Source organism: Sphingomonas sp. Root241 (assembly GCF_001428865.1).
In the GTDB taxonomy this organism is placed as follows: Bacteria; Pseudomonadota; Alphaproteobacteria; order Sphingomonadales; family Sphingomonadaceae; genus Sphingomonas.
On record NZ_LMIV01000001.1, the window covers coordinates 1 to 223,057 of the forward strand.

Below are 223,057 nucleotides of genomic sequence, written 5' to 3' on the forward strand. Positions count from 1 at the left end.
GACTGGATGTGGAAGTGCGGTAACGCATGGAGCTAACCAGTACTAATTGTCCTATTCGCGCTTGAGAGTTCCACCATCAATGACAATCCTGGGTAACACCAGCGTTGCTTGTGGTCGGATGATCCAGTCGCAGCTTTATTCAATCCCCATGTGCACGGTATCGATTTGAACCCCAAGATTTGCGCCCAAAGGATAGCCCCTGGCTATCCGTCGCACGGGCTCCATTGCCTGGTGGCTATGGCGTCTGTGAACCACCCGATCCCATCCCGAACTCGGCCGTGAAACCAGACAGCGCCGATGGCAGCGCCGATGGTACTATCGCTCAAGCGATGGAAGAGTAGGTCGTCGCCAGGCATTGCAGCCCGTGCGAAACGCAAATCACAAAGGTCCCCACAGGAAAACCCATTCACAACGTCAGAAATGCCAAACGGGAGCGCAGCTCCCGCAAGGCCGTACGGCCGCCCGACCCCGGATCCAGTCCGGGGGAGGAAAGCCAAGGCAGCGCATGCTGCCGCCGGCGCTTGAGGCAAAACAAATTGCCGCGGGATGGAGCAGCCCGGTAGCTCGTCAGGCTCATAACCTGAAGGTCGTAGGTTCAAATCCTACTCCCGCAACCAACACACCAAAGCCCGCACGGCACCAGCCGCGCGGGCTTTTCGCGTCGCGCCGCGGCCCCTTACATCCAATAGTCCAGATGATGCTGCGACACGGCATCGTCCTGCGCAGAAATGTCTGCCCATTCAGGCTGTGCGGCGGCGCTCTCCACCTCCGCGCTGCCCGGTGCCCGCCGCTCGCCCTCGAGGAGAAAACCGAACATCAGGTCGCCGCCGGCGGCTGCCGAATAGTGATCCTCCAGACCGGCGACATGGCCGAGTTCGTGCATCACCACGGTGAGCAGGTCGATGCCCGCGGGGCCGTTGCCGCCCAGGAATTCTGAGTCGTCGAACGGCGTCGCGTCGAGATACCAGCCGAAGCCCGCGGCATCGCTGTCGATCAGCACGCCGCCGCTGCCGTGCAAGCCGAGATCGAGCCCGACGAGATCGGCGACCGCGAATGACGTGGCGTGCATCGCGGCGATCGCATCGGCGCCGGCACCCGCATCGGCCCAGCGCTGGATGGCGGCATCGACAAGGCCGTCCAGATCGGCCTGACCGAGCAGATGGCCCGTTCCGCTCGAGGCGCCGGCCACCGCGCCTGCCATCAATGGCGTCGGATTGTCGGGGACCAGCGCCGTGCCCGCGCTGGGCGCCGTCGCGCCGGCGGTCAGGCTGACGGCGACGGTCGCCGCAGTGACGACCGGCGTGTTGCCATTGGCGTTCCAGGTGGCGACCGCATCGTCGTCGACGCCGGCCCCGCCCTCCACGAAACCGCCGAGGAAAATCCGCGGATCCGAAGTGCCGTCGAGGTCCGCTACGCGCAGGCGCAGCGCGTTGGTCGGTCCGCCGGCAAGGACGTCATTGTCGATGATATTGGCATAGACCTGGCTGGTCTCGCCCGCCGCCGAGGAGCCCGAGGTGATGTTGATATCGGCAAGTGCCGTCGGGTTCGAATCCAGCGTGTTGTTGTCGAGCGTGAGGTCGAGCCGTGCGTCGCCGAACCGCGCCTGTGCGTCGATCGCGGCATTGCTGTTGCCCGTCCCCATCGTGATGCTGTTGTTGCGCACTTCGACGATCGCGGTGCTGCCGGTGTCTTGCGGCAGGATCCGCACGCCTGATCCGGCCGTATTGGCGGTGATGATATTGTCGTTGATCCGGCCCTCGATGTCGGCACCGCCGAATGCGGTGACATTGATCGCATTGCCGCCGCGGCTGGTCACGGTGTTGCCGATGACGTTGAACGCGAATTGCGACGCGCTGCTCGCATTGAGATCGATGCCGGTGCCGGCCGCGGCCTCGCTGTCGATGAGGTTGTTGACGATATCGACGCTGACGACCGAATCATGGTCGCCGATGACCTGGATCGCCTGGGTCCGGAGCCGCACGAAATCGCTGTCGACGATGTCGATATTGGTGACCGGTGCGCCCGGCGCGGTGCTGAAGCTGCGGAACTGCAGCCCGCCATCGCCATTGGCATTGGCCGGGCCGCCCGACGACGCTGTCTGGCTGTCGCGGATGGTGACGTTATTCAGCACCAGGTTCAGCCCCGCATCGGTGTTGACGATGTCGAGCCCGTTGGTCTCGAAGAAGGAAATGTCGGTGTTCGAGATCGACGAATTGCCCGAGAGGTTGGTGAACTCAAGCCCGCTCTCGTTCAGGGCATTGCCGGCCTGGGTGATCGTGCTGTTGTTCATGACGAAATCGGCGACGTTGATGCCGACCACGCCGCTGTCGGCCGCGCCGTTGATGTCGACATTGCTGAGCGACGCCCCGGTGACGCCGCTCAGATAGATCGCCCCGTTCGAATTGCTGACGTCGAGATCGGTCGAAGTGCCGTTGACGGTGTTGGCGTTGGTGAGCGCGACGTTGGCGATGCTCACCTCGGCGGTGTTGATCAGTTCGATGCCGCGCACGCCGATATTCTGGATCACGCCGCCTGAGCCGTCGGTCGTGCCGGTGCCGGTGATGTGCAGCCCGCCGGCCGCGCCGGTGCCGTTGAGGCGGATCGCATAGGCGCCGCCATCGGCCGAGACGCTCTCGAAAGTGAGGTCGGCAGCGCCGATCGCGGTGCCGCTGACCGCCACCGCGACGCCGGTCGTCGAGGTCACGCTGTTGCCCGCGCCGGTCGCGGTCACCGAGCCGCCGCCGCTGGCATTGAGGCCGGCGCCGCTGGTCGTGACGATGTCGAGCCCGCCGCCGAGCGCGAGCGCGCCGCTATTGCCGACGAAATTCACTGCGGTGGTCGTGGAGGTCGCCACGGTGCCGCCGCCGGCGAAGCTCGCGGTGATCGACGATCCGGTGATGTCGATGCCGCCGCCGCTATGCATGCCGGTGATCGAGGTCGCGCCGGTGACGGTGAAGCTGCCCGCCACGCCGGCAAGGTCGATCGCACCGCCGCTCGAGCCCGACGAGGCGGCGCTGTTGAGCGTGACGTTGAGCGTGCCGCCCTGATCCACATCGACGATCTGGCCGGTACCCGATTTGCCGACGTCGCTGATCGTCAAGCTGCCGACGCTGCCGCCGCCGTCGGCGATGCCCGCGCCGGTGGTGTCGCCGATGTCGAAGCCCGACACATGGTTGTTCTGGGCGAGATCGACGCCGTTATTGGCGCCGCCGGTGACGACGATCGTCGGGCGCCCGGTGCCTTGCTCGATCGTTTCCGCGCCGATCACGAGATCCTGGCCGCCGCCGACCAAGGTCTGTCCGTTCAGCAGGTTGATGCCATCGGCCTCGGAATAGGTGCCGGTGCCCTCGCGCAGATAGATCGTATCGCCGGTGCCGGGACCGCTCGGCGACCCTTGCGCCGCGTTGAACGCTGCGAGCGACGTGAACGGATCGGCCTGCGTGCCGAGATTGGCACTGCCGGTCGCGGCATTGTCGATGAACCAGACCTGGTTGGCGCCGACATTGACGGTCACCGTCGCGATGTCGGTTTCGCCCTCGGCGTCGGTGAGCGTGTAGGTGAAGCTGTCGGCGCCGCTGAAGCCGACCGGCGGCTCGTAGCTGAACGAGCCGTCCGGATTGACCGTGACCGCCCCCCCGTTCGCCGATGTCGCGTCGAAGGCGGTGACCGAGGCCTCGCCCGGTCCTGCGCCCACTCCGCCGTCGTCGGTGTCGTTGGCGAGCACGCCGTCATTCGCATCGACGGTGAGCGTGACATTGCCGGCCACCGAATAGGCGTCGTCGACCGCGTCGGGCGGCAGATTGTCGGATTCGCCGGTGATCGTGACGGTGACATCCTGCGTCGTGGTGCCGCCATGCCCGTCGGCGACGGTGACGGTGTAGACCTGCGTCAAGGTCTCGCCTTCGTCGAGGAAGTCGATCGCACTGTCGTCGACTGCGAAATGCCAGCCGACGCTGTCGGTGCCCTGGTTTACCGCATCGAGCGTGAAGGTGCCGACATAGCCGCCGGCCTGAGGCGCGAAGCCCGCGCTGTGGGTATCGCTGAGATCCGCATCGTCGAACGCGATCGTGCCGCTGTCCTGACGCGTGAAGGCATTCTCGTTCGGATCGCCGTTGGGCAGTTCGGTGACGCTGCCCGTCGCGTCGGTACCGCCGGCATCGATCACCGGCGCATCGTTCGTGCCGGTGACGGTGAGGGCGATCGTCGAGGCGGCGGTGGCGCCATGTTCGTCGGTGATCGAATAGCCGACCGTGACGACGGTGCTTTCGCCGACGGCGAGATAGTCGAAGTCGCCGCCGGGCGCGAACTGCACCTGATTGCCGACCACCGATGCGGTACCCTGACCTGCGGGTGCCGAGGCCGAACTGACCGTGAGCACCGCGCCGTCATCCACATCGGTATCGTTGGTGAGGACGTTGACGAGAATCGTCGCATTCTCGGTCGTCGCGGCGGCGTCCGGATTGGCGACGGGGCCGTCGTTGGTGCCGGTGACGATGACCGTCACGGTCGAGGCGGAGGCCGCGCCGAACTGGTCCTGGATTGTGTAGCTGACTGTGACGCTGGCGGTGGCGCCCACCGCGAGATGATCGAAATTGCTGCCCGGATTGAACTGGACCTGGTTGCCGATCACTGCGGCGCTGCCCTGGCCGGCCGGGGCGGAAGCGGTGGTGACGGTGAGCACCGCGCCATTGTCGACATCGGTATCGTTGGCGAGGACGTTGATCAGCACGCTCGCATTCTCGCTTGTCGCCGCATTGTCGGGATGGGCCACGGGGGCGTCGTTCACGCCGGTGATCGTGAAGACCAGATTGGCGGTGTCCGAGGCGCTGCCGTCCGACGCGGTGTAGGTGAAGCTGTCCTGGACCACCTGCCCCTGCGCCAACGTCTGTGCGGTCGCGTTGAGCACGTAATTATAGGTGCCATTGGCGTTGAGCGTCAGCGTGCCATAGGTGCCGTTGAACACGCCGGGCGTGGCGGTCAGCGTGTCGCCCTCGAAATCGAAGTCGTTGTCCAGCACGCTCGCGCTGCCGCTGCTGTAATTGCCGGCATCCTCGGTGAGCGCGGCCGCGTCATTGGCCGCGAACGGCGCGTTGTTCGCAGTGAGGTCGATGGCGACATCGGCGAATTGCAGCCGCTCGACCGAAACCAGCAGGTCGGCGCCGTCCGCGCCCGAACCCGGCCCGCCGGGCCCGTTATGGACCACCCCCGCGATCGGGCCGAGCCGGTAGATCGTGTAATCGGCCAGCGAGCCGGAATAGACCGCGGTATCGGTGCCCGCGCCGCCGTCGATAAAGTCGATTCCGCCACCGCCGGTGAGCGTGTCGTTGCCATTGCCGCCGGACAGGCTGTCATTGCCGTTGCCGCCCGACAGCGTGTCGTCATTGTCGTCGCCGGAAAGCTGATCGTTGCCGTCGCCGCCCATCAATATGTCGTTGCCGGTGCCGCCCCACAATTCGTCATCCTCGGTGCCGCCATCCAGCGTATCGGCGCCGGTGCCGCCGTACAGATGGTCGAGGCCTGCGCCACCATGGAGATAATCATTGCCGTCATCGCCATACAGCGTGTCGCTATCGGCTTCGCCATAGAGGATGTCGTTGCCCGTGCCGCCGTGCAGCACGTCGTTGCCGGTCCCGCCGGTCAGCGTGTCGTCATTGGCGTCGCCGGACATGTCGTCATTGCCCGTACCGCCGCTCATGACGTCGTTGCCATTGCCTCCCGACATGCTGTCATTGCCGTCTTCGCCGTAAAGCGTGTCGTTGCCGTCGTTTCCTTCGATATCGTCGTTGCCCGTACCGCCATAGATCGTGTCGTTGCCGCCACGCCCGTAGAGATGGTCGTTGCCGCCGAGACCGTAGATCGTGTCGTCGCCGTTGGAGCCGTTGATGGTGTTGTTACCATTATTGCCGGTGTAGATGGGCACATCCGTCTCCTATTGTTGCATTGCAGAAAACAGGCGATTCGCGATGAAAAGAATATGGAATAACAATTAGAAAGCTCGCCGCGATGGGCGCGCGCATCCCAGAAATTGTTGTGATAGTCCCAATCCCCCGTCCGATCGCAGCGCTCGAAATCTCGAACGAACCTTTGCCCCGTGCGACTCGACATTATTTCATATCGGAACACACACAGGTTACTCGCCGGCGACTTCGAGTCCATAGCAAATGATTTTGGCCGGAGCGCCCGCGGAAAGGTCCGATTCCAACGAGGGGTTATCGCGGCGGCGCCGCAATCGACACCAGGTTCGAACGCAGCCATAGTGGCCGGGCGGGAGTTGCTACGGCGTGACGACAAGCCTGGATGAAGCGCCGGACGAAGTGACTGCGGGAGCGCCGCCGCGCCGCACCCGCTGGCGGCGCCTTTTTTTCGCACTGTTCGTGCTGCTGCTGACCGTTTTGCTCGTCGCATGGCTGCAGCGGCGGACCATCGCGCGCGAATTCGTCGATCAGGAGCTGAGCCGCCGGGGCGTCCGCGCGCAATACCAGATCGACCAGCTCTCTCCGTGGCGCCAGCGGCTCACCAATGTCGTGATCGGCGATCCCCGCAATCCCGATCTGGTGGCCGACTGGATCGAGCTCGGCACCACGCTGTCGCCCTGGGGTGCCAGGGTGCTGGCGCTGCGTGCCGGTAAGGTCCGCATCAAGGCGCGGTTGGTGCAGGGGCATTTGTCGTTGGGGGAGATCGACCGGCTGATGCCGCCCCCTTCCGGAAAGCCTTTTACGCTGCCGCATGTCGAGCTCGACGTCGCCGATCTGGCGATGCGGCTCGATAGCGGCCACGGCCTCGTCGATCTCGGTTTTGCGGGCAAGGGAATGCTCGACAATGGCTTCGCGGGCACTGCGCGCGTTGCCGCGCCCCGGCTCGATCTCGCCGGCTGTGCGATGCTCAGCCTGTCGGGCACGGTGAAGCTGCACATCCGCCGGGCCCGGCCTGATCTTGCCGGCCCGCTGACCGCGACGCGCCTCGACTGCGGCACCTTCCGCGCCGATCGGCCGCAGGTCGCGCTCGAGGCGGTATTGGGCGAGGGACTGGACAGCTGGAACGGCACGGCGCGCGTGAACCTCGCCGCGCTCTCGATGCCACAGCGGCGGGTTTCCGATGTGGCGGGGGACGTCTCCTTTGTCGGCGGGCTTCCTGGAACGCGCGGCAAGATCGCCCTCGGCACGGGGCGCTTCGACATGCCCGAAGCCGTCGGGGGGCAGTTGCAGCTCCGCGGCGACTATGCCCAGCGTGGCAATGGCTTCGAATATCGCGGGAGGGTCTCGGCCGGCTCGGCGAGCCTGTCGCGGGCGTTGCTGGACAAGGTCCGGGGTACTGCCGCGGCGGCACAAGGCACGCCGCTCGGACCCGTCGTCGCGCAGATCGCCGGAGCCACCGCCACGGCGGCCGCCGCGTTCGATGCGAGCGCCGACCTCGTCCTCGCCGTCTCCTCGACCGGGATGCAATACCGCCTGCCGCGCCTCGAAGTCGCCGCTGCAAATGGCGCCCGATTCTCCTTCGACCGGGGGAGCGGCCTACGTGGCGACAGCAAGGAGGCGGCGCCGCGGATCGACGGCACGCTGGCGCTGCGCGGCGGCGGAATGCCCGAGGCGCTGATCCGGCTGTCGCAGAAACCAGGCGACGCGCGGCTCTACGGCGTCGGCTTCGTCCAGCCTTATGCCGCCGGGGGTTCGAGCCTCGCGCTGTCGAATGTGGCTTTCGTGCTCGGCGAAGGTGGCGGCACGATGCGGACATTCGCCACCCTCTCGGGCCCATTCGCGGGCGGCCGTATCGATCGCCTCGCGCTCCCGCTCGATGCACGCTGGCGCGGCGGGAGCATCACCCTGAATCCCGGCTGCATTCCGGTCCGCTTCGAGCGGATCGCCGCGGCGGGCGCAGTGCTGGCGCCGGGCGGCGTGACGGCCTGTCCGCTGGCAGGCGCGATGCTGCACACTGGGCCGGGCGGCGTCGGCGGCGGCATTCGCCTCGTGCGCCCCGATCTCTCCGGCCAGGTCGGATCCAGCCCGCTGGCCTTGCGTGCCGCGGAGGCCCGGTTCGATCTGGGCACGCGCCGGTTCGGTGTCACCGGGACGGCGGTACGCCTCGGCGCGGAGAGCGTCACGCGCCTCGATATCGGCACGCTCTCCGGCGGCTTCGGCGACACCATCGACGGGCATTTCGCCGATCTGGGCGGGCAGATCGGCAGCGTGCCGCTGGTGATCTCCGGCGGCGCAGGCACATGGAAAGCCGATGACGCCGGCCTGTCGCTCGCGGGCAAACTGCAAGTCGCCGACACCGCCTCGCCGGTACGCTTCCACCCGCTCGCCAGCGACGACGCGATGCTGCGGCTGGTCGGCAACCATATCGTCGCGACGGCGGGGCTGAAGACGCCGGCGGCGGACGTTCCCGTGGGACGCGTCGAAATCCGGCACGATCTCTCCACCGGCAAGGGCGTCGCAACGATCGCAGTGCCGGGCCTGCGCTTCGCCGAAGGCGGGCTGCAGCCGAGCGACCTCACCCCGCTCACCTTCGGCGTCATCGCCGATGTGAGCGGGACGGTGGAAGGCGAAGGCCGGATCCAATGGTCGCCCGAAGCCGTGACCAGCACCGGCCGCTTCGGCACCCGCGCCGCCGATCTCGCCGCGGCGTTCGGATCGGTGCGCGGCCTCGCCACCGAATTGCGGTTCAGCGACTTGCTCAACATGCGCACCGAACCCGGCCAGGTCGCCACCATCGCGGAGGTCAATCCGGGGGTCCCGGTCACCAGCGGCACGATCCGCTTCCGCCTGCTCGACAGCCAGCGCGTCGAAGTGGAAGGCGGGCGCTGGCCCTTTGCCGGCGGCGAGCTCGTGCTCGAGCCGACGATCCTCGATTTCAGCCAGAGCCGCGAGCGGCGCATGACCTACCGCGTGATCGGCGCAGACGCGGCGCTGTTCCTGAAGGAAATGGAGTTCGACAATCTCGACGCCACCGGCACGTTCGACGGAACGCTGCCGATGGTCTTCGACGAGAAAGGCGGCCGGATCGAAGGCGGATCGCTGCGCGCCCGCGCCGGCGGCTCGATCGCCTATGTCGGCGAGATTTCGCAGCGCGACGTCGGTTTCTGGGGCAACATGGCGTTCCAGGCGCTCAAGGCGCTCGACTATCGCAGCTTGACGATCGACATGAACGGCCCGCTCGCCGGCGACATGGTCACCGAGATCCGCTTCGCCGGCGTCAGCCAGGGCAAGGGAACGAAGTCCAACTTCCTGCTGCGGAGGCTGGCCAAGTTGCCCTTCGTGTTCAACGTCCGGGTCAGCGCCCCCTTCAAGCAACTGCTCGATTCGGTGCAATCCTGGTACGATCCGAACCGGCTGATCGAGCGCAATCTGCCCTCGTTGCTCGAAGAACAGGAACGATCTGGCGGCGAAAGCGGCGCGAAGCCGGTTCAGCCGCGCGAAAGCGACAAGCTGCGATGAAGGGAGCCGTGATGCGGTTGAATCGAACTAAAGGCCTTTTGGCCGCGGCACTGCCGGTGATGATGGCCGGCGGCTGCGTCAACGTGACGGCGCCCGACAAGCCGATCGTCATCAACCTCAACATATCGATCACCCAGGAAGTGGTGTATCGCCTCGACAACAAGGCGAAGACACTGATCCAGGAAAATCCGGGGATATTCTGATGCGCCCTATGCTCTTCACCGCCGCACTCGCGGCAGCCTCGCTCGTCGCCATGCCGGCGCTCGCGCAACGCGATCCGGCTTATGCGGCCGCGCGCGCCGCTGGCCAGGTCGGCGAGCAGCCCGACGGCTATCTCGGGATCGTCGGCACGGCGACCCCGGAGCTCCGCGCGCTGGTCAACAACCTCAATATCCAGCGCAAGAAGCAATATACCGATCAGGCGGCGGCCGGCTCGACGGTGCAGCAGATGGCATTCGTCACCGGCTGCAACCTGATCCTGCGCACTGCGCCGGGCGAGAAATACCAGGCTCCCGACGGCCGCTGGCTGACGCGTGGTGCCGAAGCACCCGTGCGGGATCCGCGCTGCCTCTGACTAATCGTCACCCCGGCCTTGAGCCGGGGTCCCGCTGTTCCAAGTCGACAGAAGAAGCGGGATCCCGGCTCAAGGCCGGGATGACAGGAATTGATCAATGGGGCGTGTTTGGGTTCTCGGTTAATGCGCTGCCCCCATCTCGACCGTCCGTGACGGCCGCGGCGTGAGCCAGATGATCATCGCCGCGAAGGCGAACACCACTGCCGAGATCAGGAAGATGTGCGTGGTCGCCACTGCCAGTGCCTCCTTGTCGACGAGCTGCGCGATCACCGCCCGGATCTGATCCACCGAGAAGCCCTGCGCGGCGAGCGCGTCGCTGGTGCCCTGCGTGTTCAGGCTGGAGACGATCTCGCTGCGGGCGACCCGGCTGCTGTCGTCCCACATCGTCGCAGATACCGAGGTGCCGATCGCGCCGGCCATGGTCCGCAGGAAGCTCATCACCCCAGCGGCCGCCGCGGTCTCGCGGGGCTCGACGGCGCCGAGCGCGAGGGTGGTCAGCGGGATGAAGAAGAACGGCATGCCGACGCCCTGAAGCAATTGCGGGAAAGCGAGCGTCCAGAAATCGGCGCCGCTGTTCCAGTGCACCCGCAGCAGCGAGGTCACGCCTAGCCACAATATGCCGAAACACACCAAGGCGCGCGGGTCGTATTTGCCCGATAGCTTGGCGACGATCGGCGACATGATCACCGCCGCCACGCCGGTGAAAGCGGTGGCGTACCCCGCATAGGTCGCGGTGTAGCCCATGCTGGTCTGCAGCCATTGCGGGATGATCACTGCCGAGGCGAAGAAGGTCGCGAAGGCGAAGGACAGGCTCGCCACCGCCACCGTGAATCCGCGATGCCGGAACACCCGCAAGTCGACGATCGGCTGGTCCTCCGTGAGCTCCCAGGCGAGGAACACGACCAGCCCCACCGCGGCGATCACGGCCAGCGCGACGATCGTCGGATCGCTGAACCAGTCATGCTCGCGGCCGAGATCGAGCATGATCTGCAGCGCGCCGATCCACAGCAGCATCAGCGCGAGGCCGACGCCGTCGATCCGCATCTTCTCAGTCTTGGTCTCCGACGAGCGCAGCAGTCGCATCGCGCCGAATGCGCAGAGAGCGGCGACGGGAATGTTGATGAAGAAGATCCAGTGCCACGACCAGGAATCGGAGATGGTGCCGCCAAGGATCGGGCCGAGGATCGGCGCGGTGACCGTGGTCATCGCCCACACGCCCATCGCCTGGGCGCGCTGCTCGGGCTTGAAGATACGAATCAGCAAGGTCTGGCTGAGCGGCATCAGCGGGCCGCCGCACAGCCCCTGCCCGATCCGGCAGGCGACGAGCATGCCGAGCGACGTCGACATGCCGCACAGCAAGGAGAAGATGCCAAATCCGATCATCCCGAAAGCGAAGGTGCGGACCGTGCCGAACCGGGTGGCAAGCCAGCCGGTCAGCGGCACGCACACGGCCTCCGCGACCGCATAGGAGGTGATGATCCACGTCCCCTGGCTGCTCGAGATGCCGAGGCTGCCGGCGATGTGCGGCACCGAGACGTTGGCGATCGTGGTGTCGAGCACCACCATGAAGTTGGTGAGCGCGAGCACCGCGCCCGCGAGGATGAGGCGGAACCCGGTGAGCGGCGCCGCTGCCTCTGCCTTGGCGTTCATTTCGAACCGTCCTTACTTGGCGGAGACGTCGATCTCGGCGTCCATGGAGAGGCCGACCCGCAGCGGGTGCGCCTGCAATTCCTTCGGATCGAGCGCCACGCGCACGGGCAGGCGCTGGACCACCTTGATCCAGTTGCCCGTCGCGTTCTGCGCCGGGATCAGCGCGAAGGAGCCGCCGGTGCCGCCCGAGAGCCCGACGACCTTGCCGTGATATTCGACATCGCGGCCATAGAGGTCCGACGTCAGCGTCACCGCCTGGCCGACCCTGACCCGATCGAGCTGGCCTTCCTTGAAATTGGCGTCGACATAGAGCTGGCCGACGGGAACGATCAGCATCAGTGCCGTGCCGGGAGCGACGCGCTGGCCGATCTGGACGTTGCGGCGAGTGATCACGCCGTCGATCGGCGCGCGGATCACGGTGCGCTCCAGATCAAGCTTCGCCTGTGCCACCTTGGCCTGTGCGGCGAGCACTTCGGGTGCGTTATTGGCCGTGGTGCCGCTGATCAGCGCGTTGTTGGCGGCAAGTTCACCGCTCGCCGCGCCCTTGGTCGAGCTCGCCTGCGCGATGCCTGCGCGGGCCAGTTCGAGCGCTGCCCTTGCCGAGGCGAAGGCGTTGGTCGCGGACGAGAGTTCCTCGCCCGACACCGCGCCATTGGGGGCGAGGCGCTGGCGCCGGGCGAGGTCGACGCGTGCCCTCTCGTAATCCGCCTGTGCGGAGACGAGTTGGGCGCGGGCACGCGCGATATCGGCATTGCGGGCGTCGACCTGCGCAGCGAGCGCCGTGCTGGTCGCCGAAGTCTGGCCATATTGGCGGCGGGTCCTGGCGAGTTCGGCCTCGGCCTGCGCGAGGGCGATCTGCGCATCGCTGTCGTCGAGCTGGACCAGCACGTCGCCCCTGCGCACCGCCTGGGTGTCCGAGACGCGGACATTCAGCACCTGCGCGGCGACCATCGGAGTCACGCTCGCGGTATCGGCGCCGACATAGGCATTGTCGGTGCTCACATGGTGGCTGCCGACCAGAACATACCAGCCGCCATAGCCGGCACCGGCGAGCAGAACTGTGCCGGCGATACCGCCGAGCAGCTTCTTGCGGAGCGTGTTGGGCTTCGGCGCTTCCTCGTCGGTGCGCAACTGGAGGCCTGCGGGATCTGCGTCAGCCATTGGTCGAATCCTTGCGTGCGGGGCTAGCCGCGATGTTGTTGGAAAAGCCTCCGCCGAGCGCGCGGACCAATTGGACGTCGAGCGTGAACGCCCGCGCCTCGAGGTCGACGACGATCTGGCGGTTCTGCAGCACCCTCTCTTCGGCAGTCAGAACATCGAGGAAGGTCGACAGGCCGCCTTCATAACGTTGCCTGGCGATCGAATAGGCGGCTTCCGAATCGGCCAGCGCCTGCCGGCTTTCGGACAGTCGTGTGCCCAGCGCGCGCTGGCTGGTCACGGCATCGGCGACTTCGTGGAACGCCGTGGCGACAATGCCGTCGTAATTGGCGACCGCTTCGTCATAGCTGGCGCGCGCGCCCTTATACTGGCCGGCCAATTGCCCGCCGCGGAAGATCGGCAGGCTGATCGCCGGGCCCGCCTGTCCGAAGGTCGATCCGCTGTCGAACAGGTTCGAAAGGCCGAGCGACTGGAACCCGATCAGCGCACTGAGATTGACCGACGGGTAGAAATCTGCGCGCGCCACCTTGATCCGGCTGGCCGCGGCCTCGACCCGGGCGCGCGCGGCGGCGACGTCCGGACGGCGGCCGATCAGGTCGGTGGTCACGCCGGCGGGCAGCGAACGTGCTTCGGCCGGCGCGGCGGGCAGGGCGATGGTCAGGCCGCGATCCGGACCCTTGCCGAGCAAAGCCGCGATGCGGTTGCGAGTGAGGCCGATCGCCTCGTCGGTCGCGGCAAGGTCGGCCCGCGCCGCGGGGACGGCCGAATCGGCCTGTTTGAGCTCGGCGCGGGTATCGAGGCCGGCGACGACGCGGTCCGAGACCAGCTTCTGCGTCTGGGTGCGCACGCTCAGCGCATTCTCCTGCACCCGGCGCTCGGCGGCGAGCCGCGCGAGATCGGCATAGGCGCCGGCGATATTTGTCGAGAGGACGAGCCGCGATTGCTCGAGCTCGATCCGTGCCGCTTCGGCGTCCGATGTCGCGGCGGCGAGCGCAGCGCGGTTCTTGCCCCACAAATCCAGGTCGAAGCTCAGGCTGGCGGCGATCCTGCCGCTGTCGTTCCAGCCCTGCTGCACGAACGCGGGGGGGATGCCGTTGTTGTAGCTTTGCTTGGCCTCGGTGGCGCTCGCATCGACTCCGATCGAGGGCAGGCGCGCGGCACCGGCCTGCTGGGCGAAGGCTTGGGCCGAACGCAGCCGCGCGGCGGCGGCGGCGAGGTCGGGCGCGTCCGTCAGGCCCTCTTCGATCAATGCGGTCAGCTGCGCGTCGCCGTAATCGGTCCACCAATTGGCGGCCGGCCAGGCCGAGGCGGTGGCGGCAGGGGCGAGGGTCTGGCTTGCGGCATAGCTGTCGCCGGCGCGGACTTCGGGCCGCGCGCCGAGCTGCGGCACCGGCGCGCAGGCGGAAAACAGGAAGGGGAGGGCCAGCGTCGAGAGAAGGGCAGGCCGGAAACGGGAAGCGATCATGATTTATATACCGTACTGGAGGGTACGGCTGCGCAAATGGTCCCGGCCTCGCGCCTTGTCAATAGAAAATCGTACCCTATAGTACGGTTATGGAAACTCTAACGGAAAAGACCTCGGGCAAGCGCGAGGCGCGCAAGGAGGAGCGGCGGCTGGCAATCCTGGAGGTCGCCAAGCGCTCGTTCCTCGAGAACGGCTATTCGGCGACGTCGATGTCGGCGATTTCCGCCGAACTGGGCGGCTCGAAGGGCACCTTGTGGAACTATTTCCCCTCCAAGGAAGAGCTGTTCTCTGCGGTGCTCGAACAAGCGACGACCGCCTATCGTCAGCAACTCAGTGATCTGCTCGAACCGTCGGCCGATCTATGGACAACGATCCTTACTTTCTGCCGCAGCTTCATCGATAAGATCACGTCACAGGACAGCGTGCGCCTTCATCGCCTGATCGCCTCGGAGGCGGCGCGCTTTCCGGAGGTCGGCGAGATCTTCTATCGGCGCGCGCCCGAGCCGACGCAGCGGATGCTCGCCGATTTCTTCGCGGGCCAGATGGCGGTCGGTCACATGCGCGAGGCAGACCCGCAGGTGGCAGCCCGCGCGCTCGGCTGCCTGTGCCTGGGCTGGCTGCACCAGCGCGTGATCTGGGGGATTGCTGAACCCACCCCGGAAACGATCGAAGCCGAGGCACAGGCCGCCGTGGACGTCTTCGGGCACGCCTACGACATCGCCCGCAGCGGTGCGGTCTAATTCCGCCGCCGCCGTTGCGGAGTGCCGAAATTGAGCCGCCGCGTCACATTATAGTCGAGCACCGTCATCACGAAATAAGCGGCGAATTGCTTGACCCGCGTCCACGCGCCGGTGCGCGCTTTATGGATTTCGGCGGTTATCAGCTCCGACTGGGCGATCTCGCCTTCCACGAAGCGCCGGACATGCGCAGCGAATTTCCTGTCCTCGATCCTGAGCATCAGTTCTAGGTTCAGGAACATGCTGCGAATGTCGAAATTGGCCGAGCCGATGTACACGACGTCGTCGATGACGAACAGCTTGGTGTGCAGTTTGCACGGCTGGTATTCATAGATCTGCACGCCCTTGCGCAGCAGGCCGGCATACGTGAAGTGCGCGGCCCAGAGCGAAGCGGTGTGATCGACCCTGGACGGCAGCACCAGCCGCACTCGCCCGCGCTTTCCCGCTTTGTCGAGCCGGCGGAGCATCGCCGGATTGGGCATGAAATAGGAAGTGATCAGGTCGATCGCGCGCGCCCGCTGCATGTCGCGCTTGACCACCCGCGCCCAGGGCGAGAGCCGCCGCATCGGGCCGCCCAGCAGCCAGCGGGCCGCGCCTTCGGGCTCGCTCCACGAATTGAGCATCCGCGCGAGCGAGCGCATCGATGCGCGCGGCTGCTTCGCCCAACGCGAGAGCGCATCGAAATAGCCGACCAGCCGGGCGGCCGCCGGTCCTTCCACGATCAGCCCCAGGTCGCGCCATGCGTTCTGCTCGGGAGTGCCGAAATAGCTGTCCTCGATGTTGAACCCGCCGATGATCACCCGCGATTCGTCGGCCAAGGCGAGCTTCTGGTGGTTGCGCAGCAGATAGCGCCGTCCCCAGCGCGGCACGAAGCGGCACAAGTCCACCCCGGCCGCCTGCAGCGGATCGAAGAAGTGGCGGGCTGCGGCGTGCTCGCTGCCTAGCCCGTCGACGATCAGATGGACCTTCACGCCGCGCTTCGCGGCCTCTATCAGCGCGTCGCGGATCGCGGCACCAGCGGCGTCATCGACATAGATATAATAGAGAACCCGCAGCGTGCGCGTCGCCGAACGGATCAGCGCCAGCAACGCTTCCATCCGTTCGGGGCCCCTGGGCAGCATCGTCAGCCGGTTACCGTCCACCGTGAAGGGCTGCGACCAGGGATCCATGGCGGTCTCATGGGCTGCGCCGGCCGTGGCGGCAAGTGTGGCACTCTCCAGCAATCGCATGCCCTGATCTTTCGTGACGTAACTGAAACCATTGAACCCGCAAGGCCCGCGCCGGTTTCCGTGCCGCCGCTAACTGGCGTTTTTCTTGACAATCCGCAGGGCCATGCCTAAGTGCCGCCCCTCTCCCGGACACCATTATCCAAGGAAAGCGTAGATGGCGCGCGTCACAGTCGAGGATTGCGTCGACAAGGTCTCGAACCGGTTCGATCTGGTTCTGTTTGCGGCGCAGCGCGCCCGGCAGATCTCGGGCGGCGCCGAGCTGACCATCGATCGCGATCGTGACAAGAACCCGGTCGTCGCGCTGCGCGAGATCGCCGAAGAGACGGTTCGCCCGAATCATCTCGAGGAAGCGGTGGTCAGTAGCCTCCAGCGCGTCCAGATCGACGACGAGGAAGCGCCGGACGAGGTCGGTTCGCTGGCGCAGTCGGCCGAGGCGCTTCGCCTCACTGCGGCCGCTCCGCCCCGCAACCAGAATCTGGGCAGCGACTACGAAGGCTGATCGTCGTAGCCTGAGAAATTCGCGGCCCCGGAGCGATCCGGGGCCGTTTTCTATTCGGGCGCCTCTTCCGCGCGGCCCTTGAAGCCCTGCGCGACGACGAACCATTCGACCGAGCCCTTGCGGCTGGCAGGCGGCTTGGCGTGCTTCACCGTCGCGAAATTGCGCTTCATCTCGGCGACTAGCGTCGAATCGGCGCCGCCGGCGAACACCTTGGCGACGAAATCGCCGCCCGGCGCCAGCGTGCGTATCGCGAAGTCGAGCGCGGCCTCCACCAGCCCCAAAGTCCGCAGTGCATCGGTCTGCGGATGGCCCACGGTATTGGCGGCCATATCCGATAGGATCAGGTCGGGCGCGCCGCCGAGCTCCTCGATCAGCCGGTCCGGCGCGGCATCGTCCATGAAGTCCATCTGCAGGATCGTCGCGCCGTCGATTGGATCGACGGGCAGCAGATCGATCCCCACCACCGCGGCCTTGGGCAGCCGCTTGCGCACCAGCTGGGTCCAGCCGCCGGGCGCGATGCCTAGATCGACGACGCGCTTCGATCCTTTGAGAAAGTCGAACTTCTCGTCGAGCTCGAGCAATTTGTAGACCGCGCGGCTGCGATAGCCCTCGGCCTTGGCGCGCTTCACATAGGGATCGTTGAGCTGGCGTTCGAGCCAGCGATTCGATTGCGGGGTGCGGCCCCGGGACGTCTTCACGCGCGTATGGCCGCGCCCGCCGCCGCGGCTCATAGCCGGTCTCCGTTCATCAGGCGCCTCAGGATTCCCTCGCGGATGCCGCGATCGGCGATGCCCAGGCGCTCGGCAGGCCACAGGTCCATGATCGTCTCGAGGATCGCGCAGCCTGCCACCACCAGATCGGCGCGCTCGCCGCCGATGCACGGCACCTGCGAACGCTCGGCCATGCTCATTCCCGCGATCCGCTGGCTGACCTCGCGCATCGCCGCCGAGGGCACGATGAGTCCGTCGACGACCGAGCGGTCATAGGCAGGCAGTCCCAGATGGACGCTCGCCAGCGTGGTCACCGTGCCCGACGTGCCCAGCAGCCGCGGTGTGCCCTTCGGAGTCCTGAGCCGTGCGACGAAGGGCGCGAAGCTCTCCCGCACCCGGTCGCGCATCTCGGCGTAGAGCGCGGCGCCACGCTCGGCTCCGTCGATCAGTCCCACGGCCTCGGTCAGCGAGACCACGCCCCAGGGCGCGCTGTGCCAGTCGAGGATGCGCGGCACCTCGGCACGCGAATCGACCAGCACCAGTTCGGTCGATCCGCCGCCGATGTCGAATACCAAAGCGGGGCCGTCGCCGGGCTCGAGCAGTGCATGGCAGCCCAATACGGCGAGCCGGGCCTCTTCCTCGGCAGTGATGATGTCGAGCGCGATCCCGGTCTCGTGATAGACGCGTTCGATGAACTCGGATCCGTTCGAGGCCTGTCGGCATGCCTCGGTCGCCACCGATCGCGCCAGTGCGACGTTGCGGCGCTTGAGCTTGTCCGCGCAGATCCGGAGCGCCGCCAGCGTGCGGTCGATCGCGGCGTCGGAGAGCTTGCCGCTGGTCGCGAGGCCCTCGCCCAGCCGGACGATTCGCGAAAAGGCGTCGATCACGGTGAAGCCCGCGCCCTGCGGCCGGGCGATCAGCAGCCGGCAATTGTTGGTGCCCAGGTCCAAAGCCGCGAAATGGCGCGATTCGGGCCAGCGTGCGCGTGTGGGCCGCTCGGGCGGTGCTTTGGGTATCGGTCGGGCGGAACTGCCGCTCCGGCCACGGGGCACTCTGGCTGGGCCATCCCCCATCGGGTTCACTCGCTTATGTTCTGTTCCGTCTCGGCCATGGTAGCCGTCCGGTGCTTGGTAGCGAGGCTAGCGCAGCGCGACCCATGGGGCAAGGCGCGCCGCCAGAGCGGCGTTGACAGCACTGAAACCCCGCCGTATCTGGCCGGCCCTGTTGCCCCGTCGTCTAAAGGTAAGACTACGGACTCTGACTCCGTCAATTGAGGTTCGAATCCTCACGGGGCATCCAGACTTTTCGAAAAACGGCCATATACCATGCGGTTCCCTTCGGGGGGGTCTCGGGGTAGGCTGTTTGATGTCACACAGCCGCGTCACACAGGGGCAGGGCGATGAGTTCCCTCCCCACCCAAATGGGTCGCAGGGGTTCGGCCTATTACGTTCGGTTCCGCCTGTCCGCCCCTTTGGTTCGTAGTTTGGGTGTTCCAGAACTTCGGCGGTCGTTGAACACCGATGATTTTCGGGTTGCCCGTGTGCGGTGTTTGGCTGCTACGCTATGGTTCGAAGCTCGGGTGGAGACCCTCTCGGACATGAAGTCGCCGACGCGCGAAGACCTAGAGGCGGCTGCGAACGCATACTTCGACGGACTGGTCGACTATCACACCTGGCGACTCCTGAAGGGCGTCGCGCTCACGACCCTGCTTGGCGTCGGGACCGAGCTGACCCTGGCGGCGAAAGCGACCTGGTGAAGGCCGTGCGCGAGTCCGCTCAGCAATCGGCCAATCAGGCTGGCCGGCAGATCGTCACCAAGAACCTCAACATCCAGCCGACCATCACCGTCCGCCCCGGCTGGCCGCTGCGCGTGATCGTCCACAAGGATCTCGTGCTCCGGCCTTGGGCGGGCTGAAGGAGACACGTCATGCTGAAGCTCGCCAAGCTGCCCGACCGAACTCCGATCAAGCTCACGATTACGGTGATGCCCGACCTCAACGGCGCGCTCGCCGACTATGCGGCGCTGTACCGCGAGACCTATGGCGAGAAGGCGGAGGTCATCGATCTGGTCCCGGCAATGCTCGAGAGCTTTCTCGCGGGTGACCGCGATTTCGCCAAGGCCCGCAAGGAGCGGGAGGCAAAACCATGATGGTCATCGGGACGTTCAGGCCAACCAATCAGGGAGGCTGGGAAGGCAGCATCGAGACGCTCTCGATCGATCGCAAGGTCCGCCTTGTTCCGAACGACAATCGCCGCAGCGATCGCGCGCCGCACTTCATCGTCCTGAGGGGCTGGTCGCGGGTCGGCGAGGCCTGGAGGGCCAGAACGCGAGAGGAAGCGCCCCGCGAGTTTCTTCGCGTCGAATTGGATGACCCGGCGTGGCCGGCGCCCCTGAAGGTGGCGCTTTTCCCGGACGCCGACGGCGCGAAGGCGGAGATGGTGTGGAGGCGTCCGCCACGGGAACCTAGGTCCTCGAAGCTCCAGACCGAAACCGCCGCGATAGGAGCCGAAGATGGCGAAGCATAACCCAACGGAGCCGCCTCTCGACAACGCTCCGATCACGGTGCGCATTCCAAGGGCCGTGGCGATCACAGGTATGTGTCGGTCGGTCATCTACCAGCTGATCCGGGCCGGGGAGATCGAGAAGGTGAAGATCGGCCGCTCGACGCTCATTCCCGTCGACAGCCTGCAGGATTTCATGCGCCGCCGGCGCGGCGGGTGATCGCCCGCTGATCGGCGGCAAGCTATTCGCCGGGCGGGCCGGGCCGGTCGAGCGCCTCTAGACGCTCGGGCATCTCGAGCAGCTTCAACGCTGCCGCGGTAATCGCTTCCGCCTTACTGGGATAGGTTTCGGCGGAGCTGATTTTGGCACCCCCTTCGAAAGCAATTGTCGCCTGATAGCCATTGCCTTTTGGCGTGGCGGAAAGCTTGACCTCGCCCATCGTGCCTCGGCTGCGAAGTGTCGTGATGCTTGCTGCCATAGCAGATCTAGCGATTAGTAGACACCTCGGCGGGCGCTGCGCTTTAGTCAGATGCGATCACCCCTGCTGTGCTCTGACCTCCGGCGTCGCCTGGCGGAAGCAGGTCGCGAAGCGAGCCCGGTCGGCCTCGCTGACGCCGGCGGCTTCGAATTGATGCTGCCAACGGGCGTGGACCTGGTCCGCCAACTCGTTGACCAAGGCCTCCGCCTCCTCTCGGCTGAGGTCGAATTGCGCAGGGGTGGAGAGCGCATTGGTGAGTGTCGCCGAACGGCCATCGGATCCGACTCCGAGGACTAGCCGCCTGTCGAGGCCGACCTGGGGCTTTGGCACAACGTCGTACAAGGGCGAAAGCCGCCAGCCCTTACCGTCCCAGAGGAAGCCGTGGTTGCGCAGGTGATCGTCGTCGTTGGTCACCAGGATGTTGAATACCATGCGCCGGAAGAGCTCCTTCAGGTCCGCCCGGACGCTTGTGCCATATTTCCGGAGCGCGGCGGCTAGATCGGCATACGCATAGCGGCTGACCTCGCTCTCGTGGGCGCCGAGCAAAGTGAGGCCTGACGCGAAGGGCAATCGATCAAGTCGATTGCCGACCACTTTTCTATCGAAGCGCTCAATGAGATAGATGTCGCGGTCGAGCACCCGCTGGAACGCCAGTGGCGGCACGTTCAGTCCGCATTCCGCGGCAAGCCGCATCGTCGCCAGCTCGATCCGGCACTCGGGGAAGGTATCGTTGCGGGCTGGAAACTTTGCGATCCAGGGCATGCCAGCGATCTCTGTGGCTGCCTTGGGTCGAGCCCCGCCAAGAGACGATCCCGCCGTGAGGAGTCGTCTCAGGTTCTCGTCGAGTTCGTCGACGTGCTGGGCCCGCTCGGCCGCTTGGGCAAGCTCGGCTAGTGTGAAACGCTCGCCAGGTGCATCGCCATCACCCCAGGGCGTGATGCGCTGAGGACGCTGCGTAGTCGGTCCGAACGCCAGCGCTCCGACGCGATGATCCCCCGACGCGAGCAACAGGTCCACGTCGTTGGGAAGGCGATCACCCATCGCCTTGTACATCAGATATTGGCCCCAGCCGTCGGGCGCGGCGTCGCGAACCCCGTTGAAGACCGAAAACCCCTCCTCGGTTCGAAAACGCACCTGAGTACCCGGCTCCGGCAGCGCCAACGCGACCGGATCGACGGGGATCCGGTCAGGCCGTTCGAGATAGCGATCGCCATAGGCAAAGGTTGCGAAGCTGGCCCTACCGTCTTGTGTCAGGTCCAACAGTCCAGCGGGAACGAAACCTTCGTTCCGGTAGACGAAGACATAGGTGCGTGTCGTCTCGACCATTGGCTAGAAATCCAGATCAGCGCCGTCCCGCGGCGCATGAGCGTTCCGTGGCAGGCGGGATATCTCCTCCGCAGTGCCGGCCGGATCGCTCTCTGGGGCGACGAGGTTCTCGAGACGTTGCGTCATGCCCAGAACAAACAGTGCCGCCGCGAGCACCGCGAGCCCGACTGTCGGGTCGCCGGCTTCAAGTCGTTGCAATGTCTGGAGTGACACCAGCATGCGCTCGGCCATCAGACGTTGGGGCATGCGACGGCGCTTGCGCGCGGTGGCAATGTCCTTGCCCAGCCTCGCGATCGCACGCGTGCTTTGCGGTGGCAGGGCAGTGGCGGCTCGGGAAGCGCGAGGCATGGCCTTGACATGACATATCATGTGCATCGCGTCAATTCGCATGATACGTCATGTCAAGGCGCTATTGTTAGCTGGGTGGCGGGCGACTCATCTGAGGTGAATTCGGCGATCAGCCAGGGACGTTCTGCCAGGATCAGCTCGAGGCGGCTCTCCGCCCATGACTCAATGCGCGGCACCTTTTTCGCGTCATTGTGCTTGTCGATCCACGAGACGGCGTCTGCCGAAAAGCGACCAGTGGTGGCGATAATCAGAGTATCGACCTTCGGAGAGTCCCAGTGCTCGGTCTGCGCGACGGCTGCCGCGACGTCAGCCGCTCCAACGCTTTTCGATAGCCAGTGCTTGCACTGGATAATGACGCGGGCGCGTTGAACGTCCGATAAGGAGTCTCGCATGACTCGAAACACGGAAAGGTCGCGCCCGCGATCGGGCGCATTGGTCTTCATCGACCACTCCGCGGTTTCGTAATTCGGTTCGGAAGAAATCAACGTGAAGATCAGTCGTTCGAACGCCTCCGCACCGAGCCGATCCCATTGCAGTTGGGTTGCGACCGAGCCTTTCGGCTTTGACGAAGCCAGCTCTCCGAGATCTGCGGTCATCTGGGGAAGCGGCTCATTGGCGCCGTAGAGCCCCTTGCGCAGCGCGTCGCGCGCAGGCGGCCAGTCGCGCGTGTCGATGTCCAGGAAGTCGCCCACCATGCCAAAATGGAGGTGCCGGCGAAGGTTGGACCATGTGGCCGGATGTTGGACGCTGCTGCCGAGCAGAACTTCGATCTGCTTCACCTTCGCCTTGAGCTGTTCCCAAGGCTCAGTCGGAAGTGCGTTGTGCTTCTCTAGAGGCTTGGTGGTAGCGCGCAGCGTCTGAAGGTCGCCATCGATCCCATCCATTGTGTCGATTAGCGTATCGCGGATGAGCTCGCGGCGTTTTTGGGTGAATCGTGCACGGTATTCGCGGAGTTCCTTTCCAGGCTGGTCGACAGCTTCATCGAGTGCGAGTTCAGCGCCGGGCTCTCCGATCTCCATGGCGTCGAAACGCCACTGCGCCACCTCGTTCGGCGTCATGAGGCGGATCGGCGGCTTCCATCCGTCGATCATCGGGAGGGCGCTCAAGACCGAAGTAAATGCGCGTTCGCGGTCTTCGAACTCTGGGTTGATCCCAAACGAGAGGCCGCGCGGGAGCATCTCGTCGATCTCGGACCACAGCCGCTCCAGCTTCACCAGATTGGCTTCGGCGACCTCGAATTCCGAAAGGGCGAGCATCAGCGAAGACGTCAAAGGGCTTCTCCCATCTGAGCCGCGACTACCGGCTACCTCGAGAGAAATATCGTTGGTCAGCGAAGAGGGCCAGCGAGCCTGCAAATCGCTATCGGCTCCGAGTCACTCGAATCTCTGACGAGCGGCAGCGCCAACCCAATCCGCCGGGCAGCCGAATCGTCGTCCACCAGCAGGCGTGGCCGTGCAGGGGCGCTTATTTGACGTATATTTGACAAGTTTGCCCCGGAGGGGGCTAAGTCATTGAAAAGGTGGCGCACCCGACAGGATTCGAACCTGTGGCCTCTGCCTTCGGAGGGCAGCGCTCTATCCAGCTGAGCTACGGGTGCCTTGGAAGCCGCGCCTAGCAAAGCAGAACGGAGCGCGCCAGCCGTTTCCTTGCCAAGGCGTTGCCGGTTTCACTGGCTGGAACCTCCAGTGTCGCCGGGATTGCGCACGGTCGGCGCGGGGGTCTTGGGCTTGAACGCGCAAAGGTCGGCGACGACGCAACGCCAGCATTCGGGCGTCCGTGCCTTGCAGGTGTAGCGGCCGTGCAGGATCAGCCAGTGATGCGCGTGGAGCCGGAAGGGCCGGGGCACGCGCTTTTCGAGCTTCAGCTCCACGTCGAGCGGCGTCTTCCCGCGCGCCAGCCCGGTACGGTTGCCGACGCGGAAGATATGCGTGTCGACCGCGAAGGTCTCCTGCCCGAAGGCGCTGTTGAGCACGACGTTTGCGGTCTTGCGGCCGACCCCGGGCAGCGCCTCCAGCGCCTCGCGGTCGGCGGGGACTTCGCCATCATGCTGCTCGATCAGCACGCGGCTGAGTGCGAGGACGTTCTTCGCCTTGGTGTTGTAGAAATTGATCGTGCACAGCCGCTCCCTGAGCGTCTCCTCGCCGAGCGCGAGCATCTTCTCGGGGCTGTCCGCCTCGGCGAACAAAGTGCGGGTCGCCTTGTTGACTCCAACGTCGGTCATCTGCGCCGAGAGCACGACCGCGACGAGCAAAGTGAACGGGTTCGAATATTCGAGCTCGGTCTCGGGGTGCGGATTGTCCGCCGCCAGCCGCGCAAAGAATTCGACGATCTCCGCCTTGTTCAAATGCCGAGCACCTGGTCCATCGTGTAACGGCCCGGCTGCTGGCCCTTGAGCCAGAGCGCCGCCTGGACCGCGCCGCGCGCGAAGATCGCACGATCATCGGCGCGGTGGGTGAGCTCAATGCGTTCGCCCGCGGTCGCGAAGATCACGCTGTGGTCGCCGACCACCGATCCGCCGCGCAGCGACGCCATGCCGATCGTACCTTCGGCGCGCGGGCCGGTGAGTCCGGCGCGATCGGTGACGCCGGCTTCGGCAAGCGTGGTGCCCATGCCTTGCGCGGCGGCATTGCCGAGCATCAGCGCAGTGCCGGACGGTGCGTCGGCCTTGTTGCGATGGTGCGTCTCGACGATCTCGATGTCCCAATCGGGCCCAAGGCGTGCCGCGGCCTCGCGCACCAGTCGCGCGAGCAGGCCGATGCCCATCGAAGTGTTGCCGGTCTGCAGCACCGGGATTTCGGCGGCGGCGGCGTCGATCAGCGCGTGATGGTGCGCGCCGAGACCGGTGGTGCCGATCACGATCGGCGTCCGGGCGGCGCGTGCAGCTTCGAGATGTGCTTCGAGCGCGGCGGGTGCGGAGAAATCGACCAGCACATCGGCCTTGCGCGCGAGATCGGCGGGATTGTCGCCGACGTCCGAACCGCCTGCCAGTTGTGCGCCGAGGCTGGGAGCGACCGCCGCGATCGCCTGCCCCATCCGGCCCATGCTCCCGAAGATACCGATGCTCGTCATGCTTCCTGCTGTGGCACAATCGGGGGGCAGCGCGACAGGGGCTATTTCTTGCCCTTGCCCAGTAGAATGCTGAATCGCACCATCGCGGCGGGCCGCCTTCGCACGAACACAGTCGAACATTGCGGCAGTGGCAAGGCTTCCCCTTGACCTCAGGGCTCCCGCGCGAACAGATTCAGGCGATGGCCGACATTCGCAACATTGTGATCCTCACCGGCGCCGGCGTCTCGGCGGAGAGCGGCGTCGCTACCTTTCGCGGTCCGGGCGGACTGTGGGAAGGGCATCGGGTCGAGAATGTCTGCACGCCGCAGGCGCTGTTCCGCGATCCCGAGCTGGTCCATCGTTTCTACGACGAACGGCGTGCGAAACTCGCCAGCGTCGAGCCCAATGCCGCGCATCGCGCGCTGGCGCGGCTCGACCAGAAATGGCCGGGCGAGCTGCTGCTGGTGACGCAGAATGTCGACGATCTGCATGAGCGCGCCGGATCGCAGCGGCTGGTGCACATGCACGGCGAGCTGAAGTCGGCGCTCTGTGCGGCGTGCGGCAACCGTACCGACTGGGAAGACGCGCTGCCGCCCGAGACCGAATGCCCCGATTGCGGGACGCCGGCGCTGCGGCCCGACATCGTCTTCTTCGGCGAGATGCCGTACCATATGGACGTGATCGAGCGCGCGCTCGCCCGCGCCGATCTATTCGTGTCGATCGGCACTTCGGGCGCGGTCTATCCGGCGGCGGGCTTCGTCCAGACCGCGCGCCATTACGGCGCCGCGACGCTTGAGCTCAACCTTGATCCGTCCGAAGCCAGCGCGTGGTTCGGCGAGAGCCGGATGGGGCCGGCGGGGACGCTGGTCCCCGCTTGGGTCGATTCGCTTAATCGGAACCTAGGGTGAGAACCTATACAAGCTGTTGATTCATAACGGCTGTATGTCATCCATCGCGAAAACCCTTATCGTCATCCCGGCCTTGAGCCGGGATCCCGCTTCTTCTGCTCAGCCCAAGGCAGCGGGACCCCGGCTCAAGGCCGGGGTGACGAAGAAATATGAGTCCTGACCCTGGCCGGGCCCGGTCACTTCAGCAGCACCAGCTCCTCGGCCATGCTCGGATGGAGCGCGACGGTATCGTCGAATGCTTCCTTGGTGAGCCCCGCCTTCACTGCCACTGCCGCGGCCTGGAGTATTTCGGGGGCGTCGGGGCCGATCATGTGGATGCCGACCACGCGTCCCGTCATCCCATCGCACACCATCTTGTACAGCGCGCGTTCGTTGCGGTTGGCGAGGACGTTCTTCATCGCCCGGAAATCGGAGGTATAGACCTTCACCGAGCCGAGCTTGTTGCGCGCCTCCCCCTCGGTCATTCCCACCGAGGCGATCGGCGGATGGCTGAACACTGCGCTGGGGACACTGTTATAATCGACCGTCCTCGGGTTGCCGCCGAACACGGTGTCGGCGAACGCGTGCCCCTCGCGGATCGCGATCGGCGTGAGCTGGAGACGATTGGTCACGTCGCCGACGGCGTAGATGCTGTCGACGTTCGTGCGGCTCTGCGCATCGACCTTCACCGCGCACCTGGCGTCCAGCTCGACACCTACTTTGTCCAGCCCCAGGCCCTTGGAATTGGGAACGCGGCCGGTGGCGAACAGGACGACATCGACCTCGACCGGCTCCTGCCCGGTGAGGAACACCTTGAGGCAGCCATTTTCCAGCTTCTCGATCCGCTCGAATTCGGCGTGGAAGCGGAAGTCGATGCCCTTGGTCAGCGAGATCTGGAGCAATCGGTCGCGAACCGAATGATCGTAGCCGCGCAGGATTACGTCGGTGCGGTTGACCACGGTGACGTGGCTGCCGAACTCGTTGAAGATGCCGGCGAACTCGTTGGCGATATAGCCGCCGCCCGCGATCATGATGCGCCTGGGCAGGGTTTCCAGGTGGAAGGCCTCGTTCGACGTGATGCCGTGCTCGCTGCCGGGGAATTCGGGAATGTGCGGGTGCGCGCCGGTGGCGATCAGGATGTACTTCGCGGTGATCTTCTTGCCGCTCGCCAGCGTCACTTCATGTGGACCCGTGACCGTGGCGCGTTCGAGTATGATCTCGGCGCCGGCATTCTCCAGCCCCTGGGTGTAGAGGCCATTCAACCGGTCGACGTCGGCGAGAACATTGTCGCGCAGTGTCGCCCAGTCGAAGCTGCAATCGGGCACGTTCCAGCCGAAGCGCCGCGCATCCTTCAGATCCTCGGCGAAATGCGCGCCGTAGACGAGCAGCTTCTTGGGCACGCAGCCCCGGATCACGCAGGTCCCGCCGACGCGATATTCCTCGGCCACCGCCACCCTGGCGCCATAGGCCGAGGAAACGCGGGAGGCGCGCACGCCGCCGGACCCCGCACCGATGACGAAGAGGTCGTAATCATAGTCGGTCATGCAATGCTCCCCGCTTCGTCGCGCTGGAGCCGCAGATAGGCGTGCGGAGGCCCGATGCCAACGGAGCGGTTTCGGGGCCGATGGGTTGATGTGCGAACAAGGAGAGGCGTGATGCACATCATTCTCGGCGGCACCGGCCATGTCGGCTCGGCGGTCGCGGACAGGCTGCTGGCTGCGGGCGAGCCCGTCACGGTCGTCAGCCACGATCCCGCCAAGGCGGAAATGTGGAAAGCCAGGGGCGCCAAGGTCGCTATCGCCGACGTGCACGACGTGGACATGTTGCGCTTCGTGTTCCGCAGCGGCCGGCGCGCCTTCCTGCTCAATCCACCTGCGGCTCCCCGCCTCGATACCGATGCCGAGGAAAAGGCGACGGTTGCCGCGATCCTGGCCGCGCTGGAGGGTTCGGGACTGGAGAAGGTCGTCGCCGAATCAACTTATGGCGCGCAGCCCGGCGAGCGGCGCGGCGACCTCAACACCTTATGGGCGCTGGAGCACGGCCTTGCGGAACAGTCGACTCCCTATGCGATAAACCGTGGCGCCTATTATTTCAGCAACTGGGCGGCGAATCTGGAGGAGGTGCGCGACGAAGGCGTGCTGCGGACGATGTTCGACCAGGATTTCGAATTGCCGATGGTCGCGCCCGAGGACCTCGGCGCCCATGCCGCCGCGCTGATGACCGATGATCGCACCGGCATTTTCTTCGTCGAGGGGCCGCGATCCTATACGCCGCAGGACGTCGCCAATGCGTTTGCGGCGGCGCTCGATCGCACGGTGCGGGTCGAGACCATTCCGCGCGACCAATGGACGCCCGCGTTCAAGGCGATCGGCTTCTCGAGCCCCGCCGCCGAAAGCTATGTGCGAATGACCGCGGCGACCGTCGACGATCTCGAGGTTCCGGAGGATCCGGTCCGCGGAGCCGTGCGCCTCGAAGACTATATCGCCACGCTGGTCGAGCAGGCGGCCGTGCCCGCCTGACGACCGCGCGTCAGGGAAAGGCGCGGGCGATCAGATCGGTGGTCGAAGCGTCGAAATCGCCGCCCTGCGCTGCTGCCCGCGCCATTTCCTTGCCGAGCTCGACTCCGAACTGGTCGAACGGATTGATCCCGAGCAGCACCGCGTTGACGAAGGTGCGCTGCTCGTAGAACGCCAGCAGCGCGCCCAAGGTGCGCGGATCGAGCGTGTCGAGCAGCAGGGTCGAGCTTGGTCGGTCGCCCGGATAGGCGCGCGCCAGGTCGTCATGCGCCTTGCCCGCCATCAGCGCAGCGCCCTGGGCGAACATGTTGAGCAGCAGCTGGTTGTGATGCGCGTCGGCCTGGCTGTCGCCCGGCTCGATCACGCCGACGAACTCGACCGGCACCAGCCGCGTGCCCTGGTGGAGCAATTGGAACACTGCGTGCTGCGCGTCGGTGCCGACGCCGCCCCAGGTGATCGGCGCGGTCGGCCATTCGACCGGCTGGCCGTCGGCGGTTACGCGCTTGCCGTTCGATTCCATCTCGAGCTGCTGGAGATAGCTCGGCAGCAGCCGCAGCCTTTCGTCATAGGCGAATACGCCACGCGTCTCGCAGCCGCGCGCCTGGGTGTAATAGAGGTCGGCGAAAGCGGCGAGGGCGGGGGCGTTTTTCTCCAGCGGAGTCAGGCGGAAGTGCCGGTCCATCTCGGCGGCGCCTTCGAGCATCTCCTCGAACGCGTCCCAGCCCAGCGCCAGCGCCGCGGGAAATCCGATCGACGACCAGAGCGAATAGCGCCCGCCGACGCTCTCGCCGAAAGGCAGCACGCGAGTCTCGTCGACGCCCCACTCGATCGCCTTTTCGGGCGCGGCGGTGAGTGCGATGACGCGGCCATAGGGGTCCTCGACGCCGTTCCCTTCGAGCCAGGCGAGTGCGCTGTCGGCGTTGAGCATCGTCTCGGTGGTGGTGAAGGTCTTCGACGCGACCGCGATGATCGTCGCCTGCGGATCGAAGCGGTCGAGAGCCTCGTCGAGCGCCAGCCCGTCGACGTTCGAGACCACTGCAACGTCATAGCGGTCGGCATCGCGGCCCAGTGCGTCGACCAGCAGGTCGGGACCCAGCGCCGATCCGCCGATGCCGATATGCAGGATGTGGCGCACCGGCCCCAGCGCTTCGGCCTCGATCGCGTCGATCAACGCCCGCATCCGGCTGTGGAAACCGCGCGCACGCGCCACGCTCTCGGGCGCGCCCTCGCCGCGTTCGGCGCTATGCTCTGCCGCCCGGCCTTCGGTGACGTTGATCGCGGCGCCTGCGAACAGCGAATCGCGCTTGGCGGCGAGGCCCATCGACTCGGCCAGCGCCGTGAACGCCTGCACAGCCTCGGCGGTCAGATGCGTCTTCGACCAGTCGAAATGAATGCCCGCGACATCGACCGACAGCGCCGCGACGCGGCCCGGATCGGCGTCGAAAAGCTGTTGGAGCGGGGCGGATTTCAGGGCGCGAATCGTCGACCAATCGGGCAATGCCATGTTCATCTCCTTGGATGCAGGCTGCCCCTAACGTCCCCTATCGGTCGCTTCCAGCCGGATTCAGCCGCTTGACCTCCCCGCTTAGCCCAAGCAGAGCACGCCATATGGATAAAGTGCCCTCGACCGAGCCCGAGAAGCCGGCAGCCGACGCCCCGAAGCCTTATTCGGTGGGGACGGCGACGGAGAAACCCAAGTCCGAATGGCGCGATCTGGGCAGTTTCCTGCTCAAGCTCGCGCTGATCGTGTTCGTGGTCAGGAGCTTCATCTTCTCGCCTTTTTCGATTCCGTCCGAATCGATGCTGCCGCGGCTGCTGATCGGCGACTATCTGTTCATCACCAAATGGAATTACGGTTATTCGAAACATTCCCTGCCGTGGAGCCTGCCGCTGATTCCGGGCCGCGTCTTCGGCGGCACGCCCGCGCGCGGCGACGTGGTGGTGTTCAAGGCGCCCCCGGGCAACGACACCGACTGGATCAAGCGCGTCATCGGCCTGCCCGGCGATAGCGTGCAGATGGTGGGCGGCCAGCTGATCCTCAACGGCAAGCCGATCCCCAAGGACGAGGTGGCCAAGTTCGTGCTGCCGATCACGCCCAATTTCCAGCGCTGCCAGCCGCAGTTCCAGAACATTGATGCCGCGGGCAATCAGGTGTGCAGCATCCCGCGCTTCCGCGAGACCCTGCCCAACGGCAAGACTTACGAGGTGCTCGATCAGGGCACTTATCCCAAGGACAATACCGGCATCTACACCGTGCCCGCGGGGCATGTCTTCCTGATGGGCGACAACCGCGACAATTCGACCGACAGCCGATTCAGCCACGCCGATGGGGGCATCGAGTTCGTGCCGCTGGAGAATCTCGAGGGCAAGGCAGTGGTGAATTTCTGGTCGACCGACGGCAGCGCCAACTGGTTCCTGCCCTGGACCTGGTTCACCGCGGCGCGCTGGAGCCGTATCGGAGAAGGCTTCTGACCGCCCCCGCGCTGGGGGGATGGATCGCCGAGACCTTCGGCCGCAAGCCTGCGGACCTGACCGCTTATACCCGCGCCTTGACCCATGGCAGCCAGGCCGCCGCCAATTACGAGCGGATGGAATTCCTCGGCGATCGCGTGCTCGGCCTCGTAATTGCCGAATGGCTGTTCGAGCGCTTTCCCGAGGAGCCCGAGGGCGCGCTGTCGCGCCGGCTCAACGCCCTGGTGACCGGCCCGGTCTGCGCCGATGTCGCGCGTGAAGTGGGCGTGGTCCCGCATCTGCGTCTCGGCAAACAGGCGCGCGAGGACGGCGCGGCGGACAGCGACAATGTCCTGGGCGACGTGATGGAGGCGCTGATCGGCGCGCTCTATCTCGAATTCGGCATCGAGCCCGCGCGCGACTTCATCCGGAAAACCTGGGCGAAGCGCATCGATTTGCAGGTGCAGGCCCCCAGGCATCCCAAATCGGCGCTCCAGGAATGGGCCGCCGCGAACAATCGCCGCCCGCCCGAATATGAGATCGTCGACCGCTCGGGGCCCAACCATTCGCCGCGTTTCAAGGTGAAGGTCGCGATCGGCAAGCTCGCGGAAGCGACGGGCGAAGGCACGAGCAAGCAGGAAGCCGAGACGGCGGCAGCGGCGGCTTTGCTGGAGAAGCTCGAGAAATGACCGATTCTCCCACCCAGCATTGCGGCGTGATCGCCGTGGTCGGCGCGCCCAATGCGGGCAAGTCGACGCTCGTCAACGCGCTCGTCGGCCAGAAGGTCGCGATCGTCAGCCCCAAGGCGCAGACGACGCGCGCGCGGCTGATGGGGATCGCGATCGAGAGGGACGCGCAGCTCATCCTCGTCGACACGCCGGGGATCTTCACGCCCGAACGCCGGCTCGATCGCGCAATGGTCGCCGCGGCGTGGGAGGGCGCGGAGGGCGCCGACCTGATCGCTTTGGTGGTCGACGGCAAGGGCGGGACGGGGCCCAAGGTCCAGCAGGTGGTCGAGAGTCTCAAGGGCCGCCCCGAGCGGAAAATCCTGATCCTCAACAAGGTCGACATCGCCGACAAGCCGCGCCTGCTCGGCCATGCCGCGCGGCTCAACGAGATGCTGCCGTTCGACGAGACCTATTTCGTCAGCGCGCAGACCGGAGATGGTGTTCCCGAGCTCAAGGCCGCGCTCGCCGGGGCAATGCCCGAAAGCGCGTGGCATTTCCCCGAGGACCAGGTCTCCGACGCGACCGAGCGGATGATCGCCGCCGAGGTCACCCGCGAGCAGCTTTATCTCCAGCTCCACGCCGAGCTCCCTTATGCCAGCGCGGTCGAGACCGAGAAATATTCCGAGCGGCCTGACGGTTCGGTCGAGATCCATCAGCAGATCCTCGTCGCGCGCGAGACCCAGCGCGCGATCGTGCTCGGCAAGGGCGGCACGCGGATCAAGGAGATCGGCGCCCGCGCCCGCGCCGAGCTCTCACGGATCATGGGCGTGCCGGTGCATCTGTACCTGCACGTCAAGGTCAACCCGAAATGGGAGGAAGACCGCTCGCTCTATCGCGAGATCGGGCTCGACTGGGTCGAATAGCCTATTCGCTCAGCAGCGCATCGGCCTCGCTGGCGGAGTCGTCGACATCGCCCGAGCGGATGCTGACCGCACGGGTGGTGGACACCTGCATCGCGACGTTGCCGAGCGTGCGGAAGATGTCGGGGATCGTCTCGACCGCGACGAGCAGCCCCAATGGCAGGATCGGCACGCCCATGGCAATGGCGATCGGCGCGATCGAGCTGACGAAGCTGACCGTCCCGGGCAGGCCGACCGCGCCCATCGTCGTGATCGCCCCAGCGGCGAGCCCCGCGGCGAGCTGGCCGGGCCCGAGCGGTATGCCGAACCAGTGCGCGACATAGATCGCCACTGCGAAGTTCATCGCAGGGCCAGTCCATCGGAAGATCGCGACGCCGATCGGCAAGGTCACGCCCGAATGCGCGACGGGCACGTCGAGCTTCTCGGTCGCCTTTAGCATCGCCGGCAGGCTCGCCAGCGACGATTGGGTGCTGAGCGCGACCGCCTGCGAGGGACCGACCGCGCGCAGATAGCGGAGCAGCGATACCCGGCCGGCAATCCACGCGAAGGGGGCCGCGAGCAGCCACAAGACGATGCCGACGCCCGAGATCACCGCGACATAATGGAGCAGCGCGCCGAACGCCGAGGTGCCGGCGCGCGCGCCGACCACATAGGCCAGCGCGCCGACGCCGATCGGCCCCAGCCACAGCACCCAATTAATCACCACCAGCATCGCATTGCCCAAAGCCTCGAAGAAGCCGGTCAGGCGCTGGCGCTCCTCGGCGGGCAGGCGGGTCACCGCGAAGGCGAAGACGGTAGTGAACAGGATCAGCGGCAGGAAGGCGTCGCTCGCCGCCGAGGTGACCGGGTTCGACGGCACCATCGCGATGAGGAAATCGGAGAATGGCGGCACCTCGCCGATCTTCGGCGCTTCCTGTGCCAACGCGCCCTTCAGCGCGGCGGCGGCGCCCGGATCGAGCGGCCAGAGATCGAGGAAGCCGAGCGTCAGCGCTCCCCCCAATGCCGAAGAGACCCAGAGCAGGACGATGAAAGTGATGAAAGCGCGTGTCGCGAGGCGGCTCGCTTTGGCCCGCTCGGCGGTTGCGGCTATTCCGGTGATCAGCAGCGAAGTGACCAGGGGCACGATCGTCATCTGGAGCGCATGGAGCCAGACCGTGCCGATCGGCTGGACCCAGTCTGCGACCTGCAGCGCGACCTGGGGGGACCAGTTGGCGGCGATCACGCCGATGACGAGCCCCGCGATCAGCGCGAGAAGGATACGGGTAGGTTGCGACATGCTCGCCCTTTGTAGTTTTCGCCGCTATCTCTGCGGGCACGAAACGCCACAAGGGCGCGAACAGGCAGGGCATGGCAAGAAAATATTTCGGTACCGACGGAATTCGGGGCACGACCAACGTCTCGACGATGACCGCGGCGATGGCGATGAAGGTGGGGATGGCGGCCGGGGCGCATTTCGCGCGCGGCGATCACCGGCACCGCGTGGTGATCGGCAAGGATACGCGGCTGTCGGGCTATATGCTCGAGAACGCGATGGTGGCGGGGTTCACCAGCGTCGGCATGGACGTAGTACTCGTCGGGCCGATGCCGACTCCGGCGGTGGCGCTCCTCACCCAATCGATGCGCGCCGATATGGGCGTGATGATCTCGGCCAGCCACAATCCCTATGCCGATAACGGCATCAAGCTGTTCGGGCCCGATGGCTACAAGCTCTCCGATGAAGACGAACTCGCGATCGAGGCACTGATCGACGGCGAGGTCCCGCTGGCGCCTGCCGCCAATATCGGCCGGGCGCGGCGTGTCGAGGATGCGCGCGGACGCTATATCCACGCCGCCAAGTCGACCTTTCCGGGCGACCTGACGCTCGACGGGCTCAAGATCGTGGTCGATTGCGCCAATGGCGCGGCCTATCAGGTCGCGCCCTCGGCGCTCTGGGAGCTCGGCGCCGAGGTGATCGCAATCGGCGTCACGCCGAACGGCAAGAATATCAACGACGGCGTCGGCTCGACTGCACCTGAGGCCCTCTGCGAGACCGTCGTCGCTTCGGGCGCGCAAATCGGCATCGCGCTCGATGGCGATGCCGACCGGCTGATCGTCGTCGACGAGACCGGCCGGGTGATCGACGGCGACCAGTTGATGGCCCTGATCGCCGGGGGTTGGGCGCGACAGGGCAGGCTCGCCGGCGGCGGGCTGGTGACGACGGTGATGTCCAATCTCGGGCTCGAGCGCCACCTCGCCGCGCAGGGCCTCGGCATGGTCCGCACCGCGGTGGGCGACCGCTACGTCCTCGAGAAGATGCGTTCGTCCGGCTATAATGTCGGGGGCGAGCAATCGGGGCACATCATCCTCTCCGATTATGCCACCACCGGCGACGGACTCGTCGCGGCGCTCCAGGCCCTCGCCGAACTGGTCCGCGCCGGTGCGCCGGCCAGCGAAGTGCTCCACCGCTTCGATCCGCTGCCGCAGATCCTCAAGAATGTCCGCTTCAAGGGCGGCAAGCCGCTCGACGACGCGCGGGTCAAGGATGCCATTGCCGGCGCCGAAGCCGAGCTCGACGGCAATGGCAGGCTGGTGATCCGCGCCTCGGGCACCGAACCGGTGATTCGCGTGATGGCCGAGGGCGACGATCGCGGCCAGGTCGAGGCCGTGGTCGACCGGGTGTGCGACGCCGTGCGCGAGGCGGCCGCCTGATGCTGGAAATGCGCCCCGATTGCGAACGCTGCGGCACGGATCTCCCCGCCGACGATCCCGGCGCGTTCATCTGCTCGTTCGAATGCACCTTCTGCGCCGGTTGCGCCGAGGCGATGGACGAGAATTGCCCCAATTGCGGCGGCGAGCTGATGGACCGGCCGACGCGAACTGGTAAAGCGCTCGAGCGCCACCCCGCCTCGGCGGAGCGCAAGTTCAAGGGGTAGACCAGTGACGCCGCGTATCCTGATCATTGCCGGTTCCGATTCGGGTGGCGGCGCGGGCATCCAGGCCGATATCAAGACTGTCACCATGCTCGGCGGCCATGCCATGACCGCGATCACTGCGATCACCGCGCAGAACACGCTCGGCGTCGGCGCGGTGCATCCGGTGCCCACCGACATGGTGATCGCGCAGATCGACGCGGTGGTGCGCGATATCGGTGTCGATGCGATCAAGATCGGGATGATCGGATCGGCCCGCACGGCGCTTGCGCTTGCCGACAAGCTCGCCGAGCTCCCCGTGCCGGTGGTGTTCGATCCCGTCATGGTCGCGAGCAGCGGCGCGACGCTGGCGGACGAGGCGACGGTCGCCGCGTTCGAGCGGCTGATGGGCCGCGCGACGATCGTCACGCCCAATCTCCCCGAGCTCGAAGCACTGGGCGGCGATCCCGCGGCCTTGGTAGCGGCGCATGGCTGCGCAGTGCTGGTCAAGGGCGGGCATGGCGATGCGCCGCAAGTCACCGATCGGCTGCACTCGGCCAATCCCGAGGATCCGCCCATGATCGAATGGAGCGATCCGCGGATCGAGAGCGAGGCGACGCACGGCACCGGCTGCACGCTCTCTTCGGCGATCGCCTGCGGCCTCGCGACCGAATGGGACCTGCCCGAAGCCGTCAACCGCGCACGCCGTTTCGTGCGGATTGCGATGCGCGAGGCACCCGATCTGGGGCGCGGCCACGGCCCGATGGGGCAGCAGGCGGTGCGGCTCGATCTCAACATGAGCTTTTTCGAGCCGATGCTGAACCAGGTGACGGTGCCTGCGCGGGATCTCGCCGCTTCCGAGCGATTCTATCGGCTGCTGGGCCTTCGGCAGGTCGTCCGGGCGAGCCCGCGTTATGCCCGTTTCGAAACCGAGGGCGGCGCGACTTTCTCGGTCGCCACCGACAAGGACTATACCGCGCCGGTCGTCTATTTCGAATGCGGCGATCTCGACGTGACCGTGGCCTACCTCCAGCAACAGGGGTTCGCGTTCGAGCAGGAGCCCAAGGACGAACCCTGGGGCTGGCGCGAGGCGCGGCTGCGCGATCCGGCTGGCAATGCGATCCGGCTCTATCAGGCTGGCGAGATGCGGCGCTTTCCGCCATGGCGGCTCGACGATGCCTGACCTCAAGTTCGAACGCCGTTACCAGCGCCTGCATAAGGGCCATGTTGCCGGCGTCGATGAGGCGGGGCGTGGGCCGCTCGCCGGTCCGGTGGTCGCCGCCGCCGTGGTGCTCGATCCCAGATGCATTCCCGACGGCATCGACGATTCGAAGGTGCTGACCGCGGCGAAGCGCGCCGATCTCTGCGCGCGCCTCCTCGAATGCGCCAAGGTCGGCGTCGGGATGGCGAGCGTCGAGGAGATCGACACTCTCAATATCTTCTGGGCGACGATGCTGGCGATGACCCGCGCGGTCGACGCGCTCGGCTTCGTGCCCGCCTTCGTGCTGGTCGACGGCAATCGCTGCCCCGATTGGGACCATCAGAGCCATGCGGTGGTCGGCGGCGACGCGCTGTGCCTGTCGATCGCGGCGGCCTCGATCGTCGCCAAGCATCGCCGCGACTGCATGATGACCGAGCTTGATGTGGCGTTTCCCGGCTATGGCTGGGCGAGCAACAAGGGCTACGCCGCCAAAGTCCATCAGGAAGCGCTGCGCCGGCTCGGCCCGACGCCGCACCACCGCCGCAGCTTCGCGCCCGTCGCCCAGGCCGAACTCGATTTCGGGCCGGCGATGCGGGCGGCGGAATGACCCTTGTTTGGTTTGGAAGGGCAGACTTCCAATTCCGTTCGCCCTGAGCTTGTCGAAGGGCTGTCTTTCCTTCCGCAGGATAGAAGAACAGTGCTTCGACAAGCTCAGCACGAACGGAGGGCGGCATTACCCCCGCGTCAGCCGGACGACCCGCAGCATCGCCAGTGCGGCCAGCACCAAAGTCGCGCTCGCGAAGGCCATCGTCCAGATCGGCTCGCCGGGGAAGAAGCGCTTCATGATCGATCCCATGGCAGTCGCGACCAGCAATTGCGGCACCACCACGAAGACGTTGAACAGCCCCATATAGATGCCGAGCTTCTTCTGCGGCAGGCTCGAGGCGAGGATCGCATAGGGCATTGCGAGGATCGACGCCCAGGCAATGCCGATCCCCACTTCGCTCAAGAGCAGCCAGTGCCGGTCTGGCATCGCGAAGAAGCTGGCATAGCCCGCCGCGCCGCACAGCAGCCCGACGATATGCGTCCGAGCCTGGCCGATCCGCGCGGCGAGGAAGGGCAGGAGCGTCAGCGCGGCGATGGCGGCGACGCCGTTATAGGTGGCGAACAATGCATCGACCCAGTTCGCGCCCTTTTGATAGAGCGGGTCGGCCGCGTCGGCGGCGCCGTAAAAAACCTGCGTCACGATCGGGGTGGTGTTGATCCACATGATGAACAGGGCCGACCAGCTGAAGAACTGCGCCACCGCGAGCCGCTTCATCAGCAGAGGCATGCCCGAAAAGTCGCCGACGATGCTGCTCAGCATGTTGGCCGCCGACCCCGCCCGGGCCAGCGCGATCGCGACGGCGCTGGCGAGGCCGTAGCCGAGCAGCAATGCGCCGAGCAGATAGACTTCCTTCTCCAGCCCGAACTGCCCCACCGCCCAGATCACGAGCGCTCCTGCGGCGAGCCAGACGAAACTGCTGGTATAGCTGCGGGTCGCGAGCAGCGGAGCGGCCGGACTCTCCGCCTCTGCGTCCCGATCGAATGCCGCCATGGCGTCGGGCGCATATTCGCGCGTCGTCACCACGGTCCACAGCACCGAGAGGAACAAGGCCGCCCCGCCGAACCAGAAAGCGAAGCGCACGGTATCCGGGATGCCGCCGTCCGCTGCCGCATTGGACACGCCGAGATGCTCCAGCGCCCAGGGGAAGATCGACCCGACCACCGCGCCTGTGCCGATGAACGCGGTCTGCACCGCATAGCCCGCCGCGTGCTGGTCCTTGCGCAGCATATCGCCGACGAACGCGCGGAACGGCTCCATCGAGACGTTGAGCGAGGCATCGAGCACCCACAGCATCACCGCGGCGAACAGCAAGGCGGGCGCCAGCGGCATCGCGAACAGGGAGAGCGCCGCGAGCAGCGCGCCGGCAAAGAAATAAGGCCGCCGCCGCCCCAGCCGGCCGAGCCAGGTCCGATCGCTCATATGCCCGATCACCGGCTGGACGAGCAGCCCGGTCAACGGCGCCGCCACCCACAGCCACGGCAGATCGTCGATGTTCGCGCCGAAGGTCTGGAAGATCCGGCTCATATTGGCGTTCTGCAGCGCGAAGCCGATCTGGATGCCGAAAAAGCCGAAACTGATGTTCCACAGGCCGACAATAGACTGGCGCGGCTTTTCGATCATTTGCTCATCTTTCCGCTGGCGCCGCAGCCCGTGACCGGCACTAAATTGACTCAATTCGCCGAAACGCGATTCATCTCGTAATTATATTTCACGGAATTCTCGTCCGATCCGGCCTCTCCCGGCGCGAACGAAAACAGAACAAATCCTACTTTGCAATAGGCTGCTCTGGTGCACCGCACGAGCGGCGCACCACCAATCTGGTCGGCAGCAGCGCCGATCCGACCGGCTGTTCGCGAATGCGGCCGATCAGCGTCTCGACGAGCTTGCGCCCTGCCAGCCGCGGGTCCTGCATCACCGTGGTGAGCGGCGGGCTGGCGGAGCTGGCGGCGGGAATGTCGTCGAAGCCGACCACCGCCACGTCGTCGGGCACGCTCAGCCCCGCCGCCTGCAGGGCGCGCATCGCGCCTATCGCGATCAAGTCGCTGGCCGCGAGGATCGCGTCGAACTTCTCGCCGCTGGCGATCAAGGCGTTCGCCGCCGCGGCGCCCGCCTCCTCGGTGGTGATCGCGTCGAACTGGAGGCCGGGGCGGGGAATGATCCCGGCCTGCTTGAGCGCGGCGACATGGCCGCGATAGCGATCGTGGAATTCGGGATAATGGCTCGATGCGCTGCCCAGAAAGGCGATGCTGCGCCGCCCGAGATCGAGCAGGTGCCGCGTCGCTTCCTTGCCGCCGCCATGATTGTCGCAGCCGACGGTGAGGCCGTAGGCTTCGGACTGGACCGAGCCCCAGCGCACGAAATGCGTGCCGGCATCCTCGAGCGCGCGCAGCCGCGAGCGATAGAGTTCGTAATCGCCATAGCCGAGCAGGATGATCCCGTCCGCCTTGCGCGAATCCTCGTAATCGGTGTGCCAGTCGCTGGAGAGCTGCTGGAAGCTGATCAGCAGATCGTGATCGTGCTCGGCGCAGGCGCGGATGATCGAGCCCAGCATCGAATGGAAGAAGGGATTGATCAGCGAATCGTCCGCGGTCGGATCCTCGAAGATCAGCAATGCCAGTGTCTGCGAATGGCGCGTGCGCAGGTTCGAAGCGGCCTTGTCGACGCGGTAGTTGAGCTGCTTGGCGATCGATTCGATGCGCAGCCGCGTCGCCGGGTTCACCCCCAGCTCGCCGCGCAGCGCACGCGAGACGGTGGGCTGCGAGACGCCCGCCAGTTGCGCGATATCGAATGAGGTCGGCTTGCGCTGCATGCCTCTGGCTGTCCCTTCCCCGCAGGCGGTCTGTGCCGCTTCGCATAATATGCAATGCGCGCAGATCGCCCCTCAGGTCAACGACAGGGGTGATGCAAACGGGTCACTCCGGGCAGGGAACGGCACTGAATACGTATGTGACCGGCTGGTCGGGGAGGGGTGTTTCGGAAGAAGTGCGCCGCAACGGCGGGCAGTTCCTTTGCACGCCACAGGTTACGCACTCGAAACGAACCGGCCGTGAGAGCTGGAGCGGGGCGGTTTAGGGGAGACGGACTTTGATCAGCAATAACCGTGGCCGTTCGGCCACTCGCATGGCTCTTGGGGCGAGCAGCCAGGCACTTGGCGTCGCGCTCGCGCTCGCGGCCTTCGCCGCGCCGGCAATGGCGCAGGACGCGCCCGCCGCCGATCCGGCGCAGAGTGCCGATACCCAGGGCGAAGAGATCGTCATCACCGGCATCCGCGCCTCGCTCGCCTCGTCGGCCGCGATCAAGCGCGACCAGTCGATGATCGTCGATTCGATCTCGGCCGAAGACGTCGGCAAGCTGCCCGACGTCTCGATCGCCGATTCGCTCGCCCGCCTCCCCGGCGTGACCGCGCAGCGCCTCGAGGGCCGCGACCAGCGCCTGTCGATCCGCGGCCTCGGCCCCGATTTCTCGACGACCCTGCTCAACGGCCGCGAGCAGGTCACCGTCGGCGACAATCGCGGCGTCGAATACGACCAATATCCCTCGGAATTCTTCAAGACCGTCAATGTCTACAAATCGGCCGACGCCTCGCTGGTCGCCGCGGGCATCGCCGGCACCGTCGACCTGCGCATGCTGCGCCCGCTCGATTCGAAGACCGCCTTCGTCGTCTCGGCCCGCGGGCAGATGAACGAGAAGGACAAGCTCAATCCCGACGGCAGCCGCTACGGCTATCGCGCTTCGGCGACCTATGTCGGCAAGTTCGCGGGCGACACGCTCGGCATCGCGATCGGCCTGTCGGCGCAGAGCACGCCCACCCAGATCGAGCGCTACGCCGCCTGGGGCTTCCCCACCGAACCCGCGGCCGGCGGCAACCTCTTCCTCGGCGGCGCCAAGCCCTACGTCCAGTCGAACGTGCTCAAGCGCTATGGCGGCGTCGCCACGGTCGAGTGGGCGCCGAGCGAGAATTTCCATTCGACCTTCGACGCGCTCTATTCGAATTTCGAGGAGACGCAGCGGCTGCGCGGCATCGAATTCCCGATCGCGCCGACCTGGGGCTCGAACGCCGTCATCCAGCCGGGCTACACGGTCGAGGACGGCCTCGTCACCGAAGCGACTTTGACCAATGTCGTCGGCGTCCAGCGCAACGATTTCAACAAGCGCTCCGCCGACAATCTCTCGCTCGGCTGGAATAACGATCTCCGTCTCAGCGATTCGGTCCATTTCGTCGTCGACGCCAGCTGGAGCCGTGCGACCCGCACCGATTTCCTGCTCGAGACCTATTCGGGCACCGGCTATAATTCATCGGGCGCCAAGGATACGATCCACATCTCGCACAACAGCGACGGCACCTACGACATCGTGCCCACGCTCGATTATACCAATACCGGCATCATCCGCCTGACCGATCCGCGCGGCTGGGGCTTCAACGGCACCCAGACGGTGGTGCAGGCCGGCTTCCTCAACCGCCCGGACTTCACCGACGATCTCAAGTCGCTGCGCGCCAGCTTCAACGGCGAGTTCAGCAACTCGATCGTCAAGGGATGGGAAGTGGGCGCGAACTACAGCCGCCGCGAGAAGCAGAGCCGCTACACGTCGTACTTCCTCTGCCCGCCGGGCGGCGGCACCAACTGCACCGTCGCCAGCGGCACGCCGACGAGCTTCGCGGTGCCGGCCGACGCGCTGCTCGATGAGCAGGTCTCGCTCGGCTATCTCGGCGTGCCGAAGATGCTGACCTACGATCCGATGAAGGTCTACGGCCTGCTCAATTCGGTGTTCGACAACCGCCCGGACTCGCTGGTCCGCGACAACGTCATCACCGAGAAGGTGCTCACCGGCTATGCCAAATTGGCGATCGACGGCACCGTCGGCGGCAAGGCATTGAAGGGCTCGCTCGGGTTCCAGGTGGTGCACACCAAGCAGGGTTCGTCGGGGCAGATCGCCGCGCTGCAGGCGGGCGTGGTCACCACCGCGCCGGTCGACGGCGAGATCAGCTACACCAACTTCCTGCCCTCGGCGACGTTCAGCGTCGAGCTCGACGACGGCTTCTACATCAAGCTCGGTGCCGCGCAGACGATGGTGCGCCCGCGCCTCGATCAGGAGCGCATCACTCAGGCGGTCAGCGTCGATTTCTCGAAGATCGGCCTCGGCGGTTCGCCGCAGAACAGCCCGTTCAGCTCGAACGGCGGCAATTTCGAGCTCAAGCCCTACAAGTCGGATAACATCGACGTCTCGTTCGAGAAATATTTCCACGGCGGCGGCTATCTGGCGCTGACCGGCTTCTTCAAGCACCTCACCGACTTCGTCGATCCGAACAACAGCGTACTCTATGATTTCTCGGCCCTGCTGTCGGTGCTGCCACCGGCGCAGCGCGCGATCGTAGTGGCGCAGAACGCGCAGTTCGGCCTGGTCAAGGCGCCGGCCAATACCGGCCGCGGCGAGATCCTCGGCGTCGAGGCGACCGCGTCCTTGCCGTTCAGCGTGTTCAGCCAGGCGCTCGACGGCTTCGGCATCTTCGCCACCGGCAGCTATGTCGACAGCAAGATCGTCTATGCCGACAATAGCCCGGTGACGCTGCCGGGCCAGTCGAAGTGGATCGGCACCGGCACTGCCTATTTCGAGAAGAACGGCTTCCAGGCCCGCGCGACCTATCGCTGGCGCGACGAGTTCCTCGCCGAGCTGGCCGGCCTCTCGGCCAATCCCGAATATCGCACGGGCAAGGCCGAGGGCGTGCTCGACGCCCAGATCGGCTACGAGTTCCAGAGCGGTCCGCTCACCGGCCTCTCGATCCTCGCCCAGGCGAAGAACCTCACCGACGCGCCGTTCGTCACCACCGAGGCGGGCGATACGCGGCTCACGCGCGAATATCAGCGCTACGGCCGCGATTATTATCTCGGCCTCTCGTACAAGTTCTGATGCCTACCCTGCCCGGGCTCCGCGGAGCCCGGGCCATGGCCTTTCCGGGAGCGTAAAGTGGCGTCCGAACAGCCCTATCGCATCGTCGTGGCCGGGGGCGGCACCGCAGGGTGGATGACCGCCGCCGCGCTGATCCGCTTCCTCGGCCCCGGCTCCAGCGTGACTCTGGTTGAATCCGAGGAGATCGGCACGGTCGGGGTGGGGGAGGCGACCATCCCGCAGATCCGCATGTTCAATGCCGGGCTGGGGGTGGACGAGAACGCGTTCATCGCCGCGACGCAGGCGACGTTCAAGCTCGCGATCGAATTCGTCGGCTGGACGAAGGGTGGCCGCTACATGCACGCGTTCGGCGATGTCGGCCGGCCCAATGGCGGCGTCGCCTTCCAGCATAGCTGGCTGCGCGGCATGGCCGAGGGCGTGGCCCGGCCGCTCGCCGAGTATTCGCTCAACAATGCGGCGGCGCTCGCCAATCGCATGCAGCGCGGGCCCGCGCACACTGCGGCGATGCTGCCCGAAATGCCGTACGCATTCCATTTCGACGCGGGCCTCTATGCGCGCTTCCTGCGGAGCTACGCCGAGCAGGCCGGCGTCGTGCGGCACGAGGGGCGGATCGTCGAGGTGCTGCGCGATTCCGGAACCGGTGACGTCACCGCGCTGCGGCTCGAGCGGACATATGATGGGTTGAACCGCCCCTCTTCCGTTCGGGCTGAGCCTGTCGAAGCCCTCCCATCCACGGGCGCATCGCAAGCGGACAGCCGCCCTTCGACAAGCTCAGGGCGAACGGTTGGGGTTGCGTCAGCCCAGGCGGAGGCTGCTCCAGACGACTCCCCTGAAATCGCGGGCGACTTGTTCATCGACTGCACCGGCTTTCGCGGCCTGCTGATCGCTGACGCGCTCGGCGTCGGATATGAGGATTGGTCGCACTGGCTGCCCTGCGACCGGGCACTCGCGGTGCCGAGCGCGCGCGCGGGGGACTTCACGTCCTATACCCGCGCCACTGCGCACGCCGCCGGCTGGCAATGGCGCATCCCGCTCCAGCACCGCACCGGCAACGGTATCGTCTATTCCAGCGACGCATTGTCCGACGACGAAGCGGCGGCGCAGCTCCTCGCCAATCTCGACGGGCCTGCGCTCGCCGATCCGCGTCCGCTCCGCTTCATGCCGGGCAAGCGCCGTGCCTTCTGGCAGGCCAATGTCATCGCCGTCGGACTGGCGAGCGGCTTTCTCGAGCCGCTCGAATCGACGAGCATCCACATGATCCAGTCGGCGGTTGAGCGGATCCTCAAGCTCCTTCCCGGGCGGTGCATCGGCGAGGCTCAGCGCGCCGAGTATAATCGCCAGGCCGATCGGGAATATGATCGCATCCGCGACTTTCTGATCCTCCATTACGCCGCCAATGATCGCGACGAGCCCTTCTGGCGCGCGCGCCGCGAGACGCCGTTGCCGGAGAGCCTCGCGCACAAGATCGCGCTGTGGCGCGCCTCGGGCCAGATCGTCCGCGAGGAGAGTGACCTGTTCAGCGAAGTCGCGTGGCTGCAGGTGCTCGTCGGGCAGGGGATCGCCGCCGAGGGGCACCACCCGCTCGCCGACCGGCCGGGCAGCGCGGAGCTCGCCGAATATCTCGATCTGCTCGCCAAGCTCACTGCGCGCGAAGTCGCCCAGATGCCCGATCACGCCGCTTTCATCCGCCAGCATTGCGCCGCGCACGAGGAGATCGCCGCATGAAGCTCGCCGCGTTCTTCCTTGCCATGCTCGCCGCCATGCCTGCCGCCGCGCAGAGCTATCGCGATCGCCTGCCCGAGGACGAGGTGCTCTATTTCCTGCTCCCCGACCGGTTCGAGAATGGCGACACCGCCAATGATCGCGGCGGACTGAAGGGCGACCGACTCGTCACCGGCTTCGACCCCGCGGCCAAGGGCTTCTACCATGGCGGCGATCTCAAGGGACTGACCAAGCGGCTCGATTATGTCGAGGCGCTCGGTGCCACCGCGATCTGGGTCGGCCCGATCTTCAAGAACAAGCCGGTGCAGGGCCCGAAGGGACAGGAATCCGCCGGCTATCACGGCTATTGGGTGACCGACTTCACCATGGTCGACCCGCATCTCGGCACCGATGCGGACTTCAAGGCCCTGGTCGACGCGGCGCATGCCCGCGGGATCAAGGTCTATATGGACATCATCGTCAATCACACCGCGGACGTGATCCGGTATCGCGAGTGCGGCGACTGCACGTATCGGTCTCGCGCCGAGTTTCCGTACGGGCGCAAAGGCGGCGTCGCCGGTGCGGCGATCAACAGCGGTTTCGCCGGCGACGACATCCGGACGCCCGAAAATTTCGCGAAACTGACCCGGCCCGATTACGCCTATACGCCGTTCGTGCCGGCGGCGGAGCGGCAGGTGAAGGTCCCGGCCTGGCTCAACGATCCGATCTACTACCACAACCGCGGCAACTCGACCTTCGCGGGCGAGAGTTCGACGATGGGCGATTTCGTGGGGCTCGACGACGTGTTCACCGAGCATCCGCGCGTGATCGCGGGCATGATCGAGATCTTCGGGAGCTGGATCGATCGCTTCGGGATCGACGGCTTCCGCATCGATACCGCGCGCCACGTGAACCCCGAATTCTGGGCGGCGTTCGCGCCGGCGATGCTCGAACGCGCCAAAGCGAAGGGCATTCCCAACTTCCATATCTTCGGCGAAGTCGCCGATCCCGACACGTCGGCACTCGCCCGGCACACCCGCGTCGACAAATTGCCGACCGTCCTCGATTTCGCCTTCGCGCGCACCGTCAACGCGGTCAGCGCTGGCGAGGTCGGCACCGACAAGCTCGCCGCGGTATTCGCCGCCGATCCGCTCTACGAAGGCGGCGAGGCGACTGCGCGCAGGCTCCCCACCTTCCTCGGCAACCACGATCAGGGCCGCGCCGCCTTCTTCATCCGCAAGGCCAATCCGAATGCGAGCGCGGAGGAACTGCTGGCGCGTGACCGGCTCGCTCATGCGATGCTGCTCCTGCTGCGCGGCGTGCCGACGATCTATTCGGGCGACGAGCAGGGTTTCGTCGGCGACGGCGACGATCAGAATGCGCGCGAGGACATGTTCGCCAGCAAGGTGGCGGTCTATAACGACAACCAATTGCTCGGCACGGCCCGCACCAACGCCGTCGCCAATTTCGACACCGATCATCCGCTGTTCCGCGAAATCGCCACGCTGGCGAAGCTGCGCCGCGCACACCCGGCGCTCACCCGCGGCCGGCAGATCGTGCGCTTCGCCGGCGACAAGCCCGGCCTGTTCGCGGTCTCGCGCTTCGATCCCGATAGCGGCGCGGAGATCCTGATCGCGTTCAATTCGAGCCCGCAGCCTTGGACCGGCAACGTTCAGGTGGAGACCGGCTCGACGACGTTCGCGTCGCTCGCCGGCGCCTGCCCCGCAACCGCCGCCGCCCCCGGCAGCGTCACCCTGACCCTACCCGCCTTCGGCTATGCCGTCTGCGCCGCCGGAAAGTCGCAATGAACCGAGTGCTTGCCCCGCAACCCGACACCGATACGCGCGAATGGTGGCGCGGATCGGTGATCTACCAGATCTATCCGCGCAGCTTCGCCGATTCGAACGGCGACGGCGTCGGCGACCTGGCGGGCGTGACCGCGCATCTCGATCACGTCGCCTCATTGGGTGTCGACGCAGTGTGGCTGTCGCCCTTCTTCACCTCGCCGATGCGCGATTTCGGCTACGACATAAGCGATTTCTGCGGCGTCGACCCCGTGTTCGGCACGCTCGCCGATTTCGACGCGCTGATCGCGCGCGCACACCAGCTGGGGCTGCGCGTGCTGATCGATCAGGTCTATTCGCACAGCTCGGATCAGCACCCCTGGTTTCAGGAGAGCCGCGCCAGCCGCGACAATCCCAAGGCCGACTGGTATGTCTGGGCCGATGCCCGGCCCGACGGCTCGCCCCCCAATAACTGGCAATCGGTGTTCGGCGGCCCGGCCTGGACGTGGGACGCGCGCCGCGGCCAATATTATCTCCACAATTTCCTGCGCGAGCAGCCCGATCTCAACTTCCACAATCCGGCGGTGCAGGAAGCCGCGCTCGGCGTCGCGCGCTTCTGGTTCGAACGCGGGGTCGACGGCTTCCGGCTCGATGCGATCAACTTCACGATGCACGATCCCGAGCTGCGCGATAATCCGCCCGCGCCCGACATCGGCGCGCCGCGCACCCGCTCGTTCGATTTCCAGCAGCACATCTACAACCAGAGCCACACCGATATCCCGCTTTTCCTCGAAAAGCTGCGTGCTCTGGCGGACGATTTCGGCGGGCGCTTCACCGTGGCCGAGGTCGGCGGGCCTGCGCCTGAGCCCGAGATGCATCTGTTCACCGAAGGCGAGACCCGGCTCAACAGCGCCTATGGCTTCAACTTCCTCTATGCCGATCGTCTGACTCCCGCGCTGGTGCAGGGCGCGGTGGCGGGCTGGCCGCATGCGCCCGGGATCGGCTGGCCGAGCTGGGCCTTCGAGAATCACGATGCGCCCCGCGCGATCTCGCGCTGGATCGCGTCCGAACACGCGGCCGCCTTCGCGCGGCTGAAGATGCTGCTGCTGCTGTCGCTGCGCGGCAATGCGATCCTCTATTACGGCGAGGAATTGGGGCTCACTCAGGTCGAGATCGGCTTCGAGCATCTCCGCGATCCCGAGGCGATCACCAATTGGCCGCTGACCCTGAGCCGCGACGGCGCCCGCACGCCGATGCCGTGGAAGGCCGACGCGCCCCAGCTGGGCTTCACGCAGGGTCGCCCCTGGCTCCCGCTCGGCCCCGATCACGCCGCGCTGGCAGTCGATCGGCAGGAGGCCGATCCGGAATCGCTCCTCAATCTCACGCGCCGTCTCATCGCATTGCGCCATTCGAGCCCGGCGCTGATGACCGGATCGATCACGATCCGGCAGGCAGACGAAGCGCTGCTGTTGTTCGAGCGTGAGGCCGGGGGCCAGACCCTGCTCTGCGCGTTCAACCTCGGCGACAACGCCTTGCCGGCACCCGCGGCGTTGCACGGCCGGCGCGTCGTTCAGGCGATCAACGGCGCCACCCCCGAACTGCTGCCGCCCTTCGCCGCGCTGATCGCGGAGTAGCGGCGCCGGGGGTTTGTCGGGTAGGATGGGCCATGCACATAGCCTTCCTGCTCTTCCCGAACGTCACGCAGCTCGACTTGACCGGGCCCGCGCAAGTGCTGTCGCGAATGGGCGACGTGAAGCTCGACCTGGTCGCAAAGACGCGGGAACCGGTGGAGACCGATGCGCAATTCGCGCTTTTGCCCACTGCGACCTTCGCCGAGGTTCAGCGCACCGACATTCTCTGCGTCCCCGGTGGCTTCGGCACGATCGCCGCGATGGAGGATCCCGAAACGCTTGCCTGGGTCCGGCAGGTTGCCGGGGACGCGCAATGGGTCACCAGCGTCTGCACCGGGTCGCTGATCCTCGCCGCCGCCGGGCTGCTCACCGGCTATCGCGCCGCCTGCCACTGGGCCTCGCGCGATCAGCTCGCTTTCTTCGGCGCCGAACCGGCGGCTGAACGCGTCGTCTTCGATCGCAACCGCGTCACCGGCGGCGGCGTCACCGCAGGCATTGATTTCGCACTCGCCCTCACCGCCAGAATACGTGGCGAGGACCATGCGAGATTCGTCCAGCTCAGCCTCGAATATGATCCCGCGCCGCCCTTCGACAGCGGTTCTCCCGAACGTGCCGATCCGGCGACGCTCGCGCGCTACCATGCGATGGTCGAGAAATTCGCGCCCGGCCGCGAGGAAAAAGTGCGCGCGATCGCAGCGCGGCTGGCGGAGGCGCGATCCGACAGCTAAGCGACCTGCCATGCCCGATACACTGATGATGAACGACGGCCGCACGATCCCCGCGATCGGTTTCGGTACCTATCTGGTCCCCAATGACGACGCCGAGCGGATCACCCGCGAAGGACTCGAGGTCGGCTACAAGTTGGTCGATACCGCCGCCTTCTACGGCAACGAGACCGGTGTCGCTGCCGGCCTGGGCGGGCGAGACGACGTGTTCGTCACAACCAAGCTGTGGCGCAGCGACATGGGGTTCGATTCGGCGCTGCGGGCGTTCGACCAGAGTCTCGAACGGCTCGGGCGCGATCATGTCGACCTTTATCTGATCCACTGGCCGATGCCGTCGCTCGGCAACTATGTCGAGACATGGAAGGCGCTGGTGCGGCTGCGCGACGAGGGGCGGGCCAAGTCGATCGGCGTGTCGAACTTCGGTGCCGACAATCTGCGCGCGATCATCGACGCGACCGGCGTGGCGCCGGCACTCAACCAGGTGGAGCTTCATCCGGGCTTCCAGCAGCGCGCGCTGCGCGAATTCCACGCCGCGCACGGCATCCTGACCCAGAGCTGGGCGCCGTTGGGGCAGGGGACGATGCTCGGACATCCCGGGATCGTCCGCATCGCCGAAGCGCGGGGTTGCACGCCCGCGCAGGCGATCCTCGCCTGGCATCTGCATCACGGGCTAGCGGTGATTCCCAAGGCCTCGGCGCGCGAGCGGCTCGCCGCCAATCTCGCGGCGGGCAGCGTGACGCTCGAACCCGAGGACATGGCCGCGATCGACACGCTCGACGATCCCGCCGGCCGGCTGGGGCCGGACCCCGCCAAGCTTTAGCCGACCGCCTTCGCCGCTCCTCTAAGATCTTCCACGAAAGCGGCGAATTCGTCCTCGGCGCGGCTCTTGTCGGGCATGCGCAACAGGAAGCTGGGGTGGATCGTCACCCAGCCCAGCCCCCCCTCGGCGAGCTCGATCGCCTTGCCCCGCGTGCCACTGATCGTCACGACCTTGCCCAGCATCTGCCGCGCCGCGGTGGCGCCCAGCGCGACAGTCATTGCGGGCTTCACCAGTAGCCGCTCCTGCTCGTACCACCAGCGGCACGCCTGGATCTCGCCGGCATCGGGCTTCGAATGGATCCGCCTCTTGCCGCGCGGCTCGAACTTGAAATGCTTGACCGCGTTGGTGACGTAGACGCGCCCGCGATCGATTCCCGCCGCGCCGATCGCCTTGTCGAATATCTGCCCGGCGGGCCCCACGAACGGTCGCCCGGCAAGGTCCTCCTGATCGCCCGGCTGCTCGCCGACGAACATCATCCGCGCATCGATCGGCCCCTCGCCGAATACCGTCTGCGTCGCATGCTTGTACAGATGGCAGCGCGTACAGCTCGCCGCCTCGGCGCGCAGCGCTTCCCAGGCCGTTTCGATGTTGCCGCCGATCGAGTTTCGCGCCGTCCGCACCATGCTTGCCTCCCGTGTCCGGGCATCCGCTCCCTAACGCACGGGGGCGGATTTCGGCATCTCCACGATCCACTCGCGGACAAGTGCGATGCCTTCCTTGTGGACGGTGGCGCGGCCGAGCTCGGGCATGGCGATCCCCGGATCGGTGCTCTCCATCCGATAGATCAGGATCGAGGCGTCGGGAGCGCCCGGCTGAATCGCGAAGTCGCGATCGCCGCTGCCGCGTCCTGCCGCGACTGGGCGCTTGAGGATGCCGAGCGCGCCAGGGTCGCGCTGGCGCCAGTCGAGGAACAGGCCCGAATTCGAGGCGGCACCGGCAGGGTTGTGGCAATGCGCGCAATTGATCTCGAGATAGGCCCGGGCGCGGGCCTCGACCGGCGCGGCGCGGTCATCCCAGCGGGCGATGCGCGGCGCGTCGGGCGGCAGCCGGTCGAGCATGCCGGCGGCGAGCAGCCTCTCGAGCTGGCCGTTATGGTTGAGGTAGCGCGCCTTGACGCCGATCGGTGTCACCCGGCCACCCAGCGCGTGGCAGTCCTTGCACTGGTTCTGGTTGGGCACCGCATAGCTGATACTGCGCGACATGCCCGAGGGATCGGTGAAGGTCACCGGGATTCGCGTGCCGGCGCGCTTCAGGTCCGCGTCGGTGCCTGCGGCGTTCCAGACATAGGGAAGCGCCACCCAGCCGCTCGCGCGGTGGAGCAGCAGCCGCGTCTCGAGCGGCTTGAATACGCCGCCCGCGCGATAGCCGAAGGTCTTGACCAATGCGGCGCCCACCGGAAGGTCGAACGCCTTGTCGGGATCATAGCGAGCCTGCGCGCCCTCTGGCAGATAGAGGTAACGCTCCTTCTCGGCGTAATCGGAGAAGAGCGCGGTCTCGAGATCGTAGCGAACCATCCGTGCGGCGGGGGTGCGCGTCGCAAGGTCGGTGAACAGTCCGAATTCGGAGAGATGTACGGGTAGGTCCTCGCCGGTGATCGCCGCGTCATTAACGCCATCGGCCCGCGCGAACAGCGCCGCGAACAGCAGTGCCGCGGCGCTCAGCAATGCTTTCACTTGGCCGCGGCCTCCATCGCCGGGGGCAAGGTCACCACGCCGAGCGGCGGGGGAATCTCTTCGCGAAGCTTGACCGGCTGCGGCTTGGCGGTCTCGATCCCCGCGCCGAGCGCGAGACCGAGCGACAGTACCGGCACCTGATTGTCGCCGGTCAGGTCCACTGCGTCGCCGCCGGTGCCGTCCCAGAAGATCGGCGGCAAAATGCCTCCCAGCGCCTTGGCGAGCTCGGCGCTCCCCGGCATCGCCGGCGCGAAGCCGGCGCGGCCGTGCCGGTTGGCGGCGAGATGGATATGGCGCGGAAGCGGGTTGTAGCCCTTGTCGTCGAAGGGCTGGCGATAGGCGATGACCATGATGTTGGCGGTGCCGTTGCCGGCCAGATCGTTGCCGGTGACCGTGACGTTGTTCGCGGCCATGATCAGCACGCCGGTGCCGGTGGGCACCGTCGCGACGATGTTGCCCTTGGGCGCGAAATTGGGCGTGTCGTTGTCGACCACCTTGTTGCCGCTCACCGTCACCCAGCCCGCGCCGCGCCGGGGCAGTGCCGGCAAGTCGAACACCAGGATGCCGCCGGTATTGTGGGTGACCAGATTGCCGGTCACGTCGGCATGGCCGCTATTTTCGATCTCGATCCCCGCGACATTGTGCGTCGCGATCGAATTGCGGACGATGATCCGGTCGGACTGGCCGACATAGATGCCCGCATCCGACGCGCCCTTCACCAGGACTCCGTCGATCAGCACGTCGCTGCTCTCGACCGGATAGACGCCATATGCGCCATTGGTCGCCTTCGGGCCGCCGGTCCATTCGACGCGGATGTCCTTGTAGACGATCCGATCGGCGCCCTTGGACTTGATCCCGTCGCCCTTGCTGTCCTCCACCGCGAAACCGCGCAGCACGACATCGTCCGACGTGACGAGGAGTCCCTCACCGGCGCCGAGCTGTCCCTTGAAGCTGAGGATGGTCTTGTCGGGACCGGCACCGCGCACCGTCACGCGGTCGACATCGAGGCTGAGTCCGTCGGTGAGTTCGAAGCGGCCCGCGCCGATCCGCACAATACTCCCCGGCTTCGCCTCGATCAGGGCGGCCTGCAGCCGCTCCTGGGCATTTGCGCCGGGCTCCACGGTCACGGTCTGCGCCGCCGCCGGGCCGGCAGCCAGCACGGCCGCGAGCGTCCAGTATCGCTTCATCCTGCTCTCCCATCTTCATTTTTGGGGCATGATAATCAGGGCGAAGCGAATTGACACCCTTGTTAATTAACCGGGTTCGGCGACGTGGCAGACGAACTCGACCAGCCGTCCGTCGGGATCGCGGAGATAGCCGGCATAGTAATTCGGGTGAATGTGCGGGGCGAGCGCGGGCGCCCGGTCCAGCGTCAGCCCCGCAGCGCGGCCGGCATCGTAGATCCGGTCCACCATCGCGCGATCGGGCGCGGCAAAGGCGAAATGCACGTCCGACGGCGTGCCCTCGACGAGGAACAGGTCGAGCGCATCGTCATTGCCGAAACCCTTGGCGTCGCCATCGACCTTCTGGGTGTAGCCAAGCGGGCCGAGCGCCTGGGCATAGAAGGACAGGCTTTCGGCCATGCGCGACGTGCGGATTTCGATATGGTCGATCATCGGGGGGCTCCTTGAAGAACGCACGGAGAGAGATAAGGGCGGCGTGCGCTGGATTCCGGCGAAATGGCGGGACAAAATGGCGGATTTCGGCGAAGGTTGACGCTAGAGTGACGGCGATGGCCCGATCCGACCTCGACGCGTTCGACCGCAAGCTCCTCACCCTCGTCCAGCACGACGCGGCGCGCACCGCAGATGCGCTCGCCGAGGAAGTCGGGCTCTCGCCCTCCGCCGTGCTGCGCCGGCTCAAGCGGCTGCGCGACGACGGCGTCATCGTCGCCACCGCCGCGGTGGTCGATCCGCTCAAGGTGGGAAAGCCGAACTTCTTCCTCGCCGCGCTCGAGATCGAGCGCGAGCGGCCCGAGCTGATCGCGCGCCTGCGCCAATGGCTCGCCGCCGAGCCGTGGATCCAGCAGGTCTACTACGTCACCGGCACCGCCGATTTCGTGCTGGTGGTAGTCGCGCCCGATGTCGGTGCGTATGACACGCTGATGAGCCGGCTGATGGGCGACAATCCGAACGTTCGCCGCTTCACCACCAATGTCGCGCTGGGGGTAGGCAAGCGCAGCCTGTTCGTGCCCGTACAGCTTGAGGACTGAGGCTTATCGACATTCGACAAGCAGTCGGCATGGACGCCGTTGGTCGCGCGCGATAAGCAGCCGGGCCATGGGTTGGGCTCTTCCACGCGATGTGAACTGGCGCGTGGCGTGGCTGTGGATCGCGCTAACCCTTACCATCGGCGCTGGCTGGCTGTTCAAGGGGCATTGCGTGCCCGGCGGCTGGACCGATGCCGAGCAATATACCACCGGCTGCTATAACGACGTGATGCCCTTTTGGCACGGGCGTGGCGTGGCCGAGGGCAAGATACCCTATTTCCAGGCGCAGATGGAATATCCGGTGCTCACCGGCGCGCAGATCTGGGTTGAGGGGACCGCGACGCGATTGCTGTTCGGCGAGCGCGCGCGTGATGGCCATTTTCTCGGTGTCGTAGTGGTAGCCAACGGATTGCTCGCGGCTCTGGTGCTCAAGCTGTTCCTGCAAGCGGGGATGGATCGGCGAAGGCTATGGGCGTGGGCGCTGGCGCCGCCTCTGATCCTCTATATCGGGCATAATTGGGATATGGCTGCGGCGGCACTCGCGGTCGGCGCGCTTCTGCTCGCGCGCGAAGGGCGGCTGGTGCCCGCGGCGGCGGCGGCGGGGCTCGGCACCGCGGCCAAGCTGTTCCCGGTGCTCGCATTGCCGTTGATCGGACTGAGCGCGCTGTTCGGTGACGCCCGGCCCTGGCGCGAGCGGCTGCTCCGTGCCGCGGCGCTGTCGGCGGCGGCGATCGGGGCATGGGGGCTGGTCAATCTGCCGGTCGCCTGGTTCGCGCCAGAGAACTGGAGCGAATTCTATCGCTTCTCGCAGGAACGTCAGGGCACGGCGGCGGCGAGCTGGGAAATCTTCTCCAACATGGGCTGGTGGTTCACCTGGATCGAGCAGCGCAACCTTTATGCCGCGATCGGCTTCGTGGTGGGCGCGGCGCTGATCGTCGGGCTCGGCTGGCGCAAGCATCGAACCCACCTCTGGGTGCTGCTCACGCCGGTGCTCGCCTGGTTCATGCTGACCAACAAGGTCTATTCGCCGCAATTCGACCTGTGGCTCTACCCGCTGCTGCTGATGACCGCGCCGCGATTATGGCCCGTTGCGCTATTCGTGCTGGGCGACGTGGCCGCCTATTTCGCCGAATTCTGGTGGTTCGCCGGGAACGAACATGCCTGGCCCGCCGCGACTACCACCCATATCGCGATCGCCGCCGGCTTTCGCGCCGCGGCGATGCTGTGGATCATCGGCGAATGCGTACTGCGCGATCCGCCCGCGTGGCTGGTACGCCGCCCGGGCTGAGGCTGCGTCAGGGCAGCGGCAGGTTCGACGCTTCTTCCCGGCGCGCCCGCGTCTCGGCGCGCGCGCGGGTGGCCTGGCGCACGAAGCATCCGGTCGAGCCGCCGGGGCCCACCGTCGAGCAACTGCCGACGCCGCCCGTCCGGCCCGTGTCCAGCGCATCCTCCGAACGCACTGCCCAGCTTTCGCTCGCCTGCGGCCGGCCGGGCTGTTCGCGCAGCGACTGGGGGATGCGGAAGCGCTCGCTCTCGTCGAGCCGCTGGCACACGACGATTTCCTCGCCATTGTCGTTGGTCGGGCATTTGTCGTTGCCATAGATGAGCAGGACGCCGTTCTGCGCGGCATTTTGCGCCTGTGCGGCCGGTACCAGCAGGGGCGCTGCGGCAAGCCCTGCCACGATCACGATCCGCTTGAGCATCATGCTGTCTCCTCGCGCCTGTCCTGGCGCCTCAACGCCTGACCCGGCCTGTCATATCCGTTTCGATACTGCAATGGCCGCCCGGCACCCCATCCGGATCAGCCCCGATAGAAGCGGATAGGCCACCGCATTTTCCGCGCCCGATGCGATCGCCGTGTCGCGATGCTCGATTTCCTCGTCGCGGAATTGCGCCACGGCATCGCGCAGTTCGGGATCGCCGTCGCCCAGTTCGGCGAGCTGGCGCTGGTAATGCAGGTCGATCTCGGTTTCGATCGCCGCGGTACAGGCCATTGCGGCGGACGGGCCGATCGCCGCGGTGACGGCGCCCAATGCGAAGCCGGCGACGTTCCAGAAGGGCTGGAGCGCAGTCGGCCGCACGCCGCGGCGCGCGATCATCGCGTCGAAAAAGGCGCGGTGGCGCTCTTCCTGATTGGCCATGCCATTGATCATGCGCGCCATCGGCGTGCGATCGCCCATCACCGCGAGCTGCCCCGCATAGATGCGCGTCGCGCCATATTCGCCGGCCTGATCGACGCGGACCATCGCGTCATGGCCCTCGCGGCGATCACCCGGCTTCCAGCTCATCGCCGCGCCTTTCGCGGCGCCAGCGCGAAGATCGCCACGGCTCCACCCAGCGAAAGGATTGCGTTGAAGCCCGCGAGGCTGATCCCGAAGAGCGTCCATTGCGGTACGTCACAACGCACCAGCGGGCGACGCAGCGCCTGATTGAGAATGTCCATCGCGTCGCCGTGCCCGACCGGGGCGGTGCAAGCCGTGATCCCCTGCCACCAATGATATTCGACGCCGGCATGGAACACGCCGATCGCGCCGCTGACTGCGATTAGCACCGCGGCGAACAGCACGAACAGCATCTGCACCGGGCGCGGCAGCGGCGCGAACGCCAGCAGCGCAACTGGAATCGCAGCATAATGCGGCCAGCGCTGCCAATGGCACATCTCGCACGGCACCAGCCCGAACAATTGCGACCCCCACGCCCCGGCGAGCAATGCGGCCGGCAGCAGGAGCGCGATCAGCCGCGCGGTGCGGAGCCCGTCTTTGCGCACGCCTCAGCGGCCCTTGACTGCGACCTGGGGCTTGCCGCCCGAGCGGGCGATCGTCTGCAGCGCATAATGGAGCTGGAAGTCGTCGATGCCCTGCTTCTTGAGCTGCTCGGCGGTCTGGGCGAAGCGCGGATCGGTGCGCGCATCGTCCTCGAGCGTCGCGTCGTCGACCTTCTCGGCGTTGATCAAATGCTTCCGAAGGTCGGCCTCGCGGATCACCGTGCGATCCTTGTAATCGGGATCGGAGATCTGCGGCACGAGCAGATCTGGCTTGATCCCGCCTTCCTGCACCGAATGGCCCGAAGGCGTGAAATAGCGTGCGGTGGTGAGCCGCAGCGCGGCGCGCTGGCCCATCGGCAGGATGGTCTGCACCGATCCCTTGCCGAAGCTGCGCACGCCCATCACGAGCCCGCGATGATGATCCTGCAGCGCGCCGGCGACGATCTCGGAAGCCGAAGCGGTGCCCGAATCGACGAGCACGATCACCGGCAGCCCCTTGGCGAGATCGCCCGGGACCATCGATTCGGCATAATAACGCTCGATGTCGTTCTTCTCGCGGCCGCGCTGCGAAACGATCTCGCCATGGCCGAGGAACACGTCGGAAACCGCGATCGCCTCGCTCAGCAGCCCGCCGCCATTCTCGCGAAGGTCGACGACATAGCCGAGCGGCTTGTGGCCGAGCTGCTTGTCGATGCCCTGGATCGCCTTGATCGTGTCGGCGCCGGTCTGTGCGGTGAAGGTGTTGATGTTGATATAGCCGACGCCGTTCTTGACCTCCCACTTCACCGGCTTCTGCACAATGATCTCGCGCACGAGGCTGAACTGGAGCGGCTTGTCGGCGCCGGGGCGGACGACCGTCAGGTTGATCTTGGTGCCCGGCTGGCCGCGCATCTGCTCGATCGCCTCGTCGAGGCTGCCGCCGACGATGAACTTGCCGTCGAGATGGGTGATGAAGTCGCCCGACTTGATTCCCGCGCGCGCCGCCGGCGTGTCTTCCGTGGGCGCGATCACCTTCACTGCGCCGTCTTCCTGCGTCACGGTGAGGCCCAGCCCGCCGTAATTGCCGTCGGTCTGGATCTTGAGATTGTCGAAATCGAGCCCATCGGCGTAGGAGGAATGCGGGTCGAGCGCGGCGAGCATGCCCTGGATCGCGCCCTTGATCAGCGTCTGATCGTCGACCTTCTCGACATAGTTCGCCTTCACCTGGTTGAAGACTTCCATGAAGGTGTCGAGCTCGCGGTAGCTGTTGGTGTCGACACCCGCCATCGCGCCGGAGGCAATGGGGACGAGTGCGAGCGCGCTGACTGCGGCAGTGACCTGGAGAAGCGGACGAAGCATCATACGACTTTCGACAAAAACGACTTGCACAATCTAGTGCAGGATAACGGCATTTCCACGGCCTGTCAGTCGAGCAATTGCGTGAGGTCCATGGGTTGGCCGCGACGGCGCAGCTCGATCGTGACCCTGGGATCACCCGCACCGGGCGCCCTCCCGATCACTTGCCCCGGCGAAACCCGATCGCCGACCCGCACCGCCAACCCGCCGAGCCCCGCGATCAGCGAAGTCCAGCCATTGCCATGATCGATGATGATCACGCCGCGATAGGCGCGAAAAGACCCGGCATAGACGATGCGCCCCGCGGCAGGGGCGATCGCGCGGGCGTTGGGCACGGTGGCCAGCGTGAGGCCGCGGGCGCGGACGCCGGTGGCGGAGAGCTCGCCAAGGCCGGTGACCAGTTGTCCGGTCAACGGCAGGCGATAGGCTGCCACCCGCTTGGCAGCCACCGGCGAGGGCTGGGCGTCGGGGCGCGGCAGCGGGCCGGGGAGGGCAAGCAATTCTCCCCGTATCTGGTTGGCTTCGCCCTGCGACTCCATCTGGTCGACGATGTCGCGCGCCCGTTCGCCGAGTGCGAGCGCGCGGTCCGATTCGACCAGCGCGCTGCGGCCCAGTTCCTGTGAGCGTGCGCGATGCTCGGCCTCGAGCTGGACGAGAGCGATGCGCTCGGCCTCAAGCCGCGCCCGGCCGTTGCGCAGGCTCTTTACCGCCGTTCCGGCATTGGCGCGAAGCTGCTGGACGCGGGCGAGCTCGGCGCGGACCTCGGCGGTACGTCGCTCGACGACGGGCATGGTGGTGCCCAGCACGGCACGGACATGGACCATGTCCTCGGTCGATCCGGGCTGGACGAGCCCGAGTATCGCGGGGCGCCGCGCCATCGATTGCAGCGCGGCGACAAGCCGCACCACCGGTCCCTGCCGTTCGGCGACCTGGCCACGCTGCGCCGCGAGCAGCCGGTCGACGATCGCGATCCGTGCCTCGGCGGCAATGATGTCGGCTTCGGCGGCCTTGATGCGCTCGGCGGCGGCGGCTTCCTGCGCGCGCGCCTGCAGGGCCTGATCGCGCTCATTGGCGGCGGCGGCCTCGAGCGCCCGCGCGCGTGCCTGCGCGGCATCGGAAGCCGCTTTCGCCGATGTCAGCCGCGCCTGCTGCTCCCGCAACTGCTGGGCGTCGGCCATGCTTCCCGCGGCGAGCATCGCCAGCAGTGCAGCAGCGGTGGCGGTGCTCCGCGCGGGTCCCATGGCTCACCCTTCGCGGTGATAGGGATGATTGGCAAGGATCGAGGTGGCGCGCCACAATTGCTCGGCGAGCATCGCCCGCGCCATCAGATGCGGCCAGGTCGCGCGCCCGAACGAGACGAGCAGGTCGGCCTGCGCGCGCTGGGCATCGTCAAAGCCGTCCGCCGCGCCGATCAGGAACCGTGTCTCGCGCACGCCGTCGTCGCGCCAGCGCCCGAGTTTCTCCGCCAGCACGCGCGACGGCAGGTTCTCCCCGGTCTCGTCGAGCATGACGATCCGCGCGCCCGGCGCCGCTTCGGGCATCTTGCCGCCGGTGTCGGGAAGCTCGGTGATCCTGGTCGGCCACGCGACGCGCTTCAGATAGCGCTCGACCAACTCCGCCTCGGGCCCGCGTCCGATGCGCCCGCGCGCGACGATATGGAGCAGCATGCGCCGCTCCTGATCGTCAGGCCTGCCCTACGTTTTCCCCGAACGACCACATCCGCTCGAGATTGTAGAAGGTGCGCACTTCGGGGCGGAACAGGTGGACGATCACGTCGCCCGCGTCGATCAGCACCCAATCGGCGGTGGGCAGGCCTTCGACGCGGGGGCTCCGGCCGAACTCGGCCTTGATCTTCTCGGCGAGCTTGGTCGCCATCGACGCCACCTGGCGCGTCGAGCGACCCGAGGCGACGACCATATAGTCGGCGATGCTGCTCTTGCCGGCGAGCGGGATCGAGACGGTTTCGACCGCCTGATCGTCGTCGAGCGAAGTCATCACGAGTGCATGCAATGCCTCGACGCCATCGGCACCGGGGACGCGCTGCACATTGGGGGAAGTGGCCAAGTTAATTCCTCAGGGTTGCAACATGTCTGTGCGCGACGGTGGAGACGACACGGACGGCGCCGATATGGATATCGAACGCGCGTTCGGAAAGTGCCGGTGCCAGGCAGGGTCGGCGGCGCGGATGCGGGTCGCCGAAGTCGGATCGGGGCGAAAGCGCAGCAGCACGAGGGCCGGCAATCTCCAACTCGTCCATTTCTTCGCCTGGCCTGCGGGCCGCACAGCGCGCCGCAGCCAACTCATCGCGGGACTAGCGTGAGCACGTGCATCATAGCCCGGACGTGCAATCACCGCAATCGGAACCTGCCGCGCAATGTCGCGCCACCGTTCCCATTGATCGAATTGGGCAAGATTGTCGGCGCCCATCAGCCAGATGAAGCGATGTTTGGGAAAGACCCGCGGGAGCCGATCCAACGTATCGGCGGTATAGCGCGTCCCGAGCCGCTTCTCGATATCGGTGACCCGGATCGGCGCGTGGCGCGCCATCCTCTGCGCCGAGGCCATGCGCGCCTTGAACGGCGCCATCCCCGCTTTGTCCTTGAGCGGATTGCCGGGGGAGACCAGCCACCACACCTCGTCGAGCCTGAGCGCGCGGATTGCGTGGAGCGAGAGCTTGCGGTGCCCGCGATGCGCGGGATTGAACGAGCCGCCGAGCAGGCCGATGCGTTTCACAATTCGATTTGCCAGTCCTCGCGCTCGTGGTGCACGCGCAAGATATTGATGCCGTCTCCCGACAGGCGGTAAACGATCAGATGCGGCGTATTGATGACGCGCAGAACGCGTACGCCATCGCCAATTGGTCGTCCTCCGTGCGGGAAATTCTCCAGAAAGTAAGCGCGAGAGCGGATTGCCGCGAGCGTAGCGAGCGCTATCTCGCCGGAAGCATTCTCTTCCAGCCAAGCGTCGATCGCCCAGAGATCATCGGTGGCTTGCTGGGTCCATTTCAGCGTCGGCATCGATCCCGATGCTTTTCCATGCGCGCCTCGAGCTCTGCCATCACTTGCTCGTGTGGGACCAATTCGCCGCGGTCGGCGGCGTCAATCCCCACCTGGACAAAGGCTCTGAAGTCGGCTTCGCTCTCCGCCACGCGCTGAATTGCTTCGGCGGCAAAATCTTCGATACTTCGTCCGCGCGCTTCGGCGAGCTGTTCCACCAAGGCGAGCGTTTCGGCGTCGATCTGCGTGGTGATGGAAGTCGGCTTGTTCATATCGTCAAGCTACGCCTACCGGCTTTCCGCTTCAAGGCCGCGCCTGGCCTGTTCCCCGCACCACCCATTTGTACGTCGTCAGCCCCTCGAGCGCGACCGGGCCGCGGGCGTGGAGGCGGCCGGTGGAGATGCCGATCTCGGCGCCGAGGCCGAATTCGCCGCCGTCGGCGAATTGCGTCGAGGCGTTCCACATCACGATCGCGCTGTCGACTTGCGCAAGGAAGCGCTCGGCAGTGCCTGCATCCTCGGTGACGATCGCGTCGGTGTGATGCGATCCGTGCGCGGCGATATGCGCCATCGCCGCATCGGCATCGTCGACCAGCTTCACCGAGAGGATCGCGTCGAGATATTCGGTGTCCCAGTCGCCGCATTCCACCGGCAGCGTCCGCGGCTCGATCGCCTGGATTTCGGCATCGCCGCGCAGCTCGCAGCCGGCATCGGCGAGCGCGGCGAGCACCGGCGCGGGATCGGCGAAACCGCGGTCGATCAGCAGTGTCTCGGTCGCGCCGCAGATGCCGGTGCGGCGCATCTTGGCGTTGAGCGCGAGGTCCCTCGCCATCGCGGGATCGGCCGCGCGATCGATGAAAGTGTGGTTGAGTCCGTCGAGATGCGCGAGCACGGGCACGCGCGCCTCGGCCTGGACGCGGGCGACGAGACCCTTGCCGCCGCGCGGCACGACCATGTCGATCGCGCCCTCGGCAGTCAGGATCGCGCCCACTGCAGCGCGATCGGTGACCGGGACGAGCTGGACCGCGTCGGCGGGCATGCCGCCGGCCTCGAGCCCCTTGGCCAGCGCGGCATGGATCGCACGGTTGCTGCGGATCGCTTCCGAACCGCCGCGCAGGATCGCGGCATTGCCCGACATCGCGCAGAGCGCGCCGGCATCGGCGGTGACGTTGGGGCGGCTCTCATAGATGATGCCGATCACGCCGATCGGGATGCGCACGCGCGTCAGCACCAGCCCGTTGGGGCGCTCGACGCGCTCGATCACCTTGCCGACCGGATCGTCGAGCCGGGCGACGGCCTCGACGCCTGCTGCGGTCGCCTCGACCCGCCCGGCATCGAGCCGGAGCCGATCGAGCAGCGCGCCCGACAGCCCGGAGGCCTCGGCCGCGGCCATGTCCTCGGCATTGGCCGCGACGATCGCGTCGCTCGCCTCGCGGATCGCTGCTGCAGCCGCGAGCAATGCGCGGCTCTTCTGGTCGCTGGTCATCGCCGCGAGCCGGCGCGCGGCGGTGCGCGCCCGCGCGGTCATGTCTGCGATCAGCATCTGGATATCGGCATCGGCCATGCTGCACCCGCTAGCACGACTTGGTGCAAGCTGGTAGGCCATGGCGCATGGGGGAATTCGAGGCAGCCGGCGAAATCGTCACCGGAGGATTGCTGGGCCGCGCGCTGGAGCCGCGGGCCGGCGAGGGGCAATCGCACGCGCACCGGATGTGCCTCAATTGCGGCACTGCGCTGATCGGGCCGCATTGCCATCACTGCGGACAATCGGGACATGTCCATCGTTCGCTCGGTGCGGTCGGGCACGAGATCGTCCACGGCGTATTCCACTTCGAAGGCAAGTTCTGGCGCACGCTGCCGCTGCTCGCATGGCGCCCGGGCGATCTCACTCGGCGGTACGTTGCGGGTGAGCGCGCGCGCTTCGTCTCGCCGATGGCGATCTTCCTCTTCTCGATCTTCGCGATGTTTGCGGTGTTCTCCTTCGCGGGGATCGCGCCGCCAACCGACATGCGCGGGGTCAACGCCTATCCGCTCGCCGCGATCAAGACCGAGCGGGGCCAGGTGGAGAAGCAGCGCGAAAAGGCGTTGCGCCAGACCCGGGACGCCGATCTCGACGCCGACGACCGCGCGGACGCGGGCAAGGACCTCGCCGAAGCCGACGCGCGGCTGAAGGACCTCGACAGCGCGGCCAAGGCGCTCAAGGAAGACCCGGTCGAGGCCAATGTCGCGCATACCGGCTGGTACACGCTCGATCACGGCATCGAGAAGTGGCAGCAAAACCCGGCGCTGATGGTCTACAAGCTTCAGTCGAGCGTCTACAAATTCTCGTGGTTGCTGATCCCGCTGTCGCTGCCGTTCCTGTGGCTGCTGTTCTTCTGGAAGCGCCAGTACAAGCTCTACGACCACGCGGTCTTCATCATCTATTCGATCGCGTTCATGTCGCTGCTGTTCATCGCGATCACGCTGGCGGCGAAGCTGGGCGTGCCCTCGGGCTGGCTGGGCGCGGCGGGCGTATTCATCCCCTTCCTCCACATCACCCGGCAGCTCAAACAGGCCTATCAGCTGCGCTGGTGGTCGGCGGTGCTCCGCGCGATGGTGCTGACCTGGTTCATCGCGATCGTGCTGGTGCTCTTCCTGCTGATCCTGGTGGCGATGGGGATGACGGGCTGAGTGGCTATGCCATCGGACAGGGGTAGGTCTTGTTGAGATAGGCGTAGAGGCCGTCCTTGAGTTCGACTTCCTGCTCGGCCGGTGACAGCGCCTTGAAATAGGCCATGAGCTTGTCGCTATCGAATTTCGCTTGTCCGCGAGGCGGCGGACACGCGATGGGTTCCCCCGTCGCCTTCCCCTTGTCGACATCGGCACGCCAGGCCTCGAGGATCGCCTCCAGCTCGTTCACGAGCCGCCGCAGCTCGGGATCGAGCCTCGCCATCTCGCCGAGCTTCCCCACCGCAGTCCACCGCGCGATGAATTCGCGGACCGGCATTGCCTGCACGGGAGCCGCGAACAGGCTGATCGCCGCAGCCGGAAGCAGCAGGTGCCTCACCGGCAAGGATAGGTCCGCTTCATATAGGCGTAGACCGCCGCCTTCATGCTCATCCCCCGCTTCGCCGGCGGGATCTTTTCGAGTTCGGCGAGCATCTGCTTCGGTGTAAGCTTCGGCTTGCCGGTCTCGGGCGGGCAGCTGTGCGGGGGCTTGCCGGCGGCGCGCGCGGCGCGCAGGTCGGCGGTATAGGCGGTCCGGATCGCGGCGACTTCCCGCTTGAGCAGCTCGGCATCGGGCGAGAGCAATGCCAGCGCGCCCTGTGCCTGCAGCGCTTTCGCCTTGGCGAGGAATTGCGCGACGGTCATCGCCTGCACCGCGTTCGGCACTGCGAATACCAATACGGCAACCACAGCCGTCAGACGCCGCATATGAAAAGCCCTCCCGCGATTTCTCGGGGGAGGGCTAGTCGTATCGGGTTTAACGGCGACTGAATTCACGCACCCTGCGGGGCAGGATTGCCGAACGGCCCCTTGGGCTTGCGGATCTTGGGGATCGAAGTGCCCGCGGTGGCGACCGGAGCCGCCTTCGAGCCGGGATCCTCGCGGCCCAGATCCTCGCCGGCGATCAGCCGCTTGATCTCCTCGCCGGTCAGCGTCTCATATTCGAGCAATGCCTGGGCGAGGCTGTGGAGCTGGTCGACATGGTCGGTCAGCACCTGTTTGGCGCGGTTGAGCCCGCCCTCGACCAGTTTCTTGATCTCGGCATCGATCAGCTGCGCGGTCTCGTTCGACATCTGCGCCGGGCGTGCCATGCCGTAGCCCAGATAATTCTGGTCATCCTCGGCATATTCGAGCGGACCGACCGCCTCGGACATGCCCCAGCGGGTGACCATCGAGCGCGCGAGACGCGTCGCCGACTGGATGTCCGACGAAGCACCGGAAGACACGCGGTCGTAGCCGAAGATCAGCTCCTCGGCGACGCGGCCGCCCATCGCGATCGAGAGATGGGCATACATCTGGTCGCGGTGCATCGAGTTCTGGTCGCGCTCGGGCAGGCGCATCACCATGCCGAGTGCGCGGCCGCGCGGGATGATCGTCGCCTTGTGGATCGGATCCGAGGCCGGCTCGTGCATCGCGACGATGGCGTGACCGGCCTCGTGATAGGCGGTCATCCGCTTCTCGTCCTCGGTCATCAGCATCGACTTGCGCTCGGCGCCCATCATGACCTTGTCCTTGGCGTCCTCGAACTCGCTCATCGCGACGAGGCGCTTGCCGCGGCGCGCCGCCAGCAATGCCGCCTCGTTGACGAGGTTCGCCAGATCGGCGCCCGAGAAGCCCGGCGTGCCGCGCGCGATGACGCGCGGATCGACGTCGGGCGCCAGCGGCACCTTCTTCATGTGGACCGAGAGGATCTTCACGCGGCCTTCGATGTCCGGACGCGGCACCACGACCTGGCGGTCGAAACGGCCCGGGCGCAGCAGCGCCGGATCGAGCACGTCGGGGCGGTTGGTCGCCGCAATGATGATGATGCCTTCGTTCGCCTCGAAGCCGTCCATCTCGACGAGCAGCTGGTTGAGCGTCTGCTCGCGCTCGTCATTCTGGTTGCCGAGGCCCGCGCCGCGCGAACGGCCGACCGCGTCGATCTCATCGATGAAGAGGATGCACGGCGCCGATTTCTTGGCCTGCTCGAACATGTCGCGGACGCGGCTCGCGCCGACGCCGACGAACATCTCGACGAAGTCCGAGCCCGAAATGGTGAAGAACGGCACGCCCGCCTCGCCCGCAATCGCACGGGCGAGCAGCGTCTTACCGGTGCCGGGCGAGCCGACCAGCAGCGCGCCCTTGGGGATCTTGCCGCCGAGGCGGGCGAACTTGGTGGGATCGCGCAGGAATTCGACGATCTCCTGCAGCTCCTCGCGCGCCTCGTCGATGCCGGCGACATCGTCGAAGGTGACCTTGCCTTCCTTCTGGGTCAGCAGGCGGGCGCGGCTCTTGCCGAAGCCCATCGCGCCGGAGCCCGAATTCTTCTGCATCTGGCGCAGCACGAAGAAGGCGATGCCGAGGAAGAGCAGGAAGGGGAGCGATTGGTAGAGGATGTAGAACCAGACCGACGGCTGCTCCTCGGGGCGCGCGTTGATCGCGACGCCTTTCTCGCGCAGCGTCGAGATCAGCTGGGGATCGTTGGGCGCGTTGGTGCGAAACTTGGCGTCGCTGGAGAGCGTGCCCGAGACGAGGCTCGTGCCCGCCGAGCCCGCTGCGATGTTGACCGACTTGACCTCGCCGGCCTGCACCTTGTCGAGGAAGCTCGAATAGGACATCGCATCGCCCGCGGTCTGCGCGCCCGGACGATCGAACATCGTCACGAACAGCGCCAGCGCTGCGAGAATGCCCACCCAGATCAGGAGGCTCTTCATCCAGGGATTGCCGCCGCCGTTTTCGGGACCCTGCGGCTTGTTGTTGTCGTTCATCGAGCTCGATACCTTTCGCCCACCCTAGATAGGCACCGCCAGGTTAATGGCAATGGAACAACGCCGATCAGTGTGATCGACGCGCCGGGGCCAGGCTGAAACGCCATTCAGCACGTTTCGCCTCGGCTTTCACCCCCGCAATCGTACCGGTGCCCCCCGAGAGGAGCGTGGCGACGATACGATCTAAACTTTCGCCGCGGATTTCCGTCTCCAGCTCGAACTCGAACCGGATGTAGTCGATCGCTCTCTCTGCCAGTCGGCGCCGGAGTTCGTGGGGCAGATCGGTCGGGTCGAGCCAGACGACTTCATGATTCTCGATTCGGCTGCGCACGGACCATTCGCGTTCGGCAATCCATTTCAGTGCATCCTCTGCGTGCCGCAGGTTGGACGCTGCCAGCGCCAGGCGCGCGGCCGGCAATTCGCCGGTTTCCGCAAGGAGTGCGCGCATGCGGGCACGGTCATAGCGGGTATCGCTATTAGACGCATCTTCAACTGCGCTCACTCCCGCCGCCGTCACGATGCCTGCCAGCTCGGTCCGGCTCCAGCCGAGAAGCGGCCGCACGAGCGCAGGCCCCGGAATGCCTTCGCACAGCGGACGCATGCAGCGCATCGCGGCCAGCCCACGTACGCCGGCACCCCGCCGCGCCCGCATCAGGAAGGTTTCCGCGACGTCATCCTGCTGGTGCGCGACCGCCACCCATTCCGTGCGCCAGGGCCGGTCCGACCGGAACGTTCCGGATGCGCCCCAGAATTGAAGGAGGAAATAGCGAAGCCAGCGCGCCCATTCCTGCAAATTGCCGACAGGCAGTGTCCCGTCCGGGCGCGTCAGAATGTCGTGAGGTACGCCGAGCCGATCGCAGAGGCGATGCACGAATGCCGCTTCCTCCGCGGCTTCCGGCCGCAGGCCGTGGTCCACCGTGGCTGCGACGACGTGTCCCGGATAGGCAGCGGCAGCGAGCAGCAGTAATGCAAGGCTGTCCGCTCCACCCGAAACGGCCACGCCGAGCTTATGCTCCGCATCGGGCGCACGGCCAGTAATTGCTTCCAGGTCGCGCCGAAAGCGCGCAACCTGTTCCGCCGGGGGCGTCAGCTCATTTGCACTTTTGCGCGGCACGTCCCTCGGCGATGCCGTTCTTCATCTCCGCCGACAGCCGCGCGCCGTAGAGCTGGTCGAGCTCGGTATAGACCTTGCACACTTCGCTCGCGGGCTTCTTCAGCTTGGTGAGCGCCTGCGCCAGATAATAGAGGCTGTCCGGCGCGCGCTCGCCATTGGGGTTCTTCTTGTAATTCTCGTAAAAGGCGACCGCTGCGAGGCTCGGCGCACCGGCGTCGAGATAGGCGCGGCCGAGCAAGTTCTGCGAAAAGCTCGCGCGGCGATGCTCCGGATATTTGGTCGCCACCGCTTCGAGTTCGCGGCGCGCTTCCGGATAGAGCTTGGCCTGCCACAGGCGATAGCCATAGGTATAGCCGTCCTCGGCCGGATCGCCGCTATTGGGCTTCTGGATCGCTGCGACTTGCTGCGCGCGGGTGCCGGTCGGCTTGGCGGCGGGTGTCTCTTCGGCGGGCGGGCGGGTCGCGGGCCGGGTCGGCCGCGTGGAGGTTTCGCCCAGATCGACCGGCGCGATCATCGGATCGCCCGATGCGCCGATCTGCGCGCGGCCGTCTTCCAGCGCCTTCAGCCGCGCGTCGGTCGCGCGCTTGTATGCGCTGAACCCGTCCTCGATCTGGCGGAGCCGATAGCCGTCCTGCTCGACCTGTCCGGTGAGCGACTGCACCTGATTCTCGAGCGCGGCGACGCGCTGGGTCAGATCGGCGACCGGGCTCCCCGAAGGGACACCGGGCACTTCGGTGGTGGCGTCGGGCACGATCTGCGGCTCGATCGTCTGGCCCGCGCCGCCCGGGAACACCTTGCGCTGCACGGCGCGCATCTCACGCTCGAGCCGGTCGACGCGGCCCTCGACCGCTGTGGTCTGCGCCTGGGCGGAGACCGGCCCGGCAATGGCGGCGGTCAGGCCTGCCGCAACAATCAGAAAACGCATTCGTCACACCCCCCGGTGCAGATTTCGGGACTTAACCAGATGATATAGTCGACACGCCGTGCCTTGTCGCCAGCCTTAAAGCGTGGCGGCGGCGTTGCCAGCAGGCGCGTCCGCGGGTGCGGCAGATGGGGTCGATGGCGCGCCGGATTGCCCGCGCGCCTGTAGCGCCGCGGCACTCACCTCGACTTCGACGGTCGTCACGCCGGTGCCCAGCGGCGGCACGTTCGAGCCGTTGAGCAGCACCTGGATCCGATCGGGCCGGGCGGTGCGAACCCGCGGGCGATCGGCATCGGCCGGTACGTCATAGCGCTCGTTCGGCGCCATTTCCTTCTCGAACAGCCGTTTGCCGCTCGCATCGGTCACGCGAATCCACGCACTGTCGGTCGCCACCAAAGTCACTTGCCCGCCGGTGACCGGCGCTGGTGCGGGTGCCTTGGCATTGCCCGGATCGGCGGCGATCGTATTTTCAATGGGGATCACATTCTCGTCCGGCGCGCCGCCGCGGAACAGATCGGTGCCATACCAGAGCCCCACGCCGATCAGCACCAATATGGCGACGACGACGCCGACGATGACGATGCCGCTCGGCGGCGTGCGCGAGCGCTCGTTGAAATCATAGGCCGGGGGCGGCGCGGGGCGTTCCGGCCGCTCGCCGATCTCGAGCCGCAATTCGCGTGCGAGTTCGACCTCGTCGGCGCCGATCGCCCGGGCATAGGCCTTGGCGAAGCCGAGCGCATAAGTGGATGACGGCAGGCTGGCGAAGTTCGACTGCTCGATCGCCTCGAGATGGCGTAGCGGAATCCGGGTGCGGCTCGCGATATCGCTCAATTCGAGCTTCTGCGCCTCGCGCGCCGCACGCAGCTTCTCACCCACGGTCGCAGGGAAAAGCGTCGGGTTGTCGGCGTTTTCGCCTTCCATTCTCACCTCCGGCGGAAGGGTTCGCGGCCCTGGGTGCTCCCGCCTTTGGGCGGGTGTCCCTCACGCCGCTGCCCCTGTCAACGCTGCCGCAGCAAATCTGGCGAAAGATCAGGCGAGTTCGACCGAATGCTCGCTCGCCCAGCCCGTGAGCACGTCGCGCAGCGGCGCGCGCGGGTCGGCGAGCCACGGCTGCATCGCGTCGATCAGCGCGCCGCGATCGAGCGAGCGGACCATCGCCTTGATCGGGCCCACCGCCGCCGGGGTGATCGAAAGCCGGTCGATGCCGAGCCCGATCAACGCCATCGCCTCGAGCGGACGTCCTCCCATCTCGCCGCACACCGCCACCGGCACGTCCGCCGCATGCGCCTGATCGATCACGCGCTTGAGGAAGCGCAGGATCGAGGGGCTCAGCCAGTCGTAGCGCAGCGCCAGCTTGGGATGCGCGCGATCGGCGGCGAACAGGAACTGAGTGAGGTCGTTGGTGCCGATCGACAGGAAATCGATCTTCGGCAGCAATATGTCGAGCACTTCGGCGAGTGCCGGCACTTCGAGCATCGCGCCATAGCGGATCTCGGTCGGCATTTTGCGCCCGCGCGCGGCCAGCCATGCGCGCTGCGCCTCGAACAGGTCTCGCGCGGCATCGAATTCCCAAGGCTCGGAGACCATCGGGAACATGATGTTGAGCGTCTTGCCCGCGCCCGCCTCGATCAGCGCGCGTGCCTGCGCCTTCATCAGGCCATCGCGATCGAGCGCGAGCCGCAGCGCGCGCCAGCCCATCGCCGGGTTTTCTTCGTCGCCGTCTTCGTCGTGGTTGAGATAGGGGAGCGCCTTGTCGCCGCCGATATCCACGGTACGGAAGGTCACCGGGCGCTCGCCCGCGGCTTCGAGCACGTCCTTGTACAGCCGCCTTTGCGCCTCGCGCTGCGGCAGCGTCGCCGAGACGAGGAACTGGAATTCGGTACGAAACAGCCCGATCCCGTCGGCGCCGGTCAGGTCCAGTGCGGCGAGATCGTCGCGCAGCCCGGCATTGACCATCACCGTGATGCGATGCCCGTCCTTCGATATCGGCACTTCGCCGCGCAACTGGGCGAAGGCGGCGCGGCGCTTCTGGCTGAGCGCCAATTTGGCCTCGAACGCCTCCTGCATCGCCGTCGTCGGGCGGACGAACAGGCTCTCCTCGGCAGTGTCGAGCAGCAGCATGTCGCCCTCGGCGATCAGCCGCCGCACGTCGCGTACGCGGCCGAGCACGGGCACGCCCATCGCCCGCGCGACGATGGTGACGTGCGCGGTCAGCGATCCTTCCTCGAGCACCACGCCCTTCAGCCGCCGCCGGTCATATTCGAGCAGTTCGGCCGGGCCGAGATTGCGCGCGATCAGGATCGAATCCTGCCGCAGGCCCATCTGCGCCGCAGTGCCCAGCTGGCCCGAAACGATGCGGAGCAGCCGGTTGGAGAGGTCCTCCAGGTCGTGCATCCGGTCGCGCAGCAGCGCATCGTCGATCTCGCGCATCCGCATCCGGGTGCGTTGCTGGACGCGCTCGATCGCTGCCTCGGCGGTGAGGCCCGAATCGATCGCCTCGTTGATCCGCCGGCTCCAGCCTTCGTCGTAGGCGAACATCTTGTAGGTCGCGAGGACCTCGTCATGCTCGCCGCCGCCGCCGAACTCGGCCTGGCTGGCCATGCGCTCGATCTGGTCGCGCATCTTGTCGAACGCGGCATAGACGCGGTGGCGCTCGACTTCGATATCTTCGGCGACAGTGTGCTCGATGGTGATCCGCGGCTGGTGGAACACCGCGACGCCCGCCGCCATGCCCTCGACCAGCTTGAAGCCGCTCGCGCGCGATGCCGCGGTCGATTGCGGACGCGTCGTCGCGCCGCCGGTCTGGTCGACCAGGTCGGCGTTGGCGATCAGCTCGGACAGCACCATCGCCACGGTCTGCAATGCCTCGATCTCGACATCCGCATAGCGCCGCGGCTCGGCATGCTGGACCGCGAGCACGCCCACCGCGCGCTCGCGCCGGATGATCGGCACGCCGGCGAAGCTGTGGAAGCGCTCTTCGCCCGTTTCGGGGCGATAGGCGAAATCGGGATGCGTCGCCGCCTCGTCGAGGTTCAACGTCTCGACATTGGCCGCGATCGTGCCGACCAGACCCTCGCCCAATGCGAGCTTGGTGACGTGCACCGCCTCCTGCGCCAACCCGCGCGTCGCGAACAGTTCGAGCACGCCTTCGCGCAGCAGATAGATCGAGCAGACCTCGCTATCGAGCACGGTGCCGATGATTTCCGCCACCGAATTGAGCTTCGACTGCGCGGGCAGCCGTTTCGCCATCACGTCGTGAAGGCGGGTGAGGATCTCGCGGGCGGAAGCGGCGGCAGTGAGGGCCATGCTCCTCGGCTAACAGATTGTCCCGGCGCGCGCCATTGTCCCGCACGACAAAGCGCGCCTCAACAAAGCAGCGCGCCGAACCGCTGAAGCGCCGCCGTCGCCACCCCCCGGCAATTTCCTATTGCATTTGGCTTTACTGTATATCATACAGTGTATGACACATACCATGTGAGGCACGGCAATGCCCATCGAAGAGGATCTGTTCGAAAAGCTGCGCGTCGAGCTCCGGCGCGGCTCGCTGGTGCTGGCGGTGCTCGGGGCACTGCGCGAGGAGCGCTATGGCTACACGCTGCGCACCAGCCTCGAAGAGGCCGGGCTGCCGATCGACGAAGGCGCGCTCTATCCGCTGCTGCGCCGGCTCGAGGCACAGGGCCTGCTCACCAGCGAATGGCGCGAAGAGGCGAAGCGCAACAAGCGCTTCTACCGCCTCTCGCCGGAAGGCCTCGAGATCCTCGCCCAGTTGCTCGGCGAATGGAACGCGATCTCGGAATCGATCCTGCTGCTCACCGGAAAGGACAAGTGATGGACCTCATCGAACGCTATCTGGGCGCAGTCCGCTGGAACCTGCCCGCCGACCGTGCCGACGACATTCTCGCCGAACTCGGCGATCTGATCAGCGCACGGGTCGAGGATCGTGAGGAAGCGCTGGGCCGTTCGCTAGGCAAGGACGAGATCAGCAAGCTGCTCAAGGAGTTCGGTCACCCGCTCGCAGTCGCCGGACAATATCACGATCAGCGCGCGTTGATCGGGCCCGAAGTTTTTCCCTTCTATTGGTTCGCGCTGCGCGTGTGGCTGGCGGTCGTCGCTGTTATAGAAGCGATCCAGATCGGCGGACGCGTGATCGTCGGCAGCGAGCATATCTCGCGGGCGTTGGCACACGGCGTGGGCCAGGCCTTCGAAACGCTGCTGCTCCATGCCGCGCTGGTCACGCTCGCTTTCGCCGTGATCGAACGGACCGGCTGGCTCGCCACTTATCTCGAGCGCTGGAAGCCCGAGGAATTGCCGGAACTCCCGGCGCTGCGTGTTCGCGGTCGGCAACGTCCGTGGTCGTGGGAATCGGTGTTCGGCATCGCGTTCGGCATCGCCTTTCTCGCCTGGTGGAGCGGATCGATCGAGCTGCCGCTGATCCCGCACAATGCCGGAGTCACGGTCCATGGGGCACCGGTCTGGGCGGATCTCTATTGGCCGGTGGTCTTGTTGGTCTGGGTGCAGATCGTGCAGAATCTGGTCACGCTGCTCCGCCCCGGATGGAAGATGGTGCGCGGGACGCTTGTGATCCTCGCTACTGCGGGCACCGTGGCCATCGCCGCCGTCCTTCACCAAGCGGGACGTGTGGTGATCGTAACCGCCGCGACCGACGCCGCGCAGGCGGCACGGATTCAGGACAGCCTCGACAAGGCGCTTGAATTCGGCGTGGTGATCGTCGCGGCGATCACGATCTTCCAAGGTGCGGTCGAGCTGTGGAAGCTCTTCCGCGAGCAGCGGCTGGCTGACGCGTAAAATCCTCCCCCGCTTCGCGAGGGAGGATTCGAGAACAACCTCAGGCCGCGCGCTTCTCCAGCGCGTGCGCGGCTTCGGCCATCAGCGTGGCGATGATCTCGGCGACAGGCTCTTCCTTGTTGACCATGCCGACCGACTGGCCGGCCATCACGCTGCCATGCTCGACATCGCCGTCGATCACTGCGCGGCGGAGCGCACCCGCCCAATAATGTTCGATCTGGAGCTGGGCCTCCATCATCTCGACCTTGCCCTCGTCGAGCAGCTGCGCGACTTCGCGCTGCTTGGCAGTGAACAATTCGCCGGCGGCGTTCTTGAGCGCGCGTACCGGGATCACCGGGAGCCGCGGATCGATCTGGACGCTGGCAGTGGCATCACGGGCGGAAGCGCGGATGAATGCCTTCTTGAAATTGGCATGCGCGATGCTCTCGGTCGCGCAGACGAAGCGCGTGCCGAGCTGGACGCCCGCCGCGCCCATGTCGAGATAGCCGGCGATCGCCTCGCCGCGGCCGATCCCGCCGGCGACGAACACGGGGACCTGGGTCGCTACTTCAGGCAGGATCTCCTGCGCCAGCACGCTGGTCGAAACGGGGCCGATATGCCCGCCGGCCTCCATGCCCTCGACCACCAATGCATCGACGCCCGACCGGATCAGTTTCTTGGCGAGGCTCAGTGCGGGCGCGAAGCAGATCAACTTGGCGCCGAACTCCTTGATCGCGTCGAGGCTGCCCGCGGGGGGCAGGCCGCCCGCGAGCACGACATGGGTGACCTCATGCTTCTTGCACACCGCGATCAGCTCGAGCAGCTGCGGGTGCATCGTGATCAGATTGACGCCGAACGGTTTGCCGGTGAGCGCCTTGGTCCCCGCGATCTCCCTGTCGAGCAATTCGGGGCTCATCGCACCGCATGCGATCAGCCCGAAGCCGCCGGCGTTGGACATCGCCGCGACGAGGTTGCGCTCGCTCACCCACGACATCGCGCCGCACATGATCGCGACCTCGCTGCCCAGGAATTCGCATCCGCGCGCCATGCGGCGGGCCAGGCGCTCGGCGCCGATCGTGGTGTCAGTCGTCATGGCGGCAGGGCCTAGCCGGGCGGAAGCCTTTGGGGCAAGCGCGGAACGCGGCTCACTCGTCCGCTAAAGTGCCATAAGTGATGCGGATGCTTACCCAGGTGCCGGTCAGCTCCTTGCCGCCGACACGCGGCGCACGCACGCGAAACTGCCACGCCGCTTGCCGCACCGATCCGGCATAGCCCGAGCCGCGCGGTCCCTCGCCGAGCTCCTGGCAATCCTCGACCCGGTGATCGGCGACCGTGCGGCACGCGATCAGGCCCCAGCCCGGCCCGCGGGCGCGCCTGGAGATATAGGGCGAGAGCTCGTTGTCGCGCGGACGGCGAAACCATTCGGCGGCGTAGAGCGGCTCGCCATTGGGTGCCTTGCCGACCACGGCGCTGTCGCCCGGCCGGCTCCCCGATTCCGCCGAAGCCGTTTCCCCCTCCGGCGCCGGTGCCGGTGCGGAGCCTCTCCCCGCAATGTCCGCGGCCTTGTATTCGGGGCGCGTCATCCGGACGAAGGTGGGCGGGAGCGGCGGCGTCGGCGGCTGGGGCACCGGCGGCGGCTCCACCGGCTTGGGCGGAACGGGGCGGGGCTTGCCGCTTTCCGTCTTGCGCTCGACGGCCTTTTTCTCCGGTGTCTTGTCCGCTTCCTCGTTGTCGCTGCGTGGCCCCTCGATGCCGAAGACGCTCGGCACGTCGCCCTTTTCCTTGCCCGGAAGCACCGGCGCCATGAACCACAGCAGCAGCGCCACCAGCAATTCGATCAGCAGCGCGAGGACGAACGCGATGCCGCGCTGGCCGAGCGAGGCGCGCAGCCGGACGGTAGCGCTGGGGCGCGTTTCGATGGAATCGGCTACGGACAAGGCGGTGCGAGCGATGCGTTCCGAAGGCGGCGGAAAGATGTCAGTCGCGCTCCAATCGGTGCTGGCAATGTAGGATTTCGCCTGCTGTATCCTGATCGATGGAGATCCGACTCACCTCGTCAACCCGCCGCACGCAAGCCGCGTCGTTGTCACGCGGGCAAACCGGGAATCGTGTCAAGCGTGTCAACCGGATCGTCGCTGCGTGTCCGCCGCGCGGCCGGCAGTCGATGGAGGCGTGCGCCGCTTCGTTGACATGCCTGGTTGTCACGCGTGTAAACCGCGATTCGTGTCAAGCGTGTCAACCACCATCCGGTTGGCAATCAGGCCGCGGCGTCTTCCGCGTCCAGGCCATAAGCCGTGTGCAGCACGCGCACCGCGAGCTCGGTCTCGTCCTCGTTGATCAGCACCGAGACCTTGATCTCGCTCGTCGTGATCGCCTGGATGTTGATCCCGCGCGCCCCGAGCGTCTTGAACATCGTCGCCGCGACGCCGGCATGGCTGCGCATCCCCACGCCGACCACCGAGATCTTGGCGACGCGGGTATCCTGGAGCAGTTCGGCGAAACCGATATCGGCCTTGGACTGGTTGAGCGTCTCGATCGAGCGGGCGAGGTCGGCCGCGGGAACCGTGAAGGTCACGTCGGTCGCGCTCGCCGAACCCGCGCTCTGGTGCGCGATATTCTGGATGATCATGTCGACGTTGATGTTGGCCTCGGCCAGCGGGTCGAAGATCGACGCCACTGCGCCGGGCTTGTCCGGCACTGCGGTCAGCGTGATCTTGGCTTCGTTCTTGTCGTGCGCGATGCCGGTGATGAGCTGGCTTTCCACGTCCTGAATCTCCTCTTCGCCCACGATCATCGTGCCGGGCAATGTGTCCGCCATCGGCGCGGTGTCGCCGGTGAACGACGACAGCACCTGGACGCGGACCTGTTCCTTCATCGCCAGCCCCACCGAGCGCGTCTGGAGCACCTTGGCCCCGACGCTGGCGAGCTCCAGCATCTCCTCGTACGTCACCTTCTTGAGCTTGCGTGCCCGCGGCACGATCCGCGGATCGGTGGTATAGACGCCGTCGACATCGGTGTAGATGTCGCAGCGATCGGCCTTGACCGCCGCGGCGACCGCCACCGCCGACGTGTCCGATCCGCCGCGGCCGAGCGTGGTGACGCGGTTGCTGCCGTCGCTCGTCACGCCCTGGAAACCCGGGATCACCGCGACTTCGCCACGGCTCCAGCCTTCCTCGAGGCCGGCCGAATCGATCGACTGGATGCGCGCCTTGGCGTGGGCGCTGTCGGTGTGGATCGCCACTTGCGAGCCGAGCCACGAGCGCGCGGGCACGCCGAGCGCCTGCAGCGCCACCGAAAGCAGCCCCGAAGTGACCTGCTCGCCGCTGGAGACGACCACGTCATATTCGCGCGGATCGTAGAGCGAGCTCGCCTCGCGGCAGAAATTGACCAGCCGGTCGGTGTCACCCGCCATCGCCGAGACGACCACCGCAACCTGGTTGCCCGCTTCCCATTCGCGTTTGACGCGCGCCGCCACATTGCGGATCCGCTCGATGCCGGCCATCGAGGTGCCGCCGAACTTCATCACGATGCGTGCCATGTCGGGTGCTTGTTTTCCGGGCCTTGGGAAGGATGAGGCGGCCTGATAGGAGGCGGCCATGGCGAACGCAACCAAAGCAACTATTGACCCGGGTGAAGCTGAGCATTTCGGCCGGCTCGCCGCCGACTGGTGGAACCCGAAGGGTTCGTCGGCGATGCTCCACCGCCTCAACCCCGCGCGCCTCGCTTATATCCGCGAAGTCACCGACGCGCATTTCCATGGCGACGGCATGTCGTTCGCGCCGCTCGCCGGCAGGACCGCGCTCGATGTCGGCTGCGGTGCCGGCCTGCTCGCCGAGCCGCTCGCCCGGCTCGGTGCCAGGGTCACCGGCCTCGACGCTGCGCCCGAGAATATCGGCGCCGCCCGCGCGCACGCCGCTGCCGCCGGAGTCGATGTCGAGTATATCGCCGGCGGGATCGAGGATTTGCCCGGCCGCCGCTTCGATCTCGTCACGTCGATGGAAGTGATCGAACATGTCGCGAACCCCGCCGCGTTCGTCGCCGGCCTCGCCGATGCGCTCGCGCCCGGCGGGCTGATGATCCTGTCGACGCCCAATCGCACCGCACTATCGCGGCTGGCGATGATCACGCTCGGCGAAGGCACCGGCGCGATTCCCAGGGGCACGCACGACTGGAACCAGTTCCTCACGCCCGACGAGCTGACTGCGTTGCTCGAAGGTGCGGGGCTGAAGGTCGGCGACCTGCGCGGCCTCGGCTTCTCGCCCGCGCGCGGCTTCGTCCTCCGCGACGATACCAGTCTCGACTATCTGATCACCGCCCGCCGCGCCTGAAAATCCTCACTGCCCCATGTCGAGCACTGCGACCGGCCCCATGTCGATCACCTGCTTGCCGGTATTGAGGTGGAACGCCGCGCCGATCGTCCCGACGGCATAGTCCTTGTCGACCTTGCCCGAGAATTGGAGCAGCTTCCATTCGGGCGTGACATCGAACGGCTTGCCGAACAATGCGGTGTAGGGCGCGGTCGAAAGCTGGATCTGCCCGTTGATCTTCGCGGTCGGCGCGTCGCTTTTGTTCAGCCGGGCATAGAAAGCGACGACCAATTTGTCGCCCGCCTTGACCGGCTTGAGCAGCGGCACATTGACTCCCATGCTCCACGGCTCGCCCGTGCCGGTCAGCGGCAGGCGAAGCGCCTTGCCGCCCTGCACTTCCTTGTCGCTCACCAGCTTGGGCGCGGGAGTGAAGCCATAGGCCTGGAAACTCGCCGGGTTGGTGTTGCTGATCACCTTTTCCGCGAGCGCGTCGTCGGCCGATTTGGCATCCTGCGCGACGCCGGGCATTGCGAGCAAGGCAGGCAAGGCGGCGCCCAGCGCGAGTGCGATCCGCAAGTTCATGATTCCCCCTCCTTATGTCTTTGGGGGAGAGACTATGCCGCGCCGCGCTGCCGTCAACGGCAAATCGGGTGGGCGAACTCGGGGATCAGAACAGCCTGCCCCCGTTCGGCACGGTCGTGCTCGGCCGTACCAGCACGACCTTGCCCGCTTCGTCCGGGAAGCCGAGCGTCAGTACCTCGGACATCACCGGTCCGATCTGCCGTGACGGAAAATTGACCACCGCCGCGACCTGCATCCCCGGCAGATCCTCGAGACGATAATGCTCCGTGATCTGCGCCGAGGACCGCTTGCGCCCGATCACCGGCCCGAAATCGATCACCAATTTATATGCCGGCTTGCGTGCCTCCGGAAACGGCAACGCCTCGACGATCGTGCCGACGCGGATGTCGACGGCGAGGAACTGGTCGAAGCCGATCGTCTCGGCGGGGAGGGCGGCGGGATCGTGATTGACGTGCATGGCCGGCCCCTTATCGCGCCGACTCCGCCTCCGCCAAGGCCGCTTCGACCAGAGCCGGCCGCGCCTCCTCGCCCAGTTGCTCCATCGTGCATTGCCGCGGCGCCTTGTCCGGCCGCCAGCGCAGGAAACCGGTGCCGTGGCGGAAGCGGCGGCCGGTGACATGGTCGTAGCGCACCTCGGCGACCAGTTCCGGGCGCAGCGGCTGCCACTCGGCCGAGCGTTCGGTGGACCATCGGCTCGGCCCGCCGGGAGCGTCACCTGTGAAGCCGGGCGCTTCGACCAATGCTTCCAGCCGCTGGGTCAGCGCCGGACGGTCGGCCGCGGCGATCGCCGAGGTGAAGCCGACATGATGGAGCAGTCCGGCATCGTCATAGAGCCCGAGCAGCAGCGAGCCGACCTCGCGCTTCTTGCTGGCGTAGCGGAAACCGCCGACCACGCAGTCGGCGGTGCGCAGGCGCTTGACCTTGAGCATCGCGCGCTCGCCCGGCTGGTACGCCCCGTCGCGACGCTTGGCGATCACGCCGTCGAGCGCCCCGCCCGCCGCGTCGAGCCAGCGTTGCGCGATTGCCCGTTCCTCGGTCAGCGGCGACAGGCGCAAGGTCTCGGAGCGATGCTCCGCATGAAAGGTTTCCAGCGCCGCCCGGCGCTCCGCCAGCGGCCGATCGGCGAGCGAACCCCGTTCGGACGACCACAGGCAATCGAACAGCATCAGCCGCGCCGGCGTCGCGGCGGAAAGTTTCCGGATCCGGCTCTCCGCCGGATGCAGCCGCATCTGCAATGCTTCGAACGACAGAGTCGACCCAACCGGAATCAGCAGCTCGCCGTCGAGGACGACCTGCTCCACCGGCAGTGCCGCGATCATCGCCGCCACTTCGGGGAAATAGCGCGCGAGCGGCTTGCCCGATTTGGACTGGAGCGCGACTTCGCCGTGCTGCTTGAATGCGAGGCAGCGGAACCCGTCCCATTTGGGCTCGAACTGCCAGCCGGGCTCGTCGGGCAGCGCCTCGACCAGCCGGGCCTCCATGGGCTCGATGTTGCCAAGTTTCAGCTGCTGGCCCCGTCATGATGTTGGAAGGGCATTTCTGTCTCCTGGCTTGTGAACGCCTGCGCGCGCTCGGCGATCCGATATTGCGGACCGGCCGTGAAGATCATTGACAATGTTCCCGATATGTTCTAAGTTCGGGCAATGCAATCGAGCTTCGCGTTTCGGGGTCGCGACGATCTGCTTCTCTGGCATCGGAGGCTGAGTCCGCTGCTGGAGCGGGTCCGGCCCCAGCCTGTACGGCGGCCGGTCGGCCAATTGGTCAAATCGATGATCAGCGGCCGCACCCGCGATGCGGTGTCGAGGGCCGCTTATGACCGGTTGGTCGCGGCCTTCGGCTCGCCGCGATCGGTCGCCGCCGCGGATGCGCGAAACGTGCAGAGAGTGATCCGGGACGTCACTTTCGCCGAAGCCAAGGCCGCGCACCTCGTGGTCGCGCTGCGCCGGATCGCGGCGGAGCGCCGAAGCTTCGATCTCGATTTCCTCGCCGATCTTCCGCTCGACGATGCGCTCGCCTGGCTCGAGCGCCTGCCCGGAGTCGGCCGCAAGGTCGCGGCGTCCACACTTAATGCCAGCACGCTTTCGCGGCCCGTGTTGATCGTCGACAGTCATGTGCTGCGCGTGCTCCAGCGCCTCGGCTTCGTCGGCGGGCATGCCGACGGTCGCGTCGCAAGCGAAACCGCCACTGCCGCCTTGCCCGATTGGCAGGGCAGGAACTTCCTCAATCTCCATATCGTGCTCAAGCTGGTGGGGCAGATTTGGTGCCGCCCGATCGCGCCGCAATGCGATGCCTGTCCACTCTCCGCTGCTTGCGCGAAGCGGTTGACGGAGTAGCGCCGCATACCGCAATTGATGGCCATGGCGGACGTAAAGCTGCACCCGAGTTGGCTCGAACCGCTGCAAAGCGAGTTCGCGTCGCCGTACATGGCCGCATTGCGCGAATTCCTCGTTGCCGAGAAGGCCGCGGGCAAGCGAATCTTCCCCGCGGGCGGCGAATGGTTCCGCGCGCTCGATCTGACGCCGCTCCAGGATGTCCGCGTCGTGATCCTCGGGCAGGATCCCTATCACGGCGAAGGGCAGGCGCATGGCCTGTGCTTTTCGGTGCGGCCGGGAACGCGCATCCCGCCCAGCCTCGTCAACATCTACAAGGAGATGGAGGCCGACCTCGGCATTCCCCGGGCGCGCCACGGCTTTCTCGAGCATTGGGCGGAGCAGGGCGTGCTGCTGCTCAATGCGGTGCTCACGGTTCAGATGAGCATGGCGGCATCGCATCAGGGGCGCGGCTGGGAGCGCTTCACCGATGCGGTGATCCGGCTGGTCAATGCCAAGCAGGAGCCGGTGGTGTTCCTGCTCTGGGGAAGCCACGCGCAGAAAAAGGCGGCGTTCGTCGATTCGATCGACAAAGGCGGGCGGCATCTTGTGCTCAAGGCGCCGCACCCGTCGCCGCTCTCCGCCCATTCGGGGTTTTTCGGCTGCAAGCACTTCTCGAAGGCGAACCAGTTCCTCGTGAGCCGCGGCCAGAAGCCGATCGACTGGGCGCTGCCGTGACAGGGTGCCATCTCGCTGGTAAGCATCTAGAATATTTAGAAAGACCCGATGATGCGTAAGTCCGTTGCGTCCGTGTTGAGCTTCGCGATGGTCCTGTCCGCGTGCGGCGGAGGTGGCGGCGGCAGCGGATCGGTGGTCACGCCGCCCCCGACGGGCGCGACGCCGACCCCGACTCCCACTGCGGTCGCCGGCTGTTCGCTTCGCGAACGGCAGGATTGGGCGGCGGCGCAGCTCAATGAATGGTATCTCTTCCCCGAGACGCTGCCGGCCAGCTTGAGCCCCGCCGCGTACGGCAATGTCGATGATTATATCGACGCGCTCACCGCCACTGCGCGGGCGCAGGGCCGCGATCGCTATTTCACCTATCTGACCTCGATCGCCGAGGAGAATGCCTATTACGCCTCGGGTTCCAGCGCGGGCTACGGCTTCCGCCTGGCTTATGATTCGGCCGGCGGGCGCATATTCGTTGCCGAAGCGTTCGAAGGCGCGCCGGCGCTGAATGCCGGCATCGATCGCGGGGCCCAGATCGTCGCGATCGGTACCAGCACGGCCACGCTGCGCACGGTCAGTTCAATCCTGGCGAGCCAGGGCACGGCCGGCGTGACCGAGGCGCTGGGACCGTCGGCGGTCGGCACGACGCGCGTGCTGCGCATCAGCGACGCCGCGGGCACCCGCGACCTGACCGTCGCGATGGCCGATTATGCGTTGACGCCGGTGTCGTCGCGCTATGGTGCCAAGGTCCTGGACGATGGTGGCCGCAAGGTCGGCTATGTCAATCTGCGTACCTTCATTTCCACTGCTGATCCGGCGTTGCGCGCGGCGTTCGCGCAGTTCAAGGCGGCCGGCATCACCCAGGTGATCGTCGATCTGCGTTACAATGGCGGCGGCCTCGTTTCGATCGCCCAGCTGATGGGCGATCTGATGGGCGCCAATCGCGCCGCGACCGATGTGTTCGATTACATGGTCTTTCGCCCCGAGAAATCGGCGGAGAACGAGACGCGCTTCTTCCAGCCGAAGACAGAATCGATCGCCCCGACGCGGATCGCGTTCATCGGCACCGGCGGCACGGCGTCGGCGAGCGAGCTCGTGGTCAATGCCTTCATCCCCTATCTGCACGCCAACGCGGCGCTGATCGGCACCAACACCTATGGCAAACCGGTGGGGCAGATCGCGCTCGATCGCGCCCAGTGCGACGATCGCCTGCGCGTCATCGCCTTCGCCACGCAGAACGCCGCGCATCAGGGCAATTACTTCAATGGTCTCGCAAGCACCGTCGAGGCGAGCTGCCGTGCGGGCGACGACATTTCCTATCCGCTTGGCGATCCGCGCGAGGCATCGACCAAGGCGGCGCTCGATTTCCTCGCGGGGCGCAGCTGCACCTCGATCGCATCGAGCGGACAGACGACGCTCGCACTGAGGACGAGCGCGAACGAGCTACTCACCCCCGAACGTCCGACGACGGTGCAGCGCGAAGTGCCCGGCGCATTCTAGCGTTCAGGGATGGATTCCCTTCCTTGCAAGTGAGGAAGCAACCGCGTCTTTACGTTTCGGTCTGACCGGAATTGGCTTCGGCCTGATGCTCCGCCTCAGGCTCGGCAGCTTCGGGCGCGACCGGTGTCTCGGGTTCGAGTTGAGCTTCGCCCTCTGCCTCCGCCGCGTCGGCCTCTCCGCCTCCCGGCACCAGCGCCCGCACTTCTTCCATGAAACGGACGAGACTTATCGGTTTGGAGACATAAGCATTGGCGCCGGCGGCACGGATCCGGTCCTCGTCCTCACGTCCGGCATAGGCGGTCACCGCCATGATCGGGATCGCACGTAGCCCGGCATCCAGTTTCATCTCCCGGATCAAATCGAATCCGGTGACGTGCGGCATCTGGATGTCCATCACGATCAGATCGGGTTCGAACGCGCGCGCCTTGGCCACGGCTTCGCGCCCGTCCGCTACCGGCTCCGCGGCGAAGTCGTGCGCGCGGAGCAGATCGCAAAACAGCTTCAGATTGAGTTCGTTATCCTCGACAACGAGAACCCTTTTTGCCACGCGCAGACCTCATGCAGTTGGAGACGGTTTAGGCGATGCCGCGAATGGAAACAAACGCAGACGCAATTGCGCTCCAGGCATTGGTCTGGACGCTCGGCGATCCGGGCCGCGCGTCGCGGCTGCTCGATCTCACCGGGCTCGATCCCGAGGGGCTGCGCACCCGGGCCGGCGAGCCTGCCTTGCTCGCGGCGACGCTCGGGTTCCTGGAGGCGTACGAGCCAGATCTCGTCGCCTGTGCCGAGGCGTTGTCGGTCAGGCCGGCGGACCTCGTGGCTGCGCGGGCGGAGCTCGAACGCGCATGAAACCGCTGCTGATCACCGATTGCGACGAAGTCCTGCTCCACATGGTCCGCCATTTCGGGGTGTGGCTCGACGAGGCGCATGACATCGATTTCACGCCCAATGGCGGCGATTTCGCCACTTCGATGCGCCGCCGCGCCGATCAGGCGCTGGTCGAGCGCACGCAGATGTGGGCATTGCTCGACGGCTTCTTCCCCGCCGAGATGGATCGCCAGACACTGGTACCGCACGCGCGCGAGGGGCTGGCGGCGCTTGCCGAGCATGCCGAGATAATCGTCCTCACCAATCTCGGTGATCATTGCCGCGAGCATCGCATCGCCCAGCTCGCCACGCATGGCATCGCGCACCGGGTCGAGTGCAATCAGGGGCCGAAGGGGCCGCCGGTGGCGAAGCTGGTCGCCGAGCTCGGCGCGCCTGTCGCGGTGTTCGTCGACGATCTCGCGGTCCATCACGAATCGGTCGCGAAGCACGCGCCGCAGGTTCACCGCCTCCACATGATCGCCGAGCCGAGCCTCGCGCCCGATGTCCCGCCCGCGCCCCACGCGCATGCCCGGATCGACGATTGGCGCGAGGCTCGCGACTGGATCGCGGCGCGGTTCGTGGCGGGCTTGACCGCCGATGCCGCGAATGGTTGAGCACCTGTCATGACCGACACAATCGACGCGAAGCTGGCCGAGCTCGGCCTCACCCTCCCCGAAGCAGCGGCTCCGGTCGCGGCTTATGTTCCCGCGGTCGAGGCCGGCGGCCTCCTATATGTCTCCGGGCAGCTCCCGTTCCTCGACGGCCAGCTGATGACCGGCCGGCTCGGCGAGGATCGCGACCTGGATTATGGCCGGCAGGCCGCAGAGCGCTGCGGGCTGATGCTGATCGCGCAGATCAAGAAGGCGCTGGGCGGCGATCTCGGACGGGTCGAGCGGGTCGTGAAGCTCGGCGTGTTCGTCAATTCGGCTGCTGATTTCACCGATCAGCCCAAGGTCGCCAATGGCGCGTCGGAGCTGATGCAGGCGCTGTTCGGCGAAGCCGGCCGTCACGCGCGCAGCGCGGTAGGCGTACCGGCGCTGCCGCTTGGCGCAGCGGTCGAAGTCGATGCGGTGGTGGCGCTCCGCCGCTGATCGCTGTGGCGGTACAGCAACAGTTCGTCACGATCGAGCAACAAAACCGCAAATAATGTTGTGCGCCGCAGCGCCATCCGGCAATGATCTTGTGTCGCCCGGAAATCGCGCAGGGTCTCGAACCTCATAGACGCGGTGCCAGCGGCAGCAGGTGGGGACCCTTTACGCACCGGATTTGAAAGGGATTTCCATGCGCTTTTCCACGTTCAGCCTGAGCGCGCTCGCGCTCGTCTCCGCCATGCCTGCAATGGCGCAGGAAGCCAGCGAGGCCACTGCACCGGCGCCCAGCGTCACGGTCACCGGCAGCTTCGGGGCCACCACCGACTATCGCTTCCGCGGCCTCAGCCAGTCGCATGAACATGCTGCCGGCCAGGCCACCGTCAACGTCAATCACGAATCCGGCCTCTATGTCGGCACCTGGGCCTCGACGATCGACGACGATCATTCGCTGCCGGGCTACGGCAATTACGAAGTCGATCTTTATGGCGGCTACACCAAGACGCTCGACAACGGCTTAGGCTTCGATGTCGGCATGCTCTATTATTTCTACGCCGACGCACCGTCCTATATCGGCGGCGTCAAGAACAACACCGACTTCTTCGAGCCCTATGCCTCGGTCAATTATTCGATCGGGCCGGCGAACGTGAAGGTCGGCGCCAACTATGCGTGGAGCCAGGCCGGGCTGGGCGACGAAGACAGCCTCTATCTCTATTCGAACCTCGCGGTCACCGTGCCGAACACCCCGGTCAAACTGACTGGCCATATCGGCCGCTCGGACGGCGCGCTCGGGGCGTTCAACCTCGATCCGTCCGACGAGAGCTACATCGACTGGTCGCTCGGCGCCGAAGTTGCCTATCAGGGCTTCACGCTCGGCCTCCAATATGTCGATACCGACATCACGCAGCAGCGCATCCTCGGCGAGCGCTTCAACAATTCCGTAGGTGGCGACAGCACCGTGCTGGGCTATCTGACCTACGCCTTCTGATCCGGCGGAGGGCGCCTCGGCGCCCTCCCTCTGGCGGACACGAAAAAGCCGGGCCGCTCCCACGAGCGGCCCGGCTTTTCCATTGATATTTACTGCGGCGTAGCGGGCTGCGGTGCGGCAGTCTGCGGCGTGCCGGCGCGTGCGGCCTGGCCGTCGCCCTGCGGCGCGGCGATGATGTCGCGCGTCGTGCTGCCCTTGTCGACCACATTGGTGGTCGGGCTGCCCGCGCTGCTCCGCGTGCCGATTTCGGCCGAGGTGCGACCGGCGGCATCGAGCGTGGCATTCTCCGAAGCGCTGCGCGCCTGCGATCCGCCGAACAGGGCGTCGAGCGCCTGTGCCGACGGATTGGTGTCCTGCGGGCGCGGCGCACCCGGCCGCGGCGGCACCAGAGAGAAATCGGGCGGGATCACCAAAGGCGCGGCGCGCGCGACGGCGAATTCATCGGGACGGTTGCGGTCGATCCCGCTCTTGCCGCAGGCGGAGAGCGAGCCCGCGAGCGCGATGCCCGCAGCGACGGTGATCAACTTACGCATTGACTTCATTCTCCACAGCGGGCGCTTGCCCGGCCTTATCGCGCACGAACAGGGCGCGGATCAACAGGATCAGCACGCCGATGGTAATCGCCGCATCGGCCACATTGAAGACCAAAAAAGGGCGCCAGTTCCCGAAATGCAAATCGGCGAAGTCGACGACATAGCCGAGCCGCGTCCGATCGAGGATATTGCCGAGCGCGCCGCCCAGCACGAGGCCCAGAGCGATCACGTCGGGCCGCTTCTTCTCGCGCAGCATCCACCAGAGCACACCCGCCGCGATTCCCGCGGTCAGCAGCACCAGCAGCCAGCGCATCGCCGCGCCGCTCGCCGGCAACAGCCCCAGCGACACGCCGACATTCTTGACGAAGCGCAGGTCGAAGATCGGCAGCACGGTCAGCGACGCGTCCTGCACATTGAGCCCCAGCGGACCGGTCACATAATATTTGGCGGCCTGATCGATCAGGAACACGCCCGCTGCGACGAGCAGCCCGATATGCCAATTCTTCATCAACCCACCACCTTGGCGCAGCGGTCGCACAGCAAGCCGTCCTCCGCAACCTCGGGAAGATGCCGCCAGCACCGACCGCATTTATGGCGCTGGGTGGGCGTCACCGTGACGCTGTCGCCCGGCTCGACCTTCGAGACGATGAAGAGCTCCGTCAGAAGTTCGCTTGATGCAGGCAGATCCGGAACTGTGACCTCGGCTTCCAAGCTTGAGCGGATGATCTTTTCCCGGCGCTTCGGCTCGATTGCTTCAGTGACGAGACCACGCAGGAAAAGAATGCCGGTCCAGTCGGCGGTCGTCGCCGTGCCTTCGGGCAGCACCGGCCAGTCGAGCAGATGCACCGATCCGTCCTCGCTCGGGAAGCGCGCCTGCCACACTTCCTCGGCCGTGAAGCTCAGGATCGGCGCGGCATAACGGACCAGCGCATGGAACAGCGTGTCGAGCACGGTGCGATACGCCCGCCGCTTCGGATCCGTGGCTGCATCGCAATAGAGGCAGTCCTTGCGGATATCGAAGAAGAAGGCCGACAGGTCCTCATTGGCGAAATCGGTCAGCGCGCGGCTGTAGCGGTTGAACTCGAAATCGTTCGCCGCCGCCTTCAACTCGGCATCGAGCTCGGCGAGCTTTGCGAGCACGTAGCGCTCGAGCTCGGGCATCTCGGCGACCGAAACCTTCTCGCTCTCGTCGAACCCGTCGAGTGCGCCGAGCAGGTAGCGGAAGGTGTTGCGCAGTTTCCGGTAGGTGTCGCCGGTGCCGGCGAGCACTTCCTTGCCGATGCGGACGTCCTCGAAATAATCGGTCTGCGCGACCCAGAGGCGGAGAATGTCCGCGCCGCTCTCGCCGATGATCTTGAGCGGATCGACGACATTGCCGAGCGACTTCGACATTTTCCGGCCATTGCCGTCGAGCGCGAAGCCGTGGGTGAGGACGGCGCCATAAGGTGCACGGCCACGGGTGCCGCAGCTTTCGAGCAGCGACGACTGGAACCAGCCGCGATGCTGGTCCGAGCCTTCGAGATAGAGGTCGGCGCGGGCGTCCGCGCCATAGCGCGCCTCGACCACGAAGGCATGGGTCGAGCCGCTGTCGAACCACACGTCGAGGATGTCGGTGATCACCTCGTAATCGGCGAGATTGTAGCGTTCGCCGAGCAGGGCCTGGTGATCGGCCTGGAACCACGCGTCTGCGCCGCCATTGGTGAAGGCCTGCAGGATGCGGGCATTGACTTCCGGATCACTGAGATAATCGCCGGTCGCCCGGTTGACGTAGAGCGCGATCGGCACGCCCCAGGCGCGCTGGCGGCTGATCACCCAGTCGGGGCGCCCCTCGACCATCGAGCGGATGCGGTTGATCGAGCGCTCGGGGACCCAGCGGGTGGTCTCGATCGCGTCGAGGGCGATGCCGCGGAGGGTGGCACCGTTGCCGCCAGCCGTCATCCCGGCGGAAGCCGGGATCTCATGCGACTCCTGTCCCGCGCCTTCGCCTGAGGCCCCGGCGTTCGCCGGGGTGACGGGCGTGTCCATCGGGATGAACCATTGCGGGGTCGCCCGGAAGATGATCTTGGCCTTGCTCCGCCAGCTATGCGGATAGCTGTGGGCGAAATCGTCCGAGGCGGCGAGCAAGGCGCCGGCTTCGCGCAGGTCGTTGCAGATCGGGCCGTCGCTGGCGACGAACTTCTTGTTGATCACCGATCCCTGGCCGCCGAGCCACAGCCAGTCGGCGCGGTACATCCCCGCGCCGTCGACGGCGAACACCGGGTCGATCCCGTGCGCCTTGCAGAGCAGGAAGTCGTCCTCGCCGTGATCCGGCGCCATATGGACGAGGCCGGTACCGGCGTCGGTGGTGACGAAATCGCCGGGCAGGAACGGGCGGGGCTTGGCGAAGAAGCCGCCGAGCGCTCCCATCGGATGAAGCGCGATTGCGCCTTCGAGATCGCGACCCTTGATGATCGGCCCCAGCCAACCAAGCGTACCCGCGATCTGGGAACCGACAAGCGATGGTTCGAGATCGCCTATCCGGCGGCGTACTGTTTCGAGCAGTTCGAACGCCACGAGCAATGTCTTGCCTTTGGCCGGGCCCTGGCTCGGCTTGAACGTTACGTATTCGATGTCCGGGCCATAGCTAAGCGCCTGGTTCACCGGGATCGTCCACGGCGTGGTCGTCCAGATCACTGCATGCGCGCCGACCAGCTCGGGTGCGTTCGGCGCCTCGACGATCTCGAACGCCACGTCGATCTGCGTCGACACGACGTCCTCATACTCCACCTCGGCCTCGGCCAAAGCGGTCTTCTCGACCGGGGACCACATCACCGGCTTGGCGCCGCGATAGAGCTGGCCGCTCTCGGCGAATTTGAGCAATTCGCCGGCGATGATCGCCTCGCTCTGATAGTTCATCGTGAGGTACGGCGTGTCCCAGTCGCCCATTACCCCGAGCCGCTCGAACTGGCCGCGCTGCACGGCCACCCATTTCTCGGCATAGGCCCGGCATTCGGCGCGGAAGGCGACGGGGTCGACTTCGTCCTTGTTGAGCTTCTTGGCGCGATAGGCTTCCTCGACCTTCCACTCGATCGGCAGGCCGTGGCAGTCCCAGCCGGGGACGTAGGGCGCGTCCTTGCCGAGCAGGGTCTGGCTGCGCACGACGATGTCCTTGAGGATCTTGTTCATCGCGTGGCCCATGTGAATGTCGCCATTCGCATAGGGTGGGCCGTCGTGGAGCAGGAAGGTCTCGCGGCCGGCGCGGGCCTCGCGGAGCTTCCGGTAGAGCCCGATCTTCGCCCAGCGCTCGAGGATCGCCGGTTCCTTGGCGGCAAGGCCGGCCTTCATCGGGAAATCGGTCTTCGGCAGGAAGACGGTGTCGCGCCAGTCGCGCGTGGAATCGGTTGCGTCGGTCATGGGTCCGCGCCGATTAGAGGATGGGCCCGATAGTTGCAAAGCCGATGTTGCAGGGGCCTTTTTCGTCCCCCTCCGTCACCCCGGCCTTGTGTCCGGGTGACAGGGAAATCAGGCCAGCACCGCGCGTGCCTTGGCGGCGTCCGCGTCCATCTGGACCTTCAGCGCGTCCATCGAATCGAACTTCGCCTCGGGGCGCAGATATTCGATCAGCGAGACTTCGATCACCTGATCGTAGAGATCGCCCTGAAAATCGAAGAAATAGCTTTCGAGCAATTCCTCCGGTGGCTCGATGCTCGGGCGGATGCCGAGATTGGCGACGCCGTCGAGCATCCGCCCGTCCGCCAGCTGGCCGCGTACCGCATAGATGCCGTAAGCGGGGCGCAGATAATTGGCGAGATCCATGTTGGCGGTCGGATAGCCGAGCTCGCGGCCGAGCTTGGCGCCGTGCTGCACCGGGCCCTGGATCGCGAAGGGCCGGGTGAGCAGCTTCGCGGCGCCGCGCGGATCGCCGTCGCGCAGATATTGGCGGATGCGGCTCGACGAGACGGTTTCGCCGTCGAGCGTCACCGGTGCGACGACCTCGGCGGAATAGCCGAATTCACTGCCCAGCGCGGCGAGCATCGCCACATCGCCTTCACGGCCCTTGCCGAAAGTGAAGTCATTGCCCGTCACCACGCCCCCCGCGCCGATGATCCCGACCAGCTGCCGTTCGGCGAATGCCCAAGCGCTCAGCCCCGCCAATGCGGTGTCGAACCGGAAGACGAGCATCGCATCGGCCCCCGCCGCGGCGAACAGGCGCTGGCGCTGGTCGAGCGTGGTCAGCCGGAAATGCCCCGATTGGGGCTGGAAATAGCGCTTGGGATGCGGATCGAAGGTCGCGACGATCGCCGGGCGCCCCTCGGCGCGCGCGCGCGCGATCGCGCGGCCGATCACGGCCTGGTGCCCGAGGTGAAACCCGTCGAAATTGCCCAATGCGACGATCCCGCCGCGAAGATGCGCCGGCACCGGCGAGCCGTTGTCCAGTCGCTCCATCGGGGTGGCTATAAGGAGAGGCAGGGCGCCTGCCAATTCCTCCCTCGCAGGGCGGGTGAGGGGGACCACGAAGTGGTGGAGGGGGTTTGGCCGCAGGCGACACCGCTTGGAGCTAGGCCCCCTCCGTCGCCTTCGGCGCCACCTCTCCCGCTTCGCGAGGGAGGAATTTATTGGGGAACGATCCCCGCCCGCAACACCCGCAGCACATTGCCGCCCATTACCTTGCGGATATCCTCAGGCGTGAACCCACGGTCCACCAGCGCCTGTGTCACCGCCGCGAGCTGCGATGTGTCGAACGCGGTGGTCACCGCGCCGTCGAAGTCGGAGCCGAGCCCGACATGATCGATCCCCACCAGATCGCGAACATGCGCGATCGCATTGACGATCGCTGCCGGCGCAGTCGAGCAGATCGCCGCGTCCCAATAGCCGATGCCGATCACCCCGCCGGTCTTCGCCACGCCGCGAATCTCTTCGTCGGTCAGGTTGCGGTTGACCTTGCACGTCGCCTGGACGCCGCCATGGCTGGAGACCACCGGGCGCTTCGCCATCGCGAGCACTTCGGCCACCGTCTTGTGGCTCGAATGGGCGATGTCGACGATCATGCCGATCCGCTCCATCCGCCGGACGGTCTGGACGCCGAGCGGGGTGAGCCCGCCTTTCCTGACGCCGTGCATCGATCCGGCGACTTCGTTGTCGAAGAAATGGGCGAGGCCGGCCATGCGGAAGCCCGCGGCGTGGAGCTTGTCGAGATTGCCGAGCTGGCCCTCCATGTCCTGCAGCCCCTCGATCGAGAGCATGCCGCCGACCACCTTCCTGCCCGCCGCCCGATCGGCGAGCAGCCGGTCGAGCTCTGCGGGCGTGCGGATCACGCGCAGCTTCCCGTCCGATCCCGCCGCGGCGCGGTCGAGCTTCTCGGCGTGCCACAGCGAGCGCTGGAGCAGAGAATTCCATGTCCTGGGCGGCTGGAGCTGCGCCACCGTCAGCATCGTGATGTTGTCGGTGTCGGCGCCGTTCGAATCGTAATTCTGCTCCTTGGGCGTCTTGGTCACCGAGGAGAAGATCTGCAGCGCTACATTGCCCTGGATCAATCGCGGCAGATCGACCTGGCCGCGATTTGCCCGGTCGAGCAGGCTGCGGCGCCACAACAGGGTGTCGCCGTGCATGTCGGCGATCTGGAGCGAATCGTGGAGCGCGCGGGTCTGTTCGGTCACCCTGGGGAGCGGCGCGGGCACGACCTTGTTCATATCCGATTCGACCATTGCCGGGGCGAAGCCGAAAAAGCCGATCGCGGCCAGCAGGATCACTGCCGCCAATCCCCAGAGGATCTTTTTCATCGTGTTCGCTCCAGCGTGACGAAGCTGTAGGCGGGGCGCCCGGCTTCGCTCGCATGATCCTCGCGCGCGGTTTCGCGCCAGCCTTCACCGAAGCCCGGGACGGTGGCGTCCCCCTCGGCATGGATGTGCACTTCGGTCAGCTCGATGCGATCGGCGCGGTCGAGGAACAATGCGAACACTTCCGCGCCGCCGATCACCGCGACTTCGCCATCGCCCGCCAGCGCCAGCGCCTCGTCGGGCGAATGCGCGACTTCGGCGCCCTCGGCATGCCAGCCCGCATCGCGAGTCAGCACGATGTGGCGGCGGCCGGGAAGGGGGCTGGGGAAGCCCTCGAAGGTCTTCCGCCCCATCACCATCGGCTTGCTCATGGTCTGCGCCTTGAAGCGCCTGAGGTCGGCGGGCAGGTGCCAGGGCAATTTGCCCTCCTTGCCGATCACGCCATTGTCGGCGCGGGCGAGATGGAAGGTAATGCGCCCCACGTGGCTCAAGGCTGGCAGCGCATCAGCGCGGCGGCCTGGTCCTGCGCCACACCGTTGGCGGGGCCGTCGCTCACGCGGACCTCATAGAGCTGCGGCCACATCTTGCCGGTAACGAAGATGCGTTTCGCCGCGGCGTCATAAGCGATGCCGTTGGGCACTTCGTCGACGCTGGGCGTGGGCGGGCCGAGCGCGGCGACGTCGACGAAGCTCTTCACCTTGCCGGTCTGGGGATCGATCCGCGCGATCAGATCGGTCTGCCAGATGTTCGCCCAGATCTCGCCGTCGATCCATTCGAGCTCGTTGAGTTGGGCGATCGGGCACCCGTTCGCAGTGACCGCGAGTGTCGATTGCTGTGCCATCGTCTCGGGATCGAGGAAGCGCAATGTCGCGGTGCCGTCGCTCATGATCACCGACTTGCCGTTGTGCGTGAGGCCCCAGCCTTCGCCCTTATAGGCGAATTCGCCGAGCGGCCTGAAGTCGGCGCGGCTGTAGATGAAGCCCTTCTGGTCCTTCCACGTCAGCTGGTAGATCCTGTCCTTCCACCCGACGATCCCCTCCCCGAAATAAGGGGAGGAGAGCGGCGCCTGCGCGGCGACTTCGCCGCTGTCGAGGTTGACCTTGCGGATGCCCGAGGTGCCTTCCTCGCCGGTACTCTCGAACAGGGTGCCGCCGTCGACGTACAGCCCCTGGGTGAAGGCCTGCGAATCATGGGGGAAGGTCTTCACCACCTCGACCGTCTGGACCTTGGGCATATCGTCCTGGGCAGCGCAGGCGGTGAGGGCGAACAGCCCGAGCAGGATCATTTTGCGCATCAGACCGCCACCGCCGCCTTGATATGCGCCTGCGCTTGATAGTCGTGGATCACGAAATCCTCATAGTCATAGGAGTCGATCGAGGGCGCCTTGCGCAGGATCTCGAGACGGGGGAGCGGCCCAGGTTCGCGGGTCAATTGCTCGCGGGCCTGCTCGAGATGGTTCGAATAGAGATGGCAATCGCCTCCGGTCCAGACGAACTCGCCGACCTCCAGTCCCGCCTGCTGCGCGAGCAGATGCGTCAGCAAGGCATAGCTAGCGATGTTGAAGGGCACGCCGAGGAAGATGTCGGCCGAGCGCTGGTAAAGCTGGAGGCTGAGCCGGCCATTGGCGACATAGGTCTGGAACAGGCAGTGGCACGGCGCCAGCGCCATGGCGTGGAGCTCGCCGGGATTCCATGCCGAGACGATCTGGCGGCGCGAACCGGGATTGTTGCGGATCTGATCGAGCAATTCGGTGATCTGATCGATGTCACGGCCGTCGGCGGTCTCCCAGCGGCGCCATTGCTTGCCATAGACCGGGCCGAGATCGCCGGCCTCGTCGGCCCATTCGTTCCAGATGCTTACCTTGCGTTCCTGCAGCCAGCGGACATTGGTGTCGCCGCGCAGGAACCAGAGCAATTCGATGAGGATCGATCGGATATGGAGCTTCTTGGTGGTGAGCAAAGGAAAGCCCGCCGCGAGATCGAAGCGCATCTGGTGTCCGAACACCGAGCGGGTGCCGGTGCCGGTGCGGTCCATCGTCTCGGCGCCGTGTTCCAGCGCGCGCTCCATCAGATCGAGATATTGACGCATCGCGGCAGTCTAGCCGGGCCGCACGCGCGCGCCAAGCGGATCGGTCAGCTCCATTTCGGCGCCGAAGCGGAGGGAGAAACGCTTAGGGGGATGCGTGGCTCGCTGGCAGTCTGGCGAAATGGCCCTCGAAGCTCTCGCCGCGCCGCGCCGGCTCGCGGATGCCCATGCCGCAGGCGCGCTGTTCGAGTGCCTCGCCGACGAACCCGTCGAAGTGATGGCGTTCGTCTATCTCGACGCGGACCAGCGCGTGCTGGGGCTGCGCCATGCGCGTTCGGGATCGGTCGACCGGCTCGTGCTGCCGATCCGCGAAATCGCCGCCGACGCGCTGGCCTTCGGGGCGGTGGCAGTGGTGATGGCGCACAACCATCCGAGCGGCGACCCGAATCCGAGCATCGCCGACCGCGAGGCGACGCGGCTGCTGGCCCGGGCACTGGAGACGCTGGAGGTGCGGCTGATCGACCACCTGATCGTCGCGAGCCAGGGAATCGTCAGCTTTCGCCGCCTGGGACTACTCTGAACCCTCGCCCGGTTGCATCGCCGCCGGGGTGGCGCGTGCACCGCTCTTGCACGCCTTGATCATGCCGGGTTCGGGGCGTTCGCCGGCGGCTCGGAAGATTGCCAGGTAACCGCCGGCCGAAGGCATGGGGCGCATCGAGACCAGTTCATAGCCGACCGCGCCGAACTCGCATTTGAGGAGTTCGGGGGGCGTACCGTGATGCTCGGTAGGCCGATCGGCATCGACGACGATCACCTGACCGTCGGGAGTCAGCGAGGGACGCAGGCGCCACAGGAATTCGTAGGGCGATTCGATCTCGTGGTACATGTGCACCATCAGCACGCGATGGAAGCTCGCTTCGGGCAGCCGTGGGTCGGCGGGCAGGCCGAGCCGCACGCTGACATTGTCGAGCCGCTCGCGCACCACGCGTGTCGCCAGTGCGTCACGAACCTCGGGCACGATGTCCTCGGCGACCACGCGGCCTTCCTTGCCGACACGCTGGCCGAGGCGGATCGTGTAATAACCTTCGCCCGCGCCGATATCGGCGACGGTCATGCCGGGCTTGATGCCGGCCAGGTTCATCACCTGGCCCGCTTCGTTGAGCCGGTCGCGGGCCTCTTCGGTCGACCAGCGCGCCGAGACGATCGTCGCCACGGGGCGATCGGCGGCGGGGAAGCCGGTATTCTTGGTCTCCGCCTTGTGCTCGCGCAGGACCGGCTTGCCGCCGTCGCACCCGGCGAGCAGCAGCAAAAAGGTGCCCAGAGCGAGCGCTGGCCTCAATCGACATCCTCCACTTCGACCGTTTCGCCGGTCACGCGCTGCGATAGCGCAGCCGCCATGAACGCGTCGAGGTCTCCGTCGAGCACGTCGGAGGGCGCAGTGGAGGTCACGCCGGTGCGCAGGTCCTTCACCAGCTGATAGGGCTGGAGCACGTAGCTGCGGATCTGGTGGCCCCAGCCGATATCGGTCTTGGTGGCGTTCTCGGCATTGGCGGCCTGTTCGCGGATCTGGAGCTCGCGTTCGTAGAGGCGCGCGCGGAGCTGGTTATACGCTTCGGCCTTGTTCTTGTGCTGGCTGCGCTGGTTCTGGCATTGGACGACGATGCCGGTGGGGATGTGCGTGATGCGCACCGCCGAATCGGTGGTGTTGATGTGCTGCCCGCCGGCGCCCGAGGCGCGATAGGTGTCGATGCGCAGATCGCTCTCATTATATTCGACCTGGATGTCGTCATCGATCACCGGATAGACCCACACGCTCGAGAAGCTGGTGTGGCGCCGCGCCGCGCTGTCATAAGGCGAGATCCGCACGAGCCGGTGCACGCCGCTCTCGGTCTTGGCGTAACCGTATGCGTTCTCGCCCTTGATCAGCAAAGTCGCCGACTTGATCCCGGCCTGCTCGCCGGCATGATAGTCGATCAGCTCGACCTTCATGCCGTGGCGCTCGGCCCAGCGCGTGTACATGCGCTGGAGCATGCCCGCCCAATCCTGGCTCTCGGTGCCACCGGCGCCCGAATTGATTTCGACATAAGTGTCGTTGGGATCGGCCTCGCCCGAGAGCAGGGCTTTCACCTTGTCGACCTCGGCGCGGTCGGCGAGCGCAGCGAGCGCGGCAGTGCCTTCGCTCGCCATCTCCTCGTCGCCTTCGGCCTCGGCCATCTCGATCAGCTCGGCGGTGTCGTTGAGCTCGGTCTCGATCGCGCGCGTCGCGCTCACCGCCTCGTCGAGGCGACGGCGCTCGCGCATCACGTCCTGCGCGGCCTTGGCGTCGTTCCACAGGGTCGGATCCTCGACGCGCGCGTTGAGCTCGTCGAGCCGGCGCAACGCGCGGTCCCAATCGAGGAACCGGCGCAGCAGCGCCAGCGCCGCCTTGATCTTGTCGACATGAGCCTGCGCTTCGGCGCGCATGGTAGTAACCTTTCAAACCAATCTATCGTCATCCCGGCGGACGCCGGGATCTCGTGCCTCAAGCCATTCGCTCGTGGCCTGAGATCCCGGCGTCCGCCAGATGATGTATGTAGGGTGCCGCGCTAGTAGATTCCGCCCTGGCGTTGCAAGAAGTCGCTGTCGGAGGGCGCCTTGGTGGCGGGCGCGGCCTTCTTCTCGACGGTCTTCTTCTGGCTCTCGGCCGCTTCCTCCTCGGGGGTGCGGCGGCGGCGCTGTGGTTCGACCTCGGGCTTGAAGGCTTCCCAGATCACCGAGGCGAGCGGGTCGCTGGTCGGCCAGCCGCCGGCGACCTTGCGGCCGCTCGCGCGATCGATGCGGACCATGCGGATGCCGGCGGGGGCAGTGAAGGGCAGCACTTCCATGCCCTTGAAGGCGGGGATGGCGAACTGCTTGAAGATCGGCGCGGCGATCGATCCGCCCTGGGCATAGCCACCCAGGTTGGTCGGGCTGTCATAGCCGAGATAGAGGCCGCCGATCATCTGCGGCGTGCCTCCGACGAACCACACGTCGGTCGGGCCCGACGTGGTGCCGGTCTTGCCCATCATCGGCCGGCCGAGTTCGCGCAGCGTGGTGGCGGTGCCGCGCTGGATCACGCCTTCGGTGATATGGACGATCTGATAGGCGCTCATCGGCTCGACGACCTGACGGGCGCGAGTGATCGGCCGCGGCATGGCGCCGCCGTCATAGTCGCGCGCATTGCAGCGGTCGCAGGCGCGCCAATTCTCGGGCCAGATCACTTCGCCGCGGCGATTCTGGACGAAATCGATCAGCGTCGGATTGAGCGCACGGCCATGGTTCACGAGGATCGAATAGGCATTGACCATGCGCAGCACGGTCGTCTCGCCCGCGCCCAGCGCATAGCTCAGATAGGTCGGGAATTTCTGCTTCGAGACGCCGACCCGCTGGATCAGGTCGACGACGTGTTCCATGCCGATCTGGTTGGCGACCTGCACGGTCATGAGGTTGCGCGACTGTTCGACGCCCCAGCGCAACGTCTTGGGGCCGGCGCCGCGCTGGTTGCCGAAATTGCGGAAGCATTTGTTGCCGAGATTGGCGCCCTGCCACACGCAGAACGGGCCATCGACGACGATCGTCGCCGGGGTCAGTCCCTGCTCCATCGCCGCGGCATAGACGAGCGGCTTGATCGTCGACCCGGGCTGGCGCTGCGCCTGGGTGGCGCGGTTGAACGACTGGAGGCGTGAATCGAACCCGCCCTGCATCGCCAGCACCCGGCCGGTGCGCGGATCCTCGACCACCATGCCGCCCGAGACCTTGGGGATGGAGCGGAGTGCCCAGCTCGCGCCTTCGGGTGCGACCGCGAGGATGTCGCCGGGCCGAATCGCGTCGAACGCCTCGCCGCCCTGGCCCCGGACGGGCGTGGTGGCGAGGCTGCGCGGCAAGGTCCCGGTCTGGCCGTTGTCGAAGCCGATCTCCCAGCCGCCGGAATTGCGCGCGATCGCCACCGCGGCGCGCCAATCCTCGTAATCGACGCCGATATTGGTGTTGAGGAACGGCTGGAGCCAACCGTTCGCCACTTCGACATGGTTGATCGGACCCGACCAGCCCCGGCCGCGATCGTAGCGAAGCAGGCCGTCGCGCAGCGCCTTCTGGGCATATTGCTGGAGTCGCGGGTCGAGCGAGGTGCGCACCCACAGCCCGCCGCCATAGACGCTGTTGGGGCCGTCCTCGGCCTTCTCGCCGAACTTGTCGATCAGCTGGCGGCGGACCTCTTCGACGAAATAGCCGCCGACGCGTTCGTAACGGGGCGTCTGCCGCGGAATCGCGCCCAGCGGCGCCGCGATCGCCTCGGCATGCTGCGTTTGCGTGATGAAACCGTTGGCGAGCATCTGTCCGAGCACCCAGTTGCGCCGCTCGAGCGCGCGCGCCTCGTAGCGTTCGGGGGCGTAGTTGGCCGGGCCCTTGGGCAGGATCGCGAGATAGGCCATTTGCGGCAGGCTGAGCTGGTCGAGCGCCTTGCCGAAATAAGCCTGGCTCGCCGCCTCGACGCCGCCGGCGTTGCGGCCCAGCTCGATCGAATTGAGATAGAGCTCGAGGATCTGTTCCTTGGAGAGCGTGTTCTCGATCTTCCAGGCGAGGATCGCTTCCTTGCCCTTGCGCAGATAGCTGACTTCGTTGCCGATCAGCAGGTTCTTGGCGACCTGCTGGGTGATCGTCGAGGTGCCGCGGGGGGTCTCGCCGCTCACGATCCCCTGGAACGCGGCGCGCACCAGGCCGGGGATGTCGATGCCGTGATGGCTGAAGAAGGTCTTGTCCTCGGCCGAGATGAACGCTTCGACCAACTGCTTGGGATATTCGGCATAGCTCAGCTGGACGCGGCGTTCGCGGGCATAGCTGTGGATCGGCAGGCCGTCGGCCGAGCGGACATTGGTCGGCAGCGGCGGCTCATAGGCGCGCAGGCTGTCGACCGAAGGCAGGTTGCGCGCGATCAGCGCCCAGACGAGAAACCAGAACAGGCCGGCAAGCAGCGCCAGCCACGCCAGAATGCGGAACCACCAGCGACGATGCACGCGGCGATACCAGCCGCGGACGCCGCCGACCTCGCGCTTGATCGTCACCTTCTCGCTGGAAATGCTGCCGTCCGCCATGCGGGGTGCGGTGTAGCAACTTTCTCGGACGATGAAACCCGATCAAAACGCCCGCGAAACCAACCCGTCGTTTTCCGTCTATAATGCAGGGGTGGGGAGTCTCGAAACAGCCAGGTCAGCGCGCGGCCATGCGGGTGGCGAAGTGGATCTCCACTGCCTTGCGCACGCTCTGCGCGACCTTGCGCCGGCCTTCCGGCGAGGCGAGGAACGCGGCGTCGCCGGAATTGGAGATGTAGCCGGTCTCGAACAGCACCGACGGCATGTCGGGCGCCTTGAGCACCATCAGGGAGGCCATGCGGTGGTAATTGGCCTTGATCGGCATCAGCGGCTGCGCCTCGCGGCCGAGCAATCGGGCGAAATTGGCGCTGGCGTTCATCGTCTCGCGCTGGGTGAGATCGATGAGGATCGACGAGATGTCGGGGCTGGCGGCACCGAGATCGACGCCGGCGAGGATATCGGCTTTGTTCTCGCGCGCCGCGAGCCGCGCCGCTTCCTTGTCGGAGGCGACTTCGGAGAGGGTGTAGACGGTGGCGCCGGTGGCGTCGGCGTTGCCGGCACTGTCGCAATGGACTGAAATGAACAGATCGGCCTTCAATCGCCGCGCGAGTCCGTAGCGCTCCTGGAGAACGAGGAAGCGATCGTCCTCACGCGTGAGCGCCACCCGGACGCGGCCCGAGGCGAGCAGCGCATCCCGGATCGCTTTGGCCACCGCGAGCGTGACGTCCTTCTCGCGAAGACCGCCGTCGCCGGAGACCGCGCCGGGATCGTGCCCGCCATGCCCGGCGTCGATCACCACCAGCGGGCGGTTCGCCTCGCCGTAGACGCGCGGCAGCGGCGCGGCGGGCATGCGCCGGGGCAACGGCATCGACACGCTGTACGCAGGTCGGCTCGCCGGCTGGAGCCAGGCGAAGGGCGGCAGGAAGCGCATCCGCCGCTCGGCCGCGGCGCGCGCGAAGCGCTCGTCGTCGACGGTCCTGAGCTGAAGCGTCAGCGTGCGGCCGTCCTTGCCGAAGCTGCCCTCGCTCACGATCGCCGGACGCGCGAGATCGAAGACGATGCGGGCGCCGTCGCCCTGTACACCCTGGCGGATCCGCGCGACCGCGCCGTCGGCGACCGCGACGCGACCGGGCTCCGTGCCGGCCAGGTCCAGCGCGATGCGCTGCGGTCCGGAGAGGAGGAACGCACTCGCCCGGGTGACCGGCGCGTCGAATTTCACGACGACGCGATCGCCATGGACGCGCACTTCCTGCACGACGCCTGCCCAACTCGGCACCCCGGTCAACCAGCCGGAGAGAAGGGCAAGCAGGAATAGCACCCGCGCGATATGCCGCGCCGAGGCTCGAGGGGTCCAGCCCAAATGCATGATGGCTAACTCTTGAACACGTCTTCCCTGACGAACGCGTTTTAGCCGAGGCCCCTCAAGTCGAAGTGAAACAGCTTGGTTAATCGGCATAAATCTGCCGGACGACGGCAAATTCCCGCCGTGGCTTGCGCGACGTTATTCGCATCGGGCGCGGTTGCCGCATCGCGCGGGGGGTGCTAGCAAGCTCCGGCTCCGATCCTTGTATCGGACGATATTTCGCGGCCACATTCGCCGCGACAGTTCAGGTTGACGCTCGCATGAGGCAATTTTCCCATCGTCCCACCCGCCAGGCCCCTTCGGCCGGCCGCGTGACGATGGCGAAGCTTCCGGACCACGCGTCCGGGCGTGCCTTGCGAGCAGCAGCAGTTTTCGAAACCTGCGAGACCGCAGCCGGCACCGCCGGCCAAGGCCGCATTCTGTATCGCGCGCACGCGCCCCAACCCTTCAGGGAAACCCCCTTCAGGGATCCAGGCCGGCGCGCCCGGAGAACAATAAATGACCATGCGTATGCTGATCGACGCGCGGCACCGGGAAGAAACCCGGGTTGCCGTCGTCAAGGGAAACCGGATCGAGGAGTTTGACTTCGAGTCTGCCGAGCGAAAGCAGCTCAAGGGGAATATCTATCTGGCCAAGGTCACGCGGGTGGAGCCGTCGCTCCAGGCCGCGTTCGTAGATTACGGCGGCAACCGCCACGGCTTCCTCGCTTTCTCGGAAATCCACCCCGATTACTATCAGATTCCCAAGGAGGACCGCGACGCGCTGCTCCGCGAGGAGGCCGAGCACGCCGCCGAGGAAGCCGCGCTGCGTGCGCAGGATGACGGCGACGACGACGATCACGAAGGCGAAGACGGCGTAGAGGTTCTCGAGCGTCCCCATGACGACGAGGAGCATGACGAGGATTCCGACGGCGAGACCGCCGAGGGCGAGGAAAGCAGCGAAGGCGGACGCGGACGCGGTCGTGGCCGCCGCCGCGGGCGTGGCGGCAAGGAAGACGAGGCCGAGGCACTGCGCCAGCGCCGCATGAACCTGCGCCGCCGCTACAAGATCCAGGACGTGATCCGCCGCCGTCAGGTGCTGCTGGTCCAGGTCGTCAAGGAAGAGCGCGGCAACAAGGGCGCGGCGCTGACCACCTATCTGAGCCTTGCCGGCCGCTATTGCGTGCTGATGCCCAACACCGCGCACGGTGGCGGCATCTCCCGGAAGATCAGCTCGGCCGCCGATCGCAAGCGCCTCAAGACGATCATGTCGGACCTGAAGCTGCCGCCGACGATGGGCTGCATCGTCCGCACCGCGGGGCTCCAGCGCACCAAGACCGAGATCAAGCGCGACTTCGATTATCTCGCGCGTTTGTGGGATGGAATCCGCGAGACGACCTTGCAATCGTCGGCGCCGGCTCTGGTCTATGGCGACAGCGACCTGCTCAAGCGCGCGATTCGCGATATCTACAACAAGGATATCGACGAAGTCATCGTCGAGGGCGAGGATGGCTATCGCCAGGCGAAGGAGTTCATGCGGCTCCTGATGCCGAGCCACGCCCGCAAGGTGAAGCAATATGCCGATGCGGTGCCGCTGTTCCAACGCGCCGGCGTCGAGGAGCAATTGTCGGCGATGTACCATCCGGTGGTGCAGCTCAAATCCGGCGGCTATCTCGTGATCAACCCGACCGAGGCGCTCGTCTCGATCGATATCAACTCGGGCCGTTCGACGCGCGAGCATTCGATCGAGCAGACCGCGACCCAGACCAACCTCGAAGCCGCGCAGGAAATCGCGCGCCAGCTGCGGCTGCGCGACATGGCCGGCCTCGTCGTCATCGACTTCATCGACATGGATCACGGATCCAATGTCCGTAAGGTCGAGAAGGCGATGAAGGAGGCGCTCAAGAACGATCGCGCCCGCATACAGGTCGGCCGCATCTCGGCCTTCGGCCTGATGGAGATGAGCCGCCAGCGCCTGCGCACCGGCGTGCTCGAGGCATCGACTCGCCAATGCCCGCATTGCGAAGGCACCGGGCTGGTCCGCACGGCTTCGTCGGCAGGACTTTCCGCATTGCGTCTGATCGAGGACGAGGCCGCGCGCGGCCGCGGTTCGCAGATCACGCTGCGTGCCAGCCAGGAAGCGGCTTTCTATCTGCTCAACCGCAAGCGCGGCGAACTGGCCGAGATCGAGGATCGCTACGGCGTCCTCGTAGAAGTCGTGTCGGACGGCGAAGTCGAGGGTGCCCGCATGTCGGTCGAGGCGGGTGGCCCGCCACCGGCGCACGCACCCAAGATCGAGCGGCTCATCGACGTCGCCGAGGACGAGGACGATTACGTCGAGGAGATCGACGAGGAGGAAGAGGAAGAACCGGCCGAGGCCGAGGCGCCCCGCGACCGCCAACCCCGCGAAGCGCGCGAAGCGCGCGAGCGCGACGAGGGTGAAGGCGAAGGCCGCGGCAAGCGCCGCCGCCGCCGTCGTGGCCGTGGTCGTCGTGGTCGTGAGAACGAGGCCGGCGAAGGCACCGAAGGCGAGCACGAGGCCGAGTCCGAGGGCGAAGAGTCCGAGGAGATCACTGCCGAGGCGGGTGCTCCGGAGCGTGCCGAGCACGAAGGCGGCGAGGGTGAGGCCGGTCGCAAGCGCCGTCGTCGCGGTCGCCGCGGCGGCCGTCGCGGACCGGGTCATCCCGAGGACAATGCCGTCGAGGCAGGCGAAGGCGCGGAGCCTGCGGGCGACGTCGAGGCGCTGGCCGAGGTAGCGCCCGAGCCTGAGGCTCCGGCCGAGAAGCCCAAGCGTTCGCGCCGCAAGAAGCCAGCCCTGAGCGACGTCGAAGGGGCCGATGCCGAAGCGCCTGCCGAGAGCGTGGCCGAGGCTGCTGTCGTCGCCGCTCCCGAGGCTGAGGCTCCGGCGGAAAAGCCGAAGCGCGCACGTCGCAAGAAGGCCGATGCCGAGGCCGAGACCACGCCGATCGTGGTCGAAGCCGCACCGGTCGCCGAACTTGTCGAGTCTCCGGCCGAAAAGCCCAAGCGGACCCGCCGCAAGGCTGCCGCCCAGGCCGCTCCGACGCCCGCCGACACCAGTGTCGAGGCACCCGCCGAAACCGAGATGGTGGCGCAGGACCTCGGTGCCGAGAGCGACGCTGACGGCGAATCAGGCCCGCGCCGTGGCTGGTGGCAACGGACTTTCGGCGCCTGACTTCAGGGGAGCGCGCGGGCCGAAATGTCCGCGCGCTCCCGAGAGGCTTCACGACATGTTCATCGCGCATATCCAACAGCGTTGCCGCCAGAGGAGTTTGCCCCGATGATGCCGCGCATGAAGCGTTTTGCGGCCCTGGTTGCCCTGCTCTGCCTGAGCCTCTTCGCGGCGCGCCCGGCGATGGCGCAATCGATCCTGCGCGATGCCGAGACGGAGGCGATGCTCGCCGACATGACCCGGCCGATCATCCAGGCGGCGGGGCTCTCGCCCAACAATGTCCGCGTAGTGCTGGTCAACGATCCGTCGATCAACGCCTTCGTCGCCGGCGGGCAGATCGTCTATATCCATTCGGGGCTGATCGACGCCGCCGACAACGCCAATGAAGTCCAGGGCGTGATCGCGCACGAGATCGGCCATATCGTCGGCGGCCATGCCGTGTTCCAGAACGACGGCGGCTATACCAAGATCTCGATCCTCAGCCTGTTGCTCGGCGCCGCGGCGATGGCGGCGGGCGCGGGCGAGGCGGGCACCGGCATATTGATGATGGGCCAGCGCGCCGCGATCGGGAAGTATCTCGCCTTCAGCCGCATCCAGGAATCCTCGGCCGACGCCGCGGGTGCGCGCTTCCTCAACACCGCCGGCATCACCGGCAAGGGGATGCTGAGCTTCTTCGACAAGCTGACCGCGCAGATGCATCGCTACGGCTATTATGCGACCGCGGCCAATCCGGAGGTCGATCCGTTCGCGCAGACTCACCCGATGTCGGCCGATCGCGTCGAGAATCTCCGGGCCGATCTGCAATCGTCGCCGGCCTGGAACAAGTCGATCGATCCGAAGCTGGAGGTGCGCTTCAAGCGGGTGCAGGCCAAATTGCGCGGCTACGTCAACGAGCCCGAGGCGACGCTGCGCATCTATCCCGCGACCGATCAGTCGGCACCCGCGCATTATGCCCGGGCCTATGCCTATCACAAATCGGGTTATCCCGAGCAGGCGGCGGCGGAGACGGCCGCGTTGGTGAAGACCGCGCCCGACGATCCCTATTTCCTCGAATTGGAAGGCCAGATCCTGCTCGAATCGGGCAAACCGGCCGAAGCGATCGCGCCGCTGCGCGAGGCGACACAGCGTTCGAACAACCAGCCGCTGATCGCCGCGACCTTCGGCCACGCGCTGCTCGCGACCGAGGACAAGGCAAATCTCGCCGAAGCCGAAACCGTGCTTCGCCAGGCAGTCGCGCGCGACAAGGAGAACCCGTTTGCGTGGATGCAGCTCGGCACCGTCTATGAGCGCAAGGGAGACGAGCCGCGCACCGCGCTCGCCACTGCCGAGCGCGCGAACCTGATGGGGGACGCGCGGACCGCTCTGGTGAGCGCGCGATCGGCGATGGCGAACCTGCCGCAGGGCTCGGCCGACTGGATCCGCGCGCAGGACATTTCGATGGTGTCGCAGACCGCGATGGATGAAGAGAAACGGCGGCGGCGATGACCGAAAGACTGTTGCGCAGCCCGCTGGCGCTCGCCGGCGCGATGCTCGTGTCCGCCTTGCTCGGCGCCGGGCTGTTCGCATTGATCCTGAGCTGGATGCCCGGGATCGCGGGGCCGGCGATCCGCGGCTATCTGCTCGAGCATCCCGAAGTGCTTCCAGAGGCGATGGACCGACTTCAGGCGCGCGAGACCGCGCGCTACGAAAAGGCGCAGCAGGGCGCGCAAGCGGCGGTGCCGCAGCATCTTGCCCAGCTGCAAAAGCCCTATGCCGGCGCCTGGGCAGGCAATCCGAATGGCGACGTCACCGTCGTGGCCTTCATGGACTATGCCTGCGGCTATTGCCGCGCCAGCCTGCCGGGGATCGAGGAACTGCTGGCCAAGGATCCGAATGTTCGCGTGGTCTATCGCGAATTTCCGGTGCTCGGGCCGGAGAGCGTGGTCGCGGCGCGCTGGGCGTTGGCGGCAGCCGAGCAGGGCAAGTTCCGGGCGTTCCACGACGCGCTCTATGGGGCGGGATCGCCGAACGTGGAGAACATCACGCTGGCCGCAGGCAAAGCGGGGCTCGACAAGGAGCTGGTGAACAAGGCGGTACAGTCCAAAGCCGTCGAGCAGGAGATTCTCGCCAACCACAAATTGGGCGAGAAGCTGGCGATGACCGGAACGCCGGCCTGGGTGATCGGTGGCAAACTGCTCTCCGGCGCGCGCGATTATGCCGGACTGGCCGCAGCCGTCGCCGAGGCGCGGGCGGGGAAGTAGCTCCTCCCCCTCCGGGGAGGAATTGAAGTCCCCGGCTTGTCCTGTCCCGAGCCTGCCCCTACGTAACGGGTCCGTTCCGGTCCGGGGTTCCCCATGCAATCCATTTTGTCGGTTTCTCAGGTCAGCAAGACCTATGGCTCGGGCCAAAAGGCGCTCGAGCATGTCGATCTGGAGATTCGCCGCGGCGAGATCTTCGCATTGCTCGGCCCCAATGGCGCGGGCAAGACCACGCTGATCAGCATCATCTGCGGGATCGTCACGCCGAGTTCGGGGACGATCCTCGTCGACGGGCACGACGCGATCAGCCATCCGCGCGAGGCGCGCAGCCGAATCGGGCTGGTGCCGCAGGAGATCGCGGTCGACATGTTCTCCACCGTCGGCTCGACCCTGCGCTTCTCGCGCGGGCTGTTCGGCAAGAAGCCCGACCAGGCGCATCTCGATCAGGTGCTCAAGGACCTGTCGCTGTGGGACAAGCGCGACGCGAAGATCATGGAATTGTCGGGCGGGATGAAGCGCCGCGTGATGATCGCCAAGGCGCTCAGCCACGAGCCCGACATCCTGTTCCTCGACGAGCCCACTGCGGGCGTCGACGTCTCGCTGCGCCGCGACATGTGGAAGATGATCGGGAAATTGCGCGAGCGCGGCACGACGATCATCCTGACCACGCACTATATCGAGGAGGCCGAGGAGATGGCCGACCGAGTGGGGGTGATCAACAAGGGACAATTGCTGCTGGTCGAGGAGAAGGCCGCGCTGATGAAGAAGCTCGGCAAGCGCGAGATGGATATCGCCCTCGTCGAGCCGATGACAGCGGTTCCGGCCGAGCTCGATGAATGGCATCTCAGCCTCGAGGACGAGGGGCACCGGCTGCGCTACGTGTTCGACGCGCAGGCCGAGCGCACCGGCATTCCCTCGCTGCTCCGGAAACTCTCGGACATGGGGATCGCGTTCAAGGATCTCGACACGAGCAAGTCGAGCCTCGAGGACATCTTCGTCGATCTGGTCGAGGCGAAGCAGGCGTCGAACGAAGGAGCCGTGGCATGACCGGCGTGAATTTCCATGGCATCTGGGCGATCTACAAGTTCGAGATGGCGCGCACCCTGCGCACCTTGTGGCAGAGCGTGGCGACACCGGTGATCACCACTTCGCTCTATTTCATCGTCTTCGGGGGGGCGATCGGCAGCCGGATTCAGTCGATCGGCGACGTCAATTACGGCAGCTTCCTCGTGCCTGGGCTGATCATGCTGTCGCTGCTGACGCAGAGCATCGCCAATGCATCGATCGGCATCTATTTCCCCAAATTCACCGGCACCGTGTTCGAACTTCTCTCCGCGCCGATCTCGGCGGTCGAGATGGTGATCGGCTTCGTCGGCGCGGCGGCGACCAAGTCGATCGTCATCGGGCTGATCATCCTGATCACCTCGGCGTTCTTCGTGCCGCTCCGGATCGATCACCCCGCGGCGATGCTGGCGTTCCTCGTGCTCACTTCCGTAACCTTCAGTATGTTCGGCTTCATCATCGGCATCTGGGCCAAGGGCTTCGAGCAATTGAACGTGGTGCCGGCGCTGCTCGTGACTCCGCTGACCTTCCTCGGCGGCGCCTTCTATTCGATCGATATGCTGCCCGAGCCGTGGCGCACGGTGAGCCTGTTCAACCCGGTGGTATATCTGGTGAGCGGCTTCCGCTGGAGCTTCTTCGGCGCGGGCGATGTCAGCGTGGGCTGGAGCCTCGGCGTGACCGGGCTGTTCCTCGTGCTCTGCCTCGGGCTGATCGTCACGATCTTCCGCACGGGATATCGGCTCAAGAACTAGGGAAACTGGCGCGGCGTCGACAACTCTGTATGGTCGGTGGACCAATGGAGGACGCGCGATGAAATATACGCTAGCGACGAGCATGCTCCTGATCTTGACGGCGTGTGGCGGCAATGTCCCCAAGGACGCGCAGAAGACTGCCGATATACTTACCGGCGATGCAAAGGGAGCGGCGGCGGACAATCCGGTGTGCAAGCTGTTCGCGCCGGCGGATCTCCAGACCTATGCGGGCGAGCCGCTCAACACAGGCGAGAATGCCGGCGGCGGCACCGGGTGCCAATGGCCGGCGAAGGACGGCGAGGGCTTTGTGATGGTCGTCGCGGTGCCTGCCGATTATGCCGAGGTGCCAAGCCTGGCCGAGGGCTTCCGCGAAGTGCCCGAACTGGGCGGGAAGGGATTCGCGGCGGCCGACATGGGGGGCTGGGTTGCGGGCGCAGTACGCGGAAAGGAATTCGTCAAGGTATCGATTTCCGGCGGCAAAGCGACCGCCGATAATGCGATCGCGCTGTTCAAGGAAACCGTGAAGCGGCGTCCGGCCGGCTGAGCGGACGAACGGCCCGAAGCTGATGGCGGACGAGCGGCATAACGGGTGGCGGCAGATGTCCGCCGGCGATCTCGCTGCGGTATCGGCGATCTCCGACGCGGTTCACGGGTGCTTTACCGAGCCGGTGGCGGTCTATGCCGAGCGGCTGGCGCTCTATCCTGCCGGGTGCCTTGCCCTCGAGCAGCGGGGCGAGGTCGCCGGCTATCTGATCACGCACCCCTGGTATCGCGATGCTCCGCCGAAGCTCGGCGCAATGCTCTGTGCGATCCCGGCGCGCGCCGACAGCTATTATCTCCACGACATCGCCCTGCTCCCCGCGGCGCGCGGAACCGGCGCGGCCAGGGCGGCGCTGGACTTCGTCATGGTGCGCGCTCGGGCGCTCGGATTCTCCGACATCGCGCTGATGGCGGTGGGCGGCGCCGATCTTTACTGGGCCGCGCAGGGCTTCGACACTGTCCCGCGCGAGGCCGACCCCTCTTACGGCGCGGGGGCGCATCTGATGCGGATGCCGGTCGCTATTTGACGACCGGCAATTCCAACAGCGATCCGCCGCACACGCGCTGGGTCGCCTTCACGAAATCTTCCGGCGCCGCCTTGTAGATGTTGGGCACGAACTTCTGCGGATTGCGGTCGATCACCGGGAACCAGCTCGACTGGACCTGCACCATGATCCGGTGGCCCTTCTTGAAGACATGGTCGTGGCTTCTGAGCGGTACGTCCCACGCGATCACCTGGTTCGGCGTCAGCGGCGTCGCCTTCTCGAAGCTCTGGAGATAGCGGCCGCGGCGGACCTCCATTGCGATCGGAAACTGGTAGCCGTTCATCGTGCGCGGATATTCGCCGAGCGCGCCGGGACGGAAGGGCTCGTAATCGTCCGGCAGCACGTCGATCAGCTTGACCACGAAGTCGCTGTCGGTGCCCGAGGTCGACGCCATCAGCTTCGCCGCGACTTCGCCGGTGACGGTCAGGTCCGCCTCGAGCGGGGCGCTGGTGTAGCTCAGTACGTCAGGCCGATGATCGACGAAGCGCTGGTCCGCCGCTTCCCACCAGCGCCATTCCTGCGAGGGATAAGTGCGCGAGATCGGGCGTTCGCGGAACGGCACCGGATTGGCGGGATCGGAGACGTACTCGCGGCACTGGCCGGCATCGGCGGGCGCAGTGAAGGAAAGCGTGCCGTCGCTCTGGAGATAGAGGTTGGTCAAGGTCGCGCCGGGGGCCGGCCATTTGGGATAGGACTTCCACTCCCACGATCCGCTTTGGAACATCCGTGCCTGGAAGGCGGGGTTGGCCCCCTTGCCGTGGAGCCAATAAGCGAAGAACGGTGCCTCGATGTCGCGCATGAACTCGGTGCCGCTCTCCTTGCCGTGCTTGATATAGCCGACATCGCTGCCCGGCGAACGCCAGGTGCCGTGTGCCCAGGGGCCGGCGACGATCATGTTGAGGCCGTCGGGGTCCTGCGCCTCCATCTTCTCGTAGATCTTCCAGGTGCCGAGCGGATCCTCCTGATCCCAGAAGCCGGCGACGTGGAGCGTCGGCACCGTGGTGCGACCCAGTTTCTCGGTCCAGCGCTGGCGCTTCCAGAAATCGTCGTAATCGGGATGCTCGATCATCGCGGTGAGCTGGGGCACGCTCCCCTTGAAGTAGAGCCTGTCGAGATTGGCGACCGGGCCGAGTTTCAGGAACCAGTCATAGGTGTCGACTGGCGTCTTGCCGCCATAGTCGAAATCGTCGCCCTTGTCGTTGTTCTGCAGGCTGAACAGCCAGTCGGTGGCGTAGGACAGCCGCATCGCGCCGTAGCGGTGGAGATCGTCGTTGATCCACCAGTCATTCCACGCGGCTTGCGGACTGACCGCCTTGAGCGCCGGGTGCGGGCGGGCGAGCGCCACTGCCGAGGCATAGCCGGGGTACGACACGCCCCACATCCCGACCTTGCCGTTATTGTCGGCGACGTTCTTCACCAGCCAGTCGATCGTGTCGTACGCATCGGTCGCCTCGTCGACCTGATTCTTGCCCTTGGCGTCGAGCGCCATCGACATGGTGAAGTCGCCGTCCGACTTGAACTGGCCGCGCATGTTCTGGAAGACGAGGACATAGCCGTCCTCCATCAGGAAGCGCATCGACGAAGGCACGCTCGCGGGCGGCTGGCCGGGGACGCCATACGGCGTGCGCTGGAGCAGGATCGGCAGCTTGCCGGTCTTGCCGCTGGGGCGGATGATGACGGTCTGGAGCTTGGTGCCGTCGCGCATCGGCACCATCACTTCTTGGTAAGTGAAGGGAAAGTCCGCGACGGCTGCGGATGTCTGCTGACGCGCGGGCGCCGCGGCCATCGGAAGCGCGGCAACGCCAGCCGCGAGCAACAACATCAGCTTGTTCATGTGCGATCCCCGTCCGGTTCTGGCCGGACTAAAGGGACGCACCGCGCGGCTGTCAATCGAGCCGGTGCTCGCCCTTCACCCAGCGCACCGTGCCCGAGCTTGCGCGCATCACCACGCTCTCGGTGGTCATCTTGCCGCGGACGCGCTTGACGCCTTCGAGCAGCGAGCCGTCGGTGACGCCGGTCGCGGCGAAGATGCAGTCGCCCTTGGCGAGTTCGGTGAGGTCGTAGATCTTGTCGAGATCCTCGATGCCCCATTTGCGCGCGCGGGCACGCTCGTCGTCGTTGCGGAATACCAGCCGGCCCTTGAACTGGCCGCCGACGCAGCGCAAAGCCGCGCAGGCGAGCACGCCCTCGGGAGCGCCGCCCGAGCCCATGTACATGTCGATCGTGGTGTCCGGATTGGTGGTGGCGATCACGCCCGCGACATCGCCGTCGCCGATCAGCACGATGCCGCAACCGATCGACCGCAATTCGGCGATCATCTTCTCGTGGCGCGGGCGATCGAGCACGCAGACGATAATCTCGTTGGGCTCGACGCCCTTGGCGGCGGCGAGCGCCTTGACGTTGTCGGTCGGCGATTTGGCGAGGTCGATGATATTGTCGGGATAGCCGGGACCGACTGCGATCTTGTCCATATAGACGTCGGGAGCGTTGAGCAGGCCGCCATGCTCGGCGACCGCGAGCACCGCCAGCGCATTGGGGCCGGCCTTGGCGCAGATCGTCGTGCCCTCGAGCGGATCGAGCGCGATGTCGATCTTGGGGCCGGTGCCGATCGCGTTGCCCACCTTCTCGCCGATATAGAGCATCGGCGCCTCGTCGCGCTCGCCTTCGCCGATCACCACGGTGCCGTCCATGTAGAGCGAATTGAGCGCCTCGCGCATCGCCTCTACCGCGACGTGATCGGCCGCCTTCTCGTCGCCACGCCCGACCAGGCTCGATGCGGCGATCGCCGCCGCTTCGGTGACGCGCACCATTTCGAGCACGAGGACACGATCGAGAACGTGGCTGGCGGTCGTCATCGGCTGGGGATTCCCTCTACAGAACTGAGCTGGCGATAGGGGGTGCATATTGCACTGTCGAGGCTGCTAGCGCTGTCAGGCGCAGCGCGCTTTCAACACAACCGTGCGGCAGCCTCGCTTCGTCGCAACCGTAGGGGATTTGGAGCCGACCTATTCGCCGAGGATGTGCATCCACATCGGCTCGCCGACGAGGCTCTGCGATCCGCGCAGTTTCTCGAGCGCCTGCGCGACGCTGCGCTCGGGGCCTTCATGGGTGACGATCGCGACGAGGACGCTGCCGTCGGGATTGGCGCCGCGCTGGATCAGGCTCTCGATCGACACGCCGGCATCGCGCATCGCCGCGGCGATCTCGGCGAGCACGCCGACCTTGTCGGCGACCGTCAGGCGCACATAAGCGCGGGCGCGACGATCGCCGCTTTCGGCGGCGTGCTGCGCGGCGAGCGCATCGGCGGGCATCGCATAAGGATGGCCGAATTCGCCGCGGGCGATGTCGATCAGATCGGCGACAACGGCCGAAGCGGTCGGCCCGTCGCCGGCGCCGGCGCCCTGGAACAGCAGGCGGCCGACGAAATTGCCCTCGGCGACGACGGCGTTGGTCGAGCCGATGACGTGCGCGAGCGGATGGCTGAGCGGGACGAGGTGCGGGTGGACGCGCTGGAACAGCCCGTGCGGCCCCGCATCCGCCACACCGAGCAGGCGGACGCGATAGCCGAGCGCCGCGGCCTCGGCGATATCGGCGGCGAGGATGTGGCGCACGCCGGTGATCGCGACATCGTCGAAGGCGGGCTGCGTGCCGAACGCGACGCTGGCGAGGATCGAGAGCTTGTGCGCGGCATCGACGCCGTCGATGTCGAAGCTGGGATCGGCTTCGGCATAGCCAAGCGCCTGGGCTTCGCTGAGGATCTCGGCGAAGTCGCGGCCTTCGGCCTCCATCTTGGAGAGGATGAAATTGCAGGTGCCGTTGAGGATGCCGTAGACGCGGGCGATCACGTTCGCGGCGGCGCCTTCGCGCAGGCCCTTGATCACCGGTACGCCGCCTGCGACTGCGGCTTCGAACTTGAGCGCGAGGTTCGCCCCTTCGGCGGCGCGCGCGAGCTCGAGTCCGTGATGCGCGATCATCGCCTTGTTGGCGGTGACGAGGCTCTTGCCCGCCGCGAGCGTCGCGCGGGCGAGCGCGAGGGCAGGGCCGTCCGAGCCGCCGACCAGTTCGACCACCACATCGGCTTCCGGATGCCGCGCCAGCTCGGCGGGATCGTCGATCCACTCGAAGCGGCCGATATCGACGCCGCGGTCCTTGGTGCGGTCGCGCGCCGAGACCGCCGTCACCACGATCGGCCGCCCCGCGCGCCGGGCGATCAGCTCGCCATTGGCGTCGAGCAGGCGAATCACGCCCGCGCCTACGGTGCCGAGGCCGGCGAGTGCGATGTGGAGAGGCGGTGTTTCAGGCATGCGCCTCGCCTAGAGGAACTTCCCCCCGCGCCGCAAGCCAAGCAAATCTGCCCCGCGGTAGAGATTGCGTTAAGCCGCCTGGGTTATTGGGGGCCGGGAGGCTCGCTGCATGGAACTCAGATCCGCACGCTGGCACAACGCGCTGCTCGCCTTGGGACTCGCCCTCGTGGTGTGGCCGATGATCACCACCGGCCTGTTCGGCGCGCCTTTGTTCGGCGATCGCCTGTACCCGCTGGTGATCCTGGGATCACCGTTCCTCGGCTGGCAGTTGCCTACGCGTGTCGTCGCGCGGATCGAAGGGGCGCATGTCCGCATCGGCAGCAGGACGGCGCGCATCGCCGACCTGATCGGCATCGAGAAGCGGACGCTCTGGGTCAATTTCATCCCGACGAGCCGCCACATGATCTTTTCGTTCCGGGCGCAGGAGAACGATGGCCTGTTCGCCCGTATGACCGGGGTGCGCAAGCTCGCGATCACGCTCGGCAATGTCACGGGCGGGAGAAAGGCCGCCGAAGCCTTTGCCGCCGCGCTCAGTGCAGCGCGTGATGTTTCGACGCCAGCCGCCACCTCGGCGCCGCTACGCGGTGCCGCGCCCGCGCCAAGCGAGCCGGCCAACCCCGGCTTCGATGCGGATGCGATCATGGCGCGCTATCTCGCCGAGCGGCGGGACTCGCTGGTGGCCGCGCCGCGCACAACCGAGCGCCCTGGTTTCGGGCGCAAAGGGCTGTAGCACCTACTTTTTGATCAGCCCGATCTCGACCAGCCGTTCGTGGAGATAATCGTGCGAGCTGATCGGTTCGGGATAGCGGTTGGGCCGCTCCGCGCTGATGCAGCCGGGCAGGGTCTCGATCAGGAAATCGGGCGCGGGATGCAGGAAGAAGGGCATCGAATAGCGCGAATGGCCGCGGCGCTCGGGCGGCGGATTGACCACACGGTGCGTGGTCGAGGGCAGGACATGGTTGGTCAGGCGCTGGAGCATGTCGCCGACATTGACCACCATCGCGCCTTCGGGAGGCTTGACCGGCAGCCACTTGCCGTCGCGGTCGAGCAATTCGAGCCCGGCCTCCTCGGCGCCGAGCAGCAGGGTGATCAGGTTGATGTCCTCATGCGCGCCGGCGCGGACTTCGGGCGCATTCGCGTCGACCGGCGGATAATGGAGCAGGCGCAGTACCGAATTGCCGTCCCTGACGGCCGGATCGAACCAGTTCGGCGCCAGCCCCAGATAGTGTGCGATCGCGGATAGCAATTTGTCGCCGGCATCGTCGAACGCCTGGAACAGCTCGAGAAAGGTCTCGCGGAAACCTTCGGGCCGGTTGGGCCAGATGTTCGCCGGCATCTGCTCGGCGAAGCGGTGGTCGCGCGCCAGCTCGCGGCCGACATGCCAGAATTCCTTGAGGTCGACATGAGTCGCGCCCTTGGCGATCTCGGTCTTGAACGGGGTGTAGCCGCGGGCGCCGCCCCCGCCCTCGACGAAATAGCTGCGCTTTTCCGCCTCGGGCAGGTCGAAGAATGCCTTGGTCATCGCCCAGGCGCGCTCGATCAGATCGGCGGGGATGCCGTGATCGCGCACCACGGCGAAGCCGAAGCGCTGGAAGGAACGGCCGAACTCCTGAGCGAAGCCGTCGGGATCGGATTGCTGATCGGCGAGTGAAAGCGCCGGGATTTCAGCGAGAGTGTCGAGCATGCGAGTCTCCGGGTTATGCTCCACCTAGACCCGCAACCCGCTGCGGAACAAGCGGGTCCGCCTTGCTATCCATCAAAGGCTCAGCTGCCGATCTCGAGCTTGCCCTTGGTCTTCCGGTCGCCATCGGCGCCGAGCACGAGCCTGAAGGGGTCGCCGTCGTCGGTGGTGCCCTTGAGCCCGCTGCCATCGGCTTCGATCTTGAAGCCGCGCGCAGTCATCTTGTCGCGGAACCAGCCTTGCACCTGCGCCAGTGCCGCCGGGCTTTCGAATGCGACGCGGACCTTGCCCTTGTCCTCGCCGGTCTTGTTGTCCTCGGCATCGACGTTGAGCGCACTGACCTGCGAATTGGGGTAGAGCTTGACGCCGTTGAAATCGAAATTCTCGGCGTTGACGTGGAATTTGGGCAGTTTGATCGCGCCTTCGAAGCCGGGAGCCTTGATCGCCATCTGGCCGTTGCTGTCGGTGGTGATCGTGGAATTGCCGTCCTCGTCGGAGGTGGCGTTGATCGAGAAGCTGGTGCCCGTACCCGATCCGTCACAGGCGGCGAGAGGCAGAAGCGTCAGCAGCAGCAAGGCACGATGCATTCCGGATCTCCGCATGCGTATTATTGTCACAATACACTAGGGATCGACCGTGCGAGCGTCAACAAGGGGGTGACGCCTGCGCGGCGATCCGCCATTGGCTCCAGCCATGTCCGAGCCGCATCTCTCCACCGAATCCGCCAATCGCGCGCCGCTCCGGTTCGGCGAGTTCGTGGCGCTGATCGCATCGATGATGGCGCTGACCGCGCTCGGCATCGATTCGATGCTGCCGGCGCTTCCGGCGATCGGCGACAGCCTCGGCGTGGCCGAGCCCAACCACCGCCAGTTCGTGATCACTGCGTTCCTGCTCGGCTTCGCATTCGCGCAATTGGTCTATGGTCCGCTCTCGGACCGGTTCGGGCGACGGCCGGTGCTGATCATCGCACTGACCAGCTATGTGCTCACCAGCGCGCTCGCGGCGATCTCGGGCAGCTTCGTCCTGCTGCTGATCGCGCGCGCGGCGATGGGCGCTTCCGCGGCGGGCGCGCGCGTGGTGACGGTGGCGCTGGTGCGCGATTGCTTCGCCGGGCGAGCGATGGCGCGGGTGATGAGCCTCGCCTTCATCGTCTTCATGGCCGCGCCGATCTTCGCGCCCGCTTTCGGCCAAGGCGTGCTCGCGGCAGGGGGATCGTGGCGGATGATCTTCTGGGGCGTCGGCGCGGTCTCGGCGCTGGTGGTGGCGTGGTTCTGGCTGCGCATGCCCGAGACGCTCAACCCGGATTCGCGCCAGAGCCTCCAGCCGAGCCGGATTCTCGCCGATTACGGGCTGGTGCTGCGCGACCGTCACGCGGTGGGCTATACGATCGCCACGGCATTGCTTTCGGGCGGGCTGTTCGGGTTCATCGGCTCGGTGCAGCAGATCATGGAAGTGGTGTTCGGCCGGCCCGAATTGCTCACCATCGTCTTCGCCACGGTCGCCAGCACGATGGCGATCGGATCATTCCTCAATTCGCGGATCGTGATGAAGATCGGCACGCGGCGGATCTCGCACACCGCGCTTTCGGCGCTGATCCTGTTCGCCGCGATCCATCTTGCCATCGCCCTTTCGGGGCATGAGAACCTCTGGACCTTCGCGATCCTCCAGGCGCTGATGATGGCGAGCTTCGGTCTCGCCACCTCGAATTTCTCGGCGATGGCAATGGAGCGGATGGGCGAGATCGCCGGGACCGCCTCGAGCCTGCAGGGCTTCGTCGCGACCTTGGGCGGGGCACTGATCGGCGCGCAGATCGGCCAGTCGTTCGACGGCACCACCGTGCCGCTCTATTTGGGTTTTCTCGTGCTGGGCGTGCTCGCCTTCGTCGCGATCGCGATCGCCGAGAAGGGCCGGCTTTTCCGCCCGAGCTGAACGGTTCCTTCCGCGATCACGGAACGGATGTGGCATGATCCCCGTTCGACCGGTGATGGGGGACGTTCCCATGTCCCCGAAGCGAAGAGGACAAGCGATGGGTGGTCATCAGGTTCCGGCACAGGGCCCCAACGACGACGGCTTCGACGAGGACGGCTATGACGAAAGCCAGCGCGCCGAGATCATCGAGGTGACCAACGACGCGCCCAGCGACGGCAACATCCTGACCGACATCCCGATCGACCTCGGCGACGACGGCGATGAGGACGATACCGACGAGCTCGACATGATCGACGACGAGCTCGGCGAGGAGGACGATGATCTCGACCAGGATGAGGAGGATATCCGCGAGGACGAGATTCAAGATGATCTCGATGACGAGGATGTCGATGCCGAGGACCTGGACGAGGAACTCGGCGACGGCGACGATATCGCGCTCGAACCCTGACCCGCTTGACGGTGCGGCGGCGGGAACCCAGCATGCCGCCGATCAATCGGAGAGGCGCCATGCCGCGGGACACGCGGGTCGATACCTATATCGCCGGCAGGGCGGAGTTCGCTCAGCCGATCCTCGGCTGGATGCGCGAGCGCGTCCATGCCGCCTGTCCGGAGGTCGAGGAGTCGATCAAATGGTCGATGCCGGCCTTCACCTACAAGGGCAAGCCGGTGGCCAACATGGCCGCGTTCAAGGTGCATGCGACCTTCGGCTTCTGGGATCGTCAGGCGCTGGCGACGGGCAAGGAAGGCGAGGCGATGGGGCAATATGGCCGGATCGAGAGCCTCGACGACTTGCCTTCGGCGGAGATATTCGAAACGCAGGTCCGCGACGCGGTCGCGCGGATCGATGCCGGGCAGAAGCCGGTGCGCGCGGCGAAGGCGCCCAAGCCCGAGGCCGAAGTGCCGGCCGAGCTTGCCGAGGCGCTCGCAGGCGATGCGAAGGCGGCGGAGACCTTCACCGGCTTTCCGCCCGGATGCCGCCGCGAATATTGCGAATGGATCGCCGAGGCCAAGCGGCCGGAGACGAAGGCTAAGCGCGTCGCCGAAGCAGTCGACTGGATACGCGAGGGCAAACGGCGCAACTGGAAATACGAGAATTGCTGACGGTCTAAAATCCTCCCTCGCGCAGCGGGGGAGGGGGACCACGAAGTGGTGGAGGGGGCTTGGCCGCGAGCGATCCGCCTGTGGAGAGGCCCCTCCGTCGCCTTCGGCGCCACCTCCCCCGCTGCGCAAGGGAGGATTTGAAAGAACTATTGCGGCCCCTCCTTGAGACGATATGTTACATCATCAACGATGAGGAGAGGTGTCATGGTCAAGGCCGCGCGTGTCCCCGAGCCCGTTCCGTTCAGCGCTATCAACGTCACGCCGTTCATCGACGTGATGCTGGTGCTGCTGATCGTGATGATCCTTAGCGTCCCCATCGCGACGCACAAGGTGCCGATCGATTTGCCCACTGGTGGCGATCCCGGAATCGAGCGGCCGCATCAGCTGGCGATCGACCGCGGCGGCACGCTGTTCTGGGACGGCCGCCGTATCACCGATACCGAGCTGCCGGCTTTGCTGGAGGCGATGCAGCGCGATACCGCGGCGGTGCTTCACATGAACACCGATCCCGACGCGCGCTACGACCGGTTCGACAGCGTTCTTGCGGTAGTGAAGCGTGCCGGCGTCGATCGGCTCGGCTTTATCGGGAACCGTCCTTTCCCGGATTGAGGAACTGGCGCGGCAGCGGGCGCGTTCGTCGCCCGCCGCTAACACGGATCATGTTCATGCGCCTGTCCCTGCCGTTGCTTCTGACGCTTGCCGCCTGCTCTTCCCAACCCGCGGAGAATGTTGCGGTGCCCGCGAAGGATGTCGCGGAACTTCCGGACGAAGCTGCGCCGAGCCCCACGTCCCCGCCGGTGGCGGCGACGCCCGCGCCGCTCAATCCCGCTGCCCCCGGAGAGCCGGGCGGACTCGACAACTACACCACGCCGATCAGCGAGGCGCCGTTCACCGAGGACAGCGCACAAGGCGCGGCCAATGTCGTGCAGACCTATTATGCGCTGCTGGAGCAGGGGAAATATGGTCAGGCGTATCGGCTGTGGGAGCCGGGCGCGGCCGGGACGGACGCCGGCGCGTTTGCGGCGAGCTTCGCCCGCTATTCCGAATTTCATGCCAATATCGGTGCGCCGGGCAGGATCGATGCGGGCGCGGGACAGCGCTACGTGACGGTGCCAGTGCAAGTCTATGGCCGGCTGAAGCAGGGCGCGCGGCCGTTCAACATGCGCGGATCGGTGACGCTGCACCGCGCCGGCGACATCGATGGCGCGACGGCGGAGCAGCGCCGTTGGCGCATCCGCAGCACCGACATCAAACCCGGCCCGGGCGAGGCGACGCCTTCGTCGGTGCCGACCGAGGATAATCGCTCGACCGCACGCTATCGCTGCATGGACGGATCGCGCCTCGTCGCGCGCTTCGATCCCGACAATGACCGAGTCACTATCTCGCGCGGCGGCACGGCGCTCGCGACGCTGCGGGGCCAGCGCGTCGCTTCGGGGATTGGCTACACCGCCAAGGGGTACGAACTCCGCGGCAAGGGCGACGACATGACCTTCACCGCACCTGGCCAGCCACCGATCGCATGCACGGTCATTCGTTGAGCGGAGCCTGAGGCTGACCTTCGGCCGTCAGTTGCGCTAAGGGTCGGCCATGACGCCCTACAGCACCACGATCACCGCGGGCCCCGAGGACATCGACATTCTCGGCCACGTCAACAATGCGGTCTGGGTCAAGTGGATCCAGGACGTCGCAGTGGCGCATTGGCACGCGATCGCCGCTCCCGAGCATCACCAAGCGTATATCTGGGTGATCACGCGGCATGAGATCGATTATCGCGGCAATGTCTCCGCAGGCGAGACCGTGACTGCCGAAACCTGGGTCGACGAACCGCCGAAGGGCGCGCGGTTCAACCGGTACATGAAGTTCACCGGCGCCGATGGGAAGGTGCGCGTGGAGGCGAAGACGACCTGGGCGATCCTCGACCGCTCCACCGGCCGGCTGGTGCGCGTGCCGCCGGAAGTGGCGGCGCCGTTTTTGGCGTGACGTCATCCCGGCGAAAGCCGGGATCTCATGCCGCGTGCGGTTCGCTTGACGCCTGAGGTCCCGGCTTTCGCCGGGATGACGAACTAGCCGCTGTTCCGCAGCGCCGTCGCGATGGCATTGATCGAGAGCAAAATGCCTTCGCCGATCCGGGCGTCCTCCTCGCCAGCGCGGTGGCGCTTGAGCAGTTCGATCTGGAGCAGGTTCAGCGGCTCGATATAGGGCGTACGCAGCCGGATCGAGGTTTCGAGGCCGGGGTGCTTTTCGAGCAATCGCGTCTGGCGAGTCACTGTCAGCAGCCCGTCATGCGTGGCCTTCCAGCCGTCGCGGATGCGGCCGAAGATCCCGTCGCGCAGTGCCTTGTCCTCGACAAGGGCGGCATAATGCCGGGCCACGTCCATGTCCGACTTGGCGAGCACCATCTCCATGTTCGCCAGCGTCGCGGCGAAGAGCGGCCAGCCCGTGGCCATCTCGCGCAGTAGGCCCTTGTCCTCGAACGCCTCGATCGCCGCGCCGACCCCGTACCAGCCCGGCAGCATCACCCGAGCCTGCGCCCAGCTGAATACCCAGGGGATCGCGCGCAGATCCTCGATCGCGTCCGATTTCTTGCGGCTCGCGGGGCGSGAGCCGATCTTGAGGCCGGCGATCTCGGCGATTGGGGTCGCCTGGCGGAAGAAGGTGGTGAAGCCGTCGGTCCCGTAGACCAGCCCGCGATAGGCCTTGAACGCAGTATCCGAGAGCTGATCCATCGCCGCGGCGAAGCGCTCGGCATCGGCGGGCGCGAGCTGCTCGGGTTCGAGGCTGGCGAGCAGGGTGGCCGACGCCATCGCCTCGAGATTGGTCATGGCACTCGCCCGCGTGCCGTACTTCGCCGCGATCACTTCGCCCTGCTCGGTGATGCGGATCCGACCCTGCACCGTGCCGGGCGGCTGGGCGAGGATCGCCGAGAAGCTCGATCCGCCGCCGCGCCCGACCGCACCGCCGCGGCCATGGAACAGCTGCATCGCGAGATCGGCCTTTTCGAATACCGGCTTCAACGCAGTCGAGCCGCGCGAAAGCTGCCAGGTCGAAGTGAGATACCCGCCGTCCTTGTTCGAATCGGAATAGCCGATCATCACTTCCTGATGGCCGCGCCCGGCGGCGATCGCCGCGACTTCAGGAAGGCTCAGCCAGGCTTCCATGATCGCCGGCGCGCCTTCGAGATCGGCGATCGTCTCGAACAAGGGGATTGCCATGATATGCGCCTGCGGCCGTTCGCCGGGGATATAGAGCCCGGCTTCCTTGAGCAGCACATGGACCTCGAGCAGGTCCGACACCGACTGCGCCATCGAGACGATGTAATGCGTGATGCATTCGCGCCCATATCTGGCGTGCGCCTCTGCCGCGGCGCGGACGATCGCCAGCTCGGAGGCGGTCTCTTCCGAATAGTCGGCATAGGGGCTGGTCAGCGGCCGCACGCTTTCCAACTCGCGGCGGAGCAATGCGATGCGCGCATCCTCGTCGAGCGCGGCATAATCGTCGCAGACGCCGCCGGCCTTGAGCAATTCGGCGATCACGCGTTCGTGGACTGCGCTGTTCTGGCGCATGTCGAGCGTGGCGAGATGGAAGCCGAAGGTCTCGACCGCGCGGATCAGCCGGCCGAGCGCGCCGCCGCTGGCGAGCGGGCCGGCGCCCTCCGCCGCGAGCCCGCGGGCGATCGCTGCGAGCTCCTCGCGAAGCTGCGCAGGTTCGGCATAGGATTCGCCCTGAAGCGGCGCCGGGCGGCCGGGGCGCTTGCCGGTGAGCTTCTCGTGAGTCGCCGAGAGCCGCGCATAGATCCCGGTGAGCGCGCGGCGATAAGGTTCATCCTCGCGGCTGCGGCCGGTGTCGTGGCTCGCTTCGGCAAGCTTGAGCACCGCTTCGCTGACGCTGGCATGCTCGGTCGAGATCGACAGCTCGGCGCCGAGCGCGTGGACCGCATCCATATAATAAGCGAGCACCGCCTCGGCCGAACGCGCGAGCGCGAGCTTCATCGAATCGGCAGTGACGAACGGATTGCCGTCGCGATCGCCGCCGATCCAGCTTCCGGCGCGCAGGAAACTCGGCGCGCGTTCGCCGAGCGCGCGATCCCAGCGGGCGTAGAGCGCCGGGAGCACCGGCAGGAACACGTCGCGCAGATAGGAGAGCGCGGTTTCAACTTCGTCGGCGACGCCGAGCTTCTCACGGCGCAGCACGCGCGTCTGCCAGAGCAAGGCGATCTGGCGCAGTATCGCCTCATCGACCTTGTCACCGTCCTCGGTCTCCTCGATCCCGAGATCCTTGAGCGACATCAGCTCGGCGATCCGGTTCTTGTGGTCGATCATCGACTTGCGGCGCACTTCGGTCGGGTGCGCGGTCAGCACCGGGGCGACCAAAGCGTGATCGAGGAGCGCCATCACGGCGTCGTGCCTGATGCCGTGTTCCTTCAATCGCGCGAGCGCCGAGGCGATGTCGGCATGCGGCTCGGTCTCGACGCCCTGCCGGTCCTCGGCAAGGTTGGCGAGCATCGAGAAGAGCATGAAGCCGCGGACGAAATCGAGCGTCTCGTCGAGCGTCAGCCGATCGAGTCCCGAATCGATCGCGCCTGCGCCGGCGACGCCACGGTGGCGGTCGACCGAGGTGGCACGGATATATTCGATCCGCTTGAACAGCTCCTCGCCGCCATAAGCGCGGATCACGTCGCCGAGGAGCCGACCCAGGAAGCGGATGTCCGGGTTGTTTGCGATCGCCAGGCTAGCCATGGCAGCGGTTGCTGCACTGCAAAAGGCGCGCGGTCAACGCCCTCCGCTTAACCCCTCATCGGCAAGCCATTGGTCGATCATCTCCTCGTCGCCGAACAACTGGCGCGGCGGGGGCAATGCGCCGACCCCCGAGGCAAGGCTTTCGGGCACGACCACCATCGTAGCGCCGGGTCCGACCAAAGTGGCGAGCCCGCGCTGGAACGGGTCGCTCGCTTGCGAATCGCCGCCATCGGCAACCGCGAAGGGGATGCGCGGCATCACGCGTTCGCCCGGCAGCGTGATGCGGGTCCAGCCGGTGTCCGCGCGCAGCACATAGGCTTGGGGGCGCTCGACAACCCCGTCGAATGCTGCGGGTGCCGAGCCGATCTGCACGCCGTCGCGCAGCACGATCATCCGCCGGTCCGCGCCGCTGACCACGATCGTCACCGGTCCGCGCGTGGCGAGGCCGGGCCGCCACCAGGCCGGCCCGGGCATCGGGCGGGCCCGCACGGCGGATCGGCCGCCGACCACCATCACCGTCATTCCCGTGCGCGTCTCGCGGAATAGCTTCCGCGCGAAATCGTGCGGCAGCCGGATGCAGCCGTGCGAGGCGGGGTAGCCGGGAAGGGTGCCGGCGTGCAGCGCCACGCCGCTCCAGGTGAGTCGCTGCATGAACGGCATCGGCGCGTCGCTGTAGAGATTCGAGCGGTGGAAGCTCTTTTTCTGAAGGATGGTGAACACACCGCGCGGAGTGCCGTAACCCGCTCTGCCGGTGGAGACGGGGGAGGTCGCGACCGGTTCGCCGCCGCGATAGGCGACGAGGCGCTGGCTCGCGAGGTCGACGACCACCAGCATCGGATCCACGCCTTCGAAAGCGCGCTGCGGAAGGCTCTCGATCGCGGGATCGGTGCCGACGGCGCGTCCGGCCGTAGCGAGCAGTGTCGCGGCGAGCAGCAATGCGCAGGCGGGTCCGAAGTTCGGCAAGTCCGCGAGTCCCCCGATATGGTTAATGCTAGCCTATCAGCGAAAGCGCCGGGACGGAACTGCGCGCGGGCGGGTTGCGGCGGCGCCGCGAACCCCTAGCTTGGGAGCCGATGACACCAGGCCTCCCCGTAGCCCGCACACTCAGGCGCGCCTTGATCGGGCAGGTGCGCGCGGTGTTCAACGATCAGTCGAGAGGCGAGAAGCCGGTCCAGCGCAAGCCCGAGGAGAGCCTGTTCGGGCCGCGATCGGTGGTGTGGCGGGTGCATGGCGACGTCACCACGATGATGGTGGGCGGAGTCGCGGCGTTGCTGCTCCAGATGCTCCACCCGGCGGTGCTCGCGGGCGTCTGGGATCATTCGAGCTTCCGCGGCGACATGCTCGGGCGCCTGCGCCGCACCGCGCGGTTCATCGCCGTCACGACCTATGGTTCGGCGCAAGAGGCCGAGGCGATGATCGAGAAGGTGCGCGACGTGCACACGCGCGTGAAGGGCATTCTGCCCGACGGCACGCCTTATGCGGCGGACGATCCGCGACTGCTCGCCTGGGTGCACGTGACCGAGGCGGTGAGCTTTCTCGAAGCGTGGATTCGTTATGCCGAGCCGAACATGCCGCTTGCCGATCAGGACCGCTATTTCGCCGACTTCGCGCGCATCGCCGAGGCGCTGGGTGCCGATCCGATCCCGCGCAGCCGCATCGAAGCCAATGCGCTGATCGCCGGAATGCGCGGCGAACTGATAGCCGATGCGCGGACACGCGAAGTCGCGCGGATGGTGCTCGATCAGCCCGCGCCGAGCCTCGCGGTGAAGCCTTTTCAGGCGCTGACCTTCGCCGCCGCCGTGGACCTGCTGCCGGATTGGGCACGCGCGATGCACGGGCTGCAGGGGGCCGGGCTTGCGACGCCGGCGGTGCGGATGGGCACGCGCAGTGTCGCCGGCACCTTGCGCTGGGCATTCGGCCAGGCCCGGCTTTCCGGGAAATAACGGCACGATCGCCCATAGCGCTGCACCCCGACGGGAATCGATTTCACGCCAATGCGGTTCTGCCGTTGATCGACCAAAAGACCCTCGCTATAGGCCTCGGGTTCGGGGCCCTTTCCGGAGACGTGGGTGAGTGGCTGAAACCAGCGGTTTGCTAAACCGCCGTACGGGGATTACTCGTACCGAGGGTTCGAATCCCTCCGTCTCCGCCAGTGCCTTGACGCTGAAAATGTATTCGAAGCACTTCGATTGTCTGCGCAATGCCGGCGAGCTGGTGGGCGGTTTCGCCAACGCGCTCGATGCCCTGCGGGATCGCAACTATTCGAGCCGGTCCAACCTGTACGGCTCGATCGATCTCCTTCCGGTTGCGGCCAAATGGGGCTAAAGACCGCAGCCAGCATTTCTCATCGGCCGGACGATTTCCGTTCCGGCCAGCACCTCAGCCAGGAGCCGATGGCCACCGCGCAGCCCCTATCCCAGCCCGATGCGAAGCCGAAGCGCGTGCGCCGGCGCCCGCCGCGGCCGCGCTCGCTGCGGCTGCACGGCACCGTGGCACGCGAGCTGGGGATCCGCATCGTCTCGGGCGTGCTCCAGCCCGGCCAGATACTCGACGGCGAGATCGCGGCGAGCGTGCAGTTCAACGTCTCGCGCACTGCCTATCGCGAGGCGATCCGCATCCTCGCCGCCAAGGGCCTCGTCAATTCGCGTCCCAAGATCGGCACCCAGGTGAGTCCGCGCCGCGAGTGGCATCTGCTCGATCCCGACGTACTGAGCTGGATATTCGTCGGCGAGCCCGACGAGCGCCTGATCGCCAGTCTGTTCGAACTGCGCCGCATCGTCGAGCCCGATGCCGCGCGCCTCGCCGCCACGCGCCGCACCCCCGAGCAGCTCGCCCGGATGAAGGCCGGGCTCGACGGCGTCGCACAGCACGGCTTCGCCACCGAGATCGGCCGGCGCTGCGACGAGGAGTTCCACTCGGCCTTGCTCGAGGCCTCGGCGAACGACTTCATCGTCTCGCTGACCAGTGGCGTCGCCGCGGCGATCGCGATCACCACTGCGTTCAAGCAACACCGGCTGCCGGCGCCACACGACGCGCTGCCGGTCCACCTCGCAGTGTATGAAGCGATCGCGGCGCAGGACGCCGAGGGCGCACACGACGCAATGGCCCGTCTGGTCGATCGCGGCTTCTCCGACACGATGGAGGCGCGCGATCCGGGCGCCGCCCGCCCGATTGCCGTGTGCTGCTGACGCGTTCGGGATTGAACCGCGGGTCCGCGATGCCTAAGTCGCCCCCGAAGCATTGTTACCGCTAACTTCATTTTGATATCGGGAGAGTTCGCATGGCCCTGACTGGGGAATTGTTCGTCGCTTCGAAGCGCGTGCGTCGGGACGGCCCTGGCTTCAAGGCGGTTGCCGCCGCGACCGGCACCGAGATCGAGCCGAGCTTCAGCATCGCCACGACGGACGATGTCGAGACCGCCGCCGCCGCCGCCGAGGCCGCCTTCCCGATCTATTCGAGCCTGCCGCGCGAGGAGCGCGCCAAGTTCCTCGAAGCGATCGCCGAGGAGATCGAGGCGCTGGGCGACGAACTGGTCGAGCGCGCGATGCAGGAAAGCGGCCTGCCCCAGGCGCGGTTGACCGGCGAGCGGGGCCGCACCGCCGGCCAGCTCCGCCTGTTCGCGAAGGAGCTGCGGCTCGGCGACTATCTGCGCGCGCGCATCGATCACGCCATTCCCGATCGCGCGCCGGCACCCAAGCCCGACCTGCGGCTGCGCATGGTGCCGCTGGGCCCGGTCACGGTCTTCGGCGCGAGCAACTTCCCGCTCGCTTTCTCGGTCGCCGGCGGCGACACCGCCGCGGCGCTCGCGGCCGGCTGCCCGGTGATCGTCAAGGGCCATTCGGCGCATCCCGGCACTTCCGAGCTGGTCGCCGGCGCGATTACCCGCGCGGCGCAGCGGACCGGCATGCCGGAGGGCGTGTTCTCGCTGATCAACGGCGCGGGCAATTCGGTCGGCTCGGCGCTGGTCACCGATCCGCGGATCAAGGCAGTGGGCTTCACCGGCTCGCGCGGCGGCGGCACGGCGCTGATGAAGCTCGCGCAGAGCCGTCCGGTGCCGATCCCGGTTTATGCCGAGATGAGCAGCATCAACCCGGTCTTCCTGCTGCCGGGCGCGCTGGCGGCCAAGGCCGAGGCGCTGGGCACCGGCTTCATCGCCTCGCTGACGATGGGCGCGGGCCAGTTCTGCACGAATCCCGGCCTCGTGCTCGCGCTCGAAGGTCCGGATCTCGACCGTTTCGTCACCGCGGCATCGGACGCGATGTGCGGCGCGCCGTCGCAGGTGATGCTCACCCCGGGCATCCACAAGGCCTATGAGAGCGGCGTCGCGCGCTGGGCCTCGGCACCGGCGCTCAAGCTGGTCGCGCAGGGCCAGGAGCCGGCGGGGCCGACCTCGGGCCGCGGGGCGCTGTTCACGATGACCGGCGCCGACTTCATCGCCGATCCGAGCCATGCCGAGGAAGTGTTCGGCGCCGCTTCGCTACTGGTGCGCTGCGCAAGCGTTGACGAGCTGATCCAGGTGATCGGCCTGCTCGAGGGCCAGCTCACCGCGACGCTGCACCTGACCGACGAGGATACCGCGCTCGCGCAGCAGCTGCTGCCGGTGCTCGAGCGGCTCGCGGGCCGCATCCTCGCCAATGGCTGGCCGACCGGCGTCGAAGTGACCGACGCGCAGGTCCATGGCGGGCCCTTCCCGTCGACTTCGGACGGACGCAGCACGTCGGTCGGCACGCTGGCGATCGATCGCTTCCTGCGCCCGGTGGCCTATCAGGACCTTCCCGCGGCCCTGCTCCCCGCCGAGTTGCGCGACGGCGATGCGGGCATTCCCCGCCGCATCGACGGCAAGCCGACACTGTAAAGCGTGAAAATCCTCCCTCGCGCAAGCGGGGGAGGTGGCACGCGCAGCGTGACGGAGGGGGCCTGCCCGCGAGCGACGTCGCTTGCGGAAGCGCCCCCTCCACCAGCTTCGCTGGTCCCCCTCCCCCGCTGCGCGAGGGAGGAATGCTGATAGCCCGCTCACGGCTTCGATCCGACCTGACGTTCGTCCCACCGGCGCGACGTTCGGCCCGCCCGACGTTGCGCTGAAATTCACACGCCTTAGGCTGGACTCCTCAATCGGGAGGAGTCCAGCTTATGCGTAGCCTATTGCTGCTTGCCGCACTGACGATCGCCGCGCCCGCCTTTGCGCAGGAAAAGAACGAGGCCGGCGCGCGTGCCGCAGTGAACCATTATCTCGCCGGCCACGCCACCGGCAGCCCCGACGAGTTCCGCGCCGCCTTCCATTCCAAGGCAATGCTCTACTGGAACCGCGACGGCGCCTTCGCCGAGCGGACCAGCGCCGACTATATCGCCGGCGCGTCCGGCAAGCCCGCACCCGACGAGGCACAGCGCCGCCGCTCGATCGAGAGCCTCGACGTCACCGGCAATGCCGCGATGGCCAAGGTCGTGCTCGATTATCCGAGCGTGAAGTTCACCGACTATCTCTCGCTGGTGAAGGCGGACGGCGAGTGGCGGATCGTCAACAAGATCTTCAATGTGGAACGGAAAACGCCGTAGGGCCGAAGTGCTCACGCGAATGTCGGCTATTGGTGGTTAACGGACTAAATTTCCCTCTCCCCTTGTGGGAGAGGGAAGGGGCCCGCTCGCAAAGCGAGTGGGAAGGGTGAGGGGGACTGAGTCTCATTCCCCCTCACCCTTCCGCCGACTAAAGTCGGCTCCCTCCCTCTCCCACAAGGGGAGAGGGAAGAAACGATGTCCGCAATTGGGCCGTAAGCGGCCCTTGATCTGACGATCCCCTTCTTCGTCACCCCGGCCTTGTGCGGGGTCCCCAGGCCGCTGGAGAGCAACTGGACCTGCACAGTGGATCCCAGACCGAGCCCCGGGGTGACGAGTGGTGGAAGTTATGCGTTCCTGACCTTTCCAAACGCCCCGGCCGCATCCTTGGCGGTGCGGAACCGGAATGCCATGTCGTGCCGATATTCCTGACCCGGATCGAGCCGTGCCGAGGGGAAGTTGGGCTTGTTGGGGCTGTCGGGGAATTTCTGCGGTTCGAGGCAGAGACCGCCCCGCGCCGGATAGACGCCGCCGCCGGTGCCGGGCGCTCCGTTCGCGAGATGGTTGCCGGTGTAGAATTGCACGCCCGGCTCGGTCGAATGCACGTCCATCACCCGGCCCGATTTCGGATCGAACAAGGTCGCGATGCGGCGGATCCTGCCGGCAGCGCCGTCCAGCACGAAATTATGGTCATAGCCGCCGCCGAGCTTGAGCTGCGTATCGGCCGCCTCGATGTCGCGGCCGACCGGCTTGGGCGTGCGGAAATCGAACGGCGTGCCTTCGACCGGCCTGAATTCGCCGGTGGGGATCAGCGCCGCGTCGGTGGGCGTGATCTGACTCGCGGGGATCTGCAGGACATGATCGAGGATCGTCGTCCCGCTGCTTTCGCCCGCGAGATTGAAATAGGCGTGGTGGGTCAGGTTGACGACCGTCGCATGGTCGGTGGTGGCGTGGAAGCTGACTGTGAGCCCGCCCGCCTCGATCGCGTATCGCACCTGGACGTGCAGGTTGCCGGGAAAGCCGCGATCCAGATGCGGGCTCAGCAAAGTGAAGATCACCGAATGCGCGTCGCGCACAGCGACTTTCCAGTCCTGAACGTCGAATCCGCCCGGCCCTGAGTGCAGGTTGTTCGCCCCGTCATTCGCCGGCAGCCGATATTCGGTGCCGTCGAGACTGAACCGCGCGCCGCCGATCCGGTTGGCATAGCGGCCGGCAACCACGCCGTAGAAGCGCGGATGCGCCCGATATTCGGCAAGGTCGCGATAGCCGAGCACGATATTGGCGGGTTTGCCGTCGCCTCCGGGCACTTCGAGCCGGCGCAAGGTTGCGCCAAGCGTCAAGAGCTCGGCGCGAACCCCGTCCCGCGCGATCACGATCGTCTCGATCGCCGCGTCCTTGTTCACGGCTTGGCACCGGGACAGATCGAGTTGTTGGGATCGGAAACGATCCGCACATCGGCGATGCTGAGCCCGAACGGGCCCGATGCCGCCAGCACCAGCGGCGCATTGACCTTGGTCAGATCCACGCCGTTCTGCTGATAGCATTTGAGGAACACCTTCGCGGTGCGCCACGTGCCCGCCTGGCCGGAGAACAGGCTGGTCGCGTCGATCGCTCCCTTGTTAGCGCCGCCTTCCATCGAAAGCTGCACCTTGCCCGCCGGCGCGCGATCGACACGGTAGCTGATCTGCAGCGACAGATCGCCATTCGCCTCGCGGCTGAGGTCGAGCTCGCTCCCGCCGATCCGCAACGTCGCGGGGCCGTTCGGCCAGACGAGCTGCTGCGCGCCTTCCTGCGTCTGCGGCCCGTCCACCGTCTTCCGGGTGATCCGACTGTCGGTCGCGAACGAGAAGGGCGCGGGCGTGACGCCCTTGGCGAAATAGGTGCTGGTGTTGCCGAGCGACGGATCGAGGCCCGCTTCCTCGCTCAGCGCCGGCACATTGCCGCCTTTGGCATAGGTCAGGCCGTAACCCAGCGCGAACAGCGGATCATAGCTCGGCTTGCCCTTGTTGTTCGCGAACTGGCCCGCCGTCTTCGGCCAGCTGAACGACAGGCGACCCTTGAAATCGGTGCGCGGCTTGCCCGCGGCATCGCCTACCAGCACGTCGGCCACGCCGCCGCCTTCGCTGCCCGGCAGCCATGCGGCGACGAACGCGTCCGAGGCGTTGATCTCGGGATTGGTCCAGAGTGGGCGGCCCGAGAGGAACACCGAGACCACCGGCACGCCGGCGCTCTTGAGCTTCTTGAGCAGTCCCAGCGCCTGCTTGTCGCCCGGCTGGAATTCGAGCGTGCGGATGTCGCCGCGCATCTCGGCATAAGGCTGCTCGCCGAATACGACGATCGCCACGTCGGGTTTCGCGGTGAAGGCCCCGTCTTCCGAGAGGGTCGCCGTGCCGCCCGCGGCCTCGACTGCCTTCTTCACACCCGCGAAGATCGTCTCGCCATTGGGGAACAGGTCGTTGGCATTGCCGTCGCCTTGCCAGCTCAGCGTCCAGCCGCCGGTCTGCATCCCCATCGAATCGGCGCCGGGACCGGTGACGAGCACCCTGGCGCTCGCCTTGACCGGCAGCACGCCATTGTTCTTGAGCAGCACCAGCGACTTGGCGGCCGCCTCGCGTGCGATCGCGCGGTGCTCGGGCGCGCCGAGCACGCCGGCCTTGCCCTCGATCGGCCGCGCCGGATCGAACAGGCCCAGCTTGGCCTTGACGCGCAGGATGCGGCGGACCGCATCGTCGACCCGCGCCATCGGAATCGTGCCGTCCTTGACGTGCTTGACCGTCGAATCGAACAGGCCCTTCCAGCTGTCCGGCGCCATTGCCATGTCGAGCCCGGCGTTGAACGTGGCGGCGCAGTCGGTCGGCGTGCAGCCGGGGATCTGGCCATGGCCGTTCCAGTCGCCGACGATGAAGCCCTGAAAGCCCATCCGGCCCTTGAGCACGCCGGTGAGCAGCGACTTGTTGCCGTGCATCTTCGCGCCGTTCCAGCTGTTGTACGATGCCATCACGGTGAGCGTGCCGGCGTCGACTGCGGGCGGGTAGCCGGCGTCGTGGATCGCGATCAGTTCGTCTTCGCTGACGCGCGTATCGCCCTGATCGACGCCGTTGAAGGTGCCGCCGTCGCCGAGGAAGTGCTTGGCCGAGGACGCGACCTTGCCCTTCTGGATGCGGTTGGTGGTGCCCGGCTCGCCCTGCAGTCCGCGCACCATCTCGCCGGCATAGGAGCGGACGATCGCCGGATCCTCCGAATAGCCTTCATAGCTGCGGCCCCAGCGGTCGTCCTGCGGCACGGCGAGCGTCGGGCCGAATGCCCAGTCGGGGCCGGTGGCGGCGGTCTCCTCGGCGGTGGCAGCGCCGATGCGGCGGATCAGCGCTGGATCGTTGGCGGCGCCGAGGCCGATATTGTGCGGGAAGATCGTCGCGCCGATGACGTTGTTGTTGCCGTGGACGGCGTCGACTCCGAAGATCAGCGGGATCGGGGCGTGGCGCTGATGCGGCTCCATCGCCACGGCGCGGAAGGCGCGGGCGGTGGCGACCCAATCGCCCTGTCCGGAGCGGTCATTGCCCGAGAGCGGCGGCGAATTGCCGCCGGCGAGGATCGAGCCGAGCGGATATTTACGCAGATCCTCGGGCTTCACGCTGCCGATATCGCCTTGGATCATCTGCCCGACTTTTTCCTCGAGCGTCATCTTGGCCATCAGGCTCGAGACGAACTTCTCGGTTTGGGGATCGACCAGGCCTTCACTGGCGGCTTTCGGCCATTTTGCGGGGTGGGCGACGGTCGGCCCACCTGACAACGCTGTCGGCGCTTGCTGCGCAACAGCCGGCACGGCCCACAGAATCGTGGTCGCAAGCAACAGCTTCGTTCCAGGCCGCATCTCAACTCTCCCTCTTGTTCTTTGAGTTAGCGATAACGCGGATTCAGTGCCCGAGTCCACGCCCCAGCCATCGTGCGGCGGCGTCGGGGCTCTGCTTGTCGGTATCCCGATCGACCAGATAATTGGCCTCGCGCATCTTCTCCACTGGAATCGCGCCGATCAGCGGGCGCAGTGCCGCATGGAAGCGCGCATCGCCGGCGCGGCGCGGGGCGAGCAGCAGGATCGCGTCATAACCGGGAATCGCTCCCTTGGGATCGGTGAGCACTGTGAGCTTGTCGGCGGCGATGCGGCCGTCGGAGGAGAAAGCGGAGATGATATCGGCCTCGCCGCTCGCCAGCGCACGGTACATGAAGGTCGGTTGGTACGGGTGCGCCGATTTGAAGTTCAGGCCATAAGCGCGGCGCACCGCCGCCCATTCCGGCCGTTCGAGAAATTCGACGTCGGTGGCGAAATCGAGGTCGTCGGCTTGGCCCGCGAGGTCGTTCAGGCTGGCGATCCCGCGCCGCTTCGCATCCTCCCCGCGCATCGCAAAGGCATAGGCATTCTCGAAGCCGAGCGACCCGAGCAGCGTGACGCCGTGGTTCGCCTTCGCCCAGGCCGCGACGCCGTCGACGATCGCCGCGCGGGGCGGCACGTCGGTGCGCTTCATCTGGTTGGCCCAGATCGTCCCCGAATAATCGACATAGACATCGACATCGCCGCTCGCGAGCGCGCCGAACGCCACTGCCGAGCCGAGGCCTTCGCGGTAGCGCACCTTGTAGCCCGCCGCCTCGAGCCGGTGCCCGATCAGCCGGGCGAGGATATATTGCTCGGAAAAGCCCTTGGCGCCGATGGTCACGGTGCCCCGCGCCGCCGGCCACGCCGGCGCCAGCGCGACCGCCGCCGCGACGAGCAATGCCGCAAGGCTCGCCCAGACCAGCCCGCGCCGACGCCACGCGATGCCGACTTCGGCGAGCCCGAGCAGGGCGTCGACTGCCAGTGCGAGACCGGCGGCGGCGGCGCAGCCGGCGAGGACGAGCGTCCAGTTCTGGGTCTGGAGCCCGGCGAAGATCAGGTCGCCGAGGCTCGGCTGGCCCACCGTTGTCGACAGCGTCGCCGCGCCGATCGTCCACACCGCGGCGGTGCGGATGCCGGCCATCAGCATCGGTGCGACCAGCGGCGCCTCGACCAGCCACAGCCTTTGGTTACGCGTCATCCCCATGCCGTCGGCCGCCTCGATCACTGCGGGATCGAGATTGGCGAGGCCGGTCACGCCGTTCCGCAGGATCGGCAACAGCGCGTAGAGCGACAATGCGAGCAGCGAGGGCAGGAACCCCAGCGCCGGAATGCCGCCGCCGACCAGCGCCGAGAGCCACAACAGGATCGGATAGAAGAGCGCGAGCAGCGCGAGGCTCGGGATCGTCTGGACAAGGCTGGCGAAACCGAGTGCGATGCGCCCGACAGTCTTGTTGCGCGACGACAGTACGGCGAGCGGCAGGCTGACGACCAGCCCGAGCAGCAACGCCGAGAAAGCGAGCAGCAGATGCTGCGCGAGCAGTTCGGGCACGCGCGCGAAGGCGGCGGTCACTTCTCCAGCTCCGCCAGCCGATGCGCCTGTTCGCGCGGCACTGCGACCAGGGCGTCCGCGGCGGCGCCTGCCTTGCCCGCGAGCAAGTCGCGCGGGGTGGAATCCGCGACGATCCGGCCGGCCTCCATCACCAATACGCGATCGGCGAGGAGCAATGCCTCGGCCATGTCGTGGGTGACGAGGATCGTGGTGAGACCCATCCTGTCGTGCAGCGCGCGGATCGCCTTGCCGAGTCCGTCGCGGGTGACCGGATCGAGCGCGCCGAACGGCTCGTCCATCAGCAGCAGCCCGGGCCCGCAGGCGAGCGCGCGGGCGACGCCGACGCGCTGGCGCTGTCCGCCCGACAGCGCGTCGGGCATGCGCCCGGCCAGCTCCGGCGCGAGCTCGACCAGTTCGAGCAATTCCGCCACCCGGTCCTTCGTATCGCTCCGGCCCGCCAGCCTGAGGCCGATCGCGACATTCTCGCCCACATTCATGTGCGGAAAGAGCCCGATATTCTGGAAGACATAGCCGATCCGGCGGCGCAGCAGATGCGCGGGCTCCGCAGCCACCGGCTCACCATGGATCCGCACTTCGCCTTCGCTCGGCTCGATCAGCCGGTTGATCGTCTTGAGCAAGGTCGACTTGCCCGAGCCTGACGTACCGACCAGCGCCACGAAGCTGCCGCCTGCAATCTCCAGCGACACGCCATCCACGGCCTTCATGCCAGCATAGACCTTACTGACATTTTTGAAGGTAACGCTGCGCGATTGCTCTGGCATCGCCGGCGGTTGTGCGGGATGAAGTCGCAAAGGTCAAAAGAATGGGAGGGGCGGATGGCGGGCGAGAAGGCGATCTTCATTACCGGCGGCGGATCGGGGATCGGGCAGGCGGTCGCGAAGCTGTTCGCCGCGCGCGGCTGGCGCGTCGGGCTGGCCGACGTCAACGCCGCCGGGCTCGAGGCGACCAGGGCGATGCTGCCCCCCGGCATGGCCAACACTTATGTCATGGACGTGCGCGACCGGGACCAATGGCGCGAGGCGCTGGTCGCCTTCGCGGCGGCGAGCGGCGGGCGGCTCGACATCCTCTTCAACAATGCCGGCATCGCGGTGGGCGGGCCGCTCGCTTATGCCACCGACGACGAGATCGACCGGATCGTCGGCATCAATCTGGTCGGCGTGATCAACGGCGCGCGGGCGGCATATCCCTTCCTCAAGGCGACGCCGGGTTCGAGCCTCGTCAACACGGCCTCCGCCGCGGCGATCTACGGATCGAGCGGACTCGCGCTGTACGCCGCGGTGAAGTTCGGCGTGCGTGGCCTGTCGGAAGCGCTCGATGCCGAATGGGCGCTCGACGGGATCAGGGTCCGGGTGGTGATGCCGAGCTTCATCGATACGCCCCTGCTTGATTCGAACGTCGCGGGGACCAACCGTACCGCGCGCGATGCAGTGCGGGCGGCGGGCCTCGAATTCACGCCGCTCGAACAGGCCGCGGAAGAGATCTGGAACGGGATCGAGCGCGACAAGGTGCACGTCATCATCGGCAAGACCGCGCGCCGACTCGCTTTCGCCGCGCGCTGGATGCCGGGCGCGCTCCGCAAACAGATGCGCCGCGGCGCGATCGCCTAGAGCAAGGCGTCGATCGCGTGCGCCATCGCGATGTCGCGCTGCGAGAGCCCGTCGGCGTCATGCGTGGTGAGCAATATGTCGACCCGGTTCCACACGTTCGACCATTCGGGATGATGATCGGCCTTTTCGGCGATCAGCGCGATGCGGGTCATGAAGCCGAACGCCTGGTTGAAGTCGTCGAAGGTGAAGCGGCGCGTGATCGCGTCGCGGGCTTCGTCGTACGTCCAGTCGGGAATCGCGGCGAGCGATTCGTTCCTGTGCCCTTCGGTCAGTCGCGCCACCATGATCGCCTCCTTGCCCAGCCTTCGCCGCTCGGCCTATGGGTTCGCGGATGAGCGGGCAAGCGCCTTCCCACGCGCCGAGCGCGGCAACGATCGAGGCGCTGGCCCGCGAAGCGCTCGCGCGCATCCCCGAGCCGTTCCAGACGCATCTCGCCGACGTGGTGTTGATCGTCGAGGAATTCGCCGACGACGAGACATTGGACGCGATGGGGATCGAGGATCCGTTCGACCTGACCGGCCTCTATCACGGGCGACCCGTGGGCGAGAAATCCGCGTTCGATTCTGGAGGCTTGCCCGATCGCATCCATCTCTATCGCCGCCCGATCCTCGACGAATGGTGCGATACCGGGGTGACGCTGCAGGCGTTGGTGGCGCACATCGTGGTGCACGAGGTGGGGCACCATTTCGGGCTGTCCGACGACGACATGCACGCGCTGGAAGACGCCGCCGGGTGAGTGCCGGCCTGTCCTTCGCCCATGTCACCTGCATCCGCGGCGGCAATATGCTGTTCGAAGGGCTGAGCTTCACGCTGGCGCCCGGCGACGCGGCGCTGGTGAGCGGCCCCAACGGCGCCGGCAAATCGAGCTTGATCCGCATCGCCGCCGGGCTGCTCCCGGCCGCTGCCGGGCGCGTGGAGGGCGAAGGCGCGCGTGCGCTGCTGGCGGAGACGGCCGCGCTCGATCCGGAGTTGAGCGTCGCGGCAGCGCTGCGCTTCTGGGCGCGGATCGACGGGCGACCTGCCGCAGTCGACAATGCGCTCGCGGCGGTCGGCCTCGGCGATCTCGCGCAGGTCCCGGTGCGGCTGCTGTCGACCGGGCAGCGGCGACGCGCGGCGCTGGCGCGGGTGGTGGCGAGCGGTGCGCCGGTCTGGCTGCTCGACGAACCCGCCAACGGGCTCGATGCGGAATCGGTGCGGACGCTGGAGGCGCTGATCGCCGCGCATCGTGGCAGCGGCGGTATCGCGTTGGTCGCGACACACCTGCCGATCGCATTGCCGGATGCCCGGGAGCTACGGCTATGACGGCACCCTCTCACGTTCGTGCTGCGCTTGTCGAAGCACCGTCCTTTCCTCGCGAGGAAGTAAGGACAGCCCTTCGACAAGCTCAGGGTGAACGGGGTGATGACGCGTGAGTATCTTCGCCGCCATCGTGTGGCGCGAGCTGCGGCGGGCGTGGAGCACCGGCGGGCTGCTGATGCCGATCGCCTTCTTCCTGCTCGTCGCGATCCTGTTTCCCTTCGCGATCGGCCCGGATGCCAGGCTGCTCGCGCGGGTCGGCGGCGGCGTGATCTGGGCGGCGGCACTGCTTGCGGCACTGCTCCCGGTCGAGCGGCTGGTGACGCCCGATGCCGAGAACGGCGTGCTCGATCAGTTCGCCGCGCGCGGGCTCTCCGACGTCGCGGTCGCGGCGGCCAAGATGGTCGGCCATTGGCTCGGCTTCGCGCCGGCACTGCTCGCCGCGACGGTGATCGCCGCTGCCCTGCTGCACTTGCCCGCCAACGCGCTGGTGCCGCTTCTCGCGGGCCTTGCGATCGGTACGCCAGGGCTCGCCGCGCTGGGTGTCGCCACTGCCGCGCTGGTCGCGGGATTGCGCGGCGCGGGCGCGTTGGCTGGACTGGTGATGCTCCCGTTCGCGGTGCCGTTATTGATCTTCGGCGCGGGTGCGACGGGCGACCAGCCCGGCGCCTTCAAGCTGCTCGCGGCGGTGAGCCTGTTGCTGGTGGCCGGATGCCCGTTCGTCGCGGGCGCGGCGATCCGGATGGGGCGGAGCTAGCGGCTCCAGCGCGCGAAGATCGCGGTGGGCAGCATCAGGCCGCGGGCTTCCTCGCGCACCGTCAGCTCACCGGCCTCGACCTTGCCGCCGAGATCGCCGAATGACTGCCGGACCAGTTCGCCGATCGCGAGCGCGGACATGCGTACTGCGTAGACGGTGAGGAACAGGAAGCGCGAATCGGCGTCGAGCAGTTTCCGCGTATCGGCGATCAGGCCCGGAAGGCCCTCCTCGAGCTTCCATACCTCGCCATTGGGGCCGCGGCCCCATTTGGGGGGATCGAGGATGATCCCGTCATAGCGGCGCCCGCGACGCACTTCGCGCGCCACGAACTTGCCGGCATCGTCGATCATCCAGCGTATCGGCAGATCCTCCATCCCCGACAGCGCGGCATTCGCCTTGCCCTCCCCGACCGATTTCTTCGAGGCGTCGACATGCGTCATCCGCGCGCCCTTGGCGGCCAGCGCCAGCGTGCCGACCCCGGTATAGCCGAACAGGTTCATGCACTCGGCTTCGGGTTTGTCGGCGATTCTGGAACGCATCCACGACCAGACCGGCGCCATGTCCGGAAAGAAGCCGAGATGGCGGAAGGGCGTGGTCTGGGCCGTGAAATGCGCCTCGTGCCAGGCGAGCGGCCAGCCCTCGCGCGGGACCGGCTTCTGGAACACCCAGCGGCCGCCGCCTTCCTCATCCGATCCGGGCAGGAATTCGCCATGCGCGTCCCAATCGGCGGAGGCGGGCGCCCACAGCGCCTGCGGCTCGGGGCGGATGAAGCGGTATTGGCCGTAGCGCTCGAGCTTGCGGCCATGGCCGCTGTCGATCAGCCCGTAATCGGTCCAGGGCTCGCCGGTGAGAGTGATGAGGTCCATGGGCCTCCCTTAGAGCGCCGCACCTTATTCGTCATCCCGGCGAAAGCCGGGACCTCAGGCCTCGGGACGTTCGCTTGCCGCACGAGATCCCGGCTTTCGCCGGGATGACGGTCAGGTCTTCGGCGTCGCGCGCTCGGCGATATAGGCGGTCACTGCCTCGAACGTGGCGGGAAGCACGTCGTAGCGCTCCTGCCGCTCGTGGAGATCGCCGACCCGCGCCGGGACCGGGGGGCGCAGCCCGGTCGCGCGCTCGACGGCTTCGGCGAACTTCGCGGGGTGCGCGGTAGCTAGCGTCACTACGGGCACCTCGGCCGGCAAGTCGGCGCGGCGCGCGGCGGCGAGGCCGATCGCGCTGTGCGGATCGAGCACTTCGCCGGCCTCTGCATGCGCCCAGCGCATCGCCTCGTTCATGGCACTCGAGTCGATCCGGTCGCTGGCGAACAGCGACGCAGCGCCTTCGCGCTGCGCATTGGTGAGCCGCATCGCGCGCTCGGCCTCGAACCCGCGCATCTGATCGGCGATCGGACCGCCGGCGAGATCGGACAGCAGCCGCTCGAAGTTCGAGCTGACCTGGATGTCCATCGACGGGGCGGCGGTGGGGGTCACGGTGCCGGTCGAATAGTCGCCCGACGAAAGCGCGCGGTGGAGGATGTCGTTGACGTTGGTCGCGACGATCAGCTTCGCGACCGGCAGGCCCATCTTCGCCGCGACATAGCCGGCGAACACGTCGCCGAAATTGCCGGTGGGCACCGCGAAGGCGATCGGCTTGTCGGGCGCGCCCAGGCGGACCGCGGCGTAGAAATAATAGACCACCTGCGCCATCAGCCGCGCCCAGTTGATCGAATTGACTGCGGTCACCTGGAAGCGGCCGGCGAAGTCCGCGTCGTTGAACATCGCCTTCACCAGCGCCTGGGCGTCGTCGAAGCTGCCTTCGATCGCGATATTGTGGACGTTGGGGGCGAGAACCGTCGTCATCTGGCGGCGCTGTACTTCGGAGACGCGGCCCTTGGGGTGGAGCATGAAGATGTCGATGCCCGCGCGCCCGGCGACCGCGTCAATCGCGGCGCTGCCGGTATCGCCCGAAGTCGCGCCGACGATGGTGAGGTGATCGGTGCCCGCGAGGAATTTCTCGAACAGCAGCCCGAGCAGCTGGAGCGCCACGTCCTTGAAGGCGAGGGTGGGGCCGTGGAACAGCTCGAGAAGCCAATGCTGGTGGTCGAGCTGGACGAGCGGGGTCACTGCGGCATGCGAGAAGCGGCCATAGGCCTGGGTGCAGAGCGCGCGCAGCTCGTCTTCGGACAAATCCGGGCCGACGAAGGGCAGCATCACCCGCACCGCGGTCTCGACATAAGACAGGCCGGCAAGCTCGGCGATCTCGTCGCGGGTCAGGCTCGGCCAGGTTTCGGGGACGTAGAGCCCGCCGTCGCTGGCGAGGCCGGCGAGCGTGACGTCGCGAAAGCCGAGCAAGGGCGCGGCGCCTCGGGTGCTTTGATAGCGCATGGGCGCGGGGTTAGCGGTGCGGGCGCTGGCTCACAAGATAGGCAATGTTTACTCGTGTTCGTCACCCCGGCGAAGGCCGGGGCCCAGAGTTTCAGGCGATGGCCTCTCTGGCTCTGGGCCCCGGCCTTCGCCGGGGTGACGGCTATTGTGGTGGAGGGCCCTTCCGCCCGCGCCAGCGCAGCGCGAGGACGTAGATCACCGTCGCCACCAGCGCGAACAGGAACCATTGGACGCCGTAAGCGAGATGGTTGTTCGGCACCGATGACAGGTCCGGCGTGCCGTTGGGGGCGAGGCTCGGGGCTGGGGTGTCCGCGACCAGCAGCAGCCCTTTGGGCGTGCGATCGAACAGTGCGCCGAGCATCGAGCGGCCGTCGGGCGCGTGGCTGATCGTGCCGCGGACCTCGCCGCCCTTCCAGACGGGCTTTGCCATCGGATCGCGCGTGGTGCCGAGCTGGACGAGCATGCCGGGCCCTTCGCCGCCGCCGGTGCGGCATTCGACGATGAAGCGGAAGCCGGCATTGCCCGCGCCGGTCAGCTTGCCCGACACGGGCTCGACGCAAAAACCGTGCGCCCGGCGGAACAGCAATTTGTCGTCGGGGAGGCGTGGAAAGGCGATCTCGGGCAGCGCCGGATTGGCGGCAAGCTGGGCGAGCGCGGCCTCCTTCTGCGGCTTGCGGATCAGGAGCTGCCACAAGCCCAGGCCGATCATCGCCGCTACCGCCAGCGCGACGATCGCCGTGGGGATCAGGGGAATGCGCCGGGTCATGGGTCCTTCGCGATCCGGCCCTCGCCGGCGCGGTTGCGATATTCGAGCGCGAGCAGCCAGCCCTTGCCGATGCGCAGGAACCCCACCGTGAGCGCCGCCGTCAGCGGCACCCAGAGCAGGATGTGGATCAGCAGGCCCGGCTCGAACGTGAACTCGACCCAGAGTGCCAATGCAGTGATCAGCGCGCCGATGCCGAGCGTCAGGAACACCACCGGCCCGTCGCCGACATTGAACTGGCGGAAATCGAGCCCGCAGCCCGAGCAGCGATCGGCGAAGGCGACGAAGTTGCGGAACAAGGTCTTGGCGCCGCAGCGCGGACAGCAGCCATGGAGCCCCGAATCGAAAGCGGGACGCTCGCTCACGCCGTGCCGACGCACCATGGATCGGGCTGCATGTCGGTGGGCAGGCCGGCCTCGCCCGGCGCCGGGAAGCGGGCCTTGAACGTGAAGGCCTGCGCGCTCGGCCCGAAGCGATCGAGCAGCCACAGCCTGGAGAGGCCCTCGGCCACGGTGGGAATATGCCCCGCCTCGATCCACCACAATGCCTGATAGGCGCCGTCGAAAGGCGCGAACCACTGGCGGCGCTGCGCCATCACCGGCGTGTGCGCGCTGCGATAGACGAAGGCGAACAGCGCGTCGGCGTCCTCCCACACGCTCATATTGGGGATGAGCAGCGGGTCCGGCGTCGCCTGGATATCGGTGGCGTTGTTGCCTTCGCCCTTCAATCGCCAGACGAAGCCCGGGCTCGCCTCGGCGAGCGCATTGACGCGGTCGAGCGCGGCGAAGAAGCCGGCGACCTGCGGGTCATCGGCCGGCGCCACCAGCCGGCCGATATTGATCTGCGCGAGATGCCAGCGGCGCATGTCCGCTTGTCAGCCCCCGTGGACGGGTGCGCCCCAGCCGCCCCAGACATAGATCGAGGCGAAGAGGAACAGCCACACCACGTCGACGAAGTGCCAGTACCAGGCGGCGGCCTCGAAGCCGAAATGCTGCCGCGGGGTGAAGTGGCCCTTGTAGACGCGCACGAGGTTCACGGTCAGGAAGATCGTGCCGACAAGCACGTGGAAGCCGTGGAAGCCGGTCGCCATGAAGAAGGCGCCGCCATAGCTCGATCCGCCCTCGCTCGCGCCCTTGAAGGGGAACGGCGCGTGGACATACTCATATGCCTGCACGCAGCTGAAGATCAGGCCGAGGATGATCGTCAGCCACAGGCCCTTCTTGACGCCGTCATTCTCGCCGACGCCGAGCAGGCCCCACAGGCCCTTCAGTTCGCCGCCGCGCTGATTGTGGAGCAATGCGTGGTGCGCCCAGGTGACGGTGCAGCCCGAGCAGAGCAGGATCAGCGTGTTGAGCAGCGGGAATTCCCACGCATTCAGCACTTCCATGCCCTTGGGCGGCCACTGCCCGCCGACCGCCTCGACCGTCGAGGGGAAGAGCGCGAAATCGAACCAGGCCCAGAACCAGCCGACGAAGAACATCACTTCGGAGGCGATGAACAGGATCATGCCGTAGCGCAGGTGAAGCTGGACGATCGGCGTGTGATCGCCCTGATGCGCTTCCTTGATCACGTCCGACCACCAGCCGAAGAAGGTGATCAGGATGCCCGCGACGCCGGCGAAGAACACGAGGTTCGCGCTCGGCATGCTGTGCATCCACATGATGCCGCCCGATGCGAGCACCAGCGCCGCCATCGCGCCGAAGAGCGGCCAGATGCTGGGCGGAAGGATGTGGTATTGATGGTTCTTGGCACCGGCCATCGGCTCGTCCCTGTTCCTTGGTTTGCGGCGTCTCTAGCTTGCGGCTTTACCGGAATCCACCGGGTAAAATGTATAGGAGAGCGTGATCTCCTGAATGTCCTTCGCGTCGGGATCGTTCTGGATCGCCGGATCGACGTAGAAGATCACCGGCATGCGGACTTCCTCACCCGGCTGGAGCGTCTGCTGGGTGAAGCAGAAGCACTGGATCTTGGTGAAATATTTGCCCGCCGCGGCGGGGGTGACGTTGAAGGTCGCGGTGCCGGTCACGGGCTTGTCCGAAAGGTTCTTCGCCTTGAAGAACGCCATGTCGCGGCCGCCGATGTCGATCGTGTCGGCGCGGCGTTCCGGCTCGAACGTCCACGGCAATTTGCTGCTGACGTTGCTGTCGAACGCCACGGTCACTTTCTGGCCGGTGGTGCCCGGTGCGCGCAGGCCACGCTGGGTGGTGCCGTTGAGCCCGGTCACTTCGCAGAACATCCGGTAGAGCGGGACGCTCGCGAAGCCGACCCCGGTCATCGTGCAGACGCCGAGCCCGGCGAGCAACGCAGTGCGCAGGTTGCGGGTCACGGGCCATAGCCTTGCGTGATCTTCACGATCGAGATCGCGAAGACGAGGACGACGAACACCGCGAGCAGCACGCCCATGATCCGCGCGCGCGAGCGCTGGCGGGCGCGGATCAGGTTGGTCTGGTCGATATCGCTCATGCAAACCACCTATCGGCGACCAATGCGCCGAACATCAGGAAAAGATACAGAATCGAGTATTTGAACAGCCGCTTCTCGGGCGCCATCGTGTCGTCGGGCCCCGAGTTGCGGAAGGTCACCTGCGCGACGAGGCCGAGGAAGATCGCATTGAGCAGAACCGCCGACCAGCCATAGAGCGCGCCGGTGAGGCCCAGCGGCCAGGGCGCGATCGCCGCGGCGACCATCGGCAGCGTGTAGAGCCCGATCTGGGTGCGCGTGCTGCGCTCGCCCGCCACCACCGGCAGCATCGGCACGCCGGCATTGGCGTAATCGGTCTTCACGAACAAAGCGAGCGCCCAGAAATGCGGCGGGGTCCACAGGAAGATCAGCGCGAAGAGCAAAGCGGGGAGGAGGGCGACGTTCCCCGTCGCCGCGGCCCAGCCGATCAGCGGCGGAAAGGCGCCCGCGGCGCCGCCGATGACGATGTTCTGCGGCGTCCGGCGCTTGAGCCAGATCGTGTAGACGAAGACGTAGAACAGGATCGAGACGGCGAGGATCACCGTCGCGGCCAGGTTGATCGCGAAATACATCAGCACGAGGCTGAAACAGGCGAGGCCCACGCCGAAATGCAGCGCCGACTGGCGGTCCATCCGCCCGGCGGGCAGTGGCCGGCCCTTGGTACGCCGCATCTTGGCATCGAGATCGGCTTCGTACCATTGGTTGAGCGCGCCGGCCGCGCCTGCGCCCAATGCGATGCACAGGATCGCCGTGAAGCCGAGGATCGGGTGGATCGGCACGGGTGCCGCGAGCATCCCGCACAATCCGGTGAACACGACGAGCGTCATCACCCGCGGCTTGGTGAGCGCAAGGAAATCGCGCCAGTCGGCGGGAAGGGCGATGGGGGCGGCGGTGGTGGTCATGACTCGCGAGGCGCTATAAGCCCCGGTTGCGCAAGGGGAAAGGCCCGCGATCTAGGCGCCGGGCTTCGCCAGCATGACCTTCGCGATTCCCCGGGCGATTTCGCGCGGTTCGGCGCCGCCATTGTTGGTCAGCACGATGATCGCCAGCTTCGCCTCGGGATAGCGCGCATAATAGGAACGAAAGCCGGGCAGGCTGCCGCCATGGCCGATCTCGGCATGCCCCTCGACCGATTCGAGCCGCCAGCCGAAACCATAAGGGGCGGTTTCACCGCTGGAGAGCTTCGCCGGAGTCCACATCGCCGCGCGCGGTGCGCCGCCGGTGAGGCCGCCTCGCGCCAGTACGGCTTCCCATTTGGCGAGATCGGCCGCTGTCGATGTGAAGGCGCCGCTCGGGCGAAGCGCCAGATAGGATTGCGCGTTCAGGAGGCGCCCCTCCTCCCAGGAATAGCCGCGCGCACGATGCGGGATCAGATCGGTCAGGCTGGTCGGCCGCGTCGCGTTCATGCCAAGCGGCCCAAAGACGCGCTCGGCGAAGAAGGCGGGCCAGGGCTTGCCCGAGGCGCGGCTGATCACTTCGGCGAGGATGAAATAGCCGAGATTGCTATATTCGAATCGCGTGCCGGTAGGGGCGTTCAGCGGCACGCCATAGGCTGAGCGGATGATATCGATGTCGCTCTGTATCTTGCCGCCATCGAAGCCGGGCGCTTCGCGGATGAGCCCGGCGGTATGGCTGAGCAGATGGCGGATCGTGATCGCCGACCAGCTCGGCGGCGCATCGGGCAGATAAAGCGACACCGGCGCGTCGAGCGCGACCTTGCCGTCCTGGACCAGCAGCAGGATCCCCTCGGCGAGGAATTGTTTGCTCAGCGAGCCGATGTTGAACGCGGTATCGGCGCGGACGGGCAGATCCTGCTCGAGATCGGCGACGCCGAAGCCCGCCTGATGGATGATCTTGCCGTTACGCAGGATGGTGAGCGCGACGCCGGGGATGTGCTGTTTGCGCATCTCGTCGCGAACCACGCCATCGGCGGCAGTAAAGCCGGTCTCGCTGGCAGCGGCGGGAGCATCGCGTACCGCCGTTGCGCCGAGGGAGGGTGCGGCGATCGCGACCAGCGCGATGACCCGGCCGAGCAAGACGACGCGCATTCTGCATTCTCCCGCAATGGAATCGCATCACGAGCGTATCGTGCGTCCTTGTGCCTTACAAGGGCAATACAGTCGCGGCCGCCCAAACGAAAACGCCCCGGAATTTCCTCCGGGGCGCTTCGTCCTGCCTTTCGGCCGATGGTTTAGTGGTGCGCGTTGCCGTCGATCACCGGCAGCGTCTCGAACTGGTGGAACGGCGGCGGGCTGGACAGGGTCCATTCCAGCGTCGTCGCGCCTTCGCCCCACGGATTGGCTTCCGCCTTCTTGCCCGCGATCAGCGACCAGATGATGTTGACGAAGAAGATCGCCACACCGGCGGCCATGATCATGTAGCCATAGGTCGCGACCTGGTTCCAGTGCGCATAGGCGTCCGGATAGTCCGGGTAGCGGCGCGGCATGCCCTGCAGCCCGAGGAAGTGCATCGGGAAGAACATCACGTTCACGCCGATGAAGAACACCCAGAAGTGCAGCTGGCCGAGCAGTTCGCTGTACATCCGGCCCGAGATCTTCGGGAACCAGTAATAGAAGCCGGCGAACAGCGAGAACACCGCGCCGAGGCTGAGCACGTAGTGGAAGTGCGCCACCACGTAATAGGTGTCCTGCATGTAATCGTCGACGCCGCCATTGGCGAGCACCACGCCGGTCACGCCGCCGACGGTGAACATGAAGATGAAGCCGAGCGACCAGACCATGGGGGTCTTGAAGCTCAGCGAGCCGCCCCACATCGTCGCGATCCACGAGAAGATCTTCACGCCGGTGGGGACCGCGATCACCATCGTCGCCGCGGTGAAATACATCTTCACGGTCACCGAAAGCCCGGTGGTGAACATGTGGTGCGCCCAGACGACGAAGCCGACCAGGCCGATCGCGACCATGGCATAGGCCATGCCGAGATAGCCGAACACCGGCTTGCGGCTGAAGGTGGCGACGATCTGGCTGACCATGCCGAAGCCCGGCAGGATCATGATGTACACTTCGGGGTGGCCGAAGAACCAGAAGAGGTGCTGGTAGAGGATCGGATCGCCGCCATAAGCGGGATCGTAGAACGCCGTGCCGAAATTGCGGTCGGTCAGCAGCATCGTGATCGCGGCAGCCAGCACCGGCAGCGCCAGCAGCAGCAGGAAGGCGGTGATCAGCACCGACCACACGAACAGCGGCATCTTGTGCAGGGTCATGCCCGGCGCGCGCATGTTGAAGATGGTGGTGATGAAGTTGATCGCGCCGAGGATCGAGCTGGCGCCCGCGAGGTGGAGCGACAGGATCGCCATGTCCACCGACGGCCCGGGCTCGCCATAGGTCGAGAGCGGGGCATAGACCGTCCAGCCGGTGCCCGCGCCGACGCCGACGAACGGCGAGGCGAGCAGCAGGGTGAATGCCGGGATCAGCAGCCAGAACGAGATGTTGTTCATGCGCGGGAACGCCATGTCCGGCGCGCCGATCATGATCGGCACGAACCAGTTGCCGAAGCCGCCGATCATCGCCGGCATGACCATGAAGAACACCATGATCAGGCCGTGCGCGGTGATCAGCACGTTCCAGAAGTGGAGCGCGTCGTCGAGGCTGTGGCCGCCGCCGTGCAGATAGGCGAGCCAGGTCGGCAGATACTGGATGCCCGGGTGCATCAGCTCGGCGCGCATCAGGCCCGATATGCCGCCGCCGATGATGCCGGCGACGATCGCGAAGATCAGATAGAGCGTGCCGATGTCCTTGTGGTTGGTGGACATGAACCAGCGGGCGAAGAAGCCCGGCTTGTGGTCGGCATCGTGATGGTCATGCGCATGATCGGCATGCGCGGCATAGGGAACGGCGGTGTCGGTCATGGTCTCAGTTGCCCGTCTGTCCGAGGCCCGCCGGGTTCTGCGTCGCGGGCTTGTTGGTGACCGCAGGAGCGGCGGTGGCGTTGGTGGTCGGGCCGGCATCCGTGGCCGTGCCGTTCGCGGTATCGTCGACGCTGTCGTTGCCCGCGGCGGTCGCGCTGGCCGGCGCGCCCTTCGGGACCGGCATCTTGCCGCCCTTCGATGCGACCCAGCGCGCGAACACTTCGGGGCTCACTGCCTCGACTGCGATCGGCATGTAGGCATGGCGCGCACCGCAGAGCTCCGAGCACTGGCCGAAATAGAGGCCCGGCTTCTCGATGATGAAGCTGGTCTCGTTGAGGCGGCCGGGAACCGCGTCGAGCTTGATCCAGAAGGCAGGGACCGCCCAGCTGTGGATCACGTCCTGCGCAGTGGTGATCAGGCGGATCGGCACGCCGACCGGCAGCACGACGCGCTGGTCGGTCGCGAGCAGGCGGGGCCCGTCCACATCGGTGCGGTAGCGCTGGCCGGCGGGGACTTCGGTCTGCTCCTTGAGCATGTTGGCGGTCAGCTTGATGTCGCCGTGATCGGGATATTCATAGCTCCAGAACCATTGGTTGCCGATCGCCTTGAGCGTCACCGCATTGTCCGGCGCGGGCTTGAACTGCGCGGCGAGCAGCTTGATCGAGGGGACGGCGATCGCGATCAGGATCAGCACCGGCAGCAGCGTCCAGACGATCTCGATCGCGGTGTTGTGGCTGGTGCGCGACGGCGTCGGGTTGGCGCCGCGGCGATAGCGGATGATCACCCAGATCAGCAGCGCGAGCACGAACAGCGAGATGACCGTGATCAGCGGCACGAGGATCACGTTATGGAACCAGTGCGCCTCGCGGCCATTGGGCGTGACCTGCTCCTGCAGGCCGTAGAGCGCATCCTGCGGCTGCCCGATCGTCGTCGAGGGTCCCAGCAGCGGCTTGCCCGACGCATCGAGTGTCGGATCGGCGACCGCGGGGGTCGCTGCCGCGACGGGTGCGGGCGTCGCCGCAGCGGCCGGGGCCGGAGCGGCGGTCGCCTCAGGCGCCGTAGCGTTTGCCGCGGGTGCGGCGGCGGGTTCCTGGGCATGGCCGGGCGCCCCAAGCGCCAGCCCCGCTGCCAGGACAATCGAAGTCAACCCAAGCATGCGCATCTTGTATATTCACCCTGTTCGCGTGGCTGCGCCGTAGGCGAGAGAAAAAAGGAAAGGAACCGAGTCAGGGGCCTATACCCCGCTCGACCCCTTTCTCAACCCTTTTTGCATGGCCGTTGCGGTGACGGGGTGCCCCCCTTAAGAGTTGCCGCCGCCTGGAGCTGAAGGAGTGCATGGTTTGACCCGAGACGAGATTCTGGAGGAGTTCCGCGCCGCGGACGCGCTGCTCGAGGGTCATTTCATCCTTTCCTCGGGGCTCAGAAGCTCGCGTTACCTCCAGTGCGCGCGGGTGCTGATGGATCCGAAGCGCGGGAGCCGGCTGGCCGAAGCACTCGCCGCGCAGATCCCCGCCGATCTTCGCGCGCAGATCACAGCGGTGGTGTCGCCTGCGATGGGCGGGGTCATCGCCGGGCACGAGATGGCGCGGTCGCTCGGCGTCGACGCGATGTTCGTCGAACGCCCCACCGGCACGTTCGAGCTGCGCCGTGGCTTTCGTCTCACGTCCGGCCAGAAAGTGCTGATGATGGAGGACGTCGTCACCACCGGCCTCTCGTCGCGCGAGGCGATCAGGGCGATCGAGGAGGCCGGCGGTCAGGTGATCGCGATGGCGTCGCTGGTCGATCGCTCGGGCGGCAATGCAGTTTTCGACGTGCCGTTCTTCTCGCTGCTCCAGCTCGACGTCCCCACCTACGAACCCGACGCGCTGCCGCCCGAGCTCGCCGCGATCCCGGCGGTCAAGCCCGGGAGCCGGGCGGCGGCATGACCGGCAAGCTGCGCCTCGGCCTCAACATCGATCACGTCGCGACCGTGCGGAACGCGCGCGGATCGGGCTATCCCGATCCGGTGCGTGCGGCCCTGCTCGCCGCCGAGGCAGGTGCCGACGGCATCACTGCGCATCTGCGCGAGGATCGCCGCCACATCACCGACGACGACATCGCCCGCCTCTCCGCCGAACTAAGCGTCCCGCTCAATCTCGAAATGGCAGCCACCGAAGAGATGCTCGCTATCGCGCTGCGCCATCGCCCGCACGCCGTCTGCATCGTCCCCGAAAAGCGCGAGGAGCGCACCACCGAAGGCGGGCTCGACGCCGCCGGCCAGCACAATCACCTCGCTCCGATGGTGGCGAAGCTGCGTGAGAACGGCAGCCGCGTCTCGCTGTTTATCGAGCCCGACGAGCGCCAGATCGACGCGGCGCTCCGCCTCGGCGCGCCGGTCGTCGAGCTTCATACCGGGCGTTACTGCGAACTGACCGAGGAAGAGCGCGCCGGCGAGCTGCGCCGCATCGCCGACGCCGCCGCCCTCGCCGCCAAGGCCGGGCTCGAGCCGCATGCGGGTCATGGCCTGACGTTCGACAATGTCGTCCCCATCGCCGCGATCCCTCAGGTGATGGAGCTCAACATCGGCCATTTCCTGATCGGCGAGGCGATCTTCGACGGGCTGGCGCCGGTGGTGCAGCGCATGCGCGCACTGATGGATTCGGCACGGTGATCCTTGGCCTCGGCTCCGACCTTTGCAATATCGAGCGGATCCAGTCCTCGCTCGATCGCTTCGGGACCCGCTTCGAGCAACGCGCCTTCACCGAAATCGAGCTGAAGAAGGCCGCGCGTCGCCCGCACAATTACGCCGCGACCTTGGCCAAGCGCTTCGCCGCCAAGGAGGCCTTTTCGAAAGCGGTCGGAACCGGGTTCAAGCAGGGCGTGTTCCTGAAGGACATCGGCGTCGTCAACGCGCCTTCGGGTGCGCCGACGCTGGCGTTGACCGGCGGGGCGAAGGCAAGGCTTGACGCCCTCACTCCCGACGGCCACGTCGCGAAGGTGCATCTCACCCTGACCGACGATCACCCCTGGGCCTACGCCATGGTGATGATCGAGGCGATCGCGGTCGGGAAGGACGATTGATGACCTTGGTCGCGGATGAGTTGGCGTTGACGCACGAAGAGGGTTTGCACGAGAACGCGGCCGAAACCCGCCGGGGCACCGATTGGTGGGCCGAATTGCGCGGCATATTCTGGTTGGTGCTGGCCGTGCTCGGCTTCCACAGCCTCGTCGCCAAACCCTTTTATATTCCGTCCGAGTCGATGATGCCGGGGCTGTTGGTGGGCGATCGGCTGGTCGTCACCAAATATCCCTATGGCTACAGCTTCGTCACGCCGACCTTCCATCTGCTGCCGTTCATGCCCGGCCGGCTGTTCGGCAGCCTGCCAAAGCGCGGCGACGTGGTGATCGTGACGCCGCCGGGCACCGAGACCGACTATATCAAGCGCGTGATCGGGCTGCCCGGCGACACGATCGCAGTGCGCGAAGGCGTGGTCTATCTGAACGGCAAGGCGGTCCCGCGCCGCGCCGCGGGCACGCGCGACATTCCGGTCGACGCCAACACCCGCTGCGACCCGGACCATTATCGCGACCGGCTGGTCCGCGGTGCCGACGGCAAATCCTATTGCCGCTTGCCGATCGTGCGCGAGACCTTGCCCAATGGCCGTTCCTACGACACGGTCGATCTCGGCTGGAGCCCGGGCGACAATTTCGCCGAGATCCGTGTGCCAAAGGATCGCGTGTTCCTGATGGGCGACAATCGCGACAACAGCGCCGACAGCCGCTTCACGATCGCGCAGAACGGACTGGGCGGGCCGGTGCCGTGGGAGAATATCGGCGGCCGCGCCGAGTTCATCACCTTCTCGCTGGACGGCAGCGCGAGCTGGAATCCCCTGAGCTGGCCGGCCTCGTTCCGTTCGGGGCGCGCCGGCACGTCGCTCCACCCGACACAGGAAGCCCAATGACCGCCGAATCTCCGCATAGCGAAGGTATCCGGGTCGTTCAGGAGCCCGGCCCCAACGAACTGCGCGATCCGATCGTGCGCGCCGAGCTGAAACGGGCTTCGGTATGGTTCGGGCTGGGCATCGGCGTCGCCTTGGTGGTGCTGCTGATCCAGCCGCTGCTGATCATCTTCGGCGGGCTCGTCGTCGCATCGATGCTGGACGGCGGCGTGCGGCTGCTCGGCCGCGTGCTGCCGATCCCGCGCGGGCTGCGACTGCTGATCGTCGTATTGTTCGTGCTCGGCTTCATCGGCAGCGTCTTCTATCTGACCGGGGTCCAGATCGCGCTGCAGGCCGAGCAGCTCCGCACCACATTGGAGGTCCAGGGCAACCGCGTCGTCGAGTGGATCTCGGGGCTGGGGTTGATGCCCGGACGTGCCGACATCACCAGCATGGCGCAGCAGGCGCTCGGATCGATCGGGCGGCTGACTTCGGCGGTGGGTTCGGTGCTCGGTGCCGGTGCGAGCCTGTTGATGGTGCTTTCGATCGGCCTGTTCGTCGCGATCGAGCCACGCATCTATGAGCGCGGGCTGCAATGGATGGTGCCCGTCGCCGCGCGCGACGATTTCTCGGTGACGATCGGCCGGATGGCGCGGATGCTGCGCGTGCTGCTCGCGGGCCGCCTGCTCGGCATGGTGTTCGAAGGCGTGGTGACGTGGATCCTGCTGTCGATCGCCGGCGTGCCGATGGCGCTGCTGCTGGGGATCATCACCGGCATCCTCGCCTTCATCCCCAATATCGGCGCGTTCGTCAGCGGCGTGCTGATGATCTCGGTGGGGTTCAGCGCGGGGACCGATACCGGCTTCTGGGCGATCGCAGTCTATTTCGGCGTGCAGACCTTCGACGGCTATGTACTGATCCCATTGGTCGCCAAGAAGACGGTCGACCTGCCGCCCGCGCTCACCCTTTCGGCACAGATCCTCGCCAGCACCCTGTTCGGCTTCATGGGGCTGGCGCTCGCCGATCCGATCGTCGCGATGATCAAGGTCGCGCTCGAAAGCGAGGCCGAGCGCGCCGCAAAGGCGCAGGACAGGGAGCCCCGCGGCTTCCATTGGCGCGTGCGCCACCGCGACACTGTCGCTGCTGCCGCAACCATCGCGGAATCGCCGGGGCAACCCCCCGTTATCTGAGCCACCCCGGGGAGATCCCATGCTGCTCCATGATTATTTCCGCTCATCCGCGGCCTTTCGCGTCCGGATCGCGCTTAATCTGAAGGGTATCGCGTATGAGAGGCGCGACGTGATGCTGCTCGAGAACCAGCAGCGCAGCGCCGAGCATCTCGCGCTGAACCCGCAGGGTTTCGTTCCCGCGCTGGAGGTCGACGGCAAGGTGCTGACCCAGAGCCTTGCCATCATCGACTGGCTCGACACGCGCTACCCCGAACCGCGGCTGATTCCCGCCGATCCCGACGCGCGCGCCGCGGCGATGGCGCAGGCGCTGGTGATCGCCGCCGACACCCATCCCCTCAACAATCTGCGCGTGATGCGGCGGCTCAAGGCGATGGGCATCGAGGACGATGCGCGCGACGAATGGACGCGCCACTGGATCGCCGAAGGCTTCGCGGCGCTGGAGGCCATGGTGGGAGACGGCCCGTTCCTCGGCGGCGCCGCGCCCAATATAGCCGACGTGTTCCTGGTCCCCCAGATGTTCAATGCGCGCCGCTTCGGCACCCCGATCGACGCCTATCCCAAGCTGGTCCGCGCCGATGCGGCGGCACAGGAGATCGAGGCCTTCGCCGCCGCGCATCCGGACCGCGTGGCGCCCAGGTGAATCCAGCCACCCGTCACCCCCGCGAAAGCGGGGGCCCATCTCCGGCAGAGGCCACGCGCCGAAACGGCTGTTGTATCGGAGCCCAGTTCAGGAGATGGGCCCCCGCTTTCGCGGGGGTGACGTTGATGGGAGGATGGGCACTACCCGCGCTGGCGCAGACCGATCCCAACGAGATCCTGGTCACCGGCCGGGGACTGGATGCGCCGCCCGGCGAAGCTGCGTACGACATCGTCACCATCGAACGCGAACGGCTGACTTCCACCGCCAGCAACCGGCTCGAGGATGCGCTCCGCGACGCCGCCGGTGTCGCGCAATTCCGCCGCTCCGATTCGCGCTCGGCGCACCCGACCAGCCAGGGAGTGACGCTGCGCGGGCTCGGCGGCAATGCGTCGAGCCGGGCGCTGGTGATGCTCGACGGCGTGCCGCAGGCTGATCCGTTCGGCGGCTGGGTGGCGTTCCCCGCCTATCTGCCCGAACGGCTCGCGTCGGTCCGCATCACGCGCGGCGGGGGCAGTGGCTATGCCGGGCCGGGCGCGCTCGCCGGCACGATCGACCTGACCAGCGGATCGCCCGCCGATCTCGGCGCCCTCCAGCTTCGCGCAGCCTATGGCAGCCGCGACAGCGTCGACGCGACGGCATTGGCTTCCGCAACGCTCGGCACCGGCTTCGTCACGCTCGCCGGGCAATATGCCCGAGGCGACGGCTTCATCCCCGTGGTCGAGGAGGATCGCGGCCCCGCCGATCGCGCCGCGCCGTACGAGCAAGCCAGCCTCGCGCTGCGCAGCGTCTTCGATATCGGCAGCGCCGAACTCCAGGCCAATGTCTCGGGCTTCACCGATCGGCGCGACCGCGGAGTCGATTTTACCCGCGTCGCCAGCGACGGTGCCGATGCCAGCATCCGGCTGGTCAAGCGCGGCGATTGGGGATGGTCGGTGTTGGGCTATGTCCAGACCCGCCAGTTCGCGAGCGGCTTCGCCAGCGTCGACGATGCGCGCAACACGGCGACTGCTACGCTCGATCAATATAATGTCCCCGCCACCGGGGTCGGCGGGCGCATCGAGATCGCCCCCCCGATCGGCCACGGAATCACGCTCCGGCTGGGCAGCGATGTCCGGCATGTCTCGGGCCGGACGCAGGAGCTCTACACCTTCGTCTCCCGCGTGCCGACGCGCCGCCGGGTCGCCGGGGGCGAAAGCACCACGATCGGCGGCTTCGCCGATGCGAGCTACGAAGCGGGGGCGCTCACGCTCAATGCCGGCGGGCGGCTCGATCGCTGGACGATCACCAAGGGTTCGCTGGTCGAGCAGCCGCTCGCGGGCGGGGCCGCGCTGACCGACATGGCCTTCGCCGATCGCAGCGGAACCGAAGCGACTGGACGGGTCGGGGCAGCGTTCGCAGCTGGGCCCGTTACCTTGCGCGCGGCGGCTTATCGCGGCTGGCGACTACCCACGCTCAACGAACTGTACCGCCCGTTCCGCGTCGGCGCCGACGCCACTGCCGCCAATGCCGCGCTCGATCCCGAACGGCTGAGCGGTGCCGAGATCGGGATCGACTGGCGTCCGATCCCGCAATTGGCGCTGCGCGCCACCGGCTATTGGAATCGGCTCGACGATGCGATCGCCAATGTCACGCTCGCCAGGGGGCCGGGCACCTTTGCGGGAGTCGGCTTCGTCTCCGCAGCGGGCGTCTATCGCCAGCGCCAGAACCTCGACGCGGTCGAGGCGCGCGGGATCGAGCTGGACGGCAGGTTCGAGAGCGGGTCCTTCAGCCTCGGTGCGTCATATGCGTTCGTCGATGCACGCGTCCGCGCATCGGGCATCGCCGCTACGCTCGACGATCTTCGCCCGGCACAGACCGCTGCGCACCAGGCCTCGGCGACTCTTGCCTGGCATCGCGGTGATCTCGGGGCATCGCTCACGGCCCGCTATGCCTCGCCGCAATATGAGGACGACCAGAACAGCCGTGAGCTGGCCGACGCGCTCACCTTCGACGCGGTTGCCGCACTGCCGCTCACGCGGAACCTGAGCGTGGAGGGCCGCGCCGAGAACCTCGCAGATGCGCGAGTCGAGGCGGGGATCAGCGGACCCGGCGTGATCGAGCGGGCGACGCCGCGGACGCTTTGGCTGGGGCTACGCTACCGGCTGCGCTGAGCGACGAGCCGGTCGAACAGCGCCAGATAGTCGGTAATCGGATCGCCCGTCGCCGTCACCGGGATCGGCCGCACGCGGTCAGGATCGAGCAGCTGGTTCAGCGCCGCGACCAGCGCTTCGGGGTCCTCGCGGGGAATGACCATTCCGTGTTCGGGCAGAGTGATGATCTCGCGGACCGCGACGCTCGATTCGGTCGAGATCACCGGGGTGCCCACCGAAAGCGCCTCGCGAAGCACCCCGGGAACGCCTTCATAGTCCGAGGTGAGTACCGCCACGGTCGCTCCGGCGAGCGCGGGGAGGGGATCGCCGGCGTGGCCGGGCATCGAGACCCGCGCAGTGAGCCCGAGCGCCGCCACCTGCGCCTCCAGTGCCGCCCGCGCGCCGCCTTCGCCGAGGATCAGGAGCTTCACCTGCTTGTCGGCGATATGGGGAAGCGCGGCGATCAGGCGGTCCCAGCGCTTCTGGGGCTCGAGCCGGCCGACCCCTACGATGTAGCGGCCGTCAGGCAGCTTCACCGGTGCGGCATCGGGGCGCGGCAGGGCAGGCGGGTTGGCGATGACGCTCACCCGATCGGCCGGCATCCCCATCTCGGCCCTCGCCTCCGCCGCCATCGCCGGGGTCATCGCCACGACATGGTCGAGGAAGCGCGGGTGGAGCCGCAGCCAGCGCCGATAGGCCCAGGCAGCGAAGCGGCCCTGCTCGGGCCGGACCAGCGCGTTCGACACCTTGGCGACGATCGGCGGCGATGCGCGGCCGAGGCGCAGCCGGGCCATCGCCGCGACCGCGCTATAGTGATTTCCCGGGCAGAAGATCAGGTCCGGTGCCGTCGCGCGGACATGCTCGCCGAGTGCGAACAGCGCCGAATAGCGCGCATCGCCGAGCCGGATCAGCTCGATGCGCATGGGAATCTCTGCGGCCAGCGGACCCTCGTCGCTGCCGAGGACCAAAGTCACTCGCCGGCCCTCGCCAAGCCACCCTTCGGCCATGCGCAGCAATGCGCGTTCGACCCCGCCGCCGCGCATGCTTTGGGCGCAGGTGAGGATGTGCTGGGCAGTTTCGGAATAGGTGCGGTGCAACATATGCCCTTGCGGATTGCCACTCTTAGGCCCAAATCGCCCCCGCAATAAACCGCAATCTGCTGTCAATCCGCCATCTCCGCACGGGCGCGCATATCGGGGAGGCGATGCAAGACGCGGAAACAAAGCGAAATTTGTTTTGACGTGTCTGCATCGGAAATGACCCAGTGAATGAACCAGCAGTGGAGGCTTCGGTGAATACCAGCGCTGTCGAAGCTCCATTGGGGAGTGCGCCGGACCTTGCGGGCCTCGAGCCCGTCGAAAAAATCACGCGCCGCTGGCCGATGCTGCTGGGCGGCGCGCTGACGCTGCTGATGATCGGTGCGCTGGCGCACGAGCTGTTCGATTCAGGGCTTGCGGGGCTTTCGCGGCGGCTGCCGACCAATCCGCTCTTCTATCTGGCCTTCGCGCTATATTATCTCGGGCCGCCGACCTTCGACTATGTGATCTTCAGGCGGCTGTGGAACATCCCGCTCGCCGGCATGGCCGCGCTCCATAAGAAGCGCATCTCGAACGAAGTGCTGGTCGGCTATTCGGGTGAGGCCTATTTCTACGCCTGGGCGCGGCAACGCACCCAGATGGTCGCGGCCCCGTTCGGCGCCGTGAAGGACGTGACGATCCTGTCGGCGATCGCCGGCAATGCAGTCACGCTGGGGGTGATTCTGCTGGCCGCGCCGTTCGGCATGGGACTGCTCACCGGCGTCCAGCAGAATTGGGTATGGGGATCGATCGCGATCATCGTCGCCACGTCATTGCCCTTCATGATCTTCTCGCGGCGGGTCTTCTCGCTGCCGCGCGGCACTTTATGGTGGATCTTCGGCGTCCATTGCGTGCGTATCCTGACCGGCTCGTTTCTCATCGCGGTCGCCTGGCATTTTGCGCTGCCGCAGGTGTCGGTGGGCTTCTGGCTGCTGATGGCCGCCGGACGCCTGCTCGTCTGGCGCCTGCCGCTCGTCCCCAACAAGGAAGTCGCCTTCGCGACGATCGCCGGCGTGGTGATCGGGCAGGGCGAGGCGCTCTCCGAACTGATGGCGTTGATCGCGGCGCTGACGCTGCTCGCGCACGTCGCGCTGATCGCGGCCTTCAGCGTCCATGCGCTGGTCACGAGGAACAAGAAATGATCCGCTCCGCTTCTCTCTCCTTCGTGCTTGCTGCGCTGGCGCTGCCCGGCGCGGCGCGGGCGCAGGATCCGATCGACGGTTCGTGCGCGCACGGCGTGGGCCCCAAGCTCTATGTTAATGTGACCGGCCTCAAGGATCGCAGTGGCCGTCTCAAGCTCGAACTCTATCCGGGCAACGAGGAGGATTTCCTCAAGGACGATCGCACGATCAAGGCCGAGGGCAAGCAGATGCGTCGCGTCTGGTCGCAAATGCCGACCTCGGGCCCGGTCACTCTGTGCATCCGCGCGCCGAGCGCCGGGCAATGGGCCTTGCTGTTCACGCACGATCGCGACGGCAAGAACAAGTTCAACTTCTGGCAGGACGGCGCCGGCTTCCCGAGCAACCAGCGGCTCGGCCGCAGCCGCCCGAAGGTGCGCCAGGCGCTGGTCAACATTCCGGCCGCCGGCGGCCAGATCACCGTACGCGCGCAATATCTGAAGGGGCTAGGCGGCTTCGGCCCGCTCGACTGAGGAGACGGCCATGCGGATCGTCGACGTCAACGAATTCTATTCGCCCACTGGCGGCGGGGTGCGCACCTATATCGACCGAAAGATCGGCATCATGGCCGATCTGGGCCATGAGTTGACCGTGGTCGCGCCCGCGCTGGAGGACGGTGTGGAGGATCGTCCGGGCGGCGGCCGCATCCGCTGGGTCAAATCGCCGGCTCTGGTGCTCGATCGCAATTACTGCATCTTCGTCAAGGACGAGCCGGTCTGGGCGGTGCTCGATGAACTTCAGGCCGATATCGTCGAATGCAGCTCGCCCTGGCTGCCTGCCTGGACCGTGGCGAACTGGAAGGGCGACGCGCTCAAGGTGTTCTTCGCGCATGGCGACCAGATCGGCGCCTATCCGCAGCGCTGGCTCGACAGCGTCGCGAGTCCGATCCAGGTCGAGAACGCCTTTGCCTGGTACACGCGCTACATGAACCGCTTCCTCGGCCATTATGATGCCTTCGTCACCAACGGCCCGGCGCTCGCCAAGCGTTTCCGCCGCCGCGGCATGCATGTCGATGCTTCGATGCCGCTGGGGATCGAGCGGAGCTGGTTCTCGCCCGATCTGCGCGACGAGAAGCTCCGCGTCGCGTTGCTCGAGCAATGCGGCCTGCCGCCCGAGGGGCATTTGCTGCTCGGGCTGGGGCGGCATCACAAGGAAAAGCGCTGGCCGCTGGTGATCGATGCCGTCGAGGCGGCGGCGACCGACATTCCGGTCGGGCTGATCCTGATCGGCGACGGGCCCGAGCGCCGGCAACTCGAGGCGCGGATCGCCGGCAGTCCGCATATTCGCATCTTCCGTCCGGTTTACGATCGCGTCCGCCTATCGCGGATCATGGCGAGCTGCGATGCGCTGGTGCACGGCTCCGACGCCGAGCCGTTCGGCCTGGTCGCGTCCGAGGCGCTGGCGTCGGGCCTGCCGCTGATCGGGCCCGACGAGGGCGGGTTCGCCGAGCTCGCCGATCCGCTGTTCGCCGAGACCTATGCCGCGCGCGATGCGCTGTCGGCAGCCGACGCGATCCGCCGCATGTTCGCGCGCGAGCCGGCGATCCTGCGCGCCGCCGCTCGCGTCGCTGCGGGCAAGGTGCGCAGCGACCGCGACCATACGGTCGAGCTGATGGCCTATTATGAAGGGCTCCTCGCCGCGAGGCGGGGCACGGCCACGCCCGCGGTGCTGCCCGGCGCGGCATAGACGTCAAGCAGCGACTTGCCGAGCGGATAGCGTCCGCGCAGCACGTAATTACCTTCGCGCAGCCGGTCGATCACCAGATGACGCGATTCCGCGCGTTCTCCCGAAAATGTGGGAGCCATCACGACCACTTCCGGCCGCTTCGCGAAAATCCGGCCGATCTCGGCGAGCTGATCGACGCCGACCGCGCCATTCTCGCGCTCGCGCGACAAATGGCTGGGATAGACCCAGGGGCTCAGCGTACAACGTCCGGAGTGCGAATAGAGACTCGAATTGCCCGAATATACATACAGGCAGCCCGGGCCGTGACCGATCGCCTCAGTCAGCGTCTCTAGCTGTGCGGCGTTGCCGCGATGCCAGCCCGCGCTCAACACGGTATATTCCCCGCCAAGCCCGGCGGCGAGCAGCAGCAAAGGCGTCACGATCCGCCTGCCCGTCGGGTGGCTGCCGAGAAAGCCCGCGCAACACAGGCATGCCGGCAGCATCACGGGCAGGGCGTAGTGGTTGAAATAGGTCCCGAACACGATCAGCCCGAATACCGAGGCGATCAGCCAGCCGAAATAGAGCGCGCGCACCGGATGCTCGCTCTCGTCATTGACCGGTACGTGGCGCGACAGCCCGCTGACGATCAGCAGTGGCCCCAGGATCAGTGCGACCTTGAGGAAGGCGGCTAACAGAACGAGCGCCGGATCGCTGTTGCGGGCAAGGATCGAACCAAGATTGGCGTAGAACCACGCATTGCCATGTCCGATCGCGGCATAAGCGCCCCAGGCGAGCAGGGTCGGGACCATCGCCACTGCGACCAGGACGGCGCCGAACCGCACGATGCTGTCCAGCGGATAGCCCAGCCGCCGCTCGCGCCACAGCAGCCAGAGCCCGAGGAACATGCCCTCGAACAGCACCGAATACTTTACCTGCAGCGCGACGCCGATCAGCGCCATCGCCGCGATTGCCTTGCCCTTGCGCAGCCGCTCCGAATCGGCCGAAGCGGTGCAGGGCAATGCGAGCAGCATCGCGAAGGCGGTGATCAGATTGTAGAAGACCGGCGCCTGCCCGCTCTGGCCGTCGCCGAAGCCGAGCATGAGGATATAGAGGAGGGCGGCGACCAGCCCGCCTTTTCCCCAGCCGGCATGTCCGGCGAGCCGCATAATCAGCAGCGCGGTCAGCACCACGCTGGCCAGCGCCATCGCCTGATAGATCCACAGGCCGAGCACTGGGCCGAAAGCCGCGGCGGGGAGGTAGATCAGGAACAGCCCGATCGGCTTGCGGTCCCAGATATCGACGTACGGCAGGGCGCCGTCGAGCATCCGCTGCGCCGTGTAGAAATAGAATTCCTCGTCGACATGGACCACCGGGTTGCCGAACGCGACCGCGCGCACCGCGATCGCCGCGAACAGCAGCACCGCCCAAGCGGGCACCGCGTCGAGCAGAACCGCAAGCGAGGGCAAGCGCGCCGCGCGCACCGCGACGGCGCCGTTGCCGGCCATCAGCTCAGGCGACCATGCCCGGAGTCCGGCTTCCGAAACGAGACCATGCGATTTCTGCCTTGTTTGCGACCCACTTAGCTGCTGCTTAGCGAAGGCGCGGTCCGCTGTCACGAACCCGCCAAGTTTTCCGGGCAAGCCTTGCGACGAAAAGGGGTATCCGCGCCATGAACATCGATCGCCGCCGCCTGCTGCTCACCGGCACCTTCGGGCTCGCCGCACTCTCGATCCCGGGTTTCGCGTTCGGCCAGGCGGCGAGCGGGTTCACCCATTCGGTCGCCAGCGGCGAGCCGGGCGCCGACACGATGCTGCTATGGACGCGGTACGTGCCGGCGGGCGGCGGCGCGGCGAAGCTGCGCGCCGAAGTTTCGATCAGCGAGGATTTCGCGCGCGTGGTGAGCGGCGGCGAGATGATCACCGGGCCGTGGCGCGATCACACCGCCAAGATTACCGTGCAGGGGCTCGCGCCGGGCACGCGCTATTTCTACCGCTTCGTCGCGCCCGACGGCAGCTTTTCCCCGGTGGGCCGTACGCAGACGCTGCCTGACGGCAATGTCCGCCGCTTCGGCATCGCGGTCTTCTCCTGCGCGAACCTGCCCTTCGGCTGGTTCAACGCTTATGGCCATGCCGCCGTGCGCGACGACGTGGACCTGTGGGTGCATCTCGGCGACTATCTCTACGAATATGCGAAGGGCGGCTATGCGCCCGAGGACGGCGCGGTCGGCGGGCGATGGCCCGAGCCGGTGACCGAGATGATCCATCTCACCGATTATCGCCTCCGTTATGCCAGCTATCGCAGCGATCCCGACCTGCAGGAATTGCACCGCCTGAAGCCGATGCTCGTCCAGATGGACGATCACGAATCGGCCAATAACAGCCGCGAGATGAGCGCGCAGAACAACCAGCCCGAGTTCGAAGGGCTGTGGAGCGATCGCAAGGCGGCTTCGCTGCAGGCGTTCAAGGAATGGATGCCGGTCTCCGAGACGCCATGGGGCGCCTATGACATCGGCGGCCTCGCGACCTTGTTCCGCACCGAGAGCCGGCTGATCGCGCGCAGCGACGAGCCCGAGATCGGCGACTTGTTCAAGGCTGCCAATCCGGCCGCGGCGCTTACCCAATTCCGCGACGGGCCGCTGCAGGATCCGGCGCGGACGATGCTGGGGACGGAGCAGGAGGCGTGGCTGGCGCACGCGATGCTCGGCTCGGTGCGCAGCGGGCGCAAATGGCAGGTCGTCCAGTTCGGCACGATCCTGGGCCAGCAGCGCACCCCCGAACAGGCGATGGATTGGCTCAAGCCCGACGCGCCCGAGCGGACCAAGGCCTGGGTCCGCAACGGCGTCGCGGCGAGCAAGGCGGGACTGCCGTCCGATCTCGACAATTGGGGCGGCTTCCCCGCCGCCCGCGCGCGTTTTCTGAAATCATCGCAGGCCATGGGCGCCAATCTGCTCGTGCTCTGCGGCGACAGCCACAATGCCTGGGCGTTCGATCTGGGACAGGACGGCAAGCCGGCCGGCGTCGAGTTCGCTGGGCACAGCGTCACGTCGCCGGGCTATGAGGACGCGACCGGCGTGGATCCCCGGGTGGTCGCCGCGGGGCTGGTCGCCGCCAATCCCGAGCTCAAATGGTGCGACACCAGCCGGCGCGGCTATATGGCGCTGACGCTCACCCCCGAGCGTGCGAGCAACGATTGGGTGTTCGTCGATACGATCCTGACGCGGAACATGGCGGCGAAGGTTGGCCACACCGCCGTGGTCCAGCGCGGGCGCAATGTGATGGTGTAGTTCCTCCCCGTTCCGGGGAGGAGTTGATCAGTCCAGCGACTTCGTCGCCTGCTCGAACATGTCCTTGCTCAGCCCGGGGGTGGCGACGATCCGTTCGAGCTCGGCGCGCATCAGGGCGGCACGCGCGGCGTCGAAGCGCTTCCAGCGGCCGAGCGGCGGGATCAGCTTGGCCGCGGTCTGCGGGTTGAGCTTGTCGAGCGCGATCAACTGGTCGGCAACGAAGCGATAGCCGCGGCCCGACGGATCGTGGAAGGCGCGCTGGTTGACGCTGAACGCGCCGATCAGCGAACGCGCGCGATTGGGATTGGAAAGGGTGAAGTCGCGGTGCGCGGCGAGCCGCTCGACCATTTCCGCAGTGTCCTCGCGCGCCGACAGCGCCTGGGTCTGGAACCATTTGTCGAGCACCAGCCCGTTGCCGGCATAACGCTGGTAGAATGCGTCGAGCGCCTGCTCGCGCAGCGGCGAATCGCCATTGACGAGCGTGGTGAGCGCACCCTGCCGGTCGGTCATGTTGTCGGCGCCGCTGAACTGGTCGAAGGCCAAAGTGTCGGCATCGGGCACGCCGCTCGCCGCGATATAGCCGAGCGACACCGTCTTGAGCCGTCGCGCGCCCTTGGCCGCCGGCGAATATTCGAAGCGGTTGGCGAGGCTGCCTTCGTAGGCGGCGCGCCATTCGTCCGCCAGCGCCTTGCCCAGATCCTGGCGCAGCGCCTCCCGCGCGCGGAAGATCGCCTCGGGATCGACCACCGCCATCTGATCGCCGATGAAGCTGTCCGAAGGGAGCAAGACCGCTTCGGCGATGAAGGCGCGGTCCAGCCTGGCATCGGTCAGCGTGTTGCGCACCGCATCGATCACCGGCGCATGATCGGTGCCGCCATTGGCGACCGAGGCGACGAGCGTGTCGAGCATCAACTGCTGCATCGCTTCGTAGCGCGCGAACGGATCGTCATCGTGCGCCGAGAGGAAAGCGAGGTCCTTCGCGGTACGGTCGGTTTCCACGATCACCGGAGCCGAAAAGCCGCGGTTGATCGACAGGATCGGCTGCTCGGCGAGGCTCTCGAACGCTATCTCGTGGCTTTCGTCCTCGAGCAGTATGAGCTGTTCGTCGCACAGCGGCCGCCCGCTGGCTGCGCCGAACAGCTTGACCTTGAGCGGGAGGACCATCGGCTCCTTGACCGGCTGTCCGGGGGTCGGCGGCACCACCTGACGCAGCTGCAGCCGTGCGCGGCCACCCTCCTGCGCCAGCGATGCCGAGACGCGCGGCGTGCCGGCCTGGGTGTACCAGCGACGGAACCGAGTGAGATCGACGCCGCCGCCCTGCTCCATGCACTGGACGAAATCCTCGCAGGTCGCGGCCGTGCCGTCGAAACGGTCGAAATAAAGGTCGGTCGCGGCGCGGAATTTCTGGGGGCCGAGGATCGTGGCCATCATCCGGATGACCTCGGCGCCCTTGTTGTAGATCGTCGCGGTATAGAAATTCGAGATTTCCATATATTCGTCGGGGCGCACCGGATGCGCGAGCGGACCGGCATCCTCGGGGAATTGCGATGCGCGCAAGCCGCGGACGTCCTCGATCCGCTTGACAGCGGCACTGCCCTGATCGGCCGAGAAGCTCTGGTCGCGGAAGACAGTGAAGCCTTCCTTCAGCGAGAGCTGGAACCAGTCGCGGCAGGTGACGCGGTTGCCCGACCAATTGTGGAAATATTCGTGCGCGACCACCGCGGCGATCGCATCGTAATCATAATCGGTGGCGGTGTCGGGATCGGCGAGGATGTAGCGGCTGTTGAAGACGTTCAGCCCCTTATTCTCCATCGCGCCGAAATTGAAATCGTCGACCGCGACGATGTTGAACACGTCGAGATCATATTCGCGGCCATAGACCTTCTCGTCCCACGCCATCGACAGCTTGAGCGCGCGGAGCGCGTGGTCGGTCTTGGGCAGATCGGGCGCGCGCACCCAGATGCCGAGCTGCACTTCGCGGCCCGACATCGTGACGAAGGTACCGCGATTGGCGACGAGATCGCCGGCCACCAAGGCGAACAGATAGCTCGGCTTGGGGAAGGGATCGTGCCATTCGGCCCAGTGGCGCCCATCCTCGAGATCGCCCTGCGCGATCGGATCGCCGTTCGCTAGCAGCACCGGGAAGCGAACTTTGTCGGCGGTCAGCTTGACCTTGTAGCGGCTGAGCACGTCGGGCCGATCGGGGAAGAAGGTGATGCGGCGGAAGCCCTCGGCCTCGCACTGGGTGCAGAGCATGCCCGACGAAGCATAGAGCCCCTGGAGTTGCGTATTGCGCTCGGGCGCGATCTCGACTTCGGTCTCGATCGTGTGCGCAGCCCCGCTCAGCGGCACGACGAGGTTCGGGCCGTCCATACTCCAGTCGCTGGCTTCGACGCCGTCGACCCTGACGCTGATCGCGGTCAGCCCGTCGCCGTCGAGCCGCAGCGGCCGATCGTGGACGCCATTGCGCTCGACCGACAGAGTCGCTCGCACGCGGGTCGCCGCGGGATCGAGGTCGAAATCGATCGCGATCTCGGGCACGCGCCAATCGGGCTCGCGATAATCCTCGCGGCGCGTCACCTTGGGCGTCTGGGTTGCGGTCTGAACGTCTGCCATCATCGCCCCGATATAGGGTCAACCCATGGTGCCGCCACAACAAACTGCCGCTTGCCTATGAGTGGCGCGATGCTACCGATACGGCATCCCAGAGACACCGAGGTTTCTCCCTTATGCTTCGACTGACATCGCCGCTCGGCCTGATCGCGCTCGTCGCCACTTCGGCGATGGCGCAGGAGGCGCCGGCGCCCACACCCGCGCAGAACAATGCGCTGCTCAACGCCGAGCTTCCCGCCGATCAGGCGGCGCTCAAGAGCCACATCATGTTCCTCGCATCGGACCAGATGCGCGGCCGCGAAGCGGGCAGCGCCGAATATGACATCGCCGCACAATATGTCGCGTCGCAATTCTACGAACGGGGCCTGCGCCCCGCCGGCGACGACGGCTCCTATCTCCAGAAGGTGCCGCTGATCAGCTACAAGCCCGCGGACAAGGGCAGCATGGCGTTCACGGCCAAGGGCGGCCAGCCGGTCAGCCTCGTCTTCGGCGAGGATTATCTTCCCGCCGGCAATCCGAACAAGACCGCCTTCCAGCTGACTGCGCCGGTGGTGTTCGTCGGCTACGGCATTTCGGGGCTCGGCCGCGACGACTACAAGGGCGTCGACGTGAAGGGCAAGATCGTCGCCTTTTTCGGCGGCGCGCCGTCGAGCTTCCCGGCCGAGGAGCGTGCGCATTTCAGCAGCCCGGCTTCCAAGGCTGGGATCGCGATGAAGAAGGGCGCGGTCGGCTATATCACGCTCGAATCGCCGCGCGCGGGCCGTGGCAGCTATCCGTTCAAGACGATCGCGGCGAACTGGGACCGCACCCGCTTCACCTGGGCCGAGGCGGACGGCTCGGGCCATATCCCGACGCCCACCGCGCCCGGCCTCGGCATGCTGAGCATCGCGGGTGCCGCAAAGCTGTTCGAAGGCGCGAAGGTGAAGTGGGAAGAGGTCGCCGAGCGCTCGCAGGATGACGGCGCCATTTTCAAGGCGACCCAGCTGGCCAGGACGCTGTCGGTCACGCTCAACACCGCCAACACCGCCATCACCAGCTACAATGTGGCGGGGCTCCTGCCGGGCAGCGATCCTGCGCTCGGCAAGGAGGTCGTCGTGCTCTCGGCGCATCTCGATCATGTCGGCGTCGGCAAGCCCGATGCGAAAGGCGACACGATCTATAACGGCGCGATGGACAATGCCGTCGGCATCGCCTCGCTGATCGAGGAGGCGCGCCGCTTCAAGGCATCGGGCAAGCCGCCGCGCCGTTCGGTGCTGTTCCTGGCGGTCACCGCCGAGGAAAAGGGGCTGATCGGCTCCGACTATTTCGCGAACAACCCGACGGTGCCCAAGGCGAACATGGTCGCCGACGTCAATCTCGACATGCCGATCATCACCTACAAGTTCGAGGACGTGACGCCGTTCGGCGCGGCGCATTCGACTCTGGGCGAGACGGTGGCGCGCGCCGCCGCGCAGATCGGCGTCGGCATGGGCGGCGATCCGCGTCCCGACGAGGCGTTCTTCGTCCGCTCGGACCATTACCGCTTCGTCCAGCAGGGTATCCCCTCGGTCTTCCTGTGGCCGGGCGAGAAGGGCCCGGGCAAGGCCGCGACCGATGCGTTCCTGAGCAGTCATTATCACCAGCCCTCGGACGATCTCGTCCAGCAGCCGGCGATCGACTGGGAATCGGGTGCGCGCTTCGTCGACGTGAACTATCGCATCGCGCGCGAGATCGCCGATGCCGATCAGAAGCCGATGTGGAAGAAGGGCGACTTCTTCGGCACCCTCTTCGGCGGACCGATGGAGAAGTGATCATGCGCAAGTCCCTGCTCCTCCTCCCGCTTCTCTTCGCCACGCCTGCGACAGCGCAGGACCTCCCGCCCGCCGAGGCGGCGCTCAAGGCGCACGTCGCCTTCCTCGCCTCGGATGCGATGCGCGGGCGCGACACCGGTTCGCCCGAGCTGGCGATCGCCGAGCAATATGTCGCAGCGCAGATGCTTGCGGCGGGGCTCGCGCCCGGGCCGAATGGCACATGGCTCCAGCCGGTGCCGCTCGTCTCGTTCAAGGGTGCGGATCACGGGACGCTGACCCTCACGCGCGGCACGACGGTGACTCCGCTCGAATGGGGCAAGGACTATGTCGCCCGCTCGAACGCGCGCGAAGCCAAGGTCGCGCTGACCGGGGAGGTGGTGTTCGCCGGCTATGGCGTGACCGATCGCGCCACCGGCTATGACGACTACAAGGGCCTCGACGTGAAGGGGAAGATCGTCGCGATCCTGCGCGATGCCCCGCAATCGCTGCCGAGCGAGGTCCGCGCGCATCTGAGCCAGCCCGAGGAGCAGGCGAAGAACGCCGCCGCGCATGGCGCCGCGGGCGTGATCCTGATCGAGGGCAATACCCGCCACGCGATCTTCCCGTTCGAGGCGAGCGCGGGGTATTGGAACAGCCCGGGCATGACCTGGGCCGATCCCGACGGCCGCGCGCACAGCGACGGGCCGAGCGCGCCCGCCTTCGCCTATGTCGGCATGGCCGGCGCCGAGAAGCTGTTCGCCGGCTCGAAGATCAAATGGGCCGAAATCCTCGCCGCCGACAAGGCGGGCAAGAAGTTGCCCACCGGCGCGCTCGGCGTGACCGCCCAAGGGACGGCGAACACCGAGATCAAGACGCTCTCCGCCAATAACGTCGTCGGCCTGCTCGAAGGTTCGGATCCGGCGCTCAGGGGCCAATATGTCGTGATCTCGGCGCATCTCGATCATGTCGGCGTGGGCAAGCCCGACGCGAAGGGCGACACGATCTACAATGGCGCGATGGACAATGCGGTCGGTACCGCGTCGATGCTCGAAGTCGCGAAGGCGTTCACTGCATCGGGCAAGCGGCCGCGCCGCTCGATCCTGTTCGTCGCGGTGACGGCGGAGGAGAAGGGGCTGGTCGGCTCCGATTATTTCGCCGCCAACCCGACCGTCCCCAAGGGCAGCATCGTCGCCGACGTCAATCTCGACATGCCGGTGCTCACCTACAAGTTCGAGGACCTGGTGGTGTACGGCGCCGATCGCACCAGCATCGGGCCGACAGTGGCCGCGGTGGCAAAGGCCGAGGGGCTGGCGCTCACCCCCGATCCCGCGCCCGAGCAAGCGAGCTTCGTGCGCTCGGACCATTACAGCTTCGTCCGCGCCGGCATCCCGGCGGTATCGCTCGAACCCGGCCCCGCCGGCCCCGGCAAGGCTGCGGTCGAGGAATTCGGCGAGAAGCATTATCATCAGCCCTCGGATGAAATCACGCTCATTGATTTCACGCAGGGCGTGCGCTTCGTGAAGCTCAATTATGCCATTGCCCGCGCGCTGGCGGACGCCGATCAGCGTCCCTTGTGGAACAAGGGCGATTTCTTCGGAACGCTGTACGGCGGCCCGGGCGCGAAGTAGCGCCGACCTGCCTCTCCCGGCGGGAGAGGGAGCCCAGAGGAGTTTCGATGTTGCGTAGCCTGCTCCTTCTGCCGCTGCTCGTGCTGGCGCCGCTCGCCCAGGCGCAGCAACTCGCGCCCGAACAGGCGGCGCTCAAGGCGCATGTCCAGTTCCTCGCCGCCGATGCGTTGCGCGGCCGCGAAGCGGGGACGCACGAATATGATATCGCCGCGCAATATGTCGCCGCACAGATGCTCGGCGCCGGACTGAAACCCGCCGGGGAAGAAGGCTGGCTCCAGCCGGTCGGGCTCGTTACCTATCGGCCCGCCGCCAGGGCGAAATGGACGCTCATGCGCGGCGGCACGGCGATCCCGCTCCAGTTCGGAATCGACTTCGTCAATTCGGGCATCCCGACCACGCCGGATTTCACGGCCGAGGGACAGGTCGTCTTCGCCGGCTACGGGCTCGTTTACCCCGAGGGCAAGCGCGACGATTATCGCGGGCTCGACGTGCGCGGCAAGATCGTCGCGATCTATGCGGGCGTGCCCGAAGGGCTGCCGGGCGAAGTCGCCGCGCATCTGGGAGACGACGACCAGAAAGCGCGTCTGGCGCAGGCACGCGGCGCCAAGGCGGTGATCATCATCGAATCGCTCGAACGGCGCGCTGAATTCCCGCTCGAGGCAATGGCGCCTTATTATGATTACGAGCGCACCACCTGGGTCGGTCACGACGGCAAGGCGCACATCGTCGCCCCCGGCGCGCCGGTGGTCGGCACGATGGGGCAGGCGGGCGCCGAGAAACTGTTCGCGGGTTCGCGGATCAAGTGGCGCGACGTGCTCGCCGCCGAGCGCCGCGGTACGCGGATGCCTACCGGGCCGCTGGTCGGCGTGCTCAAGGCGACGGCCAGCACGCGCGTCGCGACGGCGCGCAGCAGCAATGTCGTCGGAATGCTCGAAGGTTCGGACCCGGCGCTCAGGAACCAATATGTCGTGGTCTCTGCACATCTCGATCATGTCGGGGTGGGCGAGCCCGAAAAGGGCGACGACATCTATAACGGCGCACTCGACAATGCCGCGGGCGTCGCGACGATGCTCGAAGTGGCGCGCGCGTTCGAGGCATCGGGCAAGCGTCCGCGTCGCTCGATCCTGTTCGTCGCCGCGACCGCCGAGGAGAAGGGACTGGTCGGCTCGAGCTATTTCGCCGCGCATCCGGGAGTGACCGGTCCGCTCGTCGCCGACGTTAATCTCGATATGCCGATCCTTACCTTCACGATGCAGGACCTCGTCGTGCTCGGCGGCGAGCGCTCGAGCCTCGGCGCGACCTATGCCGCAGCCGCCGCGACCGAGGGCCTCAAGGTCGTGCCTGATCCCTCACCCGAAGAGATGTTCTTCGTGCGCTCGGATCATTATAGCTTCGTCCAGGCGGGTATTCCCGCGGTCTCGATCGACAGCGGCCCCGGAGGCCCCGGCGCGGCGGCGCAGCAGGATTTCCTCGCCAACCATTATCACAAGCCTTCGGACGATCTGTCGCTACCGATCGATTGGGCGGCCGCGGCGAAGTTCACCCGCGTCAACTACGCCGCCGTTCGCGCGCTCGCCGATTCGGATGCGCGGCCGAGTTGGAACAAGGGCGATTTCTTCGGCGCGCAGTTCGGCGGCCATGGCGCGCGCTAGATGCGCCTGCTGATCTTCGGCCTCGGCTATACCGGCGGCGCGATCGCCCGGCATCTGGAGCCCGGCGGCTGGCGGATCGCGGCAGTCACGCGCGAGGGGCGCGAAGGCAGCATCGCGTTCGCCGATGCCGATCGCGTCGCCTTCGAGATCGCGCATGCCACACACATCCTCTCGACTGTGGCGCCCGACGAGACCGATCCGATCCTCGCCGCATACGGCCCGCAGCTCAAGGAGGCGCGCGCGTGGCTCGGCTATCTCTCCTCGACCGGAGTCTATGGCGATGCGCGTGGCGCGTGGGTGGACGAGACCGCGCCGATCGGCACCGGCCGCCGGGCCGCCCGCGCCGAGGCCGATGCGGCATGGCTCGCGCGCGGCGCGCGGGTGTTCCGGCTGCCCGGCATCTACGGACCCGGCCGATCGCCGCTGGAGCGTGCAGCGCGCGGCGAGGCGGCGCGGATTCTTGTGCCCGGCCAGGTCTTCAGCCGCGTCCACCGCGATGACATCGTCGCCGGAGTGGTCGCGGGATTCGACGCGCCGGCCGGGGCGTACAACCTTGCCGACGATCTGCCCGCGCCGCAGAGCGATGTGGTCGCCTATGCCTGTGCGCTGCTCGGTATCGCCCCGCCGCCGCTGGTGCCGCTCGAAGAGGCGGAACTCAGTCCGCAGGCACGCGCCTTCTATTCGGAGAATCGCCGCGTCGCTAACGGCAAGGCGAAGCGCCTATTAGGCTGGCGGCCGCTTTTCCCGGATTATCGGTTGGGCCTGCGCGCCTTGAGCGCCAGCACCAGCCCGACGATCACCAATGCGGCGCCCGACACGGCGAGCAGCGACCAGCGATAGCCCTCGAACAGCGTCGAGAGCAGCATCGCGATCACCGGGATCAGAACGCTGGTATAGGCCGCCTTGGCCGGACCGATCGTGCGGATCAGCTGGAAATAGACGGTGAAGGCCAAAGCCGATCCGAACACCCCGAGATAGAGCGTCCCCGCGACATAGCCCCAGCGCGGCTCGATCACCGGCGGGCCGACGGTCGCCCACGCCCAGACCGCATCGATCGCCGCGCCGGTCAGCATCGCCCAGCCGAGCGTCGTCGCCATCGGATAGGCCTTGGCGGTCTTCATCGCCTGCATGACATTGGCGACCGAGGCTGAAAGCACGCCGAGCAGGGCAATGCCGATGCCGATGAGCGCCTGTTCGGGACCCGCGTCGCTCAGCCGCGCCTCGTGGAGGAACAGCAAGGCCACCCCGGCCATCGCCACTGCCGATCCGATCAGCAACTGGCGCCCCATCAATTGGCCGAGGAAGATGCGCGCGAGGATCGCGTTGGGCACCAGCAGCAGTGCATAGACGATCGCCACCACGCCCGAGGTTATGTGCTGCTCGGCGCGGTAGACGAAGTTGAAGTTGAGCACGAACTGCGCGAACCCGAGCGCGATCGCAAACGCCCAGCCGCGCAGGTCGAGCCGCAGCGAATCGCGCCGCAGCAGCGCCCAGCCGAGGATCACGATCCCCGCGATCGTGAAGCGATAGGTCACCGACCAGCTCGGCGGCACCACCGCGAGCTGGTCGCGGATCACGATCCAGGTCGATCCCCAGATCAATGTCACGACGAGGAACGGGATCAGCACGACGAGGTGCGCCGAACGCGGCGGCACCGGCTCGACCGGCGGCTCGATGATCGGCGCCTTGTAGGAAGTGAACCGTCTCACAGCCTTGCGATCGCCTCCGCCAGCGGCCGGATCGCGTCCTCGCTCTGGTCCCATGAGGTCACCAGCCGCACTTCGCCCGGCGCCCAGTCGTAGAAATCGAAGCCCAGTGTCCGCAGCGACGCGGCTTCGTCGGGGCCGACCTTGAGGAATATCTCGTTCGCCTCGACCGGATGGACCAGCCGGTCGCCCGCGGCAGCGGCGAGCAGTCGTGCGCCGGCATTCGCCGCGCGGGCATTGGCGAGCCACAGATCGCCTTCGAGCATCGCGAGCAGCTGCGCCGCGAGGTAGCGCCCTTTGGAGAGGAGCAGTCCCGCGCGTTTGCGGCGATAGAGCGTCGCGTCGGCGAGTTCGGGCTTGAAGAAGATCAGTGCCTCGGCGCTCATCCCGCCATTCTTGACGAAGCCGAAGCTCAGCACGTCGACACCCGCGCGCCACGTCACGTCGCCGGGCGTGCAGCCGAGATGCGCGACTGCATTTGCAAAGCGTGCGCCATCCATATGCAAACCCAGCCCGCGCGCTCTCGCCACGTCGCCGATCGCAGCAACCTGTTCGGGCGCATAAGCCAGCCCGTATTCGGTGGCGTTGGTGATCGAGATCGCGTGCGGCTGGACCCAGTGGACGCCGCTCTGGACCCGGTCGAGCACCGCCGTCACGCTCTCCGGCGTCAGCTTGGCACCCGGACCCTCGGCCAGCGCGAGCTTGGCGCCGTGGGTATAGAATTCGGGCGCGCCGCATTCGTCGTTCTGGATATGCGCGTCGCGGTGGCAGACGACGCTGCCGTGCGGCGGGCAGAGCGCGGCGAGCGCCAGCGCATTGGCCGAGGTTCCCGAAGGCACCCAGAGCGCGCGCACCGGCGTGCCGAACAGATCCGAGAACGCGCCGTCGAGCTGCTGCGACCAGCGATCGCCGTCATAGGGGGTGTCGAGCGTGTTCGCGCGCGAAAGCGCATCGAGCACCTGGCTGCAGACCGGGGCGGCATTGTCGGAGAAGAAGCGCATGCGGTTGCCATCGCGGCCCCTGCGCTTCAGGTCAATTCCCCGTGTCCTCGCGGCGCTCGTCACGGTCGCGCGGCGGCGGGCCCGGCTCGTCTCCCGGGATTCCCTCATCGTCGGGCGGCAGCCGATCGCGCGAGGGTGTCACTTCGGTCTCGATGCCGGAGCCTTCGACGAAATCGCCGACGGCGTTGAACACGTCGTCGAGCGTCATTTCGTTGTCGCCATAATCGTCCTCGACCACCGGGGACGGCGGCAGCGAGACGCCCAAAGCGCGGACCATGAAGTCGCGCCACACCCGTGCCGGGATGCCGCTGCCCGACAGGCCGGGGCTCGGCGAATTGTCGTCATTGCCGATCCACACCGCGGCGACCAGATCGCCGGCATAGCCGATGAACCAGGCGTCGCGATTGTCCTGCGTCGTCCCAGTCTTGCCGAAGGCGGGGATCGACAGCGCGGCACTGCGTCCGGTGCCCGAAGTCACCACCGATCCCAGCAGCGAGCGCATGTCGTCGAGCTCGCCGCCGCGGAAGCGCGTCGCCGATCCCAGCCCTGCCGCCAGCCAGTCGTCGGCGGATTCGGCGTCGTCGAGCCCGCGCGGGCGCACCGGATAGCTCCCGTTCGCCACCGCGGCATAAGCAGCGGTCAGCTCGAGCAGCGACACGGTCGAAGTGCCCAGCCCGATCGAGACGTCGTTGGCGATCGGCGTCGAGATACCGAGATCGCGCGCGGCGCGGGTCACCTTGGCCACGCCGATCTCGTTGGTCAGCCGCGCCGCCACGACGTTGCTCGATTTGGCGAAGGCCTGGCGCAGCGTGATCTTGCCGGCATAGCGCCCGTTGCTGTTGGTCGGAGACCAGCCGCCGATCGTCACCGGCGAATCGTCGACGATGCTGTCCGGAGTCATCCCCGAGCGCAGCGCCGCGAGATAGACGAACAGCTTGAAGGTCGACCCCGGCTGGCGCCGCGCCTGGGTGGCGCGGTTGAACGGGCTTTCTCGGTAACTTTTGCCGCCGACCATCGCGACGACGCGCCCGTCGGGCCGCATCGCCACCAGGGCGATCTGCGTCTTTCTGAGCCCCGCGCCGCGCACCGCGCGTTCGGCCGCCGCCTGGATGTTGGTCTCCAGGGTGGTCTTGACGGTCTGCTCGGTCGCCACGCCGCCGGCGCGGTCGCGTGCCTCGGGAAGCACCCAATCGGCGAAATAGGTGCCGTTGGGCAGCTCCTTCTCCTTGCTGACCCGGAGCACCGCAGGCCGGACGCGCGCTGCCTCCTCCTTGTCGAGCAGCCCCGCCGCGACCATCGCGCCCACCACAAGCTTCTGCCGCTCGCGCGCACCCTTGAGGTTACCCGTCGGCGCGAGCCGGCTAGGCGCCTTGACGAGTCCCGCGAGCAGACTTGCCTGGCTCAGCGTCAGATTCTCGGGCTCGACGCTGAAATAATGCTGCGCAGCCGCGCGCAAGCCATAGACGTTGTCGCCGAAATAGACGTTGGAGAGATAGCGCGAGAGGATCTCGTCCTTTGTCAGCCAGGCCTCAAGCCAGAAGGCGATCATCACTTCGCGCAGCTTGCGCGTCACTGTCCGGTCGGAGGTGAGGAACGCGTTCTTGGCGAGCTGCTGGGTGATCGTGCTGCCGCCCTGGGAGCCGCCGCTGCTCGTCGCGTTGTGGAGGAAGGCGCGCAGGATGCCGCGCGGATCGACGCCCATATGGCCGAAGAAGCGCCGGTCCTCGATCGCGATGAACGCGCCCGCGACATGCTTGGGCAGCTTGGTGACGTCGACCGGCGCAGCGATGTCCGCGCCGCGCCGCGCGATCGGCTTGCCTTCGGCCGAGAGCAACGTGATCGACGGTGGCGCCGGCGGCTGGAGCGATTTCGACAAGGGTGCGGTCAGCGCGAGCCACGCCACTGCGATCACGAACAACAGGATGAACCCGGCGACACCCCAGCTCACCCAGCGCCAGCGGAAGCGGAACCGTTTGCGGATCGCGGGGAGGTTCGGCGTCTCGCCTTCGCCGGCGGGCGATCCGCCTTCGGGCGGCCCGGGAGGCGGCGGCGGTGGCGGCGTCGCGGCGCGCCAGAACGGGTCGGGCGTCAATGTCGGCTTGGGCGGCGGGGGCGCTACCGGGCCGATCTTCACGTCGAGCGGGGCAGGATCGGCGCGCGAGGGCCGCCACGCGCGGACCGCCGCCGCCGCCGGGTCTTCGCCGGTTTCAGCAGGTCGCCGTAGCGGGAAGCGGACATCGCCGGAGCCGGGTTCGCGGGCCATCAGGGCCTCTTATCGGCCTCAGGCCATTGGGAAAAGCACAACGCCACGGTGTGTTGTTATTATAAGACAGTTCGCGGGGCAAGTTCGGAAATGTGCAGGTGTCCCGCCTCAGGCCTCCAGCTCGACGTCCCAGTAGAGCCAGTCGCGCCAGGTCTGGTGGAGATAATTGGGCGGAAAGCGCCGGCCATGCTCTTGGAGCTGCCAGCTGGTCGGGCGGATCGGCTCGATATGGAGCGGCATCGCCGCCTGTTTCGGGGTGCGCCCGCCTTTTTTGAGGTTGCACGGCGCGCAGGCGGTGGCGACATTTTCCCATGTGGTGCGCCCGCCCTGGGCGCGGGGAATGACATGATCGAAGGTGAGGTCGCGCTGGGTCCCGCAATATTGGCAGGAAAACTTGTCGCGGAGGAACAGGTTGAAGCGCGTGAAGGCGGGGAATTGGGAAGGTCTAACATATTGTTTGAGCGCGATGACCGAAGGAAGCTTCAGCCTCGCGCTGGGACTTCGGACCTCGCGTTCGTAGAAGGAGACCACGTCGACCCGGTCGAGGAACAGGGCCTTGATCGCGGTCTGCCACGGCCACACGCTGAGGGGATAATAGCTCAGCGGCGTGTAATCGGCGTTGAGCACGAGCGCGGGGCAACTGTCCGGATGGCGGATCAGATCGGGATGGTACATGCGCTCCCTCACCCGTTTTGCTCGGCCAGCACTCCCTGGCCGGGAATGGTGACGGGCGCATGACAGCATATGCCGCGACTCGCGGTCAAGGGCCGGTCTGATGGTTATCCACACGCGATTCGCACCGAGCCCGACTGGGCGCCTGCATCTGGGGCACGCTTTCTCGGCGATCCAGGCGCATGATTTCGCGCGGGCGCAAGGCGGGCGTTTCAGCCTGCGCATCGAAGATATCGACGGCGCGAGGAGCCGGCCGGAACATGTCGACGCGATCCTGCGCGATCTCGAATGGCTGGGGCTCGGGTGGGACGGTGAAGTGACGTTCCAGTCGCAGCGGCTGGAACCGTATCAGGCGGCGCTCGATCGGCTGAAAGCGATGGGCCTGCTCTATCCGTGCTTCTGCACCCGCTCCGACATCGCCGCGAGCCTGTCGGCGCCGCACGGGCCCGAGGGGGCGCTGTATCCGGGGACCTGCAGGGGGCTGGCGGATCCGGGCCTGTCGCGACCCCATAGCTGGCGGCTGGATGTGGAGAAGGCTCTCAAGATCCTCCCCGGCACGGGGAGGGGGACCGCCGCCGAAGGCGGTGGTGGAGGGGGAGTGCCACAAAGTACGCCGCCCGCGGAGAGCCCCCTCCACCAGCCTGGGGCTGGTCCCCCTCCCCGTGCCGGGGAGGAATTATACTGGCACGATGCCTTCGCCGGCCGGGTCCGCGCCGATCCGCTATCTCATGGCGACGTGATCCTCGCGCGCAAGGACGCGCCTGCCAGCTATCACCTCGCCGTCACGGTCGACGATGCCGCGCAGGGCATCACACATGTCGTGCGCGGGATGGACCTGTTCGCCGCCACGCATGTCCACCGCCTGCTCCAGGCGCTGCTCGGTTTGCCGATCCCCGAATATCGTCATCACGCGCTGCTGCTCGGCCCCGACGGCACGCGCCTCGCCAAGCGCCACGGCGCACCCAGTCTCGAGGCGATGCGACTGGCGGGCGAGGACGGCCGCGCGCTCGCCGATCGGCTGCGCCGGGGTCTGCTTCCGGTTGGATTCGCGTCGGCAAAGGCGTAGGGCTGGGGCATGACCTTCTTCCTCGCCGCCCTGCTCATCGCCGCCATGCTCGCGGTCGTCTTCGTCCTCATCAAGGGACTGGTGAACATGGCGCAGACCACCACCAAGGATCTGGAGGGCGAGGGGCCCAGCGATCGCGCGCTCAGGTCGAACAAGCTGATGCAGCAGCGCATCCTGCTGCAGGGGGTCGCGATCGCGATCATCGCATTGCTGCTGTTGATCCTGTCGGCAAAAAGCTGATCGGCGCGCCGCTCAGCGGCTGAGGATCACGAGGCACCATATCAGAGCGATCAGCATCAGGCCGATTAGGACCGCGAGTTCGACATCGAGCAGCGGCGGGCGGCGCATCGTCGCGCCGCTTCAGAGAAATCCGAGGTGCGTCACCGTCGATTGATGGAGCGGATTCTTGAACCTGAGCCCGACCACGCCTTCGCGCGACCAGACTACCGTTGCCGGCATCGGTGAGAGATGGGCGATCGCCACCCATACTTCGTCGCCTTCGTGCAGGCCCCAGGTGAAGACCTTGCACCCCTCGACCGAGACATCGGCGACTTCGCCCTTGATCCGGCGCACTTCGCCGCTCGCGCGGATCGTCGCCGTCAGGGCGGTGGGAGTGCGTGGATTCGCGCGTCGATCGGTCTGCGCGAAGCGACCGAAGCGTGCGTCGTTGGTTTCATGATCAATCGGGTTCATACGGACTTCCCCTACCTGACCAGATATCCTTCCAAGGGTTTACGGGTGGTGCCGGAAAAGGGTTAGCGACGCATAAAATCGCTGCGGGCCGCGGCGCGGAAGAGCAGGCCCGACACCAGCCACATGCCGACGAAGAATATCGCGATTCCCACCGGCAGGTCCATGTGCGCGATCAACGCGACTGCGCTCACCAGCAATTGTGCGAAGGCCGTGGCGAACAAGGCGCGCGCCATCCCCTCGGGCCGCAGCCGGGCGAGGAAGGCGCCGGTGATTGCGATGGCGAGGATGCCGAAGAACGCCAGATTTGCGGGATTGCCCTCATCGCCGATGATGCCGACGGCCAAGTTGCTCCAGACGATCAGGAAGCCGGTCAGCAGCGCGACGGCGACCGTCGCGCGATAAGCGGCGTTGCCCGTCATTCCCACCACGAGCTCATACGCGATTCCGACGCCGCCGATCAGCAGGATCGCGAACACGAAATCGGACGCCGTCCACGCCACTTCGTCGGTGAACCGCATCGCGATCAGCGGCAGCAAGATCAACGCCGCGGCGGTGCCCCAGCCTGCAAGGCGCCAGGGGCTCACGTGACGATTTGCGTCCGCAGTCATGTTTCATCTCCTGTATCCGATCGGACCGACAATAAGCCGGGCCCCGCATGAGCGGCATGAGCGGCGGGTGAGGATTTGCTGAGCAATGCGCCGGGCTTTCGCCCCGGCTGCTCCGGGCGTAAGGACAAGCGCGCATGGTAAAGCTCAACAAGATCTACACGCGCACCGGCGACGACGGTACCACCGGGCTGGTCGACGGATCGCGCGTGTCCAAGGCCGATCCGCGCATGGCGGCGATCGGCGATGTCGACGAGGCCAATAGCGCGATCGGCGTGGCGCGGGCCGCGCTGGGTCCGGGAAGCGTCAGCGAGATGCTCGCGCGCATCCAGAACGACCTGTTCGATCTGGGCGCCGATCTCGCCACGCCGATCGGGATCGAAGGCGCGCTGCGCGTCGTGCCGGCGCAGATCGAATGGCTCGAGGAAAGCATCGATCATCTGAACGGCGCGCTCGATCCGCTGACCAGCTTCATCCTCCCCGCCGGCGAGCCTGCCGCCGCCGCTCTCCACCTCGCCCGCGCAATCGCCCGCCGTGCCGAGCGGACCACGGTCGCCGCGGCGGCGCAGGTGGCATTGCGGCCGGAAGTGGTGACCTATCTCAATCGGCTGTCCGACCTGCTGTTCGTCGCTGCGCGCGCAATGAACCGGAACGGGGCCGGGGACGTTCTATGGGTGCCCGGCGCCTCGCGCTGATCGGATTCGTTTCGGGTTGACGCTACGGCGCCCCCGGCGTAGGGGGAACATTATGAGAACGGAGCGCGATGTAAACCCGGCTTCCTCCGCACTCGCGTCGCGTTTCGCCGCGGTTCGGGCGCTGACCGCCGATCTTGTCGCGCCGCTCTCCGATGCCGATGCGACGATCCAGTCGATGGACGATGCGTCGCCCGCCAAATGGCATCTCGCGCACACGACGTGGTTCTTCGAAACCTTCGTTCTGCGCGATCACGTGCCCGGCTACCAGGTGTTCGACGAACGCTGGCCGTTCCTGTTCAACAGCTATTACGAGGCCGAGGGGCAGCGCCACGCGCGGCCGCGCCGGGGCATGCTGTCGCGGCCGTCGCTCGACGAGATCCTCGCTTATCGCGAGGCGGTTGACTCGGCGCTGCTGGCGGCGCTCCCTGATCTGCCCGCATCGGTGCGGGATCTGGTCGCGCTCGGTTGTCATCATGAGGAGCAGCATCAGGAGCTCTTGCTCACCGATATTCTCCATCATTTTTCCATAAACCCTTTACAATCAGCTATTTGGCCGGGGGATCCCAAGGTCCCGGTCGCAATGCCCGGTCCGACCGGCTGGATTGAAGGGCGCACGGGCGTGATCGAGATCGGCCATGACTTGGTGTCAACCGGGCCGGGAAAAACGCGAATCGTGTCAAGTGTGTCAACCGTGTCAACCGGATTTGCCTTCGATTGCGAGGGCCCGCGGCACACCGAATTGCTCCATCCGCACGCGCTGGCGGACCGCACCGTGACCAACGGTGAATGGGCCGCTTTCATCGCCGACGGCGGCTATCGCGATCCGCGGCACTGGCTGTCGGACGGCTGGGCCTGGGTGCAGGCGGAGCGCATTGCGGCGCCGCTTTATTGGGAACAAGGCGACGGCGGCTGGACCCGCTTCGGGCTCGATGGCCGCCGCCCGGTCGATCCGGCCGCGCCGGTCACCCATGTCAGCTTCTTCGAGGCCGATGCCTATGCCAGCTGGGCCGGCGCGCGGCTGCCGACCGAGTTCGAATGGGAAGCCGCGGCGAGCGGGCATGATCCGAACGGCGGCAACCAGCTCGATGCGGCCGGCGCGGTCGAGCCGCGTCCGTCCGCGGGCGGCCCGGCCTTCTTCGGCGATGTCTGGGAATGGACCGGCAGCGCCTATCGCCCCTATCCCGGCTTCCGCCCCGCCGAGGGCGCAGTCGGTGAATATAATGGCAAGTTCATGAGCGGGCAGTTCGTGCTGCGCGGCGGCAGCTGCGCGACACCGCGCGGTCATGTTCGGGCGAGCTATCGCAACTTCTTCTATCCGCACCAGCGCTGGCAGTTCACCGGCGTACGCCTGGCCAAGGATCTCTGAGATGCTCAAGCAGGAGCCCCAGGACGGCGAGCAGAGTCTTGCCGATCCCAATTTCCGCGCCGATGTGCTGAGCGGCCTCGGCGGACAGCCGCGGGCGATCCCGGCGCGGTGGTTCTACGATCGCCGCGGCTCGGAATTGTTCGAGGCGATCACCGATCTGCCCGAATATTATCCCACCCGCACCGAGACGGCTTTGCTGATGCAGATCGGCCCGCAGCTCGGCGCGCTCGCCGCGTCCAACGCGGCGGTGGTCGAGTTCGGATCGGGCTCGTCCGCCAAGACGCCGATCCTGCTGCGCGCGATCGATCCCGCCGCCTATGTGCCGATCGACATTTCAGGCGAGTTCCTGCGCCACTCGGCGCGCGAATTGTCGGCGGGTTTTCCGGGGCTTCCGGTGTTGCCGGTCGAGGCCGATTTCCTGCGCCCCGTGCCGCTGCCTCCCGAAGTGAGCGGCCTGCCGAAGCTCGGCTTCTTCCCCGGTTCGACGATCGGCAACATGAACGCCTTTCACGCCGTCGATCTGCTCCGGGCGATGCGCGAATGGCTGGGCGAGGGCGCTCGGCTGCTGATCGGGATGGATCGGATCAAGTCGCCCGGCATCCTCGTCCCCGCTTACGACGACGCGCAAGGCGTCACTGCCGCGTTCAACCTAAATCTGCTCGAGCGGATCAACCGCGAGCTCGCCGGCACGATCCCGGTCGAGGCCTTTCGCCACCGCGCGATCTGGAACGCCGATGCCGCGCGGATCGAGATGCATCTCGAGGCGCAGCGCGAGGTGGAATTCTCAGTCGACGGCCGCACTTTCGCAATGGATGCGGGCGAGACGATCCACACCGAGAACAGCCACAAATACGGTCCCAATGGCGGCCGCATGCTGCTGCGCGCGGGCGGCTGGACGCCGATCCGCGAGTGGACCGATCCGCAGGACTGGTTCGCATTGATGCTGTGCGAGGCACAGCCATTGCGGATGGCGCCCTAGCGCGCCGGCACCGCCTCGGCCTTCCATGTGCGCAGCCAGTTGTTCGAACCGCGGCACTCGCCCATTGCGCGGGCCTCCACCAGCCGGAACATCGCGCCGTCCCAGACATAGGTTTCCGAACTTCCGCAATCGCCGATCCCGCGACCCTTCATGTAGCTGCCGAGCTCGGCCTTGGCGGGATCCCAATCGGCATTGACCAAGGTCGCAATGCCCTCGGCCTCGGTCCAGCCGGGCACCTGGTCGAAGCGTGCGACAACGGCCTTGCCGTTCTCGATCACGAAGGGGACGCTCGAGAAGTTGTACGCGCCGCTGCCGCACGGGATCAGCGCGAGCGTCTTGCCGCCGCCCAGCGCCCATGCCTCGGTCTTGGGCAGGTCGCCCTCGCTGCCCGCGTACACTGCGTCGCAATCCGATTGCTTGCCCATCGCCGCGCGCAGCGCCGCTGAAATCGCCGCAGGCTTCCCCGTGGGCCGCACGAAGGTCACGCGCGGCGCGGGCGGTGCGGCTGGTACGGCGCCCGGGGGCCTCGCCCCTTTTGCGACCAGTGCCGCCGTGGTCCCTGCGCGGCCCTGCCCGGCGTCGAAATAGCGCAAAGTCGCTGAAAGGCCCTTGAGCGAAGCCTGGCTCAACACCTTGTCGCCGCCGCGCAGCACCAATGTGTGGCCCTTGAGCATGGCATCGGCGAGCTGGTTGGCCTGCAATCCGATGATGACAACGCTCGGTCCGCTCACGCCGCCGCTCAGCACCGTCTTCCCGTCGACTTCGATCCGCCAGCCTCCGCGATATTCGGCATCGGGGGATATCTCGATCGCCAGCGCGCCCGTCGGCCCGGCTTCGCGGGTGATTGCGATCTGCGGCACATTGTCGAGATTCTCGTCGGCCATCAGCGACGCCGCCTCACAGAACCGAAGATTGTCGCAGGCGGCCGCCCAGTCGCCGAACGACTTGACCTCGGAGGGGCTGGCGGCCTGTGCCGCGGCGAGGAGCGCGAGGATCAGCATGCCGCAAGTCTAGCCGAAGCGCTCTCGCGGGGGTAGGTGGCGCGAAAGCGACGGAGACGGACGATGCAGACGATAGGCGTGATCGGTGCGGGACAGATGGGTGCGGGAATCGCGCAGGTGTCTGCGCAGGCGGGCTATTCCGTGCTCCTCTCCGACATGGACCTCGCCCGTGCCGAAGCCGGCAAGGCGGGAATCGCGAAGCAGCTGGCCCGTCTCGTCGAGAAGGAGAAGATCGCCGCCGCCGATGCCGAGGCCGCGCTGGCCCGCATCCAGCCGCTGACCGACGTCTCGGGGATGGCGCCCTGTACCTTGGTCATCGAGGCCGCGACCGAGCGCGAGGCGATCAAGCGATCGATCTTCGAGACTGTCGGCAAGGTGCTGGGCCCGGACGCGATCCTCGCCAGCAACACCTCGTCGATCCCGATCACGCGGCTGGCGCAGGCCGCCCCCGATCCGGCGCGCTTCATGGGCGTGCACTTCTTCAATCCCGTCCCGGTGATGGGCCTGATCGAGCTGATCCGCGGCCTCGCGACATCCGACGCGACGGTCGCCGCGGTCGAGAAGTTCGGCCAGTCACTCGGCAAGCGCATCGTCCATGCCAACGACGCACCGGGCTTCATCGTCAATCGTGTGCTGATGCCGATGCTCAACGAGGCCTGCTTCGCATTGGGCGAGGGCGTCGCGACGATTCCCGACATCGATGCCGCCTGCCAGCTCGGGCTCAACCACCCGATGGGCCCGTTCACCCTCGCCGACTTCATCGGGCTCGATACTTGCCTCGAGATCACCCGCGTGCTGTTCGAAGGCACCGGCGATCCCAAGTTCCGCCCCGCGCCGCTGCTGGTGAAATATGTCGAAGCCGGTTGGTATGGCCGCAAGACGAAGCGCGGCTTCTACGATTATTCGGGCGCGGAGCCGGTGCCGACCCGCTAACGCCGGTCTTCGATCAGGCCGGTCCGCTTCATCTCCGCCAGCCATTGCGGTGTGACCCATCGAAGCGGCGCCGGCAGTTCATCGAACGCGATCACGCCCTTCGCGCCCTTGAAGGTGGGTGGCGGCGGTATCATGCCGGGGCAGGGCATTCCCGAATAGAAGCCGTGTGCGGGATAGGCGTCGATCACCTGCCCGCGCTTCAACGCGCCCTTGTAGACCTTGAGAATCCTGAAGCGCACCTTGTCGTCGTTGCGCGTCACCACGCCGGCGACGATGTTGCGCGAGGTCGTGGCGATCACCCGCGCCTTCTCCGCCTCGCCCGGCGACTGCGGCTCCGGCATTCCCGGCGGCGGCGGCAGGCATAAAGCGGCGAACAGGACGAGCGGGGTCACGGCAGCAACAACCCCGCCAGTGCCGCCGACATCAGGTTCGCCAGGCTGCCGGCGATCAGCGCGCGGATGCCGAGCTTCGCGATCATCGGGCGCTGGTTCGGCGCGAGGCTGCCGGTCGCGGCCATCTGGATTGCGATCGAGCTGAAATTGGCGAAACCACACAAAGCGAACGTGATGATCGCCACGGTGCGCGGGGCGAGGTCCTTCATCTCGCCCAGCTGGATGAACGCGACGAATTCGTTGAGCACGACCTTGGTGCCGAACAATCCGCCCGCCGCGACTGCCTCGTGCCACGAGATGCCGAGCAGGAACATCACCGGCGCGAAGATCGTGCCGATGATCTTCTGGAAGCTGAGATCGGCGAGCGGCTGCGCCCAGGCGGCATTGCCGCTGGCATAGACGATCCAGTTGCCCAGGCCCCCGAGCAGCCCGTTGGCGAGCGCCACCAAAGCCACGAAGGCTAGCACCATCGCGCCGACCGCGACTGCGATCTTGACGCCGGTCGAAGCGCCGGTCGCTGCGGCCATGATCAGGTTGGCGGCACGTTCTTCCTCCAGGTCGTGCTCGGCGACCTTGATCACTTCGTCCTCGGGAACGTCGCCGAGCGGCAGCTCGCCGTTCGCCGGAGCGATATCGTCGGGCATGATGATCTTGGCCATCAGCAGCCCGCCCGGCGCCGCCATGAACGAGGCTGCGAGCAGATAGGGAAGCGCCTGCGGTCCGAGCAGGCTGGCATAGGCCGCGAGGATCGTTCCCGCGACGCCGGCCATGCCGACGGTCATCACCGCGAAGAGCTGCGAGGGCGTGAGCCGGGCGAGATAGGGCCGGATCACCAGCGGCGATTCGCTCTGGCCGACGAAGATGTTGGCGGCGGCGCACAGCGATTCGACCTTGGTCGTGCCCACCACTTTCTCGATCGCGCCGCCGATCCAGCGGATCACGAACTGCATTACGCCGAGATGGTAGAGGATCGAAACCAGAGCCGCGAAGAAGATGATTACCGGCAGCGCCGCGATCGCGAAGCTCTGGCCGCCCAATTCGGGCTTGGCGAGCGGGCCGAACAGGAAGCTGGTGCCGGCTCCGGCATAGCCGAGCAGCGCCGAGACGCCGTTCGACATCCCATGCAACGCCGCCTGTCCCCAGGAGGTACGCAGCACGAGCACGGCGATCCCGGCCTGCAGCGCGAATGCCGCGCTGACGACGCGCGGCCGGATCGCGCGTTTGTTGCTCGAAAGCAGCCAGGCGATGCCGAGGATCGCCGCGATGCCCAAAATGCCGATCGGAAACTGATTCATCCGCTGGTCTGCGCCCCCCCGAGCCAGCCCCCGAATTTGGCCAGCGAAAGCGGGAGCATACACGCTGCACGCCGGTGTGCCAGAGGGCGCGGCGCGGCATCTTTCGCAGGCGCTTCTTTCCCGCTAGCGTCCGCCGATGGAAATCCGGCCCAACATCACGCGCTCGCTCTTCTTCCTCTCGATCTTCTACGGCGGCATGGTCTGCATTGCCGGGGTGCTCGGCAACAAACAGGTCTCGCTGGGCCCGATCTCGCAGCTCGGCAATCTGGTCGGAGTGGGGCCGCTCGCGGTGGAGGCGGGGATCTTCGCCTTCCTGCTGCTGGTCTCGGTGTCGAGCGCGGTCGCCGAGCTCAATGGTCCCGATACGGCACGCCGGCTGGTGCTGTGGGGTTTCGTGCCGCTGGTCACGTCGGTGCTGCTCTCCCTGCTCGTGCTCGCTTTGCCGCCTTCGCCGAGCATGGAGCCCGATCGCCTCCACGCCTTCGAGCTGATGATGTCGGGCACCCCGCGTATCTGGCTCGGCGGAATCGTCGCTTACGGCATCTCGCAGATCCTCAATGTCACGATCTTCAGCGCGCTCAAGCAGGGCGGCGGCAAGCTGTTGTGGCTCCGCGCCGCGGTCGCGAGCATGCTCAGCCAGATCGCCGACACGCTGATCTTCATCACCATCGCCTTTTACGGCGTCTTCCCGATCGGCGAGCTGCTCGTGGGCCAGATGCTCACCAAGGTCGTGCTCAGCCTCGTGCTCGTCCCGCCGCTGATCTACTTCTTCGTCGGGCTCGGCCGCTTCCTCGATGGCCGGCGTTCGCTCTGACGGGCTTGCTTTGCACGTAATTCCTCCCCCGCGAAGCGGGGGAGGGGGACCACGAAGTGGTGGAGGGGGCGTAGCCGCAGGCGATGTGCTTGCGGCTACGCCCCCTCCGTCATGCTGCGCATGCCACCTCCCCCGCTAAAGCGAGGGAGGAATCTGCCTGGATTGTGTTCCCTGCATGACCATTGCCGCTGGTGCATACGGACCGTAAAGCCGCGCGATGACCGATAACGCACCCGATCCCGCGCTGCTCGCCAAGGCCGAGACGCTCACCGAGGCTCTGCCCTATCTACAGCGTTATGCCGGCGCGACCTTCGTGGTGAAATATGGCGGCCACGCGATGGGCGATCCCGAGCTGGCGCGCGATTTCGCCGAGGATGTGGTGCTGCTCCAGGCGGTTGGGATCAATCCGATCGTCGTCCATGGCGGCGGGCCGCAGATCGGCGCGATGCTCAAGCGGCTCGGCGTCGAATCGCAATTCGTCGGGGGGCTGCGCGTCACCGATGCCGAGACCGCGCGGATCGCCGAGATGGTCCTGGCCGGATCGATCAACAAGGAGATCGTCGGCTGGATCGGCCAAGCGGGAGGCAAGGCCGTCGGCATCTCGGGCAAGGACGCGGCGCTGGTTACTGCCGAGAAGGTCCAGGGCCGTGAGCCCAATCCGCTGAACGGGATCGAGCGCCATGTCGATCTCGGCTTCGTCGGGGAGCCGGTCGCGGTCGATCCCTCGATCCTGCGCTCGCTCGCCGCACAGGGCTTCATTCCCGTTGTCGCGCCGATCGCGCTCGGCGCCGACGGCCACACCTATAATATCAACGCCGATACCATGGCGGGGGCGATCGCCGGGGCGTGCGGCGCCAAGCGCTTCTTCCTGCTCACCGACGTCGCCGGGGTGCTCGACAATGCGGGCGAGCTGATGACCGATCTCGATCCCGCGGGGATCGCCGCGCTCAAGGCGGACGGCACGATCTCGGGCGGGATGATCCCCAAGGTCGAGACCTGCGTGGCGGCGGTCGAGGCGGGAGTCGACGCCGCGGTCATCCTCGACGGGCGCGTGCCGCACGCGATGCTGCTCGAGATATTCACGCGGCGCGGCGCGGGCACGCTCGTCCACGCCTGAGCGAGGCCAGAGCGAGTCTTGTCCGGGGGCGCGGCTTTCCTGTATCCAATGCACAACTCGACCCTTCGGAGACGCACTTGACCTCGTTCCTGATCATGCTCCTGCAGATCGTGCAGCTCCTGCTGACGGTCTTCACCTTCATCATCGTCGCGCAGGCTATCCTATCGTGGCTGATCGCGTTCAACGTGATCAACACCCATAACGAATTTGTGCGCGCGCTGTGGAACGGGCTCCAGACGGTCACCGAGCCGGTCTATCGCCCGATTCGACGCGTCCTCCCCGATTTCGGTGCGCTCGACATCTCGCCTCTGGTCGTGCTGCTGGTTCTCTACATCCTCAACAACTACTTCATCCCCTGGCTGATCGTGCAGATCGCCACTGCGGGTTATGCCGGCTGAGTGCCGGCATGGCGCAGCGTTGCTGAGGGCCTGGAGATTGCCGTTCGCGTGACGCCGCGCGCCTCGCGCGATGCGTTCGCGGCGGGCACGGACGAACATTTCGCCGCGCGGCTGGCTGCGGCGCCCGTCGAAGGTGCGGCGAATGCGGCATTGATCCCGCTGGTCGCCAGGGCGTTCGGGGTTCCCAAACGCGCCGTGACGCTGATTTCGGGCGACACTGCGCGACACAAAAGGCTCGCCATCGCGGGCGATGCGGACGCGCTGGCGAAGATCGCCGCCAGCCTTTATGGAGCCGAGCCATGAGCGCAGCATTGATCGACGGCAAGGCATTCGCGGCGGGCCTCCGTGCCCGTGTGGCGGAGCGCGTCCCCGCATTCCGGCAGGCGACGGGCCGCGCGCCGGGGCTCGCGGTGGTGCTGGTCGGCGAGGATCCGGCCTCTGCGGTCTATGTCCGCTCCAAGGGCAAGATGACCCGCGAGGCGGCGATGGAGAGCTTCGAGCACAGGCTGCCCGCCGATACCGATCAGGCGACGCTGATCGCGCTGGTCGACCAGCTCAACGCCGATCCGGCGGTCGACGGCATCCTCGTCCAATTGCCCTTGCCCGCGCATCTCGATGCCGATGAAGTGTTGCTGCGGATTGATCCCGACAAGGATGTCGACGGCTTCCATCCGGTCAATGCCGGCCGGCTCGCCACCGGGCTGCCGGGGTTCGTCCCGTGCACGCCGCTCGGCTGCCTGATGCTGCTCGAGGATCGGCTGGGCGATCTTTCGGGACTGGACGCGGTAGTGGTCGGCCGTTCGAACATCGTCGGCAAGCCGATGGCGGCCTTGCTCACCGCCAAGAGCTGCACCGTTACCGTCGCGCATTCGCGCACCCGCAATCTGCCGCACTATCTCCAGCACGCCGACATCGTCGTTGCCGCAGTCGGCCGCGCGCATTTCGTCAAAGGCGAGTGGCTCAAGCCCGGTGCCACCGTGATCGATGTCGGCATCAACCGCACCGAAAACGGCCTCACCGGCGATGTGGATTTCGACAGCGCCGCGAGCGTGGCCGGCGCGATCACGCCGGTGCCCGGCGGCGTCGGCCCGATGACGATCGCGGTCCTGCTCCGCAACACCTTGGTGGCGGCGCACCGCCGCGAAGGCGTGGCGCTCGACGAGGACGGGATTTGATCCTGCTGGCGCTCGCGCTTCAGGCCGCCGCTCCGCAGACGGCGGTGGAGGCCGAGCGTGCGTTCGACCGCGCAGCGAGCGAGAGGGGTCAGTGGACCGCATTTCGCGAATTCGCCGCCAATGACGCCGTCATGTTCGTGCCGCAGCAGACGAATGCGCAAGTCTGGCTCAAGGACCGCCGCGATCCGCCGCGTCCGGTACGGTGGCAACCGATCGAGAGCTATGTGTCCTGCGACGGCAACGTCGCCGTAAATACCGGCGGCTGGGCACGGCCAGACGGGTCAGTCGGCTATTTCACCACGCTCTGGTTTCGTCAGTCCAACGGAGCGTGGAAGTGGACGATGGATCACGGAGACGTGCTCGCTAAGCCACGCCCCACTGTGCAGCAGCCGAAGGTCCGCCGCGCCACCTGCAGTACGAAACCGCCCGAAATAGCATTCGACACGTGCCGCGGACGCTGGAACCGGTGCCGCGCCGAACAGTCTCGCGATCGCTCGCTCGCTTGGCACTGGCGCGTTGAAACCAATGGAGCGCGCCACTTCGACGCCCGTATCTGGAATGGCCGCACCTTCGAGACCGTCATCGAAGACAACGTGACTGCTGCGCCACAATGATCGAGCTCTTCCTCTCCGCCTTCGTCACTTTCTTCGTGGTGATCGATCCGCCCGGCTGCGCGCCGATCTTCGCCGGACTCACCACCGGAGCCAGCGCGGTGCATCGCCGTGCGATGGCGATCCGCGCGGTGCTCGTCGCCTCGGCGATCCTGTTCGGCTTCGCATTGTTCGGCGAGGCGCTGCTGCGCGCGCTCGGCATCAGCCTCAATGCCTTTCGCATCGCCGGCGGGATCATGCTGTTCCTGATCGCGCTCGAGATGGTGTTCGAACGCCGCACCGAACGCCGCGAGGATCGGACCGAGAAGGTCAAGGCCACCGAAGTCGCCGATATCTCGATCTTCCCGATGGCGATGCCGATGATCGCGGGCCCCGGCTCGATCGCTTCGGTGATGCTGCTGATGTCGCAGAATGACGGGCTCGCGCGCTCCGCCGTTGTGCTCGCCGCGATGGCGTCGATCCTCGCGCTCACCCTCCTCGCCTTGCTGATCGCCGGGCCGATCATGCGGATCGTCGGTGCCAAGATCGAAGCGGTGGTGTCGCGGCTGCTCGGCGTGCTGCTCGCCGCGCTCGCCGCGCAGTTCGTGATCGACGGGCTCCGCGCCAGCTTCAGCGCGGGGGCGGCGCTTTCGGGGCACTGACCGGCACATCCGGCAGATCGTAGCGAATCCGCCACAGCCGGAACGGCGACTTTGCCGGCAGCGCCACCGGTTCCAGCCAGTTCGGCACCTGACCGCGATGCAATTGCCCGTAAAAACCGTTGGGGCTGCGCGAGCGATAGACCGTGGTCTCGGCCATATCGGGGCAGATCAGCAGATATTGCGCCTTGTGCCGCGCGGCGATCGGCCGGAAGCCGCTGGCCGGTCCGGTGAAGGCGTGATGCACGTCGAGGATCGCGTTGCCGTTGCGGTGATAGGGGCCCGCCACGCCGTCATGGTGCGTGATCGTGATCAGCCGCGGTCCCATGTCGACATGGCTGAAGAGGATCGCCTTCGGGATCGCATTGAGCTGCCGCAGCGAGGTCATCCGCGCGCAGGCGGCATTGGCCTGCGCCACCCGGTCGGGGCCGCTCTTGCCGCCCTTATTGTCCGCAGGCAGCCAGGGCAGGACCAATCCGGCGAACAGCCCCGAGACGATCAGGAACGCCAGCACCGAGCCGAACACCCGGACCAGCATCGACGAGCGCCCGAGGAACCATGGCACCACCAGCCAGGCCAGCGCCGTCGCGCCGGGCACGCTCAGCATCTGCGCGGCGGGGCCGGCGCGGATCTGCCAGAGCAGCATCGCCGCTGCGAACGCCGTGAACAGCGCGATCGCCGCCCACGCCACCGCCGCCTCGCTGCGCCGCGCCCGCCATGTCGCGACCAATGCGCCGATGATGCCTATCACCGGCAACGCCGCGATCGGAAAACCGGTCTTGAACGAATGCTGGTAGATCGGCCGTGCCTCGCGGACATTGTTGAGCCAGGTCCGCGCCAGTTCGTCCGAAACCTGCTCGGGCCGTCCCAGGCATTGCGGAAACAGCAATATGAACCCGGCGACGATCACGCCGGCTGCTGCTGCGGCCAAGGCGAGCCGCAGCCAGCGATTCTCCGGATTGAGCAGCGCCAGCGCAAACAGCAGGGTTCCCGCCGCCACCATCACGCTCAGCCAAACCGGCGTCAGCGCGTCGCAGCGCAGCACCTGGTTGGCGTTCGACGCGAACAATGCGAAGCCCAGCCCGGAGCCCCCGGCGAGGCTCAGTCCATAGACCTGCATCCGCCGCGCATCGCCCGCATCCCATACCCAGCGTAAGCCGATGATCGCTCCCGCCATCGCGCAATAAGGCAGCATCTCCAGCCCGATCGTCAGCGACAGCGCGCTCGACAGCCCGACGGTGGCGCCGCCGCGCGCGCGGCGCGTATCGGCCAGCCCCGCCACGGTCAGCGCGAGGCAGGCGAGCTGCCAGCCATGATGATCGATGCGCATCGGCGCATACATCAGGATCGTCGAGGTGCAGCCCATCAGGATGATCAGCGCGAGCAGCCAGGCCTGCGGCGCGACGAGCCGGCGGACAATGAGGCTGAGTCCGGTCATCGTAATCACGAGCGGGAGCAGCGGCGCCAGCCCGCAAGCCCATTTCTCCGCCGCGGCCACTCCCATGAAGGGCTTGAGCAGCAGGATCAGTCCCGCGATCGGCAGATCGACGATGCGCGACCAGTGGATGTCGAAGCCGCCCAGCGCCGGATCGAGGCGATATTGCCACAGGTCGTACCAGCCCTGGCCCGCCAGCCAGGCGCGGACCTGCATCAGCCGCATATTGTCGTCGGTGTCGCCGAGCACGAGCCAATGAATGTTGCCCTGCCGCTGCCACAGGAACCAGGCGGCCACGCCCAGCCAGAAGACGAGCATCCCCGCCAGCCAGCGCCGGTCCAGTTCCTCTTTCAGGCGCAGCCCGCTTATCCCGCTCAGCTTCAAAATCGCTTCCCTCGCTCCACGCTCCGCATTAGGGCGGCGCCTTGCGCAAGGGCAAGCTAGACTAGTGACGGCAATCCTGCACCGACTGGAATCCATGATGGCGAGCGGGCTGCTCGGCCAGCTGATCCGCTTTGGCATCAGCGGCGGGATCGCCACGGCGGTCTACGCAATCGTCTATTCGCCTCTCGCGAAATACGAGATCACGACGCCGTCGATCGCGAACCTCGTCGGCTATTTCTTCGCGATGATCACCGGCTATTTCCTCCACAGCCGCTGGAGCTTCCGCGGTCACGGCGAGCGCGGCAATGTCGCGAAGACGGGCGGCCGCTTCTTCGCGGTCAGCCTCGTGAGCCTTGGCCTCAACAGCCTGTTCGTATGGGTGCTCACCGAGGATTCGATGCTCAACGGCGCCTGGTGGTGGCCGCTGATTCCGATCCTGTTCGTCACGCCGCTCGTCACTTTCGCGCTCAATCGCATCTGGGTATTCGGCTGACATGGATCGCATCGTCTACGAACGCATGGCCGCGCACGACACCACGCATTGGTGGTACCGCGCCCGCCGCGACATCCTCGCCGATTACCTGACCCGCTGGGGCGGCCTACCCGGGGATGCCCGCATCCTCGAGATCGGCTGCGGCACCGGTCATAATCTGCCGATGCTCGCCCAGTTCGGCGAGATCGACGCGATCGAGATCGACGAGACCGCGGGCGCCAAGGCCAGCGAGCGCCTCGGCAAGCCGGTCGGCACCTCACCGCTTCCCGAGCTGGTCGGCGTCGCACCCGGCAGCTACGATCTCGTCGCGGTGCTCGACGTGATCGAGCATGTGGAGGACGATGTGGCAGCGCTGAAGGCGATCGCCACTGCGCTCAAGCCCGGCGGCAAGATCCTGATCACCGTGCCCGCGCATCAATGGATGTGGAGCGCGCACGACGTGGTGAACCATCACAAGCGCCGCTATTCGAAGGCGGGCTTCGAGGCGTTGCTCGCCAAAGCGGGGCTGCAGGGCCGCAAACTCGGTTATTTCAATTCACTGCTCTTCCCGGTCGCGGTCGCGGCGCGCTTTGCCGGCAAGCTGATGGGCAAGGACGACAGCGACGATTCGCCCCCGCCCAAGCCGCTCAACACCCTGTTCGAAGGCATTTTCCGACTCGAACGCCACATGGTCGGCCGCGTGCCGTTGCCGCCCGGCCTCTCGCTGATCGCGCTGGCTTCGGTGAAGTAAAAATCCTCCCCCCGCTGAAGCGAGGGAGGATTTGATTATTCGCTCACCTCGCTCCGCACCGTCTGCGGCGAAACGCTGACTTCGCCCGAATCCTCGAAGCGATAGCCGAGCGAGGCATGCCCGCGCACCGGCCCGGCGACGTCGGCCACGAGGTACAGCGGCCGCCGCTTGGACTCGACATACAGCCTTCCGAGATATTCGCCGATCATCCCCAGCACGAACATCTGCACCGCGCCGAGCACCACCACGACCAGCATCAGCGAGGTCCAGCCCGGGATCGCCCGGCCGAACAGCCATCCGACGAGGATGTAGAGCACGAGCAAGGCCGAGGCGCCGGTCAGCAGCAGCCCGACATGGCTGGCGAAGCGCAGAGGCGCGGTCGAGAAGCCGGTGATCGCGTCCAGCGCGAAACGGATCATCTTGCCGAGCGGGTATTTGCTCTCGCCGGCGTGCCGCTCGTGGCGGTCGTAGGGAAAGGGCACCTGCTTGAACCCGATCCACGCCACCATCCCGCGGATGAACCGTGCCTGCTCCGGCAATGACAGGAAGGCGTCGAGCGCGCGCCGGGTCATCAGCCGGAAATCGCCGGTGTCGAGCGGTATCGGCGTGTCGGTGATCCGGTCGAGCATGCGATAGAAGAAGGCGGCGGTGATCTTCTTGAAGATCGTCTCGCCGTCGCGCTTGCGGCGCACCGCATAGACGACGTCGGCGCCCTGGCTCTTCATCGCCGCGCGCATGTCGGTCAGCAATTCGGGCGGGTCCTGCAGATCGGCGTCGATGATCAATATTTCCTCGCCCGCGCACAGATCGAGCCCCGCGGTGAGCGCGAGCTGGTGCCCGTGGTTGCGCGAAAGGTTGATCGCGACGAGCCGCGGATCGCTTTCGGAAAGCCGCTGCATCACCTTCCAGCTCGCGTCGCGCGAGCCGTCGTTGATCAGCACGATCTCGTAATCTTGGCCCACGCTCGCCTGCGCCGCGGCCGAGATGCGCGCATGGAGCATCTCGAGGCACGCCTCTTCATTGTAGCAGGGGACGACGATGGAAAGCTTGGGCCTCTTCATGACCGGCCGCTGTAACGTGGTGCGGCTCTGGCGTCACATGAAAATCCGCCACCGTAATCAGCCGCCGCCTGCTTCAGATCGCCGATGAACTGCAGGCAAGATCAGCGAAGCCGACGCGATCTGCACCGCCAAGGCGCTGACGGGCCAAGCCACCAAGGCTGCGGAGGGCTGATCTCCGTATCTTGCTTTCTTCGTCACCCCGGCCTTGTGCCGGGGTCCACTCAGCCTCACCGGTTAGCCTTGAGCCTCTTGTCCAGCCCTCGCTCGCGGTGGACCCCGGCACAAGGCCGGGGTGACGGCTGGAAATAGGGCTGCCGAAGAGTAAAGCTCCAAACGTCGATCCGTCCTAGCGCTCCGTTTTTTCACAGACGTTGATGCCGCCCATTTTCTTATCGGCCTTGCACTTATACCCGCATTCATAGTCGCCCTCGACCATCTCACCGTCAGGGTTGACGATATTGAAGTTAGCCAGGACCGTAGTTGCCGAACGCCTGCATTCTTCAAGTGTATCGAAAGCGCCCAGCGCCACATGTGCGCCGAGATTATGCTTATTGGGATACACCCAGCCCTTCCATTGTGGACTGAGTCGGTCGCAGCCTGATACGGCGACGGCGAAGCAGAGCGCAGCAATTCGCTTCATCCCATCAGCATACACAACCGCGCCGGTTCGGTTAGGGGGCTTTCCGCCTAAATCCGCTCGGCCGAATTCACTACGTCTGCCGCGCGCAGTGCCGCGAGCAGCTTCATCAGATGCGCTGCGTTGCGGACCTCGAGATCGATCGTGTTGGTGTGGAAAGTGGTGTCGCGATTGTCCATCCTGAGCCCGAGGATGTTGGCCTTTTGCTGGCCGATCAGCGTCGCCACCGCGCCCAGCGCGCCGGGCTCGTTCTTCAGCGTCACTGCGATGCGCGCCGTCCCGCCCTCGGCCTTGTCGCCCCAGGTCAGGTCGACCCAATCCTCCTCGTCGGTGTCGGCCAGGCTCGCGCAATCGATGCGGTGCACCTCGATCGGCTCGCCGGCGCGACGCACGCCGACGATCCGGTCGCCGGGGACCGGACGGCAGTCCTCGGAGAAATGGAAGGCGACGCCGGGGGTCAGCCCCTTGATCTCGATCGCCTGCGCCTGGGTCGGCAATTCATGCTCCGCGCCCTCGGTCGATCCGGGCATCACGGCCTCGAGAACCTGGCTGTCGGTCAGCTTGCGCCGCGCGATGGCCTCCATCAGCGTTTCTTCGTCCGCCAGTTTTAGGCGCTTGAGCGCGTCGGTCAGCGCGCTCTCGCCGGGCGGCGTCGGCAGCCGCCGGACGATGTCGTCATAGAGCTTGCGCCCCAGCGCGACGGTCTCGTCGCGCTCTTTGTGGCGGATGTGACGGCGGATCGCCGCGCGCGCCTTGCCGGTGATCGCGAAATTGAGCCAGTTTGCCTGCGGCTCCTGCGCCTTGGAGCGCAGGATCGCGACCTGGTCGCCCTGCTGGATCTCGGTGCGCAATGGCACGACCTTGCCGTTGACCTTGGCGCCCACCGCCTGATCGCCGAGATCGGTGTGCACGGCATACGCGAAGTCGATCGGCGTCGCGCCCTTGGGCAGCTGGATCAGCTCGCCCTTGGGCGTGAAGGCGAAGATCCGGTCCTGGTACATCGCCATCCGGGTATGCTCGAGCAGCTCCTCGGGGCTCTCGGCATGCTCGAGGATCTCGATCAGGTCGCGGATCCAGCTCACCTGCGTGTCGGGCCGCACCGAATCCTGCTTATATGCCCAATGCGCGGCGAGCCCGAACTCGGCCTGGGCGTGCATGTCGCGGGTGCGGATCTGGATCTCCACGCGCGTGTCGCCGGCGTGCATGATCGTCGTGTGGAGCGATCGATAGCCGTTGCGCTTGGGCGTCGAGATGTAATCCTTGAACCGCCCCGGCACCATCGGCCAGCGGCGGTGGATAACGCCCAGCGCGCGATAGCATTCCTCCTCGGTCTCGACGATCGCGCGGAACGCCATGATGTCGCTGAGCCGCTCGAGCGAGACGTGCCGCTCGGACATCTTCTTCCAGATCGAATAAGGATGCTTCTCGCGCCCCGATATCTCGGCATCGACGCCGCCGCGCGCGAGCAGCAGCTTGAGCCCCGACGCGATCTTGGCGATCCGGTCCTCACCCTCGACCGATAGGCTGTCGAGCCTCTTGCTGATGCTCTCATAGGCTTCGGGCTCGAGTTCCTTGAAGGCGAGCGTCTGCATCTCCTTCATGAACTCGTACATGCCGATCCGCTCGGCGAGCGGGGCATAGATGTCCATCGTCTCGCGGGCGATGCGCTTGCGCTTGTCCGGATTCTTGATGTGGTGGAGCGTGCGCATGTTGTGCAGCCGGTCGGCCAATTTGACCAGCAGCACGCGGATGTCGTCGGACATCGCCAGCAGGAATTTGCGGAGATTCTCGGCGGCGCGCTCGCTCTCGGTCTGCGCCTCGATCTTGGAGAGCTTGGTCACGCCGTCGACCATCCGCGCGACATGATCGCCGAACAGCCGCTGGATCTCCTCGGGCGTGGCCACCGTGTCCTCGATCGTGTCGTGGAGGATCGCCGTGGCGATCGTCTCGGCATCGAGATGCAGGTCGGTCAGAATGCCTGCGACTTCGATCGGATGGCTGAAATAGGGGTCGCCGCTGGCGCGCTTCTGACTGCCATGCGCGTTGACCGAAAACACATAGGCGCGGTTGAGCAGCGCCTCGTCGGCCTGTGGGTCGTAGGACAGGACCCGGTCTACAAGTTCATATTGACGCAGCACGGGGCCTAGATGGCGTCCCGTGCTGCGGCATTGCAACGAAATAGTTGTTTTAGCGTGCCTTCATTGTTCGGCGCCGGCCCGCTCCCCCACCCGGCCACCCAACGGCAGTATATTCTGGGTGGCCGGGTGGGGGAGCGGGCCGGCACCGCTCAGATCAACGTGCCTTCGTGTTGCACTTGGCGAGCGCGTCGGCGTCGAAGTCGGCGCCGTTCACCCGGAAGGCCGAGAGCTGGCCCACTTCGCGGGCGACGAGTTCGCAGACGATGTTGTCGCGGGCATTGGCCTTGGACGCCACGCACACGCCTTCGCCGCACTTCCAGATCGTCGAACGCGTGACGAGGCTGGTCTTCTCGGGCGAAGTCACCGGAGTGGCGGCGTAATAGCCGCGGGCGGTCTGGGCAAAGCTGGCCGCAGGGGTGAGCGCCAGCGTGGCCGCGGCAGCTGCCGCGACGGCAAGATAACGGTTCATGTTGTCCTCCTGGGGAACCTTTGTTCGCAACATCAGTTGCGAATCAATACCTAATTGACATAGAAGTAAGTTGCAAGCAGAAACTCTTGCTGCGTTGCAATGCGTTATGCCGTTTCCCTGGATCGGCGATTTGGAGTAAGGTGTTCAGTCATGGGTGGTGCGGTCCGAGAGTCGCTGCGCGAGCTGGCGAAAGAGTGCAGCCTTCCGGCGGCGCTGGAAGCAATGGGCGAGCGCTGGTCGTTCCTGATCCTGCGCGGCTCGTTCAACGGGCTCTATCATTTCGAGGAGTTCCAGTCCGAGCTCGGCATCGCGCGCAACATCCTCGCCAATCGCCTTGCCCGGCTCGTCGACAAGGGCATCCTCGAGCGGCGGCCGTGCCCCGAGGATCGCCGGAAAATCGAATATCGCCTCACCGACAAGGGGTATGCGCTGCTCCCGACGATGATCGCACTCCGTCAATGGGGCGAGCGCTGGGAGACCTGCGTTCCCGCCTTTCCAGTGCTGGTCGACACCCGCGATCGCAAGCCGATCGCGCAGGTCACCGTCCAGTCGCACGACGGCCGCGTGCTCCAGAAGGGCGATCTCGTCTGGGCGCTTCCCGAGGACGTCGCCGAGGATGAGGACGAGCCCGAGGCGCGCGCCGCCGAATAGCGTTCGCTATGTGAGGCCCAGGAAGCGTGGCCTTCGCGCCACAGTTTGCCGCAGTCGCGGTTTTTTCTCCATTGCAGTGCAACAAACGCGGCGCTCATCGATTCTGCCCGAACCGATGCCGCGAGTGCCCAGCGTATCCGGGTTGCGGCACCGGGAGTTTCCTTCGCTTTCTGCGCTGCGCCGCAAACAAAACCGCCCGCCGTTTACCTTTCGTTAACGCTCGACGTTCATTTTTCGATAACAGTTTTCGACAATCCGGACGTTGATCGGAGGGTGGCCAATGTACCGGCGCATCGTCACTATTGCTTTGTGTTCCCTGCTCGCTGCCTGCGCAGCGCAGACGCCGCCGCCGCGCGTCGTGCTGGTCAGTGTCGCGCCGGTCGAGGAGCCGCCCGAGTGGCGCAAGTCGATCCGGCCCGAGGATGACGCCCGGCTCGAGAGCCTTCGCGCCGATTGGGGCAAGCTCCACGCCCGGCTGTCCAGCCGCGTGCGCACGGCGCAGGGCAAGCTGGTCGATCCCGGTGCCGGCCTCGACCTGCCGTCGCTCACGCCCGGCTCCTATCGCTGCCGCGTCGTTCGACTGCGTAGCCCGGCGAGGGGCGCGACGAGCGCCCGCAGTTCGACGAACGACTATTGCTTCGTCTCGGCCACCGACGAGGGCGTCGCCTTCGTCAAACAGACCGGCAGCGATCCCGCGGCCGGCTATTTCTATCCCGACGGCAAGCGTTACGTTTTTCTGGGGGCGCGCCAGCGCCGAGCGGGCGAAAATTCGCTCGGCTATGGCAACGAGCCTGCCCGGGATATGGTCGGCGTGGTCGAGCGTGTCGGCGGCTTCCGCTGGCGCCTCGCGGTGGCAGGTGCCGACGGCCGCCAGCTCGACATCTACGAACTCACGCCCGTCCCCGTCGACCAGCAGCCGCGCGGCTGAGACGCCTCCGTTTCGGAGACACTTGCGTCCGAAGTGGAGCCGAACCGTGCCACCTTGTGCGCGTGGCAGAAGGCAATGCTCCTCGGGTAGAATATGCGTGCGAACGCTGCGGCAGCATAGCCGTGACGCGCGACGCCTGGGCGGAATGGAACCTGGAAAGCCAGGCCTGGGTGCTCAGCGAGATATTCGATTTCGCCTTCTGCCACACCTGCCACCGCGAGAGCCGACTCATCGAGCGCGCGCGGCGGTAGGTTGAGTACCTGTACAAGCTGTTGGTTTAACTAACGGGCTAGTCCTTATCTTCGTCATCCCCGCGAAAGCGGCGACCCCTCTCCGACAGCGTCCACAAGCGCGCCGGTGCATCTTGTCGCCCGCTCAGGAGATGGGTTCCCGCATTCGCGGGGATGACGGATTTTGAATACGAGTCCCCACTCGGATCGGGCAAGTCCGGAAAACCAAACGACCGAGTGAGAGGGCGCCTGTCCTTGGGCAATCTATGCGTGGTGTGCCGCCGTCGCCTCGGGAGCCCCTTTTGCGGCGGCATGGAAAAAAGCCGCCGATACCAGCCACAGCATCATGAAGACTCCGCTGAACAGCAGTATCTTGAATGGGCCACCCGGTACATTCGTGGTCGATGGAGCGGTTGCGATGGCCAGCCCGAGCAGTGCCTGCATGATCGCGACGCCAACCATGGTCCGCGCCATGCCTGCGGGCCGAAACCAGGCGGCGAACCAGCCCGTGCCTGTCGCCAGGATCAGCAGGAAAAAGCCGATGCCATGGCCATCGTCACGAACGATGGTGGTCCACACCGTCAGGAACGATGTCACGAGCGCGACGGCGACTCCCGCACGGTAGTTCCGGCTACTCTTCGCTTGTTCCCTCGACCCAGTCATTGCGCGCCTCCTGCGGAATTGGACGGGCATCGTGGCATGAGCGGCAACGCGCGGCATGAGCGGAAGGTGAGGAAAGATTGAGGAATACGCCTCGGCATCGAGAGCGCGCTGGATTGCAGACTCATATCCAAAACGCGTCATCCCCGGGAAAGGGGGGACCCATCTCCGACAGTTTCCGCAAGCGCGCCGGTGCAGTCCGCTGCTTGCTCGGGAGAGGGGTCCCCGCTTTCCCGGGGATGACGAAGAGAGGGAGCCCGTTAGTCAAATCAACGGGTTGAATAGGTTCTAAACCTACGGGGTGCCCACAGCCCCCACGCCCGCTACTCCTCCACCCCCAGCTGCCACAGCACGAATGCCATCTCGTCGGCGGCTTCCTTCAAACTCTCCCAGCGGCCCGATTTGCCGCCGTGCCCGGCGCCCATGTTGGTCTTGAGCACCAGCACATTGTCGTCGGTCTTCGTCGCGCGCAGCTTCGCCGCCCACTTCGCCGGCTCCCAATAAGTCACGCGCGGATCGTTGAGCCCTCCGCTGATGAACATCGGCGGGTAGGCCTGCGGCTTCACATTGTCGTAGGGCGAGTAAGAGCGGATCAGCTCGAATGCCTTGGGATCCTCCACCGGATTGCCCCATTCGGGCCATTCGCCCGGAGTCAGCGGCAGGCTTTCGTCGAGCATCGTGTTGAGCACGTCGACGAACGGTACGTCGGCGACCACGGCGCCCCACAGATCCGGGTCTGAATTGACCACCGCCCCCATCAGCTCGCCGCCTGCGCTGCGCCCGGCGATCGCGATCCCGCCTTTGTGGGTATAGCCGAGGTCGATCAATCCCTTCGCCACGTCGACGAAGTCGTTGAAGGTGTTCTCGCGCTTGTTGAGCTTGCCGTCGAGATACCATTGCTGGCCCAGATCGTCGCCGCCGCGGATATGCGCGATCGCGAACGCCATGCCGCGATCGAGGAACGACATCCGGCTGGTCGAGAAGCCGGGCGGGATCGCATAGCCATAGGCGCCATAGGCATAGAGGTAGAGCTTGCCGCTGCCGTCGCGCGGGAAGTCCTTCGGATAGACGATGGAGACCGGGACCTGGGTGCCGTCGCGCGCGGCGATGTTGAGCCGCTCGGTGCGGTATTTCGATGCGTCGTAGCCGCTCGGGATCTCCTGGACCTTGAGCGTGGTGATCGCGCCGGTGGCGACGTCGTAATCCTGTACCGTCCCCGGGGTGACCATCGATTCGTAGCTCAGCCGCAGCGTGTCGACGTCGTACTCGGGATTGTCCCCGAGCCCCGCGACATAGCTCGCCTCGGGGAATCTCAGCCGCACCGGTGCGATCGCGGGATCGTAGCGGTGCAGCTCGATCTGATCGAGCCCGTCGTCGCGCCCCTCGACGATGAAGAAGTCGGCGAAGCAGTCCACACCGGTCATGTAGAAATGTTTCGACGGGCCGATCCGCTCGATCCATTCGCCGGGATTGTCGATGCGCGCGGTCACCAGCCGGAACTGCGGATCCACGTCGTTGGTGTGGATGAACAAGGTCCCGTCATGCTCGTCGACGTCGTACTCACGACCGACTTTGCGCGGCGATACGCACAGCAATGGCGCGGTGGGGTCATCGGCCGGCAGCAGATAGACTTCGCTAGTCACGTGATCGCCGGTCGCGACCACCAGCCATTTGCGCGAGCTCGTCTCGCCCACGGCGACGCGATAGCCCTCGTCGGCCTCCTTGAAGAGCTCGATATCCTTCTCGATCGGCGCGCCGAGCTTGTGCCAGCGCGCATTGTCGGTGCGCCACTGCTCGTTGGCGACGCCGTAGAGGAAGCCCTTCGAGTCCGCCGTCCAGACGATCTCGGAAAGCATGCCGGGGATCGTGTCGGGCAGCAGCGCGCCGCTCTCGAGATCCTTGACCCGCACTTCGAACCGTTCCGATCCGTTATCGTCGACGGCGTAGGCGAGGTAGCGCCCGTCGGGGCTGACGCTGAACGCGCCAAGCCGGAAATATTCCTTGCCCGCGGCCAATGCCGGCTCGTCGAGGATCAACTGGTCCTCGCCGCCGCTCACCGGCTTGCGCCACCAGCGCGGATATTCGCCGCCGGTCTCGAAATCGGTCCAGTAGAGCCAGTCGCCGTCCTTTTGCGGCACGGTCGATTCGTCTTCCTTGATCCGCCCGCGCATCTCCTTGAACAGCCGCTCGCTGAGCGGCTTCAAGGGCGCGATCACCTTCTCGAAATACGCGTTCTCTTGCCTAAGATAGGCGAGCACATCCTTGTCGGTGACCTCCGGATAGCCGGGATCCTTCAGCCACGCCCAAGGATCGTCGAGGGTGACGCCGTGGATGGAGAAACTATGCGGGCGCGTGGCCGCGACGGGCGGCTTGGGAAGATCGGTCATTCCCCGCCTTATCGCGCCGTTCAGGCGAGCGGCAACAATATCTGTCCGGGGCGGCTCGCGCAGGCGACGCGGGCTCGACCTGCGCGTTTCGCTTCGTGGAGCGCCTTCTCCGCGCCGAGGACCGTCGCGTCGATCGCCTCGCCTCCGAAACGACAGACTCCCGCCGAGAAAGTCAGCGCCTCGCCATCGAGCACGATCAACGGGTTGGCGATCAGCCGGCGGGTTACCCGCCCGAGCACGCCCGCCGCCTCGTCCTCGGTGGCGCCGCGAAACAGCACCGCAAATTCCTCTCCGTCCCAGCGCGCGACCAGATCGCCGCGGCGCAGCTCGGACGAGAGCCGCCCGGCGAAATCGCGCAGCACGCGGTCGCCCACTTCATGGCCGAACTGGTCGTTGATCTGCCGGAACCGGTCGAGATCGAGCAGCGCGACGGTGCCGCGCCGCTCGGCGGGCAGAAAGTCCTCGATATCCGCCAGGAAGCCGCGACGGTTGCGCGCACCGGTGAGCAGATCCTCCTTCGCCGCGAGATCGAGCTCGCGCATCCGCTGCCCGGCGGCGCCTGCCGCGCGATTGACGCTGGCGAGCAGGCTGCCGATCGCATCCTCGTCACGCTGCGGCAGCGGGGTGACCATGGCGCGCCTTTCCTGCGCCGCGGGGAGGTCTGCCAGCAAACCGCCCATTGCTTGCAGCGCGATTGTCATACCCGCGACGCTCGCCAGCATCAGCGCCGAGAATTCGGCCAGCATTGGACTACCCGCCGCCACGCTCCAGCCGATCCAGACGAGCAGCGGCAGATTTGTCGCGGCAACGCAGATCGCAGCCAGCCGCAGCCGAAGGGCGCGCGGAAACGCGAGCGAAGTGGCGAAATAAAAGCGCATGGATCCCTTCACGCTTGTGGCTGCAGCGGTCCTCTCTCCACCATGGCCGTCAAAATATTCGAAACGGTAAAGCTTAACGCCGAACGAATCGCTTGCTTGGGTGCAGACCCCAGGTTGAGAACCGTATTTCCGTCATCCCGGCCTTGAGCCGGGATCCCGCTTCTTCTGTTCTGCCCAAAGGCAGCAGGACCCCGGAACAAGTCCGGGGTGACGGAAGAGGAGGAAACCGCTCCAAGTTGGATGTCGATACGGCCTAGGTCGATCGGCCGCGCGCGGTCACCGGCCAGCTCCCAGTCACCATGTCGCCGTCGAGCACATGGTAAAGGTCATAGAGATTGACCGTCGGATCGCAGTGCGGCGGCATCAGCGTCACGCGCGCGCCGAGTTCGGGCAGCCCGTCGCCCAGCAACGCGCCGTGCTCGTCGCCGGTAAAGGCGTAGCGGGTCCCCTCCGGCGCGCCGTCGAGCACCACCGGCACTCCGGCATCGGTCGCGAAGGCCTTCAGCCCTGCATCGATCGTCACCATCCCCGGCGTGTTCGCGCTCACCACCGTGGCGTCGACGAACAGGGCCGGCTCGAAGCTTGGCCCGGCCAGCTCGCAATCCAGATATTCGCGGTCGAGGAAGATGTACGATCCCACCTGCAGCTCGGTGAACACCCCCAGCGACGCGTCGATCGCGAAGGTCCCGGTGCCCCCGCCGGTCACCACCGGGATGGCGAACCCGGCATCGGCCAGCGCACCCAGTACTTCGCGGAGATATTCGGTCCGCTCGACGATCGCGGCGCGCCGCTCGGCCAGGCTCTGGATATGCTGATGCGATCCGCAATAATATTGCACCCCGCCCAGCTTGAGCGTGCCCGTCGCGGCGATCGCCCGCGCCAGCGCGACGGCCGCTTCCGCCGAAGTCACGCCGGTGCGATGGCTCCCCGGATCCAGATCGATGAACACGGTGAGCCCCTCCACTGCGCCGAGCGCCCGCGCATTATCGGGATGGTCCACCACCACCGACAGCGCGATCCGCCGGTCGAGCGCTGCCAGCCTCCCGATCGCCGCCGGGGTCACCACCGGCGAGGTGAGATGGATGTTCGCCACGCCGTCCGCGGCCAGCGCTTCGGCCTCGCCGAGCTTGGCGCAGCAGATTCCCGCCGCTCCCGCTACGATCTGCCGCCGTGCGATCTCGCCGCTCTTGTGCGTCTTGGCGTGCGGCCGGAGCGCGACGCCCTGCGCCTCGGCAAAGGCCGCCATCGCCGCGATGTTGCGCTCCAGCGCGGCGCGATCGATCAGCAATGCGGGCGTGGGCAGGTCGCGGCGGAGGAGGGGCGTGGTCATGCGCCAGGGCATAGCGCTTCCCAATCGCGATTCCATCGGCCAAACGGTCGGGCAATCAGCCGCTCGACTCGCGCGCGTCCGAAGTCCGCGGCACCCGATGTTCGAGGAACCGCCATGTCCAGCTACGCCGATCGCCTCTCCGCCCTTCGCGAGCAATTGAAGCGCGACCGACTCGACGGCTTCGTCGTGCCGCTCACCGACGAGCATATGTCCGAATATGTCGGCGCCTATGCCCAGCGCCTCGCCTGGCTGACCGGCTTCCAGGGCAGCGCCGGCAGCGCGGTGGTGCTGTCGAGCGAAGCCGCGATCTTCACCGACGGGCGCTACACGCTGCAGGTCCGCCAGCAGGTCTCGGCCGATCAGTGGCAATATGTCTCGGTGCCCGGGACCAGCATGGCCTCGTGGCTGGGCGAACACGCCCCCGATGGCGACCGCATCGGCTACGACCCCTGGCTCCACACGCGTGCCTGGGTCGAGGAAGCGAAGAAGGCGCTCGCCGAGAAAGGCGCGGAGCTGGTCGCGGTGGACACCAATCCCGTCGACGCCGTCTGGCCCGATCGCCCCGCGCCCTCGGATGCGACGCTTGCCGTCCAGGACGATGCCGCCGCAGGCCGCACCTCCGCCGCCAAGCGCGCCGAGATCGCCGAGTGGCTTTCCGCGCGCAAGGCCGACGCAGTGGTGCTCTCGGCGCTCGATTCGATCGCCTGGGCATTCAACGTCCGCGGCAACGACGTCAGCCACACCCCGGTCGCTTTGGCCTACGCCATCGTCAATGCCGACGGCACCGCCGACCTGTTCGTGAGCCCCGAGAAGATCACCGACGCCGTCCGCCAGCATCTCGGCAACGCCATCCGACTGCACGACCGCGCCGCCTTCGCGCCTGCGCTCAAGGGCTTTGCCGGCAAGCGCGTCGCCGCCGATCCCGAGCGCGCGGTCGCCGCGATCTTCGATTCGCTCGACGCGGGCGGCGCGAAGATCCTCAGCCTGCGCGATCCGGTCGTCCTCGCCAAGGCGCTCAAGAACCCCGCCGAGATCGCCGGCCACAAGTCGGCGCAGGCCCGCGACGGCGCCGCTCTGGTCCGCTTCCTCAAATGGTTCGAGGAGACCGCGCCCGCCGGCCAGCTCACCGAAATGTCGGCGGCGGACAAGCTCCGCGAACTCCGCGACGCGACCGGTGTGCTCAAGGACCTGAGCTTCGACACCATCTCCGCCACCGGCCCCAACGGCGCGATCCCGCATTACAAGGTCACCCAGGAATCGAGCCTGCCGATCGAGCCCGGCCAGCTCTATCTCGTCGATTCGGGCGGCCAATATGCCGACGGCACCACCGATGTGACGCGCGTGATGCCCGTCGGTGAGCCCACGCCCGAGATGAAGGACCGCTTCACCCGCGTGCTCAAGGGCCATATCGGTATCGCAACGGCAATCTTCCCCGAAGGCACTACCGGTGCCCAGCTCGACAGCTTCGCCCGCGCGCCGCTCTGGGAAGTCGGGCTGGATTACGGCCACGGCACCGGCCACGGCGTCGGCGCCTATCTCTCGGTGCACGAGGGGCCGCAGCGCATCGCGCAACCTTTCTACCCCGGCGGCCAGAGCCTCGAGCCGCTGCGCGCCGGCATGTTCCTCTCGAACGAGCCCGGCTACTACAAGGCCGGCGAATACGGCATCCGCATCGAGAATCTGGTGCTGGTGATCAAGGCGTCGATCGCCGGTGCCGAGCAGCCGATGCTGGCCTTCGAGACACTCACCTTCGCGCCGATCGAGCGCACCCTGATCGCGCCGTCACTGTTAACCCCAAAGGAACTTCAGTGGCTTAATGGCTATCACGCGCGGGTGCTCGAAGTGGTCGGCCCGCAACTGGCTGAGGATGAACGGCAATGGTTGGAAGCGAAGGTCGCGCCAATCGGGTAATGTGGTTCCTGGCGGGTGCCGTCACCATGGCGATGTACCTGCAGGGCCCGCACGCGATTGCGGACAAGGCCTATGACTTCAGCGCTTTCGCGGCTGCCTGGGTGAATTCGCTCTGAGGCGTGGGCTCGGCGTGCTGCTCGCGCGCCTGTGCCTTGCGCTTCCGGAGATTTGCCCGGAGTGCTTCCGCGAGTCGCGCCTTCTTCTCCGCATCGTTCATGCGGACAGTCGATAAACCGGTCTGCTTCGGGTTGACAATCGGTCTGCCCCAAGCACATAGGCCCCTCCCGCCCGGTCCCGGACCGGCGAGTGCTGCCGTAGCTCAGTGGTAGAGCGCATCCTTGGTAAGGCTGAGGTCGTGAGTTCAATCCTCACCGGCAGCACCATTTTTCGATGATCTTGCGACATTTCCCCGACAGGGGGCCGCCGGCACTACAGTCGCACGACTTCGCCGTCTTCCTTGGTGAATTCGGCGGGAACGCGGTCCAGCAGCGGCAACACGGCTTCGGACGGGCGGCACAGCTTCGTGCCCTTCGGCGTCACTACGATCGGCCGATTCACCAGGATCGGGTGTTCGATCATGGCTTCGATGATCGCGTCATCGGACACCGTCGAATCGACCAACCTCAGTTCGGCAGCGGGCGTGCCCTTTTCGCGCAGAACGTCACGCGGCTTCGCGCCCATTGCGGCCAGCAGTTCCTCCAGCTTCGCCCGCGTCCAGCCGACCTTGCGATATTGGACGATCGTCGGCGCGTAACCGGCCGCTTCGATCATCGCCAGCGTGTTGCGCGACGTGCCGCAATCGGGGTTGTGATAGATGGTGATCGGGAACGCATTCACTGTGGACTTTCCTCTCTCAATAGCCAGCCGAAGAACGCGATGGCCGCCAGCGTGCCGACGAGCTGCCCTGCGATGAAACCTGCGATCGATGCGGGCGCGATCCCGGCAAAGCTGTTCGACATGCTTCGGGCGATCGTCACGGCCGGGTTCGCGAAGGAGGTGGACGCCGTGAACCAATAAGCGGCGGTGATGTAGAGCCCGACTGCGAATGGTGTGAATTCGGGCCGATTGCGCTGCGTACTGAAGATCGTCCCGATCAGGCCGAAGGTGGCTACGCATTCGGCGAAGCCCTGCGGCAGCCCGTCACGAGCCTTGCTCGATATCTGGAGCATCGGTTCGGCGAACATGGCGTGTGCCGCCCACACGCCCATGATCGCCCCGGCCAGTTGCGCAGCGACATAGGCGATCGCGATGCCAGCCGTCGTCTCGCGCTTCAGCAAGACGGCCAATGTAACCGCGGGGTTGAAGTGCGCGCCGGAAACGGGGCCGAACATATGGATGAGGACGATCAGCCCCGTGCCCGTCGCGATCGTGTTGCCGAGCAATGCGACAGCATCGTTCCCGGCCGCGAGGTGCTCGCCCATGATGCCTGAACCAACGACGATCGCGAGCAACATCGCCGTGCCGACGAACTCGGCGACGATGCGCCGCGACAGCGTCACGAGCAGCAATCGGCGTCGATCGCGAGCGCGCCGAGCGAGCCGCATATCTCGGGATGCCCTGCGCAGCAGTCAGCGACGAGGAAACCCAGAAGATCACGCATGCCGTCATAGTCGGCCGAATAGATCACCGAACGCCCTTCGCGCCGCGACTGGATCAACCCCGCATTGCCGAGGATCGTCAAATGCGTCGAAAGTGTGTTGGGGAGCGCGCCGATTTCGCGGGCGATATCGCCTGCCGCCATGCCTTCCGCGCCTGCCCGCACCAGCAGGCGGAGCACAGCAAGGCGGCTGGCGTGCGCGAGCGCCGACAGTGCTTCTACGGCCGTGGGCAGCTGCATCAGCAGCACGCTTTCGCGGCCGGTTGCATGTCGCCGGGGATCACTTCGTCCTCGCCATAAGCGGTCGCTTCGCCGTGCGTGAAGAAGGTTTCCCAACGAACGCCCGCGGTGTCCGTAACCCATGACTTGTCCGACTTGGCATAGCAGCAGGTCGTCGCTTCCTGGTCGAACGTCGTCGATCCTGCGGCCTTCAGACGCGTGGCGAGTTCGGCGAGTTCGTCCGGGCTATCGACCTGAAGGCCGACGTGGTCGATCCCCCTTCCCCGGGCCCGAGACGAGATGGCGAGATTGACGTGCGGATCTTCGAGCATCCATTTCGCATAGTCGTCCTTCACCACGGCCGGGGGCGAGTCGAACAGGGTGCTGTAGAACGCGATGGCCTGTTCGATGTTGGGCACGCTGACGTGCATGTGAAGGCGTTTCATGGTTGCCATCTCCGTTGTTTCGATATTTCGACTATTCCAGAAATATCGATTCGACAAGAGGCAATCTCGCTGGCCTTCGATGCCTGGCTATATCGAGCGGCGCCTCGGCGCTTGCAACGCGGACCCCTTTGGCGGATCAGGCCCCGGAGCTAGCCGGGAGTATCGATCATGAAGACCAGGGCCGCCGTCGCGTTCGAGGCGAAGCAGCCGCTCGAGATCGTCGAGCTCGATCTCGAAGGGCCCAAGGCCGGCGAAGTGCTGGTCGAGATCATGGCGACCGGCATCTGCCACACCGATGCCTATACGCTCGACGGGCTCGACAGCGAGGGGCTGTTCCCCAGCGTGCTCGGCCATGAAGGTGCCGGCGTGATCCGCGAAGTCGGGGCAGGGGTGACCTCGGTCAAACCCGGCGATCACGTCATCCCGCTCTACACCCCCGAATGCCGCCAGTGTAAGTCGTGCCTCTCGGGCAAGACCAATCTCTGCACCGCGATCCGCGCCACGCAGGGCAAGGGGCTGATGCCCGACGGCACCTCGCGGTTCAGCTACAAGGGCCAGACCATCTTCCATTATATGGGCTGCTCGACCTTCTCGAACTTCACCGTGCTGCCCGAGATCGCCGTCGCGAAGATCCGCGAGGACGCACCGTTCCAGACCAGCTGCTATATCGGCTGTGGCGTCACCACCGGCGTCGGCGCGGTGGTCAACACCGCCAAGGTCCAGGTCGGCGACAACATCGTTGTGTTCGGGCTCGGTGGCATCGGGCTCAACGTGCTCCAGGGTGCCAGGATGGCGGGCGCGAACCGGATCATCGGCGTCGACATCAATCCGGCCCGCGAGGAATGGGGCCGCCGCTTCGGCATGACCGATTTCGTCGATGGTCGCAGCAAATCGCGCGAAGAGACGATCGCCGAGATCCTCGCGCTCACCGATGGCGGCGCCGACTTCACCTTCGATTGCACCGGCAACACCGAAGTGATGCGCACTGCGCTGGAGGCGTGTCACCGCGGCTGGGGCACCAGCATCATCATCGGTGTGGCCGAAGCGGGCAAGGAGATCGCCACGCGCCCGTTCCAGCTCGTCACCGGGCGCAACTGGCGCGGAACCGCATTCGGCGGCGCTAAGGGGCGGACGGACGTGCCGAAGATCGTCGACTGGTACATGAACGGCAAGATCCAGATCGACCCGATGATCACCCACGTCCTCACGCTTGACGAGATCAACAAGGGGTTCGACCTGATGCATGCCGGCGAGAGCATCCGCAGCGTCGTGGTCTATTGAGCAAAGGGGGACGGCACATGTTCAGCCATATCATGGTCGGCAGCAACGATATCGCCCGATCCAAGGCCTTTTACGACGCCGTGCTCGGCACGCTCGGTGCCGGTGAGCCGTTCCGCCATGTGAACGCGACCGGCCAGGTCCGGCTGTTCTACCGGCATGACGGCGGCCGCTTCGGCATCAGCGAGCCGATCGATGGCGAGCCCGCCACCTGCGCCAATGGCGCGACGATCGGCTTCAAGTGCAGCTCACCCGAGCAGGCTGCGGCATTCCATGCGGCGGGTCTCGCGCATGGCGGCACCGCTATCGAGGATCCGCCGGGCGTGCGCGAAGGAGGCTCGCTGGGATCGATGTACCTCGCTTATTTGCGCGACCCCGATGGCAACAAGCTCTGTGCAATGTGGCGCGTGCCTGCATGAGCGGCGCCGTCAACCTGGCGGAGAAATTCGCCAGCTTCACCGAACACTGGGCGCCGCGGATCGTCGCTACCTATAACGACAACGACATCCGCATCGTGAAGGTCGCGGGCGAGTTCGTCTGGCACAAGCATGACGAGACCGACGATTTCTTCCTCGTCCTCGACGGCGTCCTCGATATCGAGTTGCGCGACCGGACGGTGACGCTCAACCCCGGCGAGTTGTTCGTGGTGCCCCGCGGCGTCGAGCATCGCCCGGTCGCCCGCCACGGCGAGGTCCGGATGATCGTGATCGAGCCCGCCGGCACCGACAATACCGGCGACTCCGCGACCGCAACGCGCGCCGTGGCGATCTGATGGAGATCGTCTCCACCAGCAAATCGCACGGCGGCATGCAGGGCGTGTATCGCCACGCCTCGCTGGCCACCGGCACCGACATGACCTTCTCGGTCTATGTCCCGTCGCACGAAGCGGGCGCGAAGCTGCCCGTGCTCTGGTATCTCTCCGGGCTCACCTGCACCCACGCCAACGTCACCGACAAGGGCGCGTATCGCCGCGCCTGTGCCGAGCAGGGCGTGATCTTCGTCGCCCCGGACACGAGCCCGCGCGGTGAGGGCGTGGCCGATGATCCCGCTTATGATTTCGGTCAGGGCGCGGGCTTCTATGTCGACGCGACTCAGGCGCCCTGGGCCTCGCATTTCCACATGCGTGCCTATGTCGAGCAGGAACTGCCCGCGCTGATCGCCGCCGAATTCCCCGCCGACATGGGCGCCCAAGGCATCACCGGCCATTCGATGGGCGGCCATGGCGCGCTCACCGTCGCGCTCCGCAACCCCGATCGCTTCCGCAGCGTCTCCGCCTTCGCGCCGATCGTCGCGCCCAGCGTCGTGCCCTGGGGCGAGAAGGCGCTTAGCGGCTATCTCGGAGAGGATCGCGACGGCTGGCGCCCGTACGATGCCTGCGCGCTGATCCTCGACGGCGCGCGCGTGCCTGAGCTGCTCGTCGATGTCGGCGATGCCGACCAGTTTCTCCACGAGCAGCTCCGCCCCGAACTGCTCCGTGCCGCGTGCGACGCGGCGGGCATTCCGCTCACGCTGCGGATCCAGCCGGGCTACGATCACAGCTATTATTTCGTCTCCAGCTTCCTGGCCGATCATGTCGCCTGGCATGCCGAACGGCTGCGCGCATGAGCCGCTATGATGTCCTGATCGTCGGCGCAGGCCATGCCGGCGCGCAGGCCGCGATCGCGCTGCGCCAGAACAAGTTCTCGGGGTCGATCGGCCTGCTCGGCGACGAGGCCGAGCTTCCCTATGAGCGCCCGCCGCTCTCCAAGGAATATCTCGCCGGCGACAAATCGTTCGATCGGCTGCTGATCCGCAACGCGGCCTTCTGGCAAGAGCGCGAGGTGACGATGCTCGCCGGCCGCTCGGTTACGCGAGTCGATCCGGTAGGCCATAGCGTCACCACCGCCGATGGCGAGACGATTGGCTATGGCAGCCTGATCTGGGCTGCCGGCGGCAAGCCGCGCCGGCTCGCCTGCGCGGGTGGCGACCTTGTCGGTGTCCATACCGTCCGCACCCGCGCCGATGTCGACCGGATGATCGCCGAGCTTCCGGATGTGCGCCGCGTCGCGGTGATCGGCGGCGGCTATATCGGGCTGGAGGCCGCGGCGGTGCTCGCCAAGCTCGGGCGGCAAGTCACTGTGCTCGAAGCGCAGGACCGCGTCCTCGCCCGCGTCGCCGGCGAGCCCCTTTCGCGCTTCTTCGAGGACGAGCACCGCGCGCATGGCGTCGAATTGCGCCTCGGCGTCACGGTCGATGCCATTCTCGGCGAAGACCGCGTCACCGGTGTTCGGCTGGTCGACGGCGAAACCGTTCCCGCCGAAATGGCGATCGTGGGCATTGGCATCGAGCCCGCGGTCGCACCTTTGCTCGATGCAGGCGCGAACGGTGGAAACGGAGTCGCGGTCGATGATCAATGCCGCACGTCGCTGCCGGATGTGTTCGCAGTCGGCGATTGCGCACTCCACGCCAACAGTTTCGCCGGGGATCGCCTGATCCGGCTCGAATCGGTCCAGAACGCCAATGATCAGGCGACCGTCGCCGCGAAGACGATCCTCGGGATCGAGGCGATTTATGACGCCGTCCCGTGGTTCTGGTCGAACCAGTACGACCTCAAGCTCCAGACCGTCGGCATCTCCGCGGGATATGATTCCACCGTAATGCGCGGCGGTCCGGCGACGCGGAGCTTCTCGGTGATCTATCTGCGCGCGGGCCGCGTCATCGCGCTAGACTGCGTCAACGCGACGAAGGATTATGTTCAGGGACGCAAGCTAGTCCTCGAGGCTGCGGCGATCGATCCGGCGCGGCTGGCCGATTCGGGCACGCCGCTCAAGGATTTGCCGAGCAGTTGAATAATCGAAAGTCCCCCGCCGGAGTATGAACCAGATGTTGAAGCAGATCCTCGCCGCGCTCGCATTGCTCTTCGCCCCGGCGGTCCAGGCGCAGGCGGTCAAGGACGCCGATCCCGCTTTGTGGGTGGTCAAGGACGCCGACACCACCATCTATCTGTTCGGCACGGTCCACGTCCTCAAGCCCGGCCTCGGCTGGTTCGATGAAGGTGTGAAGGCGGCGTTCGACAAGAGCGACGAGCTGGTGCTCGAGATGGTCGAGCCCGACGCTGCGACGATGCAGGGCCTGATCATGAAGACTGCGCTCAACCCCGAAGGGCCGACGCTCACCGAGAAGCTCCCTGCCGACAAGCGCGAAGCCTATGCCAAGGCGATGACCGACGTCGGCGTGCCCGCCGCGGCGCTCGATCGTTTCGATCCATGGTTCGCCGCAGTGACGCTGAGCATCGCCGGTCTCCCCAAGCTCGGCTACGATCCGGAGAGCGGCGCCGAGCGCACGCTCACCACTGCCGCCAAGGCCGCCAACAAGCAGGTGATCGGGCTCGAGACCGCGGAGCAGCAGCTCGGTTATTTCGATAATTTGCCCGAACCGCTCCAGGTCAAGTTCCTCGTCTCGACCGTCGAGGATTATCCCCGGATGGCGACCGAGCTCGACAAGATGATCGCGAGCTGGTCGGCCGGCGATCCCGAGACGCTGGGCAAGACGATGAACGAGGAGCTGGCCGACACGCCCGAGCTCGCCAAGGTGCTGCTCGCCGATCGCAATGCGCGCTGGGCCGATTGGATCGAACAGCGCCTGCAGAAGCCGGGCACCGTCTTCGTCGCGGTGGGCGCGGGGCATCTCGCCGGCGCCGAGAGCGTCCAGGCGCAGCTGGCCAAGCACAAGCTCACCGTCACGCGGGTCGCCTATTGATGGCGCGTCCGCGACCCTTTGTCGGATTGCTCGCCGGCGTCGCCGCGGGTCTGGTCGCGTCGGCGGCGATGGCGGTGTTCCAGGCGCAGGCGCAGAAGCTGCTGCCCGATCCGGACGAGGACGATCCGGCGACCGTCAAAGCAGCGGACGCGGCGAGCGAAGCGGTGATCGGCGATCCTGTCCCCGAGCCGTATCGCGAGCCGGCCGGGCAGATGGTCCATTATGTCGCCGGGGCGGTGATCGGCGGCATCTACGGCGTGCTCACCGAATACCGGCCCGAAGCGCGCTCCGGCTTCGGCGGCGCCTACGGCATCGCGACGGCGGCGTTGCTCGATGAGGCAGCGGTGCCGGCGGCAGGGTTGGCATCCGCACCGGAGGATATACCGCTCGCCGAGCACGCTTATGGCGCGGCATCGCACCTGGTTTACGGCTGGGTGCTCGAAGGCGTCCGCGCGCTGATCGCCGGGCGGCGCTAGAGCAGCAGGTCCTGATTGGCGGAATTGCGGCCGACTGCGCCCCCGCCGGTGCGGCGGATATGCTCCTGCTGCGCGGTGTGGCGCACGTCGACGTCGCGGTCATTGAGGAACACCGCGAGCGATTCGTCGTCGATCTCGCTCCATTCCTTGCCGCGGTCGGGGCCGTAGCGGACCCGCGGCAGCAGCCCCGGCTCCTTCGACCACTGGATCAGCTGCTCGACACTGGCTTCGTTGAGCATGTCGCGCAGATGGAACGCAGTCACATAGGCATCGGGAAACGCACGGTGCGCGGGCAGGCCGCGCTCGTGCACCAGCCCCTTGGGCTTGCGCCAGTAACGCAGCATCTGGTTCGAGAAGCCCGGCGAGCTCGGCCAGAGCCGCATCGCGCACTTCCAGGTGCAGATCCAGTCGTTCCCGCGGGTCAGCGACGCGGTGCAGAATTGCTGCTCGAAATCGGCGCGATGCGCGGCGAGCGCCACGCGCCGCGGCCACGGATCGAGCACCGGCCGCGCGACGTCATGCCACCACGGCGCGTCGGCGACGTCCTCGTCCCGGATATGGTGGACCGCCATGGTCAGCGGCGGGATCTGCCGACCCGGATTGACCATGCGGCTGCCGCCTTCACCCTCTATCTCCCAGCGGCCGTCGCGTTGGAGCGCGACATCCTGCCAGCCGATCTCGCACACGCCATGCGCGGGCGGTGCCTGACCGGTGGTTTCGAGATCGATGACGCGAATGATGGAAGGGGCGGGTGAGGCCATGCGCGCCTAGGTGGGGCGGAAGTGTGCGAAATGCCAGCCGAAACTTGCGGCTACGCGGTCAATGCCGGATTCGAGAGGGATCGTCTGACGTCGGAGCTTCCCGCCCCGCCCGCGCCTTGCATCTCTGCAGCAGATATTCGGCGCGCTCGGACAACTCCTTGGTCGCCTCGATGCTTTCGCGCAGCGCAGCCTGCGCGTCCTCGATTTCAGCGATGTCGTTGATGTTTTTCTCAGTCACAACCCGATCCCACTCAGACGGATAAACCCTTGATCCAGATCAAGGGTTCCACCCGCCCGAACGGTTCGACGCATTTAGTGGGCGGCTTGCGGACCGCGCTCGAGGCCGCTCGCCGCGAGCTGGGCGTCGATCATCGCCATCAGCCGGTCGAGCCCCTCCTGGCTCTTGGCCTCGGCGCGCGCGACGAGCACGTCCTGCGTGTTCGAGGCGCGGAGCAGCCACCAGCCATCGGGCGTATTCACCCGCGCGCCGTCGGTGCGGTTGACGTCGGCGCCTTCGGCTTCGAGCCGGTCGAGAACCTCGTCGATCACTGCGAATTTGCGCGTGTCCGAAACCTGGAAGCGCATCTCCGGCGTGTTGATCATCGCCGGCATTTCGTCCTTGAGCTGGATCAGCGATTTGCCGATCACGTGCACCGCCTGGATCAGCCGCACGGCGGCATATTGCGCATCGTCGAAGCCGTAATAATTGTGCGCGAAGAAGATGTGGCCGCTCATCTCGCCCGCGAGCGGCGCGCCGGTCTCCTTCATCTTGGTCTTGATCAGGCTGTGGCCGGTCTTCCACATCAGCGGCACGCCGCCCAGTTCGGCGACGCGGTCGTACAGTGCCTGACTCGCCTTGACGTCGGCGATGATCGTCGCGCCGGGGACCTCGCGCAGCACAGGTTCGGCCAGAATGGATAGAAGCTGATCGCCCCAGACGACACGGCCCTGCCCGTCGATCGCGCCCAGTCGGTCGCCGTCGCCGTCGAAGGCCAGTCCGAAATCGAGGTTCTTCTCCGCGACAAGCCGCTTCAGGTCCGCGAGGTTCTTCTCGTCGGTAGGATCGGGATGATGGTTGGGGAAATGACCGTCCACTTCAGTGAACAGCGTATGGTGCTCACCCGGCAACAGCTTGACCAGCTTCTCGATCACCGGACCGGCGGCGCCATTGCCCGTATCCCATCCGACGCGATAGGCGCCGCCGGCATAGCCAGCCATCAGACGCCCGACATAATCGTCGAGGATGTCATAGTCGCTGACGCTGCCTTCGTCGCCGGGCTCGACCGATTCCCAATCGCCCTCGGCGGCCATCCGGCCGAGTTTCTGGATATCCTCGCCGAAGAACGGCAGATGCTGGAACACCATCTTGAAGCCGTTGTAATTGCCGGGATTATGGCTGCCGGTTATCTGGATGCCGCCATCCACCTCCAGCGTGGCCTCGGCATAATATAGCATCGGCGTGGGCCCCAAGCCGATACGCACCACGTCGCAGCCCGATGCGGTCAACCCTTCGACCAGCGCCGCCTCGAGCTCGGGCGAGGAAACGCGGCCGTCGCGGCCCACCGCCACGCGATGTCCGCCGGCGCGGCGGAGCAGGGTCGCGAAGCCGCGCCCGATCGCGCGCGCGTCGTCAGGGCCAAGCGCTTCCCCCACGATCCCGCGAATGTCGTATTCGCGCAGCGAAGTGGGGTCGAAACGGTGCGTCATGATGCCTCCGGGAAAGGGTGTTGCCGGCGTAAACCGCGAGCGCCGCGAAAGTTCAATTGCGGCAGCGCAACAAGACCGAAGCGGCGGTCTGTGTCAGCTATGCGCTACGGCGAAGCAGTGTATCACGCGCGGCGTTGATGCGCCGCGTCAATTCCGCCGAACCCCCTTTGTCGGGATGCACGGCGCTCACCAGCCGGCGATGCGCGCTGCGGATCGCTTCTTCGTCGGCATTGGCGCTCACGCCGAGGATCGCGCGCGCTTCGTCCTGCGGCATTCTGGGTGCGCGGGGCTTGGGTCGCGGTTTGAGGAACAGATAATAGATCGCCGCGATGATCAGGGCGGCGAGGAGGGCCTTGGTCATCAGGCGAACAGCGGCATTGCGACTTCGGGGAGCGCGAGGCCGGCCATCATCTCGCGCAGTTCCTGACGCGCGGCGACGTGGCTCAATCCCATTTCGCCGAACTCGCGGCTGTCGAGCATCGTCAGGCCCTGGGGAAACAGCTCACGATAGATCACGCGTTCCGACAAACCCGAGATCACGCGGAAGCCGACTCGCTTCGAAAGCTGATCGATCGCCTCGGAGACGCGGCGCATGTTGCGCGCCTCGATATGCTGCATGCGATTGCGCAGGACGACCCAGTCGATCGTCTCGCCATCGGCCTTGGCGCGGCGTTTGCGCGATTCCCAGATTAGTTCGGAATAGAAGCTGGGCCGCGTCACCTTGTAGGTATCGGGATCGACATGGCCGATCAGGTCGAAGTCGACGAAACTGTCGTTCATCGGCGTGACCAGCGTGTCGGCATTGGTGACGGCGATCCGCGCGAACTTGTCGTCGCGGCCGGGGGTGTCGATCACGAGAAAATCGGCATCGGCGCCGAGCCGCTCGAGCGTCTCTCCGAAATAATCCATGCTCTCGCCGTCATGCGTTTCATAGACCGGCGTGGGCAGATCGCGGCCGGTGCGCTTCACCGTTGCGAGGCGGTTATCGAGATAACGGCCCATCGTGCGCTGACGGTGGTCGAGGTCGAAGCACGCGACCCGAGCGCCTTTGGCGGACAGCGCGATCGCGGCGTGAACCGCAGTCGTCGACTTGCCGGTGCCGCCCTTCTCATTGGCAAAAACGAGCACGTGCAAGCGCTTAGCTCCGTCGGTCAAGCCCACAACTTCCTTTATTGATCCAGCCGCCCCAGCCCCATAGAAGGCCGCGCTCCTGTCTTATCGAAAGTGTCCAAGCGTGCAAACCGTCCGTCAGCTCGATCTCCTGCGGGAGGCGATCGCCACATGGCGCGCCGCGGGCGATCGCGTCGCGCTGGTGCCGACCATGGGCGCGCTGCATGACGGGCATATGGCGCTGGTCGAGGCTGCCAAGCGGGCGGGCGGGCGCGTCGTCGTGTCGATCTTCGTCAATCCGAAGCAGTTCGGACCGAGCGAGGATCTCGCCAAATATCCCCGGAAAGAACTGGCGGATTCGCGGATGCTGGCGGCCGCGGGCGTCGATCTGCTGTGGATGCCGCCGGTCGAAGTGATGTACCCCGAGGGCTTCGCGACCAACATCTCGGTCGGCGGCGTCAGCGACGTGCTCGACGGCGCGCATCGTCCGGGCCATTTCGATGGCGTGGCGACGGTGGTGACCAAATTGTTCAACCAGGTGCACCCCGACGTCGCCCTGTTCGGCGAGAAGGACTGGCAGCAGCTCGCGGTGATCCGCCGGCTGGTGCGCGATCTCGATCTCGACATCGAGATCCAGGGTGTGCCGACCCAGCGCGAGGATGACGGTCTCGCGCTGTCGTCGCGCAATGCGTATCTGATCCCCGAGGAGCGCGCACGCGCCGTGGCGCTGCCGCGGGCACTGGGCGTCGCCGAACGCGCGATCGCCAAGGGCAGCGATCCCGAGGCGGCATTGGCGCAGGCGCGCGAGACATTGACTGCGGCCGGGTTCGAAGTCGATTATGTCGCGCTCGTCGATGCGGAGACGCTGACGCCGATCGATCGCCTCGACCGGCCCGCGCGGCTGCTTGCCGCTGCAAGGCTTGGCGGCACGCGCCTGATCGACAATCTGGCGGTGGCTCCGAACGATCCCGCCTGAGGTCCCGCGCGCGCGGAAAGCGCACGCGCCGGTTCGCTACTTGCCCACCTTGCTATCGCCGCCGCCGGCCGCACCAGGCTTGGCGGCCGCGGCTGCGCCGGAAGGGGCTGCCGCCCCACTGGCCGAACCGCTCGCCGGAACGAACGGGACGGGGTTGGGCTTTCCGCCCATGGCGAGGGCAGCGACTTTGCCGAGCGTTTCGAACCAATGGGCGTCGAACGCGCCGCCTTGCTGCGCATCCACACCTTCGCGCAGCACTTGGGTGCCGTTCAGTGAAATGCTGAAGAACAAGTATTGCAGCATGCGGCTGCTGGTCCCCTGCATGAGTTGGATGACTTCGTCGGCCGGCTTTCCGAGGTCGTTGGCGATGGCGGTGCAGACCCCCTCGGTATGATATTTGGCGTCGACGCTCGGCTCGCAGGTGAGGGTGATCAACGGCCGAACCGAAACCGGCAGCTTCTGTGCCGCGATCTCTATCGCCGCCATGTGCGAATTGGCAGCGTGGCTGCCGGCATAGAGGTTGTCCTCGGTCTCGCCACCGCCCAAACCATGACCCTGCATGTGCAGCCATTCGTAATAGGGCTTCCGTGCATAAGTCGAGGCCGACAGCGGGGCGAGGCCGTCGAGAAGATAGTCGCCCATCACCTTGTTGTTGTTATCGCGGTTGCCCTGCGAGAACTTCGGGACGAACGCCTTGGCGGGCGCGCTCGCGGGTGCGTTCTGCCACATCTGCTTGTCGGCGGCGAGTATGCCGGCCTGCGCCATCGTGACGGGCTCGTCGCCGAGCCTGCCGTAGAAGGATTTTCCGCCGATATGCTGGCGCGGCATCTTGCGCCACTGGCTGGCGCCGCTCTTGAAGCGGATGAGGCGGAATTCCTGTCCCGCGTTGCTGGCATATTCCACGCCGTCGAGCGTGCGGAATTCAAAATTGGCGTAGGCGGCGCCTACTCGGGTCTGCAGCTTCTGCTTCTCCGCTGCGGTGGCTTCGCGCTGGACCACCGGCTCGCTGCTCGCCGCTACTCGCTGAACGGCGCGGATCGGGCGCGTGGCGAGTGCGGCACGCCCCGATTCGATGCTCGCCTTGCGCAAGGCTGGATCACCGAGCCGGGCGGCCACTCCGGCGAGGCCGGCGCGATCGGTTGCGACCGGCCCGACAGCCCCTGGCGGTGCCGCGGCCGGCTTCCGGCCCGTTTCGAATGCCGCCTCTGCCATGCGTGCAATCCTTTTCGCCGGGCGAGGATAGCGCAGGGCTCTGATAATACAATGCTGGCCTCTGCACGAACAAATACAGTTAACCCCGTTAACCTTTTGTTTTCCGCTTACCTGCCAATCCTTGCAAACGTTGGGATAAGCAATTGGGTGGGCAGCAATGGGCAATAGTCTCAAGAGCGCACGTTTCCTGGTCGAGAGCCGCCTGCGTGACGCAACGCGCGGCGACGCCAAGGCCTGTTTCGACCTGGGTATCGTCTATTCGAGCGGCGCCGAGGGGATCGATGTCGATCTCGTCGAGGCGCATAAATGGTTCAACATCGCCGCCGTCTCGGGCAGCGAGCGCGCGCAGGAATGTCGCGCCGAGATCGCCGAAGACATGACCGCGCGCGAGATCATCGAGGCGCAGAAGGCCGCACGCGCCTGGTTGCGCGGGCTCGAGATGCGGGCGGCCTAAGCTCTCGATGGATGTGAGTTCCCGTGCTCCTGCGAAAGCAGGAGCCCAGAGCCACACGCCGGACCGCCTGTAATCCTGGGCTCCTGCTTTCGCAGGAGCACAAGTTACTTCTTCGCCGCTGCCTTTTTGGGCGCCGCCTTCTTCTTCGGCGCGACCTTTTTCTTGCTTTTGCCCTTGGCAGGCCCCGCCGCGGCGCGCGCGTCGATTAGCTGTGCGGCTTCCTCCAGCGTCAGCTGGTCCTTGTCGATCGACTTGGGCAGCGTCGCATTGGTCTCGCCGTCGGTGACATAGGCGCCGTAGCGCCCTTCCATCAGCTTGATCTCGGCCTCGGTGCGTGGATGCTTGCCGAGCATTTTCAACGGCTCGCGCGATGCGCCGCGCGCCGGTCGGCCGCCATTGGCCGCGGCTTCGGCGAGCTTGACCACTGCGGCGTTCATGCCCGTCTCGAACACTTCGGCGGTCGACTGGAGTCGCGCGTATTTGCCGTCATGCGCGAGATACGGCCCATAGCGCCCGATCGACGCGGTAATCGGGTTGCCGGTCTCGGGATGGTTGCCGATCGTGCGCGGCAGCTTCAGCAGCTTCAGCGCCCATTCGAGGTCGAGATCGACGTCCTTCGGGATCGAGGCGCGCGCGGCCTCCTTGCCTTCGCCGAGCTGGATGTACGGCCCGAAACGACCCGACTTGCGTTCGACGTTGAGCCCGGTCTCGGGGTCCTGGCCGAGCACCTCGGGGCCCGCGTCCTCGCTGCCCTCGCCGCCGGGTTGGCCGAAGCGGCGCGTGAACTTGCACTCGGGATAGTTCGAGCACGCCACGAACGCGCCGAACTTGCCGCCGCGCAGCGCGAGCCGGCCGTTTCCGCAATTCGGGCACAGCCGGGGATCGCTGCCGTCGGCCCTGGTCGGGAACAGATAGGGCTCGAGGAACAGATCGAGCGCGGCGGTGACCTCGCTCGGCTTCTGCTCCATGACTTCGGTAGTGCGCGGCTTGAAGTCCTTCCAGAAGGATTCGAGTACCGCCTGCCATTCGGCGCGGCCGCCGGAGACGTCGTCGAGCTCTTCCTCGAGTTCGGCTGTGAAATCGTAGCCGACATATTTCTCGAAGAAGCGTTCGAGGAACGCCGTCACCAGCCGGCCGCTCTCCTCGGCGAAGAAGCGGTTCTTCTCGATTTTTACGTAAGCGCGGTCCTTGAGCGTCTGGATGATCGAGGCATAGGTCGACGGGCGGCCGATGCCGAGTTCCTCGAGGCGCTTGACCAAAGATGCTTCGGAGAAGCGCGGCGGCGGCTGGGTGAAGTGCTGCTCGGCATTGACTGCCTTTTTTGCGGGCGCATCGCCCGCGGACATGCGCGGCAGGCGGCGCGACTCCTCGTCGCCCTCGTCGTCGCGGCCTTCCTCGTAGAGCGCGAGATAGCCGGGGAAGAGCACGACCTGGCCGGTAGCGCGCAGGCCATGCTGGCCGGTGCCGTCCTCGAGATCGATGGTGGTGCGCTCCATGCGTGCCGACGCCATCTGGCTGGCGAGCGCGCGCTTCCAGATCAGGTCATAGAGCCGGCCATGGTCGCCGGAACCCGCCTTGTCCTTCGAGAAGTCGGTCGGGCGGATCGCCTCGTGCGCTTCCTGCGCGTTCTTGGCCTTGGTCTGGTACTGGCGCGGCTTGTCGGGAACGTAGCCGCCGTCATAGCGCGTCGCGATCGCCTTACGCGCTTCCTGGATCGCGCCGCCGTCCATCTGGACGCCGTCGGTACGCATATAGGTGATCGCGCCGTCCTCGTAGAGGCCCTGCGCGATCCGCATGGTGTGGCTCGCCGAGAAGCCGAGCTTCCGGGCGGCTTCCTGCTGGAGCGTCGAAGTGGTGAAGGGCGGCGGCGGATTGCGCATCGCCGGTTTCGTCTCCACGCTGGAGACCGAGAAACGACCTTCCTCGACGGCCTTCTTCGCAGCGAGCGCGGTGCCTTCGTCGCCGATCGACAGGCGATCAAGCTTGTCGCCCTTATACTTGACGAGGCGAGTCAGGAACGGCGTGCCGTCCTGCTCCATATCGGCGGTAACCGACCAATATTCCTGAGGGCGGAAGCCTTCGATCTCGCGTTCGCGCTCGACGATCAGCCGCAGCGCGACCGACTGGACGCGCCCTGCCGACTTGGCGCCCGGCAGCTTGCGCCACAGCACCGGCGAGAGCGTGAAGCCGACGAGATAATCCAGCGCGCGGCGGGCGCGGTATGCGTCGATCAGGTCGGTATCGAGCTCACGCGGCGCCTTCATCGCCTCGAGGATCGCGGGCTTGGTGATCGCGTTGAAGGTGACGCGCTCGACTTCCTTGGGAAGCGCCTTCTTGTTCCGCAGTACTTCCTGGACATGCCAGCTGATCGCCTCGCCTTCGCGATCAGGGTCGGTCGCGAGGATCAGGCGATCGGCGGTCTTGGCGAGATCGGTGATCGCCTTGAGCTGCTTCGACTTGTCGGCATAGGTCTCCCAATCCATCGCGAACCCCGCATCGGGGTTCACCGATCCGTCGCGCGCCGGCAGGTCGCGGACATGGCCGTAGGAGGCGAGGACGCGATAATCCTTGCCGAGATATTTCTCGATGGTCTTCGCCTTGGCGGGCGATTCTACGATGACAAGCTGCATGGGGGTGTCGTGATCCTTACGCGTACGCGTACGAGGATGGGGAGACCCATCGCCCGGCGTCAAGCGGGCGACGAATGCGCCTCAGCCTTTCATCCGTGTGCGGATCGCGTCGATGTCGCTCGCGTCGTGGCGCTCGGGGACGCGCTGGTCCTCGGGTCCCGAGCCGCGATTGACCAGCCGGCCGCGCTGCACCGGTTCGCGTGCGGCGACTTCCTCGGCCCAGCGGTTGAAATGCGTGTACTCGGCGGTGTTCAGGAACTCCGCCGCGCCGGTATAGCCGTCGCCGCGTGCCACGCCGCCATACCAGGGCCAGACCGCCATGTCGGCGATCGTATAGTCGTCGCCCGCCAGATAGCGGTGCTCGGCCAGATGGGTGTCGAGCACGTGATACTGGCGCTTCACCTCCATCGCATAGCGATTTATCGCATATTCGATCTTGAACGGCGCATAGACGTAGAAATGGCCGAAGCCGCCGCCGAGGAACGGCGCCGAACCCATCTGCCACATCAGCCAGCTCAACGTCGCGGCGCGCTTCGCCGGATCGGTGGGGAGGAAGGCGCCGAACTTCTCGGCGAGATAGATCAGGATCGCGCCGCTTTCGAACACGCTGAGCGCGGGATCGACCGAGCGATCGACCAAAGCAGGGATTTTCGAATTGGGATTAATGGCAACGAAGCCGCTGCCGAACTGATCGCCTTCGCCGATGTCAATCTTCCATGCGTCATATTCGGCCCCCGCATGGCCGGCGGCGAGCAGCTCCTCGAGCAGGATCGTCACCTTCTGGCCGTTCGGCGTGCCGAGCGAATAGAGCTGGAGCGGGTGCTTGCCGATCGGCAGCTCTTTGTCGTGCGTCGCACCCGAGACCGGCCGGTTGATGTTGGCGAACTGGCCGCCGCTGGGCTGCTCCCATGTCCAGATCTTGGGAGGCACATAGCCGGAAGGCTGGTTGCTGGCGGGATCGGGTGCATCGGCCATGTGAAGTCTCCCTGGAAAGCAGGACTATCGGTGGTGACGATGTAGGCGCCGGCCGCCGACCCGCCAGACCGGCAGGGCGATGGTTTTGGTTTATCCGATCAAACTCGTTCTGCCGCCGGCATGACGTTCGAGGCGTCCGGCGAGCTCGAGTTCGAGCAGCACTGTCTGCACGAGTGCGGGCGCAAGGCAGGACTGGCGGACCAGCTCATCGACTGCGACCGGAACGGGACCGAGCAGTTCCGTGACCCTGCGGCGATCGGCGTCGCTGGCGTCGAGCGGGGGCGGGCCGCCGAACGGATGTACGGGCGAGCGGACCGCGCGCGCATCGATCGGGCGGAGCATCTCGAGGATGTCGTCCACCGATTGCACCAGAGTCGCGCCCTCGCGGATCAGCAGATTGCAGCCTTGCGCGCGGGGATCCAGCGGCGAGCCGGGGACCGCCATGACCTCGCGCCCGGCCTCGGCGGCGATCCGCGCGGTGATCAGGCTGCCCGAGCGTGGCGCGGCCTCGACTACGACGGTGCCGAGCGCGAGCCCGGCGATGATGCGATTGCGCGAGGGGAAGAAACG

At 66.5% G+C, this 223,057-nt stretch carries 221 protein-coding genes, 5 tRNA genes, 1 rRNA gene and 2 pseudogenes (1 of these 229 cut by a window edge); 111 read left to right on the plus strand and 118 right to left on the minus strand.

Translation table 11 applies throughout. The features are described from left to right. The first annotated feature begins 227 nt into the window (after positions 1-227). Together rrf and ASE13_RS00010 are read left to right on the plus strand one after the other, a co-directional pair. A 5S ribosomal RNA gene (rrf, locus tag ASE13_RS00005) occupies positions 228-354 on the plus strand. 186 nt (positions 355-540) lie between these two features. Next, positions 541-617: transfer RNA gene (locus tag ASE13_RS00010), tRNA-Met, on the plus strand. Positions 618-676: 59 nt separating this feature from the next. On the opposite strand, the gene ASE13_RS00015 is transcribed toward ASE13_RS00010, so the two are convergent. Continuing rightward, entirely contained in the window at positions 677-5,920 is a 5,244-nt protein-coding gene (locus ASE13_RS00015; RefSeq protein WP_056609862.1) for an Ig-like domain-containing protein, read from the minus strand. A 361-nt stretch (positions 5,921-6,281) separates the two neighbouring features. Here ASE13_RS00015 and ASE13_RS00020 point away from each other — a divergent pair, with 361 nt between their 5' ends. From ASE13_RS00020 to ASE13_RS00030, 3 genes are read left to right on the plus strand one after another with little or no spacing between them, the layout of a single operon-like run. Further along, a complete protein-coding gene (locus ASE13_RS00020; RefSeq protein WP_056609864.1) occupies positions 6,282-9,434 on the plus strand; it encodes an intermembrane phospholipid transport protein YdbH family protein in 3,153 nt (1,050 codons plus the stop codon). A gap of 11 nt (positions 9,435-9,445) precedes the next feature. Further along, positions 9,446-9,637 carry a YnbE family lipoprotein gene (locus tag ASE13_RS00025; RefSeq protein WP_056614372.1) on the plus strand — a complete coding sequence of 64 codons (192 nt, stop codon included), beginning with the start codon at positions 9,446-9,448 and terminating at the stop codon, positions 9,635-9,637. Then, entirely contained in the window at positions 9,637-10,008 is a 372-nt protein-coding gene (locus ASE13_RS00030; RefSeq protein WP_056609866.1) for a YdbL family protein, read from the plus strand. Before ASE13_RS00025 ends, ASE13_RS00030 begins: the two co-directional genes overlap by 1 nt. A gap of 120 nt (positions 10,009-10,128) precedes the next feature. Here the strand turns inward: ASE13_RS00030 and ASE13_RS00035 are convergent, their stop codons facing one another. Genes ASE13_RS00035 through ASE13_RS00045 form a run of 3 tightly spaced genes read right to left on the minus strand, consistent with a single transcriptional unit; the run spans position 10,129 to position 14,281 of the window. Beyond that, entirely contained in the window at positions 10,129-11,658 is a 1,530-nt protein-coding gene (locus tag ASE13_RS00035) for a DHA2 family efflux MFS transporter permease subunit (RefSeq protein WP_056609868.1), read from the minus strand. Between the two features lie 12 nt (positions 11,659-11,670). After that, a complete protein-coding gene (locus tag ASE13_RS00040) occupies positions 11,671-12,819 on the minus strand; it encodes an HlyD family efflux transporter periplasmic adaptor subunit (RefSeq protein WP_056609871.1) in 1,149 nt (382 codons plus the stop codon). Then, a complete protein-coding gene (locus ASE13_RS00045; RefSeq protein ID WP_056609874.1) occupies positions 12,812-14,281 on the minus strand; it encodes an efflux transporter outer membrane subunit in 1,470 nt (489 codons plus the stop codon). Before ASE13_RS00045 ends, ASE13_RS00040 begins: the two co-directional genes overlap by 8 nt. A gap of 89 nt (positions 14,282-14,370) precedes the next feature. Here ASE13_RS00045 and ASE13_RS00050 point away from each other — a divergent pair, with 89 nt between their 5' ends. Beyond that, positions 14,371-15,021 (plus strand): TetR/AcrR family transcriptional regulator, encoded by a 651-nt coding sequence (locus ASE13_RS00050; protein ID WP_082596298.1) that lies wholly within the window; start codon positions 14,371-14,373, stop codon positions 15,019-15,021. Here the strand turns inward: ASE13_RS00050 and ASE13_RS00055 are convergent. Further along, positions 15,018-16,187 (minus strand): phospholipase D-like domain-containing protein, encoded by a 1,170-nt coding sequence (locus tag ASE13_RS00055; RefSeq protein ID WP_056609882.1) that lies wholly within the window; start codon positions 16,185-16,187, stop codon positions 15,018-15,020. The two genes, ASE13_RS00050 and ASE13_RS00055, sit on opposite strands and share 4 nt — an antisense overlap. Before the next feature lie 214 nt (positions 16,188-16,401). Here ASE13_RS00055 and rpoZ point away from each other — a divergent pair, with 214 nt between their 5' ends. Beyond that, a complete protein-coding gene (rpoZ, locus tag ASE13_RS00060) occupies positions 16,402-16,746 on the plus strand; it encodes a DNA-directed RNA polymerase subunit omega (protein WP_056609884.1) in 345 nt (114 codons plus the stop codon). Between the two features lie 50 nt (positions 16,747-16,796). Here rpoZ and ASE13_RS00065 read toward each other — a convergent pair whose 3' ends face one another. Next, positions 16,797-17,477 (minus strand): RlmE family RNA methyltransferase, encoded by a 681-nt coding sequence (locus ASE13_RS00065; RefSeq protein ID WP_056609887.1) that lies wholly within the window; start codon positions 17,475-17,477, stop codon positions 16,797-16,799. Further along, positions 17,474-18,529: a Ppx/GppA phosphatase family protein gene (locus tag ASE13_RS00070; protein ID WP_082596299.1), complete on the minus strand. Its 1,056-nt coding sequence runs from the start codon at positions 18,527-18,529 to the stop codon at positions 17,474-17,476. The genes ASE13_RS00065 and ASE13_RS00070 overlap by 4 nt, the downstream gene beginning before the upstream one ends. Before the next feature lie 152 nt (positions 18,530-18,681). Here ASE13_RS00070 and ASE13_RS00075 point away from each other — a divergent pair. The 6 genes from ASE13_RS00075 to ASE13_RS00090 all read left to right on the plus strand — a co-directional run bounded on the left by ASE13_RS00075 (position 18,682) and on the right by ASE13_RS00090 (position 20,177). Further along, positions 18,682-18,755 (plus strand) — tRNA-Gln (locus ASE13_RS00075). 121 nt (positions 18,756-18,876) lie between these two features. Then, a complete protein-coding gene (locus ASE13_RS20430; RefSeq protein WP_414885308.1) occupies positions 18,877-19,212 on the plus strand; it encodes a DUF6538 domain-containing protein in 336 nt (111 codons plus the stop codon). A 5-nt stretch (positions 19,213-19,217) separates the two neighbouring features. Continuing rightward, entirely contained in the window at positions 19,218-19,370 is a 153-nt protein-coding gene (locus ASE13_RS20435; RefSeq protein WP_414885162.1) for a TrbI/VirB10 family protein, read from the plus strand. A 12-nt stretch (positions 19,371-19,382) separates the two neighbouring features. Beyond that, positions 19,383-19,604, plus strand: coding sequence for a DUF2274 domain-containing protein (locus ASE13_RS00080; protein WP_056609890.1), 222 nt, complete (start codon positions 19,383-19,385; stop codon positions 19,602-19,604). Further along, positions 19,601-19,981, plus strand: a complete 381-nt coding sequence (locus ASE13_RS00085; protein ID WP_056609891.1) for a DUF736 domain-containing protein — start codon at positions 19,601-19,603, stop codon at positions 19,979-19,981. Before ASE13_RS00080 ends, ASE13_RS00085 begins: the two co-directional genes overlap by 4 nt. Next, a complete protein-coding gene (locus ASE13_RS00090; RefSeq protein ID WP_056609893.1) occupies positions 19,968-20,177 on the plus strand; it encodes a helix-turn-helix domain-containing protein in 210 nt (69 codons plus the stop codon). Before ASE13_RS00085 ends, ASE13_RS00090 begins: the two co-directional genes overlap by 14 nt. Positions 20,178-20,199: 22 nt before the next feature. On the opposite strand, the gene ASE13_RS00095 is transcribed toward ASE13_RS00090, so the two are convergent. The 7 genes from ASE13_RS00095 to dapB all read right to left on the minus strand — a co-directional run bounded on the left by ASE13_RS00095 (position 20,200) and on the right by dapB (position 25,179). Continuing rightward, entirely contained in the window at positions 20,200-20,397 is a 198-nt protein-coding gene (locus ASE13_RS00095; RefSeq protein ID WP_056609897.1) for a hypothetical protein, read from the minus strand. 96 nt (positions 20,398-20,493) lie between these two features. Beyond that, on the minus strand, positions 20,494-21,762 hold the full coding sequence (locus tag ASE13_RS00100) for a type II toxin-antitoxin system HipA family toxin (RefSeq protein ID WP_056609902.1): 1,269 nt from the start codon (positions 21,760-21,762) through the stop codon (positions 20,494-20,496). Positions 21,763-21,765: 3 nt separating this feature from the next. Next, entirely contained in the window at positions 21,766-22,110 is a 345-nt protein-coding gene (locus tag ASE13_RS00105; protein WP_235536782.1) for a helix-turn-helix domain-containing protein, read from the minus strand. Positions 22,111-22,163: 53 nt separating this feature from the next. After that, entirely contained in the window at positions 22,164-23,381 is a 1,218-nt protein-coding gene (locus tag ASE13_RS00110) for a restriction endonuclease (RefSeq protein ID WP_156404664.1), read from the minus strand. 249 nt (positions 23,382-23,630) lie between these two features. Beyond that, positions 23,631-23,707: transfer RNA gene (locus ASE13_RS00115), tRNA-Arg, on the minus strand. Positions 23,708-23,776: 69 nt separating this feature from the next. After that, on the minus strand, positions 23,777-24,454 hold the full coding sequence (gene nth, locus ASE13_RS00120) for an endonuclease III (RefSeq protein ID WP_056609908.1): 678 nt from the start codon (positions 24,452-24,454) through the stop codon (positions 23,777-23,779). Further along, positions 24,451-25,179, minus strand: coding sequence for a 4-hydroxy-tetrahydrodipicolinate reductase (dapB, locus tag ASE13_RS00125; protein WP_056609915.1), 729 nt, complete (start codon positions 25,177-25,179; stop codon positions 24,451-24,453). Before dapB ends, nth begins: the two co-directional genes overlap by 4 nt. Positions 25,180-25,358: 179 nt before the next feature. On the opposite strand from dapB, the gene ASE13_RS00130 reads away from it, so the two are divergent. After that, entirely contained in the window at positions 25,359-26,066 is a 708-nt protein-coding gene (locus ASE13_RS00130; RefSeq protein ID WP_056614386.1) for an NAD-dependent deacylase, read from the plus strand. 176 nt (positions 26,067-26,242) lie between these two features. Here the strand turns inward: ASE13_RS00130 and gorA are convergent, their stop codons facing one another. Beyond that, complete coding sequence (gene gorA / locus ASE13_RS00135) at positions 26,243-27,589, minus strand: glutathione-disulfide reductase (RefSeq protein WP_056609918.1); 1,347 nt, start codon at positions 27,587-27,589, stop codon at positions 26,243-26,245. Between the two features lie 111 nt (positions 27,590-27,700). Between gorA and ASE13_RS00140 the strand changes: the two genes are divergently transcribed. Further along, entirely contained in the window at positions 27,701-28,564 is an 864-nt protein-coding gene (locus ASE13_RS00140; RefSeq protein WP_056609921.1) for an NAD(P)H-binding protein, read from the plus strand. Between the two features lie 10 nt (positions 28,565-28,574). On the opposite strand, the gene pgi is transcribed toward ASE13_RS00140, so the two are convergent. After that, positions 28,575-30,065 carry a glucose-6-phosphate isomerase gene (gene pgi, locus ASE13_RS00145; RefSeq protein WP_056614391.1) on the minus strand — a complete coding sequence of 497 codons (1,491 nt, stop codon included), beginning with the start codon at positions 30,063-30,065 and terminating at the stop codon, positions 28,575-28,577. Positions 30,066-30,169: 104 nt separating this feature from the next. Between pgi and lepB (ASE13_RS00150) the strand changes: the two genes are divergently transcribed. The 3 genes from lepB (ASE13_RS00150) to era are packed head-to-tail and all read left to right on the plus strand — an operon-like array spanning position 30,170 to position 32,603. After that, on the plus strand, positions 30,170-31,033 hold the full coding sequence (lepB, locus tag ASE13_RS00150) for a signal peptidase I (protein WP_082596300.1): 864 nt from the start codon (positions 30,170-30,172) through the stop codon (positions 31,031-31,033). After that, entirely contained in the window at positions 31,030-31,701 is a 672-nt protein-coding gene (rnc, locus tag ASE13_RS00155; protein ID WP_056614397.1) for a ribonuclease III, read from the plus strand. The genes lepB (ASE13_RS00150) and rnc overlap by 4 nt, the downstream gene beginning before the upstream one ends. Beyond that, positions 31,698-32,603, plus strand: a complete 906-nt coding sequence (gene era, locus ASE13_RS00160; protein WP_056609923.1) for a GTPase Era — start codon at positions 31,698-31,700, stop codon at positions 32,601-32,603. The genes rnc and era overlap by 4 nt, the downstream gene beginning before the upstream one ends. A 1-nt stretch (position 32,604) precedes the next feature. On the opposite strand, the gene ASE13_RS00165 is transcribed toward era, so the two are convergent. Beyond that, positions 32,605-33,876, minus strand: a complete 1,272-nt coding sequence (locus tag ASE13_RS00165; protein WP_056609924.1) for a dicarboxylate/amino acid:cation symporter — start codon at positions 33,874-33,876, stop codon at positions 32,605-32,607. A 71-nt stretch (positions 33,877-33,947) separates the two neighbouring features. On the opposite strand from ASE13_RS00165, the gene glmM reads away from it, so the two are divergent. From glmM to ASE13_RS00185, 4 genes are read left to right on the plus strand one after another with little or no spacing between them, the layout of a single operon-like run. Further along, the gene (glmM, locus tag ASE13_RS00170; protein ID WP_056609930.1) at positions 33,948-35,288 is read left to right on the plus strand and encodes a phosphoglucosamine mutase; all 1,341 of its coding nucleotides are present in this window, start codon (positions 33,948-33,950) and stop codon (positions 35,286-35,288) included. Continuing rightward, entirely contained in the window at positions 35,288-35,512 is a 225-nt protein-coding gene (locus tag ASE13_RS00175) for a DUF1272 domain-containing protein (RefSeq protein WP_056614403.1), read from the plus strand. The genes glmM and ASE13_RS00175 overlap by 1 nt, the downstream gene beginning before the upstream one ends. Positions 35,513-35,516: 4 nt before the next feature. Further along, positions 35,517-36,671, plus strand: coding sequence for a bifunctional hydroxymethylpyrimidine kinase/phosphomethylpyrimidine kinase (gene thiD, locus ASE13_RS00180; protein WP_056609933.1), 1,155 nt, complete (start codon positions 35,517-35,519; stop codon positions 36,669-36,671). Beyond that, complete coding sequence (locus ASE13_RS00185; protein WP_056609936.1) at positions 36,664-37,296, plus strand: ribonuclease HII; 633 nt, start codon at positions 36,664-36,666, stop codon at positions 37,294-37,296. The genes thiD and ASE13_RS00185 overlap by 8 nt, the downstream gene beginning before the upstream one ends. Positions 37,297-37,422: 126 nt before the next feature. On the opposite strand, the gene ASE13_RS00190 is transcribed toward ASE13_RS00185, so the two are convergent. Together ASE13_RS00190 and ASE13_RS00195 are read right to left on the minus strand one after the other, a co-directional pair. Then, on the minus strand, positions 37,423-38,916 hold the full coding sequence (locus ASE13_RS00190) for an MFS transporter (RefSeq protein ID WP_056609938.1): 1,494 nt from the start codon (positions 38,914-38,916) through the stop codon (positions 37,423-37,425). Positions 38,917-39,061: 145 nt separating this feature from the next. Continuing rightward, a complete protein-coding gene (locus ASE13_RS00195) occupies positions 39,062-40,105 on the minus strand; it encodes a LacI family DNA-binding transcriptional regulator (RefSeq protein ID WP_056609940.1) in 1,044 nt (347 codons plus the stop codon). Positions 40,106-40,416: 311 nt separating this feature from the next. Here ASE13_RS00195 and ASE13_RS00200 point away from each other — a divergent pair, with 311 nt between their 5' ends. The 6 genes from ASE13_RS00200 to ASE13_RS00225 are packed head-to-tail and all read left to right on the plus strand — an operon-like array spanning position 40,417 to position 49,864. Then, positions 40,417-43,203, plus strand: a complete 2,787-nt coding sequence (locus ASE13_RS00200) for a TonB-dependent receptor (RefSeq protein ID WP_056609945.1) — start codon at positions 40,417-40,419, stop codon at positions 43,201-43,203. 57 nt (positions 43,204-43,260) lie between these two features. After that, on the plus strand, positions 43,261-44,928 hold the full coding sequence (locus ASE13_RS00205) for a tryptophan halogenase family protein (protein WP_268801266.1): 1,668 nt from the start codon (positions 43,261-43,263) through the stop codon (positions 44,926-44,928). Beyond that, positions 44,925-46,712 (plus strand): alpha-amylase family glycosyl hydrolase, encoded by a 1,788-nt coding sequence (locus tag ASE13_RS00210; protein WP_056609948.1) that lies wholly within the window; start codon positions 44,925-44,927, stop codon positions 46,710-46,712. Before ASE13_RS00205 ends, ASE13_RS00210 begins: the two co-directional genes overlap by 4 nt. Next, complete coding sequence (locus tag ASE13_RS00215) at positions 46,709-48,322, plus strand: alpha-amylase family glycosyl hydrolase (protein WP_056609951.1); 1,614 nt, start codon at positions 46,709-46,711, stop codon at positions 48,320-48,322. The genes ASE13_RS00210 and ASE13_RS00215 overlap by 4 nt, the downstream gene beginning before the upstream one ends. Positions 48,323-48,354: 32 nt before the next feature. Beyond that, entirely contained in the window at positions 48,355-49,047 is a 693-nt protein-coding gene (locus ASE13_RS00220; protein WP_056609964.1) for a DJ-1/PfpI family protein, read from the plus strand. A 10-nt stretch (positions 49,048-49,057) separates the two neighbouring features. Continuing rightward, complete coding sequence (locus ASE13_RS00225) at positions 49,058-49,864, plus strand: aldo/keto reductase (RefSeq protein WP_056609966.1); 807 nt, start codon at positions 49,058-49,060, stop codon at positions 49,862-49,864. On the opposite strand, the pseudogene ASE13_RS20440 reads toward ASE13_RS00225, so the two are convergent. The 4 genes and pseudogenes from ASE13_RS20440 to ASE13_RS00245 all read right to left on the minus strand — a co-directional run. Beyond that, positions 49,861-50,514, minus strand: a pseudogene (locus ASE13_RS20440) (UdgX family uracil-DNA binding protein); the annotation flags it as partial. The gene ASE13_RS00225 and the pseudogene ASE13_RS20440 overlap by 4 nt on opposite strands. 3 nt (positions 50,515-50,517) lie before the next feature. Continuing rightward, entirely contained in the window at positions 50,518-51,537 is a 1,020-nt protein-coding gene (locus ASE13_RS20445) for an SO2930 family diheme c-type cytochrome (RefSeq protein ID WP_056609969.1), read from the minus strand. After that, positions 51,534-52,724, minus strand: a complete 1,191-nt coding sequence (locus tag ASE13_RS00240; RefSeq protein ID WP_056609971.1) for a parallel beta-helix domain-containing protein — start codon at positions 52,722-52,724, stop codon at positions 51,534-51,536. Before ASE13_RS00240 ends, ASE13_RS20445 begins: the two co-directional genes overlap by 4 nt. A 66-nt stretch (positions 52,725-52,790) precedes the next feature. Next, complete coding sequence (locus ASE13_RS00245) at positions 52,791-53,153, minus strand: VOC family protein (protein WP_056609973.1); 363 nt, start codon at positions 53,151-53,153, stop codon at positions 52,791-52,793. 116 nt (positions 53,154-53,269) lie between these two features. Between ASE13_RS00245 and ASE13_RS00250 the strand changes: the two genes are divergently transcribed. Further along, entirely contained in the window at positions 53,270-53,749 is a 480-nt protein-coding gene (locus ASE13_RS00250; RefSeq protein ID WP_056609976.1) for an Lrp/AsnC family transcriptional regulator, read from the plus strand. Between the two features lie 67 nt (positions 53,750-53,816). Continuing rightward, positions 53,817-55,034, plus strand: a complete 1,218-nt coding sequence (locus tag ASE13_RS00255; protein WP_056609978.1) for a glycosyltransferase 87 family protein — start codon at positions 53,817-53,819, stop codon at positions 55,032-55,034. Positions 55,035-55,041: 7 nt separating this feature from the next. On the opposite strand, the gene ASE13_RS00260 is transcribed toward ASE13_RS00255, so the two are convergent. From ASE13_RS00260 to ASE13_RS00310, 11 genes are all read right to left on the minus strand, one after another. Further along, the gene (locus ASE13_RS00260) at positions 55,042-55,449 is read right to left on the minus strand and encodes a hypothetical protein (protein ID WP_056614410.1); all 408 of its coding nucleotides are present in this window, start codon (positions 55,447-55,449) and stop codon (positions 55,042-55,044) included. Positions 55,450-55,500: 51 nt separating this feature from the next. After that, entirely contained in the window at positions 55,501-56,034 is a 534-nt protein-coding gene (locus ASE13_RS00265) for a demethoxyubiquinone hydroxylase family protein (protein WP_056609989.1), read from the minus strand. Further along, positions 56,031-56,513, minus strand: a complete 483-nt coding sequence (locus tag ASE13_RS00270; protein WP_056609993.1) for a disulfide bond formation protein B — start codon at positions 56,511-56,513, stop codon at positions 56,031-56,033. Before ASE13_RS00270 ends, ASE13_RS00265 begins: the two co-directional genes overlap by 4 nt. A gap of 3 nt (positions 56,514-56,516) precedes the next feature. Next, on the minus strand, positions 56,517-57,848 hold the full coding sequence (locus ASE13_RS00275) for a S41 family peptidase (protein WP_056614414.1): 1,332 nt from the start codon (positions 57,846-57,848) through the stop codon (positions 56,517-56,519). Between the two features lie 65 nt (positions 57,849-57,913). After that, positions 57,914-59,086: a murein hydrolase activator EnvC family protein gene (locus tag ASE13_RS00280; RefSeq protein ID WP_056609995.1), complete on the minus strand. Its 1,173-nt coding sequence runs from the start codon at positions 59,084-59,086 to the stop codon at positions 57,914-57,916. Between the two features lie 3 nt (positions 59,087-59,089). Further along, on the minus strand, positions 59,090-59,512 hold the full coding sequence (locus tag ASE13_RS00285; RefSeq protein WP_056609998.1) for a 23S rRNA (pseudouridine(1915)-N(3))-methyltransferase RlmH: 423 nt from the start codon (positions 59,510-59,512) through the stop codon (positions 59,090-59,092). Between the two features lie 16 nt (positions 59,513-59,528). Continuing rightward, on the minus strand, positions 59,529-59,840 hold the full coding sequence (rsfS, locus tag ASE13_RS00290) for a ribosome silencing factor (protein WP_200955635.1): 312 nt from the start codon (positions 59,838-59,840) through the stop codon (positions 59,529-59,531). Between the two features lie 78 nt (positions 59,841-59,918). After that, positions 59,919-60,578 carry a nicotinate-nucleotide adenylyltransferase gene (locus ASE13_RS00295; protein WP_056610001.1) on the minus strand — a complete coding sequence of 220 codons (660 nt, stop codon included), beginning with the start codon at positions 60,576-60,578 and terminating at the stop codon, positions 59,919-59,921. Further along, positions 60,575-60,862, minus strand: coding sequence for a type II toxin-antitoxin system RelE/ParE family toxin (locus ASE13_RS00300; protein ID WP_056610003.1), 288 nt, complete (start codon positions 60,860-60,862; stop codon positions 60,575-60,577). Before ASE13_RS00300 ends, ASE13_RS00295 begins: the two co-directional genes overlap by 4 nt. Continuing rightward, positions 60,850-61,113, minus strand: coding sequence for a CopG family ribbon-helix-helix protein (locus tag ASE13_RS00305; RefSeq protein WP_056610004.1), 264 nt, complete (start codon positions 61,111-61,113; stop codon positions 60,850-60,852). The genes ASE13_RS00300 and ASE13_RS00305 overlap by 13 nt, the downstream gene beginning before the upstream one ends. A gap of 31 nt (positions 61,114-61,144) precedes the next feature. Then, positions 61,145-62,404, minus strand: a complete 1,260-nt coding sequence (locus tag ASE13_RS00310) for a glutamate-5-semialdehyde dehydrogenase (protein ID WP_056610009.1) — start codon at positions 62,402-62,404, stop codon at positions 61,145-61,147. Positions 62,405-62,451: 47 nt separating this feature from the next. Here ASE13_RS00310 and ASE13_RS00315 point away from each other — a divergent pair, with 47 nt between their 5' ends. Continuing rightward, positions 62,452-63,510 (plus strand): DUF3667 domain-containing protein, encoded by a 1,059-nt coding sequence (locus ASE13_RS00315; RefSeq protein ID WP_056610012.1) that lies wholly within the window; start codon positions 62,452-62,454, stop codon positions 63,508-63,510. Between the two features lie 4 nt (positions 63,511-63,514). Here the strand turns inward: ASE13_RS00315 and ASE13_RS00320 are convergent, their stop codons facing one another. The 7 genes from ASE13_RS00320 to ptsP form a co-directional block, all read right to left on the minus strand. Next, positions 63,515-63,886 (minus strand): hypothetical protein, encoded by a 372-nt coding sequence (locus tag ASE13_RS00320; RefSeq protein WP_056610015.1) that lies wholly within the window; start codon positions 63,884-63,886, stop codon positions 63,515-63,517. Next, positions 63,883-64,254 (minus strand): hypothetical protein, encoded by a 372-nt coding sequence (locus ASE13_RS00325; protein ID WP_056610017.1) that lies wholly within the window; start codon positions 64,252-64,254, stop codon positions 63,883-63,885. The genes ASE13_RS00320 and ASE13_RS00325 overlap by 4 nt, the downstream gene beginning before the upstream one ends. 65 nt (positions 64,255-64,319) lie before the next feature. Next, positions 64,320-66,293, minus strand: coding sequence for an ATP-dependent zinc metalloprotease FtsH (ftsH, locus tag ASE13_RS00330; protein ID WP_056610019.1), 1,974 nt, complete (start codon positions 66,291-66,293; stop codon positions 64,320-64,322). 67 nt (positions 66,294-66,360) lie between these two features. Next, the gene (gene tilS / locus ASE13_RS00335) at positions 66,361-67,407 is read right to left on the minus strand and encodes a tRNA lysidine(34) synthetase TilS (protein WP_056610022.1); all 1,047 of its coding nucleotides are present in this window, start codon (positions 67,405-67,407) and stop codon (positions 66,361-66,363) included. Beyond that, positions 67,385-68,332 (minus strand): tetratricopeptide repeat protein, encoded by a 948-nt coding sequence (locus ASE13_RS00340; RefSeq protein WP_056610025.1) that lies wholly within the window; start codon positions 68,330-68,332, stop codon positions 67,385-67,387. Before ASE13_RS00340 ends, tilS begins: the two co-directional genes overlap by 23 nt. Before the next feature lie 75 nt (positions 68,333-68,407). After that, the gene (locus tag ASE13_RS00345) at positions 68,408-69,250 is read right to left on the minus strand and encodes a helix-turn-helix domain-containing protein (RefSeq protein WP_056610026.1); all 843 of its coding nucleotides are present in this window, start codon (positions 69,248-69,250) and stop codon (positions 68,408-68,410) included. A gap of 108 nt (positions 69,251-69,358) precedes the next feature. Further along, positions 69,359-71,635 carry a phosphoenolpyruvate--protein phosphotransferase gene (gene ptsP / locus ASE13_RS00350; RefSeq protein WP_056610028.1) on the minus strand — a complete coding sequence of 759 codons (2,277 nt, stop codon included), beginning with the start codon at positions 71,633-71,635 and terminating at the stop codon, positions 69,359-69,361. Between the two features lie 181 nt (positions 71,636-71,816). On the opposite strand from ptsP, the gene ASE13_RS00355 reads away from it, so the two are divergent. Further along, entirely contained in the window at positions 71,817-72,158 is a 342-nt protein-coding gene (locus tag ASE13_RS00355) for a PadR family transcriptional regulator (protein ID WP_056610029.1), read from the plus strand. Then, on the plus strand, positions 72,158-73,135 hold the full coding sequence (locus ASE13_RS00360) for a hypothetical protein (RefSeq protein WP_056610032.1): 978 nt from the start codon (positions 72,158-72,160) through the stop codon (positions 73,133-73,135). The genes ASE13_RS00355 and ASE13_RS00360 overlap by 1 nt, the downstream gene beginning before the upstream one ends. A 40-nt stretch (positions 73,136-73,175) precedes the next feature. On the opposite strand, the gene ASE13_RS00365 is transcribed toward ASE13_RS00360, so the two are convergent. From ASE13_RS00365 to ASE13_RS00375, 3 genes are all read right to left on the minus strand, one after another. Beyond that, positions 73,176-74,207 (minus strand): NAD(P)H-dependent flavin oxidoreductase, encoded by a 1,032-nt coding sequence (locus tag ASE13_RS00365; protein WP_235536783.1) that lies wholly within the window; start codon positions 74,205-74,207, stop codon positions 73,176-73,178. A gap of 52 nt (positions 74,208-74,259) precedes the next feature. Continuing rightward, on the minus strand, positions 74,260-75,051 hold the full coding sequence (locus ASE13_RS00370; RefSeq protein WP_235536784.1) for a hypothetical protein: 792 nt from the start codon (positions 75,049-75,051) through the stop codon (positions 74,260-74,262). A gap of 320 nt (positions 75,052-75,371) precedes the next feature. Beyond that, a complete protein-coding gene (locus ASE13_RS00375) occupies positions 75,372-76,652 on the minus strand; it encodes an aspartate kinase (RefSeq protein ID WP_056610035.1) in 1,281 nt (426 codons plus the stop codon). A 58-nt stretch (positions 76,653-76,710) separates the two neighbouring features. Here ASE13_RS00375 and ubiG point away from each other — a divergent pair, with 58 nt between their 5' ends. Then, a complete protein-coding gene (ubiG, locus tag ASE13_RS00380; RefSeq protein WP_056610038.1) occupies positions 76,711-77,442 on the plus strand; it encodes a bifunctional 2-polyprenyl-6-hydroxyphenol methylase/3-demethylubiquinol 3-O-methyltransferase UbiG in 732 nt (243 codons plus the stop codon). Positions 77,443-77,448: 6 nt separating this feature from the next. Here ubiG and ASE13_RS00385 read toward each other — a convergent pair whose 3' ends face one another. The 3 genes from ASE13_RS00385 to ASE13_RS00395 form a co-directional block, all read right to left on the minus strand. Beyond that, a complete protein-coding gene (locus tag ASE13_RS00385) occupies positions 77,449-78,003 on the minus strand; it encodes a carbohydrate binding domain-containing protein (protein ID WP_056610041.1) in 555 nt (184 codons plus the stop codon). Between the two features lie 85 nt (positions 78,004-78,088). Next, positions 78,089-78,460, minus strand: a complete 372-nt coding sequence (locus ASE13_RS00390; RefSeq protein ID WP_056610043.1) for a tRNA-binding protein — start codon at positions 78,458-78,460, stop codon at positions 78,089-78,091. A 10-nt stretch (positions 78,461-78,470) separates the two neighbouring features. Then, positions 78,471-79,484 carry an ATP-dependent DNA ligase gene (locus ASE13_RS00395; protein ID WP_056610045.1) on the minus strand — a complete coding sequence of 338 codons (1,014 nt, stop codon included), beginning with the start codon at positions 79,482-79,484 and terminating at the stop codon, positions 78,471-78,473. Between the two features lie 162 nt (positions 79,485-79,646). Here ASE13_RS00395 and ASE13_RS00400 point away from each other — a divergent pair, with 162 nt between their 5' ends. The 3 genes from ASE13_RS00400 to ASE13_RS00410 are packed head-to-tail and all read left to right on the plus strand — an operon-like array spanning position 79,647 to position 82,541. Further along, entirely contained in the window at positions 79,647-80,336 is a 690-nt protein-coding gene (locus tag ASE13_RS00400; protein WP_056610047.1) for an endonuclease III domain-containing protein, read from the plus strand. 24 nt (positions 80,337-80,360) lie between these two features. Further along, positions 80,361-81,050, plus strand: a complete 690-nt coding sequence (gene ung / locus ASE13_RS00405; RefSeq protein ID WP_056610048.1) for a uracil-DNA glycosylase — start codon at positions 80,361-80,363, stop codon at positions 81,048-81,050. A 48-nt stretch (positions 81,051-81,098) separates the two neighbouring features. Beyond that, on the plus strand, positions 81,099-82,541 hold the full coding sequence (locus tag ASE13_RS00410; protein ID WP_082596302.1) for a S41 family peptidase: 1,443 nt from the start codon (positions 81,099-81,101) through the stop codon (positions 82,539-82,541). A gap of 187 nt (positions 82,542-82,728) precedes the next feature. Here the strand turns inward: ASE13_RS00410 and ASE13_RS00415 are convergent. Then, positions 82,729-83,088 (minus strand): annotated as a pseudogene (locus tag ASE13_RS00415) (response regulator); the annotation flags it as partial. Between the two features lie 35 nt (positions 83,089-83,123). Here ASE13_RS00415 and ASE13_RS00420 point away from each other — a divergent pair. The 4 genes from ASE13_RS00420 (at position 83,124) to ASE13_RS00435 (ending at position 85,484) form a co-directional block, all read left to right on the plus strand. Then, a complete protein-coding gene (locus ASE13_RS00420) occupies positions 83,124-83,390 on the plus strand; it encodes a DUF3572 domain-containing protein (RefSeq protein WP_056610050.1) in 267 nt (88 codons plus the stop codon). Then, entirely contained in the window at positions 83,387-84,022 is a 636-nt protein-coding gene (locus ASE13_RS00425) for a hypothetical protein (RefSeq protein ID WP_056610052.1), read from the plus strand. The genes ASE13_RS00420 and ASE13_RS00425 overlap by 4 nt, the downstream gene beginning before the upstream one ends. Before the next feature lie 9 nt (positions 84,023-84,031). After that, positions 84,032-84,499, plus strand: a complete 468-nt coding sequence (locus ASE13_RS00430) for a RidA family protein (RefSeq protein ID WP_056610059.1) — start codon at positions 84,032-84,034, stop codon at positions 84,497-84,499. A 190-nt stretch (positions 84,500-84,689) separates the two neighbouring features. Next, positions 84,690-85,484 carry a TorF family putative porin gene (locus tag ASE13_RS00435; protein ID WP_056610066.1) on the plus strand — a complete coding sequence of 265 codons (795 nt, stop codon included), beginning with the start codon at positions 84,690-84,692 and terminating at the stop codon, positions 85,482-85,484. An 89-nt stretch (positions 85,485-85,573) separates the two neighbouring features. Here the strand turns inward: ASE13_RS00435 and ASE13_RS00440 are convergent, their stop codons facing one another. From ASE13_RS00440 to ASE13_RS00475, 8 genes are all read right to left on the minus strand, one after another. After that, positions 85,574-86,017 (minus strand): DUF3035 domain-containing protein, encoded by a 444-nt coding sequence (locus ASE13_RS00440; protein WP_056610068.1) that lies wholly within the window; start codon positions 86,015-86,017, stop codon positions 85,574-85,576. Next, positions 86,010-86,525, minus strand: a complete 516-nt coding sequence (gene lspA, locus ASE13_RS00445; RefSeq protein WP_056610071.1) for a signal peptidase II — start codon at positions 86,523-86,525, stop codon at positions 86,010-86,012. Before lspA ends, ASE13_RS00440 begins: the two co-directional genes overlap by 8 nt. Beyond that, positions 86,525-89,410, minus strand: coding sequence for an isoleucine--tRNA ligase (ileS, locus tag ASE13_RS00450; RefSeq protein WP_056610072.1), 2,886 nt, complete (start codon positions 89,408-89,410; stop codon positions 86,525-86,527). The genes lspA and ileS overlap by 1 nt, the downstream gene beginning before the upstream one ends. 108 nt (positions 89,411-89,518) lie before the next feature. Further along, the gene (locus ASE13_RS00455; protein ID WP_056610074.1) at positions 89,519-90,442 is read right to left on the minus strand and encodes a bifunctional riboflavin kinase/FAD synthetase; all 924 of its coding nucleotides are present in this window, start codon (positions 90,440-90,442) and stop codon (positions 89,519-89,521) included. Between the two features lie 167 nt (positions 90,443-90,609). Beyond that, a complete protein-coding gene (locus tag ASE13_RS00460) occupies positions 90,610-91,776 on the minus strand; it encodes a dipeptidase (RefSeq protein WP_056610077.1) in 1,167 nt (388 codons plus the stop codon). Beyond that, complete coding sequence (locus ASE13_RS00465; RefSeq protein ID WP_235536785.1) at positions 91,773-92,255, minus strand: dihydrofolate reductase; 483 nt, start codon at positions 92,253-92,255, stop codon at positions 91,773-91,775. Before ASE13_RS00465 ends, ASE13_RS00460 begins: the two co-directional genes overlap by 4 nt. Positions 92,256-92,260: 5 nt before the next feature. Next, positions 92,261-93,067: a glutaminyl-peptide cyclotransferase gene (locus ASE13_RS00470; RefSeq protein WP_056610080.1), complete on the minus strand. Its 807-nt coding sequence runs from the start codon at positions 93,065-93,067 to the stop codon at positions 92,261-92,263. Next, positions 93,067-93,861 (minus strand): thymidylate synthase, encoded by a 795-nt coding sequence (locus ASE13_RS00475; RefSeq protein WP_056610083.1) that lies wholly within the window; start codon positions 93,859-93,861, stop codon positions 93,067-93,069. The genes ASE13_RS00470 and ASE13_RS00475 overlap by 1 nt, the downstream gene beginning before the upstream one ends. Before the next feature lie 118 nt (positions 93,862-93,979). Here ASE13_RS00475 and ASE13_RS00480 point away from each other — a divergent pair, with 118 nt between their 5' ends. Then, positions 93,980-94,378 carry a JAB domain-containing protein gene (locus tag ASE13_RS00480; RefSeq protein ID WP_056610085.1) on the plus strand — a complete coding sequence of 133 codons (399 nt, stop codon included), beginning with the start codon at positions 93,980-93,982 and terminating at the stop codon, positions 94,376-94,378. Here the strand turns inward: ASE13_RS00480 and ASE13_RS00485 are convergent. The 4 genes from ASE13_RS00485 to ASE13_RS00500 form a co-directional block, all read right to left on the minus strand. Next, on the minus strand, positions 94,370-95,137 hold the full coding sequence (locus ASE13_RS00485) for a class I SAM-dependent methyltransferase (RefSeq protein ID WP_200955535.1): 768 nt from the start codon (positions 95,135-95,137) through the stop codon (positions 94,370-94,372). The genes ASE13_RS00480 and ASE13_RS00485 overlap by 9 nt on opposite strands. After that, positions 95,134-96,261, minus strand: a complete 1,128-nt coding sequence (prfB, locus tag ASE13_RS00490) for a peptide chain release factor 2 (protein ID WP_056610095.1) — start codon at positions 96,259-96,261, stop codon at positions 95,134-95,136. Before prfB ends, ASE13_RS00485 begins: the two co-directional genes overlap by 4 nt. A 122-nt stretch (positions 96,262-96,383) precedes the next feature. Then, positions 96,384-98,906 (minus strand): penicillin-binding protein 1A, encoded by a 2,523-nt coding sequence (locus ASE13_RS00495; protein WP_056610098.1) that lies wholly within the window; start codon positions 98,904-98,906, stop codon positions 96,384-96,386. A gap of 115 nt (positions 98,907-99,021) precedes the next feature. Next, positions 99,022-100,269 (minus strand): N-acetylmuramoyl-L-alanine amidase, encoded by a 1,248-nt coding sequence (locus tag ASE13_RS00500; protein WP_056610101.1) that lies wholly within the window; start codon positions 100,267-100,269, stop codon positions 99,022-99,024. Between the two features lie 495 nt (positions 100,270-100,764). On the opposite strand from ASE13_RS00500, the gene ASE13_RS00505 reads away from it, so the two are divergent. The 7 genes from ASE13_RS00505 (at position 100,765) to ASE13_RS00535 (ending at position 108,552) form a co-directional block, all read left to right on the plus strand. Then, a complete protein-coding gene (locus tag ASE13_RS00505; protein ID WP_414885189.1) occupies positions 100,765-103,437 on the plus strand; it encodes an Rne/Rng family ribonuclease in 2,673 nt (890 codons plus the stop codon). A 117-nt stretch (positions 103,438-103,554) separates the two neighbouring features. Continuing rightward, positions 103,555-104,919, plus strand: coding sequence for a M48 family metalloprotease (locus ASE13_RS00510; RefSeq protein ID WP_056614433.1), 1,365 nt, complete (start codon positions 103,555-103,557; stop codon positions 104,917-104,919). Beyond that, a complete protein-coding gene (locus ASE13_RS00515) occupies positions 104,916-105,674 on the plus strand; it encodes a DsbA family protein (protein ID WP_056610103.1) in 759 nt (252 codons plus the stop codon). The genes ASE13_RS00510 and ASE13_RS00515 overlap by 4 nt, the downstream gene beginning before the upstream one ends. 93 nt (positions 105,675-105,767) lie before the next feature. After that, entirely contained in the window at positions 105,768-106,718 is a 951-nt protein-coding gene (locus ASE13_RS00520; RefSeq protein WP_056610105.1) for an ABC transporter ATP-binding protein, read from the plus strand. Further along, positions 106,715-107,485, plus strand: coding sequence for an ABC transporter permease (locus tag ASE13_RS00525; protein WP_056610106.1), 771 nt, complete (start codon positions 106,715-106,717; stop codon positions 107,483-107,485). The genes ASE13_RS00520 and ASE13_RS00525 overlap by 4 nt, the downstream gene beginning before the upstream one ends. 58 nt (positions 107,486-107,543) lie before the next feature. Next, positions 107,544-108,029, plus strand: a complete 486-nt coding sequence (locus ASE13_RS00530) for a hypothetical protein (RefSeq protein ID WP_056610108.1) — start codon at positions 107,544-107,546, stop codon at positions 108,027-108,029. A gap of 55 nt (positions 108,030-108,084) precedes the next feature. Beyond that, complete coding sequence (locus tag ASE13_RS00535) at positions 108,085-108,552, plus strand: GNAT family N-acetyltransferase (protein ID WP_235536787.1); 468 nt, start codon at positions 108,085-108,087, stop codon at positions 108,550-108,552. Here the strand turns inward: ASE13_RS00535 and ASE13_RS00540 are convergent. The 3 genes from ASE13_RS00540 to ASE13_RS00550 form a co-directional block, all read right to left on the minus strand. Further along, the gene (locus ASE13_RS00540; RefSeq protein WP_056610119.1) at positions 108,545-110,404 is read right to left on the minus strand and encodes a CocE/NonD family hydrolase; all 1,860 of its coding nucleotides are present in this window, start codon (positions 110,402-110,404) and stop codon (positions 108,545-108,547) included. The two genes, ASE13_RS00535 and ASE13_RS00540, sit on opposite strands and share 8 nt — an antisense overlap. 52 nt (positions 110,405-110,456) lie before the next feature. Then, on the minus strand, positions 110,457-111,425 hold the full coding sequence (glpX, locus tag ASE13_RS00545; protein WP_056610122.1) for a class II fructose-bisphosphatase: 969 nt from the start codon (positions 111,423-111,425) through the stop codon (positions 110,457-110,459). A 150-nt stretch (positions 111,426-111,575) separates the two neighbouring features. Beyond that, on the minus strand, positions 111,576-112,874 hold the full coding sequence (locus ASE13_RS00550; protein ID WP_056610125.1) for a homoserine dehydrogenase: 1,299 nt from the start codon (positions 112,872-112,874) through the stop codon (positions 111,576-111,578). A 109-nt stretch (positions 112,875-112,983) separates the two neighbouring features. Between ASE13_RS00550 and ASE13_RS00555 the strand changes: the two genes are divergently transcribed. Next, entirely contained in the window at positions 112,984-113,604 is a 621-nt protein-coding gene (locus ASE13_RS00555; RefSeq protein ID WP_056610127.1) for a hypothetical protein, read from the plus strand. Positions 113,605-113,607: 3 nt separating this feature from the next. On the opposite strand, the gene ASE13_RS00560 is transcribed toward ASE13_RS00555, so the two are convergent. Both ASE13_RS00560 and ASE13_RS00565 read right to left on the minus strand, forming a co-directional pair. Further along, positions 113,608-114,558, minus strand: a complete 951-nt coding sequence (locus ASE13_RS00560; protein ID WP_056610129.1) for an isopenicillin N synthase family dioxygenase — start codon at positions 114,556-114,558, stop codon at positions 113,608-113,610. Between the two features lie 80 nt (positions 114,559-114,638). Continuing rightward, a complete protein-coding gene (locus tag ASE13_RS00565; protein ID WP_056610131.1) occupies positions 114,639-115,142 on the minus strand; it encodes a hypothetical protein in 504 nt (167 codons plus the stop codon). A gap of 106 nt (positions 115,143-115,248) precedes the next feature. Here ASE13_RS00565 and ASE13_RS00570 point away from each other — a divergent pair, with 106 nt between their 5' ends. From ASE13_RS00570 to ASE13_RS00595, 6 genes are all read left to right on the plus strand, one after another. Continuing rightward, on the plus strand, positions 115,249-116,484 hold the full coding sequence (locus tag ASE13_RS00570) for a multidrug effflux MFS transporter (protein ID WP_056610133.1): 1,236 nt from the start codon (positions 115,249-115,251) through the stop codon (positions 116,482-116,484). Between the two features lie 97 nt (positions 116,485-116,581). Next, entirely contained in the window at positions 116,582-116,932 is a 351-nt protein-coding gene (locus tag ASE13_RS00575; RefSeq protein ID WP_056610138.1) for a hypothetical protein, read from the plus strand. 59 nt (positions 116,933-116,991) lie between these two features. Continuing rightward, positions 116,992-117,585 (plus strand): YdeI/OmpD-associated family protein, encoded by a 594-nt coding sequence (locus ASE13_RS00580; RefSeq protein WP_056614436.1) that lies wholly within the window; start codon positions 116,992-116,994, stop codon positions 117,583-117,585. A gap of 204 nt (positions 117,586-117,789) precedes the next feature. Next, positions 117,790-118,194, plus strand: coding sequence for an ExbD/TolR family protein (locus ASE13_RS00585; protein ID WP_056610141.1), 405 nt, complete (start codon positions 117,790-117,792; stop codon positions 118,192-118,194). 56 nt (positions 118,195-118,250) lie between these two features. After that, complete coding sequence (locus ASE13_RS00590) at positions 118,251-119,123, plus strand: MliC family protein (RefSeq protein WP_162254656.1); 873 nt, start codon at positions 118,251-118,253, stop codon at positions 119,121-119,123. Positions 119,124-119,172: 49 nt separating this feature from the next. Further along, positions 119,173-119,565: an acyl-CoA thioesterase gene (locus ASE13_RS00595; protein WP_056610143.1), complete on the plus strand. Its 393-nt coding sequence runs from the start codon at positions 119,173-119,175 to the stop codon at positions 119,563-119,565. 83 nt (positions 119,566-119,648) lie between these two features. On the opposite strand, the gene ppc is transcribed toward ASE13_RS00595, so the two are convergent. Together ppc and ASE13_RS00605 are read right to left on the minus strand one after the other, a co-directional pair. Then, positions 119,649-122,321 carry a phosphoenolpyruvate carboxylase gene (ppc, locus tag ASE13_RS00600; RefSeq protein WP_056610147.1) on the minus strand — a complete coding sequence of 891 codons (2,673 nt, stop codon included), beginning with the start codon at positions 122,319-122,321 and terminating at the stop codon, positions 119,649-119,651. Positions 122,322-122,354: 33 nt separating this feature from the next. After that, positions 122,355-123,284, minus strand: coding sequence for a L,D-transpeptidase family protein (locus ASE13_RS00605; protein WP_156404666.1), 930 nt, complete (start codon positions 123,282-123,284; stop codon positions 122,355-122,357). A 110-nt stretch (positions 123,285-123,394) separates the two neighbouring features. On the opposite strand from ASE13_RS00605, the gene ASE13_RS00610 reads away from it, so the two are divergent. The 6 genes from ASE13_RS00610 (at position 123,395) to ASE13_RS00630 (ending at position 127,874) form a co-directional block, all read left to right on the plus strand. Further along, positions 123,395-124,264, plus strand: coding sequence for an oxygenase MpaB family protein (locus tag ASE13_RS00610; protein ID WP_056610152.1), 870 nt, complete (start codon positions 123,395-123,397; stop codon positions 124,262-124,264). Between the two features lie 116 nt (positions 124,265-124,380). After that, positions 124,381-124,473, plus strand: a tRNA-Ser gene (locus tag ASE13_RS00615). A gap of 17 nt (positions 124,474-124,490) precedes the next feature. Further along, positions 124,491-124,646 carry a hypothetical protein gene (locus tag ASE13_RS20100; RefSeq protein ID WP_156404667.1) on the plus strand — a complete coding sequence of 52 codons (156 nt, stop codon included), beginning with the start codon at positions 124,491-124,493 and terminating at the stop codon, positions 124,644-124,646. Between the two features lie 68 nt (positions 124,647-124,714). Beyond that, entirely contained in the window at positions 124,715-125,509 is a 795-nt protein-coding gene (locus ASE13_RS00620) for a FadR/GntR family transcriptional regulator (RefSeq protein ID WP_082596304.1), read from the plus strand. A gap of 92 nt (positions 125,510-125,601) precedes the next feature. Further along, positions 125,602-127,176, plus strand: a complete 1,575-nt coding sequence (locus ASE13_RS00625) for an aldehyde dehydrogenase (NADP(+)) (protein ID WP_056610154.1) — start codon at positions 125,602-125,604, stop codon at positions 127,174-127,176. A gap of 275 nt (positions 127,177-127,451) precedes the next feature. Continuing rightward, the gene (locus tag ASE13_RS00630; protein ID WP_082596305.1) at positions 127,452-127,874 is read left to right on the plus strand and encodes a nuclear transport factor 2 family protein; all 423 of its coding nucleotides are present in this window, start codon (positions 127,452-127,454) and stop codon (positions 127,872-127,874) included. A 344-nt stretch (positions 127,875-128,218) separates the two neighbouring features. Here the strand turns inward: ASE13_RS00630 and ASE13_RS00635 are convergent, their stop codons facing one another. From ASE13_RS00635 to ASE13_RS00650, 4 genes are read right to left on the minus strand one after another with little or no spacing between them, the layout of a single operon-like run. After that, entirely contained in the window at positions 128,219-129,274 is a 1,056-nt protein-coding gene (locus ASE13_RS00635) for an aldose epimerase family protein (protein ID WP_056610157.1), read from the minus strand. Beyond that, complete coding sequence (locus tag ASE13_RS00640) at positions 129,271-131,742, minus strand: glycoside hydrolase family 3 protein (protein ID WP_056610159.1); 2,472 nt, start codon at positions 131,740-131,742, stop codon at positions 129,271-129,273. Before ASE13_RS00640 ends, ASE13_RS00635 begins: the two co-directional genes overlap by 4 nt. Before the next feature lie 43 nt (positions 131,743-131,785). After that, on the minus strand, positions 131,786-133,309 hold the full coding sequence (locus ASE13_RS00645; RefSeq protein WP_056610164.1) for an ABC transporter permease/substrate-binding protein: 1,524 nt from the start codon (positions 133,307-133,309) through the stop codon (positions 131,786-131,788). Further along, positions 133,306-134,013 (minus strand): ATP-binding cassette domain-containing protein, encoded by a 708-nt coding sequence (locus tag ASE13_RS00650; protein WP_414885200.1) that lies wholly within the window; start codon positions 134,011-134,013, stop codon positions 133,306-133,308. Before ASE13_RS00650 ends, ASE13_RS00645 begins: the two co-directional genes overlap by 4 nt. A 111-nt stretch (positions 134,014-134,124) precedes the next feature. Here ASE13_RS00650 and ASE13_RS00655 point away from each other — a divergent pair, with 111 nt between their 5' ends. Further along, on the plus strand, positions 134,125-134,916 hold the full coding sequence (locus ASE13_RS00655) for an SDR family oxidoreductase (protein WP_056610170.1): 792 nt from the start codon (positions 134,125-134,127) through the stop codon (positions 134,914-134,916). Here ASE13_RS00655 and ASE13_RS00660 read toward each other — a convergent pair. Further along, positions 134,913-135,200 (minus strand): 4a-hydroxytetrahydrobiopterin dehydratase, encoded by a 288-nt coding sequence (locus ASE13_RS00660; protein WP_414885203.1) that lies wholly within the window; start codon positions 135,198-135,200, stop codon positions 134,913-134,915. The two genes, ASE13_RS00655 and ASE13_RS00660, sit on opposite strands and share 4 nt — an antisense overlap. 47 nt (positions 135,201-135,247) lie before the next feature. Here ASE13_RS00660 and ASE13_RS00665 point away from each other — a divergent pair, with 47 nt between their 5' ends. The 3 genes from ASE13_RS00665 (at position 135,248) to ASE13_RS00675 (ending at position 136,969) form a co-directional block, all read left to right on the plus strand. Next, complete coding sequence (locus tag ASE13_RS00665; RefSeq protein ID WP_156404668.1) at positions 135,248-135,652, plus strand: metallopeptidase family protein; 405 nt, start codon at positions 135,248-135,250, stop codon at positions 135,650-135,652. Beyond that, a complete protein-coding gene (gene ccmA, locus ASE13_RS00670) occupies positions 135,649-136,218 on the plus strand; it encodes a heme ABC exporter ATP-binding protein CcmA (RefSeq protein ID WP_056610180.1) in 570 nt (189 codons plus the stop codon). The genes ASE13_RS00665 and ccmA overlap by 4 nt, the downstream gene beginning before the upstream one ends. Before the next feature lie 106 nt (positions 136,219-136,324). Beyond that, a complete protein-coding gene (locus ASE13_RS00675) occupies positions 136,325-136,969 on the plus strand; it encodes a heme exporter protein CcmB (protein WP_056610183.1) in 645 nt (214 codons plus the stop codon). Here ASE13_RS00675 and ASE13_RS00680 read toward each other — a convergent pair. The 12 genes from ASE13_RS00680 to coxB all read right to left on the minus strand — a co-directional run bounded on the left by ASE13_RS00680 (position 136,966) and on the right by coxB (position 147,582). Next, entirely contained in the window at positions 136,966-137,835 is an 870-nt protein-coding gene (locus ASE13_RS00680; RefSeq protein ID WP_056610186.1) for a class I SAM-dependent methyltransferase, read from the minus strand. The genes ASE13_RS00675 and ASE13_RS00680 overlap by 4 nt on opposite strands. A 111-nt stretch (positions 137,836-137,946) precedes the next feature. Further along, on the minus strand, positions 137,947-139,335 hold the full coding sequence (gene thrC / locus ASE13_RS00685; protein ID WP_056610189.1) for a threonine synthase: 1,389 nt from the start codon (positions 139,333-139,335) through the stop codon (positions 137,947-137,949). A 142-nt stretch (positions 139,336-139,477) separates the two neighbouring features. Next, entirely contained in the window at positions 139,478-140,101 is a 624-nt protein-coding gene (locus ASE13_RS00690; RefSeq protein WP_056610192.1) for an SURF1 family cytochrome oxidase biogenesis protein, read from the minus strand. Further along, entirely contained in the window at positions 140,098-140,481 is a 384-nt protein-coding gene (locus ASE13_RS00695; protein ID WP_056610195.1) for a DUF983 domain-containing protein, read from the minus strand. Before ASE13_RS00695 ends, ASE13_RS00690 begins: the two co-directional genes overlap by 4 nt. Further along, entirely contained in the window at positions 140,460-140,963 is a 504-nt protein-coding gene (locus ASE13_RS00700; protein WP_056610198.1) for a DUF3291 domain-containing protein, read from the minus strand. Before ASE13_RS00700 ends, ASE13_RS00695 begins: the two co-directional genes overlap by 22 nt. A 9-nt stretch (positions 140,964-140,972) precedes the next feature. Continuing rightward, complete coding sequence (locus ASE13_RS00705) at positions 140,973-141,857, minus strand: cytochrome c oxidase subunit 3 (RefSeq protein ID WP_056610200.1); 885 nt, start codon at positions 141,855-141,857, stop codon at positions 140,973-140,975. 33 nt (positions 141,858-141,890) lie between these two features. Further along, positions 141,891-142,424, minus strand: coding sequence for a cytochrome c oxidase assembly protein (locus tag ASE13_RS00710; RefSeq protein WP_056610202.1), 534 nt, complete (start codon positions 142,422-142,424; stop codon positions 141,891-141,893). Next, entirely contained in the window at positions 142,421-142,561 is a 141-nt protein-coding gene (locus ASE13_RS20105; RefSeq protein WP_197021395.1) for a hypothetical protein, read from the minus strand. The genes ASE13_RS00710 and ASE13_RS20105 overlap by 4 nt, the downstream gene beginning before the upstream one ends. Continuing rightward, the gene (locus ASE13_RS00715; protein ID WP_056610205.1) at positions 142,558-143,460 is read right to left on the minus strand and encodes a heme o synthase; all 903 of its coding nucleotides are present in this window, start codon (positions 143,458-143,460) and stop codon (positions 142,558-142,560) included. The genes ASE13_RS20105 and ASE13_RS00715 overlap by 4 nt, the downstream gene beginning before the upstream one ends. Before the next feature lie 51 nt (positions 143,461-143,511). Continuing rightward, complete coding sequence (locus tag ASE13_RS00720; protein WP_056610207.1) at positions 143,512-144,606, minus strand: serine hydrolase domain-containing protein; 1,095 nt, start codon at positions 144,604-144,606, stop codon at positions 143,512-143,514. A gap of 143 nt (positions 144,607-144,749) precedes the next feature. Then, positions 144,750-146,426, minus strand: a complete 1,677-nt coding sequence (ctaD, locus tag ASE13_RS00725; protein WP_056610208.1) for a cytochrome c oxidase subunit I — start codon at positions 146,424-146,426, stop codon at positions 144,750-144,752. Positions 146,427-146,430: 4 nt separating this feature from the next. Then, positions 146,431-147,582: a cytochrome c oxidase subunit II gene (gene coxB, locus ASE13_RS00730; protein WP_235536789.1), complete on the minus strand. Its 1,152-nt coding sequence runs from the start codon at positions 147,580-147,582 to the stop codon at positions 146,431-146,433. Positions 147,583-147,766: 184 nt separating this feature from the next. On the opposite strand from coxB, the gene pyrE reads away from it, so the two are divergent. From pyrE to ASE13_RS00765, 7 genes are all read left to right on the plus strand, one after another. Further along, a complete protein-coding gene (gene pyrE / locus ASE13_RS00735; protein WP_056610212.1) occupies positions 147,767-148,351 on the plus strand; it encodes an orotate phosphoribosyltransferase in 585 nt (194 codons plus the stop codon). Next, complete coding sequence (locus tag ASE13_RS00740; protein WP_056610214.1) at positions 148,348-149,076, plus strand: pyridoxine 5'-phosphate synthase; 729 nt, start codon at positions 148,348-148,350, stop codon at positions 149,074-149,076. Before pyrE ends, ASE13_RS00740 begins: the two co-directional genes overlap by 4 nt. Next, positions 149,073-149,486, plus strand: coding sequence for a holo-ACP synthase (acpS, locus tag ASE13_RS00745; RefSeq protein ID WP_056610216.1), 414 nt, complete (start codon positions 149,073-149,075; stop codon positions 149,484-149,486). Before ASE13_RS00740 ends, acpS begins: the two co-directional genes overlap by 4 nt. Beyond that, on the plus strand, positions 149,486-150,367 hold the full coding sequence (gene lepB, locus ASE13_RS00750) for a signal peptidase I (RefSeq protein WP_082596307.1): 882 nt from the start codon (positions 149,486-149,488) through the stop codon (positions 150,365-150,367). Before acpS ends, lepB (ASE13_RS00750) begins: the two co-directional genes overlap by 1 nt. Continuing rightward, positions 150,364-151,533 (plus strand): AI-2E family transporter, encoded by a 1,170-nt coding sequence (locus ASE13_RS00755; RefSeq protein WP_082596308.1) that lies wholly within the window; start codon positions 150,364-150,366, stop codon positions 151,531-151,533. The genes lepB (ASE13_RS00750) and ASE13_RS00755 overlap by 4 nt, the downstream gene beginning before the upstream one ends. A 19-nt stretch (positions 151,534-151,552) precedes the next feature. Then, entirely contained in the window at positions 151,553-152,173 is a 621-nt protein-coding gene (gene maiA / locus ASE13_RS00760; protein ID WP_056610218.1) for a maleylacetoacetate isomerase, read from the plus strand. A 125-nt stretch (positions 152,174-152,298) separates the two neighbouring features. Then, on the plus strand, positions 152,299-154,323 hold the full coding sequence (locus tag ASE13_RS00765; protein ID WP_056610221.1) for a TonB-dependent receptor: 2,025 nt from the start codon (positions 152,299-152,301) through the stop codon (positions 154,321-154,323). Here the strand turns inward: ASE13_RS00765 and ASE13_RS00770 are convergent. Continuing rightward, positions 154,308-155,399 carry a glycosyltransferase gene (locus ASE13_RS00770; RefSeq protein ID WP_235536790.1) on the minus strand — a complete coding sequence of 364 codons (1,092 nt, stop codon included), beginning with the start codon at positions 155,397-155,399 and terminating at the stop codon, positions 154,308-154,310. The genes ASE13_RS00765 and ASE13_RS00770 overlap by 16 nt on opposite strands. Positions 155,400-155,593: 194 nt before the next feature. Between ASE13_RS00770 and ASE13_RS00775 the strand changes: the two genes are divergently transcribed. Genes ASE13_RS00775 through ASE13_RS00785 form a run of 3 tightly spaced genes read left to right on the plus strand, consistent with a single transcriptional unit; the run spans position 155,594 to position 158,242 of the window. Further along, on the plus strand, positions 155,594-156,520 hold the full coding sequence (locus tag ASE13_RS00775; RefSeq protein ID WP_082596555.1) for a hypothetical protein: 927 nt from the start codon (positions 155,594-155,596) through the stop codon (positions 156,518-156,520). Continuing rightward, positions 156,517-157,029: a DUF2141 domain-containing protein gene (locus tag ASE13_RS00780; protein WP_056610231.1), complete on the plus strand. Its 513-nt coding sequence runs from the start codon at positions 156,517-156,519 to the stop codon at positions 157,027-157,029. The genes ASE13_RS00775 and ASE13_RS00780 overlap by 4 nt, the downstream gene beginning before the upstream one ends. 10 nt (positions 157,030-157,039) lie before the next feature. Beyond that, on the plus strand, positions 157,040-158,242 hold the full coding sequence (locus ASE13_RS00785) for a glycosyltransferase (RefSeq protein WP_056610234.1): 1,203 nt from the start codon (positions 157,040-157,042) through the stop codon (positions 158,240-158,242). Here ASE13_RS00785 and ASE13_RS00790 read toward each other — a convergent pair. After that, entirely contained in the window at positions 158,176-159,726 is a 1,551-nt protein-coding gene (locus ASE13_RS00790; protein WP_056610236.1) for an ArnT family glycosyltransferase, read from the minus strand. The genes ASE13_RS00785 and ASE13_RS00790 overlap by 67 nt on opposite strands. Before the next feature lie 164 nt (positions 159,727-159,890). On the opposite strand from ASE13_RS00790, the gene ASE13_RS00795 reads away from it, so the two are divergent. Then, the gene (locus tag ASE13_RS00795) at positions 159,891-161,504 is read left to right on the plus strand and encodes an alkaline phosphatase D family protein (protein ID WP_056610239.1); all 1,614 of its coding nucleotides are present in this window, start codon (positions 159,891-159,893) and stop codon (positions 161,502-161,504) included. Between the two features lie 27 nt (positions 161,505-161,531). On the opposite strand, the gene pepN is transcribed toward ASE13_RS00795, so the two are convergent. Further along, positions 161,532-164,120: an aminopeptidase N gene (pepN, locus tag ASE13_RS00800; RefSeq protein WP_056614444.1), complete on the minus strand. Its 2,589-nt coding sequence runs from the start codon at positions 164,118-164,120 to the stop codon at positions 161,532-161,534. 113 nt (positions 164,121-164,233) lie between these two features. On the opposite strand from pepN, the gene ASE13_RS00805 reads away from it, so the two are divergent. Genes ASE13_RS00805 through ASE13_RS00820 form a run of 4 tightly spaced genes read left to right on the plus strand, consistent with a single transcriptional unit; the run spans position 164,234 to position 170,006 of the window. Further along, entirely contained in the window at positions 164,234-165,907 is a 1,674-nt protein-coding gene (locus ASE13_RS00805; RefSeq protein ID WP_056610242.1) for a M28 family metallopeptidase, read from the plus strand. 2 nt (positions 165,908-165,909) lie between these two features. Then, positions 165,910-167,514: a M20/M25/M40 family metallo-hydrolase gene (locus tag ASE13_RS00810; RefSeq protein ID WP_056610245.1), complete on the plus strand. Its 1,605-nt coding sequence runs from the start codon at positions 165,910-165,912 to the stop codon at positions 167,512-167,514. Positions 167,515-167,561: 47 nt separating this feature from the next. After that, positions 167,562-169,166 carry a M20/M25/M40 family metallo-hydrolase gene (locus ASE13_RS00815; protein WP_056610248.1) on the plus strand — a complete coding sequence of 535 codons (1,605 nt, stop codon included), beginning with the start codon at positions 167,562-167,564 and terminating at the stop codon, positions 169,164-169,166. Beyond that, positions 169,167-170,006, plus strand: coding sequence for a hypothetical protein (locus ASE13_RS00820; RefSeq protein ID WP_056610250.1), 840 nt, complete (start codon positions 169,167-169,169; stop codon positions 170,004-170,006). It begins immediately after the preceding gene. Here the strand turns inward: ASE13_RS00820 and ASE13_RS00825 are convergent. From ASE13_RS00825 to ASE13_RS00840, 4 genes are all read right to left on the minus strand, one after another. After that, positions 169,916-170,875, minus strand: a complete 960-nt coding sequence (locus tag ASE13_RS00825) for a DMT family transporter (protein ID WP_235536791.1) — start codon at positions 170,873-170,875, stop codon at positions 169,916-169,918. The two genes, ASE13_RS00820 and ASE13_RS00825, sit on opposite strands and share 91 nt — an antisense overlap. Beyond that, positions 170,872-171,873, minus strand: coding sequence for a threonine aldolase family protein (locus ASE13_RS00830; protein WP_056610252.1), 1,002 nt, complete (start codon positions 171,871-171,873; stop codon positions 170,872-170,874). The genes ASE13_RS00825 and ASE13_RS00830 overlap by 4 nt, the downstream gene beginning before the upstream one ends. Positions 171,874-171,904: 31 nt before the next feature. Next, a complete protein-coding gene (locus tag ASE13_RS00835) occupies positions 171,905-174,136 on the minus strand; it encodes a transglycosylase domain-containing protein (RefSeq protein ID WP_082596310.1) in 2,232 nt (743 codons plus the stop codon). A 108-nt stretch (positions 174,137-174,244) separates the two neighbouring features. After that, positions 174,245-174,811 (minus strand): HNH endonuclease, encoded by a 567-nt coding sequence (locus ASE13_RS00840; protein ID WP_025560879.1) that lies wholly within the window; start codon positions 174,809-174,811, stop codon positions 174,245-174,247. A gap of 100 nt (positions 174,812-174,911) precedes the next feature. On the opposite strand from ASE13_RS00840, the gene ASE13_RS00845 reads away from it, so the two are divergent. After that, a complete protein-coding gene (locus ASE13_RS00845; protein WP_056610254.1) occupies positions 174,912-175,874 on the plus strand; it encodes a glutamyl-Q tRNA(Asp) synthetase in 963 nt (320 codons plus the stop codon). A gap of 9 nt (positions 175,875-175,883) precedes the next feature. After that, positions 175,884-176,114, plus strand: a complete 231-nt coding sequence (locus ASE13_RS00850; RefSeq protein ID WP_056610256.1) for a twin transmembrane helix small protein — start codon at positions 175,884-175,886, stop codon at positions 176,112-176,114. Between the two features lie 120 nt (positions 176,115-176,234). On the opposite strand, the gene ASE13_RS00855 is transcribed toward ASE13_RS00850, so the two are convergent. Beyond that, a complete protein-coding gene (locus ASE13_RS00855; RefSeq protein ID WP_056610258.1) occupies positions 176,235-176,567 on the minus strand; it encodes a PilZ domain-containing protein in 333 nt (110 codons plus the stop codon). Positions 176,568-176,629: 62 nt separating this feature from the next. Then, positions 176,630-177,175 (minus strand): hypothetical protein, encoded by a 546-nt coding sequence (locus ASE13_RS00860; RefSeq protein WP_056610261.1) that lies wholly within the window; start codon positions 177,173-177,175, stop codon positions 176,630-176,632. Between the two features lie 134 nt (positions 177,176-177,309). Between ASE13_RS00860 and ASE13_RS00865 the strand changes: the two genes are divergently transcribed. The 3 genes from ASE13_RS00865 to egtD are packed head-to-tail and all read left to right on the plus strand — an operon-like array spanning position 177,310 to position 180,212. Next, positions 177,310-177,867 (plus strand): cob(I)yrinic acid a,c-diamide adenosyltransferase, encoded by a 558-nt coding sequence (locus tag ASE13_RS00865; RefSeq protein ID WP_056610263.1) that lies wholly within the window; start codon positions 177,310-177,312, stop codon positions 177,865-177,867. A 52-nt stretch (positions 177,868-177,919) separates the two neighbouring features. Next, positions 177,920-179,233 (plus strand): ergothioneine biosynthesis protein EgtB, encoded by a 1,314-nt coding sequence (gene egtB / locus ASE13_RS00870; protein WP_056610265.1) that lies wholly within the window; start codon positions 177,920-177,922, stop codon positions 179,231-179,233. Between the two features lies 1 nt (position 179,234). Further along, positions 179,235-180,212, plus strand: a complete 978-nt coding sequence (gene egtD / locus ASE13_RS00875; RefSeq protein WP_056610267.1) for an L-histidine N(alpha)-methyltransferase — start codon at positions 179,235-179,237, stop codon at positions 180,210-180,212. On the opposite strand, the gene ASE13_RS00880 is transcribed toward egtD, so the two are convergent. Next, positions 180,209-181,213 carry a DUF1176 domain-containing protein gene (locus ASE13_RS00880; RefSeq protein WP_056610270.1) on the minus strand — a complete coding sequence of 335 codons (1,005 nt, stop codon included), beginning with the start codon at positions 181,211-181,213 and terminating at the stop codon, positions 180,209-180,211. The two genes, egtD and ASE13_RS00880, sit on opposite strands and share 4 nt — an antisense overlap. A 63-nt stretch (positions 181,214-181,276) precedes the next feature. On the opposite strand from ASE13_RS00880, the gene ASE13_RS00885 reads away from it, so the two are divergent. Then, on the plus strand, positions 181,277-182,146 hold the full coding sequence (locus ASE13_RS00885) for a 3-hydroxyacyl-CoA dehydrogenase NAD-binding domain-containing protein (RefSeq protein ID WP_056610272.1): 870 nt from the start codon (positions 181,277-181,279) through the stop codon (positions 182,144-182,146). Here the strand turns inward: ASE13_RS00885 and ASE13_RS00890 are convergent. Together ASE13_RS00890 and ASE13_RS00895 are read right to left on the minus strand one after the other, a co-directional pair. After that, positions 182,143-182,538 carry a hypothetical protein gene (locus tag ASE13_RS00890; RefSeq protein ID WP_156404670.1) on the minus strand — a complete coding sequence of 132 codons (396 nt, stop codon included), beginning with the start codon at positions 182,536-182,538 and terminating at the stop codon, positions 182,143-182,145. The two genes, ASE13_RS00885 and ASE13_RS00890, sit on opposite strands and share 4 nt — an antisense overlap. Beyond that, positions 182,535-183,833 (minus strand): NupC/NupG family nucleoside CNT transporter, encoded by a 1,299-nt coding sequence (locus tag ASE13_RS00895; RefSeq protein ID WP_056610275.1) that lies wholly within the window; start codon positions 183,831-183,833, stop codon positions 182,535-182,537. The genes ASE13_RS00890 and ASE13_RS00895 overlap by 4 nt, the downstream gene beginning before the upstream one ends. Before the next feature lie 136 nt (positions 183,834-183,969). On the opposite strand from ASE13_RS00895, the gene ASE13_RS00900 reads away from it, so the two are divergent. The 7 genes from ASE13_RS00900 (at position 183,970) to ASE13_RS00930 (ending at position 188,589) form a co-directional block, all read left to right on the plus strand. Beyond that, positions 183,970-184,647, plus strand: coding sequence for a queuosine precursor transporter (locus ASE13_RS00900; protein ID WP_056610276.1), 678 nt, complete (start codon positions 183,970-183,972; stop codon positions 184,645-184,647). A gap of 217 nt (positions 184,648-184,864) precedes the next feature. Then, positions 184,865-185,764 carry an acetylglutamate kinase gene (gene argB / locus ASE13_RS00905; RefSeq protein ID WP_056610278.1) on the plus strand — a complete coding sequence of 300 codons (900 nt, stop codon included), beginning with the start codon at positions 184,865-184,867 and terminating at the stop codon, positions 185,762-185,764. Positions 185,765-185,859: 95 nt separating this feature from the next. After that, positions 185,860-186,162, plus strand: a complete 303-nt coding sequence (locus ASE13_RS00910) for a YggT family protein (RefSeq protein WP_081855857.1) — start codon at positions 185,860-185,862, stop codon at positions 186,160-186,162. Beyond that, positions 186,163-186,465 (plus strand): DUF167 domain-containing protein, encoded by a 303-nt coding sequence (locus tag ASE13_RS00915; RefSeq protein ID WP_056610280.1) that lies wholly within the window; start codon positions 186,163-186,165, stop codon positions 186,463-186,465. Beyond that, positions 186,462-187,337: a bifunctional methylenetetrahydrofolate dehydrogenase/methenyltetrahydrofolate cyclohydrolase FolD gene (folD, locus tag ASE13_RS00920; protein ID WP_056610282.1), complete on the plus strand. Its 876-nt coding sequence runs from the start codon at positions 186,462-186,464 to the stop codon at positions 187,335-187,337. The genes ASE13_RS00915 and folD overlap by 4 nt, the downstream gene beginning before the upstream one ends. Beyond that, on the plus strand, positions 187,334-187,951 hold the full coding sequence (locus tag ASE13_RS00925) for a hypothetical protein (protein ID WP_235536793.1): 618 nt from the start codon (positions 187,334-187,336) through the stop codon (positions 187,949-187,951). Before folD ends, ASE13_RS00925 begins: the two co-directional genes overlap by 4 nt. After that, on the plus strand, positions 187,948-188,589 hold the full coding sequence (locus ASE13_RS00930) for a MarC family protein (protein ID WP_056610284.1): 642 nt from the start codon (positions 187,948-187,950) through the stop codon (positions 188,587-188,589). The genes ASE13_RS00925 and ASE13_RS00930 overlap by 4 nt, the downstream gene beginning before the upstream one ends. On the opposite strand, the gene ASE13_RS00935 is transcribed toward ASE13_RS00930, so the two are convergent. Next, positions 188,558-190,339 (minus strand): hypothetical protein, encoded by a 1,782-nt coding sequence (locus tag ASE13_RS00935; RefSeq protein WP_056614451.1) that lies wholly within the window; start codon positions 190,337-190,339, stop codon positions 188,558-188,560. The two genes, ASE13_RS00930 and ASE13_RS00935, sit on opposite strands and share 32 nt — an antisense overlap. A 130-nt stretch (positions 190,340-190,469) precedes the next feature. Between ASE13_RS00935 and ASE13_RS00940 the strand changes: the two genes are divergently transcribed. Beyond that, positions 190,470-190,898 carry a GtrA family protein gene (locus ASE13_RS00940; protein WP_235536794.1) on the plus strand — a complete coding sequence of 143 codons (429 nt, stop codon included), beginning with the start codon at positions 190,470-190,472 and terminating at the stop codon, positions 190,896-190,898. A 1-nt stretch (position 190,899) separates the two neighbouring features. Next, complete coding sequence (locus tag ASE13_RS00945) at positions 190,900-191,628, plus strand: class I SAM-dependent methyltransferase (RefSeq protein ID WP_056610286.1); 729 nt, start codon at positions 190,900-190,902, stop codon at positions 191,626-191,628. A 35-nt stretch (positions 191,629-191,663) separates the two neighbouring features. Here ASE13_RS00945 and ASE13_RS00950 read toward each other — a convergent pair whose 3' ends face one another. The 4 genes from ASE13_RS00950 to ASE13_RS00965 form a co-directional block, all read right to left on the minus strand. Next, the gene (locus ASE13_RS00950) at positions 191,664-192,689 is read right to left on the minus strand and encodes a glycosyltransferase family 2 protein (RefSeq protein WP_056610288.1); all 1,026 of its coding nucleotides are present in this window, start codon (positions 192,687-192,689) and stop codon (positions 191,664-191,666) included. A 346-nt stretch (positions 192,690-193,035) separates the two neighbouring features. Continuing rightward, complete coding sequence (locus ASE13_RS19585) at positions 193,036-193,329, minus strand: hypothetical protein (protein WP_156404671.1); 294 nt, start codon at positions 193,327-193,329, stop codon at positions 193,036-193,038. A gap of 47 nt (positions 193,330-193,376) precedes the next feature. Continuing rightward, positions 193,377-195,464 carry a RelA/SpoT family protein gene (locus tag ASE13_RS00960; protein WP_056610291.1) on the minus strand — a complete coding sequence of 696 codons (2,088 nt, stop codon included), beginning with the start codon at positions 195,462-195,464 and terminating at the stop codon, positions 193,377-193,379. 154 nt (positions 195,465-195,618) lie between these two features. Further along, positions 195,619-195,933: a CC_3452 family protein gene (locus ASE13_RS00965; RefSeq protein WP_056610293.1), complete on the minus strand. Its 315-nt coding sequence runs from the start codon at positions 195,931-195,933 to the stop codon at positions 195,619-195,621. Between the two features lie 150 nt (positions 195,934-196,083). Between ASE13_RS00965 and ASE13_RS00970 the strand changes: the two genes are divergently transcribed. From ASE13_RS00970 to ASE13_RS20320, 3 genes are all read left to right on the plus strand, one after another. After that, positions 196,084-196,584: a winged helix-turn-helix transcriptional regulator gene (locus ASE13_RS00970; RefSeq protein ID WP_056610295.1), complete on the plus strand. Its 501-nt coding sequence runs from the start codon at positions 196,084-196,086 to the stop codon at positions 196,582-196,584. A gap of 280 nt (positions 196,585-196,864) precedes the next feature. Then, a complete protein-coding gene (locus ASE13_RS00975; RefSeq protein ID WP_056610297.1) occupies positions 196,865-197,512 on the plus strand; it encodes a DUF4893 domain-containing protein in 648 nt (215 codons plus the stop codon). A 122-nt stretch (positions 197,513-197,634) separates the two neighbouring features. Beyond that, positions 197,635-197,763, plus strand: coding sequence for a hypothetical protein (locus ASE13_RS20320; protein ID WP_268801267.1), 129 nt, complete (start codon positions 197,635-197,637; stop codon positions 197,761-197,763). 243 nt (positions 197,764-198,006) lie between these two features. Here ASE13_RS20320 and ASE13_RS19590 read toward each other — a convergent pair whose 3' ends face one another. The 4 genes from ASE13_RS19590 to ASE13_RS00995 all read right to left on the minus strand — a co-directional run bounded on the left by ASE13_RS19590 (position 198,007) and on the right by ASE13_RS00995 (position 202,997). Further along, complete coding sequence (locus ASE13_RS19590) at positions 198,007-198,405, minus strand: hypothetical protein (RefSeq protein ID WP_235536795.1); 399 nt, start codon at positions 198,403-198,405, stop codon at positions 198,007-198,009. A 320-nt stretch (positions 198,406-198,725) separates the two neighbouring features. After that, positions 198,726-200,789, minus strand: a complete 2,064-nt coding sequence (locus ASE13_RS00985; protein ID WP_056610301.1) for a S9 family peptidase — start codon at positions 200,787-200,789, stop codon at positions 198,726-198,728. 20 nt (positions 200,790-200,809) lie between these two features. Next, positions 200,810-201,667 carry a sensor domain-containing diguanylate cyclase gene (locus ASE13_RS00990; RefSeq protein ID WP_056610303.1) on the minus strand — a complete coding sequence of 286 codons (858 nt, stop codon included), beginning with the start codon at positions 201,665-201,667 and terminating at the stop codon, positions 200,810-200,812. 253 nt (positions 201,668-201,920) lie between these two features. Beyond that, on the minus strand, positions 201,921-202,997 hold the full coding sequence (locus ASE13_RS00995; protein ID WP_235536796.1) for a DSD1 family PLP-dependent enzyme: 1,077 nt from the start codon (positions 202,995-202,997) through the stop codon (positions 201,921-201,923). Between the two features lie 114 nt (positions 202,998-203,111). On the opposite strand from ASE13_RS00995, the gene ASE13_RS01000 reads away from it, so the two are divergent. The 3 genes from ASE13_RS01000 (at position 203,112) to ASE13_RS01005 (ending at position 205,291) form a co-directional block, all read left to right on the plus strand. After that, a complete protein-coding gene (locus ASE13_RS01000; RefSeq protein ID WP_056610305.1) occupies positions 203,112-204,908 on the plus strand; it encodes an aminopeptidase P family protein in 1,797 nt (598 codons plus the stop codon). Beyond that, on the plus strand, positions 204,875-205,024 hold the full coding sequence (locus ASE13_RS19595; protein WP_156404673.1) for a hypothetical protein: 150 nt from the start codon (positions 204,875-204,877) through the stop codon (positions 205,022-205,024). Before ASE13_RS01000 ends, ASE13_RS19595 begins: the two co-directional genes overlap by 34 nt. 192 nt (positions 205,025-205,216) lie before the next feature. Further along, a tRNA-Thr gene (locus ASE13_RS01005) sits at positions 205,217-205,291 on the plus strand. 46 nt (positions 205,292-205,337) lie between these two features. Here the strand turns inward: ASE13_RS01005 and ASE13_RS20110 are convergent. The 4 genes from ASE13_RS20110 to ASE13_RS01025 all read right to left on the minus strand — a co-directional run bounded on the left by ASE13_RS20110 (position 205,338) and on the right by ASE13_RS01025 (position 207,170). After that, positions 205,338-205,679 carry an ArsC/Spx/MgsR family protein gene (locus ASE13_RS20110; protein WP_235536921.1) on the minus strand — a complete coding sequence of 114 codons (342 nt, stop codon included), beginning with the start codon at positions 205,677-205,679 and terminating at the stop codon, positions 205,338-205,340. Between the two features lie 62 nt (positions 205,680-205,741). Beyond that, on the minus strand, positions 205,742-206,407 hold the full coding sequence (locus ASE13_RS01015; RefSeq protein ID WP_321164341.1) for an MIP/aquaporin family protein: 666 nt from the start codon (positions 206,405-206,407) through the stop codon (positions 205,742-205,744). Next, positions 206,404-206,745, minus strand: coding sequence for an ArsR/SmtB family transcription factor (locus tag ASE13_RS01020; protein ID WP_056614476.1), 342 nt, complete (start codon positions 206,743-206,745; stop codon positions 206,404-206,406). The genes ASE13_RS01015 and ASE13_RS01020 overlap by 4 nt, the downstream gene beginning before the upstream one ends. Beyond that, positions 206,745-207,170, minus strand: a complete 426-nt coding sequence (locus ASE13_RS01025; protein WP_056614478.1) for an ArsI/CadI family heavy metal resistance metalloenzyme — start codon at positions 207,168-207,170, stop codon at positions 206,745-206,747. Before ASE13_RS01025 ends, ASE13_RS01020 begins: the two co-directional genes overlap by 1 nt. Positions 207,171-207,338: 168 nt before the next feature. Here ASE13_RS01025 and ASE13_RS01030 point away from each other — a divergent pair, with 168 nt between their 5' ends. The 7 genes from ASE13_RS01030 to ASE13_RS01060 are packed head-to-tail and all read left to right on the plus strand — an operon-like array spanning position 207,339 to position 212,662. Beyond that, positions 207,339-208,451 (plus strand): S-(hydroxymethyl)glutathione dehydrogenase/class III alcohol dehydrogenase, encoded by a 1,113-nt coding sequence (locus ASE13_RS01030; protein WP_056610311.1) that lies wholly within the window; start codon positions 207,339-207,341, stop codon positions 208,449-208,451. Between the two features lie 17 nt (positions 208,452-208,468). Beyond that, the gene (locus tag ASE13_RS01035; protein ID WP_056610313.1) at positions 208,469-208,867 is read left to right on the plus strand and encodes a VOC family protein; all 399 of its coding nucleotides are present in this window, start codon (positions 208,469-208,471) and stop codon (positions 208,865-208,867) included. Then, a complete protein-coding gene (locus ASE13_RS01040) occupies positions 208,864-209,220 on the plus strand; it encodes a cupin domain-containing protein (protein ID WP_056614480.1) in 357 nt (118 codons plus the stop codon). The genes ASE13_RS01035 and ASE13_RS01040 overlap by 4 nt, the downstream gene beginning before the upstream one ends. Next, positions 209,220-210,053 carry an S-formylglutathione hydrolase gene (fghA, locus tag ASE13_RS01045; RefSeq protein ID WP_056610316.1) on the plus strand — a complete coding sequence of 278 codons (834 nt, stop codon included), beginning with the start codon at positions 209,220-209,222 and terminating at the stop codon, positions 210,051-210,053. Before ASE13_RS01040 ends, fghA begins: the two co-directional genes overlap by 1 nt. Continuing rightward, positions 210,050-211,276, plus strand: coding sequence for an NAD(P)/FAD-dependent oxidoreductase (locus tag ASE13_RS01050; RefSeq protein WP_056610318.1), 1,227 nt, complete (start codon positions 210,050-210,052; stop codon positions 211,274-211,276). The genes fghA and ASE13_RS01050 overlap by 4 nt, the downstream gene beginning before the upstream one ends. Positions 211,277-211,310: 34 nt before the next feature. Further along, positions 211,311-212,186: a TraB/GumN family protein gene (locus tag ASE13_RS01055; RefSeq protein ID WP_235536797.1), complete on the plus strand. Its 876-nt coding sequence runs from the start codon at positions 211,311-211,313 to the stop codon at positions 212,184-212,186. Then, complete coding sequence (locus ASE13_RS01060) at positions 212,186-212,662, plus strand: DUF1440 domain-containing protein (protein WP_056610322.1); 477 nt, start codon at positions 212,186-212,188, stop codon at positions 212,660-212,662. Before ASE13_RS01055 ends, ASE13_RS01060 begins: the two co-directional genes overlap by 1 nt. Here ASE13_RS01060 and ASE13_RS01065 read toward each other — a convergent pair. The 5 genes from ASE13_RS01065 to ASE13_RS01085 all read right to left on the minus strand — a co-directional run bounded on the left by ASE13_RS01065 (position 212,659) and on the right by ASE13_RS01085 (position 216,264). Continuing rightward, positions 212,659-213,423 (minus strand): exonuclease domain-containing protein, encoded by a 765-nt coding sequence (locus tag ASE13_RS01065; protein WP_056610323.1) that lies wholly within the window; start codon positions 213,421-213,423, stop codon positions 212,659-212,661. The genes ASE13_RS01060 and ASE13_RS01065 overlap by 4 nt on opposite strands. 58 nt (positions 213,424-213,481) lie before the next feature. Beyond that, positions 213,482-213,661: a hypothetical protein gene (locus tag ASE13_RS01070; protein ID WP_056610325.1), complete on the minus strand. Its 180-nt coding sequence runs from the start codon at positions 213,659-213,661 to the stop codon at positions 213,482-213,484. A 74-nt stretch (positions 213,662-213,735) separates the two neighbouring features. Beyond that, positions 213,736-215,130 carry a phosphoglucomutase/phosphomannomutase PgmG gene (pgmG, locus tag ASE13_RS01075; RefSeq protein ID WP_056610327.1) on the minus strand — a complete coding sequence of 465 codons (1,395 nt, stop codon included), beginning with the start codon at positions 215,128-215,130 and terminating at the stop codon, positions 213,736-213,738. Positions 215,131-215,227: 97 nt separating this feature from the next. Continuing rightward, entirely contained in the window at positions 215,228-215,491 is a 264-nt protein-coding gene (locus ASE13_RS01080) for a DnaJ domain-containing protein (protein WP_056610329.1), read from the minus strand. After that, entirely contained in the window at positions 215,491-216,264 is a 774-nt protein-coding gene (locus tag ASE13_RS01085; RefSeq protein WP_056610331.1) for a division plane positioning ATPase MipZ, read from the minus strand. Before ASE13_RS01085 ends, ASE13_RS01080 begins: the two co-directional genes overlap by 1 nt. Before the next feature lie 100 nt (positions 216,265-216,364). Between ASE13_RS01085 and panC the strand changes: the two genes are divergently transcribed. Beyond that, on the plus strand, positions 216,365-217,216 hold the full coding sequence (panC, locus tag ASE13_RS01090; RefSeq protein WP_056610333.1) for a pantoate--beta-alanine ligase: 852 nt from the start codon (positions 216,365-216,367) through the stop codon (positions 217,214-217,216). Between the two features lie 36 nt (positions 217,217-217,252). Here panC and ASE13_RS01095 read toward each other — a convergent pair whose 3' ends face one another. Continuing rightward, complete coding sequence (locus ASE13_RS01095; protein ID WP_056610335.1) at positions 217,253-218,428, minus strand: hypothetical protein; 1,176 nt, start codon at positions 218,426-218,428, stop codon at positions 217,253-217,255. A gap of 157 nt (positions 218,429-218,585) precedes the next feature. On the opposite strand from ASE13_RS01095, the gene ASE13_RS01100 reads away from it, so the two are divergent. Next, positions 218,586-218,882, plus strand: a complete 297-nt coding sequence (locus tag ASE13_RS01100) for a sel1 repeat family protein (protein WP_056610337.1) — start codon at positions 218,586-218,588, stop codon at positions 218,880-218,882. Between the two features lie 104 nt (positions 218,883-218,986). Here the strand turns inward: ASE13_RS01100 and topA are convergent, their stop codons facing one another. The 3 genes from topA to dprA all read right to left on the minus strand — a co-directional run. Beyond that, positions 218,987-221,512 (minus strand): type I DNA topoisomerase, encoded by a 2,526-nt coding sequence (gene topA, locus ASE13_RS01105; RefSeq protein ID WP_056610339.1) that lies wholly within the window; start codon positions 221,510-221,512, stop codon positions 218,987-218,989. Between the two features lie 81 nt (positions 221,513-221,593). Then, entirely contained in the window at positions 221,594-222,487 is an 894-nt protein-coding gene (gene yghU, locus ASE13_RS01110) for a glutathione-dependent disulfide-bond oxidoreductase (protein ID WP_056610340.1), read from the minus strand. Positions 222,488-222,577: 90 nt separating this feature from the next. After that, positions 222,578-223,057, minus strand: partial view of a DNA-processing protein DprA gene (gene dprA, locus ASE13_RS01115; protein WP_056610342.1) — the final stretch only. The gene runs 603 nt beyond the window's last position; 480 of the gene's 1,083 nt are visible here — the last part of the coding sequence; its start codon lies beyond the right edge, outside the window; it ends in the stop codon at positions 222,578-222,580.

What these genes read in the sequence shown, in the direction of transcription:
- ASE13_RS00025 (WP_056614372.1), top strand. Translation starts at nt 9,446, where the DNA reads ATGCGGTTGAATCGAACTAAAGGCCTTTTGGCCGCGGCACTGCCGGTG.
- ASE13_RS00030 (WP_056609866.1), top strand. Translation starts at nt 9,637, where the DNA reads ATGCGCCCTATGCTCTTCACCGCCGCACTCGCGGCAGCCTCGCTCGTC.
- ASE13_RS00035 (WP_056609868.1), bottom strand. Translation starts at nt 11,658, where the DNA reads ATGAACGCCAAGGCAGAGGCAGCGGCGCCGCTCACCGGGTTCCGCCTC.
- ASE13_RS00040 (WP_056609871.1), bottom strand. Translation starts at nt 12,819, where the DNA reads ATGGCTGACGCAGATCCCGCAGGCCTCCAGTTGCGCACCGACGAGGAA.
- ASE13_RS00045 (WP_056609874.1), bottom strand. Translation starts at nt 14,281, where the DNA reads ATGATCGCTTCCCGTTTCCGGCCTGCCCTTCTCTCGACGCTGGCCCTC.
- ASE13_RS00050 (WP_082596298.1), top strand. Translation starts at nt 14,371, where the DNA reads ATGGAAACTCTAACGGAAAAGACCTCGGGCAAGCGCGAGGCGCGCAAG.
- ASE13_RS00055 (WP_056609882.1), bottom strand. Translation starts at nt 16,187, where the DNA reads ATGGATCCCTGGTCGCAGCCCTTCACGGTGGACGGTAACCGGCTGACG.
- rpoZ (WP_056609884.1), top strand. Translation starts at nt 16,402, where the DNA reads ATGGCGCGCGTCACAGTCGAGGATTGCGTCGACAAGGTCTCGAACCGG.
- ASE13_RS00065 (WP_056609887.1), bottom strand. Translation starts at nt 17,477, where the DNA reads ATGAGCCGCGGCGGCGGGCGCGGCCATACGCGCGTGAAGACGTCCCGG.
- ASE13_RS00070 (WP_082596299.1), bottom strand. Translation starts at nt 18,529, where the DNA reads ATGGGGGATGGCCCAGCCAGAGTGCCCCGTGGCCGGAGCGGCAGTTCC.
- ASE13_RS20430 (WP_414885308.1), top strand. Translation starts at nt 18,877, where the DNA reads ATGGGTCGCAGGGGTTCGGCCTATTACGTTCGGTTCCGCCTGTCCGCC.
- ASE13_RS00080 (WP_056609890.1), top strand. Translation starts at nt 19,383, where the DNA reads ATGCTGAAGCTCGCCAAGCTGCCCGACCGAACTCCGATCAAGCTCACG.
- ASE13_RS00085 (WP_056609891.1), top strand. Translation starts at nt 19,601, where the DNA reads ATGATGGTCATCGGGACGTTCAGGCCAACCAATCAGGGAGGCTGGGAA.
- ASE13_RS00090 (WP_056609893.1), top strand. Translation starts at nt 19,968, where the DNA reads ATGGCGAAGCATAACCCAACGGAGCCGCCTCTCGACAACGCTCCGATC.
- ASE13_RS00095 (WP_056609897.1), bottom strand. Translation starts at nt 20,397, where the DNA reads ATGGGCGAGGTCAAGCTTTCCGCCACGCCAAAAGGCAATGGCTATCAG.
- ASE13_RS00100 (WP_056609902.1), bottom strand. Translation starts at nt 21,762, where the DNA reads ATGGTCGAGACGACACGCACCTATGTCTTCGTCTACCGGAACGAAGGT.
- ASE13_RS00105 (WP_235536782.1), bottom strand. Translation starts at nt 22,110, where the DNA reads ATGCCTCGCGCTTCCCGAGCCGCCACTGCCCTGCCACCGCAAAGCACG.
- dapB (WP_056609915.1), bottom strand. Translation starts at nt 25,179, where the DNA reads ATGACGAGCATCGGTATCTTCGGGAGCATGGGCCGGATGGGGCAGGCG.
- ASE13_RS00130 (WP_056614386.1), top strand. Translation starts at nt 25,359, where the DNA reads ATGGCCGACATTCGCAACATTGTGATCCTCACCGGCGCCGGCGTCTCG.
- gorA (WP_056609918.1), bottom strand. Translation starts at nt 27,589, where the DNA reads ATGACCGACTATGATTACGACCTCTTCGTCATCGGTGCGGGGTCCGGC.
- ASE13_RS00140 (WP_056609921.1), top strand. Translation starts at nt 27,701, where the DNA reads ATGCACATCATTCTCGGCGGCACCGGCCATGTCGGCTCGGCGGTCGCG.
- pgi (WP_056614391.1), bottom strand. Translation starts at nt 30,065, where the DNA reads ATGGCATTGCCCGATTGGTCGACGATTCGCGCCCTGAAATCCGCCCCG.
- lepB (WP_082596300.1), top strand. Translation starts at nt 30,170, where the DNA reads ATGGATAAAGTGCCCTCGACCGAGCCCGAGAAGCCGGCAGCCGACGCC.
- era (WP_056609923.1), top strand. Translation starts at nt 31,698, where the DNA reads ATGACCGATTCTCCCACCCAGCATTGCGGCGTGATCGCCGTGGTCGGC.
- ASE13_RS00165 (WP_056609924.1), bottom strand. Translation starts at nt 33,876, where the DNA reads ATGTCGCAACCTACCCGTATCCTTCTCGCGCTGATCGCGGGGCTCGTC.
- glmM (WP_056609930.1), top strand. Translation starts at nt 33,948, where the DNA reads ATGGCAAGAAAATATTTCGGTACCGACGGAATTCGGGGCACGACCAAC.
- ASE13_RS00175 (WP_056614403.1), top strand. Translation starts at nt 35,288, where the DNA reads ATGCTGGAAATGCGCCCCGATTGCGAACGCTGCGGCACGGATCTCCCC.
- ASE13_RS00185 (WP_056609936.1), top strand. Translation starts at nt 36,664, where the DNA reads ATGCCTGACCTCAAGTTCGAACGCCGTTACCAGCGCCTGCATAAGGGC.
- ASE13_RS00190 (WP_056609938.1), bottom strand. Translation starts at nt 38,916, where the DNA reads ATGATCGAAAAGCCGCGCCAGTCTATTGTCGGCCTGTGGAACATCAGT.
- ASE13_RS00195 (WP_056609940.1), bottom strand. Translation starts at nt 40,105, where the DNA reads ATGCAGCGCAAGCCGACCTCATTCGATATCGCGCAACTGGCGGGCGTC.
- ASE13_RS00200 (WP_056609945.1), top strand. Translation starts at nt 40,417, where the DNA reads ATGGCTCTTGGGGCGAGCAGCCAGGCACTTGGCGTCGCGCTCGCGCTC.
- ASE13_RS00210 (WP_056609948.1), top strand. Translation starts at nt 44,925, where the DNA reads ATGAAGCTCGCCGCGTTCTTCCTTGCCATGCTCGCCGCCATGCCTGCC.
- ASE13_RS00215 (WP_056609951.1), top strand. Translation starts at nt 46,709, where the DNA reads ATGAACCGAGTGCTTGCCCCGCAACCCGACACCGATACGCGCGAATGG.
- ASE13_RS00220 (WP_056609964.1), top strand. Translation starts at nt 48,355, where the DNA reads ATGCACATAGCCTTCCTGCTCTTCCCGAACGTCACGCAGCTCGACTTG.
- ASE13_RS00225 (WP_056609966.1), top strand. Translation starts at nt 49,058, where the DNA reads ATGCCCGATACACTGATGATGAACGACGGCCGCACGATCCCCGCGATC.
- ASE13_RS00240 (WP_056609971.1), bottom strand. Translation starts at nt 52,724, where the DNA reads ATGAAGCGATACTGGACGCTCGCGGCCGTGCTGGCTGCCGGCCCGGCG.
- ASE13_RS00245 (WP_056609973.1), bottom strand. Translation starts at nt 53,153, where the DNA reads ATGATCGACCATATCGAAATCCGCACGTCGCGCATGGCCGAAAGCCTG.
- ASE13_RS00250 (WP_056609976.1), top strand. Translation starts at nt 53,270, where the DNA reads ATGGCCCGATCCGACCTCGACGCGTTCGACCGCAAGCTCCTCACCCTC.
- ASE13_RS00255 (WP_056609978.1), top strand. Translation starts at nt 53,817, where the DNA reads ATGGGTTGGGCTCTTCCACGCGATGTGAACTGGCGCGTGGCGTGGCTG.
- ASE13_RS00260 (WP_056614410.1), bottom strand. Translation starts at nt 55,449, where the DNA reads ATGCTCAAGCGGATCGTGATCGTGGCAGGGCTTGCCGCAGCGCCCCTG.
- ASE13_RS00265 (WP_056609989.1), bottom strand. Translation starts at nt 56,034, where the DNA reads ATGAGCTGGAAGCCGGGTGATCGCCGCGAGGGCCATGACGCGATGGTC.
- ASE13_RS00275 (WP_056614414.1), bottom strand. Translation starts at nt 57,848, where the DNA reads ATGCTTCGTCCGCTTCTCCAGGTCACTGCCGCAGTCAGCGCGCTCGCA.
- ASE13_RS00280 (WP_056609995.1), bottom strand. Translation starts at nt 59,086, where the DNA reads ATGGGACCCGCGCGGAGCACCGCCACCGCTGCTGCACTGCTGGCGATG.
- ASE13_RS00285 (WP_056609998.1), bottom strand. Translation starts at nt 59,512, where the DNA reads ATGCTGCTCCATATCGTCGCGCGCGGGCGCATCGGACGCGGGCCCGAG.
- rsfS (WP_200955635.1), bottom strand. Translation starts at nt 59,840, where the DNA reads ATGACTTCGCTCGACGACGATCAGGCGGTCGAAACCGTCTCGATCCCG.
- ASE13_RS00300 (WP_056610003.1), bottom strand. Translation starts at nt 60,862, where the DNA reads ATGCCGACGCTGAAATGGACCCAGCAAGCCACCGATGATCTCTGGGCG.
- ASE13_RS00305 (WP_056610004.1), bottom strand. Translation starts at nt 61,113, where the DNA reads ATGAACAAGCCGACTTCCATCACCACGCAGATCGACGCCGAAACGCTC.
- ASE13_RS00310 (WP_056610009.1), bottom strand. Translation starts at nt 62,404, where the DNA reads ATGGCCGATGCCGATATCCAGATGCTGATCGCAGACATGACCGCGCGG.
- ASE13_RS00315 (WP_056610012.1), top strand. Translation starts at nt 62,452, where the DNA reads ATGGGGGAATTCGAGGCAGCCGGCGAAATCGTCACCGGAGGATTGCTG.
- ASE13_RS00325 (WP_056610017.1), bottom strand. Translation starts at nt 64,254, where the DNA reads ATGCGGCGTCTGACGGCTGTGGTTGCCGTATTGGTATTCGCAGTGCCG.
- ftsH (WP_056610019.1), bottom strand. Translation starts at nt 66,293, where the DNA reads ATGAACGACAACAACAAGCCGCAGGGTCCCGAAAACGGCGGCGGCAAT.
- ASE13_RS00340 (WP_056610025.1), bottom strand. Translation starts at nt 68,332, where the DNA reads ATGCGTTTTCTGATTGTTGCGGCAGGCCTGACCGCCGCCATTGCCGGG.
- ASE13_RS00345 (WP_056610026.1), bottom strand. Translation starts at nt 69,250, where the DNA reads ATGGAAGGCGAAAACGCCGACAACCCGACGCTTTTCCCTGCGACCGTG.
- ptsP (WP_056610028.1), bottom strand. Translation starts at nt 71,635, where the DNA reads ATGGCCCTCACTGCCGCCGCTTCCGCCCGCGAGATCCTCACCCGCCTT.
- ASE13_RS00355 (WP_056610029.1), top strand. Translation starts at nt 71,817, where the DNA reads ATGCCCATCGAAGAGGATCTGTTCGAAAAGCTGCGCGTCGAGCTCCGG.
- ASE13_RS00360 (WP_056610032.1), top strand. Translation starts at nt 72,158, where the DNA reads ATGGACCTCATCGAACGCTATCTGGGCGCAGTCCGCTGGAACCTGCCC.
- ASE13_RS00365 (WP_235536783.1), bottom strand. Translation starts at nt 74,207, where the DNA reads ATGACGACTGACACCACGATCGGCGCCGAGCGCCTGGCCCGCCGCATG.
- ASE13_RS00375 (WP_056610035.1), bottom strand. Translation starts at nt 76,652, where the DNA reads ATGGCACGCATCGTGATGAAGTTCGGCGGCACCTCGATGGCCGGCATC.
- ubiG (WP_056610038.1), top strand. Translation starts at nt 76,711, where the DNA reads ATGGCGAACGCAACCAAAGCAACTATTGACCCGGGTGAAGCTGAGCAT.
- ASE13_RS00385 (WP_056610041.1), bottom strand. Translation starts at nt 78,003, where the DNA reads ATGAACTTGCGGATCGCACTCGCGCTGGGCGCCGCCTTGCCTGCCTTG.
- ASE13_RS00390 (WP_056610043.1), bottom strand. Translation starts at nt 78,460, where the DNA reads ATGCACGTCAATCACGATCCCGCCGCCCTCCCCGCCGAGACGATCGGC.
- ASE13_RS00395 (WP_056610045.1), bottom strand. Translation starts at nt 79,484, where the DNA reads ATGGAGGCCCGGCTGGTCGAGGCGCTGCCCGACGAGCCCGGCTGGCAG.
- ASE13_RS00400 (WP_056610047.1), top strand. Translation starts at nt 79,647, where the DNA reads ATGCAATCGAGCTTCGCGTTTCGGGGTCGCGACGATCTGCTTCTCTGG.
- ung (WP_056610048.1), top strand. Translation starts at nt 80,361, where the DNA reads ATGGCGGACGTAAAGCTGCACCCGAGTTGGCTCGAACCGCTGCAAAGC.
- ASE13_RS00410 (WP_082596302.1), top strand. Translation starts at nt 81,099, where the DNA reads ATGATGCGTAAGTCCGTTGCGTCCGTGTTGAGCTTCGCGATGGTCCTG.
- ASE13_RS00420 (WP_056610050.1), top strand. Translation starts at nt 83,124, where the DNA reads ATGCCGCGAATGGAAACAAACGCAGACGCAATTGCGCTCCAGGCATTG.
- ASE13_RS00425 (WP_056610052.1), top strand. Translation starts at nt 83,387, where the DNA reads ATGAAACCGCTGCTGATCACCGATTGCGACGAAGTCCTGCTCCACATG.
- ASE13_RS00430 (WP_056610059.1), top strand. Translation starts at nt 84,032, where the DNA reads ATGACCGACACAATCGACGCGAAGCTGGCCGAGCTCGGCCTCACCCTC.
- ASE13_RS00435 (WP_056610066.1), top strand. Translation starts at nt 84,690, where the DNA reads ATGCGCTTTTCCACGTTCAGCCTGAGCGCGCTCGCGCTCGTCTCCGCC.
- ASE13_RS00440 (WP_056610068.1), bottom strand. Translation starts at nt 86,017, where the DNA reads ATGCGTAAGTTGATCACCGTCGCTGCGGGCATCGCGCTCGCGGGCTCG.
- lspA (WP_056610071.1), bottom strand. Translation starts at nt 86,525, where the DNA reads ATGAAGAATTGGCATATCGGGCTGCTCGTCGCAGCGGGCGTGTTCCTG.
- ileS (WP_056610072.1), bottom strand. Translation starts at nt 89,410, where the DNA reads ATGACCGACGCAACCGATTCCACGCGCGACTGGCGCGACACCGTCTTC.
- ASE13_RS00455 (WP_056610074.1), bottom strand. Translation starts at nt 90,442, where the DNA reads ATGGAGCGACTGGACAACGGCTCGCCGGTGCCGGCGCATCTTCGCGGC.
- ASE13_RS00460 (WP_056610077.1), bottom strand. Translation starts at nt 91,776, where the DNA reads ATGAAAAAGATCCTCTGGGGATTGGCGGCAGTGATCCTGCTGGCCGCG.
- ASE13_RS00470 (WP_056610080.1), bottom strand. Translation starts at nt 93,067, where the DNA reads ATGCGCAAAATGATCCTGCTCGGGCTGTTCGCCCTCACCGCCTGCGCT.
- ASE13_RS00475 (WP_056610083.1), bottom strand. Translation starts at nt 93,861, where the DNA reads ATGCGTCAATATCTCGATCTGATGGAGCGCGCGCTGGAACACGGCGCC.
- ASE13_RS00480 (WP_056610085.1), top strand. Translation starts at nt 93,980, where the DNA reads ATGGCCCTCGAAGCTCTCGCCGCGCCGCGCCGGCTCGCGGATGCCCAT.
- prfB (WP_056610095.1), bottom strand. Translation starts at nt 96,261, where the DNA reads ATGCGCGCCGAAGCGCAGGCTCATGTCGACAAGATCAAGGCGGCGCTG.
- ASE13_RS00495 (WP_056610098.1), bottom strand. Translation starts at nt 98,906, where the DNA reads ATGGCGGACGGCAGCATTTCCAGCGAGAAGGTGACGATCAAGCGCGAG.
- ASE13_RS00500 (WP_056610101.1), bottom strand. Translation starts at nt 100,269, where the DNA reads ATGCATTTGGGCTGGACCCCTCGAGCCTCGGCGCGGCATATCGCGCGG.
- ASE13_RS00505 (WP_414885189.1), top strand. Translation starts at nt 100,765, where the DNA reads ATGACCATGCGTATGCTGATCGACGCGCGGCACCGGGAAGAAACCCGG.
- ASE13_RS00510 (WP_056614433.1), top strand. Translation starts at nt 103,555, where the DNA reads ATGAAGCGTTTTGCGGCCCTGGTTGCCCTGCTCTGCCTGAGCCTCTTC.
- ASE13_RS00515 (WP_056610103.1), top strand. Translation starts at nt 104,916, where the DNA reads ATGACCGAAAGACTGTTGCGCAGCCCGCTGGCGCTCGCCGGCGCGATG.
- ASE13_RS00520 (WP_056610105.1), top strand. Translation starts at nt 105,768, where the DNA reads ATGCAATCCATTTTGTCGGTTTCTCAGGTCAGCAAGACCTATGGCTCG.
- ASE13_RS00525 (WP_056610106.1), top strand. Translation starts at nt 106,715, where the DNA reads ATGACCGGCGTGAATTTCCATGGCATCTGGGCGATCTACAAGTTCGAG.
- ASE13_RS00530 (WP_056610108.1), top strand. Translation starts at nt 107,544, where the DNA reads ATGAAATATACGCTAGCGACGAGCATGCTCCTGATCTTGACGGCGTGT.
- ASE13_RS00535 (WP_235536787.1), top strand. Translation starts at nt 108,085, where the DNA reads ATGTCCGCCGGCGATCTCGCTGCGGTATCGGCGATCTCCGACGCGGTT.
- ASE13_RS00540 (WP_056610119.1), bottom strand. Translation starts at nt 110,404, where the DNA reads ATGAACAAGCTGATGTTGTTGCTCGCGGCTGGCGTTGCCGCGCTTCCG.
- glpX (WP_056610122.1), bottom strand. Translation starts at nt 111,425, where the DNA reads ATGACGACCGCCAGCCACGTTCTCGATCGTGTCCTCGTGCTCGAAATG.
- ASE13_RS00550 (WP_056610125.1), bottom strand. Translation starts at nt 112,874, where the DNA reads ATGCCTGAAACACCGCCTCTCCACATCGCACTCGCCGGCCTCGGCACC.
- ASE13_RS00555 (WP_056610127.1), top strand. Translation starts at nt 112,984, where the DNA reads ATGGAACTCAGATCCGCACGCTGGCACAACGCGCTGCTCGCCTTGGGA.
- ASE13_RS00560 (WP_056610129.1), bottom strand. Translation starts at nt 114,558, where the DNA reads ATGCTCGACACTCTCGCTGAAATCCCGGCGCTTTCACTCGCCGATCAG.
- ASE13_RS00565 (WP_056610131.1), bottom strand. Translation starts at nt 115,142, where the DNA reads ATGCATCGTGCCTTGCTGCTGCTGACGCTTCTGCCTCTCGCCGCCTGT.
- ASE13_RS00570 (WP_056610133.1), top strand. Translation starts at nt 115,249, where the DNA reads ATGTCCGAGCCGCATCTCTCCACCGAATCCGCCAATCGCGCGCCGCTC.
- ASE13_RS00575 (WP_056610138.1), top strand. Translation starts at nt 116,582, where the DNA reads ATGGGTGGTCATCAGGTTCCGGCACAGGGCCCCAACGACGACGGCTTC.
- ASE13_RS00580 (WP_056614436.1), top strand. Translation starts at nt 116,992, where the DNA reads ATGCCGCGGGACACGCGGGTCGATACCTATATCGCCGGCAGGGCGGAG.
- ASE13_RS00585 (WP_056610141.1), top strand. Translation starts at nt 117,790, where the DNA reads ATGGTCAAGGCCGCGCGTGTCCCCGAGCCCGTTCCGTTCAGCGCTATC.
- ASE13_RS00590 (WP_162254656.1), top strand. Translation starts at nt 118,251, where the DNA reads ATGCGCCTGTCCCTGCCGTTGCTTCTGACGCTTGCCGCCTGCTCTTCC.
- ASE13_RS00595 (WP_056610143.1), top strand. Translation starts at nt 119,173, where the DNA reads ATGACGCCCTACAGCACCACGATCACCGCGGGCCCCGAGGACATCGAC.
- ASE13_RS00610 (WP_056610152.1), top strand. Translation starts at nt 123,395, where the DNA reads ATGACACCAGGCCTCCCCGTAGCCCGCACACTCAGGCGCGCCTTGATC.
- ASE13_RS20100 (WP_156404667.1), top strand. Translation starts at nt 124,491, where the DNA reads ATGTATTCGAAGCACTTCGATTGTCTGCGCAATGCCGGCGAGCTGGTG.
- ASE13_RS00620 (WP_082596304.1), top strand. Translation starts at nt 124,715, where the DNA reads ATGGCCACCGCGCAGCCCCTATCCCAGCCCGATGCGAAGCCGAAGCGC.
- ASE13_RS00625 (WP_056610154.1), top strand. Translation starts at nt 125,602, where the DNA reads ATGGCCCTGACTGGGGAATTGTTCGTCGCTTCGAAGCGCGTGCGTCGG.
- ASE13_RS00630 (WP_082596305.1), top strand. Translation starts at nt 127,452, where the DNA reads ATGCGTAGCCTATTGCTGCTTGCCGCACTGACGATCGCCGCGCCCGCC.
- ASE13_RS00640 (WP_056610159.1), bottom strand. Translation starts at nt 131,742, where the DNA reads ATGCGGCCTGGAACGAAGCTGTTGCTTGCGACCACGATTCTGTGGGCC.
- ASE13_RS00650 (WP_414885200.1), bottom strand. Translation starts at nt 134,013, where the DNA reads ATGAAGGCCGTGGATGGCGTGTCGCTGGAGATTGCAGGCGGCAGCTTC.
- ASE13_RS00655 (WP_056610170.1), top strand. Translation starts at nt 134,125, where the DNA reads ATGGCGGGCGAGAAGGCGATCTTCATTACCGGCGGCGGATCGGGGATC.
- ASE13_RS00660 (WP_414885203.1), bottom strand. Translation starts at nt 135,200, where the DNA reads ATGGTGGCGCGACTGACCGAAGGGCACAGGAACGAATCGCTCGCCGCG.
- ASE13_RS00665 (WP_156404668.1), top strand. Translation starts at nt 135,248, where the DNA reads ATGAGCGGGCAAGCGCCTTCCCACGCGCCGAGCGCGGCAACGATCGAG.
- ASE13_RS00680 (WP_056610186.1), bottom strand. Translation starts at nt 137,835, where the DNA reads ATGGACCTCATCACTCTCACCGGCGAGCCCTGGACCGATTACGGGCTG.
- thrC (WP_056610189.1), bottom strand. Translation starts at nt 139,335, where the DNA reads ATGCGCTATCAAAGCACCCGAGGCGCCGCGCCCTTGCTCGGCTTTCGC.
- ASE13_RS00690 (WP_056610192.1), bottom strand. Translation starts at nt 140,101, where the DNA reads ATGACCCGGCGCATTCCCCTGATCCCCACGGCGATCGTCGCGCTGGCG.
- ASE13_RS00695 (WP_056610195.1), bottom strand. Translation starts at nt 140,481, where the DNA reads ATGGTGCGTCGGCACGGCGTGAGCGAGCGTCCCGCTTTCGATTCGGGG.
- ASE13_RS00700 (WP_056610198.1), bottom strand. Translation starts at nt 140,963, where the DNA reads ATGCGCCGCTGGCATCTCGCGCAGATCAATATCGGCCGGCTGGTGGCG.
- ASE13_RS00705 (WP_056610200.1), bottom strand. Translation starts at nt 141,857, where the DNA reads ATGGCCGGTGCCAAGAACCATCAATACCACATCCTTCCGCCCAGCATC.
- ASE13_RS20105 (WP_197021395.1), bottom strand. Translation starts at nt 142,561, where the DNA reads ATGAGCGATATCGACCAGACCAACCTGATCCGCGCCCGCCAGCGCTCG.
- ASE13_RS00715 (WP_056610205.1), bottom strand. Translation starts at nt 143,460, where the DNA reads ATGACCACCACCGCCGCCCCCATCGCCCTTCCCGCCGACTGGCGCGAT.
- ASE13_RS00720 (WP_056610207.1), bottom strand. Translation starts at nt 144,606, where the DNA reads ATGCGCGTCGTCTTGCTCGGCCGGGTCATCGCGCTGGTCGCGATCGCC.
- ctaD (WP_056610208.1), bottom strand. Translation starts at nt 146,426, where the DNA reads ATGACCGACACCGCCGTTCCCTATGCCGCGCATGCCGATCATGCGCAT.
- coxB (WP_235536789.1), bottom strand. Translation starts at nt 147,582, where the DNA reads ATGCTTGGGTTGACTTCGATTGTCCTGGCAGCGGGGCTGGCGCTTGGG.
- ASE13_RS00740 (WP_056610214.1), top strand. Translation starts at nt 148,348, where the DNA reads ATGACCGGCAAGCTGCGCCTCGGCCTCAACATCGATCACGTCGCGACC.
- lepB (WP_082596307.1), top strand. Translation starts at nt 149,486, where the DNA reads ATGACCTTGGTCGCGGATGAGTTGGCGTTGACGCACGAAGAGGGTTTG.
- ASE13_RS00755 (WP_082596308.1), top strand. Translation starts at nt 150,364, where the DNA reads ATGACCGCCGAATCTCCGCATAGCGAAGGTATCCGGGTCGTTCAGGAG.
- maiA (WP_056610218.1), top strand. Translation starts at nt 151,553, where the DNA reads ATGCTGCTCCATGATTATTTCCGCTCATCCGCGGCCTTTCGCGTCCGG.
- ASE13_RS00765 (WP_056610221.1), top strand. Translation starts at nt 152,299, where the DNA reads ATGGGAGGATGGGCACTACCCGCGCTGGCGCAGACCGATCCCAACGAG.
- ASE13_RS00780 (WP_056610231.1), top strand. Translation starts at nt 156,517, where the DNA reads ATGATCCGCTCCGCTTCTCTCTCCTTCGTGCTTGCTGCGCTGGCGCTG.
- ASE13_RS00785 (WP_056610234.1), top strand. Translation starts at nt 157,040, where the DNA reads ATGCGGATCGTCGACGTCAACGAATTCTATTCGCCCACTGGCGGCGGG.
- ASE13_RS00790 (WP_056610236.1), bottom strand. Translation starts at nt 159,726, where the DNA reads ATGGCCGGCAACGGCGCCGTCGCGGTGCGCGCGGCGCGCTTGCCCTCG.
- ASE13_RS00795 (WP_056610239.1), top strand. Translation starts at nt 159,891, where the DNA reads ATGAACATCGATCGCCGCCGCCTGCTGCTCACCGGCACCTTCGGGCTC.
- pepN (WP_056614444.1), bottom strand. Translation starts at nt 164,120, where the DNA reads ATGGCAGACGTTCAGACCGCAACCCAGACGCCCAAGGTGACGCGCCGC.
- ASE13_RS00805 (WP_056610242.1), top strand. Translation starts at nt 164,234, where the DNA reads ATGCTTCGACTGACATCGCCGCTCGGCCTGATCGCGCTCGTCGCCACT.
- ASE13_RS00810 (WP_056610245.1), top strand. Translation starts at nt 165,910, where the DNA reads ATGCGCAAGTCCCTGCTCCTCCTCCCGCTTCTCTTCGCCACGCCTGCG.
- ASE13_RS00815 (WP_056610248.1), top strand. Translation starts at nt 167,562, where the DNA reads ATGTTGCGTAGCCTGCTCCTTCTGCCGCTGCTCGTGCTGGCGCCGCTC.
- ASE13_RS00820 (WP_056610250.1), top strand. Translation starts at nt 169,167, where the DNA reads ATGCGCCTGCTGATCTTCGGCCTCGGCTATACCGGCGGCGCGATCGCC.
- ASE13_RS00830 (WP_056610252.1), bottom strand. Translation starts at nt 171,873, where the DNA reads ATGCGCTTCTTCTCCGACAATGCCGCCCCGGTCTGCAGCCAGGTGCTC.
- ASE13_RS00835 (WP_082596310.1), bottom strand. Translation starts at nt 174,136, where the DNA reads ATGGCCCGCGAACCCGGCTCCGGCGATGTCCGCTTCCCGCTACGGCGA.
- ASE13_RS00840 (WP_025560879.1), bottom strand. Translation starts at nt 174,811, where the DNA reads ATGTACCATCCCGATCTGATCCGCCATCCGGACAGTTGCCCCGCGCTC.
- ASE13_RS00845 (WP_056610254.1), top strand. Translation starts at nt 174,912, where the DNA reads ATGGTTATCCACACGCGATTCGCACCGAGCCCGACTGGGCGCCTGCAT.
- ASE13_RS00850 (WP_056610256.1), top strand. Translation starts at nt 175,884, where the DNA reads ATGACCTTCTTCCTCGCCGCCCTGCTCATCGCCGCCATGCTCGCGGTC.
- ASE13_RS00855 (WP_056610258.1), bottom strand. Translation starts at nt 176,567, where the DNA reads ATGAACCCGATTGATCATGAAACCAACGACGCACGCTTCGGTCGCTTC.
- ASE13_RS00860 (WP_056610261.1), bottom strand. Translation starts at nt 177,175, where the DNA reads ATGACTGCGGACGCAAATCGTCACGTGAGCCCCTGGCGCCTTGCAGGC.
- ASE13_RS00865 (WP_056610263.1), top strand. Translation starts at nt 177,310, where the DNA reads ATGGTAAAGCTCAACAAGATCTACACGCGCACCGGCGACGACGGTACC.
- egtB (WP_056610265.1), top strand. Translation starts at nt 177,920, where the DNA reads ATGAGAACGGAGCGCGATGTAAACCCGGCTTCCTCCGCACTCGCGTCG.
- egtD (WP_056610267.1), top strand. Translation starts at nt 179,235, where the DNA reads ATGCTCAAGCAGGAGCCCCAGGACGGCGAGCAGAGTCTTGCCGATCCC.
- ASE13_RS00880 (WP_056610270.1), bottom strand. Translation starts at nt 181,213, where the DNA reads ATGCTGATCCTCGCGCTCCTCGCCGCGGCACAGGCCGCCAGCCCCTCC.
- ASE13_RS00885 (WP_056610272.1), top strand. Translation starts at nt 181,277, where the DNA reads ATGCAGACGATAGGCGTGATCGGTGCGGGACAGATGGGTGCGGGAATC.
- ASE13_RS00895 (WP_056610275.1), bottom strand. Translation starts at nt 183,833, where the DNA reads ATGAATCAGTTTCCGATCGGCATTTTGGGCATCGCGGCGATCCTCGGC.
- ASE13_RS00900 (WP_056610276.1), top strand. Translation starts at nt 183,970, where the DNA reads ATGGAAATCCGGCCCAACATCACGCGCTCGCTCTTCTTCCTCTCGATC.
- argB (WP_056610278.1), top strand. Translation starts at nt 184,865, where the DNA reads ATGACCGATAACGCACCCGATCCCGCGCTGCTCGCCAAGGCCGAGACG.
- ASE13_RS00910 (WP_081855857.1), top strand. Translation starts at nt 185,860, where the DNA reads ATGCTCCTGCAGATCGTGCAGCTCCTGCTGACGGTCTTCACCTTCATC.
- folD (WP_056610282.1), top strand. Translation starts at nt 186,462, where the DNA reads ATGAGCGCAGCATTGATCGACGGCAAGGCATTCGCGGCGGGCCTCCGT.
- ASE13_RS00930 (WP_056610284.1), top strand. Translation starts at nt 187,948, where the DNA reads ATGATCGAGCTCTTCCTCTCCGCCTTCGTCACTTTCTTCGTGGTGATC.
- ASE13_RS00935 (WP_056614451.1), bottom strand. Translation starts at nt 190,339, where the DNA reads ATGCTCGTCTTCTGGCTGGGCGTGGCCGCCTGGTTCCTGTGGCAGCGG.
- ASE13_RS00945 (WP_056610286.1), top strand. Translation starts at nt 190,900, where the DNA reads ATGGATCGCATCGTCTACGAACGCATGGCCGCGCACGACACCACGCAT.
- ASE13_RS00950 (WP_056610288.1), bottom strand. Translation starts at nt 192,689, where the DNA reads ATGAAGAGGCCCAAGCTTTCCATCGTCGTCCCCTGCTACAATGAAGAG.
- ASE13_RS19585 (WP_156404671.1), bottom strand. Translation starts at nt 193,329, where the DNA reads ATGAAGCGAATTGCTGCGCTCTGCTTCGCCGTCGCCGTATCAGGCTGC.
- ASE13_RS00965 (WP_056610293.1), bottom strand. Translation starts at nt 195,933, where the DNA reads ATGAACCGTTATCTTGCCGTCGCGGCAGCTGCCGCGGCCACGCTGGCG.
- ASE13_RS00970 (WP_056610295.1), top strand. Translation starts at nt 196,084, where the DNA reads ATGGGTGGTGCGGTCCGAGAGTCGCTGCGCGAGCTGGCGAAAGAGTGC.
- ASE13_RS00975 (WP_056610297.1), top strand. Translation starts at nt 196,865, where the DNA reads ATGTACCGGCGCATCGTCACTATTGCTTTGTGTTCCCTGCTCGCTGCC.
- ASE13_RS19590 (WP_235536795.1), bottom strand. Translation starts at nt 198,405, where the DNA reads ATGACTGGGTCGAGGGAACAAGCGAAGAGTAGCCGGAACTACCGTGCG.
- ASE13_RS00985 (WP_056610301.1), bottom strand. Translation starts at nt 200,789, where the DNA reads ATGACCGATCTTCCCAAGCCGCCCGTCGCGGCCACGCGCCCGCATAGT.
- ASE13_RS00990 (WP_056610303.1), bottom strand. Translation starts at nt 201,667, where the DNA reads ATGCGCTTTTATTTCGCCACTTCGCTCGCGTTTCCGCGCGCCCTTCGG.
- ASE13_RS00995 (WP_235536796.1), bottom strand. Translation starts at nt 202,997, where the DNA reads ATGACCACGCCCCTCCTCCGCCGCGACCTGCCCACGCCCGCATTGCTG.
- ASE13_RS01000 (WP_056610305.1), top strand. Translation starts at nt 203,112, where the DNA reads ATGTCCAGCTACGCCGATCGCCTCTCCGCCCTTCGCGAGCAATTGAAG.
- ASE13_RS19595 (WP_156404673.1), top strand. Translation starts at nt 204,875, where the DNA reads ATGGTTGGAAGCGAAGGTCGCGCCAATCGGGTAATGTGGTTCCTGGCG.
- ASE13_RS20110 (WP_235536921.1), bottom strand. Translation starts at nt 205,679, where the DNA reads ATGATCGAAGCGGCCGGTTACGCGCCGACGATCGTCCAATATCGCAAG.
- ASE13_RS01020 (WP_056614476.1), bottom strand. Translation starts at nt 206,745, where the DNA reads ATGCAGCTGCCCACGGCCGTAGAAGCACTGTCGGCGCTCGCGCACGCC.
- ASE13_RS01025 (WP_056614478.1), bottom strand. Translation starts at nt 207,170, where the DNA reads ATGAAACGCCTTCACATGCACGTCAGCGTGCCCAACATCGAACAGGCC.
- ASE13_RS01030 (WP_056610311.1), top strand. Translation starts at nt 207,339, where the DNA reads ATGAAGACCAGGGCCGCCGTCGCGTTCGAGGCGAAGCAGCCGCTCGAG.
- ASE13_RS01035 (WP_056610313.1), top strand. Translation starts at nt 208,469, where the DNA reads ATGTTCAGCCATATCATGGTCGGCAGCAACGATATCGCCCGATCCAAG.
- ASE13_RS01040 (WP_056614480.1), top strand. Translation starts at nt 208,864, where the DNA reads ATGAGCGGCGCCGTCAACCTGGCGGAGAAATTCGCCAGCTTCACCGAA.
- fghA (WP_056610316.1), top strand. Translation starts at nt 209,220, where the DNA reads ATGGAGATCGTCTCCACCAGCAAATCGCACGGCGGCATGCAGGGCGTG.
- ASE13_RS01050 (WP_056610318.1), top strand. Translation starts at nt 210,050, where the DNA reads ATGAGCCGCTATGATGTCCTGATCGTCGGCGCAGGCCATGCCGGCGCG.
- ASE13_RS01055 (WP_235536797.1), top strand. Translation starts at nt 211,311, where the DNA reads ATGTTGAAGCAGATCCTCGCCGCGCTCGCATTGCTCTTCGCCCCGGCG.
- ASE13_RS01060 (WP_056610322.1), top strand. Translation starts at nt 212,186, where the DNA reads ATGGCGCGTCCGCGACCCTTTGTCGGATTGCTCGCCGGCGTCGCCGCG.
- ASE13_RS01065 (WP_056610323.1), bottom strand. Translation starts at nt 213,423, where the DNA reads ATGGCCTCACCCGCCCCTTCCATCATTCGCGTCATCGATCTCGAAACC.
- pgmG (WP_056610327.1), bottom strand. Translation starts at nt 215,130, where the DNA reads ATGACGCACCGTTTCGACCCCACTTCGCTGCGCGAATACGACATTCGC.
- ASE13_RS01080 (WP_056610329.1), bottom strand. Translation starts at nt 215,491, where the DNA reads ATGACCAAGGCCCTCCTCGCCGCCCTGATCATCGCGGCGATCTATTAT.
- ASE13_RS01095 (WP_056610335.1), bottom strand. Translation starts at nt 218,428, where the DNA reads ATGGCAGAGGCGGCATTCGAAACGGGCCGGAAGCCGGCCGCGGCACCG.
- ASE13_RS01100 (WP_056610337.1), top strand. Translation starts at nt 218,586, where the DNA reads ATGGGCAATAGTCTCAAGAGCGCACGTTTCCTGGTCGAGAGCCGCCTG.
- topA (WP_056610339.1), bottom strand. Translation starts at nt 221,512, where the DNA reads ATGCAGCTTGTCATCGTAGAATCGCCCGCCAAGGCGAAGACCATCGAG.
- yghU (WP_056610340.1), bottom strand. Translation starts at nt 222,487, where the DNA reads ATGGCCGATGCACCCGATCCCGCCAGCAACCAGCCTTCCGGCTATGTG.